Below are 230,686 nucleotides of genomic sequence, written 5' to 3'. Positions count from 1 at the left end.
GCCGAGAATCTTGAACGCCACGCCCGGGGTGTCTGGCACGCCACGGATGGTCAGCTTGGCTTCATCGCGGTTGAAAGCGATGCCGGAAATGATCGGCTGTTCCATGGTTTCCTCTTCATCAATAGTAATGAGGGTGCCCGGACCCTCCTTGAAGCTGTGCAGTACGCGCAGCGGAACGTTGTACTTGCCGGCGAACTCCACCGCGCGGATCTGCAGCACCTTGGAACCGAGGCTGGCCATTTCCAGCATCTCTTCGAAGGTGATCTTGTCCAGACGCTGAGCCACCGATACCACGCGCGGGTCAGTGGTGTAGACACCATCGACGTCGGTGTAGATCTGGCATTCGTCAGCCTTCAGCGCAGCGGCCAGCGCCACGCCGGTGGTGTCGGAACCGCCACGACCCAGGGTCGTGATGTTGCCGTGCTCGTCGACACCCTGGAAACCGGCGACCACCACCACGCGGCCAGCCTTAAGGTCACCGCGAATCTTCTGGTCATCAATCTGCAAGATACGCGCTTTATTGTGCGCGCTGTCCGTCAGGATCCGCACCTGGTTGCCGGTGTACGACACCGCCGGTACACCGCGCTTGATCAGCGCCATGGCCAACAGGGCGATCGTCACCTGCTCACCGGTGGAAACGATCACGTCCAGCTCGCGCGGAACCGGTTGATCTTCGCCACTGATTTGCTTGGCCAGATCGATCAGACGGTTGGTTTCGCCGCTCATTGCAGACAGCACAACCACCAGGTCATCGCCGGCATCGCGGAATCTCTTAACCTTGTCGGCGACCTGCTCGATTCTCTCGACAGTGCCGACCGAGGTGCCTCCAAATTTCTGTACGATCAAAGCCATTTCAAAGCCGCCTCTGCCCATGAAGGGCGCCCAATAATCACTCGAACAGCCGCCGGGTCCGCCACTAGACTGCGGGCCCGACGGGCCGTCTTATAAACCCTGCTCGACGAATGGAACGGTCAGCGCCAGTGCGCCATCCAGTGCGCCGGCGTCGACACCGCCGCCCTGCGCCATGTCCGGACGACCACCGCCCTTCCCGCCCACTGCCGCAGCAGCCTGCTTCATCAAATCACCGGCTTTGAGTTGGCCAGTCAGGTCCTTGGTTACGCCTGCAACCAGTACGACCTTTTCCTCATGGACACTGCCGAGCAGGATCACTGCGCGGCCGAGTTTGTTTTTCAGCTGATCGACCAGCGCCAGCAGCGCCTTGCCGTCCTGACCATCCAGACGCACGGCCAGCACTTTCACGCCCTTGACGTCCACGGCCGAGGCCGACAGATCGTCGCCCGCGGCAGCAGCGGCCTTGGCCTGCAACTGCTCGAGCTGCTTTTCAAGCGCACGGTTGCGCTCCAGCACCGCCGACAGTTTGTCGATCAGGTTGTCGCGGCTGCCCTTGACCAGGCTCGCCGCTTCCTTGAGTTGTTCTTCAGCAGCGTTCAAGTAAGCCAGAGCCGCAGCGCCGGTAACTGCTTCGATACGACGCACGCCCGATGCCACACCGCCTTCGCTGATGATTTTCAGCAGACCGATGTCACCGGTACGGTTGGCATGGATACCGCCGCACAGCTCGACGGAGAAATCACCGCCCATGCTCAGCACGCGCACGTTGTCGCCGTACTTCTCGCCGAACAGCGCCATCGCGCCTTTCTGCTTGGCGGTTTCGATGTCGGTTTCTTCGGTTTCAACGGCGGAGTTCTTGCGGATCTCGGCGTTGACGATGTCTTCCAGCGCTTTGATCTGCTCCGGTTTGATCGCTTCGAAGTGGCTGAAGTCAAAGCGCAGGCGCTGACTGTCGACCAACGAACCTTTCTGTTGAACGTGGTCGCCCAGCACTTTGCGCAATGCAGCGTGCAGCAAGTGAGTGGCCGAGTGGTTCAGCGAAGTGGCGTGACGCACGTCGGCTTCGACGTGGGCTTCCACGGGTGCGCCAACGATCAGGCTGCCCGACGCCAGTACGCCGTGGTGCAGGAATGCGCCGCCGGTCTTGGTGGTGTCGCGCACGTCGAAACGGCTGTTGCCGGCCTGCAGATAACCACAATCGCCAACCTGGCCGCCGGATTCGGCGTAGAACGGCGTCTGGTTCAGCACCACAACGCCTTCCTGCCCCTCACTCAAGACGTCCACGGACTGGCCATCTTTATAGAGCGCAACGACTTTCGCCGAACCGCTGGTGGCGTAATAACCGGTGAACTCGGTGTCGACGTCAACCTTGACCAGGCTGTTGTAGTCCAGACCGAACGAGCTGGCGGAACGTGCACGGACGCGCTGGGCTTCCATTTCACGCTCGAAACCGGCTTCGTCGATGGTCAGGCTGCGTTCGCGGGCGATGTCCGCGGTCAGGTCCATCGGGAAACCGTAGGTGTCGTAGAGTTTGAACACCACGTCGCCTGGAACCACGTCGCCTTTGAGCTCGGCCAGATCCTGCTCAAGGATTTTCAGGCCCTGTTCCAGGGTCTTGGCGAATTGCTCTTCTTCGGCTTTCAGTACGCGCTCGATGTGCGCCTGCTGGGATTTCAGTTCCGGGAACGCTTCGCCCATCTCGGCCACGAGTGCGGCAACGATCTGGTAGAAGAAGCTGCCCTTGGCGCCCAGCTTGTTGCCGTGACGGCAGGCGCGACGGATGATCCGGCGCAGCACATAACCGCGACCCTCGTTGGACGGCAACACGCCGTCGGCAATCAGGAAGCCGCAGGAACGAATGTGGTCAGCCACGACTTTCAGGGACGCCTGATTGTCGTTGCTGCAACCGATCGCCTTGGCCGATGCGGCCAGCAGGCTCTGGAACAGGTCGATTTCATAGTTCGAGTGAACGTGCTGCAGCACGGCACTGATCCGCTCAAGACCCATGCCGGTGTCCACCGACGGGGCTGGCAGCGGATGCAACACGCCATCGGCGGTGCGGTTGAACTGCATGAACACGTTGTTCCAGATCTCGATGTAACGGTCACCGTCTTCTTCTGGCGAACCCGGTGGGCCGCCCCAGATGTCGGCGCCGTGATCGTAGAAAATCTCGGTGCAAGGACCGCACGGGCCGGTATCGCCCATGGTCCAGAAGTTGTCGGAGGCGTATGGCGCGCCCTTGTTGTCGCCGATGCGCACCATGCGCTCGGCCGGCACACCGACCTCCTTGGTCCAGATGTCGTAGGCCTCGTCATCGCTGGCGTAGACGGTAACCCACAGCTTTTCCTTCGGCAGGTTCAGCCACTTCTCGGAGGTCAGGAAGTTCCAGGCGTAGGTGATGGCGTCACGCTTGAAGTAATCGCCGAAGCTGAAGTTGCCCAGCATTTCGAAGAAGGTGTGGTGACGGGCGGTGTAACCGACGTTCTCAAGGTCGTTGTGCTTGCCGCCGGCGCGCACGCATTTCTGGCTGGAGACGGCGCGGGTGTACGCGCGCTTTTCCTGGCCCAGGAAGCAGTCCTTGAACTGGTTCATCCCCGCGTTGGTGAACAGCAGGGTTGGGTCGTTGCCCGGAATCAAAGAGCTGGAGGCTACACGGGTGTGGCCTTGCTCTTCGAAGAAGCGAAGGAAGGCTTCACGGATTTCTGCGCTTTTCATTAGGTTCTTCCACGGAGGCTGCGGCCAAAGGCCTGTACGAAACGTCAACAGACGAAACGACGGCAAAGGGCCGCATTATATCGGCCCTGCGCGCGGGGTACAGCGTGTTTATACGATAGAAACGGTCAATTGGGCCGCTAACGCTGTCACTTGCGCGAAAACTCGACGAATGTCGCGATCACTTGCTCGATTTGCGAGCGATTGACGTCCATGTGCGTGACCATCCGCAGACGGGCGGCAGCGCTCAACTTGATCCCGCGTTCGGCGGCAAATGCCTTGATCGCCTCGGCACGGTCGCCCATCTGCACGTAAACCATGTTGGTCTGCACCGGCTCGACGCTGAAACCAGCCTCGCGAAGGCATTCGGCCAGCAACTGCGCGTTGGCATGGTCATCCGCCAGGCGCTCGACGTTGTGGTCCAACGCATACAGCCCCGCCGCCGCCAGCAATCCGGCCTGACGCATGCCGCCACCGACCATTTTGCGCAGGCGCCGGGCCTTTGCAATCAACGCCGACGAACCGCACAGCACCGAACCGACCGGCGCGCCGAGGCCTTTGGACAGGCACACCGAGACCGAATCGAAATACTGGGTGATTTCCCGGGCATCGACCCCGAGCTTGACCGCCGCGTTGTACAGCCGCGCGCCGTCCAGATGCAGTTGCAGGCCGTTGTCCCGAGTGAACTGGCGGGCCCGGGCCAGATAGTCCAGCGGCAACACTTTGCCCTGCATGGTGTTTTCCAGCGCCAGCAGGCGGGTGCGGGCGAAGTGGAAATCGTCGGGCTTGATCGCCGCGGCCACCTGATCCAGGTCCAGCGAGCCGTCGGCCTGCACTTCCAGCGGCTGTGGCTGAATCGAGCCGAGCACCGCTGCGCCGCCGCCTTCGTATTTATAGGTGTGTGCCTGTTGACCGACGATGTACTCGTCACCGCGCTCGCAGTGCGCCATCAAGCCCAGCAGGTTGCTCATGGTGCCGGTCGGGACGAACAGCGCGGCGGCAAAACCGAGCCGTTTTGCCAGTTCGGCTTCCAGACGATTGACCGTCGGATCTTCGCCATACACGTCGTCACCGGTGTCGGCGCGGGTCATCGCGTCGAGCATGGCGGGAGTCGGTTGAGTGACGGTGTCGCTGCGAAGATCGATAACGCTCATGAACCTGGCCTCAAGTCAGCAGGGGAAATCCCTTTACGAAGGTGAATTACTGCGGGCACGGCGCGGATTAATCAACCCTCGCGCAAGGAAAAGTCGTTTCCTGTGCTTCGAAAAATCCGATGGCAATCATCACAAAGGCGCAATGCACAGCCCGGCAATCTGTGTTAAAAACGCTGCGCCGCCCGATAAAGGGCGGCGAAACGTTCTCAGGGCGGGGTGCAATTCCCCACCGGCGGTAATTGCGCGCAATGCGCATAGCCCGCGAGCGCTTGGTGTCAGGCACGGCAAAAACCGTGAGCGGCGGCAAGGTCAGCAGACCCGGTGTGATTCCGGGGCCGACGGTCATAGTCCGGATGAAGAGAGAACGGGATTGACGCCAAAGGGCCGTCCGCCGTGTTCGCGCGAGCGTGCGTACCCTTGAATCCCTTTCGATTCATAACGCCCTGTTTTTCACACAAACAGGAGTCAGAACATGCAACCCACCGCTATCGACAGCAAAAGCAAACACACTCACGGCGAGCGCGTCGCGTTCATCCAGGCCTGCTGGCACAAGGAAATCGTCGACCAGAGCCGTAAAGGCTTCCTCGCCGAAATGATCGCTCAGGGTTATCAGGAATCAGACATCGATTTCTTCGAAGTCGGCGGCGCCTTTGAAATGCCCCTGCACGCCAAGCTGTTGGCCAAGACCGGTCGTTATGCCGGTATCGTCGCGGCCGCTCTGGTGGTGGACGGCGGAATCTACCGTCACGAGTTCGTCGCGCAGTCGGTGGTCAGCGGCCTGATGCAGGTTCAGCTGGAAACCGAAGTGCCGGTGTTCTCGGTGTCGCTGACCCCGCACCACTTCCATGCCGGCGAAGAGCACCAGAAGTTCTTCTTCGAGCATTTCGTGCACAAGGGTCAGGAAGCGGCGAAGACCTGCGCCGATACGTTGCAGAAAGTGCGTGCATTGCGCCGCACCGAGCCGCGTGCTGTAGCGGTCTGACCCCACAATGATCGTTCCCACGTCGAGGCGTCGAACCGTCTGCATGGGAACGCCTCAATGGACGCTCTGCGTCCGCTTTGGGACGCGGAGCGTCCCGGGCTGCATTCCCACGCGGAGCGTGGGAACGATCATCAGGCAAGATTTTCGTCAGTGGTCGGCACGATCAGAATACCCGCCCGCAGGCCGTTCTTGACCTTGGGGTTGGGGAAGATGATCCGCGCGCCCTGCTCTTCGATGATCCAGCGGGTATTGGCCAGGTCTTCGGCCAGCACATAACCCACATCCAGTTCGGAAAAGTTTTCGATGTCCGCCGGCAGGTTCAGGCGGAACGCATCGCTGTGCTTGATTATTTCCCGAGCCACACTGAACAGTTGTAGACCGTCCAGGCCCTGCTCGGCCATCTCCGGCTCGGTGCCTTCGATGATCTGCTTCAGGCGGGTTTCCAGCAGCGACACATTGACCCCGGCGTTCTGCCCGAATGGCCGCGCCTTGCCCAGTTCCAGGGTGAAGGACTCGGCCCCCAGCTTGTCGTAGGTGTAAGAGCTGAACACGATCGACGGCTTGTTCTGCAACAGCACCGCCTCCATGCCGGCGGCGCGCAGGCGAGCCAGCTCAAGACGGGAATGCTGGCGACCTTCCTTCCACGGATACAGCGCAAACTGCTCGATCTTCGAACCGCGAATCGCCGTGTGCAGGTCGTAGTGCAGGCGCTGACGATCAGGAAGGCTGAAGAAACTCGCCGCCAGGCGTTCCAGCTCGCAGGCGCGCAGGGCTTCAGAACCGCTGCTTTGTTCGTGACGGCCGTTGAACAACCGATTGACGTCTTGCTCGACGAAACGCTCGCCCTTGCGAATCGCTTCCGGGTTGCCGAACAGGAACAGAATGCGTGCGCGCGGCTTCAGATCGCCGCGAGCAATGTCATGCAGCAGCCGGTCGAGCAGTTCGATCGGTGCCGTTTCGTTGCCGTGGATGCCTGCCGACAGCAGCAGGTCCAGGCCATTGTCGCGCGCTTCGGGTGGCCGGACTTCCAGCGCACCCTCGCTCAACCAGCGCATGCGCACGCCTTCGACAGTCAGTTGAGTCTTCTCCGCCGGTTCACGGCCGGCGAGGGTCAGTTCAAGCAGTTTGCCGAGGGCGAGCATAGAGCGGTTTCCTTAGTGGTCGTGATTGCAATCCGGGCCGTGCACGTGGCCGTCATCGTCGCCGAGGTCAGCCGGTTCCATCTCCAGTTGCAGACTTACCAGATTAGTCGCCAATGGGCGCAACAGCAGGTTGGCGTACTCTTCGTCGCCCTCTTCGACGTCCACGCCGATCAACAGTTGGCCGCGGCCGTCCTGCTGGATCCACAGCTCTTTGCCTTGCCACATGACCGCGACGCGGGTGCAGGAAGTTTCCAGTTGCTTGCCGTCGGTGTCTTCAAGGATCAGCCGCAGGGAATCGCTCATGTCTTTTTTACGCTCTGTTGGGGAGACAAGCCGCGCGCCGCGTTCAGGCGACGCGCCGGCCATCAATTGATCTGGAATGGATAAACCGCGCCCAGTTTAAGGATTTGCGTCAGTTCATCCAGTGCCGTCCGGCATTCAAGCAGCAACTGCGGATCCGCCAGATCGCTTTCGGTCAGGCGGTCGCGGTAGTGCTTTTCAACCCATGCGGTCAACGAACCGTACAACGGGGCGGTCATGATAACCCCTGGGTTGACGGCCGCCAGCTCGGTTTCGTTGAGCGCGACGCGCAGTCGCAGGCACGCCGGGCCACCGCCGTTCTGCATGCTTTGCTTGAGATCGAAGACTTTTACTTCGCGGATCAGGCCACCGGAGCTGGTCAGGCCTTGCAGGTAATTCCACACGCGCTCGTTGCCACGGCACTCTTCCGGCACGATCAGCAGCATCGAACCGTCAGGACGCGACAGCAGCTGGCTGTTGAACAGGTAGGAACGCACCGCGTCATCCACGGTGACCGCCGAACGCGGCACGCAGACCGACTGGAACTTGCCGCCGACCTTGGCCAGTTTGGCTTGCAGTTCGGCCAGCATCTGATCGGTGTCGAGGAACGCGTCCTCGTGATAGAACAGCACCTCGCCGTTGCCCACCGCGATCACGTCGTTGTGGAACACGCCCTGATCGATCACCGCCGGGTTCTGCTGCGCATAGACCACGCCATCGTCACGCAGGCCGTGCAGACGAGCGACGGCTTGCGATGCCTCGAGGGTCTGGCGTGCCGGGTATTTCTGTGGTGCCGGGTAGCGGGTGTCGAACGCACTGCGACCGAACACGAAGAACTCGACGCCGGCCTCGCCGTACTCACGGCAGAAACGCGTGTGGTTGGCCGCGCCTTCGTCACCGAACTGCGCCACTGCCGGCAACGCGGCGTGGTGAGCAAAGTGTTGCTGGTTGGCGAACATCGCGCCCAGCACGCGACTGGTGGTCGGGTGCTCGATGCTGCGGTGGTATTTGCAGTTCAGGTTGGCGGCGGTGAAGTGCACGCGACCGTCAGCGGTGTCGGCACTCGGGCTGACCGTGGCGGCGTTGGCCACCCACATGCTCGATGCCGAGCAACTGGCGACCAGCAACGGCATCGCTTCCTTTGCGGCGCGCTCGATCACCTGAGCATCGGTGCCGCTGAAACCCAGACGGCGCAGAGCAGCCACGTCCGGACGCTCCTGCGGTGCGAGAACACCCTGCTGAAAGCCCATTTCCATTAGCGCTTTCATTTTCGCCAGACCTTGCAGCGCCGCTTCCTTCGGGTTCGAGGATTGCTGGCTGTTGCTCTGGGACGCAACGTTGCCGTAGGACAGACCACCGTAGTTATGGGTCGGCCCCACTAGACCGTCAAAATTGACTTCATAGGATTTCATCAGCGAGGCTCCACGAGAATCTGTTGTTATAGGCTTCAGTAACTATTCTTTGAGACCGCGGCGCGGTCATCGCTGGCAAGCCAGCTCCCACAGGGATCTCATCGCCCTTGTGGGAGCTGGCTTGCCAGCGATGGGCATCACGCCATCTTCACGCCAGGCGTCAGGGCCGCCGGCAACACCAGGCTCGGGGTTTCCAGAGAGGCCACCGGGTACGCGCAGTAATCCGCCGCGTAGTAGGCACTGGCGCGGTGGTTGCCCGAGGCGCCGACACCGCCGAACGGTGCGCTGCTCGCAGCACCGGTCAGCTGCTTGTTCCAGTTGACGATCCCGGCACGGCTTTCCAGCCAGAACTGCTGGTAGCGCTCTTCGGAATCCGACAGCAGACCTGCGGCCAGGCCAAACGCAGTGTCATTGGCTTCGGCAATCGCCGCCGCGAAATCGGCGTAGCGGATCACTTGCAGCAACGGGCCGAACAGTTCTTCGTCGGAGCGATCGACAACCGCCGTCACATCAACGATGCCCGGGGTCAGCAGCGCCGACTGCGCCTGCGGCTGAGTCATCGCCAGCAACGACACTGCGCCGTTGGCCAGCAGATGCGCCTGGGCATCCATCAACGCTTTCGCCGCGCCAAGGGAAACCACCGAACCCATGAACGGTGCCGGCTGCTGATCGAACGCACCGACCTCGATGGTCGAGCTGACTTCCACCAGACGCTTGAGCAGGCTGTCGCCCCACGCGCCTTCCGGCACCAGCAGACGACGGGCACAGGTGCAGCGCTGACCGGCGGAAATGAACGCCGATTGAATAATCGTGTACACCGCAGCATCAAGATCGGCGACCTGATCGACCACCAGCGGGTTGTTGCCGCCCATTTCCAGCGCGAGGATCTTGTCCGGACGACCGGCGAACTGCTGGTGCAGGTGATTGCCGGTACGGCTCGAGCCGGTGAAGAACAGACCGTCGATGCCCGGATTCGCCGCCAGAGCGATACCGGTTTCGCGGGCGCCTTGCAGCAGGTTCAGGACACCGGCCGGCAGACCGGCTTCAATCCAGCACTTGACCGTCAGCTCGGCGACTTTCGGGGTCAGCTCGCTCGGTTTGAACAGCACGCTGTTACCGGCCAGCAGCGCCGGCACGATGTGGCCGTTCGGCAAATGGCCAGGGAAGTTGTAAGGACCGAACACCGCGACCACGCCGTGGGGCTTGTGGCGCAACACGGCGGTGGCGTCGCCCAACGGGCCGCTCTTCTCACCGGTACGCTCGCGGTAGCTCTGTACCGAAATCGCGATCTTGTTGACCATGCTGGTGACTTCGGTCGCGGCTTCCCACAGCGGTTTGCCGGTTTCCTCACCGATGGTGCGGGCCAGTTCGTCAGCATGGTTTTTCAGCGCGGCGGCGAACGCTTCGAGCACGCTGATGCGATCTTCCAGGGTACGCCGGGCCCAGCCCGGGAACGCCTGACGCGCAGCCTGCACGGCCGACTCGACCTGAGCGGCAGTGGCGCCCTCACCCGACCACAGCACTTGCTGGGTCACCGGGTTCAGCGATTGAAAGGCCTCGCCCTGACCGGCCAGCCACTCACCTGCGATGTATAGCGAATTCATTATTTCGACTCCCGGGCAGCAGACAACGCCACGGCGCGCACCTGATCGCCAGCGTTGAGTTGAAGACGTTTGGCGGTCAGCGGATCGACCACCAGGGTGCCGGCGGCCAGACGGGCCGGCGCAGCCGTGATGCGGCAGTCTTCGCGTTTGCGGTTATGGATGATGAACGGCGTGGCATCGTCGCCCGGCGTGCCGATGGCCAGCACCAGCGCTTCGCTGTCACGCACCGCGCGGATCTTGCTGGTCTCGCACTCGATGGCGGGACCTGCGTCGAAGATGTCGACGTAACCCTGATAGCTGAAACCTTCGCTCTTGAGCATCGCCAGCGCCGGCTCGGTGTCCGGATGCACCTGGCCGATGACGTTGCGCGCGTCCGGCGACAGGAAGCAGGTGTACAGCGGGAATTTCGGCATCAGTTCGGCAATGAATGCCTTGTTGCCGACACCGGTCAGATAATCGGCCTGGCTGAATTCCATCTTGAAGAAGTGACGGCCCAGGCTTTCCCAGAACGGCGAACGGCCGGCGTCATCCGACACGCCGCGCATCTCGGCGATGATCTTGTTGCCGAACAGTTCCGGGAATTCGGCGATGAACAGCATGCGCGCCTTGGACAACATGCGGCCGTTGAGGCCGGTGCGGTAGTCAGCGTGCAGGAACAGCGAGCACAGCTCGGAGTTGCCGGTCAGGTCGTTGGCCAGGAACAGGGTCGGGATCTCGCGATAGATATTCAATTCCTGCGAGGCGCTGACAGTCAGGCCGACACGGAAGTTGTACCAAGGCTCGCGCAGACCGACGGCGCCGGCGATGGCGGAAATCCCCACCACGCGACCGTTGTCGTCTTCGAGCACGAACAGATAGTCCGCGTCGCCACGACCGGCTTCACCGCGAAAGGTCTTCTCGGCCCAGCCAACCCGGTGGGTCAGGCGCTCTTCGTTGGCCGGCAAGGTGGTCAGGCCGGTGCCGGTGCTGCGGGCCAGGTCGATCAGAGCGGACAAATCGCTGCTGCGTACGGGACGAACAATCATGCTATCTCCTCAAACGGGCCGCCGTGGCCACCCGTGAAACTCGCTAAAGCGTTAAACCGCCACCAGGCGCACGCTGGCACCTTCACCGACGCCCAGGGCTTCGGCCGCTTCCAGATCCAGGGTCACCGGTTTGCCCGGCGCGTAATCCAGCTCAAGCAATACCGCGCGGTAATCCTGCAACTGGGCATTGGCCACCAGATACTGGCGCCCGGCACCTTTGACCGGCTCGCCGAGTTTCACCGGCACCACACGGCTCTGGGCGATCGAACGGATCCCCGAAACACGCGCATGCAAGGTCGGGCCACCGTCGAAAATGTCGATGTAGTGATCGGTCTCGAAGCCTTCGCGCATCAGGATGTCGAAGGTGATCTGCGCACGCGGGTGTACCTGGCCCATCGCTTCCTGAGCGGAGTCCGGCAGCAGCGGCACGTAGATCGGGTAATGTGGCATCAGTTCGGCGAGGAACGTGCGGCTCTTCAAGCCACACAGACGTTCGGCCTCTGCGTAGTTCAAATCGAAGAAGTTGCGACCGATGGCGTCCCAGAATGGCGAGTCGCCGTTCTCGTCGCTGTAACCGACGATCTCGGTCACCACCGAATCGGCGAACCGCTCCGGATGGCTGGCGACGAACAACAGGCGGCCACGGGAGTTGAGCTCGGCCCACGGCGACCCCACCAGCTCGCGCTGCACGTAGAAACTGGTCAGCAAGCTGTTGCCGGTCAGGTCGTGGCATTGCGAGAGCACGTGGATCTTGTTATGGATCTTCAGCTCGCGGGAGGCGTGCACGAAGGTCTCATTGCGAAAGCTGTAGAACGGCTCGGAATAACCGGCCGAAGCGACGATTGCCGAGCAGCCCACCAGCTTGCCGGTAGCGGTGTCTTCGAGGACGAAGAAGTAACTTTCTTCGCCGTTGAAGCTCACTTCGGCGGCAAACGAGGCTTCGCTCGCAGCGATCTTGTCGCTCAGGCGTTCAACGTCATCCGGCAAGGAAGTGACACCAATCGGGCTGTCCGCAGCCAGACGCTGTACCTCGCCCAGATCAGCCATTTGCGCGGGGCGCATCACCAGCATGGTGTCACTCCTTTCTCTCATCAATTCACAGAAAAATAACCGGGCAGCTACTGCATACACAGAGATCAGTGTGGGAGCGGGCTTGCTCGCGAAAGCGGATTGTCAGTCAACATTTTCGCTGTCTGACCCACCGCTTTCGCGAGCAAGCCCGCTCCCACATTTGATTTTGCCCGGCATCAAAATTGGGTTCGGCGCCTGATCAAGTCAGGCGCCGAAGGGTCTATCAGGCTTGGGTCAGTTTCGCCGCAGCACGTTCGAAGCGATCCAGACCGGCGTCGATGTCTGCGTCTTCCACCACCAGGCTCGGGGCGAAACGGATCACGTCCGGGCCGGCCTGCAAAATCATCAGGCCTTCTTGTTCAGCGGCGTTGAAGATGTCCTTGGCCTTGCCTTTCCAGGCGTCGCTCAGCACGCAACCGATCAGCAGACCGAGACCACGCACCTGGGTGAACAGGCCGTACTTCTCGCCGATCTGTTGCAGGCGGGTCTTGAACTTGTCGTGCTTGGCATGGACGCCGTTCAGCACCTCAGGGGTGTTGATCACGTCGATCACCGCTTCGGCCACGGCACACGCCAGCGGGTTGCCGCCATAAGTGGTGCCGTGAGTGCCGACGACCAGATGCTTGGCCAGCGCTTCGGTGGTCAGCATAGCCGCGATCGGGAAACCTCCGCCCAGGCTCTTGGCGCTGGTCAGGATGTCCGGGGTCACGCCGTAATGCTGGTAGGCGAACAGGTTGCCGGTACGGCCCATGCCAGTCTGCACTTCGTCGAACACCAGCAGCGCGTTGTTGGCGTCGCACAGTTCACGGGCGCCTTGCAGGTAAGCCAGCTCGGCCGGCAGCACGCCGCCCTCACCCTGGATCGGTTCCAGAACGACCGCGCAGGTCTTGTCCGAAACAGCGGCTTTCAGTGCCGCCAGATCGTTGTACGGCACGTGGGTGATGCCGGTGATTTTCGGGCCGAAACCGTCGGAATACTTCGACTGGCCACCAACGTTCACGGTGAACAGGGTACGGCCGTGGAAGCTGTTGAGCGCGGCGATGATTTCGTACTTCTCGGTGCCGAAACGGTCGAACGCGACGCGACGGGCCAGCTTGAAGGCGGCCTCGTTGGCTTCGGCGCCGGAGTTGCAGAAGAACACGCGCTCGGCAAAGGTGGCGTCGATCAGCTTGTGCGCCAGGCGCAGGGCCGGCTCGTTGGTGAACACGTTGGACACGTGCCACAGCTTGTTCGCTTGCTCGGTCAAGGCACCGACCAGCGCCGGATGCGCATGGCCCAATACGTTGACGGCGATACCGCCGGCGAAGTCGATCAGCTCGCGGCCGGCCTGATCCCAGACGCGGGAACCGGCGCCACGCACCGGAATGAAAGCGGCAGGCGCGTAGTTGGGAACCATAACCTGGTCGAAATCGGCGCGTTGTACCGCAGCGTGCTCAACGGACATCGGAGTCTCCTGATGAGGGCCACCCGCCTGAAACTGGCGAGCGATGGGGGGATTGTAAGGACAGTTTTGTGCCCGGCCTTGCCGCCAAGCGACAACTTCTTATAGCGCAAACCCCGGATTTTCCCGGGTTTACGGCAATGCGACATATAGCGTCGCAAAGGCGCAGTTTAAACCGTCGCCAGCAATTGCAGCAGGCCTGAGAGGATATCAATTGCGGCAGCCGCCAATGTCATATCTATGTACCGCACTTTGTCGAAAGCAATTTGATTTGCTGGGCTCCTTTTCCGGATGCCGAAGGCAGGATCACCATGCAATCTCCGATCAATCGGGCCAGCGCCACGGCCGACACCGACGACCGACACAACCCGCCCTCTCATTATCAACCGCTCGTCAACGCCATGCCCTCATGGCTGGGCAATGCCTCGGACAAAAGGCGCGAGGCACTGAAGAACAATCGCAAGACACTTCCCGACACCATCAAGACTGCACCGCAGGCGGATCACGACGAATTGAGAGCCGCGATCGCCAACCACATGTCCGCTCAGAACACCGTGGATCAGAGGCTCGATCGCGTGCAGGACGCCAGCGCGTTTGCAACACCGCTGCTTGCGCAAGCGTTGAAGTCCCGGTTCGGCGTGGAAGTGGACGTCAAGGAAACCTTCCTGCGCCTCTACATACCGGTGACCGTGTCCGGCTTTGCGATCAAAACCGGCGCCCGGGTCTGGACCGTATCGCTGGTAGAGGCGGCGCTGCACAATTTCGAAGAGAAGGAAACACGGCAAGGGGCTTACGAAAGTGGCTCATCCTTCATTTCCAGACCGTCTGCGACAGGGCAGTTCGAGCCGCTGCCGCAGGTCAACGGCAAAATCACTATCCCGGCCTTCACCAGCCTTTGCCGGGAGCTGGACATCGGCGCCCGCTACAAAACCTACCTTGAAGACAACCTCGGTTTCACCAGCCCGGTCGCCGCTGCGGTGTTATCCCGCGATGTCAAGGACAGTCAGAAAGCCGCACTGAGGGCCGCCCTCCAACTGGCACGGATGAACCAGGACATCGGAGAGTTATATTTTCGACTGATCGGTGGCTTGCTCGATGGTCTGGAAGGCATGCGGATCGACCGTCAACCGCTGCGCTGTCACGACTTGACGATGATGTCGGCCACACTGACCGGCATCGTGATATTCACCCCGGATCTGGAACAGGCCAGGGCCTCGACCCGGGTGGTTGCTTACATACCCGATGATCCCGAGCACCCCGTCAAGGAATACGCCTCGCCCGTCGAAATGGAGAAAGAACTGACCCGCCAATTGCGCGCCCCCGACTATCAGCGTTTCTTCAGCCGTTTCGTACTCCATGAACAACGTGGTCATTTCTTCAGCGAACTGAACCGGCGACTGAGCAAGGTGACATGGCACAAGCCTGAGGCGGGAAGCCCGCTGCCTGCCTGGCGAGACACCCCTATAAACAAGCCGAAACTGCAACTTACCGTCACGCCCATCACCACAGAACTCTGGGAACACCTCTACCAGGGCAAGCTGAACAAGATCCTCAATGACGCAGCGACTATCGCCGTATCAACGGCCACGACGGACGCTAACGCCCGCTGGGCGCTCTGGGACTCATTCGTCAACGTGGCGTCATCGATTCTCGAGATCGCCTCCTTCGTCCTGATGCCGTTCGTACCGTTTCTCGGAGAAATCATGATGGCCTACATGGCCTACCAATTTCTCGACGAAGCCTTCGAGTGGATTGTCGACTGGGCCGAAGGGCAGATTACAGAGGCCGCCGAGCATTTTTTCACCGCATTGGAATCATTGATCCAGCTGGGGGCTTTCGCCCTCGGTGGCGGGATTGCCCTGACAGAACTTCCAAAAATATTGCCGGCAGAAGTCATGTCATTCATTGACCGGTTCCAGCCCGTCAAACTGCGCAATGGCAAAACCCTCTACTGGAAACCGGATCTGAAACCTTACGAGCGCCAGGTCAAGCCACCCGAAGGGACCGGGCCCGACCGCCAGGGCCTGCATCACTATCAGGGCGAAAGCCTGCTGCCACTCGAGCAGGCGCATTACCTCGTCAGTCCGCATGAACATCCCGGCAAACTCTACATCGAACACCCCGCACGGGCAGATGCCTACCGCCCCATCGTGCGCCATAACGGCGAAGGCGCCTTTCATACCGAGCTTGAACGACCGCTTGAATGGGACGCCCCTACCGTATTGCAACGGATCGGTCACAGCGTCGAGTCGTTCCCTGCGGTGCGACGTGAGCAGATCCTCAAGGTCAGCGGTTATACGCAAGACGCACTGCGCAAAATGCACGTCAACCAGGAGCGCTTGCCCCCCTTGCTGGCCGACAGCATTCAGCGCTGCCGGATTGATCAGGACCTGCAGGACTTCATCGACCGGATGGCCAGCGACCGCCCCGAGGATTATTCAGGTGCGGATCCGCTGCTCCAGCTCCGGCTTATCGCAGAGCAAACGCCCTGGCCCCAGCGCAAGACATTGCGTTTCATCAACGCTCAAGGTGAGATTGCATGGCAATCCTCTGCCGACGAACAGCTTCCTGTGACCGAGATTCGGCAGGACAGCCTGTCCGATGGCGACGTCCTCAAGACGCTGCTGCAAACGCTCAGCGAGCCGGAAATCAATACGCTGCTGGGAGAGGATTTCGGTGAGATGCACGCTATCGAAGCGCGCACGCGCAAGCTCAGAGCCAGACTGGCGCAGATCGCCCGAGAGCAGCGCACCTCGCTTTTCGAGCAACGCTACCAAGCGCTCCAACAGCGCGACGAGCCCTTGATCAGGCGTGCGGCCCTGCATGAGCCACAGCTGCCTGCCAGGGTGACTGAAGAGTTGCTGAACACGGCCACCGGTTCGGAACTGGTGATGATCAGCAAAGGACAATGGCCCGAACGGCAACAGGCGCTGGCAGAACATGCCAGGCAGGAACTGCGCGTCACTCGCGCCTTCGAAGGGTTGTTGCTGGATTCTGTGCGCAATCCTGATACCGATACGCTGGCGCTGCACAGCCTGCAACGATTGCCAGGCTGGTCCGCAGACGTACGCCTTGAAGTGCGCGGTCAAGATCCCCAGGGACAGTTGATCGACAGCACCGGCCCGGTCGATGCCGCCATTCAGAAGGTGCTGGTGCTCAAATCCGATGGGCTCTGGCAGCCGTACGACGAGCAGGGACTGCAACTGCACGGCTCCACCGATTTCTACACTGCCGTCCTGCAAGCCCTGCCGGACGCGCAAAGAAACGCCTTGAACCTGCAGATCGGCGAGGGGGGAAAACTCAGACAAGCCATCAGTGACAATCCGCTCCCACGTACCGACCTGCGGCTGACAATCACGCCCGATCCCGTGCCGCCTCCCGTCATGGATACCTTGCGGTTGCTGGGCACGGACGGCTATTCACGCAACCCGCCACCGGCGCTGCGAGCACCCCGCACGCTGGACAACCGGATCAGACAGATCTACCCGAGAATGCCTGAAGTCGAACGAATCGCCATGGCGCAGCGCCTGGCCAACCATCCGAACGGCGCGATCGCCGAACTGTCCCGGCTTCAGCTGGAATACGCACAACTCGACAGCGATCTCAATCAATGGCTGTTCGACCTGCCGGAGATCAACCCGGCTGATGGCCTCCGTCGAACGGATGACCAACAGATGGCCGCCATCCGTGATCGCCAGACGTTCGCCAACGACCTGCGTAGTTGCTGGCGCAGAGAGATGCATGGCCCGCATGGTTACCAGATGCGTTTTTCACAGCCGATCGTGGGCAACCTTCCTGCCCTGACGGCCGACTTTTCCCACGTCGACAATCTTGAACTGATCGGCAGCGGCGAGCCCGGTGCCCTTGACCACTTCCTCGAAAGTTTTTCGGGACTTGTACGCATGGAACTGCGCGACTTCGACCTGCACAATCTGCCGCCGCGCCTGACAACGCTCGCAGGTCTGAAACAGCTGACACTGCAAAACTGTGGCGTCGTCCTGACACCGGAAAACCGGTCGATCATGTCGAGCCTCAACGGGCTGACCGCACTGGATCTGGAAGGCAATCCACTGGGTGTGACATTCGACTTCACCTTCATGCCGAACCTGACGCATCTGAACCTTTCCAGTACCGGCCTCTCCGAAATCCCCAGCGGCGTCCTGGATCACCCGCGCCTGACCAGCGCATGGCTTACCGATAACCAGATCACCACACTGCCCGATGCCTTGTTCGAACAGCCGGCTGCTTCCACCGCAGGGTACGATTTTTTCGGCAACCCGCTTTCTGCTGCGACCCGTGAAAACGTGAAGATCTACTTCAACCGGACCGGCAGCGATCTGGGCGTTCGTCCCGAGCAAACGGATATAAACCGGATCAAGGCACTGTTTCCCGACCTGAATGACCGTCAATCCAGCGAACTGATTTACAGCCTGCCCGGCTCGCTGTTACAGGGTCGGCTTCAACTGGATCGCTGGGAGAGCGAAATAACCCGGCTGACCAGCGAGCTGGCCACATGGGCGCGGGACACACCCAATCGCGATCCGTCCACGGGTGAACTGCTGACGCCCAACGAACACTTCAATCAGTTTTATGAGCGAGAAGTTTTCGCCGGAAGAATTGAGCGGCTGTGGCGTCACCGCTCGACGGCACATCCGCTGACGAGAGCGGATGTGTTATCGGCGCAAGCCAATTTCATCGGTGACATGCCGGAGCTGTCGGCGGATTTCAGCCACATCACCGCACTGTCGCTCAACGGGAACAAACAAATACGTGCCACCTCACCCTTTTTGCGCAGCTTTCCCCGGTTGAAACGCCTGATCCTGCATGACTTTGCACTTGAACAACTGCCACAGTCCCTGGCGGCCCTGCCCGTGCTCGATACCCTGGTTCTCAACAACTGCGGCGTGACCTTGACTGGCGAGCTGCAGCTTGCACTGGCGGGGATGCGCGAGCTTGAATCACTCGAACTGCCCAACAACCCGCTGGGCAGTGCGCCCGACGCAGGCAGTCTGCCAGCGCTCATGTATCTGGACCTCTCTCGCACAGGCATCAGCGATGTTCCTCCCGGATTGGCCGGACATCCGAGATTGAAAACGGCCATTGTCAGTGATAACCGGATCAGCGAGTTGCCCGAGGCGCTCTTTGACCTGCCCGCCGAAGCCAGCGCAGGATTCGATTTCTCCGGCAATCCGTTGACCGCCGACACACTGGAACGGATCAAACGTTACTCGCGCGACACCGGTATGGATTTCGGCGTGGTCGCCAAACAGGCTGACATCGATGCCACCCAGGCGCTGTTTCCCGACCTGGACGGCGAAGAGGCCAGCGAGGTGTTTTACGGGTTACCCGGTGACCTGGAACACGGACGCCGCCAGCTCAGGCACTGGAAAGCCGAGCTCGAGCAACTCACCGCCGATCTGTCGCAATGGAAAATGGCAGTTCCCCACGAGCATCCTTTCAGCCATCAACCCCTCTCACCGCGGGAGTTCCTCGCCGAACATTCGGCACGAACAGCGTTTGCCGAACAGTTGCAAACACTGTGGCGCTCACGAATGCCGGAAAACCCCAGGCAGCGGGGCGATTCACTGGTAGCGCGTGTGACATTCATCGGCGAATTGCCCACCCTGACGACCGACTTCAGCCACATCCGCGAAGTCTCACTCACAGGGCATGACGCTCTCGGCAACGTCGACGGTTTCCTGCAACCCTTCAACACCTTGCGCCACCTGGAACTGCACGATTTCAACCTGGGCCAGAACCCGCTGACGTCCATGCGCATGCCTTCACTGCAGCGCCTGGTTCTGGAGCATTGTGGATTGACGCTGACCCCGCAAAGCCGCACATCCCTGTCGTCTCTTGAAAATCTTCGGTATTTGAATCTGAGCCGAAACCCGCTGGGCGCCCACCCGCCCCTCGAAGCGCTGCCGGCCCTGGTGCAACTGCGCATGATCGATACCGGGATTTCGAGCCTGCCCGACGGTTTGCTCGGTCATCCACGACTGCTCATCGCCATGCTCGAACGCAACCGGATCCGCGATCTGCCCGACATCCTTTTCGATATTTCCGCCCGCCCACCCAAGCAACTCAGCCTCGCCGACAACCCGCTGTCATCCACCACGCGGGAACGCATCAAGCTCTGTTACCAGCAGTTCAGACAGCACTTCGGCGTTTCAATGCCTCGAGAAGACCTCGAGCGGATCCGTGAGCTGTTTCCATCCCTGAGCGATGATGACGCCAATCGAGTGCTGTACCTGCTGCCGGGAACTCTCGACTTCGGTCGATTACAGATCGGGCGCTGGGAGACCGAACTGCGGCAGCTTGAAGGTGACCTCGAAAAATGGGTGACAGACGTCCCTGATCGTTATCCGGCAAGCAGCATCGAGCTGACCGCCAGTGATCGATCCGCAGAGCAGGCCAGTCGCAGGATGTTCCGACAGGAGATCGAATCGTTCTGGCGCGAAAGGTCTCGCGAACACCCCGAGCGGCGAAGCAAGGTGCTCAACCTGAATCCGGCCTTCATCGGTGACCTGCCGGACTTGAGTGCCGACTTTTCTCACGTGACAACATTATCGATCACCGGCAATGCTCAACTACGGGCAGGCACAGGCTTCCTGCGAGGGTTCACCGGCCTCGACTCGCTCGAATTGCGAGATCTGGCATTGACCGAGGTGCCACCCGCACTGACCGCAATGCCGGATCTTCAGCAATTGGTGCTGAGCAACTGCGGGGTAGTACTGGATGACAAGGGCAGCGCCACGCTGGCGTCACTCAAACAACTGGTCAGACTCGATCTTTACAGCAATCCGCTGGGCCGGCTGCCGGATATCCGCGACCTGCCGGAACTGGAATTTCTCGATCTGTCGAACACCGGGATTACCCGGCTGCCATCGAGTTTGCTGGATCCTCCCTGGCTGGAAACCGCCATCCTCAGCGGCAATCGCGTGACCGAACTGCCCGCCGAGCTCTTCGATTTGCCTGCCTCCGCCAGCAACGGCATTGACCTGGGCGACAATCCGCTGGACGCGGCCACCCGCGAGCGCATCAAGGACTACTTCCGCCGAACCGGGGAAGACCTTGGCGTGCTGGCCGAGCCGTCGGACATCGCACGCGTCCAGACGCTCTACCCGGCCCTGAGCGATAAACAGGCCAGTGATTTCATCTATCACCTCGAAGGCACACTGGCCGATGGCCGGATCGAGCTGGCACGCCGGGAAGCCGAACTCGAGCAACTGCTGGGTGATCTTGCCGCCTGGGAAAACGACATACCCGTTCACCCGGTCACCGGGCTGCCACTCCCAGCGGACCAGCGCCTGATGCAAGAGCAAATCAGAACGGCATTGCGAGAAGCATTGCTGACTTGCTGGCGCAAAACCCCGGTCGAAGGAGCAGACGCCAGTGACCACCAGTTTGCGTTCAGGCTGCCGATCATGGGGGAGTTGCCAACACTGACCGCCGACTTCGGCCACGTTTCGGATCTCTATCTGGTCAGCACCAGTGATCACTCGCCGCGGATCGGTCGATTCCTCGAGGCCTTTACCCACCTTGAAAGCGTCGATATTCAAGGTTACGACCTGCCCTCCATCCCCGAAGCCGTGTTCCGGATGAAGCGACTCACCACCTTGAGCCTGCCGACCTGCAATCTCACGTTATCGCCGCAGGACGTGGCCGGGCTGGCGAGTCTGGAACAACTTGATCTGCTGCATCTGCACAATAACCCGCTCGGACTGACACCTGACCTCAGCAATTTGCAGAACCTCACCGATCTGGACCTGAGCACCACCGGCATCAGGGAAATTCCCAAGGGTGTACTGGAGAATCTCAACTGGATGGAAGTGGATCTGTCGGGCAATGAAATTACTGAAATGCCCGATGCACTCATGGAGGTGCCTGCCCACGACGGCGATCGCTACGACCTGTACGGCAATCCCTTCTCCGCCCAGGCCATGCAGCGAATTCGGGCTTACTACCAGGAAACGGGGATGACCCTGAACGTTGACGACGTAATGGAACATCCACAGGTGCAAACTCGCCCCAGTGCCGAAATCGAAGATTGAAAGACATTTGAAACGCCAGCGCCATGGAGTCGATCTCCATGGCGCTGCGGCTCAGCGGTCAACCGCGCTCTGGCGGCACCGACGACAGTTCAAAAGGACTGCTGCTGCGCCGCTGGTTGCGGTCTTCGCGCGGCGTGGCGCCGAAGAAGTTGCGATAGGCGCTGGAGAAATGCGGCCCCGACGAGAATCCGCACGACAGGCCGATCTGGATGATCGACTTGCTGGTCTGCATCAACATCTGCCGGGCCTTGTTCAGGCGCAGTTCCAGGTAGTACTGGCTCGGCACGCGGTTGAGGTATTGCTTGAAGATCCGCTCCAACTGGCGACGGGACACGCACACATGCTGGGCGATCTCGTCGGTGGTCAGCGGCTCTTCGATGTTGGCTTCCATCAGCAGCACCGCCTGGGTGAGCTTCGGATGGCTGGAGCCGAGACGGTTCTGCAACGGAATGCGCTGACGCTCGCCGCCTTCGCGGATGCGCTCGACCACCAGTTCTTCGGAAACCGCACCGGCCAGTTCCGCACCGTGATCACGGGCCAGCACCGCCAGCAACAGATCGAGCACCGACATGCCGCCGCATGCGGTCAGGCGATCGCGATCCCAGTCGAACAAATGGCTGGTGGCGATGACTTTCGGGAAGCGTTCAGCGAAATCGTCCTGCCAGCGCCAGTGCACCGCCGCGCGGTAACCGTCGAGCAGACCGAGTTGCGCCAGCGGATACACACCGGCCGACAGTCCGCCGATCACACAACCGGCGCGCACCAGTTGCTTGAGCGCGCTGCTGAGAGCCGGCGCCAACGTGGTCGGTGGCTCATCGGCGAGCAGGAACAGTTTCTGGAAGTTTTCGAGCTTGCCGGCCCAAGGTTCGCCGGGCAGTTGCCATTCACCTTCGGCCGGTGCTTCGGCCTGCAGGAACGACAACTCGTAAACCACGTCCGGATGCACACGCTGGGCAACACGCAAGGCCTCCTCTGCCAGCGCCAAAGTCAGAGCTTTAGTGCTGGGCCAAATCAGGAAACCAATTCGATGGGCAGTCATGGGCGGGCGATCCGAAGCGAATAACGGTGATGAAGGCAAGGGCCAATGCTAGCCCGAAAATGAACACAAATCGCGAAACCAGCAAAGATCAATTGTGGGAGCTGGCTTGCCAGCGATAGCGGTGTGTCTGTCCCAGAAATGCAATCTGGCAGGACGCCATCGCTGGCAAGCCAGCTCCCACAGGAATCGAGACCGGCCTCAAGGCTGCGAAGCATGCACTATCTCGGTGCACAACGGCAGCCCTGATTACTTGAGGCTGCCCGAGAGGAATTGTTGCAAACGTTCCGATTGCGGATTGACCAGCACTTCACGCGGGTTGCCGCTTTCTTCCACGACGCCTTTGTGCAGGAACACCAACTGGTTCGACACTTCACGGGCGAAGCCCATTTCGTGGGTCACCACCACCATGGTCCGGCCTTCCTGAGCGAGGGCCTGCATGACTTTCAGCACGTCGCCGACCAGTTCCGGGTCGAGGGCGGAAGTCGGTTCGTCGAACAGCATCACTTCCGGTTCCATCGCCAGAGCACGGGCGATTGCCACGCGCTGCTGCTCGCCACCGGACATGTGCCCCGGGAACGCATCCTTACGATGAGCCACGCCGACCTTGTTCAGGTAGTGCTCGGCTTTCTCGCGGGCTTCGGCCTTGGACACGCCCAGCACGTGAACTGGCGCTTCCATGATGTTTTCCAGCGCGGTCATGTGCGACCACAGGTTGAAGTGCTGGAACACCATCGACAGGCGCGAACGCATGCGTTGCAGCTGTTTCGGATCAGCGGCTTTCAGCGCGCCGTCCTTGTTCGCCACCAGTTTCAGCTCTTCGTTGTTGAGCAGGATCTTGCCCGCGTGCGGCTGCTCGAGCAGGTTGATGCAGCGCAGGAAAGTACTTTTGCCGGAGCCACTGGAGCCGATGATGCTGATCACATCGCCGGCGGCCGCTTTCAGGGAAACGCCCTTGAGCACTTCGTGACTGCCATAGCGTTTATGCAGGTCTTGGACTTCAAGTTTGTACATGCGGTCGGTTCTCACAAAAACAGTCAGTCGTTGAGCAAAGGGCCGTCGCGCAGCGCATCGCGCCCCGCCACTTTGGCCAGCCAGAAACCGGGTTGGGCGTAACGCAGCCGCTCAATGGCAAACAGCACCCCGGACGTACCAGCACAGACCGTGCTGACCCGATCCGACAGCGGATCGATCACTTCGAAAATCTTGTCACCGGCTTCAACCCACTCGCCGGGCTTGCGCAGAAAACTCACCACACCGGGATGCGGCGGCAGGAGCATTTCGGTGCCTTCGAACGGCATGCCTTCGCATGGTTCGTGCGCCGCGCTCGGCCACTCGCCACGGATCAGGCCCTGCTCGGCGAGGAACGCCAGAATGCCTTCAGCCCAGGCTTCGGCCTGCGCCGGCGTGGTGTCAGCCTGACCGCCGAGTTCGACGGTGGTCGCCAGGCACGCCAGTGGAATTTGCGCGTCCGGGAACAGACGCGACAGACGCAGCCACGGCAGCGAACAGGCTTCGTCGAACGAGCTGCCGCCGGAATCTTCCGCCAGCAGGCCGACCTTCACGTCCAGGTGCGCAGCGAGCGAACGCCACTGCGGCCAGTGCTGCGGCAACGCGTACATGTGCAGCGCGGCTTCACAATCGCAATGCAGATCCAGCACCACATCGGCGGTGGCGGCGTGTTGCAGCAGGATGCGCTGCATGCCTTGCAACTGGCTACTCGCCTCAGGTAATTCGGCCAGATGGTCGGCCATCGCCTGACGGATCAGACGGATGTTGGCGTGCGGATCATCACCGAGTTGTCCTTCCAGCCTGGCGGCCACCGGGGCGCTGAGCTCGACGAAATCACGGTTGAAATTCTTGCCGCTGCCGGCCTCGAAACGGCCCTGATGGTTGCCTTGCAGCAACTGGCCAAGACCCAGCGGGTTGGCCACTGGCACCAGCTCGATGACGCCGTTGAGCAGGCCCTTGGCTTCGAGTTCGCCGAGGCGTTTTTTCAGTTCCCAGGCGGTGCGCATGCCGGGCAGTTCGTCAGCGTGGAGGCTGGCCTGGATGTAGGCCTTGCGCCCACCACTGCGCTCTCTATTTCCAAAGCTGAACACCGAAATCCGGCGCTCGCTGCCCAGGTGGCTCCACGGCAGAACGTGGTCGATGCGTTCCATATCAGTGCTTCCTCGGGGCCAGGTAGCTCAGCCAGCGACGCTCGGCCAGCTTGAACAGGCGCACCAGAATGAAGGTCAGGCACAGGTAGAACACGCCGGCGGTGATGTACGCCTCGAACGGCAGGTAGAACTGCGCGTTGACGGTGCGGGCCGCGCCGGTGATGTCGATCAGGGTCACGATGGACGCCAGACTGGTGGTCTGCAGCATCATGATCACTTCGTTGCTGTACTGCGGCAGCGCCCGGCGCAGGGCCGATGGCAGCAGGATGCGCTTGTACATCTTGACGCGCGACATGCCCATGGCCTTGGCCGCTTCGATCTCGCCGTTCGGCGTGGCCTTCAGGCTGCCGGCGATGATTTCGGCGGTGTAGGCGCTGGTGTTGATCGCGAACGCCAGGCACGCACAGAACGTTGCGCTGGACAGCCACGGCCAGAGGAAGCTCTCGCGCACCGCTTCGAACTGGGCCAGACCGTAGTAGATCAGGAACAGTTGAACCAGCATCGGCGTGCCGCGAATCACGTAGGTGTAGAGCCAGGCTGCGCCATTGACCACAGCGTTCTTGGATACGCGCATCAGCCCCAGCGGCAGGGCCGCGAGCAGACCGAAGAACAGCGACAGCGCGAGCAACTTGAGGGTCGTGACCAGACCGCCGAAGTACAGCGGCAGGGCCTCCCAAATGACGTTGTAGTCGAAGATCATAGATCAGCCGCCCTTACGCCTACCGAGTAGCGCTTCTCAAGGTGACGCAGCGCCAGCAACGAGACACTGGTGATCACCAGGTACATCGCCGCCACTGCGAGGAAGAAGGTGAAAGGCTCGCGGGTGGCGTCGGCCGCCTGCTTGGCCTTGAACATCATGTCTTGCAGACCGACCACGGAAATCAGCGCGGTGGCCTTGGTCAACACCAGCCAGTTGTTGGTGAAGCCCGGAATCGCCAGACGAATCATCTGCGGCACCAGCACCCGGAAGAACACCTGGAAGCTGCTCATGCCGTACGCCATGCCCGCTTCGGCCTGACCTTTGGGGATCGCCATGAACGCGCCGCGGAAGGTTTCCGACAGGTACGCACCGAAGATGAAACCGAGGGTGCCGATACCGGCGGCCAGCGGGTTCAGGTCGATGTAGTCGTCATAGCCGAGCATCGGTGCGACGCGGTTGAGCAGGTCCTGACCGCCGTAGAAGATCAGCAGGATCAGCACCAGGTCGGGAATCCCGCGAATCACCGTGGAATACAGATCGCCCAGCCACGCCAGCCAGCGCACCGGCGACAGGCGCAACGCGACGCCGATCAGCCCGAGAACGATGGCCAGGGCCATGGACGACAAGGCGAGCTGAAGCGTCAGCCAAGCGCCATCGAGGATGACAGCCCCGTAGCCTTTCAACATGATTCAGGTCCTCGAAAGTTGGGATGAAAAAATGGCGCAAACCGCAGAGATCCTGTTGCTTGCGCCATTTCGGACGGGTCGAGCGACGTCTTTACTTGCCGTAAATGTCGAAGTCGAAGTACTTGTCCTGGATTGCCTTGTACTTGCCGTTCTCGCGGATGGCCGCGATGGCGGTGTTGATCTTGTCTTTCAGGGCGTCGCCCTTGCGTACCGCAATGCCTACGCCGTCGCCGAAGTATTTGACGTCGGTGAACGCCGGGCCCACGAACGCGAAGCCTTTGCCGGCGTCGGTTTTCAGGAAGCCGTCATTCAACAGCGTAGCGTCCGCCACGGTGCCGTCGAGGCGGCCGGCGGCCACGTCGAGATAGATTTCGTTCTGCGAACCGTAAGGCTTGATCTCGGCACCCAGCGGGGCCAGGACTTCGCGGGCGAAACGCTCGTGGATCGAACCACGTTGCACGCCGATGTTCTTGCCCTTCAGCTCAGCCAGACCTTCGCTGACCTGAGTACCTTCCTTCATCACCAGGCGGGCCGGGGTGTTGTAGTACTTGTTGGTGAAGTCCACGGACTTCTTGCGATCTTCAGTGATCGACATGGACGACAGGATCGCGTCGATCTTGCGCACTTTCAGTGCCGGGATCAGACCGTCGAACTCTTGCTCGACCCACTGGCACTTGACCTTCATTTCTTCGCACAGCGCGTTGCCGATGTCGTAGTCGAAACCGACGATGCTGCCGTCCGGCGCTTTGGAGGCGAATGGAGGGTAAGCCGCTTCGATACCGATTTTCAGAGGCTTTTCATCGGCGAATGTCGGCAGGGACAGCACGGACAGTGCCAGGGCGCCAAGCAGCACAAGTTTCTTCATCTTGGGACTCCATCGGTAAAGGGCAAAAACGGCAGAGTGAGCGACAGCCCAATATGCGAATGGGTGTAACGACATCGGTTGCTGCGTGCGTCGGACAATTCCAGTCAAAACCGCGAAGGCTTCAACGCAAGCCACGACGAGCGAGTGATCGGCATTCTAACGACAGGCCCGAAGCCGATATTTCTTCAATGCGACAACTAATTACAGATGCACCGAGAAACCCGCTTGAGCACATTGACAGCCCTGCAATTTCATGCAAGAGCGAAAGACAGTGAACCGATCTATGCTGCAAATTGCGGGCCTATTATTCGCAAACCCTTCTAATCCGGCAAGCGCGGGGTTATGTCTTATTTTTCACCGCGGGTTTTGAGGCTCTAAAACGGGGCGATGCGTTTCTCATTGCCCCGTTGCGGAGCAGGCGGTTACACATTCGGTTACTTGAAGGCGGACGGGTAACAGTGGGAATGGGCTGACGGAGCAATTCGATAATTATTGGCTGCTGATTTTTTGTTCCATCAGAGGGTTGCAGCTTTGCATGACAAACCGCTTTCGCTGGCAAGCCAGCTCCCACAGGTTTTGTGGTGTGCTGGAGGTTGCGGGAGCAACGGAGATCCCTGTGGGAGCTGGCTTGCCAGCGAAGGGGCCAGCACTAACAACCCCTAAACTCCAGACAACAAAAAGCCCCGCCCGGCGCAATGCCGGACGGGGCTTTTCAGCCTTCAGACCCGCCGCTTACGCGACGTTCATGGTCTTGTGCGTATCGATCAGATGCTGCACCACACCCGGATCCGCCAGGGTGGAGATGTCGCCCAACCCTTCGTATTCAGCCGTAGCGATCTTGCGCAGGATACGGCGCATGATCTTGCCCGAACGGGTCTTCGGCAGCCCCGGCGCCCACTGGATCACGTCCGGCGAAGCGATCGGTCCGATCTCCTTGCGCACCCAGTTCTTCAGCTCCAGACGCAGTTGCTCGCTCGGCTCTTCGCCGTTCTTCAGGGTGACGTAGACATAAATGCCCTGCCCCTTGATGTCGTGCGGCACACCGACCACCGCCGCTTCGGCGACTTTCGGGTGAGCGACCATCGCGCTTTCGATCTCGGCGGTACCCATGCGGTGGCCGGACACGTTGAGCACGTCGTCCACGCGACCGGTGATCCAGTAGTAACCGTCGGCATCGCGACGAGCACCGTCACCAGTGAAATACATGCCACGGAAAGTCTTGAAGTAGGTGTCGACGAAACGGTCGTGATCGCCGTACAGGGTGCGCGCCTGACCTGGCCACGAATCGAGAATCACCAGATTGCCCTCGGCCTCGCCTTCGATGATGTTACCGAGATTGTCCACCAGCGCCGGCACCACACCGAAGAACGGACGTGCGGCCGAACCAGGCTTGAGCGCATGAGCACCCGGCAGCGGGCTCATCATGTTGCCGCCGGTTTCGGTCTGCCACCAGGTGTCGACGATCGGGCAACGGGACTTGCCGACGTTCTTGTAGTACCAGTCCCAGGCTTCCGGGTTGATCGGCTCGCCCACCGAACCGAGCAGACGCAGGCTGCTGCCGTCCGCGCCTTCAACAGCGGCGGTGCCGGAAGCCATCATCGCGCGGATCGCGGTCGGTGCGGTGTAGAGGATGTTGACCTTGTGCTTGTCGACGATCTTCGCCACCCGGGTGATGTCCGGATAGTTCGGCACACCTTCGAACAGCAGCGTGGTCGCGCCGTTGGCCAGCGGGCCGTAGACGATGTAGCTGTGACCGGTGACCCAGCCGACGTCGGCGGTGCACCAGTAGATTTCGCCCGGACGGTAGTCGAACACGCGCTCGTGAGTCATGGCCGCGTACAACAGGTAACCGCCAGTGGTGTGCTGCACGCCCTTCGGCTTGCCGGTAGAGCCGGAGGTATAAAGGATGAACAGTGCTTCTTCGGCGCCCATCTCTTTCGGCGCGCAGACAGTGCCCGCCACTTTCATCAGGTCTTCGTACCAGATGTCGCGATGCTGGTTCCACTTGATGTCGCCGCCGGTGCGCTTGCACACGATGACTTTCTGGATGCTGCTGGTTTCCGGGTTGGTCAGCGCGTCGTCGACGTTGGCCTTGAGGGAAATCTTCTTGCCGGCACGGATGCCTTCGTCAGCGGTGATCACCACTTTCGAGCGGCAGTCGATGATGCGACCGGCCAGGGCTTCCGGCGAGAAACCGCCGAACACCACCGAGTGAATCGCGCCGATCCGGGTACAGGCCAGCATGGCGACCACGGCTTCGGGGATCATCGGCATATAAATGGTCACCACGTCGCCGCGGTGCACGTCCTGGCCACGCAGGGCGTTGGCGAGTTTGCACACTTGTTCGTGCAGTTCGCGGTAGGTGATGTTGCGGCTTTCGGAAGGATCGTCGCCTTCCCAGATGATGGCGACCTGATCGCCGCGCTCGGCCAGATGACGGTCGAGGCAGTTGTAGGAAACGTTCAGGGTGCCGTCGGCAAACCACTTGATGTCGACATGGTGATCGTCGAACGAAGTCTGTTTCACCGTGGTGAAAGGCTTGATCCAGTCGAGGCGCTTGGCTTGTTCGCGCCAGAAGCCGTCAGGGTTGACGACCGACTGTTGGTACATGGCTTTGTAGGTCGCCTCGTCGGTCAGCGTATTGGCCAGAACCTCGGGACGAACGGGATACAGGGAAGCCGCACTCATCTTTCCTACCTCGGTGTAATAGTTGTTTTTGTATGACCCTGTTGTAGCCGGGGCGCCCGTATAGAACCATTCGACGATGGTAGTAACAAGCCCCTACAAAACATCCAGATACACCGGAGGCACGCTGCCAATACCTTGCCGAAATGCTTCGCAGCCCTTGTGGGAGCTGGCTTGCCAGCGATTCAGGCGACGCGGTCTTTCAGGAAAGCCAAAGCATTACCAACACGATATCCAGCGATTGTTACCAAATCTGCCAAAGGTGTTTATCAAAACCGGGTCTGTTTACCCCTGCCCCGCCTCCCTAAAATTCACCTCGCCAACAAGGCAAAGCGATTAACAAGGTTACAGCCCCCACGAAGGCCGTTAATCCAGTTCTGAAGTAACAAAGCAAAACGATGAAGTTCCACACGCAACCCCAAAAAGGTTGCGTGACCCCACTCGACCTCAAGAAGGTAAATGTCAAATGAAAGCTTTATTGGTTCTGGCCCTCAGCAGTCTGTGCGCAACCGCCATGGCAGACGAGGTTCCGACTGATGTCGCACAGCAACAACCAGCCATCGAGGAATACACTTACTCCACTCACCTGGACATCGCCAAAGTTGTGTCGATGAGCGAAGTTCCGAATGTCTGCGAAGTTGTTCCGGCGAAAATGGAGTACGACGACTCCAAGGGTCAGCGTCACATCCTGCGTTACAGCATCATGGGTAACGGCTGCACCAATTGATGCGTTGAGACTGCACCGAATCGGATCACTCAGCGCTACATCGAGGGTCGATTCCAGCCCGGCTTCGGTCGGGCTCAGTTGTGTTTGAAGCGGCGCAAAAGGGTTGCAAAACACAAGATATAGTGAAAAAAGCGGTTTTTTGCTCGTTTTTTGAGCAATCAATCACACGCCAAAAAATTAATGAAAAAAAATTCTCCGGGGCCAATCCCGGCGAAAGCCCTGTAAACCCTCGCTCCGATCGAAATCACCCGCGCGCTCGACCGCCCTGCGCTGTTTCGCCCTCCCCCACGCCCGTGTTTTTTTCCCTATAATGCCGCCCTAATCGGGTCAGCAATATTCCCTTACAGGGATCAAAGCCATTCTGAAGCCCCGCAGCAGCGACAACGCTGACCTGCGCCCGTCAGAGGCTCTCGGAAACCCGTAAAAATTTTCTGTTTATTGCCTGCGTAGCACCGCTGCAAAAAACGACATCCAACGCGGCCTGTACGGCCGTGTGAAAAACCAACAATCAGTTTTCACACGGGCACAGGCCCTCACGCAGGAGACGACACGTCATGCTGAGCTGGGACGAATTCGACAAAGAAGACAGTGAAGTAGCAGCAGTGAAAGGCGCCAACGCCGGCCACGCTAGCGAAGCCAACATGGACCGCCTCGACAGCGCCGGCGGTGCCGCCGCCCTCGAAGCCCGCGCCGTGACCGCCGAAGACTCGGCCGCCGTGGCCCGCGCCAAGGCTGCACTGGATTCCCTCGACGTCGCCGAAGGCCTCGCCGAACTCGAAGGCTCCGCCGCCCGTGTCGCCGTTGACGAAAAGCGCATGATCAACTGCCGCGCCGACCTCAACCAGCTCGTGCCATTCAAGTACGACTGGGCCTGGCAGAAATACCTGGACGGCTGCGCAAACCACTGGATGCCGCAAGAAGTCAACATGACCGCCGACATCGCCCTCTGGAAAAACCCGGAAGGCCTGACCGACGACGAGCGCCGCATCGTGATGCGCAACCTCGGCTTCTTCTCCACTGCCGACTCCCTGGTTGCCAACAACCTGGCCCTGGCCGTGTACCGCCTGATCACCAACCCGGAATGCCGCCAGTACATCCTGCGCCAGGCGTTCGAAGAGGCGATCCACACCCACGCCTACCAGTACTGCATCGAATCGCTGGGCATGGATGAAGGCGAGATCTTCAACATGTACCACGAGATCCCGTCGGTCGCGAAAAAAGCCGCCTGGGGCCTGAAATACACCCGCGCCATCTCCGACCCGGAATTCAACACCGGCACCGTCGAAACCGACAAAGAGCTGCTGCGCAACCTGATCGCCTACTACTGCGTTCTGGAAGGCATCTTCTTCTACTGCGGCTTCACCCAGATCCTCTCCATGGGCCGCCGCAACAAAATGACCGGCGTCGCCGAGCAGTTCCAGTACATCCTGCGCGACGAATCCATGCACCTGAACTTCGGCATCGACGTGATCAACCAGATCAAAATCGAAAACCCACACCTGTGGGATGCCGAAATGAAGGAAGAAGCCTCGCAAATGATTCTGCAAGGCACCCAGCTGGAAATCGAATACGCCCGCGACACCATGCCTCGTGGCGTACTGGGCATGAACGCAGCGATGATGGAGGACTACCTGAAGTTCATCGCTAACCGTCGTTTGAGCCAGATTGGTTTGAAGGAAGAGTACCCAGGGACGACTAACCCGTTCCCTTGGATGAGCGAGATCATGGACTTGAAGAAAGAGAAGAATTTCTTTGAGACTCGTGTGATCGAATACCAAACTGGTGGTGCTCTGAGCTGGGACTAATCATCTCGCTCGCCACGATTTGACGATTGCTGCTTGAGTCGTCGAATTGAGAAAGCAAAAAGCCCCGATTTGATCGGGGCTTTTTTATGGGCGGCTGGTAGTCCTTTTCCATCCCTACATTGCAGCGCTCAATCTCCTACAGCACTTACAGCCGCTTCGCATTGAAGCCAACTGCAAGCACCTCTAAGCTCAATTGCAGGTGCCTAAGAAACACCCAACGTAGAAAGCTTGATCAGTCACACAGACGCATATGCCGTCAGTGGAGCTGCCTCGCTCGTTGGGATTTCTTAAGTCCACTCTACGTTGGGGCCAGGCCCTCCAAAATTCTGAACGTAGAGGTAATGGATATGCCCGATCCTTTTTCTGTAACAGTCTTCTCGCGTCACAACCTCGCACTACACGCCCTTCTACTCGAAAACCAAACGTGGTTCTGCGCCCGCGATGTCGGCCGCTTGATGGGGTTCCATCTGTGCGAACGCATGGTCAACAAGCTAGATAAGGATCAACGTCGCGTTTTGTGGATTGAGTATTTTCGGCAACCCGAAAAGCAATTGATGCTCAGCGAATCAGGTGTGTATGCGCTGCTTGTGTACCACTACGTTCCGGGGAACCGGTTGTTGCGAGAGTGGTTGACTCTGCAAGTGGTGCCGGCCTTGCGCGATGCAGAGCACTCAGGACATTCGGAACGACCGATGTTGAGTTTGTTGGATTGGCCGGAGATGTCGTTGAGCTTGCTTCATTGGCAGGATGAAGGCTGGATTCGACTGCGGGATATGCCTTATCTGCTGAACGATCAGACGCAACGACGGACACAGGGGAAGCCTTGGTGGAGAAAGGTTGTGCAGGTGTTTCAGGCTTCAAAGCATTCGATGGGCTAGTGATGGTGGTCGTAGGACCTTGCAAGATCCGTCGATATTTTCTGTAGGAATTTTCGTAGACAGCTGTGGTGGCCACTCAGTATCGTCCGAGGGTTTTCAACCCTCGGCGACTGTATGGACACTTCGAAAGAAAAAACTGGCTGGAGTGATGAGGAGCTAGAAGCTTCTGTAGACGCTTATCTAAAAATGCTGGTTCTTGAACAACAAAATCAGCCATTCAATAAAGCGGACGAGAATCGACTCTTGCGAAAAGGCCCGCTGAGCAAACGCAGTGCCTCGTCAGTCGAGTACCGCATGCAGAACATCTCTGCTGTGATGGATTTATTGGGACTGCCGAGAATTACAGGCTATGTTTCGGCGAAGAATCTCGGCTCCGGTGTCATTACGCGTATCAAAGAGATCCTGGCTAAAAAAGACATGGAAGCGATACGAAACAGCTCACGAAGAGGCACTCAGCTGACTCGATTCCGGCTGATCGAACCTTCCGCACCTGAATTGAATGATGCGCCCCCGGGTGTACTCAACCCGAAGCAGACTAGCGCGACGGTAGTTAGGCTTTCGCGCAAATTAAATGTGAAAAAATGGGTTCTGAAACGTTCTCAAGGTATTTGCGAAGGGTGTGGCCAAAAAGCGCCATTCCAAGATGCTGATGGCAAACCTTTTCTTGAAGTTCATCATCTGAAACATCTCGTTAACGGGGGGACAGACCGTACGAGCAACGCAGTAGCCCTCTGCCCGAACTGCCATCGACGTTGCCATTACTCGAGCGACAAAGAAGAGTTCACTGCTAAGTTTTATAGGAGCGTCGAGGGGTTAGAGGCTGAATAGCTACAAGGTATTTGGCAGTCAGCCAGTTAGAACGCGTTCACCCAGTTGTCCGTTTTGGGGCAGCTTCACAACCCATCGGGGATAATACCCCTCCCCCCACTCAAGGACCCGAGCCCCACCATGAAATTCGACCTCGCCTACTGCCTCAGCCTCGACGACAAGTTGTCGATCTATGACGTTCGCGATCTCAATTTCGATGAGACGGTGGCGTTCGATTCTGCGAAGGAGCATTTCCAGTGCCCCAACGACGCCTGTCGTTCGGCGTTCGATGCTTCCAACGAATTGGGTACGTTCAACGCCAAGAATGTGAATTACGTGCGCACGCCGCACTTCAAGAATCTGCCCGGTACGCAGCATGTGGCGGGTTGTCCGTATGTGAGTGTGAAAACGTCGGCGTCAGGGGTTGAGGCGGCGGATGGGGAAACGGATGACGGGCGGGAGGACCATTTCCCGTCGGAGTTGTTGCTGACGCGCCGTGAGTATGTGCGCAACCCTGCTGCGCCAGCGGGGACGGCGGATGTGTTGCGGGATGATCCGGTGCGGGTGGCGGCTATCCCCTCAAAAGAATCGCCGAGTCGTGAGACGGCGCCGGATAAGACCAGTGTTTTCGCTCACCCCGTGGAGTGTTTTGTGTCGAACTTCGCGGACAAGGATTTGCTCAAGCGCATGCCGTTGAAGATTGGCGAACATACGGCGCCGTACAGTTCGTTCTTCAAGAAGATTGAGTATTTGATGGACAACAAGGGGCTGATTTACTGGGGCCGGATCAAGAAGATCGAGGACTTTCACAGCGCCAGTTTCCGGATCGATTTCGAGGACAAGGTCTGGTTCAAGAAGCCGGAGGACAGCAAGAAGAAGCCTTATCCGGTCAGTGTCTATCTCAACAAAAAGCTGATCGACAACTACCGCAAGCGCAAGGCGTTTCTGGAAGAGATCAAGCACGCGATCGACAGTGATAAGGAGTTGTTCTGCTTCTTTTATGGCGTGACGCCGGAGTTGAAGCAGGTGCCGGGCAAGAAGAACCCCGAAAAGCCTTTCGAGGTCTTCAATGCCAATATCGAGAACCTGGATCACTTCATCATTCGTGAAGCGCCGGGTCTGGCGTGATGGTTAGTTTTGGGGCAGTTGCAGTTGGACGGCGCCGGGGTGTTGTTTGATCAGGGAGTACGGCAGGACTGACCAGTCCGGCGCATCGCAGGCGCGGGCGACGCGGGCGAAGTAGGCGCCCAGGTACAGGCCTTTCGGAGTGAAGTGCCAGGACGGATAACCCCAGATGCTTTCATCGGTGTAGTCGCAACTGTCCTCATCGCCCTCCGCCGGTTTCTTCATTTCATCTGGGTAGAGCGCGGTGAGTTGTTTTATCAGCCACGGCACCAGCACTTCGCGCTGGTAAGTCGAGCGCGCTGCACTTTCTTTTTCGCTCAGCGGCTGATCGCCCAGACTATCGCGCTCGGCGTGCAGTAGTGGTTTGCCCTCGCCTACCCACAACACATCTTCCAGCGACAACGGATGGCCGGTGTTCACGTCGATGTTCAGCGGCGAATCGCCGAAGTCCGGATGCGCGCCGCCGCAGTAATAGCTGGTCGAGATGTTCAGGCTGACCACGGCTGGCGAGATCAGTTGCGGTTGGGTTTGCTGCATGAACTCGACGTTCTCCCCGCCCTGCAACTGGCAGCCGTGATAGCTGATGACTTCGCTCCACAAGCGCCCGAGCAACTGTTGGTTGACCCGCTGCAGGTCATCTTTCGGCAGGCCGGATTCCACGGTAAACAAGGCAATCTGTTACCTCGTCCTGCTGCTGGGTGTTGAGCTCAACCACAATCGGCGTCTTGCCCAGCGTGCCGGTGAACACACGCCTGCCGTCGTCAGCCTGAGCGGTGGAAAGCAGTGAAAACAACGCGGCGGCATATGGCGCCAGGCGCAACAGTCCCTTGAGCATGGATCGATCCCTGAGTGAGTCGGAGGTCGCGCCGGGACGTGGGTGCCGGCGCTGGAAAAATCGGGGCGGATTATGGCGGGGGTTGTTTAAGTAATCGAGTTTTGTCGGTTGTATTCCTTCAGCCAGGCTTCGTGCTCAGCTGCTGCGATCTCCCGATACACTTGCTTGCGGCGCGTCTTTGCCGCTTGAACTTCGTCCTCATCCAGAGCGCAATAACGACGAAGCCAATGAACGGTCATCTCCTCATCCGGGTAGTAATAACCCTTTGTGCCCTTACTGTTTCTCGGGGTGTCGTTCATCTGCGCGTCGAACACCATGGCTGCGACTTCATCAGGCGGTAAACAACCGGTTCCTGCGGCCTTGTCCTGGAAGACCCAGGCAATTTCATCGATGTGTTTTTGTGCGCTGCGATGGCTGCGGCGATAGAACTGCTGCGGTCGACACATCCACTGGAATCGCTCAATCAACGGTTCGATATCAATCCACTCGGAGAGCCCGTGATGGGTTGCATGAAGCATTACACCGTTGAACCAGCGATCAGCGAATTGCCCCACAAATGCATCCAGATCGGCCTTTTTCATGTCGGCGAAAACCATGCAATAGCGAGTCTTGATATGCATGGCGAACAGTACATGCTTTCGTTGCACAGTGATCGCATGCACCAGCCACTGTTCGACAGCACTGTCCATCTCATCATCTTCGATGGTTGATGATGGCGGGGCGAAATCCACCGGGGTGATTTTTTTGCCTTGGTGGACACGACTGAAGAACTTGCTGGCAGCTTCGGTGCAATTGAAGATCAGCATCCTTGATCTCTAATAAATACTGGAAGTGGTCGATTGATGGACTGTCGACTTGCGAACTACCTCGCCGACATTCCCAACATCACAATAACCAACAATCCAATATAAACCCAAGCATGCACCCGATCCGGTATCCGCCCGATCCACGGCGTGGCCAGTCGAATCCCCAGCATCGAGCCCAGTGTCAGCACCGCAAACGCCAGCAGATCCACATAGCCGATAAACCATGGCCCGAGTTCTGTCTCGCTGTACCCCGCCAACATCATGTACGTCAGCGTCCCCGCCAGCGCCACGGGCACGCTCAGCGGATTGGCCATGGACGTCGCCTGGGACATGCTCAACCCGCAACGCCGTAACAACGGCACGGTCATGACGCTTCCTCCTACACCGAGGAAGGTTGCGATGGCGCCGATGCCTACACCGCCGCCAGAAGTTTCCACCGTTCCCAGTCGCCGTGGGATGACGCCTTCGGATTGCGTAAGAAATCCGCGTCGCAGCAGGCAATCGACAATCGTCACGCCGAGGTAGGCGATGAAGGCATAACGAATGACTTCGCCGCTGACCCACACCGCGGCAATTGCGCCGACGACCGCGCCCAATCCGATGAATCCGCCCAAGGGCCACAGGTAATCACGGATGAGGTTGCCGGCGCGGCGGTGTTTGTCGGTTGCGACCAGTGCGTTGACGATCATCACGCAGGTCGAGGTGGCGACGGCGATGTGCATGGCGGATTGGCTAATCGGGTCGTCGGCGCCGTGGCTCGCGGTGAGCATGCGATACAGCAGCGGCACGACGACGAAGCCGCCGCCGAAGCCGAAGAGCACGGCAGTGACGCCGGTCAGGCAGCCGAAAAGTGTCAGCAGAAGGTAGAACATGGCGCGTCGTCCGTTGGTTGGGAGCGGTCGACGATAGAGCCGCAGCGCTTGGCCTGCTTCAGCAAGTCAGCCAATAATGTTTGCGCTTACGCCAACTGCTGGGTGCCGCTCGATGCGCAATGTTTCGATCAATCTGCTGGATGACACGCCGCGCCCGGTGGTGGCGATCGGTACGGATTATTCCCACGGCTATCTGTTGCCACGTCATACGCATCGGCGGGCGCAATTGTTGTACGGCGCGACCGGGGTGATGCAGGTCAGCACGCATGATGGCAACTGGGTGGTGCCGCCGCAGCGGGCGGTATGGATTCCGCCGGGGGTGGCGCATGAGGTGTTGATGCTGGGGGTCAGCACGCGCAGTTTGTATATCGAACCGGGGGCGGTGGATCTGGGTGAGCGTTGTCAGGTGATCAGAGTGTCGCCGTTGATGCGGCATTTGCTGATGGAAGCCGTGGAGTCGCCGCAGACCTATGACCTGACCGGGCGCGACGGCGTGCTGATCGATCTGTTGCTGCATGAATTGGTGCGCAGTGCACCGTTACCGTTGCATATCCCGCTGCCTTCTGACGGACGACTGCTCGAACTGTGTCAGACCTTTCTGCATCAGCCGAATGCCCATCAATCCCCCCAGCAATGGGCCGATCAGCTGCACGTAAGCTTGCGCACCTTCAACAGATTGTTTCGTCTACAGACCGGCCTGAGTTTCAGTCAATGGCGCCAGCGCGCCTGCGTGGTACTGGCGCTGGCACGGCTGGCGGCGGGTGAGGCGGTGACGCGGATTGCCCTGGATTTCGGCTATGACAGCCCGGCGGCGTTCTCGACGATGTTCCGCCGGATCCTCGGTCAGGCACCGTCCGTCTGGTTGGAGGCGGCGAACTAGGGCAAATCAAAAAATGCGTTTGATCCCGGCCGAAAACAACTGTACAAAAACACAGTACATTTTCCATCAGCACTCTCGAGCCCGGAGCACACCATGGCCTCTTCAGCGATGAACCTCATCCTCGAACGTATCGCCCTTTTCCAGTTCACCCCGACCCATTGCGTCCAGGCCAGAGGAATGTTGGGCTGGAGCGTTGAACAGTTGTCGCGAGAGGCCAAGGTTTCAGTAGACGACATTCAGCGATTCGAAGCGCAGCAGGACGTGGCGGATGCGGTGCGGCTGGCGTTGACCTATCGGTTTGAGGCGCAGGGGTTGGTGTTCTTCCCGGGGTTTGCGCCGGGTCGTGGGGGGAATGTCGGAGGTGCGATGCCGGAATCAGCGAGTCATGGAGATTATGCGATGGCTGACTGAACCAATTGATTGAGATTATCCCAATATAGGTATATTTTCGCATGAGTACAAGGAAGCCACTCTTGTGGGTTAGCAGTAGCAAGAAAGATCTCAAACAGATGCCCACTGATGTACAGGATGTTTTTGGTTACGCACTGGATTTGGCCCAAAGCGGTCTCAGACATCCAAATGCAAAACCTCTGAAGGGGTTTGGAGGCGCGGGTGTCCTCGAGTTGATTGAGGACTTTGATACGAATACCTACCGCGCCGTTTACACGGTCCGTTTTGGCAATGCGATTTACGTCCTGCATTGTTTTCAGAAAAAGTCGACCACCGGTATAAAGACCGCGCAGTGCGATGTCGATCTGATCCGAAAGAGACTTCAAGCCGCTCAGGACCACGCGAAAGGAACTTAGAAATGATTGAAATCGAAGAAGGCAGCGGCAACGTCTATCAAGACCTCGGCTTGCCCGACGCCAGTGAAATGCAGGTCAAGTCTCAACTCGCCGCAAAGATCGGTGAAATCATCAAAGCGCGTCATCTCACTCAATCTCAAGCTTCTGAAATCTTGGGGTTATCACAACCCAAGCTATCCGAAATGCTGAGAGGAAAATTCCGCGGCATCAGTGAGGCCAAGATGATGGAATGCCTTTCCCACCTCGGCCGCGATGTGCAGATTGTGGTCAAACCGGCCCCCCGCTCTCGCAAAGAGGGCCGAATTGAGGTGGTGTTCGCTTGATACGGCAGTGCTTTAAATAGTCGAAGACAACGCACGCCAACAGGGTGTTTACTCCTTGAACCCCGGATGACGCAATTCCATCGAAGCCTGTTCGTAGCTGTACGCCATGGCAAACAACTGTGGCTCGCTCCACTGCTGGCCGTAGAAGGTCACTGAGGTCGGCGTGGCGTCATCGTTCATGCCCGAGGGCAAGGTGATTGCCGGGTAGCCTGCGGTGGCGGCGGAGAACTGGGAAAAGCCGTCCGCTTCGGCGAACAGCGCATCCAGATTGTGCTCACGCACCTGCTCATCGATAGCGTCTTTGAAGTTCTGACTGATAGTAGCAAGCAGTGTGCTCGACTCTTGGCGGGAAAGCGCCGATGCATTGATGGCCTCAAGCGTCTGCTGGCCGAATGAATCGTCAACGGGGTTGGCTTGGTTGAAATCTATCAGTGCCTGCAAGGAGTCAATCGGCAAGCCTTGGCGGCTGGCGAGATATTCGGGCAGCTCATGCTTCATCGCGCCCATCAGACCGTTAATGTAGTCATCGATGTCTGGCAGACGCACAGTCAGCGGGACCAGCGTAGCGCCTTGCTCTTCCAGCGTGGCCATTGCAGCAAGCATCTCCAGACTCGGGTTCAGTACCGTAGCGTGGGATCCGGTGTATGCAATCGGATAACCGATCCGTTTGCCTTGCAGCGCTTCACTGGAGAGCAATGCGGTGTAGTCGACGCCAGTGGGCGCGTCAGCAGTGGCACTGTCAGAGGCATCAACGCCTTGTATGACGTTGAACAACAGTGCGGCATCCCGCACGGTTCGGGTCATTGTGCCCGGCGTGTCTTGCAAGCGGGTGATAGGCACGATGCCGGAGCGGCTGAACAATCCGAGCGTCGGTTTGACGCCAACCACACCATTGGCCGACGCCGGGCAACTGATCGAGCCGTTGGTTTCAGTTCCCAGAGCCAGTGGAGCGAGCCCTGCGGCAACCGCTGCCGCCGAACCTGAACTGGAACCACAAGTACTTTCGCTGAGGACATGAGGATTTTTCCCCTGACCACCGCGCCCGCTCCACCCCAAGGGCAGTGACAAGTCCCGCATCCCCGACCACTCGCTCATGTTGGCCTTGCCCAGCAGGATGGCGCCGGCATCGCGCAGTTGTTTAACCGTGAACGCATCTTGAGCCGCCGGTTGCCCGACCATGGCCAGTGAGCCTGCACTGGTTTGCATGTTGTCGGCGGTATTGAAGTTGTCTTTCAGCAGCACGGGAATACCGTGCAGCGGCCCACGGATCTTGCCTTGCGCACGCTCTTCGTCCATCGCGGCTGCGATGTCGAGAGCCTGGGAATTCATTTCGATAATGGCATTGAGGGTCGGACCTTGCTTGTCCAGATCCGCAATGCGTGTGATGAAGTGCTGAACCAGCGCGACTGAAGTCAGTTCGTTGCTGACCATCATTGCACTCAGCTCGCTGGCGCTTGCGTACTCAAGGGGTGCGCTGGAGGGCGCCGCGAAGGCGCCGCTGCTGGTGAGCGAAAGCAGGAAGGCCTGCGCGAGCGCATTCTGTCTGCCCTTAAAGCGGAATTTCATTTTCTAATCCTTGTTTAAGCCAATCACGAGTGAGTCATTTCACTCGCGACCAAGCCTACCGAAGCCGCAGGAATCGGCTGTCAGCAACAAGAACCAGTACCGGTAGGAAAACTCACCCAGCCTTGTAGCCGCTACAAGCAATGCTCCCTTTTTCTGACATCTCTTGTTCCATTTCCAACCACCACGCGTCCCCACGCTGCGGTTGCATCAGGTTAAAAGCCTCGCCCATTCTCGGCGTGGTGATCGACACGCTGCGTTCCCATGCCAGCGCAAGAATGCGGTCGAACGGCTCATGCCAGGCGTGCATCGCCAGATCGAACGTGCCGTTGTGGATCGGAAACAGCCAGCGGCCCTTGAGGTCGAGGTGAGCCTGCAACGTTTCTTCAGGTTGCATGTGCACGTGAGGCCACTCGACGTTGTAGGCGCCGGTTTCCATCAGCGTCAGGTCGAACGGTCCGTACTCTTCACCAATGCGTTTAAAACCGTCGAAGTAGCCGCTGTCGCCGCTGAAGAAGATGCGTTTGTCACCGTCGATGATGACCCAGGATGCCCACAGCGTCTGGTTGCTATCGAACAGGCCCCGCCCGGAAAAGTGCTGCGACGGGGTGGCGATGAAGCGGATGCCGGCGACTTCGGTGCCCTGCCACCAGTCGAACTGGCGGATCTTGCTGCCATCGATGCCCCATTTGATCAGGGTGTCACCGACGCCCAGCGGGGTCAGGAACACGTTGACCTTGTCCGCCAGTTTCAGCACCGCTTCATAGTCGAGGTGGTCGTAGTGGTTATGCGACAGGATCACCGCTTCGATCGGCGGTAATTCATCGATGCTGATCGGTGGCTGGTGAAAGCGTTTCGGCCCGGCCCATTGCACCGGCGAGGCGCGCTCGGCAAACACCGGATCGGTTATCCAGAATTTGTCTTGCAGCTTGAGCAGCAAGGTCGAATGGCCGAGGCGATAAACACTGTGGTTGGGAGCCGCGATCAGGTCGGCGCGGGTCATTGGCTGCACTGGGATGGCCGACGCAGGACGGGTGTTGCGCGGCTTGTGGAAGATCATGTTCCACATGATGCGCAGCATCTTGCGCAATCCTTCGCGCTGCACCGGCGCGTGGTTGCGGAAAGTCCCTTCGGCCTGGCGCGAAGCTTCAGGTGCTGGACTAACCGCGGGAGAATTTGATTTGGCCATGACTGAATGACTCCGGAAACACCGCGCAATTCACGGCTTTCCACGGTGGGACGATAAATGGCCAAGGCACGCACGCATCAGCCGGACATCGGGTTTTAGATTGCACCGATTAACGCAACATTACACTGACCGGTGTACTTTCTAGGTTGCATCAAACCCGATGACAAGTAAACTGCCGAGTGTAACTTCACCCTTTTTCTGCCGAATCGAATTTATGACAGCTCCTCAGCGCCTCACTGACCGTAAACGCGAAGCCATCATCCAGGCTGCGATCACCGAATTTCGTACCAACGGTTTCGAGGTCACCAGCATGGACAAGATCGCGGCCACGGCGGGGGTGTCAAAGCGTACGGTGTACAACCATTTTCCGAGCAAGGAAGAGCTGTTCGCCGAAATTCTCAACCAGTTGTGGGCACGGATCAGCACCGAGCAAACCGTCTCGTATCAGCCCGATCAGCCATTGCGCGATCAATTGCGAACCATGCTGCTGGCCAAACTGCAAATGATGGCGGACGACAATTTCATGAATCTGGCCCGTGTCGCCATCGCGGCGGCGATCCATTCGCCAGAGCGCGCGCAGAACATGGTGGCGCGCATGGGCGAACGTGAGGAAAGCGTGACTGTGTGGATTCGCGCCGCCCAGGCGGATGGTCGATTGAAACCGGTCGATCCGGCGTTCGCCGCCCATCAAGTGCAAGGGCTGCTGAAAACCTTTGCCTTCTGGCCACAGATCTCCCTGGGCCAACCCTCGCTCGACAGCACTACGCAAAATGCCGTGGTCGACTCTGCACTCGATATGTTCCTGACCTGCTATCAGCTCTAGCTCAGGCCTGCGCCATGGTAAATGGCTCACAAGGACACTGAATTTTCCCGCTGGAATAAATGACAATGTCTGTCATTGGCCGATGAACGGTCTGTCTGCAGAATTACACTGCAAAGTGTTTCAGAATGAATCTGGCGTAGAACATCATGGAAAACCAACGCGGCAAAGGTTTGTCATTCGCCAGGCGCATTTACTTGCCGCGGGCCATCGGATTAGGCATCGGCTTCTTCAGTGTGGGTGCCGCGCTGTATCCGTTGAACATGCCGTCCTGGCTCTGGGCCGTGTTGCTGTTTAACGGCTTTCTCTGGCCGCATGTGGCCTATCAATGGTCGACCCGCTCGGCCTTTCCGTATCGCGCCGAACGTCGCAACCTGCTCTATGATTCGGTATTCGGTGGTTTCTGGACCGCCTGTTTCCAGTTCAATCCGCTGACCACCGTGACCATTCTGTCGATGATGACCATGAACAACGTGGCCGCCGGTGGCGTGCGCCTGTTCTGGCTGGGCGCCCTCGCCCAGGTGATCGGCGTGCTGCTGGGCTGGTCAGTGTTCGGCGTCCATTTCACCCTGACGGCTACACAGACTCAGGTCTTGGCCTGCCTGCCAATGCTGACCCTTTATCCGCTGGCTTTGGGAATGGTTTGCTACCGGTTGGCGATCAAACTCGCCGAACACAAACGCACCCTGAGCGCCCTGAGCCGTACCGACAGCCTGACCGGACTGCTCAACCACGGCGCCTGGAAAGACCTGCTGCACCTCAAGTTCCAACAGTGCCGGCAGCACAATTCCCAAGCCATCCTGGCGCTGATCGACATCGATCATTTCAAGTCGATCAACGACAGTTACGGGCACATCGTCGGCGACGCGGTGCTGCGGCAGTTAAGCCATGAGCTGAAATTCGTACTCGACGAAAGCAAGCTGGCCGGGCGTTACGGTGGCGATGAATTCTGCGTGATCCTGCCCAACCTGCCCCTGAGCAAGGCTGAAGCGCTGATGGAGCAACTGCGTCAGGCACTGGATCGATACCGCCATCCCGACGTTTCCGAGCTGCGGGTCAGCCTGAGTATCGGGCTTGCTCGCTATCAAACCTCTTACGCCGACGCCCTTGAGTGGTTCGAAGATTCCGACAAGGCGTTGTACACGGCCAAGCACACGGGACGTAACACAATCAGCGTAGCGTTGAGCCGATCACCCGCCTGAAAAAACTTGTACAAAATTGAGAAAAATCGATTTCTTGTACAAGTTTATAAAGTTTTGTATAAGTTAATCCGCCAGCCAGGATGCTGGCACACTGCTTCCAGCCATCGAGCTATCTGGCTGGCTGACGCGGAAACAGGGACCCCACCTTCAGCCCTATTTCCAGAGTGCCACGAGCATGATTTTCAATCGTCACAAGACCGCCCTCGTCGATCTTCAAAACACCATCAACCAACAAGCCGGCCTGTTGGAAGCGATCAACCGCTCCATGGCAGTGATCGAATTCGATGTCGACGGTGTCGTTCTGCGCGCCAACGACAACTTCCTGAAAACCATGGGTTACACCCGCGAACAGGTGGTCGGGCAGCCTCATCGCCATTTCTGTTCTCCAGAGTTTGCCCGTGGCAATCAGTACACCGAATTATGGTCGCGATTGAAAAGCGGCCAATTCCAGTCCGGCACCTTTGAACGCATCGACAGTCAGGGCCGACCGATCTGGCTCGAAGCCAGCTATAACCCGATCAAGGATGACTCGGGCCGCGTAGTGAAAGTGGTCAAGTACGCCATGGATGTCACCGCGAAAGTGCAGCAGGAAAGCGAAGCCAATGCGAAATTGCAGGCGATCGACCGCGCCATGGCGGTGATCGAATTCGATCTCGACGGCAATATTCTCACCGCCAATCAGAATTTCCTGACGCGCATGGGTTACACCCTTGCCGAACTCAAAGGCAAACATCACCGCTTGTTCTGCCCCGCGCAACTGGTCAACAGCAGCGCCTACCAGGATTTCTGGCGCCGGTTGAATCAGGGCGAACTGTTTCAGGGCCAGTTCGAACGCGTCGACAAACGTGGTCAGACCGTATGGCTTGAAGCCAATTACAACCCGGTCTACGACGCCGCCGGCCGCTTGTGCAAAGTGGTGAAGTTCGCGTCGGACGTGACCGCCCGGGTCGAACAGCACGAGCAGGATGCGCGCAGTGCCAGCGCCGCCTATCACATCTCGGTGGCCACCCGAAAAGTCGCCGAGCAAGGTACGCAAGTGATTCAGCAAGCCGCCAGTGAAATGCGCGAGATTGCCGACGACATTGCCGAATCCTCAACCCTCATCGCGCAACTCGGCGAACGCTCCGAGCAGATCACTGCCATCGTCAACACCATCCGCGCGATTGCCGATCAGACCAATCTTTTGGCCCTGAACGCTGCAATCGAAGCCGCCCGAGCCGGCGAACAGGGTCGCGGTTTTGCCGTGGTGGCCGATGAAGTGCGGCAGTTGGCAGCGCGCACCAGCGGCTCCACTGCGGAAATTTCCAACATGATCAGCCTGATCCAGACCGAAACCCGTCAGGCGATCAAGAGCATGGACGGCACCCGTGGTCGAGCGGCGCAAGGCGTGGAGCTGGCGGATCAGGCCGGTACGGTGATTCTGCAGATTCGGGACGGCGCCAGCGAAGCCGTGGAAGCGGTGAGCATGTTTGCCAACGAGCGTGCGCCGGGATAAGGCCAACACGGGCGACGCAGGGCTATAGTGACTCAACGTCCCAAGCCCTGCCGAGTCCGTCATGACCACCGAAAAAACCGAATCCTCCACCGCCCCTGTCGATCACCTGCGCTTTCATCGCCCCCACGCCCACCTCAACACAACCTTCGGTAACGACAAGTTCGCCTTGCGGGCCGAGGCGTTTGCGCGTTTTTTCGGCACGCCGACCTTTCTCGGCGCGCAGACGCTGATCGTGGTGTTGTGGATCAGTCTCAACATCTTTGGCGTGACCCATTTCGACGTTTATCCGTTCATCCTCTTGAACCTGGCTTTCAGCCTCCAGTCCGCCTACGCCGCGCCGCTGATTCTGTTGGCACAGACTCGTCAGGCTGCACGCGACAAAGCGCAATCGGACGCTGACGCGCAACATCGCGAAGCCCTGGCCGTGGCCAACAGCGAGCGCCAGGCGCAAGCGGCGAAGAACACCGCGCAACTGCTTGAGCTGCTGGAGCAGAACACCCGACTCACGGAGATGACCAAGAACCTGACCGAGCGCATCGAAGGCCTGACCCGCGAACTGCACGATCACATGCGCCAGACCCAGCAGGGCTGATCACGAAAGCCTCAGCGCCCGCCCCAGTTCATCGAACAGCGTGACCACCGAGCGCAACACGCGGCAGTCCGGGCGGGTCAGCAGCCACAGCGCGGTGTCGTAACCATGCAAGGGTTCGCTCAAGGCCTGCAGCCCTTCGTTTATCAGAAAGTCCGGCAACGCCGCCACGCCAAGCCCGGCGCGCACCAGCTCCGTCACCGACAGCATGCTGTTGCAGCGATAGCCCGGCGTCACGCCAGGCAAGTGCAGGCGGCGCCAGACGATGGTCGGGTGATCGGGCAGAAAGTCGTCCGGGGCGATCCAGGTCAGCGCCGCCAGATCGGCCGATTCAACATTTTGTAGATAACGCTGACTGGCGCAGACACGGTAGGAAATCTTCGCCAGCTCCCGTCCGACCAGATGCTCCGGTGGTGTGCGCGTCAGGCGCAGGGCGATGTCGGCATCGCGGCGGCTGAGGTTGGCGAAATCATTGGAGGTGCTCAGTTCGATGGTCAGCGCCGGGTAGTTCGGCATGAACTGCGCCAGCGCCGGCAGCAGCAGACCTTGCAGCACCGAGTCGGTACAAGTCAGGCGCACCGTGCCGCTGACCACTTCACCGCCCTGCTCCACGCCGATTCGCGCCGCTTCCAAAGCTTGCTCGGCGCGTTCGGCCTGCTCTGCCAGGGTCTGCGCGAGAGTGGTGGGCAGGTAACCGGCGCGGCTTTTTTCGAACAGTTGCTGGCCGAGTGCAGCTTCCAGTCGGCGCACGGCGCGAAACACCGTCGACACATCGACCTTCAACAGCTGCGCGGCCCGGGCCAAAGAGCCGCCGCGCACCAGGGCGAGAATCAGCGCCAGATCCGGGAAGTCGAGCCGATAGTGCGTCGCTGCATTAATCACTTGGGGAAACGCCCATATTGAGTGCGTGAACGCCAATCTATAGTGAGCGTCATCCCTCAACAAGCACAGCGAACACTCATGGAATCCAGAGCCCTGCGCATCGCCCTGATCGGTGACTACGACCGGCAAGTTACTGCCCACCAGGCCATCCCGGTCGCCCTCGGACTGGTGGCGGAACACCTTCGCCGTCCGGTCGATTTCGAATGGTTGGCCACGGACGGGATTCACCCCGATACACCGCTCGACCGTTTCGACGGTTTCTGGTGCGTTCCGGCCAGCCCTTACAAGAGTGAAGCCGGCGCCCTGCGGGGCATCCGCTTTGCACGCGAACAGCAGCGCCCTTTCCTCGGCACCTGCGGCGGTTTTCAACATGCCGTGCTGGAGTTTTCCCGCCACGTGCTGGGCTGGACCGATGCCGAGCACGGCGAAACCTCGCCAGACGCCAGTCGTGCGGTGCTCACGCCGCTGACCTGCTCTCTGGTGGAAGCGGTGGACAGCATTCATCTGGTGCCCGGTTCGTTGATCGCCAGTGCGTACGAAACGTCGGAAATTCGTGAAGGCTATCGCTGCCGCTACGGTGTGAATCCGCAATTCGAACGGGAGTTGCTGACCCATGAACTACACGCCGTAGGTCACGATTCGTCAGGCGACTTGCGCGCCATTGAACTGAAAAACCATGTGTTCTTCGTCGCCACACTGTTCCAGCCGGAACGCGCAGCGCTCAAGGGGCAATTGCCGCCACTGGTGCGGGCGTTTGTTGAAGCCTGCTCGGAGCAATCTCGATGAATCCGAACACTGAGTGTTTCGCCGTGATCTTCACTTCAACCCGCACCGAAGGCGACAACGGCTACACCGAAGCGTCCGAGCGCATGATGCAACTGGTGAAAGAGCAACCGGGGTTTCTCGGTATCGATTCGATCCGGGGGGCAGACGGAGTGGGGATGACGGTTTCGTACTGGGAAAGTGAGGCGGCGATTCTCGCCTGGCGCGAGCATCCGGAGCACCGGGTGATTCAGGCGCGCGGGCGGGCTGAGTGGTATTCGGCGTTTCAGACGCGGGTGTGTCGGGTGGAGCGGGAATATCGGTTCGGCCAGTGAGTATTGAGGTGTATTCACTGGCCCCTTCGCGGGCAAGCCCGCTCCCACAGGTACAGTGTGATCTTCAGAACAGAGCACTACCTGTGGGAGCGGGCTTGCCCCGGGCGGCGTTCCGACGAAAGGGCGGTAACAATCGCAGCAGAATCTCAGCCCTTCACCAGACTACGCACCGCCTCAATCTCCGGCACTTCGCGTTTATTCATGTAAACGCGCAACGGTTCGGTGATGTTGATCCGGTCATCGATGTTCTGGTCCAGCAGCAACTGGATCAGTTCGCGCTTGAGGGTCATGGTCTGTTCAGTGGCCGGTGCCCAGACAAATTCGCTGGCAGGAATGATGCCGTCATCGGCCACGTCCATGCCGAACGAGTCTTCGCTGAAACGCACGATGTACTGGCCGGTCTTGCGATTGAGGCCGACAAAGCCCTTGAGGTCGTCGGCGGCCTGGCAGATGAGTTGCGATGTGATGCGCATGGTAAACCTCACAAGAGTGATCGAAGGTTTACACGCAGGGCATTGAGGCGCGCCCTCTGCCGGGGCGTTTGCCGTGGCCAAGCGTACTGCAAACGAACGCACAAAAGTGCGCAAATTTTCGCTTTCAGTACGTTTATGTCGGTCTCGCGATAGCACGTTTTCGTTTGAGTTGCTAAAAGGTACATCTTCGAAAATACCTGCGAAAGGACCTCGACATGCCCGCCACGTTCACCAAAAGCGCACTGCTGCTGAGCCTGATGCTCGGCCTTGGCCAGGCCCACGCCGCCAGCCAGCCAAGCCCTGTTGCGCTCGCTGCCTCCGAGGGCATTCCGCACCCGGCGGTGATCGCCCACCGTGGTGCCTCCTTCGATGCCCCGGAATCCACCGCAGCCTCCTACAAACTGGCACGCGACCTGGGCGCCGATTACCTGGAAATGGACTTGCAGCGCAGCAAGGACGGCGTGCTGTTCGCCCTGCACGACGACAACCTGCAGCGCACCACCGACGTCGCCACCAAGTTTCCGGAGCGCAAGGACAGCCCGGCCAATGCCTTCACCATGGCCGAACTGAAAACCCTCGACGCCGGCAGCTGGTACAACGCCAAGTACCCGGATCGCGCGCGCCCGTCCTACGTCGGCCTGAAGATTCTGACCCTCGATGAAATCATCGACATCGCCCAGGCCAATCCGAAGCACAAGCCGGGCCTGTACATCGAAACCAAGGAGCCGAAGCTGTTCCCGGGGATCGAGCATGACCTGAAGGAAAAACTCCAGGCTCGTGGCTGGTTGATTCCGGCGGACGCCAAACCGGCGAAAAACGTCGCCAGCGTCGGCGAGAGCAACGGCAAGGTGATCCTGCAAACCTTCGAGAAGAGCAGCCTGGAAATGCTGCAAAAGGAAATGCCGCAGGTGCCGAAGATCCTGTTGCTGTGGGTCGGCGAAGGCAGCATCGAGCCGAAATCCAAAGTGACCTTTGCCGACTCCGGCGAGAAGGACAAGAACGCGTTCTACGGCAAGCAAGAGCCGAAATCCGAAGCCGAGTTCAAGCAGTGGATCGACTACGCCAAGGCTCAGGGTGCGATCGGCACCGGCCCTTCGGCGAAGCTGACCCAGGGCGGCGATCAGAGCTATTCGGATCTGGTACAGCCATGGATGAACAAATACACCCACGATCAGGGCCTGCTGGTGCACGTTTACACCGTAGATGAGCCGGTGGACTTCGAAAAAGTCATGGCCGCCGGCGTCGACGGTATCTTCACCAACCGCGCCAGCGAGCTGCTGAAGTTCTACAAACGCCCGGCCGCCAGTGTGGATCAGGTGTTGAAGAACAACGGCTTCTGATCTGTAAATCCGCGCGTCAGTCAGTATCGCGAGCAGGCTCGCTCCCTCGGGAGTCCAGCCTGCTCGCTGCGTTTTAAGGGTGAGTTAAGTTGCGGCGATTAACCTGAACTCACTTAAACGAATCACCCAAAGGAATAACCGATGAAAACCCTGACTGCCCTGTTTACCGCTGCCGCCCTGACACTCACCGCTGGCCTGGCCCAGGCTGACGTTCGCGTTGACCAGATCCCTGAACTGGTCAAGTCCGGCAAGATCAAGTCGCTGGAATCGATGAACGCAGAAGCGCTGAAACTGCATCCGGGCGCGACCATTACCGACACCGACCTGGATAACCACTTCAACGGTTACGAATACGAAGTCGAGCTGAAAACCGCCGATGGCAAAGAGTTCGATGTGGACTTCGATGCGACGACTGGCAAGGTGCTGAGCAACAAGCAAGACACTTGATTCACCCCAACAATCCCCGTGGGAGCGAGCCTGCTCGCGATAGCGCTGGATCAGTCAATATTGAATTGGCTGACCGGACGCCATCGCGAGCAGGCTCGCTCCCACATTGTTTTGTGGTGACCTTAAGCTGAGGTGCTGACCAGCGAACCGGAAGTACCGCTGTCCGAATCCTGCAAAGCCGCCAACAACGCCGCCGTCGCCGTCTGTAACGAAGCCGACGTCGTCGCGATCTGCGACTGCGCAGCCGCAACATCCGCCGCCTTGGCATCCTGACTTTCCTGCTTGGCCTGAGCCGCCTGCAGCGCCTGCTGCTGTTCCTGCAATTGCTTTTGCAACTCGGCAATCTGCTTGCGCAGTGCTTTCACGGTATCCGATTCATCGCTGCTGGAACTGCTGTCCCCCGCCGGCGCCGCACCGCCGCCCACCGCGACTTTGCTGGTATCGGCCTTCACACCGGTGCTGGCCGCCGCGGTGGTCGAGGTGTCGTCGGCCGTATCGGCAATCGAGGTTTTGCTGGTGGGCGTGGTAACGGTCTGATTGATCGAAACAGACGTGATGCTGACCATGGGAAATCTCCAATGCCGGTTATGGATAACCGGGCATCGGCGTCGGTCTGTACGAATTGAGATCGACTGTGTACCGACTCGGTATCCGAACCGGTACACAGTCACTGGCCACTCGGATTTAACGTCACCCTGCCGTCACACAAGCGTCATGTGACATTGCGATGATGCGGCTCAGGTGAATCTGCAAATCCCGCGACAGACGCCTTCTCGCAGCGAGCCTTCATGAACCACAGCCTCGATATCAGCCATCGTGATCCTGACCTGTTCGGCCTGCTTTACGGCTTTCGCTTTCGCCCCGGCGAACGCGGGCGCGAGGTGGATTCGGCGACCGCCCTGCGCTGCCTGCAAGACGACAGCGAGGGCGATGAGTTTCTCTGGTTGCACCTGAACCTGGCTCATGCCGCGTGCGAGCGCTGGATGAAAAGCCATCTGCAATTGCCCGAAGAGTTTTTCGAAGCGCTGCACGAAGGTTCGCGCTCGACCCGCATCGAGCATGTCGATTCGGCGTTGCTGGCGGTGGTCAACGACGTGGTGTTTAACCTCGCCAGCATGGTGTCGTCGGACGTGTCGACGCTGTGGGTTTGCGTACGCAGCAAACTGATCGTCAGTGCGCGTCTGCAACCGCTGCATTCGGTGGACAAGCTGCGTTCTTCGGTGAAGGCCGGTGAGTGCTTTCGCTCGCCGTCGGAACTGCTGGTGCACCTGCTGCGCGATCAGGGCGAAGTGCTGACGCAGATCGTGCGCAAGACCAGCATGAGCGTCGATCAGGTCGAGGACGAGTTGCTGTCTTCACGACTGTCGACCAACCGCGCCGAACTCGGCGCCAACCGGCGGGTGCTGGTGCGCCTGCAACGGCTGCTGGCGCTGGAACCGGGTTCGCTGTTGCGCCTGCTCAACCGGCCGCCACCGTGGTTGCAGAAGGAGGATGTGAAGGAGTTGCGCAAGTCCACCGAGGAGTTCGCGCTGATCATCAACGACCTGACCGCCCTCGGCGAGCGGATCAAGCTGTTGCAGGAAGAGATCGCCGCCAACCTCAACGAACAGAGCAACCGCACGCTGTTCACCCTGACCGTGGTCACGGTGCTGGCGCTGCCGATCAACATCATTGCCGGTTTCTTCGGCATGAACGTCGGCGGTGTGCCGCTGGCCACCGATCCGGAGGGGTTCTGGATTCTGGTAGCGCTGGTGGCGACGTTCACCGTGATCGCCGGGCGCTGGGCGTTTCGCAAGCGCGGGGATTACTGAGCGCTGCCGAGCGCCGACACGCTCGTTCCCACGCTCCGCGTGGGAATGCATCAGGTGACGCTCTGCGTCACAGGGACGCGGAGCGTCCCGGGCGGCGTTCCCACGCAGAGCGTGGGAACGATCATCCGTAAGTGTGAGAGCGATCACCGCCTTCAGATCAGCGGTGAAGCTAAAAACCCAAACACTGATCTGCCGCAGCCTCTCTGTAATATTTAGCAACGATCATGGGCGACACTCCTTCCCCCGTTCAGGATTGTCCGCCCATGGCTACTCCCTCCCTGACCGCCAGCCTGGCCCCCACTGCCAGTGGCAGGCCGGCGCTTGACAAAAAAACCGGCCCCTTTACTTACGTGGTGTTCTTCGCCGTGCTGGCGATGGGGATGCTGTTCACCGCCTACAGTCTGATGCATGACATGCACGAACTCGGCACGGTGGTCACCACCTGGACCCCGTTCCTGCTGCTCGGCGTAGCGCTGTTGATTGCGCTGGGCTTCGAGTTCGTCAACGGCTTCCACGACACCGCCAACGCCGTGGCCACGGTGATCTACACCCACTCGCTACCACCGAATGTGGCCGTGGTGTGGTCGGGATTCTTCAACTTCCTCGGAGTGCTGCTTTCGAGCGGTGCGGTAGCGTTCGGCATTATCGCCCTGCTGCCGGTGGAACTGATTCTGCAAGTGGGTTCGTCCGCCGGTTTCGCGATGATCTTCGCCCTGCTGATCGCGGCGATCCTGTGGAACCTCGGCACCTGGTGGCTGGGCCTGCCGGCCTCGTCGTCGCACACCCTGATCGGTTCGATCATCGGCGTCGGCGTGGCCAACGCGTTGATGCATGGTCGCGACGGCACCAGCGGTGTGGACTGGGCCCAGGCGACCAAGATCGGTTATGCACTGCTGCTGTCGCCGCTGGTGGGTTTCGGTTGTGCAGCGCTGTTGCTGCTGGCGTTGCGCGCGTTCGTGAAGAACCGTTCGCTGTACAAAGCACCGGAAGGCAACACCCCGCCGCCGTGGTGGATTCGTGGTCTGCTGATCCTGACCTGCACCGGCGTGTCGTTCGCTCACGGTTCCAACGACGGCCAGAAAGGCATGGGCCTGATCATGCTGATTCTGGTCGGCACCCTGCCGATGGCTTATGCGCTGAATCGCACCATGCCGGAAGAACAGTCGCTGCAATTCGCCGCCGTCGCCCAAGTGACCCAGCAAGCACTGGTGAAAAGTGCGCCACTGCCGACACCGGCCGATCCACGCGCCGTGCTCTCGGATTACATGCGCAGCAAGGAAGCCACGCCGCAACTGATCCCCGCCCTCGCCTCGCTGACCGGACACATCGGTGAAGAAGTCAAAGGCTACGGCTCGCTGGCGAAAGTCCCGGCCGAGGCCATGGGTAACGTGCGTAACGACATGTACCTGGCCAGCGAAACCATTCGCCTGATGGACAAGAACAAGGTCGGCAGCTTCGACGCCGACACCAGCGGCAAGCTGCAACTGTTCAAACAGCAGATCGACAACGCCACGCGGTTCATTCCGTTGTGGGTGAAGATCGCCGTGGCGATTGCCTTGGGTCTGGGCACCATGGTCGGCTGGAAGCGGATCGTGGTCACGGTCGGCGAGAAGATCGGCAAGACCCACCTGACCTACGCCCAGGGTGCGTCGGCGGAAACCGTGGCGATGCTGACCATCGGCGCCGCCGACATGTTCGGCCTGCCGGTGTCGACCACCCATGTGTTGTCCTCGGGCGTGGCCGGGACCATGGTCGCCAACGGCGGCGGCTTGCAGATGAAGACCATCCGCAATCTGCTGATGGCGTGGGTGCTGACGTTGCCGGCGGCGATTGTGCTGTCGGGCAGCCTGTATTGGCTGTTTACCCAGATCTTCTGATCCATCCCAATCCCTGTGAGAGCCGTTGCTCCCACAGGGATTTGCCGCAGGAATCAGAGCGTCGAACGAATCAACTCCCCCAGCCAGTCCATGAACACCCGCACCCGCAAAGGCAAATGCCGTTGCCGGGCGTACAGCAGTGAAATGCCCATCGCCGGCGCGGTGTACTGCGGCAGCACGGTGACGATCTCGCCGCTGTCCAGATAGGTGTTCATGCCGGTACGCGGCACCTGAATCAGACCAAACCCGCCAAGGCACGCCGACTCGTAGGCATCGGTGCTGTTGACCGTCACACTGCCGGGCATCGGCACCCGGTGGATCTGTCCGTCCTGCTCGTAAACAAACCCTTCCGAACGCGAACCCAGCACACCGACGTAGTGCACCAGTCGATGCTGCGCCAGATCTTCAATGGTCTGCGGCACGCCGTAGCGCTCCAGGTACGCGGGGCTGGCGCAGTTGATCATGCTGAAGTCCCCCAGGTGCCGCGCCACCACCGATTGATCGGGCTGCGCGCCGATGCGCACCACGCAATCGAAACCTTCGGCGAGCAGGTCGACCCGGCGATCGGTGCTGCTGATTTCCAGTTCCAGGTTCGGATGGCGCGCCATGAATTCCGGCAGCTTGGGCATGATCAGCCGCCGCGCCAGAATGTTCGGCATGTCGACCCGGATCCGCCCGGTCAGCGACGCTTCGTCCTGACGAAACAGATTCTCGATTTCGTCCATGTGCGACAGCAGATCCTTGCTGCGCTCATACAGCGCGAGGCCGTCCTGAGTCGCCTGAACCTTGCGCGTGGTGCGTTGCAGCAGGCGCGTGCCGAGCAGGGTTTCCAGCGCCTGCACCTGTTCGGACACCGTCGAGCGCGGCAGCCCCAGACTCTCCCCCGCCATCGTAAAACTCGACAATTCGCTGACCCGGACGAAGGTGCGCAGCAGTTCCAGTTTGTTCATGGGCCACCCATTGATTGTTCGGACAATCCGACCAGTGATTCCGGTTTCAGTCTGTTTATCACCTCATGCCGGATAAATAAACTTTGCCCCATCAACCGTCACCGCCATCGAGGAAGACCCATGAACCGCAAAATCGCATTGATCACCGGTGCCAGCCGTGGCCTCGGCAAGAACGCCGCCCTGCACCTCGCCGCGCAAGGCGTGGACATCATCGGCACCTACAACAGCCGCGCCGATGAAGCCCAGGCGCTGGTGCAGGAACTGGAAGCACTCGGCGCCAACGCCGTGATGCTGCAACTGGATGTCGGGCGCAGCGAAGGTTTTGCCGAGTTCGCCGTGCGGGTCGAGCAGGCGCTGCAACAACTTGATCGTCCGCGCTTCGATTTCCTGATCAACAACGCCGGGATTGGCGTGCATGCCTCCTTCGCCGACACCACGCCGGAACAGTTCGACCTGCTGATGAACGTACAGCTGAAAGGGCCGTTCTTCCTGACTCAGCAACTGCTGCCGCTGATCAACGATGGCGGGCGGATCATCAACATCTCCAGCGGTCTGGCCCGTTTCACCCTGCCGGGTTATGTCGCTTACGCTGCGATGAAAGGCGCGATGGAAGTGCTGACCCGTTATCAGGCCAAGGAGCTGGGCGCGCGGCAGATCGCCGTGAATATCCTGGCACCGGGGGCCATCGAAACCGACTTCGGCGGCGGCGCGGTGCGCGACAATTCGGCACTGAACGCCATGGTCGCCAGCAACACCGCCCTGGGCCGTGCCGGGCAGCCGGATGACATTGGTGGCGCACTGGCGCTGCTGCTGTCGCCGGGGGCGCAGTGGATCAACGGTCAGCGGATTGAAGCGTCGGGCGGGATGTTTCTCTAAACCCGGCAAAAATCCCGGACAAAAAAAATCGCAGCCCTCACAGGCGGCGATTTTTTGTTTTCAGCTCTGGCAGACGCTGCGCATCACCAGTCGCTCGCGCACCACGTCATAACCCCAGTGGTAGACGTAGGTGTACGGCAGGAAGAACAGCAGCACGCCGATGTCGAGCAGGAACGCCTGCCACAGGCTGACCGACAGCCACCAGGCAATCAGCGGCACGCCCATCACGATCAACCCGCCCTCGAACAGCACCGCGTGCGCCACTCGCACCCAGGCATTGTGGGCGATGTTCCAGCGCTTGAGCATGCGGTCGAAGAAGCCGTTGAACACCACGTTCCAGCCCAGGGCCAGCATCGCGATGGCGATTGTGACGGCGCCCATTTCGACCAGCGGTTTGCCCATGATCCACGCCAGCAGCGGGGTACAGATCAGGATCGCCAGCAGTTCGAAACCGATGGCCTGGAAGATACGTTCAGTGATGGATTTGTTGGCAGTCATGGCCGAAGTCCTCTGTGAAGATGGTTGCCATGATCCAGCACCACACCGATACTTCATAACCAATAACCATCGATCAAGGCGATAGTTCATGGCTTCTCAGGAAGTGTTGCTGGCGTTTGTTCAGGCCGCCACTCAAGGCTCGTTTTCAGCGGCGGCGCGCAAACTCGGGCGCAGTCAGTCGACGGTGAGTGCGGCGGTGGCCAGTCTTGAGATTGATCTGGACCTGGTGCTGTTCGACCGTAGCAGCCGCAAGCCGACGCTGACCCCGGCCGGGCACGTGATGCTGCAACGGGCCGAGGCGATTCTGGCGGCCACCAGCCGCCTGGAAATGACCGCCCGGCAATTGGCCCAGGGCGTCGAGCCGAAACTCACGGTGGCGATTTCCGACACTTATCAGTCCGACCGTTTCGAAGCGGCGCTGGTGGGTTTCGAGCAGCGTTACCCGGATCTGGAGCTGGAATGCCTGATCGCCGAATGCGATGACCTGGTCGAACTGGTGCAGCGCGGTCGGGCGCATCTCGCGTTCGCCGAGATGCAGGAAAACTACCCACCGGATCTGGCGAGCGCGACCGTCGCCGAGCGTACGGAAATCGCCTTGTTCGTGGGGCGTGGCCATCCGTTGGCGACACAGGAATCCATCGATCAAACGATCCTTGAACAGCATCGCGAGCTGCGCCTGGCCACCATCGTCAATCCCTATGACAGTCGCGGCAAAGGCCGGGTGTGGTCGGCGCCGAGTTATCTGATGCTGCTGGAAATGGCCGAAAAAGGTTTCGGCTGGGCGCCGCTGCCGCGCTGGCTAGTGGAGCGTTTCGGCAATGACTTGCTGGTGGAACTGAAGGTGCGCGGCTGGCCGAAACCGGTGTTCGTCGATGCCCTGTGGTCGCGGCTCTACCCGCCGGGGCCGGCGGGGAGCTGGTTGCTGAGCAAGATGCTGGAATAGCTCAGGCCGCCTCGATGGCTGCCGGGCGATTGACCTGAAAATACTCGTGCAACCCGCGCATCGTCGGCAACTCCAGCGCTTGCGCCGCGTAACACAATCCCACCCGCCGGGTCGGCGCCGGCAGGTGCAGCGCCCGCACGACGATGCGCTCATGCCCGCTGACCAGCGACTGCGGCAACATCGCCACACCGACACCTGCCGTCACCATGTGCAACGCCTGTTGCAGTGAACCGGCATGCCCCGCCACCGCTTCCGGCGAACGCCCGTACAGCGCCATCAACCGCTGATGGGACGGATGCTGCGGGCAGGTGATCCAGTCCTCGATCGGCGCCCAGCCGGCCTGCGCGTTGGCCATCGGATGATCGAGGGGCAGCGCCATCACATAGGATTCTTCCCACAGCGGCAGGAACAGTTCGTCTTCGCAGCACATTTCCTCGACGGCCAATCGACCATCGCCATGGCAGCCCTCCTCCAGGGTCAGCAGCAGATTGGGCAACGCCTGATGGGCCATCCGGACGAAGGCTTCGATGTGGCTGGCGGCGATGTCGCCTTCGATGCCGAGAGTCAGCGGCGCACGGTTTTCGCGGCCGCGAAACATCCGGCTCAGTGCCTCGGATTCGGCCACCGTCCGCCGCGCCTGCGGGTAGAGAAGACGCGCTTCGTCGCTAACCTCCACACCACGGGGCTGACGTACGAACAGCGTCGCACCGAGTTCTTCTTCCAGCTGTTTGATGGTCACCGACAACGTGGGCTGGCTGATGAACAGCCGTTGCGCGGCGGCGGTGATGTTACGTTCCTCGAACACCGCGAGGAAGGCTTTGAGATGGCGGATATCCATAGGAGATTCCGATAGCAGACAGAGGAATAAGGCATTTTTCAGCCTCCAGCGGGCTAAATATACTGCGCGCCGAATCTGGTTATTTGTTTTTCTTATCTCAGGAGCTCAACCATGAGCAAGCCATTGATCATCATCACCGGCGCCAGCTCGGGCATCGGCGAAGCCACCGCCCGCCGCTTGAGCGCGGCCGGCCATCCGCTGCTTTTGCTGGCCCGGCGCATCAAACGCCTTGAAGCACTGGCACTGCCGAACACCCTCAGCCGCCGCGTCGACATCACCGACCGCGCCGCGTTGTTGGCCGCTGTGGCAGAGGCGGAAGTGCAGTTCGGCCCGGCCGATGCGCTGATCAACAACGCCGGGGTGATGCTGCTGGGCGAGATGAGCAAGCAGGATCCGGCACAGTGGGACCAGATGCTCGACGTCAACGTGAAGGGCCTGCTCAATGGCGTGCACGCGGTGGTCGCCGGGATGATCGAGCGCAAGCACGGCACGATCATCAACGTCAGCTCGGTGGCCGGTCGCAAGACCTTCCCGAACCATGTGGCGTATGTCGGCACCAAGTTTGCGGTGCATGGATTGTCGGAAAACCTGCGTGAAGAGTTGTCGCCGCATAACGTGCGGGTGACCACGATTGCGCCGGGTGCGGTCGAGACCGAGTTGCTGAGCCACACCACGGATGAGGCGATCAAGACCGGGTATCAGGCGTGGAAGCAGGACATGGGTGGCACGGTGCTGAGTGCCGAGGATGTGGCGACGGCGATTGCTTATGCGTATGGGCAGCCGCAGGGGGTTTGTATTCGGGAGATTGTGATGGCTGCCACTCGGCAGCAAGCCTGATCGATAGTCGCTAGCCTTACTGGCACCATCGCTGGCAAGCCAGCTCCCACATTTAATTGTGGGAGCGGGCTTGCCCGCGAAGAGGCCAATATTGCCAACGACCAGTTCGGGTCAGTCCAATGCTTTAAGCCGCCCCTCGATAAACCGTCGCTCCGGCTCTTGCCGCGTCAACTCCAGCGCCCGCAAATAAGCCGCCCTAGCCTCCTCAACCCGTCCCAACTGCCGGCAAAACTCCGCCCGCGCCGAATGCGCCAGGTGGTAATCCTGCAATTCTCCACGGTCCAGAATCCCTTCAACCAGGGTCAACCCCGCCAGCGCCCCGTCACGCTTGGCCACCGCCACCGCCCGGTTCAACTCGATCACCGGCGACGGCACCGCCCGCAGCAACACGTCATACAGCCCGACGATCTGCGCCCAGTCCGTCTCGCCCGCCGTCGGCGCTTCGGCATGCACCGCTGCAATCGCCGCTTGCAGGCAGTAAGGCCCGAAACGTCCCGTGGTCAGCGCTTTTTCCACCAGTTCGCAGCCTTCGGCAATCAGCTCGGCATTCCACAATCCGCGATCCTGATCATCCAGCAGAATCAATTCCCCATCCGGCGAAGAGCGCGCCGAGCGCCGCGATTCATGCAGCAGCATCAACGCCAGCAACCCCATGACCTCTGGATCCGGCAACAACTCCAGCAACAACCGCCCGAGACGAATCGCCTCACGAGTCAAATCCTCGCGGGTCACCTGAGCGCCGCCGGATGCCGAGTAGCCTTCGTTGAACACCAGATAAATCACCCGCAACACGCTGTCGAGGCGCTCGGGCAATTCGCTGAGGGCTGGAACTTGATAAGGGATTTTCGCATCGCGAATCTTGGCCTTGGCGCGCACGATGCGCTGGGCAATCGCCGCCGGGGCCGAGAGGAATGCCCGGGCGATTTCCTCGGTGGTGAGGTCGCAGACTTCACGCAGGGTCAGCGGCACTTGCGCATCCGCCGCCAGCGCCGGGTGGCAGCAGGTGAAGATCAGGCGCAGGCGATCGTCTTCCACGTCTTCGGCGTCCCATTCGGACTGTTCCAGTTCTTCCAGTTGCGCCAGCAACAACGGCTGCGAGGCCTTGAACCGTGCGCGACGGCGCAACACGTCGATCGCCTTGAAGCGCCCGGTGGACACCAGCCAGGTCCGCGGATTGTCCGGCACGCCATCGCGCTGCCAGCGCTCGACCGCGACGAAGAACGCCTCGTGCAAGGCTTCTTCGGCGAGGTCGAAATCGCCGAGCAGGCGGATCAGGGTCGCGAGGATCCGCCGCGAGTCTTCGCGATAGACCTGCTCGACCCGCGCCCTGACCTCAGACATTCAACTGGCGCACGGGACGCACTTCGACGCTGCCGACCCGGGCCGCCGGAATGTTGCCGGCGACCTGAATCGCTTCGTTGAGATCCCGCGCGTCGATCAGGTAGAAACCGGCCAACTGCTCCTTGGTCTCGGCGAACGGGCCGTCGGTGATCGACAGTTTGCCGTTGCGCATCCGTACCGTGGTGGCGGTCTGCACCGACTCCAGTGCTTCGGCGGCGACCATCCGGCCGCTGCCCTGGATCGATTCGGCGTAGGCCCAGCACTCGGCGTCTTCCGGGCTGTCGGGCGACGAATGCAGCAGGCGCTCATCGCTGTAGACCAAACATAAATACTTCATGGCGTTCTCCTGAATCGGACGGATCAACTATGGCTGAAGATCAGGGTTTCACATCGAACAGGGTCGCGCCGATCATCGGGTCGAACGGTGCCGACCAGTGTTCGTGGGCGATCTTCCACGCTCCGCCGACCTGCCGGTAGCAGGCGGTGACGCGCATCCAGCAACTCTGGGTTTCACCCTTTTCATTGGTCCCGCCGCAGTTGGCGACCCAGTGGGCGAAGGCGATGTTGTCGGCGGTCTCGATGGCGATTTCGTGGAACTCGAAAATGTGCGGGCCGGGGCACATTTCCATGCAATCCACCCAGTGCGCGCGGTAGGCCGGTTTGCCCTTGAATTGCAGGGCCTTGATCGCATCGAACGAGAGGATGTCGTCGGCGTACAGCGCCATGACTTTCTCGACGTCCTTGGTCATGACGGCTTCGCGGTAGGTGTTGATCAGGCTCTGGATATCGCTTTGTGCGCTCATGGTGTTCTCCGTAGTTTTTGTTGTGAAGACACTCTTAGTCGTTCGGCGATTTGCCGGATCGACAGTTGAAACAAAAAAATTCCGGAGAAGACAAAATCGCTAGAATCCGAGGCTCATCTTTGTAGGAAAAAGGAAATTCCCGTGTCAGCCAAACTCGTACCGTACGAGAGCCTTAACGCCTTGCAGCGTCAGCAAGTCGAAGCGATTGAAATCCACGCCGAGCAGATCAAGTTCTCCGGCGATATCCACGGCGCCTTGCATACGCTGCTGTCGAAACCCGGCCCCGGCGTGAAAGGTTTTGCGCTGCTGGCCGAAGACATGCCGGTGGCCTTTCTGCTGCTCAAGCGCCCGCCGGTGTTGCCGGAATGGGCCGATGAACACAGCGCCACCCTGCATGCATTGCAGGTCGATCACCGCGCACAAGGCAAGGGCTATGGCAAGGCCTGCCTGCTGGCGTTACCGGAAGTTGCGCGCCAGGCCTGGCCTGAAATCAAAGGACTGGAACTGTCGGTGGACGCCGACAACGACGCCGCGATTGCGCTGTACGCCAAGTACGGCTTCGTCGACAGCGGCGAAGCGTACAAGGGCCGTATCGGTTACGAGCGGCGGATGGGGCTGTTCTTCTAATTGTCGGGGGAGCAACGATGATCGATTCAATCGAAGCGCTGGAAGCCATCTACGGCTTGCCCCACGAACGGGCGGTGCGCAAACAGATCGGTTTTCTCAACGAGGACTATCAGGCGATGGTCCAGGTCTCGCCGCTGGTGATTGTCAGCTCGGTGGGTGCCGACGGCATCGACGGTTCTCCGCGCGGCGATGCGCCAGGGTTTGTGCGGATCATTGACGAGCGCACGCTTGCCCTGCCGGATCGTCCGGGCAACAACCGCATCGATACTTTGCGCAACGTGTTGCACGATCCGCGGGTATCGCTGCTGTTCATCATTCCGGGGATTGGCGAGACGTTGCGGGTCAACGGCACGGCAACCATCAGCGCTGATCCGCAATTGCTGGAAAGCTTCGCGGTGAACGGCAAACCGGCGCGCACGGTGTTGCTGGTGGCGGTGGAGGCGGCGTTCTTTCATTGCTCCAAGGCATTCGTGCGTTCGGATGCGTGGAATCCGCAAACTCATCTGCCGCGCTCGGCGCTGCCGACCGCAGGAGCTTTTCACAAGCGGCTGAATGATGGGCAGTTTGATGCCGAGGCCTATGATCGCGAGGCCCCGGCCAGAGTACGTGACACCCTCTACTGACCCCGTCCACCGATCGTTCCCACGTCGAGGCGTCGAACCGTCTGCGTGGGAATGCAGACTTTGACGCTCTGCGTCATGACGGTGCCAGGCGTTGCATCAGTGGTGCGGCAGGAACGCGGAGCGTCCCGGGCTGCATTCCCACGCAGAGCGTGGGAACGATCAGGTCAGGGATTCTTCTTCAGAGGGTCAGGATCATCTCGTGCCACGCCATCCCGCCGTGGTCGGACTCGGACGGTTTGATGTAGGCAAAACCGAATCCGGCGTACAGCGGGATGTGCCGCTCCTTGCACATCAGGTGAATCGTCGCCTTGCCCTGCTCGCGCATGCGTTCGATAAATTCGCCCAGCAGACGCTTGGCCAGGCCCAGCCCCTGATAATCCGGGTGCACCACCACCGACATGATCACCACGTTCGGCCCCGCCGGGTCGTGGCCGATCAGTTCCTTGAACGCTTCATCGGACATCTGCACGTCAAACGCTGCGCCGGAGTTGATGAAGCCGGCCACCTGCCCGTCCACCTCGGCGACGATGAAACCGTCCGGCCAAGTGGCGATGCGCGTGGCGATCTTCTCGCGGGTCGCGGCTTCGTCGCCCTCATAGGCGAGGGTTTCGATGGCGTAGCAGCGGTCCAGGTCGGCGGCGGTGACGTGGCGGATGAGGGTGTTCATGGCGGCTCGAAATCAGAGGAAACAAGGCCGCCAAGGATAAAGGAATAAGGTGTTCATATCGATCCGCACGGGGGGCGTAAAGCCTGCGTATAAGCGCTTTTCTTCGGATTCGGGACGGTCTATTTCTGAGACCTGACTCTTATTTCCCGAGGAGGGAACCGTTTATGAGCAGCGTGGAAATCGGTTTGTTGATGGTGTTGGGCATCAGCTTCTTCGGCTTCATTACCCTGGGCATCGACCTGTTGCGGGCACGACGGATCAAGGGCAAATAAAGCCTGATCGGCAGCGCGAAGCGGGTTCGCGCTGCCGGTCAGCAATCAGGTTTTCTTTTCCACCGGGACGCAGATTTCCAGCTTGCCGGTATTGGTTTTTGGATTGAAATCGGCGCTGTAGCGTTCCAGCTCCGGGGCGTTGAGCCCTTTGTATTCGGAATTCGGCAGCCAGGTGTTGTAGATGTAGTCAATGGTCTGCGGCAGTTGATCCAGCGAACCCTTGTGTTCGAACACCGCGTACTGGCGTGGCAGGATTTCGATCCAAGGATACTTTTCCTGTGGAAACTCATCGAGCTTGCTGATCTCGACCCCGGCCATGTAGTCAAAACCGCCGTTACCGTCGAAATTGCTGCAGACACCGTAAGTCACTTCACTCTTCTGCCCCGGAATATGCCCGATGTGCGGGATGAGTTTTTCCCACAGTGCAGAGATGTCCTGAACGGTCTCTTTGGTGAAGCGATCGCGAAATCCTGCAATCAGCAGGAAGTGTCCATGTTCGAAGCGAGGTTCAGCCACTTCGACGCGTTTTTGCTCATCCATGACTCGACTCCTTGAACGAAAAAAGTGGGTTCGGCTGGGAGTATAGAAGCCAAACCCGATTCGCACATTTACAGCGTATGCAGGGCCTCGGCGGCGCCCGAGCCGACGAACTCGTTATAACCGGATACGATCACGTAGACCGCGAAATAGCAGAAGATCGCTGCCGATGCCATGTAGGAATAGCGCAGCAGTTTGTCGCCCAGCAACTTGCCGCCATGGCTCGCGGCGAAGCACAAGCCTGCCGACCACAACAGCCCGGCGCACAGGAAACCGCCGAGAAACAGCGCCGAACTCAAAGGACCGCCGCCACCGGAGCGGGCGATCAACGTGCCGCCCACGGCCGCGAACCAGAGGATGGCGCTCGGCGACGACATGGCCAGAAAAATCCCACGAAAGAATTCCTTGCGATGGGAGTTCTGGCCCACTTCGGCGGTCGCCGCCAATTGCGCTTCGTGGTGGATCGCCGAATAGATCATCTTCGCCGCGAAGTAGATCAACAGCGCCGAACCGCCGATCCACAGCACCCAGCGCACGGTTTCGTATTGCAGCAGAACGGTCATTCCGGCCAGCGCCAGCACCGCGTAGATCAGGTCGCCGACGCAGGTGCCGAGCCCCAGTGCGAAGCCCTGAAAATAGCCGCGCTGCATCGCCAGGGTGATCATCGCGATGTTGGCCACGCCGATGTCCAGGCACAGCGAAAGGCTCAGCAAGAAGCCGCTGGTGAATTCCATTAACCGATTTCCTTGGGAAAAATTTGTTTACAAAGGCGCTGGACAGTCTGCCATCGCTGCCCTTATCGTCCGCCACAGGTCACCGCAGTGACCAGCGTCGCTCGGACGGTTCCGGGCGCTTACGTTATCCGAGGCAACAATGGCTGAACAAGGTTCGCCGCGCCGCTTTGCGCGCATTGATCGACTCCCCCCTTACGTTTTCAACATCACCGCCGAGCTGAAGATGGCCGCCCGACGTCGCGGCGAAGACATCATCGACTTGAGCATGGGCAACCCCGACGGCGCCACGCCGCCGCACATCGTTGAAAAACTGGTGCAGGTTGCACAGCGCGAAGACACCCACGGTTACTCCACGTCCAAGGGCATTCCGCGCCTGCGCCGGGCGATTTCCAACTGGTACAAGGAACGCTACGAGGTCGAGATCGACCCGGAAAGCGAAGCCATCGTCACCATCGGTTCCAAGGAAGGCCTGGCGCACCTGATGCTGGCGACCCTGGATCAGGGCGACACCGTGCTGGTGCCGAACCCGAGCTACCCGATTCACATCTACGGTGCCGTGATTGCCGGCGCCCAGGTGCGGTCGGTGCCGCTGGTGCCGGGCGTGGACTTCTTCGCCGAGCTGGAACGGGCGATTCGCGGCTCGATCCCGAAACCGAAGATGATGATCCTCGGCTTCCCGTCGAACCCGACCGCGCAGTGCGTGGAGCTGGACTTCTTCGAACGGGTGATCGCCCTCGCCAAACAGTACGACGTGCTGGTGGTGCACGACCTGGCCTACGCCGACATCGTCTACGACGGCTGGAAAGCCCCATCGATCATGCAGGTGCCGGGCGCCAAGGACATCGCGGTGGAGTTTTTCACCCTGTCCAAGAGCTACAACATGGCGGGCTGGCGGATCGGTTTCATGGTCGGCAACCCGGAACTGGTCAGCGCCCTGGCGCGGATCAAGAGCTACCACGACTACGGCACCTTTACCCCGCTGCAGGTGGCCGCGATTGCTGCGCTGGAAGGCGATCAGCAGTGCGTGCGCGACATCGCCGAACAGTATTGCCAGCGCCGCAACGTGCTGGTCAAAGGCCTGCATGAACTGGGCTGGATGGTCGAGAACCCGAAAGCTTCGATGTACGTCTGGGCGAAGATTCCCGAAGCCTACGCGCACCTCGGTTCGCTGGAGTTCGCCAAGAAGCTGTTGGCCGAGGCCAAGGTCTGCGTCTCGCCAGGCGTCGGCTTTGGCGAGTACGGCGACGATCACGTGCGCTTCGCGCTGATCGAAAACCAGGACCGGATTCGTCAGGCCGTACGCGGGATTCGCGGGATGTTCCGGGCGGATGGCCTGGGCACTAAGTAACTGCCTCCTCCCCACCTGATCGTTCCCACGCTCCGCGTGGGAATGCAGCCCGGGACGCTCCGCGTCCCTGCCGAAAGCGGACGCAGAGCGTCCATTGAGGCATTCCCACGCGGAGCGTGGGAACGATCCAGGCACAAAAAAACCGCATCGCTGCGGTTTTTTTGTGCCTGCGATTTGCCCTTAGACGAACAGCGACAGCAACAGAATAAAGCCCAGACCCACCACCGACAGGATGGTTTCCATCGCCGTCCAGGTCTTGAAGGTCTCGGCCACGGTCATGTTGAAGTACTGCTTCACCAGCCAGAAACCGGCGTCGTTGACGTGGGACAGGATCAGCGAGCCGGCACCGGTGGCCAGCACCAGCAGCTCACGGTTCACGCCCGGAATCATCCCCACCACCGGCACCACGATGCCCGCGCCAGTGATGGTCGCCACAGTAGCCGAACCCGTCGCGATGCGGATCACCGCCGCCACCAGCCACGCCAGCAGGATCGGCGAGATCTGCGCGCTGACCGCCATGTGGCCGATCACGTCGCCCACGCCGCTGGTCACCAGCATCTGCTTGAAGCCACCGCCGGCACCGATGATCAGGATGATCGCGGCAGTCGGCGCCAGGCTCGCGTCCAGCCATTTGAGCATCTGCTGAGAACCGATGCCCTGCTTGTGACCGAAGGTGTACAGCGACAGCAGCAATGCCAGCAGCAGTGCCGAGATCGGGTGACCGATCATGTCCATCCAGGTGCGGAAGAAATGACCGTCCGGCAGGGCCACGTCAGCGAAGGTTTTCAGCAGCATCAGGAACACCGGCAGCAGCACGGTGACCAGGGTGATGCTGAAGCTCGGCAGGTTGGCCGAATCGTTTTCACGGGCCAGTTGATCGACCAGTTCCTGGTTCGGGGTACCTGGGATGTGCTTGGCGATGAACGTACCGAAGATCGGACCGGCGATGATGGCGGTCGGCAGCGCGACGATCAGACCGTAGAGAATGGTCTTGCCGATGTCGGCACCGAACACGCCGATGGCCAGCAGCGGACCCGGGTGCGGCGGCACCAGGCCGTGCACGGCGGACAGGCCGGCGAGCAGCGGGATACCGATCTTGATGATCGACACACCGGTGCGGCGAGCGACGATGAACACCAGCGGAATCAGCAGCACGAAGCCGATTTCGAAGAACAGCGGAATGCCCACCAGGAACGCGGCGAACATCATCGCCCACTGCACCTTGTCCTTGCCGAACGCGCGGATCAGGGTCTGGGCGATCTGATCGGCACCACCGGATTCGGCCATCATCTTGCCGAGCATCGTGCCCAGGGCGAGGATGATGCCGACAAAACCGAGCACGCCACCGAAGCCGTCCTGGAACGCCTTGATGATGGTGCCGATCGGCATGCCGGACGTCAGGCCGAGGAACGCGGCGGCGATGGTCAGGGCAATGAAGGGGTGAATCTTGAACTTGGTGATCAGGACGATGAGTCCGATCACCGTAACCACTGCATCGAGCAGCAGGTAGGCGTCATGGGACATGCCAAACATGAGGGGGTGTCTCCTGGTTTGTTGTTGTTATTAAAGCGGGTTAATCAGAAGTCGAAAGGACAGCGCTGTCTTCACAATCACACTCATACCGCCTGTTTCAGGCCATGGGCCTGCCACCAGACGTGGGCTTGCGCCGCCAGTTCTTCAACGCTGTGGATCGAAGCATTCAGGGCCAGGGTCAACGGCTCGCCCTTGGGCGACTCGAGAGTGGCGAACTGGCTTTCGATCAGGGTGGCCGGCATGAAGTGGCCCGGACGGTGGGACACACGTTCGGCGGCCACTTCAGGCGTCAATTCGAGGAACACGAAGCCCAGGCCCGGCAAGGCGCTGCGCAGCACTTCGCGATAACTGTGCTTGAGGGCCGAGCAAGTCAGCACCGGGCGCTCGCCCAGGGCATCGACGCGACGCAGTTCATCGCACAGGCTGTCGAGCCAGCCGGCACGGTCTTCGTCGTTCAGGGGGATCCCCGCGCTCATCTTTTCGATGTTCGCGGCCGGATGGAAAGTATCGCCTTCAATGGCAGTGGCGCCGCTCAATTGGCACAGGGCCTCGCTGACGCACGTCTTGCCGCAACCGGCAACGCCCATGATGACCAGGGCGGTGATGGGATGATTCATGTAACACCTCAGCGCGCAGACAGCGCTACCTTTGCTAGCTATGACTCTAGTGCACAGGCAGAAGTTGCCGACGCCTTCTTGTCGTTTTTTTGGGTTGCAGCAGGTTTTGTCCGTACGCCAAAAAGCGAGGATCAGGCAGGACCTCGCTTACGCATTTGCAGCTGCATAAGGACAGCGCTACCTTAGTGCCTTGATTTTTGTTTGGCAAGCCGCCCGATGACCACCCCTAAAAACGATAAAAACACCCGCACCACCGGCCGTCCCACCCTTAATGAAGTCGCCCGTCTGGCCGGCGTCAGCCCGATTACCGCCTCCCGCGCCCTGCGTGGGGTCAGCACGGTTGCCACCGAGCTTGTGGAAAAAGTGCAGAAAGCCGCGCTGGAACTCAACTATGTGGTCAACCCCGCCGCCCGCGCCCTGGCCTCGGCGCAGAGCCATTCGGTGGTGGTTCTGGTGCCTTCGCTGTCCAACCTTTTATTCATTGACACCCTGGAAGCCATTCATCGGGTATTGACGCCCAAAGGCTTCGAAGTGCTGATCGGCAACTTCCACTATTCGCGCGATGAAGAAGAAAATCTGCTGCGCAACTACATGGCCTATCAGCCACGCGGCTTGTTGCTGACCGGCTTCGACCGCACCGAAAGCTCGCGACGGATGATCGAGGCCAGCAATATTCCTTGCGTGTACATGATGGAACTGGACAGCGCCGCCGGGGTGAACTGCGTCGGTTTCTCCCAGCTCAGCGCCGGGGAAACGGCTGCCGAACATTTGCTGTCCCGTGGCCGCAAGCGTCTGGCTTACATTGGCGCACAGCTCGATCAGCGCACCCTGCTGCGCGGTGAAGGCTTTCGCAAGGCGTTGCAGAAGGCCGGCCGTTACGACCCGGATCTGGAGGTGCTGACCCCGCGCTCATCGTCCGTGGGCCTGGGTGGCGAGTTGTTCCTGCAATTGCTGGCGGCGCATCCGGATGTCGATGCGATCTTCTTCGGCAACGATGACCTGGCTCAGGGGGCCTTGCTCGAAGCGCTGCGCAACGGGATCAGGATCCCCGAGCAAGTGGCGATCCTCGGCTTCAACGACCTGCCGATGTCGGAGCACATGGTGCCGCGCCTGAGCAGCATCAATACGCCCCGTGAAGCGATCGGCAAGCGTGCGGCGGAGCAGATGCTGACACTGATGGCCGGCAACAGTGTGGCGCGGCCGGTCGAGGACATGGGCTTCGAATTGAAAATCCGCGAAAGTACATAATCCCGAAATCCCTGTGGGAGCTGGCTTGCCAGCGATGGCGTCAGGTCAGTCAATAAATTCTGGACTGGACCACCGCTATCGCTGGCAAGCCAGCTCCCACAAATTTTGTGGTACTCCCCTGTTCAAGGTTCGGCCTTTACCCCGCCGAGGAGTTCAACCAATGCCAGCGCGCCCTTCTGCAAAGGCTGGCTCTTGAGCCATACCGCGTGCACCGGCAGCACCAGGCCGTTTTCGATGTTGCGAAAATTCAGCCGTTTCAGCCGTCCGCTATCGAGCCACGGCTGCACCACCGACAGCGGAAAATTGCCCCAGCCCAACCCTGCCTCGACCATCTCCAGCGCCGTTTCCAGGTTGTCGGTGCGCCAGTGGGATTCGGCCACCAGCGGCCGGGTTTCGCTGATCGGCAAATCGCGACTGCCAACCACGATCTGCCGGACATGCACCAGATCCTCGAGAAACAGATCCTGCCCCTGCAACAACGGACTGTCCGCCGCCAGCGTGGCGATCATCCGTTCGCTGCCGACAAACTGAAAGCGCTCCAGCACGTTCACGCTCAACCCGGCGAACGCCAGACACACGCTGACCCGGCCGCTGTGAAGCATCGCCAGTACATCGTCCTGCGGCGCGGTCAGCACTTCGATGTCGAGCAGCGGATGGCGCTCACTGATGTCCTTGATCGCCACCAGCAACCGTCGCCGGTCGATATCCGCCGCCACGCCGATCGACAACTTGCTCTCCAGGCCCAGCGATAACTGCACTGCGTGCACCTGCAATTGCTTGAGCTGATCGGCGATCAGCCGCGCGTGTGGCACCAGCGACAGCGCCATCGCCGTGGGTTGCGGTTCGCGGTGGCTGCGGTCGAACAACGCATAACCGAGTTCGGCCTCAAGATTGCCGATCGCCATGCTCACCGCCGACGGGACTTTGCCCAACGCCCTGGCAGCGGCGGAAAACGAGCCGCGCTCGATCACGGCGAGAAACAGCTCGATGCTTTCGCTGTTGAAATTCACTTCATTTACCTATCAATAAAACTGAAAGCTTCTGACTTTTTCTGTCACCGCCATTGAAGCTATCTTTCGTCGCCTTCGCCAGCCCCGCTGGCCACAAGTCGCAAGAAAGAGGCAATTCCCATGCAAGGCGTCAAACGCAAACTGGTCTATGTGTCGCTCTACGAAGTGATCGGCATGACCTTCTCGGCCCTTGGCCTCGCCCTTTTGTCCGGCACCTCGCCCGGCAGCACCGGCCCGCTGGCGGTGATCATCACCACCATCGCCGTGACCTGGAACTTCATCTACACCTCGCTGTTCGAGCGTTGGGAAAGCCGCCAGGTGTCACGCACCCGTACGGTGAAACGGCGCATCGCCCACGCCGTCGGCTTTCAACTGACGCTGATCGTGTTCCTGATTCCGCTGATCGCCTGGTGGATGAACATCAGTCTGGTGCAGGCCTTTTTGCTGGATCTGGCACTGATTGTGTTCATCCCTTGCTACACCTTCGCGTTCAACTGGCTGTTCGACCGAGTATTCGGCTTGCCGGCGTCGGCGCTGCCCGATCCGACGCCTGCGACATAAATCGTTAATTGGTAAGCGGATATTGCAAGAAATCGGCGGTTTACCGCGCCAACCGCCGATATAAACAATCCTTGATTTCCGATAGCAGGCTAAGCTTTTCCATCAATAAAAAATGGATCAGCCCATGACTGCACACGCCCCCGCCGCGCAACGCGACGGCATCGACCCGATACGCGCCGCCGAGATTTCCGCCCGCATCGACCGCCTCCCGGCAGTCGCCACGATCTGGCGGCTGGTGGCGCTGCTGTCGATCGGTGGTTTCTTCGAACTCTACGACCTGTTCCAGACCGCCTACATCAGCCCCGGCCTGATCCGCGATGGCATCTTCGCCACCGGCAATCAGGGCGTGTTCGGTTTCTCCGATCAGGCCGCGTTCGCCTCGGCGACGTTCCTCGGACTGTTTCTCGGCGCCAGTCTGCTGAGCCCGATGGCGGATCGCTTCGGGCGGCGGGCGATCTTCACTTTCGCGCTGGTCTGGTACACCGTCGCCACAGTTTTAATGGGCGTACAGAGTTCAGCGCTGGGGATCATCTGCATGCGTTTTCTGGTGGGTATCGGCCTCGGCATCGAACTGGTGACCATCGACGCCTACCTCTCGGAACTGGTGCCCAAGCGCATGCGCAGTTCGGCGTTTGCCTTCGCGTTTTTCGTGCAGTTCCTGTCGGTGCCGGCGGTGGCGCTGATGTCCTGGTGGCTGGTGCCGCAGGCGCCGTTCGGGGTGTCCGGCTGGCGTTGGGTGGTGCTGGCGAGCGCGGTGTTTGCGTTGTTCATCTGGTGGCTGCGCAAACGTCTGCCGGAGTCGCCGCGCTGGCTGGCGCAGCATGGCCGCTTCGATGAGGCGAACCGGATTCTTGACGGTATCGAGGCGCGTTGTGAGAAGGATCACCGCCAGCCACTGGACGCTCCGGAAGCAGTAGCCGTCGATGTCGAGGGCAAGGGCCGTTTCGCCGATATCTGGCAGCCACCGTACCGGCGCCGGGCACTGATGCTGATCGTCTTTCACATCTTCCAGGCCATCGGTTTCTTCGGCTTCGGCAACTGGCTGCCAGCGTTGCTTTCCGGTCAGGGTGTCAGCGTCACCCACAGTCTGATGTACGCGTTCATCATCACCCTCGCCTACCCGCTCGGGCCGTTGCTGTTCGTCAAATTCGCCAACCGCTTCGAGAACAAGTGGCAGATCGTCGGCTCGGCCCTCGGCGCCATGACTTTCGGCACCCTGTTCGCGTTGCAGACCAGCGCCTTCGGCCTGATCTTCTGCGGTGTGATGATCACCTTCTGCAACGCCTGGCTGAGCTTCAGTTATCACTCCTATCAGAGCGAACTGTTCCCCACCAACATCCGCGCCCGGGCGGTGGGCTTCTGTTACTCCTTCAGCCGTTTGTCGACGGTGTTCAGCAGCCTGCTGATCGGTCTGTTCCTCGATCACTTCGGCACGCCGGGCGTGTTGGCGTTCATCGTCGCCAGCATGCTGATCGTGATGCTGACCATCGGCTACTTCGGCCCTCGCACCCGTAACCTGGCGCTGGAAAACATCGCCCATCGCTGACGGACAACGGTCATCCTCTGCCACCCTCCGGCAAGGGATGACCGCTTTGCCGGTTCACCAAAAACCACAAGCCATTGAAGTAAAAGCACTTATTCAACAGGCACGGTAATTGCTAACCAGGGCTGACAGTCATTACCTACAGGCCCTTTCATCATGTTGGTCAGTGCAAAACAACAGCAAATCATTCACCTGCCCAAGCCGCTGAATGACGATGCAACCGCCACGGCCGCGGCCGGCCTGCAAGGCGGCCTGCACGGCGCGATGCTGCAGACCCTGCAAAACCAGGCCCAGGCGCAAACCGCCGAAGCCACCGCCAAAGTGCAGGAATCGGCTACCCAACTGGCGACCCGGCAAGTCAGCGAAGCCACGCGCATCAGCGACAACGTCGACGAAGCGTTCGCCAAGACCCGCGTCGCCCTGCAAACCTCCGATACTTCGCCGAGCAAATCCACAGGCTCATCGGCCCTGGATGAATTCAAGGACTACATGAGCAAAACGCCGGAACAGCGTCTGCGCGACAGTATCCTGAAGGAAATGGGCCTGACCGAAGACGACATCAAAGCGATGCCGCCGGAGAAACAACTGGCGATCGGCAAAGAGATCGCCGAGCGTCTACAGGACAAGATCAAGCTGGCCGAAGCCGAAAAACAGAACAAGCAAGACGCCAACTCGACGAAGATCAGCGACCAGTCGGCGGACAAGTTCCTCGCTTCGCTCTAAGACGATCCCTTCCCTCAGCAGAGTCTCACTCGAGACTCTGCCCTCACCGTACGGTTACCGCTAGTCGATTTCTTACTCCCGAGAGTCGATACCTGTAAGTTCTGACAGTTGTCCTCCCCTTCAAAGCTGAAACAACATCAACCGTGGAGGAGCAATGTCGCTCCGCCAGCAGCTCAGCCAAGAAAAGGAATTAAAAATGAACGTGGAAAACAACGCAGTTGGGCTATTTGGTTTAAAAGTGAGCGAAAACGGTGGCCCGGAAGAAACCATCACCACTAATGAGCTCTTTTTCACCGTCACCTCAAAAAATCTACGTGTCGGCGGTTTCCAAGTAGGTCCCAACGGGTTACGAGGTGCCCAAGTGGACATCTATGGTGAGATCAAAACTGGCACATATCCCTTCACAAAGGACCTTAGCGTCACTGGTTTTTATAATCAAAACGGATTGGTCAGCTCTTGGCCTGCAGATGCAGAGGGCGGGGAAATAACAATTCTGGAAGTAGACGATACGAAAAAGTTTGCAAGAGGAACCTTCAAGTTCAGGGCAGAAGAGCGTGACAACCCGTCCAATTATGCAAATGTCATTGGTAGCTTTTCCTTGACCGAAAAAGAGTGATCGAGAAAATTTTGCCCCTCTATACAGAGGGGCAATTCCCAAGTCGCTACTCTATTCTCAACGTCTCATTGAACTGACTGATCGCATCCACCACATGCCGCGAGCCCTGCTGAATCTCCCGAATCGCATCCCCCGCCTCGTTCGCCAGTTCCACCCCGAGCCCGGTGCGGCTCAGGCTCGACTGCATGCTCGACACTGCGCTCAGTGACAACTCATGGTTCTTGCGCACCACGTCGACGATCTCCACGGTCGCTTGGCTGGTTCGCGCCGCGAGGCTGCGCACCTCGTCCGCCACCACCGCAAAGCCACGCCCGTGCTCACCCGCCCTTGCCGCTTCGATCGCCGCGTTGAGCGCCAGCAGGTTGGTCTGGTCGGCAATCCCGCGAATGGTCTGGACGATGGTGCCGATGATGTCCGACTGCTTGCTGACCGCATCGATGCTCAGCGCCGCTTCGTTGAGGTCGCGGGAAATGTCCTGAATGATCTGCACCGTTTGCTGCACGACCTGTGAGCCTTTTTGCGCGCAGGCGTCGTTTTGTACAGAGGTGCTGTGGGCCGATTCCGCAGCGGTCTGCAAGGTGGTCATCTGGTGGGTGATGTCACTGGCGAACTTCACCACTTTGTACAACCGGCCTTTGGCATCGAACAACGGGTTATACGAGGCTTCGAGGTAAACGGTCTGCCCCGACTTGTTCTTGCGTTCGAAGCGGTGCGAGTGATATTCGCCGCGATTGAGCGAGGCCCAGAACGCCTTGTACTGCGCGGACTCGGCCTCGACCCGGTGACAGAACAGGCTGTGGTGATGGCCGACGATTTCGTTGAGCGAGTACTGCATGGTCTTGAGGAAGTTGTCGTTGGCCGTGATCACATTGCCTTCCGGGGTGAACTCAATCACCGCCATCGAGCGACCGATCGCCGCCAGCATGCTCTCTTCTTCCTTTTCCTTGTTCACGCGCGCGGTGATGTCCGCCGCCACTTTGATCACACTGCGGACCTGTTTGTCCGGGCCATACACCGGCATGTAACTGGCTTCGAGCCAGATTTCCCGACCGCTTTTGTTCAAGCGCAGGAAAGTCCCGCTGATGGGTTCGCCACGGGCCAGGTCACGCCACAACTTGGCGTATTCCTCGCTGCGATAAAATTCTTCTTCACAAAAAATCCGGTGATGTTTGCCACGCACTTCTTCGGCGCTGTAGCCCATGGTCTTGCAGAAGTTGTCATTGGCATCCAGCACGATGCCCTCGGGGGTGAATTCGATCATTGCCATCGAACGGCTGATCGCCGCCAGCTTGGCGTTGGCTTCGGTCAGGGCACAGCTGAAACGTTCGATTTCCTGCAGATCAGCCTTGTGATGTAGGTTGAACATGTCTCGATCACCTTCCGCGCGTTCTTTTGATTTGATGAAAGTTCAGGTCTTTCAGAATCCACCACTACGTTCCACAGAACAGGCACACGCCTTCCTCCACGGGAGGAAGTTGTCAGGTGATAAACGATGATTAATCGGAGAGTCCATGCGACGACGCTCTAATCAAGGCATCCTTTTCTTGATAGCCCGCAGGCGGGCCATTCCTAACGTGTAGAAGAACTTCCATTTAGAAACATGCTCCTTGTCGGTTCAGTGTCCGGTGCCTTCGGTTGCGCACTCTGGCAGCTTTGTTCACGGCTAACCGATTGCCGTCTGAGCGCTTTGAATGGCGGCCGACATAGTTAGTTATGAATGAGCATAGACAGCGCGAATGCTTGCGCAAGGCCACTAGTCGGCCAGCAATGAGGGAATTCGGACAGGAAACGGACGAGAAACGGTTCAGCGCAAAAAAGGCTTGGTCTGGTCGAACGCCATCGCGGGCAAGCCACGCTCCCACAGGTACCACGCAGGCTTGAACATTGCGCAGAACCTTGTGGGAGCGGGCTTGCCCGCGATGGCGTCGGTGCAGCACTACAGAAACATCAGAAAAAAACTACAGACTGCTGCTCACCTTGTTCGCCACATCACCCGGTACCCAGGGCTTCCACACTTGCGGTTGATCGCGCAGGAACGCCTCGGCCACCTGACGTGGCTGCTGGCGCTTCTCGCTCATCCCGGCCAGGGTCTGGTTCAGCAGATCGATCGGCAAGTCGACTTTCTCAAAGAACGTCACCAGCTCCGGATACTGGGCCTTGAACGGCGCCGACACGCCAATCGCCAGGCTCGCCGGCATCGAGCGGGTGCCTCTCGGATTGGGGTTGTTGGCATCGGCCAGGGTTTTCCAGGCTTCGGCGTCGAACGGCGGCTCTTCCAGCTTCACCAGTTTGAAGCGACCGAGCAGCGGCGTCGGCGACCAGTAGTAGAACAGCACCGGTTTGCCGCGCTTGATCGACGACGCCACCTCGGCATCCAGCGCCGCGCCGGAGCCGGTGCGGAAGTTGACGAAGCTGTCGTTCAGCGCATACGCCTTGAGCTTCTGGCTGTTGACGATTTCCGAGGTCCAGCCGGTCGGACTGTTGAGGAAACGCCCACGGCTCGGGTCTTCCGGGTCCTTGAACACATCCTTGTAGCGCGGCAGGTCGGCCACCGATTTCAGCTCCGGCGCCAGCGGTTTGATCCCGCGCTCGGGGTCACCCTTGATCACGTATTCCGGCACCCACCAACCTTCGGTGGCGCCCTTCACCGTGTCGCCGAGGCCGAACACCTTGCCCTCGGCGGCAGCCTTGACCCACGCCGGACTGCGCCCGGCCCACTCTTCGCCGATCACCTGAATGTCGTTTTTCGCCAGCGCAGCTTCCAGGCTGACGGTGCTACCCGGCAGCGTATCGGTCGGGTAGCCATAACCTTTTTCAACGATCAGGCGCAGCACTTCGGTGATGAAACTGCCGCTTTCCCAAGTGATATCGCCGAAGTGAATCGGCGTGGTTTTTTCCGTGGCCACGGCATGGCCGGCCGTCAGGGTCAGGGCCAGCAGCGAACTGCCGAGCAGGGTTTTGAGCGATCTCATGCGGACCTCTTGTTCTGGGAGGAAATCAGGGTTTGGTTGGCGCTGTGGCGATTGCACAGGGCCTGGGAACGGGTCATGTACAGGCTCACCGAACGCTGGGAGATGCCCAGTTCGGCAGCGATTTGCGGGTAGGTCAGGCCGTCGATGCGCGCCAGCAGAAAGGTCGAGCGCACCTTGCCCGGCAGGCGCTGGAGCGTCCGATCCAGGTGTTTGAGACTCTGCGACAGGTCGGCGAGCTCTTCAGGAGACGGGGGGTGATCGAGGTCGCCCTGTTGCAATTGATGCAGATGCCGACGCTCCAGATCGCCCCGCCGCCAGCGCTCGTACAGCAGGCGTTGGGCGATGGTGGTGAGCAAGGCGCGGGGTTCGCGGATGGCGGTCAGGCCGGGGGCTTCGAGCAGCTGCGCGAAGGTTTCGGCGGCGATGTCTTCGGCCGTGGCCGCATCATTCGATTGCCGACGCAGACGTGTGCACAACCACTGGTAATGGTCGCGAAACAACGTGTTCACATGATTGCGATGGGATGAGTCGGCGCCGGACATGGGGGCTCCTTGGTCAAGGGTCGCTGAATGTCCGGTCGTCCGGTGGCGCGATCCTAGCAAGGTGCCTTATGCGTTAAAAATACTTAAAAAGAATTTTTATATTCCATTAACGAATTACAAGAAGCCGCTAGCGCAGGCGGCCATAACCCAGCTCTTCGGCCTCGCGCTGGTAATCCAGCAGGACGAGGTAATCGCTTTCGCTGGCGGGCAGGACTTCGGGCAAACCGAGGATGCGGGCCACGTCGGGCAAGTCCTGAAGACTACGGTTCATGGCCCGGCGCAGGTGTTCGATCTGCTGGTCCGTCGTACTGGCCGCAGTGATAAAGGGCAAGGTCGGGCTGAACGCACTGCGCGCCACCACCCGTAATCCGCTGACCTCTGCGGCGGCGTATTGCGCCAGGTACGCAAAGGTCACGCTGTCGATGGCCGCCAGATCGGCACGGTCTTCGCGCAACCAGCGCAGGCTTTCGCGGTGGCCACCACTGATGCCGACCGTGGCGAAAAACTGCCCGTCCCGGTGCAACGGCGCCAGACGCTGACGCAACAGGTTCATGCCGCTGTTGGAGTCGTCGCTGTTGATCACCCCGCGACTGTCGAAAAATGCCGCCAGACTGCGGCGCGAATCATCGGCGCGGGCGAGGATCAGGCTGCAATGGTTGCCGGCGCTGGCGTCCGGCAATTCGTAGCGCGGACGACCGACAATCCTCACCTGCCCGCGCAGCGCGGTCATCAGCGGATAGCCGCAGGTCTGGGTCAGCAGCAACTCGGGTGAGCGCCAGAGTTCCAGCAGCGACAGGCCTTCGGCATCGAGCCGCGAATGGCCCAGGTGTTCGAGAATCCGCGCCAGCCATTGCTCGTTCGCCGCGCGTATCGGCTCGGGTGCGATGTACATCAACAACTCTGCGTAACCTGACGGCATGCTGGCCTCAAATAAACGGATGCTGCGGGCTGTCGATCGGCTTGATGCCGTGCCGGCGCCACAGTTGCCCATAACCTTGCACCAGAAATCCGCCACTGCGCGCCACCCATTGCTCCCGGCGCATGCGGTAGGCCTCGGGCAAGTCGTACCACGAAAGCTTCGGCAAGTCGTGATGCACCAGATGAAAATTCAGGTTCAGGAACAGCCAGCGCCACGGCCATCCGGCTTCGTTGAGCACCGTGCGCTGCTCCGGTTGCGTATGCGGCCGATGTTCATAGTAGGAGCGAACCATCGCGATCGACAGCGCCGGGACGCTGATCAAAAACAGGTAATGCCAGATCGGCAACACGCTGTAGCGGGCGATGAAAAACAGCATCAGCACGGTCAGGGCGCCGTGGGTCAGCCACATCAGCCTGGCCTGGCGCTCGCCGCTTTTCAGACGTTGCAATTCTTCACCGGCCAGCGCCAGCAATGCCAGCGGTGCGCCAAGAATGAAGCGGCCCAATACGGTCTTGTTCAGCCAGTGCAGGCTGCGTTCGAACAGCGAACTGCCCTGCCAGCGTTCGGCACTCATGTAACGGCTTTCGGGATCGACACCGGGGATCGTCAGGTCTTCATCGCGATGGTGCTGCAAATGGCTGTCGCGGTAGAGCGTGTAGGGATACCACACCGCGAATGGTGCATAACCGAGGAGTTTGTTGACGAAGCTCCAGCGCGTCGGATGACCGTGAAGCAATTCGTGCTGCACCGACAGCCACAGCACCAGCAGCGGAATCAGCAGCAGCGTGCTCCACCAGACGCCGATACGTTCGCTGCCCAGCACAATCGCGAACCAGCCGCCGTATACGCCGATCAGCAGCAGCCAGGTCGGCCACTCGGTGCGCGCGGTGAAGCGCTGACGCAGGGTTTCGATCTGTTGGCGATGGGCATCGTCAAAATAGTGGGGCATGGCGTGGCTCGGAACGAGGGTCTGATCGTTCTGTGCAACACCGACGGGAAATCTTGCAGATTATTTTTGCGGTTTTTTTAAGGACGCTGATTTCAAGGACAAGACAGGAGCCCGGATCCGGGCTCCTGAACGGCGCGATCAATGGCCAAAAATGTCGACTTTTTTCGCCCTTTTCTCGTGGCGTTTCTCGATGGCGGTCTTGGCCGGTTTCTTCTTCGCGGCTTTCTTCGAATCCATACCTTTGGACATGATGCGTACTCCACTCAGAGGGGATGTGAGATCAGGTATACACCTATCCCGGCGGGCACGTTGTTTTATAATCCGCAGCTTTTGCACCGGCAGTCCGATTCATGACCGACATCCGTTTCAGCCAGCTCGACGACCTGTCCTGGCCCTTGATGAACAAGTTCTACCGCCAGCATCAATCGTCGATGAAAGCGGTGCGCGAGGCGCAATTGTGGGTGGCGCGGCGTGAGGAAATCGTGGCGGCGCTGTGCCTGCGGCCGGTGTTCGGCGGGCATTGGCTGACCGGGTTGTTCGTTGATCCGGCCTGCCGCGAACAGGGCATCGCTGCGCAATTGATCGCGGCGGCGGTGAAAGATGTGGAGGCGCCGGTGTGGCTGTTCTGCCATCCGGACTTGCGTGGATTCTACGAGCGGCGCGGCTTCACCTTCGACCCCGCCCTGCCCCAGGCCATGGCCGAACGTTTGAGCCGCTATGCGCGGAGCAAGCCGATGATTGCCATGGAGCTCGCACCGCGCGTGTTTTAGTCAGTCGTCCGCGTTGGGATCGAGGTCCGGAAACATCACTTCGGTGAAACCGAATTTGCTGAAATCGGTAATGCGCGACGGGTACAGGCGCCCAATCAGGTGATCGCATTCATGCTGCACTACCCGCGCATGGAAACCAGAGGCCACGCGCATGATCGGCTCACCCTTGGGATCGACACCTTCGTAGCGGATCTGCTGGTAACGGTCCACCGCGCCCCGCAGGCCGGGCACCGACAGGCAACCTTCGAAGCCCTCTTCCATCAGCGGGCTGAGCGGCGTGATCAGCGGGTTGATCAGGATCGTCTGCGGCACGGCTTCGGCGTCCGGGTAGCGTTCGCTGTGCTCGAAGCCGAAGATCACCAGTTGCAGATCGACACCGATCTGCGGCGCGGCCAGGCCGACACCGCCGACGCTTTCCATGGTCTGGAACATGTCGTCGATCAATTGCCACAGCTCGGGACTGTCGAGCATTTCAGCGGGCACTGGCGGGGCGATGCGCAGCAGGCGTTCGTCGCCCATCTTCAGGATTTCACGGATCATGGTCAGGCTTCGTCAGTGTTCGGCTTGAGCGAATGATCGCGCCCTAGGCCGGAAACGTGTTGTTTGGGATGTTCATCGAGTTCGCCGGGGACTTTCTCGCCCGAATCCTTGCCCTCGCTGGACATATGTTCGATGACCGCATTCATCTCCGCGCCGAGCAACAACACGGCGGAGGAAATATAGAAATACAGCAACAGCACGATGATCGCACCGATGCTGCCATACATCGCGTTGTAGTTGGCGAACGTCTTGACGTAGAACGCGAAGCCCAGGGACGCGATGATCCAAACCACCACCGCCAACACCGAGCCGGGGGTGATGAAGCGGAATTCCTGTTTGACGTCGGGCATCACGTAGTAGATCAGCGCCACGGCCACCATCATCAGGATCACGATCACCGGCCAGCGGGCGATGGTCCACAGGGTGACGATGACTTCTTCCAGCCCGACCTGCGCGGCGATCCAGCCCATCACCTGCGGCCCGAGCACCATCAGCGCCGCGGCCACCAGCAGCATGCCGGCGATGCCGACGGTGTAGATGATCGACAGCGGGAAGCGCTTCCAAAGGGGCCGGCCCTCGACCACGTCGTAGGCGGCGTTCATCGCGCTCATCATCAAGCGCACGCCGGCAGACGCGGTGTACAGGGCGATGACGATACCCACCGAAAGCAGGCCGCCCTTGGATTGCTGCAGTTGATCGATCACCGGGTTGACCTGCTCCAACGCCTGGGGCGGCAACACCAGCTCCGATTGCAGGCGCAGCCAGGAGAAGAAGTCCGGCAGATGCAGAAAACCGATCAGGGCAATCAGGAACAGAATGAACGGGAACAGCGAGAACAGCATCTGGTAGGCCAGTGCCGAGGCATAGGTCGACATCTCGTCGTCGACGAATTCGGTGACCGTGCGCACCATCACCCGGTGCAGGGGCAGACCTTTCATGTCGGGAAAAATCATTCGCGTCTCCTTTCGCCGCAAAACAGGTTGAAGTCGTGGCGACTCAGGGGCCGTTTTTCTCTCATCAAAGTAGCTTAATTGGCGACTTTGAAACACTGTGATCCGTGACCGCATGTGAGCGGGATACGAAAACGGCCATCCTTGGATGGCCGCTTCGCTGTTTCGTTCAAGGCCTGATCAGGCCTTGTCGACGCCTTTCTTGATCGCGTCCTTGGCTTTGCCCACCGCTTGCTGGGCCTCGCCTTTCTTCTCTTGCAGTTTGCCTTCGGCTTGCAGTTTGGTGTTGTCGGTGGCTTTGCCGACACCCTGCTTGACGTTGCCGACCGCTTCGTTGGCCATGCCTTTCACTTTATCGCTCGTGCTACCCATGGTGATTCTCCTTGGAACATTAACGGGGAAAGTCAGTACGTAATGATTGACTGGCCCGGTTTGCGCCAAGTTTCATTTATTTTCAGGGTTTCATTTCGTCGCGACGTGCAGGTTGGGCTTTATGTTTGCGAGCGTTGCCCCGAGAATGCCCACCACAAGGGCGCCAGGCGCCACAGAACCGATCCCGCAGGAATGTTATGAAACTCGATAAAAAGCAGGCCATCGCCCGTCGCAACCAGGAACTGGGCGGTGCCGTGCTCGGCACCAACAACTGCCACTTCGCCGAACTGAACCGCAACCGCAACATCTGGTGGTTCGACTTGCCGGTGTCGCGTCTGGCGATCGGTCAGTACGAGTGGATTCACCTGTTGATGCACACCCCGGCCACCGACGAACTGCTGCACCTGAAAGTGCCGACCGTGTTCCTGCGCGAGAAACTCGAAGGCCTGGTGATCCGCAACGAAGGCAAGCGCAAGGCGGCCCTGAGCCTGGAACTGAGCGCCGACAAGGACTCGTACCTGCAGGACATGCGCCCGGCGGGCACCAATGTGAACTTCGCGCCGTTCCGCCAATAAAACACTCATGCTGATCGTTCCCACGCTCTGCGTGGGAATGCCGCCCCGGACGCTCCGCGTCCAGCACGGCAGGGACGCAGAGCGTCCCGGGATGCGTTACCACGCAGAGCGTGGGAACGATCAAGCGGTAAACCAACAAAAAGCCCCGCATCTGCGGGGCTTTCTGTTTTATGCGGCGCTTTTCGCCTTGATCTTCTTCAGCTCTTCGTCGCGCAGTTCGCGGCGCAGGATCTTGCCGACGTTGGTGGTCGGCAGCGCATCGCGGAATTCCACCGAACGCGGCACCTTGTAGCCGGTGACGTTGGCGCGCATGTGCTCCATCACCTGCTCCTTGGTCAGCGTGACGCCCGGTTTGGCGACGATGAAGATTTTGATCGCCTCGCCGGATTTTTCGTCCGGAACGCCGATGGCCGCGCACTGCAACACGCCCGGCAAGGTCGCCAGTACGTCTTCCAGCTCGTTCGGGTACACGTTGAAACCGGAGACCAGAATCATGTCTTTCTTGCGATCGACAATGCGCATGTAGCCGTCCGGCTGGATCAACGCGATGTCACCGGTTTTCAACCAGCCTTCGCTGTCGAGCATTTCATCGGTGGCTTCCTGACGCTGCCAGTAGCCCTTCATCACTTGCGGACCCTTGACGCACAGCTCGCCGATTTCGCCCAGCGGCTGCTCGACACCGGCATCGTCGATGACTTTGCACAGGGTCGAAGGCACCGGAATGCCAATGGTGCCGATCTGAATGTTCTGGATCGGGTTGACGGTGGCAACCGGGCTGGTTTCGGTCATGCCGTAACCTTCGCAGATCGGGCAACCGGTGACCGCTTTCCAGCGCTCGGCCGCGGCCAGTTGCAGGGCCATGCCGCCGGACAGAGTGACTTTCAGCGCCGAGAAATCCAGCTTGCGGAAACCTTCGTTGTTGCACAGGGCCACGAACAGGGTGTTAAGGCCGACGAAACCGCTGAACTTCCACTTCGACAGCTCCTTGACCATCGCCGGCAGATCGCGCGGGTTGCTGATCAGGATGTTGTGGTTGCCGATCAGCATCATCGCCATGCAATGAAAGGTGAACGCATAGATATGGTAGAGCGGCAGCGGGGTAATCAGGACCTCGCACCCTTCGTTGAGGTTGGAGCCCATCAGCGCCTTGCACTGCAGCATGTTGGCGACGAGGTTGCGATGAGTGAGCATCGCGCCCTTGGCCACGCCGGTGGTGCCGCCGGTGTATTGCAGTACCGCAACATCGCCGCTGTCCGGGTTGGCTTCAGCCACCGGCTGGCCCTGGCCCTTGCTCAGCACATCGTTGAACTTGATGGCTTTTGGCAAGTGATAAGCCGGAACCATTTTCTTCACGTACTTGATGACGCTGTTGATCAGCAGACGCTTGATCGGCGGCAGCAGGTCGGCGACTTCGGTGACGATGACGTGTTTGACGCCGGTTTTCGGCACCACGGCTTCGGCCAGGTGCGCCATGTTCGCCAGGCACACCAGCGCCTTGGCACCGGAGTCGTTGAATTGGTGTTCCATTTCCCGCGCGGTATACAGCGGGTTGGTGTTGACCACGATCAGCCCGGCACGAATGGCACCGAAGACGGCGACCGGGTACTGCAACACGTTGGGCAGTTGCACGGCGATTCGATCACCGGGCTGCAAGTCGGTATGCTGTTGCAGATAAGCGGCAAACGCACCGGACAATTCGTACAGTTCACCGTAGGTGAGGGTCTTGCCCAGGTTGCTGAACGCCGGTTTGTCGGCGAAGCGTTGGCAGGATTGCTTCAACACTGCCTGAATATTCGGGTACTCGTCTGGATTGATGTCGGCAGCAATTCCAGCGGGGTACTTATCCTTCCAAAAGTCTTCGATCATGGAAGCCCACTCCTCAGCAACGCGAATTCAGCACCGCATTTGATGCGATTATTATTGGTGTTTGTTTATTGGTGAGTCTGGCTTTTTACAAGGCCGAGAAGTCACAAAGCGCGCCGAGAGTAGCAGCTTTGCCAAGGGTCGACCAGAGCCAAAAGCGGCCCACATGGTCACTTTAATGACTCAAGAACTATTGGCAGTCATTTTAGAGCAAAAATCCTATAAGACCTTGAAAGTCCCGGTTTTCGGGGACAACGTCGCGGATAGAAAGCAAAAATCGCAGCCTCCCGCAGCTTGAAGTAGCCGCCAGAGACTGCGATTTTTCGTACTCAACGGGTACGCATCACCGATCAGGCGATATCGCGCAACTCCCTCCGCAGAATTTTCCCGACAGGCGTCATCGGCAACGACTCACGCAGCACGATGTGTTTCGGCACCTTGTAAGCGGTGAAATTCTCTTTGCAGTAAGCCTTCAGTTCTTCCAGGCTCACCCCGGTTTCCCGCGCCACAACGAACAGCTTCACCGCCTCCCCGGAGCGTTCGTCCGGTACGCCGATCACCGCGCAGTTGGCGACTTTCGGGTGGGCCATCACCACGTCTTCGATCTCGTTCGGGTACACGTTGAAACCGGAGACGATGATCATGTCTTTCTTGCGGTCGACGATGCGCACGAACCCGTCCGGGTCGATCACCGCGATATCGCCGGACTTGAACCAGCCTTCGCCATCCAGCACTTCGGCGGTGGCCTCGGGCTTGTTCCAGTAGCCCTTCATGATCTGCGGGCCCTTGATGCACAACTCGCCGCGCTCGCCCAGCGGCTGCTCGACGCCGTCGTCGTTGATGACTTTCAACAAGGTGCCCGGCACCGGCAGGCCGACCGTTCCGATCCGCGACAGCTCGCCGTACGGATTGGTGCAGGCCACCGGCGAGGTTTCGGTCAGGCCGTAACCTTCGGTGATCCGGCAACCGGTGAGCTGTTCCCAGCGTTCGGCCGTGGCCTTGACCAGCGCGGTGCCGCCGGAGTTGGTGAGCTTGAGGGTGGAGAAATCCAGGGTCTTGAAGTCCGGATGATCCATCAGCGCGACGAACAGGGTGTTGAGCCCGAGCAGCGCCGAGAATTTCCAGTTCTTCAGCTCCTTGATGAAGCCGCCGATGTCACGCGGGTTGGTGATCAGTACGTTGTGGTTGCCTGACACCATCATGCACATGCAATTCGCGGTGAAGGCATAGATGTGGTACAGCGGCAACGGCGCGATCATCACCTCCTGCCCTTCGCGCAACAGCGGCTGGCCGTCGCTGCCGAACTGACCGAGACAGGCGCGCACCTGCTGCATGTTCGCTACCAGATTGCCATGAGTGAGCATCGCGCCCTTGGCCAGGCCGGTAGTGCCGCCGGTGTATTGCAGGACGGCGATGTCATCGAGGCCGACCTTCAGCGGCTTGATGCCCAGACCCCGGCCCATGCGCAACGCGCTCTTGAAGGAAATCGCCTGGGGCAGCGAATACGCCGGCACCATCTTCTTCACTTTGCTGACCACAGTGTTGACCAGCCAACCTTTGGCGGTGGGCATCAGATCGCCCATCTTCGCTTCGATCAGATACTGAATGTCGGTGTCCGCCAGCACTTCCTGAACCTTCTGGCCGAACATGTTCAGGTACACCAGCGCCCGGGCACCGGAGTCCTTGAACTGGTGACGCATCTCCCGCGCGGTGTACAGCGGGTTGGTGTTGACCACGATCAGCCCGGCGCGCAACGCGCCGAACACGGCGATCGGATAATGCAGGACGTTGGGCATCTGCACCGCGATGCGATCCCCCGGTGCCAGATCGGTGTGGGCTTGCAGATAACCGGCGAACGCGGCGCTCTGGCGCTCCAGCTCGGCATAGGTCAGGGTCACGCCCATGTTGCTGAACGCCGGGCGATCAGCGAATTTCTTGCAGGAACGCTCGAACACCTCGATCACCGACTTGAACTCACCCGCATCGATGTCCAGGGGTACGCCCGCCGGGCGTTTGTCATTCCAGAAATCAGGTTGCATTGTTCTTGTCCTCTTTACCTGAGCCGATCCGGGGCCGCTTCGCTGTCATTTCTTTCTGTCCCTGAAAAAGCCGAGAGCAAAAAGCGGGGCTTCACGGACACTAGCAGCTATGGTCAATCAGGCAAATATGAGCAAGGTCCTCATTGATCGTGTGAATCTTCCTGCCGTGGCGTGAGCTGATCGGACGCGCTATACAATGCAACCTCTGCACGACGCTTGAGCAAAAACAGGCCGCAAAAGGAATCGCCATGATCCACGACACCTTCTGGCTGGACGCGAGTGACCGCAGCCGCCTCTTCGTCAACCAGTGGCTGCCGAACGCGCCGCTGAAAGCGGTGATTCTGCTGGCCCATGGCATGGCCGAACACAGCGGTCGCTATGCACGGCTGGCAGAGGCGTTCTGCGCTGAAGGCTACGGTGTGTACGCGCCCGATCAGCGCGGCCACGGCAAAACCGCCGATCATGGGACGCGGGGGCATTTCGCCGATGACGATGGCTGGTGCAAGGTGGTCGGCGATCTGGCCAGCCTCAACCAGCACATCGGCCAGCGCCATCCGGGCGTGCCGATCGTGCTGCTCGGGCACAGCATGGGCAGTTACATTGCTCAGGCTTATTTACTGCATCACAGCGCCAGCCTGCACGGCGCGATTCTCAGCGGCTCGAATTTCCAGCCGGTCGCGCTGTACCGCGCGGCCCGGCAGATCGCCCGTTTCGAAAAGCTGCGCCAGGGCGCCAAGGGCCGCAGCGCACTGATCGAGTGGCTGTCATTTGGCTCGTTCAACAATAAATTCAAACCGGCGCGCACCGCGTTTGACTGGCTCAGTCGCGACCCGGTCGAGGTCGACAAGTACGCCACCGACCCGTTGTGTGGCTTTCGTTGCACCAATCAGTTGTGGATCGACCTGCTCGGCGGGTTGCAGCAAATCAGCAAAGCGTCCAATCTCGCCCAGATTGATCCGGGCCTGCCGCTGCTGGTGATTGGCGGCGAATGTGATCCGGTGAGCGAAGGCAAGCGTCTGACTGATCTGGCCAACGCCCTGCGCGCAGCCGGCAGCCAGAACCTGCAACTCAAGATCTACCCGCAAGCGCGGCACGAATTGTTCAACGAGAGCAACCGCGACGAAGTGACCGCCGATGTGCTGGCCTGGATCGAACAGGCCCTGAGCCATCGCCGGCCACACCGCAGCGAATAATTTTTTTGTGGATTCATTTCATCCGTCACAGGAATTCAGACCCATGACCCAGGTTACCAACATCCCTTACGAAGCCCTCGAAGTGGGCCAGACCGCGAGCTACAGCAAGACTGTCGAAGAACGCGACATTCAGCTGTTCGCCGCGATGTCCGGTGACCATAACCCGGTGCACCTGGACACCGAGTTCGCCGCCGCCAGCATGTTCAAGGAGCGCATCGCCCACGGCATGTTCAGCGGCGCGCTGATCAGTGCGGCGGTAGCTTGCGAGCTGCCTGGGCCGGGCACCATTTACATCGGCCAGCAGATGAGTTTCCAGAAGCCGGTGAAGATCGGCGACACCCTGACCGTACGCCTGGAAATCCTCGAGAAACTGCCGAAATTCCGCGTGCGCATCGCCACGCGCGTATTCAACCAGCGCGATGAGCTGGTGGTGGACGGCGAGGCCGAGATCCTGGCGCCGCGCAAGCAACAGACCGTTACCCTGCCGACGTTGCCGCCGATCAGCATTGGCTGATGCATTGCACAACACAAAAGTGGGAGCGGGCTTGCTCGCGAATGCGGTATATCAGCAAGATTATCGTTGCCTGATACACCGCATTCGCGGGCAAGCCCGCTCCCACATTGTGTTTCAGTGAAGCTTACGAGCGTGCGCGAGCCTGGTTACGCAGCGCTTTCACCTGGTCGTGATTGCGTTGCACACCGTGGTACTGGCGTTCGACCAGATCACGAATGCCGACCAGGTTGTGTTTGTTGATCTTCTCGATCGCTTCACGATAAGCCTTCAGGGCGTGGTCTTCACCGCGCTCGGCTTCATTGAGCACCGCTTCTTCGTCCTTGCCGGTGAACATCGCTTTGACGTCGACCCAGCGACGGTGCAGATCACCGCTCACACTGGTCGAAGTTTCCGGATCGCCACCCATCGAACGCACCGCTGCCTGCAGCTCGGCCGCTGCCGTGGCGCAATCGGCAGAACGCTGGGTGAACAAGGTTTTCAGCTCAGGGTGCTTGATGTCTTCAGCGCAGGTCTTGAAGCCTTCCTGACCATCCTTGCTGGTTTCGATCAGGTCGTTGAGGACGGAGATGGCTTCTTTATTCATGTCAGTCATTTTTCAATTCCTTGCGTGGGTGAAAGATGCAAGGAGTGTTGCAGTGGTCGTGCCAGCTTTTCGAAAAGAAATTAATCGTTAATTTTCAATAACTTATAAATAAAACGAAAATCTGTATGCCTGTTATTTGCATGATCTGTCATTTGGCCTGCATGCAGAATGCCTGTATTTTCCGAAGTGTTTTCAAAACCAGACGATTCCAACGATGAACCCTGAAAAGCTCGAACTGCTGATCACCCGCGAAATGCCCTTCGGCAAGTACAAGGGCCGGATCATTGCCGACCTGCCAGGTCCCTACCTGAACTGGTTTGCCCGGGAGGGTTTCCCTAACGGAGAACTCGGCGGCCTGCTGGCGCTGATGCAGGAAATCGATCACAACGGCCTGTCGGAACTGCTCGAACCGCTGCGCGCCAAACACGGCAAACCTGCCCCGCGCCATTGAGGCGTCACCCTGATCCGAGTCGAGTCGACCATGCCCGATAACACCCGCCGCGCCCGAGACGAAGTCTTCTGGCAAACATTCGCCGACCGTTACGACCGCCACCCCGGCCCGGTGAATCTGGAAAATGGCTACTTCGGGCGCATGTCGCGCACGGTGGTCGAGGAGTACCAGCGCAACATCGAGTTGATCAACAACAGCAACTCGATCTACGTGCGCCAGCGTTTCGAACAGCACGACAGCCTCGACATCCGCGCGCAACTGGCCGAGCTGATCGGCGTCCGCGCACAAAGCGTGGCCTTCACCCACAACGCCACTGCCGGCCTGCAATCACTGATCCGCAACTACAACCGTCTGCAACCTGGCGACCAGGTGCTGATCTGCGATCTGGAGTACGACACGGTCAAGGGCGCCATGCGCTGGCTGGCAAAGCATCGCGGGGTCGAGGTGATCGAGATCGAGCACGCCCACCCGGCCAGCTTCGACAGCCTGCTGGCGACTTACCGCGAAGCCTTCATCCGCTATCCGAAGCTCAAGCTGATGGCGCTGACTCACGTCACCCACCGCACCGGGCTGGTGATGCCGGTGCAGGCCATTGCCTCGCTGGCCAAGGAGCACGGCGTCGACATCATCCTCGATGGCGCCCATGCCCTTGGTCAGATCGAGTTCGACCTGGAAGCGCTGGGCATCGCCTTCGCCGGGTACAACCTGCACAAGTGGATCGGCTCGCCGCTGACCCTCGGCTTTATCTACATCGCCCCGCAGCGCCTGGCCGACATCGACCCGGACATGGGCGAGATGCATTTTTCGGCTGGCGATATCCGTTCGCGCACGCCTTACAGCACGCCGAACATTCCGGCGTTGATGACCTTGCCATTGGTGTTCGAGGAACACCGAGCACTGGGTGGCGCAGCCGCCAAAGGCGCGCGGATGAATTACCTGCGCAACCTGTGGGTGAGCGCCGTACGCAACCTGCCGGGCATTGAAGTCATGACCCCGGACGATCCGCGTCTGTATTGCGGCATCACCTCGCTACGCTTTACCCGCCATGCCGACCAGCAGGCGATGGTCGAACGCCTGCTCAACGACTACAACCTGTTCACTGTCGTGCGCAACGGCGCGGCCTGCGGGCCGTGTATCCGTGTCACGCCGTCGCTGACCACGACGGCGGCGGAGATTCAGTCGCTGATTCTGGCGCTGAATGAACTGCGTTAAACCGTGTACTTGTCGAAGTCCTCGGGCTTGATCTGCGACGACACCGCAAAGGTGTCGATGCCGATCGTGAGTTGGCCGAAGTAACCGTCTTCGTGCGAGTCGCGGCCGATCGGCCACACGGTCAGGGTCGAGGCTTCACCGCCCATGCTGGTGTAGTAGGCATCGTCGGCGTTGCACACCGGCACCGAGCTGCGCCCGCGGTAAGCCTTGGCATTGAGCACGCTGCGGGAAACCACTTCCGGAAAATACAGCTGCCCGACCCAGGCCACGTTGCGCTCCTCCAGGTATTCGTTACCGGCGACGATGCGCACCGCCACGTGAATATGCAGGGCTCGGCCGGCATAAAAACCCGGATAGATCGTGGTAAAGCGCACCGCCCCCTTATGGTCGCTGAACTGACCACCGCGCAGGTAGGTGTCATCGTCGGTTCGCGGGATCGAGCCGACGTCCTCGACGTCGACTTCCAGATCCGGGTTCACCCGGCTCCAGCCGGAATAGGCGCCACGGGCATTGCAGTGCCAGATATCCACCAGTGCACCGCTGACCGGCTCGGCGGTCATGGCATCGACGATGGTCAGGCGCAGCAACAGCGGCAGGCCCTCGGCATCCTCGCTGATGTTGCGGCGCAGCAGTCTGGGATTGCGGAAATAAGGCCCGGCGACTTGCTCGGGGGCCAGTTGATAAATCGATGGTGATGAAGGCTGGTTATCCATGACGCGTTCTCTCTTCCATAAGATGAACGCAGGTTAGCGCCACAGGCAAAGCCAGGTGCGGTAACTATGTATCTCGAAATAACGTATCTCGAGATAACGAAGGTTGTCCCAGGCAAAAAAAAACGGTGCGCCGACCAAGCGCACCGTTAAAGCCGTAGAACACACAACGAAGTGTAGGGTTGCAACTAATTGAAGAGCATCAGTCCAGCAGCGCCAAAGCCTCGGCGGTGCATTCCTGAATACGGGCCCAGTCGCCGTTCTTGATCCACTCAGGATCGAGCATCCAGCTACCGCCCACGCACATGACGTTTTTCAGCGCCATGTAGCTCTTGATGTTGGCCGGGCCGACGCCGCCGGTCGGGCAGAATTTCACTTCGCCGAACGGGCCGCCGAGGGCCTTGATGGCCGCCACGCCGCCGCTCACTTCCGCCGGGAACAGTTTGAAGCGGCGATAACCCAGGCCATAGCCTTCCATGATGCCGGAGGCATTGCTGATGCCCGGCAGCAGCGGGATCGGGCTCTCGACGCTGGCTTCCAGCAGGTCACGGGTGATGCCCGGGGTGACGATGAACTGCGAACCGGCAGCTTCAGCCGCGGCCAGCATATTGCGGTCGAGCACGGTGCCGGCACCGGTCACCAGCTCCGGGCGCTGTTCGCGCAGGATCTGGATCGCCTTGAGGCCGAACTGCGAACGCAGGGTCACTTCCAGCGCGGTCAGACCGCCGGCGGCCAGGGCGTCGGCCAGCGGCAGCACGTCCTGTTCGCGGGCGATGGTGATCACCGGCAGGATCCGCGCCTTGGCGCAGAGGCTGTCGATCAGGGCAACTTTGTCCGCCATGGAAACGGTCGGGGATGGGGTTTTCATAGCGGCTGTTCCTTGGCTCATGGGCACCAGTAAATCTCTAACGTAGGTTGCAGAAACGCGCGAACCGGCATGGCGGCGACGTCGTTGGATGCCAGTGCGGCATTCAGGGTGGTCAGTTTCGACTGACCGGAAATCGACAGAATCTTGTGCCTCGCCGACGCCAGCAGTGCACGGCTCATGGTCAGGCGTTGACGCGGCACACTCGGCGCGAGCATCGGCCAGCAGCGACGGGTGCCGTCGGCTTGCAGGGCTTCGGCCAGGTTCGGGCTGTCCGGGAACAGCGAGGCGGTGTGACCGTCATCGCCCATGCCCAACACCAGCACGTCGATGGGCGGCAACTCGGCGAGCAAACGATCGGCCTGCTCCGCAGCCTGCTCGACATTGGCCGCCGCGCTGTAGAGGCTGAGGAACTGCGCCTTGGCCGCCGGGCCCTTGAGCAGATACTGCTTGAGCAGACCGGCGTTGCTGTCGGCGTGTTCGACCGGCACCCAGCGTTCGTCGGCGAGGGTCACGACGACCTTCGACCAGTCCAGTTCCTGCTTGGCCAGGTGCTGGAAAAACGCCACCGGACTACGGCCGCCGGACACCACCAGCACGGCGTTGCCGCGTGCCGCCAACGCTTCGCTCAATTGCTTGGCGACATTCAGCGCCAGGCCTTCGGCGAGCAGCACCGGGCTCTTGAATTCATGGGCATTCACGCCCTCGGGCAGTTTCACATCAGATATCGCCATACCACGACCTCCCGTCCCGCGTGATCAATGCAATGGAGCTCATCGGCCCCCACGACCCGGCCGCATACGGCTTGGGCGCGTCACCGGATTTTTTCCACCCGGCGATCAGCTGGTCACACCATTTCCACGCGGCTTCGATTTCATCTTTACGGACAAACAGGTTCTGATTGCCGTTCATCACTTCCAGCAACAACCGCTCGTAGGCATCGGGGATTCGAGCGCTGCGCCAGGTGTCGGAAAAATTCAGTTGCAGTGGGCCGCTGCGCAGTTGCATGCCCTTGTCCAGGCCTTGCTCTTTGGTCATCACGCGCAAGGAAATGCCTTCGTCCGGTTGCAGGCGGATGATCAGTTTGTTGCTGATCTGCAGGCGCTGCTCGGGGGCGAAGATGTAGTGCGACGGTTCCTTGAAGTGGATGACGATCTGCGACAGTTTCTGCGGCATACGCTTGCCGGTACGCAGATAGAACGGCACCCCGGCCCAGCGCCAGTTGCGGATGTCGGCACGCAGGGCGACAAAGGTTTCGGTGTCGCTCTGGGCGTTGGAATTCGGCTCTTCGAGGTAGCCCGGCACGGACTTGCCTTCGCTGTGCCCGGCGATGTACTGGCCGCGCACCACTTGCGTGGTCAGGCCTTCCGGACTGATCGGCGCCAAGGCCTTGAGCACCTTGACCTTCTCGTCGCGGATGCTGTCGGCGGACAGGTCGGCCGGCGGGTCCATGGCGATCAGGCAGAGCAGTTGCAGCAGGTGGTTCTGGATCATGTCCCGCAGCTGGCCGGCCTTGTCGAAGTACCCCCAGCGGCCTTCGATACCGACCTTCTCGGCCACGGTAATTTCCACGTGGGAGATGTAGTTCTGGTTCCACTGGGTTTCGAACAGACTGTTGGCGAAACGCAGGGCGATCAGGTTCTGAACGGTTTCTTTGCCCAGGTAGTGGTCGATGCGGTAGGTGCGGTTCTCCGGGAAGAACTGCGCCACGGCGTCGTTGACCTTGCGCGAGGATTCGAGGTCGGAGCCGATCGGTTTTTCCAGCACCACGCGGGTGTTTTCCGCCAGACCGACGTTCGCCAGATTCTCGCAGATCGCGCCATACACCGCCGCCGGCGTGGCGAAGTAGGCAATCATGCGTTGCGTGCTGCCGGCCAGTTCGGCCAGCGCCACATAATCTTCAGCCTTGAGGAAGTCGACGTGCAGGTAGGTCAGGCGCGCCAGAAAGCGCTCGGCCACGGCCTCGTCCAGTTCCTTGCCCACGTAACGGCGCAGCTCGGCGGCGATGAACGCCAGGTGCTGCTGCTCGGTGCCCGCCTCACGGGCCAGTGCGATAATGCGCGTGTCCTCGTGCAGCAGGCCGGCGCCATCAAGATGATAAAGGGCAGGAAACAGCTTGCGCAGGGCCAGATCGCCCAAGGCGCCGAACAAGGCGAAGGTGCACGGTTCAACCGTAATCGAAGGCATGATGTTTGTTCTTTTATCAAGTTAAGCTACAAATACCTTTTTTCAAGGCATCACTCAAGGGAAAATGTAGTAATAACCACAACATTTTCGCAAAATACAGATTCCGAGTGGTGGTCGGTCGGAGCCATCAGTAGGATAGGCCACCGTCACGGGCCACATCAAAGGCCCAATTTGCATAGCCGCGCGCTTATCGGCGCCGGTGAATCTAGGAATTCTTATGGACCGCGTGCGAAATTTACTGGAACAGATCCAGAGTCGCCTTGAAGAGCTGAACAAGGCCGAACGCAAAGTCGCCGAAGTGATCCTGCTCAACCCGCAGCAGGCCACCCGCTTCAGCATCGCCGCCCTCGCCCAGGCGGCGTCGGTCAGTGAGCCGACGGTCAACCGTTTCTGCCGTTCGTTCGGTGTCAGCGGCTACCCCGAACTCAAGCTGCAACTGGCCCAGAGCCTGGCCAGCGGCGCGGCCTATGTCAGCCGCGCAGTGGAAGCCGACGACAATCCCGAGGCCTACACGCAAAAGATTTTCGGCAGTGCGATCGCATCCCTGGACAGCGCCTGCCAGGCGCTGGACCCGAACCTGATCAGCCGCGCCGTCGACCTGTTGATCCAGGCCCGGCAGATCCACTTCTTCGGCCTCGGCGCTTCGGCTCCGGTAGCTTTGGATGCGCAGCACAAGTTCTTCCGTTTCAACCTGGCGGTGACGGCCCACGCCGATGTGCTGATGCAACGCATGATTGCCTCGGTGGCGCACACCGGCGAGCTGTTCGTGATCATTTCCTACACCGGGCGCACTCGCGAACTGGTGGAAGTGGCGCGCATCGCCCGGGAGAACGGCGCTTCGGTGCTCGGCCTGACCGCCGAGAACTCACCGCTGGCCAAGGCCAGTACCCTGAGCCTGAATATTCCGCTGCCGGAAGACACCGACATCTATATGCCGATGACCTCGCGGATCATTCAGTTGACCGTGCTGGATGTACTGGCGACCGGGATGACGCTGCGTCGCGGGGTGGATTTCCAGCCGCATCTGCGCAAGATCAAAGAGAGCTTGAATGCGAGCCGGTATCCGGTGGGTGACGAGTTCAACTAGTTCGCGCTGATCGTTCCCACGTTCTGCGTGGGAATGCCTCAAGGGACGCTCTGCGTCCAGTGACGCGGAGCGTCACGGGCTGCATTCCCAACGCACAACTAAGCCCCAGCCCACGCCTGCAAACTCAAATGCGCCTTCTCCCCCGGCGCCAGATGCAGGCTATCGGTGCCGCCCGCCGCCGCTTCAACACAGACAAATTCAGAGATCTCGTCCCAGCTCACGCCCAACAACGGCCGCGCACCCGGATGCCACACCACCGTGTCCGCGCTGTCACCGGTATCGATGCACAACTCGCGCTGCCAGGCGTGATCCTTGAGCTGCAACTCGCCGTCGTGCTGGAACACTCGCTGACAGCCGCCATCAACCCGCAACTCGCCTTCCTGCTGGCAAACCTCGCGGTTCAACTGGTCATAACCCTGCGCTCCTTCGAGCCCAGACAGCGCTATCTCACTCACATCACCAATACGCCAGTAAGCGTGCAAAGCCTGGCTCAACTGGCACGGCATGTCGTCCTGATGCTCGGTGCTCAGGCGCAATTCCATGCGTTCGCCCAAGTGCGCGTGCAGGTCCACCTGCCAGTCGCACAGCTGCAATTGCCAATGCAGGCGCACGCCGTCCTCGGCGCTGCTGCTGTCGAGCAGTTTCCAGTCCAGCAGGCGTGCCCAGCCATGGGACGGCCACGCGTTTTCGCTCGGGTGACGGCCATACCACGGCCAGCACACCGGCACGCCGCCACGGATTGCGCCGACATGCGGCCATTTCGCCGCGCACCACAACCACGGCTTCTGCCCGCGCGGCTGAAAGTGCAGCAACTGCGCGCCCTGGCGACTGAACACCGCCTGACACAGCGGATGATCGATCACCAGCACATCGCGCATCTGATAGCGCTCCCAGGCGAACACCGGTCGTTCGCGCAGGGATTTGAAGAAGCGTTGCAGCGGATGCTCATGCATGGGCCACGGTTCCAGATTCAACTTTCATGGGCTGCGACACCCCTGTCCAAAAAAAAGCGGACAGCCTTGGCTGTCCGCAAATATGCGCACATAGAGAGGAGCTTATCGCAGACGCGTCAGAACGTAGACTGAATTTTCAGGCCAGCGACCAAAGCGTTATCCACTTCATCCACACCGCCCGGATGAGTGATGTATTGCAGGTTCGGGCGCACGGTCAGCCAGTTGGTCACGTGGAAGCCGTAGTTGATCTCGTAGTTGTATTCGGTTTCACGAATCGGCGAGAACACCGGATTGTCGTAGTCCGAAACACCGTTGGCGACGTTGAGCAGTTCGGCGTTTTTCTTCACGTCATTGTTCACGTGAATGCGTGCCGCACCGATACCGACGTCATCTTTCGGACGCGCGTCGAACGGGCCTTTGTACACAAACATCACGGACTGATAGTTGTCGATGAAGTTGGTGTCCTTGTCATGGAACGTGGCGTTGGCGGCAATGTTCAGACCACGGCTCTTGTCACCGTTGTGGCTGGTCAGTTGCTGCTGTGCAACGAACCAGTAACCGTGCTTGCTGCTGTGGGTACGGTAAGCATCACCGGTGGTCGCCGCGTCGAAACCGTTGACGTCTTCGCGAACGTCGTTGGCATCGGCCGTGCTCTTGTAGTAACCGACACGGTATTCGCCCGGCAGGCCGTTCGGGTTTGGCAACCAGACCAGCTCTACTGGCAACACGGTGCCTTTGGTGCCGCTGCCGCTCAACTTGAAGCCGTTGCCGTGTTCCAGCTGCGACGGGTTCTGGTTGTACGCACCGATCTGCGCGTAGAGCTCGTCGTTGATGTTGTACTTGACGCGAATCGCCGCCTGGCTGACCGGCCAGTTGTACCAGATGTTGGTCGCCCAGTTGCCCACTTGCGAACCGCAGAACGCCAGGTTCTGGAACTCGCACGGGAAGGTGTTGAAGTCTTCGCCTTCGCCGAAGTAACCGGCCTTGACGTCGAGTTTGTTGTCGAAGAACTGGTGTTTGATCCACAACTGGGTCAGACGCACCATGTGGCCACGACCGTAGACTTCCTGCGAGGAGCTGAGTGTGCCGGCACGCGGATCGCCAACACGATCGTTGGAAATGTTTTCGCCATTACGGTTGGTCAGCTGGATCTTGGCCTGGGTGTTGTCCCAGCCCCACAGTTTCTGCAGGTCCAGCGCCACGCCCAGACCGAACTGGTCGGAGTAACGCGCCGTCTTGTCGTTGTTGTAGCCGCCGTGAAGGTTGCCGCCCACCTCACCGACGTAGTCCATCTTGATGTCGATACCCTGCTCGATCAGCTTGGTACGTTCGCCACCCCAGTCCCCGGTCATCCACTCCGAATCGGAGCTGAACGCGTCAGCCGCGTGGACGCTGCCGGCCAGCATCATTGCCGCAACCGCTGACAACTGGCCGATTCGCTGAGCGTTGTTGTTCTTCTTCATCCCTACATCCTCGTTTTATTGTTATTAACTGTTCTTCTTATTTAACGCGGTTTACATCTGATGCGGCGCGCGACAGGCCACGCACCGCGTGCTCCCTGCAGGAACGGGCGAACCCGCTCCCGCATTGGTTGATCAGCGACCCTTGAACTGGGCCACGTTGGCGCTGTGCGATTCGGTTTTCGGCAGGCCTGCAACCCCCAGGCGCTCGCCGGACTTGGCATCGAACAGCAGCACTTTCGACGGATCGAATTGCAGGGTCAGGGTCTCACCCACCTGCGGCGCCACATCCGGCGCCAGACGGCAGCAGACCTTGGTGTCGTTGAGGTTGACGAACACCAGGGTGTCCGGACCGGTCGGCTCGGTGACCTGCACTTCAGCCTTGATGCTCGGCAAGCCATTGCCCTCGCCATTGGCCAGGACAATCTGCTCCGGGCGCAGGCCGAGGATCACCTCGCGGTCTTCGAGTCCGGCGTCCTGCATCGCCATCGGCAATTCGCAACGGGCCTGGCCGCTGTCGAGCAGCGCCACCAGACGGCCGTCCTTGCGTTGCAGGCGCAGGGGGATGAAGTTCATCGGCGGCGAACCGATGAAGCTCGCCACGAACAGGTTGGCCGGGTCGTTGTAGATCTCTTTCGGCGTACCGAACTGCTGGATGATCCCGTCCTTCATCACAGCCACTTTATCGCCCAGGGTCATCGCTTCGATCTGGTCGTGGGTCACGTAGACCGTGGTGGTTTTCAGGCGCTGGTGCATCAGTTTCATTTCGGTACGCATCTCGACGCGCAGCTTGGCGTCGAGGTTGGACAGCGGTTCGTCGAACAGATAAATCTTCGGCCGACGCGCCAAGGCACGGCCCATCGCCACGCGCTGTTGCTGACCGCCGGAGAGCTGGCCCGGCTTGCGATTGAGCAGGTGCTCGATCTGCAACAGCTTGGCCACGCGGGCGACTTCTTCGTCGATCGCCGACTGGCTCATCTTGCGGATCTTCAGACCGAACTCGATGTTCTCGCGCACGCTCATGGTCGGGTACAGCGCGTAGGACTGGAACACCATGGCGATGTCGCGATCCTTGGGGCTCATGCCGCTGACGTCCTGGTCGCCGATCATGATCGCGCCGCCGGTGATGGTTTCCAGGCCGGCGATGCAGTTCATCAGGGTCGACTTGCCGCAGCCCGAAGGCCCGACGAGGATCAGGAACTCACCGTCCTTGATCGACAGTTCGATGTTCTTCAGGGTGTCCGGCAGGCCGGCACCGTAGGTCTTGTTTACATTGCGAAGTTCGAGCGTAGCCATGATTACCCCTTGACTGCGCCGGCCGTCAGCCCGCGCACGAAATACTTGCCTGCGACCACATAGACCAGCAGGGTCGGCAGCCCGGCGATCATCGCCGCCGCCATGTCCACGTTGTATTCCTTGGCCCCGGTGCTGGTGTTGACCAGGTTGTTCAGCGCCACCGTGATCGGTTGCGAATCACCGCTGGAGAACACCACGCCGAACAGGAAGTCGTTCCAGATCTGGGTGAACTGCCAGATCAGGCAGACCATGATGATCGGGGTGGACATCGGCAGGATGATCTGGCGGAAGATCGTGAAGAAGCCCGCGCCATCGAGGCGCGCCGCCTTGATCAGCGCATCCGGAATGCTCACGTAGTAGTTACGGAAGAACAGCGTGGTGAACGCCAGACCGTAGACCACATGGATGAACACAAGGCCCGTGGTGGTGCTCGCCAGGCCCATCTTGCCGAGGGTGAACGAGGCCGGCAGCAGCACGGTCTGGAACGGCAGGAAGCAGCCGAACAGCAACAGGCCGAAAAACAGCTGCGAACCGCGGAAGCGCCAGAACGACAGTACATAACCGTTCAACGCACCGATGGCGGTGGAGATGATCACGGCCGGAACGGTGATCTTGATCGAGTTCCAGAAGTAGCCGTCAACGGTCGCCCAGGCTTTCACCCAGCCGATGCCGCTGACCACGGTCGGCCAGCTCAGCAGGTTGCCGGTGGAGATGTCTTCCGGGGTCTTGAAGCTGGTCAGCAGCATGACCACCAGCGGTACCAGATACAGCAGGACCGCGAGGATCAGCACCGCGTAGATCGCAACGCGACTCAGGCTGATGGCGGGTTTCGAAGCGAGACTAGTCATGACGCTTGGTCCTCAGCTCGGAGTACAGGTAAGGCACGATGATCGCGAGGATCGCACCGAGCATCAGGATTGCACTGGCCGAACCCATGCCCATTTGTCCACGGCTGAAGGTGAACGAGTACATGAACATCGCCGGCAAATCGGAGGAATAACCCGGGCCGCCGGCCGTCATGGCCGCTACCAGGTCGAAGCTCTTGATCGCGATGTGCGCCAGGATCATCACTGCACTGAAGAACACCGGACGCAGGCTTGGCAGCACCACTTTCCAGTAGATGCGCGGCATGCTCGCGCCATCGATCTGAGCGGCACGGATGATCGACTGATCAACGCCACGCAGACCGGCGAGGAACATCGCCATGATGAAGCCCGAGGCCTGCCAGACCGCCGCGATCACCAGGCAATACACCACGCGATCCGGGTCGATCAGCCAGTCGAGACGGAAGCCTTCCCAGCCCCAGTCCCGCAGCAATTTGTCCAGGCCCATGCCCGGGTTGAGCAGCCATTTCCACGCGGTACCGGTGACGATCATCGAGAGCGCCATCGGGTACAGGTAGATGGTGCGGATAAAGCCCTCGCGACGGATGCGCTGGTCGAGGAACACTGCCAGCAGCACGCCGATGACCAGAGTGATGCCGATGAACATGCCGCCGAACACGGCCAGGTTCTTGCTCGCCACCCACCAGCGGTCGTTGTCGAACAGGCGCTCGTATTGCGCCAGCCCTGCCCACTTGTAGTTCGGCAGGAAGGTCGACGTGGTGAACGACAGGACAAACGTCCAGAGGATATAGCCATAGAAGCCCACCAGAACGATGAACATGCTCGGCGCCAGCACCAGTTTCGGTAGCCAGCGCTGCAATGCGTCGAACGGCGAGGCCTTGCTGAACACAGCAACAGAACTCATGGGAAGATCCAGTAAAGAAGATGAAGGACCGCTGCAAACTGCAGGCTTCAGGCCGATGCGCGACCTGAAGCTTACAGCTGCTCTACGCTGACGTTACTTGGCAGCCTTGATGGCAGTGCCGAGTTTCTTCGCAGCGTCGGCCGGGTCGGCTTTCGGGTCGTTGATGTAGTTGGTCACGACATCAAAGAACGCACCCTGCACGGCCAGCGTGGTCGCCATGTTGTGCGCCATGCTTGGCTGCAGGCCACCGTTCTTGGCGTCTGCCAGGAAGTCCTTGGCAGCGGTCTGGGCGCAGGAGTCGAAACCGTACTTGCCCATGTCGGCGAGCATGTCGTTGCGCACCGGGATCGAGCCCTTGTTGATGCTGAAGACTTTCTGGAAGTTTTCACCCAGCACGACTTTGGCGATGTCCTGCTGACCGGCCGCGGTGCCCGCGTCCTTCTGCTTGAACACGGCCAGCGAGTCGATGTTATAGGTGAACGCCTTGTCGGTGCCCGGGAAGGCTACGCACTCGTAATCCTTGCCAGCGACTTTCTTGGCGGCGGTCCATTCGGACTTGGCCCAGTCACCCATGATCTGCATGCCGGCCTTGCCGTTGATGACCTTGGCCGCTTCCAGGTTCCAGTCCTGGCCTTTGCCGTCCTGGTCCATGTAGGTCGCGACTTTCTTCAGCTCGGTCAGGGCCTTGACCATTTCCGGGCCGGTCAGGGCAGCGTTGTCCAGGTCGACCAGGGCTTTCTTGTAACCATCAACGCCCATCACCGACAGCACGACCGCTTCGAACACGGTGCTGTCCTGCCAAGGCTGACCGCCGTGAGCCAGCGGGATGAAGCCCGCCGCTTTCAGCTTGTCGCCGGCGGCGTAGAATTCTTCGAGGGTGGTCGGGGCTTTTTCGATACCGGCTTTCTTGAAGACTTCCGGGTTGATCCACAGCCAGTTCACGCGGTGAATGTTCACCGGCACGGCCACGTAATCACCTTCGAACTTCACGGTGTCGGAGACTTTCTTGTCGAGCAGGCTGTCCCACTTCTCGGACTTGGAAACGTCTTTCAGGACGTCAGTGTCGAGCAGACCGGTCGACGCCCATTCCTGGATGTCCGGGCCCTTGATCTGGGCAACGCCTGGCGGGTTGCCGGCTACCGCGCGGCTTTTCAGCACGGTCATGGCCGTTGCACCGCCACCGCCGGCGACAGCGCCGTCTTTCCAGGTGAAACCGTCTTTCTCGACTTGTGCCTTGAGCACATCGACGGCAGCTTTTTCGCCACCGGACGTCCACCAATGCACGACTTCCACCGAACCTTTGGATTCGGCAGCGGAAACACTCAGGGGCAGCACAGCGAGCGGGAACAGGGAGGCGACAGAAATGACAGTAGCGAGGCGAGAAATCGCATTCATCTGAGATGTACCTTTCTTGTTGTTATGCATGCAAGTCTGGTGCTTGCGCTGCACACGAGTTTAAACAGAGCGTTTCCCCCCGCAGGTAACGAAGGGACGCGCGAATGTCACCACATGGTTACACAGGAACGCTTCGAGACACGTGTGCCAGAGCACTGGCCATGCTCGGTGCCAGCGGCAGACGCGGAATCAGAACAGCCTGCCAGGCGTGGTACAGATCCGGTTTGCCCGCCCAGATATCGGCACTTGGGCGGTTTTGCGGGTCGAGTTCGTGATGCCAGCTGCCGTCGTAGCGGTCGATGAAATGCGTTTCGCAAAATTCCCAGAACAGGCGATACCAGGTTTCGTACTGCGCATCGCCGGTGCGTTTGAGCAAGGCACTGGCGGCAGCGCTGGCCTCGGCGTGGGTCCAGTGCAGGCGATGGCGCACCACCGCTTTGTTGTTCCAGTCGAGGGTGTAGACGATGCCCGGCGCACCATCGACGTCCCAGCCATGGCGGCAGTTTTGTTCGAACAGCTTTTGCGCGTCGGTGGCCAGCCAGCCGGGCGTCAGCATGCCGGCCTGGACTCGCGCCGCTTCGAGGTGCAGCAACAGCCGCGCCCACTCGAAACCATGGCCCGGCGTGGTCCCGTAGGGACGGAAACCGTCGGCCGGATTGTCGTGGTTGTATTCGCGCAGCGGTTGCCAGTCTCGGTCGAAGTGCTCGATCACCAGGTAATCGTTGGCAGCGGCATGACCGTGGATCACCCGCTCGACGATGCGCTGCGCACGCACCAGCCAGCGCGGGTCTTCGGTGACATCGGCCAGCGCAAGGAAGGCTTCGGTGGCGTGCATGTTGCTGTTGGCGCCGCGATAGGCTTCTTCTTCGCGCCAGTCGCGGTTGAAGAACTCGCGCATGGCGCCCTCTTCTTCGCTCCAGAAATACGTGTCGATGATGTCGATGGCGTCATCCAGCAACGCCTGCGCGCCGGGACGCTGGGCGACCACAGCGGAACTGGCCGCGAGGGCGACGAAAGCATGCAGATAGGCGTTCTTGCCGGTGTTGCCGTCACGGTGTTCGGCGACAGCGAACCAGCCACCGTGCAGCGCATCGCGCAACGGACCGCGCAGGGCCGCAATGCCGTGATCGACCAGCTCGGCGAATCCCGGCAGGCCCTGAATGTGGGCCATGGCGAAGCTGTGGGTCATGCGCGCGGTGTTCATGGTTTCGGCTTGCGCGCCGGCCTGGAGCTGGCCGCGCTCATCGAGATTGCCGAAGCCTTCGGGCAATCGGGAAGCCTTGGCAAATGCCAGCAGACGCAGGCCTTCGTCGGCGAGCCATTGCTGGTGGGCAGGGGCGTTCAGCCAACTGCTGAAGCCCGGATTGAAATGATCCATGGGTGGCCTTTTTTGTTGTTATGACTGCGGGCAGTCTAAACAACGGGCCGGGAGGGGCTTGTAACGAAGGGGACGGTTTTTGTCACCGAGCGGTGACAATCAGATCAATCCACCGAACGCGGCAATTGCAGGGTCACGCGCAATCCGCCTTCACGAAGATTCTGCAACGTCACCTCCCCCCCATGGCTATGAGCAATGTTGCGGGCGATCCCCAAACCGAGACCATAACCCTGCTGCTGCCCCGCCAACCGGAAGTGCGGTTCGAACACCTGCTCCAGCCGTTGCTCCGGCACGCCCGGCCCTTCGTCGTCGACATGCAGCACGAATGCGCTTTCGTCATCATCGATGTGCAAGTGCGCGTTCTGCCCGTACTTCAACGCATTGTCGATCAGGTTGCCGATGCAGCGCTTGAGCGCCAGTGGCTTGCCCGGATACGCCGCCAGCGCCCGCCCCTGCTGCGTCACGCGGCCATTGCCGTTGGGCGCCAGATACGGTTCCACCAGGCAGTCGAGTACATGATTGAGATCCACCGGCTCGATGTTTTCGTGGATGTCGGTGTCTTTCACGCATTGCAGCGCGCCTTTGACCAACAGCTCCAATTCATCCAGGTCACGGCCGAACTTGGTTTGCAGCTGTTCGTCTTCCAGCAGTTCGACCCGCAGACGCAAACGGGTGATCGGCGTGCGCAGGTCATGGGAAATCGCGCTGAACAACTGACTACGCTCGGTCAGGTAACGGCTGATCCGCTCGCGCATGGTGTTGAAGGCGCGGCCCACTTCGACCACTTCACTGCCGCCGCCCTCAGCCACCGGCTCGACGTCGGCGCCCAGCGACAAATCCCGCGCGGCTCGCGCCAGACGCTTGAGCGGCCGGCTCTGCCAGTGCACCAGCAGACCGATGAACAACAACAGAAAACCACTGGTGAAGACGATGAACCACACTTGCTGGGTCGGCAGACCCTGTTCTTCAAGACTGGTGTAGGGTTCGGGCAGCAGCGAGGCAATGTACAGCCACTCACCCGGTGCCAACTGAATCTGCGTGACCAGCACCGGCGGATTCACCGGTTCCAGGGTCAAGGCGTAATGCGCCCACGAACGCGGCAACTCATCGAGTTTCAACCCGGCGTTGAAGATCCGTAAGTCATCGGGGCTGACGAAGGTCACCAGAATATCGGTGTCCTGGCCCAGCGACTGACGCAGCACTTCATCCACCGCTTTCAGCACCGCCGCCTTGCGCGGCGTCACCGGCAGCACTTCCATGCCCAACGGTTTGTCATTCAGTGTCACCACAAAACGCGTGCCGCCCATGCTGCGCAATTGGTCGAGCACCAGCGGCCGATAAGCCACCGGCAACGAGCGGAAGTAACTGACGCTGGCGGTCATCGAATGGGCGAGGCTGCGGGCGCTGGTGACCAGCCCTTCGAGCTGGGTCGCACGCAATTGGGACACCCAGATCACGCTGGACAGGGTCTGGGCGAACAACACCGCGAGCAACGTCAGCAGCAGCATCCGCCCGAGCAGCGAACGCGGCATCGGCACTTTGCGCGCGGTGGTGCGCAGGAACTCAGTGACCATTGCCGGCAACCACATTGGCTGCCAGCTGGTAGCCGCTGCCACGCACGGTGCGGATCAGCCGTGGCGGTTTTTCGGTGTCCCGCAGTCGCTGGCGCAAACGGCTGACGGCCATGTCGACGATGCGGTCGAGCGGCATCAGGTCGCGGCCACGGGTGGCGTTGCCGATGGTGTCGCGGTCGAGGATTTCCTGAGGGTGATCGAGGAACAGCTTGAGCAGGGCGAAGTCGGCGCCGGACAGAATCACTTCCTCGCCGTCGGTGTGAAACAGCCGATGGCTGACCATGTCCAGCCGCCACTCATCGAACGCCAGCACGTCACTGCCGCCGCGTTCCTGGCCGAACTGGGCGCGGCGCAGCAGGGCCTTGATCCGGGCCTGCAGTTCGCGGGGGCTGAAAGGTTTGCCGAGGTAATCGTCGGCGCCGAGCTCCAGGCCGATGACCCGGTCGGCTTCGTCGGAACTGGCGGTGAGCATGATGATCGGCACCTGGGCCTGACGCGGATGCTGGCGCACCCAGCGGCACAGGCTGAAGCCGTCTTCATCGGGCAGCATCACATCGAGGATCACCAGATCGCTCGGCGCCTCGTTAAGCGCCTGACGAAAACCGGCGCCATCCGCCGTGGCCCGTACCTGAAAACCCGCGCGGGTCAGGTAGGTTTCCAGCAACTCGCGTATCTCCTGGTCGTCATCGACCAACAAAATCGACTTGTTGACTGAGCTCACTTCGAAGGCATCCTTGTTGTTGGAATTGGGCGGATTATGCCTGATGTGTAGACCGATCGTTCCCACGCTCTGCGTGGGAATGTATCAAGGGACGCTCCGCGTCCAGTGACGCGGAGCGTCACGGGCTGCATTCCCACGCGGAGCGTGGGAACGATCTTCAGCCTTCCTGTTCGAGCGCCACTCCTGCACCGACGAGCCCCGAGTACGGCGCCGTCACCAGCCACACCGGAATCCCCTTGAAGTAATCGCTCATGCAGCCCTTGTCGGCAAAGCTGCGGGCGAAACCACTTTCGAGGAAGAAATCGGCAAAACGTGGAATCACGCCGCCCACGATGTACACCCCGCCACGGCCGCCCGTGGTCAGCACGTTGTTGCCGGCCACGCGACCGAGCCAGCAGCAGAACTGCTCCAGCACTTCCAGGGCAATCGGGTCGCCTGCAAGTCCCGCCGCAGTGATGGCTTCCGGTGTATCGAGTTTCGGTTCATGACCATCCACCGCGCAGATCGCCCGGTAGACCCGCGGCAAGCCGCCGCCGCTCAACGCGGTTTCCGCGCTGACGTGGCCGATTTCGTTGTGGATGTGCTGCCAGAGCTGGGTTTCACGCGGACTGCTCAGCGGCAGATCGACGTGACCGCCCTCGCCCGGCAACGCGGCAAACCGCCCTTCGCCGAGATCAAGCAAGGTGCCGACGCCCAGGCCAGTGCCCGGGCCGATCACTACCGCCGGGCGCAATGGCTCCGGCGTGCCTTCGCAGACCACGCGGAATTCGCCGGGCTGCAAACGGGTCATGCCCAGCGCCATCGCCGAGAAGTCGTTGATCAGCAACAGCTGCTCGACCTGCAAGGTCTGGCAGAACGCCTTGCGGCTCAGGCGCCAGTGGTTGTTGGTGAACTTGAATTCATCGCCGCTCACCGGCCCCGCCACCGACAGGCACACCGAACCGATGGCGCCCGGCGCCAGACCGAGCCTGCTGAGGTAGAGGCTGATCGCCTCTTCCGGGCTGGCGTGGTCGGCCGTGGCCAGCACCTGAACCGATTCGAGCTGCTGATCTTTCCACAACGCGAACCGCGCGTTGGTGCCTCCGATGTCACCGACCAAAGCCAGTTTCAATTAAGCGTCTCCAGGGCAGAAGTGAAGGCGCTGGCGCCCTGCTCCGCCGAGCTGAAGGCCAAACGCATGAAGCCAAACAGTTCGCGACCGCTGCCGATGTTGTTGCCCAACAGGCCTTTGGCGGGTTCGCGCGCTGCGAATTCGGCAGCGTCCACCTTGAGTTCCAAAGTGCCTTTGACGCCATCGACGCGGATGATATCGCCCTCTTGCACGCGCGCCAAAGCGCCGCCTACATAAGCCTCGGGACTGACGTGGATGGCCGCCGGGATTTTCCCCGACGCGCCGGACATGCGCCCGTCCGTCACCAGCGCCACCTTGAAGCCGCGATCCTGCAGCACGCCGAGGAACGGCGTCATCTTGTGCAGTTCCGGCATGCCGTTGGAGCGCGGGCCCTGGAAACGCATCACCGCGACAAAATCCTTCTCCAGCAGACCGGCCTTGAAAGCGTCGGCCAGATCCTGCTGATCCTGAAACACCATGGCCGGCGCTTCGACGATCTGGTTTTCCAGCGCGACGGCGGACACCTTCATCACACCGCGACCGAGGTTGCCCTCCATCACGCGCAAGCCGCCCTCCGCCGAGAACGCACGGGCCACCGGACGCAGAATGTTTTCGTCGAGACTTTCAGTCGGGCCTTCGCGCCACACCAGCTTGCCGTTATCGAGGAACGGCTCCTTGGTGTACTGGCTCAAGCCGTGGCCGAGCACGGTGTTGACGTCTTCGTGCAGCAGACCGGCTTCGAGCAGTTCGCGGATCAGGAACGACATGCCGCCCGCTGCCTGGAAGTGGTTGATGTCAGCCTTGCCGTTCGGGTAGACGTGGCTCAGGGTCGGCACGACTTCGGAGAGGTCGGCCATGTCCTGCCAGGTCAGTTGAATGCCCGCCGCCATGGCGATGGCCGGCATGTGCAGGGTGTGGTTGGTCGAACCGCCGGTGGCGTGCAGCGCGACGATCGAGTTGACCAGCGCCTTCTCGTCGACGATTTCGCCGATCGGCATGAAGTTGCCATTTTGCTTGGTCAGGCGCGTGACCTGATGCGCCGCTTCGCGAGTCAGGGCCTCACGCAGCGGGGTGTTCGGGTTGACGAACGATGCGCCCGGCAGGTGCAGGCCCATCACTTCCATCAGCAACTGGTTGGTGTTGGCAGTGCCGTAGAAAGTGCAGGTGCCGGGGCTGTGGTAGGACTTCATTTCCGATTCCAGCAGCTCTTCACGGGTCGCCTTGCCTTCGGCGTACTTCTGCCGCACGTCGGCTTTTTCCTTGTTGGAAATTCCCGAGACCATCGGCCCGCCCGGGACGAAAATCGTCGGCAGGTGACCGAAACGCAGGGAGCCCATCATCAGGCCCGGCACGATCTTGTCGCAGATGCCGAGCATCAGCGCGCCGTCGAACATGTTGTGCGACAGCGCCACCGCCGTCGACATCGCGATCACTTCGCGGCTCGGCAGGCTCAGTTCCATGCCCGGCTCGCCCTGGGTCACCCCATCGCACATGGCAGGCGTACCGCCGGCGAACTGACCGACCGAGCCGATTTCGCGCAGGGCGTTCTTGATCTGTTCCGGGAAGACTTCGTACGGCTGGTGCGCCGAGAGCATGTCGTTATATGACGAAACAATTGCGATGTTCGCCGAGTTCATCATCCGCAGGCTGTGCTTGTCTTCGCTGCCACACCCGGCCACGCCGTGGGCGAAGTTGGCGCATTGCAGTTTGCCGCGCATCGGCCCGTCAGTTGCAGCGCCGCGAATCAGCGCAAGGTAAGCCTGACGCGTGGCGCGGCTGCGGGCGATAAGCCGTTCGGTGACCTCAAGAACGCGGGGATGCATGTGTAGAACTCCAGGCTAACGGATGTGGCGACCTGATTGTCTATGCTGATCAAAGAGCCCGCACGCATGGGATGACGGGCGGTTTTCTTGATCATTCGGACCAGTTGATTCAGGTCACTCGTTGTAGATAAAACAAAATATTGCCACTAAAAAGGCTTGTTTTCTATTTTTATGCGAATAATCTTGTAATTCCAACAACAAAACGACGGCGGCGCTGTTCAATGACTCTTCGAATCGCAATCAATGGTTTTGGCCGCATCGGCCGTAATGTCCTGCGCGCACTGTATACCCAAGGCTATCGTCAGGATTTGCAGATCGTCGCCATCAACGATCTGGGCGACAGCGCAATCAATGCGCATCTGCTCAAGTACGACACCGTTCATGGCACATTCGACGCCGAAGTGGCTCATGACAACGAGAGCCTGACCGTCAACGGCGACCGCATTTCGGTCAGCGCCATCCGCAACCCGGCCGACCTGCCATGGGCCGCGGAAAAGATTGATGTGGTATTCGAATGCACCGGTCTGTTCACCGACCGGGCCAAAGCCGCCGCGCATATTACCGCCGGCGCACGCAAAGTGATTATCTCGGCCCCGGCCAAAGGCGCCGATGCCACCGTCGTTTACGGTGTGAACCACGACATTCTGCGCCAGTCGCACCAGATCATTTCCAACGCGTCGTGCACCACCAACTGCCTGGCCCCGGTGGCCCAGGTGCTGCACCGCGAGCTGGGCATCGAAAGCGGTCTGATGACCACGATTCACGCCTACACCAACGACCAGAACCTGACCGACGTTTATCACACCGACCCGTACCGCGCGCGCTCCGCCACCCAGAACATGATCCCGAGCAAGACCGGCGCTGCCGAAGCCGTGGGCCTGGTGCTGCCGGAACTGGCGGGCAAGCTGACCGGCATGGCCGTGCGTGTACCGGTGATCAATGTGTCGCTGGTTGACCTGACCGTGCAGTTGAAGCGCGAAGCCTCGGCCGATGAAGTGAACGCCCTGATGAAAGCCGCGAGCCAGCATTCGAAGATCCTCGGCTTCAACACCCTGCCGCTGGTATCGAGCGACTTCAACCACAACCCGCTGTCATCGATCTTCGACGCCAACCACACCAAATCCAGCGGCAAACTGCTGAAAGTGCTGGCCTGGTACGACAACGAGTGGGGCTTCTCCAACCGCATGCTCGATAACTGCCTGGCGCTGTGCAACGCGGAATAATCCCCCGCCCCTGATTCCTGTGGGAGCTGGCTTGCCAGCGACGAAGTCGGCACATCCAATATGGATATCCGCTGACCCACCGCCATCGCTGGCAAGCCAGCTCCCAAATGGTCAATTATTCCAATTTGAAATCAAGGCTTGACCACTCGAGCGGATGATAAGCATTATCATTCACCCGAAATGGATCAGGTCTTCCCGTGAGTCAATCACACTTCAATCACGTCTTCCTCGCCCAGCGCACTACGCTGCTGCGGACTCTGGAACGGATGGTCAACAACCACAGCACCGCCGAAGACCTGTTGCAGGAAACCTACCTGCGCGTCACCCGGGCGCTGAGCGAACGGGCCATCGATCACCTTGAACCTTTTGTCTTCCAGACCGCGCGCAACCTGGCGCTGGACCATTTGCGTGCGCGCAAGATCCATTCGCGCACCATGGTCGACGACGTGCCGCAGGACGTGGTGCACAGCGTCGCCGCCCCCGCCAGCAGTGCCGAAGACGCCGCCCACGCCGAACAATTGCTGGAGCGCCTGAACGTGAGCCTCGCTGAACTCAGTCCCCGCCAACAGCAGATTTTTATCCTCAGCCGCCTGCACGGGCGCAGCTATCAGGAAATCGCCGAAGAACTGAGCGTCTCTCTCAGCACGGTGCAGAAAGAACTCAAACTGATCATGACCATCTGCATCGGTGTCGCCGAGCGTTTGAATGGCGACTGATGCCGTAGGGCTTTTCTGTAAACCTCAGGATCGACTGCACTGATCATCGGGCTTTGTTACCCTTGCCCGACTTTTACGCTTCACTAAAAAAACAGCCGTGCACAGACACTGCCGAGGAACCACCGTGACGGACATCCACCGCTCCCCTTCGCCTTCATCGGCGCAGGACGCCGCCAGCGCAATGGACCAGGCTCTGGACTGGCTCATCGTGCTCGGCAGTCCGGACGAGGAGCAGACCCGGCAATTCCATGCCTGGCTGGCGGCCGATCCGTTGAACGCCGAGGCGTTCGCCAAGGCCCAGGCAATCTGGGACGGCCCGCAGATCGCCCAGTGCGCACAGAACCTCGCGGCCAAACCGAAGAAAGTCACCGTCCTCACTCGCTTGCGCCCGCACTGGAAACCGCTGGCCACCGCCGCCGTGCTGCTGCTCGGGCTGTTCAGCTTCAGCAACCTGCCGGTGCGTTTGCAGGCCGATCACCTGACCGTGGTCGGCGAACGTCAGCGCTTGCAGCTCGAGGACGGTTCGAAGGTACTGCTCAACACCAACTCCGCGTTCTCCAGCACGATCAACGATCAGCAGCGAGTCGCGCGGCTGTATCAAGGCGAAGCGTTTTTCGAGATTCCGGCCAGCCGCAGCCAGCCGCTGGAAATCGACGCCGGCCCGGTGAAAGCCAGCGTGCGCGACACCGCGTTTGCCGTGCGTTATCTGGACGGCGTGGCGCAGGTGCGGGTGCAGCGTGGCGATGTCGATCTGCGTGCGACCCGCGATGATGCCCGCGTGCGACTGTCCGCCGGGGAAAGCATCCGCATCGGCCCCAACGGTTTCGACCACCCGGCCAAGGTCGACGCCGCCACTGATCTGGCCTGGGTGCAGGGTCGGCTGATCTTCGAGAACTGCCCGCTGAAACAGGTACTGGCCGAACTGCGCCGCTACTATCCGGGCTTCATCATCAACACCAACGAACAGTTGGCCGACGTCGCCGTCACCGGCAATTACCGTCTCGACCAGCCGCTGGACGTGGTGCGTTCGCTCGCGCACATCACCTCGGCCAAGCTTCGAGAATTCCCGGCGCTGGTGATTCTGAACTAAATGAGAATTATTTTTACTCGATAGCCAAAGCTCGTTCGTCTCGTTATAGCCAATGCAATTGATTCGCATCTCGCCGGATCAATCAGCACCTATAAAGATTCGTGCGACACGGAGCGCTATCGATGTCCTCACGCCTTACCCGCCAGACTTCTTCCCCTTCCCGCGTGCTGTCGCTGCTGACCGCCGCCATCCTGATGGCCGGCACCGCGCCGCTGATGGCCGCGAACGAACAGCCGGCGCGCAACATGGGCGACTACTCGTTCGCCATCGCCCAGCAACCGCTGGTGTCAGCGCTCAATGCGTTCACCGCCGTCACGGGTTGGCAGGTCGGTTTGCCGGCGCAACTGGGTCAGGACGTGTCGTCGCCGGGCGTACGCGGTTCGCTGCCACCGGAAAAAGCCCTGGAGCGCCTGTTGGTGGGGACCAACCTGAGCTTCCGCAAACTGAGCAACAACAACGTCGTGCTGGAAAAACGCGCCAGCAGTGGCGCGCTCAATCTTGATCAGGTGACCATCAGCGCCACCCGTCAGGAACAGTCGGTGAACAGCGTGCCGGCCACCGTCACCGTACAGACCCGTCAGGATCTGGACCGCAACAACGTCAACACCATCAAGGATCTGGTGCGCTACGAGCCGGGCGTGTCCGTCGGCGGCGCCGGCCAGCGCGGCGGGATCAGCGGCTACAACATTCGCGGCATCGACGGCGACCGCATCCTGACTCAGGTCGACGGCGTCGAAGTGCCGGACGGTTTCTTCAATGGTCCGTACGCCAAGACCCAGCGCAATTACGTCGACCCGGAAATCGTCAAACGCGTCGAAATCCTCCGCGGCCCGGCCTCGGTGCTGTACGGCAGCAACGCCATCGGCGGCGCCGTGAGCTACTACACCCTCGACCCGGACGACATCATCAAGCCCGGCAAAGACGTCGGCGCTCGCCTGAAAACCGGCTACAGCTCCGCCGACGAGAGCTGGCTGAAATCCGCCACCGTCGCCGGTCGCGCCGACCAGTTCGACGGCTTGCTGCACTACAGCCAGCGCGACGGTCACGAAACCGATTCCTACGGCAGCAACAACGGCACGGGCCTGGAGCGCACCGCCGCCAACCCGGAAGACGTGAAAGCCACCAACGTGCTGGCCAAGATCGGCTGGAACTACAACGAAGGTTCGCGCCTGGGCCTGACCTACGAAAAGTACAAGGATGATCGCGACACCGATCAGAAAAGCGCCTACGGCGGCCCGTACTTCAACGGTGCTCCGACGATCCCGAACAGCGTGCTGCCCGGCGGCATGTACCAGTGGCGCACCGGCAACGACACCATCACCCGCGAGCGTTTTGGCCTGGAGCACAGCTTCGAGCTCGACAGCCTGCTGGCGGACAACGTGAAGTGGAGCCTCAACCACCAGACCGCCAAGACCGACCAGAGCACCGACGAGTTCTATTACCCGATCACCCGTAAAGTCCTGCGCACCCGCGACACGATCTACGAAGAAAAACAGTGGGTCTTCGACGCGCAACTGGACAAGGCATTCGCCATCGGTGACACCGATCACGTGCTGACCTACGGCACCACGATCAAGCAGCAGAAAGTCACCGGCTCGCGCAGCGGCGACGGCAAGTGCCTGGCGGTCGGTCGCGGCTGCACCGCCATCGGCGCTACCAGCGCGGCCGACGTCCTGAAGAAGTCCAGCGACTTCCCGGACCCGACCATCAACACCTACAGCCTGTTCGCCCAGGATCAGATCAGCTGGAACAACTGGACCTTCCTGCCGGGCCTGCGCTACGACTACACCCAGCTCAAGCCGCACATCACCCAGGAATTCCTCAACACAGTGGCCGCCGACGGCAATGGCACGGTCACTGATTCGAACAAGACCTGGCATAAAGTCTCGCCGAAATTCGGCCTGACCTACGCCCTGACCGAAAACTACACCTGGTACGGTCAGTACGCCGAAGGCTTCCGCACCCCGACCGCGAAAGCCCTGTACGGCCGCTTCGAGAACAGCACCACCGGCTACAACGTGGCACCGAACCCGGACCTGGAACCGGAAAAGAGCAAAAGCTATGAAACCGGCCTGCGCGGCAACTTCGAGCAAGGCTCGTTCGACGTGGCGGTGTTCTATAACAAGTACCGCGACTTCATCAACGAAGACGCCGTCACCCCTGGCTACGACGAGCTGACCTTCCAGTCGAGCAACATCAAGCACGCCACCATCAAGGGTGCCGAAGTCAAAGGTCGCCTGAACCTCGATTCCTTCGGCGCGCCGCAAGGCCTGTACACCCAGGGTTCGATCTCCTACGCCTACGGACGCAACAACGACAACGGCGAGCCGCTCAACAGCGTCAACCCGCTGACCGGCGTGTTCGGCCTCGGTTACGACCAGGACAACTACGGCGGCCTGCTGAGCTGGACCGTGGTCAAGAAGAAGGATCGCGTCGACGACAGCAACTTCAAGTCGCCGGACGGGGTCAGCAGTCAGTTCAAGACTCCGGGCTTCGGCATTCTCGATCTGGCCGGTTATTACAAGGTCACCGACGACGTCACCGTCAGCGGCGGCATCTACAACCTGACCGACAAGAAATACTGGCTGTGGGATGACGTGCGCGGTTACGACAGCGTCGGCGAAGCCTCGGTGACGCAACCGGCCAACCTCGATCGCCTGACCCAGCCGGGTCGCAACTTCGCGATCAACCTGGTCTGGGATATTTGATCCGGATGACCTCACGGCGCGCATGCATGGCCGCGCCGTGAGGTTTTTTTACTGTCCGGCGCTTGCCCGTACGTCTCGTTATCAAGCGCCTCTTCTTTTCAAGGACATCTCATGAGCACCCCGGAAAAAGCCCTGCGTTCGCAACGCCTGAACCAGATCACCCACGAGCCGCACAGCAAGCTCGATGCGCTGGTCAAGGCCAACGCGCCGTTCGAGACCCGCGCCAATTTCGCTCGTTTCGTGGTCGCGCAGTACCTGTTCCAGTCGGAGCTGGTGGCGCTGTACAACGATGCCGAACTGACCGCCATCGTCCCTGACCTGCCGGCCCGCTGCCGCGCCGAAGCGGCCAGGGCCGACCTCGCCGACCTTGACACCGAAGTGCCTGCGCCCGTCGCCGGCGCGCTGAAGAATCCGAGCAAGGCCCGCGCCCTGGGCTGGATCTTCGTCTCCGAGGGCTCCAAGCTCGGCGCCGCGTTCCTGATCAAACGCGCGGTCGCGCTGGACCTGAGCGAAACCTTTGGCGCCCGTCATCTGGGCGAGCCTGAAGGCGGTCGCGCCGAAGGCTGGAAGCGCTTTGTACGCACCCTCGATTCGCTGCAATTCAGTGCTGAAGAAGAAGCGGAAGTGGAGCAAGGCGCGATCGATGCGTTCAACCGCTTCACCGTGCTGCTGGAACAGGCTTACGCCACAGAAGCCGAACCGGCCTGATCCCAGCCACACCGTAAACCCTGTGGGAGCTGGCTTGCCAGCGATGACGGCGTGTCAGACAACATCCCTGTCGACTGACCGGACGCTATCGCTGGCAAGCCAGCTCCCACAAGGAATTGCGTAAGTCTGTAAGATTCCCACCCTGTCACATAAGCCTCTCGCTGAGCCAATGCCCCAACCCGCCGCCTCCCGACTCGCCCGCCTGCTGTTCGGCCTGCTCGCCTATGTCAGCCTCGGCATCGGCCTGATCGCCATCGTCGTGCCCGGCCTGCCGACCACCGAGTTCATCCTGCTCGCCGCCTGGGCCGCGACCCGCAGTTCGCCGCGCCTGAGTGCCTGGCTGGAAAACCATCGGCTGTTCGGCCCGATCCTGAGCAACTGGCGTAACGGCAAGATCATCGCCCGCAAGGCCAAGGTCAGCGCCACCGTCAGCATGTTGCTGTGCGCCACGCTGATGCTGGTAATGCTCGATCACGGCTGGCCGATCTATCTGGCGATTGTGGGGATGACGATGGGCAATCTGTGGATCTGGTCACGACCGGAAGCGCTGCCGAAGATTTCCTGATTTTTCCCTTGTTTTCAGGGTATTTACCCGCGCAAACGTTTAGCCATGACCGTTCGTCGGCATGCGGCTCATGCCCCCTCGCCCCGCGCCGATGAGCATTGAATGGCGCTGAATGGATTTGGCGAACCGGGCACCTTCCTGCCTCTTAGCCAACAGCTCATCCATTCGCGAGAACGTCCCATGTTCGACTCTCTGTCCATTCGCCTGAAAATCGTCCTGCTGTCCGGCCTGTGCCTGCTCGGTGTAGTCGCGCTGATCGTTGGCATCAATATTTACCAGACCAACCAGAACGACGAACTGGTCAGCACTTCCAGCAGCAAGATGCTCACCGCCAGTGTGCAGGACCTGCTGCAGGCCAAGGCTGCCGAACAGGCGGTGCAAGTGCAGAAAACCTTCGGCGAGAGCCTGCTGGTGATCACCGCCCTGGCCGACCAGGTCAAGGACATGCGCGTCATGGCTGCCAAGCGTTCGCTGGACGCCGGCGCCCTGCGTGAAGAGTTGAACCAGAGCCTGAAAACCGCCTTCGAACGCAACAGCAAGGTGCTTGGCATCTGGCTGGCGTTCGAACCCAACGGACTGGACGGCAAGGACAGCGAATTCGCCAACGATGCCGCGCGTCAGTCCAACGAGGCGGGGCGTTTCGCCAGTTACTGGAGCCGTGCTGCGGGTCCGTCGCTGAACACGATCATGGTCGAAGACGACATGAACAAGACCACCCTCAGCGTCAGCGGCACGCCTTACAACAGCTGGTACACCTGCCCTCGCGACAACAAACGTACCTGCCTGCTTGATCCTTACGCCGACACCGTGGGCGGCAAGGAAATGCTCATGACCACCATTTCCGTACCGTTGCTGGTGGACGGCAAGGCCATCGGCGTGGTCGGTGTCGACATCGCCCTCGACGCACTGCAAGCGGCGGCCGTCAATTCCCAGCGTGAGCTGTTCAACAGTGCCGGACACATGCTGATCGTCTCCGGCAGCGGCGTGCTGGGCGCCTACAGCACCGACGCGACCAAGGTCGGCAAAGGCATCACCGAAACCCTCGGTGCCGAAGGCAAGGACATCTTGCAACTGCTGAGCGCCGGCACGCCGAAGATTCTCGAACAGGGCGACCTGATCCGCGCCGTGTACCCGGTCGATCCGATTGGCAACTCCCGGGCCTGGGGCGTGGTCATCGACCTGCCGAAACAAGTGCTGCTGGCCGACTCGGTCAAGCTCCAGGCAGTGCTCGACGACGCGCAGGAAACCGGCATGATTACCGCGTTGGCGGTGGCCGTGATCGCCGGCCTGATCGGTCTGGTGCTGATCTGGCTGACCGCCTCCGGCGTGACCCGCCCGATCAACAGCGTCGCCGAAATGCTGAAGAACATCGCCAGCGGCGAAGGCGACCTGACCCAGCGCCTGAACTACACCAGGAAAGACGAACTGGGCGAACTGGTGAACTGGTTCAACCGCTTCCTCGACAAGCTGCAACCGACCATCGCCCAGATCAAACAGAGCATCACCGAGGCCCGTGGCACCGCCGATCAATCGTCGGAAATCGCCCGCCAGACCAGCGAAGGCATGCAGGTGCAGTTCCGCGAGATCGATCAGGTAGCGACCGCCTCCAACGAAATGAGCGCCACCGCCCACGACGTGGCCAACAGCGCCTCGAACGCTGCCAACGCGGCGAAAGGCGCCGACCAGTCGGCCAAGGACGGGATGTCGATCATCGAGCGCAGCACCCGTGACATCAATCAACTGGCCGATGAAGTCAGCAAAGCGGTCACCGAGGTCGAAGAGCTGGCAGTCAACAGCGAGCAGATCGGTTCGGTGCTGGAGGTGATCCGCAGCATTGCCGAGCAGACCAACCTGCTGGCGCTGAACGCCGCGATCGAAGCGGCCCGTGCCGGTGAAAGCGGTCGTGGTTTTGCGGTGGTGGCAGATGAAGTCCGTAACCTCGCCAAGCGCACCCAGGATTCGGTGGAAGAAATCCGCGTGGTGATCGAACGCATCCAGACCGGCACCCGTGGCGTGGTCGCGACCATGCACTCGAGCCAGACCCAGGCCCACAACAACGCCGGGCAGATCCGCCAGGCCGTGGACGCCCTCGGCAAGATCAGCGACGCGGTCACCGTGATCAGCGACATGAACCTGCAGATCGCCAGCGCCGCAGAACAGCAAAGCGCGGTGGCCGAAGAGGTCAACCGCAACGTCTCGGCGATCCGCACCGTCACCGAAACCCTGACCGAACAGGCCACCGAATCGGCGGCGATCAGCAGCCAGCTCAATGCCCTGGCCAGTCAGCAGATGAAATTGATGGATCAGTTCCGCGTGTAATCGCAGTCGCCCTGAACCCCTGTGGGAGCTGGCTTGCCAGCGATGGCGGTAGATCAGTCGATACATTGTCGACTGGCACTGCGTAATCGCTGGCAAGCCAGCTCCCACAGGGACCGGTGATGTCCGGTCAATCGGGGATTTCATCTAAGCCAACAGCGTTTTGCACTATTCTGCCCTCTCGTTCCGGAGGGCCTTCGATGACTGATCTGCTCAAGTCCATTCAAGCCGCGCTCGGCTTGTCCCGCACACCGATTCCGTTCACCGGCGAGGGCGCCCTGCCCTCGGCGTTTGCCGTCACCGACCTTGCCTGCGCGAGCATTGCCGCTGCCGGGCAAGCGGTCGGCGAACTCCTTCAGCAGCAAACCGGCAACTTGCCCAGCGTAGAAGTCGACTGTCGCCTCGCCTCGTTCTGGTTCGCCACCTCGCTGCGGCCGATCGGCTGGGAAGTGCCGCCGCTGTGGGATCCGGTGGCCGGCGACTATGCGACCAAAGACGGCTGGATCCGCCTGCACACCAACGCCCCGCATCACCGCGCCGCCGCTGAAAGCGTGCTCGGCGCCTGTGCCGACCGCGCGGCCATGGCGGCGAAAGTCGCGCAATGGGCCAGTGCCGATCTGGAGCGAGCGGTGGTCGAGGCCAAGGGTTGTGCGGCTGAAATGCGCAGTTGGGAACAGTGGCAGAAACATCCCCAAGGCTTGGCGGTGAATGCCGAACCCTTGGTGCATTTCAGTGACGGGAAAGAAGAAAGTCATCAACCCTGGCAAGGCTCGGTGGCGCGGCCATTGGCCGGGCTCAAGGTGCTCGATCTGACCCGCGTACTGGCCGGCCCGACCGCCAGCCGCTTCCTCGCGGGGCTCGGCGCCAACGTCCTGCGCATCGACCCGCCGACCTGGAACGAACCCGGCGTGGTGCCGGAAGTGACCCTCGGCAAACGTTGTGCGCGACTGGATCTGCATGAGCCAGCAGATCGTGCAGTGTTCGAAAGTTTGCTCAAGGATGCCGACATTCTGTTGCACGGCTATCGCGCCGACGCCCTTGAACAACTTGGCTTCGGCGTCGAACGCCGCCGACAACTGGCGCCGGGGTTGATCGATGTCTGCCTCAACGCCTACGGCTGGAGCGGCCCGTGGCAGAACCGTCGGGGTTTCGACAGTCTGGTGCAGATGAGCAGCGGAATCGCCGAGGCCGGGCAGCGCTGGAAGCAGGCGGACAAACCGACACCGCTGCCGGTGCAGGCACTGGATCATGCGACGGGGTATCTGATGGCAGCGAGTGTGATTCGGTTGCTGGCTGAACGGTTACGCAGTGGTCGAGGTGGATCGGCGCGGTTGTCGCTGGCGCGGACGGCGAAGTTGTTGATCGAGCATGGACCGGGGACTGACCAGGCGTTGCTTCCGGAAAATCCACAGGATCAAAGCTTGAGCTTGGAGCAGACACCATGGGGGCCGGCACATCGGCTTCAGGCGCCGCTGCGTATTGCTGGAACGCCGTTGCAGTGGACTTTGCCGGCAACTGAATTGGGTTCACATCGGGCGCAGTGGTGACCTCTCCACCGTTTTCGCGAGGAAACCGGGCATCGCCGGCCAGTCGTAAGCCCCCTGATAGTCGAGCCGCAATCTCACAGAGATAACACGCCGCTGTACAACCCGTAGGCCGCGAGCCCGGCCCCCGCAATGACGCAGGTGAAAATCCCCTTCTCGAGCGTGGTGAACAACGGCTCGCCCTGCTCATGCTTGGCCTTGGCGAACAGGATCACCCCCGGCGCATACAGCAGCGCCGACAGCAGCAAATATTTCACCCCGCCGGCGTACAGCAACCACACTGCGTAGCACAGGGCGATACCGCCGATCAGCAGATCCTTGGTGCGTTCGGCGGAGGCATGTTCATAGGTTTCCCCCCGCCCGCTGAGCAATACGGCATAGGCTGCCGACCACAGATACGGCACCAGAATCATCGACGACGCGAGGTAAATCAGACTGGTGTAAGTGCCGGCGGAAAACAGCGTGATCAGCAGGAAAATCTGGATCATCACATTGGTCAGCCACAACGCATTGACCGGCACATGGTTGGCGTTTTCCTTTTTCAGGAACGCCGGCATCGTGTTGTCCCTGGCGGTGGCGAACAGGATCTCGGCGCACAACAGCGCCCACGACAACAACGCACCGAGCAATGAAATGGCCAGGCCCACGCTGATCAGCAGCGCACCCCATGGCCCGACAATGTGTTCCAGTACGGCGGCCAGCGACGGGTTCTGCAAGGTCGCCAGTTCCGGCTGGCTCATGATCCCCAGCGACAACACATTGACCAGCACCAGCAGCGCCAGCACACCGATGAAACCGATCACCGTGGCCCGTCCGACATCCGAGCGCTTCTCCGCCCGCGCCGAGTAAACGCTGGCGCCTTCGATACCGATGAACACGAACACGGTGACCAGCATCATGTTGCGCACCTGATCCATCACGCCGCCGAAATTCGGATTGCTGCGGCCCCAGATGTCGCGGGTAAACACGTCAGCCTTGAAGGCCACGGCGGCGATGACCACGAACATGATCAGCGGAATGATCTTGGCCACGGTGGTCAACTGATTGATCAGCGCGGCTTCCTTGATCCCGCGCATCACCAGAAAGTGCACCGCCCACAGCAACACCGAAGCGCAGCCAATCGCAATCGGCGTATTGCCCTGGCCGAATACCGGAAAGAAGTAGCCGAGGGTGCTGAACAGCAACACGAAATACCCGACGTTGCCCAGCCAGGCACTGATCCAGTAACCCCACGCGGACGAAAAGCCCATGTAATCGCCGAACCCGGCCTTGGCGTAGGCATACACGCCGGAGTCCAGTTCCGGCTTGCGATTGGCCAAAGTCTGGAACACGAACGCCAGGGTGAGCATGCCGATTGCGGTGATGCCCCAGCCGATCAGGATGGCGCCGGCATCGGCTCGGGCTGCCATGTTCTGCGGCAGGGAAAAAATCCCCCCGCCAATCATCGAACCCACCACCAGGGCGATCAGTGCGCCAAGGCGCAGTTTTTGCGTCGGTTGCGACATTCCAGCGTCTCCAGGTTCCCAGGGCGGCATGGGCCGCGAAACCGTTATACAACCGGCTATTAACTAAATGGATAAAGCGTATGACGTTTATTGAATAACGCCAACTTACAACCGTTATATATAGCCATCGGCACTAACGCATAGCACGTTCAGACAATTTTGTGCGCGAATCCTGATAAATCAATTCTGTACTGAAAACAGCGCTGAAAAATTTGCCAAAACCTGAAAAGGAACTAGCGTGATAATTCGAAAGTAATAGGATCCATTCTTAATTATTTCCCCAAAAAGCCTCTAGGACGGGCCTTACAGACAATAGCCTTATGCCTTCATCCGGTTCATAAGTCATTCATTAACAATGGAATGTGACCATGCACTGATCTAAGTCAGCTGTTTGAAAAGCCAACAGAACTACGCTGTGAACTCTTCTCTCCTGCAATGGAGTCATGCAATGTCTGAAGCTCCCGGAAAACTACGACTAGGTGCACTGGTCGCGTTGGTAGTCGGCTCAATGATCGGTGGCGGGATATTCTCTTTGCCACAAAACATGGCCGCCAGTGCCGATGTCGGCGCGGTACTGATTGGCTGGGCCATCACCGCTGTCGGCATGCTCACCCTCGCTTTCGTCTTTCAAACCCTCGCCAATCGCAAGCCTGACCTGGACGGCGGTGTCTACGCCTACGCCAAGGCCGGTTTCGGCGATTACATGGGTTTCTCCTCGGCCTGGGGTTACTGGATCAGTGCCTGGCTGGGCAACGTCGGTTACTTCGTTCTGCTGTTCAGCACCCTCGGCTACTTCTTTCCGATTTTCGGGGAAGGCAACACCGTTGCAGCCGTGATCGGCGCCTCTGTCCTGTTATGGGCCGTGCACTTCCTGGTACTGCGCGGGATCAAGGAAGCGGCGTTCATCAACCTCGTGACCACCGTCGCCAAGGTCGTGCCGCTGCTGCTGTTCGTATTGATCGCGATCTTCGCCTTCAAACTGGACATTTTCACCGCCGATATCTGGGGCGTGAAAAACCCGGATCTGGGCAGCGTGATGAACCAGGTGCGCAACATGATGCTGGTCACCGTGTGGGTGTTCATCGGCATCGAAGGCGCGAGCATCTTCTCGGCCCGGGCGGAAAAACGTTCGGACGTCGGCAAGGCGACCGTGATCGGTTTCATCACCGTGCTGCTGTTCCTGGTGCTGGTGAACGTGCTGTCGCTGGGCATCATGACCCAGCCGGAACTGGCCAAACTGCAGAACCCGTCGATGGCCGCCGTGCTGGAACACGTGGTCGGTCACTGGGGCGCGGTGCTGATCAGCGTCGGTCTGATCATCTCGCTGCTCGGGGCGTTGCTATCGTGGGTGCTGCTGTGTGCGGAGATCATGTTCGCCGCCGCCAAGGACCACACCATGCCGGAGTTCCTGCGCAAGGAAAACGCCAACCACGTGCCGGTCAACGCCCTGTGGCTGACCAACGCGATGGTGCAGCTGTTCCTGATCATCACTCTGTTTTCGGCCAGCACTTACCTGTCGCTGATCTACCTCGCCACCTCGATGATTCTGGTGCCGTACCTGTGGTCGGCGGCCTACGCCCTGCTGCTGGCGGTGCGCGGCGAAAGCTACGAAGGCTTCGCGGCCGAACGGCGCAAGGACCTGATCATCGGCGCCATCGCCCTGATCTACGCGGTCTGGCTGCTTTACGCCGGTGGCGTGAAGTACCTGCTGCTCTCGGCCCTGCTCTATGCCCCCGGCGCGATCCTGTTCGCCAAGGCCAAGCTCGAACTCAAACAACCGGTTTTCACCAACGTCGAGAAGCTGATTTTCGCCGCAGTGGTCGTGGGCGCCCTGGTGGCTGCCTACGGACTGTATGACGGCTTCCTGACTCTGTAATTGCCCAACGTTTTCACTCTGGAGGATCACTGAAATGACCACGGAAAAAGCTAAGTACGGCGTCCATTCCGAAGCCGGCAAACTGCGCAAAGTCATGGTTTGCTCCCCAGGTCTGGCCCATCAGCGGCTGACCCCGAACAACTGCGATGAACTGCTGTTCGACGACGTGCTGTGGGTCGCTCAGGCCAAGCGCGACCATTTCGACTTCGTGACCAAGATGCGTGAGCGCGGGATCGACGTGCTGGAAATGCACAACCTACTGACCGACATCGTCGCCATCCCGGAAGCGCTGGACTGGATCCTCGAGCGCAAGGTCACCGCCGATTCGGTGGGCCTGGGCCTGATCAACGAAGTCAAATCCTGGCTGAAAAGCCTGGAGCCGCGACACATCGCCGAATTCCTGATCGGCGGCGTGTCCGCCGATGACCTGCCGGACAGCTTCGGTGGCAAGACCATCCAGATGTTCCGCGACTTCCTCGGCCACTCCAGCTTCATTCTGCCGCCGCTGCCGAACACCCAGTTCACCCGCGACACCACCTGCTGGATCTACGGTGGCGTGACGCTGAACCCGATGTACTGGCCGGCCCGTCGTCAGGAGACCCTGCTGACCACCGCCATCTACAAATTCCATCCGCAATTCACCAACGCCGATTTCGAGATCTGGTACGGCGACCCGGACAAGGATCACGGCAGCTCGACCCTCGAAGGCGGCGACGTCATGCCAATCGGCAACGGCGTGGTGCTGATCGGTATGGGCGAGCGCTCGTCGCGTCAGGCCATCGGCCAACTGGCGCTGAACCTGTTCAAGAACAAGGCCGTGGAAAAAGTCATCGTCGCCGGCCTGCCGAAGTCTCGCGCGGCGATGCACCTCGATACCGTGTTCAGCTTCTGCGACCGCGACCTCGTCACGATCTTCCCGGAAGTGGTGAACCAGATCGTCGCCTTCACCCTGCGCCCTGACGAAAGCAAACAGGGCGGCATCGACATCCGTCGCGAAGAAGGCACGTTCCTCGACGTCGTGGCCAAAGCCCTCAACCTGCCGAAACTGCGCGTCGTAGAAACCGGCGGCAACAGCTTCGCCGCCGAACGCGAGCAATGGGACGACGGCAACAACGTGGTGGCCGTGGAGCCGGGCGTGGTCATCGGCTACGACCGCAACACTTACACCAACACCCTGCTGCGCAAGGCCGGGGTCGAGGTCATCACCATCAGCGCCGGCGAACTCGGTCGCGGCCGTGGCGGTGGCCACTGCATGACTTGCCCGATCATCCGCGACCCTATCGATTACTAAACGACCATCTCCCCGGCCGCACCTATCCCGTCGCGGCCGGGCCGATTACCGAATCCAAGGAGAATCATCATGGCGTTCAACATTCATAACCGTAACCTGCTCAGCCTGGAACACCACACCCCACGTGAGCTGCGCTACCTGCTCGACCTGTCCCGCGACCTCAAGCGCGCCAAATACACCGGTACCGAGCAACAACACCTGAAGGGCAACAACATTGCCCTGATCTTCGAAAAAACCTCGACCCGCACCCGTTGCGCATTCGAGGTCGCCGCTTATGACCAGGGCGCCAACGTCACCTACATCGACCCGAATTCTTCGCAGATTGGCCACAAGGAAAGCATGAAGGACACCGCCCGCGTTCTGGGGCGCATGTATGACGCCATCGAGTACCGTGGCTTCAAGCAGGAAATCGTCGAAGAACTGGCCAAGTTCGCCGGCGTGCCGGTGTTCAACGGTCTGACCGATGAATATCACCCGACCCAGATGATTGCCGACGTGCTGACCATGCGTGAGCACGCCGACAAGCCGATCCACGAGATCAGCTACGCCTATCTGGGCGATGCGCGCAACAACATGGGCAACTCGCTGCTGCTGATCGGCGCCAAACTCGGCATGGATGTGCGCATCTGCGCGCCGAAAGCCCTGTGGCCGCACGACGATCTGGTCGATCGCTGCAAAAAATACGCAGAGGAAAGCGGCGCCCGCATCACCCTGACCGAAGACCCGAAAGCGGCGGTCAAAGGCGTGGACTTCATCCACACCGACGTCTGGGTATCGATGGGCGAGCCGGTGGAAGCCTGGGCCGAGCGTATCCAGCAACTGCTGCCGTATCAGGTCAACGCCGAGCTGATGAAAGCCACCGGCAACCCGCGCACCAAGTTCATGCACTGCCTGCCGGCGTTTCACAACAGCGATACCAAGGTCGGCAAACAGATCGCCGAACAGTATCCACACCTGAAAAACGGCATCGAAGTGACCGACGACGTGTTCGAGTCGCCGGCCTGCATCGCCTTCGAGCAAGCGGAAAACCGCATGCACACCATCAAGGCGATTCTGGTGTCGACTTTGGCAGACCTGTAACCCGACTTTGGCACTGATCGTTCCCACGTCGAGGCGTCGAACCGTCTGCGTCGGAATGCCGCCACGGACGCTCCGCGTCCGCTGTGACGCAGAGCGTCACGGGATGCATTCCCACGCAGGAGCGTGGGAACGATCAGCGATCAACACGAAAAGGACATGCACCATGCGTATCGTCGTAGCTCTGGGCGGTAACGCCCTGCTCCGCCGTGGTGAGCCGATGACCGCTGACAACCAGCGCGCCAACATCCGCATCGCCACCGAGCAAATCGCCAAGATCCATCCCGGCAATCAACTGGTCATCGCCCACGGCAATGGTCCGCAAGTCGGCCTGCTGTCGTTGCAGGCGGCGGCCTACACTTCCGTCACCCCTTACCCGCTGGACGTGCTCGGTGCCGAAACCGAAGGCATGATCGGCTATATCATCGAACAGGAACTGGGCAACCTGCTGGACTTCGAAGTCCCGTTCGCCACCCTGCTCACCCAGGTCGAAGTCGACGCCAACGACCCGGCTTTCAAGAACCCGACCAAACCGATCGGCCCGGTCTATGAGAAGGCCGAAGCAGAAAAACTCGCCGCTGAAAAAGGCTGGGCCATCGCCCCGGACGGCGAAAAATTCCGTCGTGTGGTGGCCAGCCCCCGGCCGAAACGCATCTTTGAAATCCGTCCGATCAAGTGGCTGCTGGACAAGGGCAGCATCGTGATCTGCGCCGGCGGTGGCGGCATTCCGACCATGTATGGCGCTCACGGCAAGCTGCAAGGTATCGAAGCGGTGATCGACAAAGACCTGTGCTCGGCGCTGCTGGCCGAACAGCTGGAGGCGGATTTGCTGGTGATCGCCACCGACGTCAACGCGGCGTACATCGACTTCAAGAAACCCACCGAGAAAGCCATCGCCCAGGCCCACCCGGACGAACTCGAGCGCCTGGGCTTCGCCGCCGGCTCCATGGGGCCGAAGGTGCAGGCAGCCTGTGAATTTGCGCGCCATACTGGCAAGGTCGCGGTGATCGGTTCGCTCTCGGACATCGAAGCCATCGTCCAGGGCACCGCCGGGACGCGAGTCAGCACGGCGACACCGGGCATCACCTACCGATAAAAAGAAACTCCGGGGGCAGACCTCAGGTCTGCCCTTCTCCCATGCCTTGAAAGGAGAAAACCATGGCCCAGTTCGAACCCGGTCATTTGCATATCGAGCGGCATGCGTTGACTGACGACGACGTCAATTACAACGTGCACCTCGACTATGAAGTGTTCACCGATCCCCAGAAAGGCAAAGGGATACAGTTCACCCTGCATGGCAGCATGCAGGGCAAAGAGGTCAACGAACCGTTCTTTCTGCCCAAGGAGGAAGCCTACAACTTCGCCCGCAACGTGACGCAGATTGCCGAAAAGTACGGCATTCCCAAGAGCCACAGCCAGATCGGCTCGGTGCACAAGCATTACGACCTGATGTTTGAAGACATCCGCATGAAGTTGAATATGAAATCCGGGGATCCGGTCAATCCCGAGCATTTCGAGTAACACTTTTCTACTGATCGTTCCCTCGCTCTGCGTGGGAACGCCGCCATGGACGCTCCGCGTCCACTGTGACGCAGAGCGTCACGGGATGCGTTCCCACGCAGGAGCGTGGGAACGATCAGCGCAGGACGCAGATTTCACCAATTCCCCGCCCCAAGGCATACTTGCCCCCCTCCGCACTCCAGAACCCAGAACCGCCCCATGCGTATCCACGTCAGCTTCATCGACCGCGTCGGCATCACCCAGGAAGTCCTGGCTATCCTCGGCGGGCGCAATCTCAATCTGGATGCGGTGGAAATGATCCCGCCGAACGTCTACATCGACGCCCCGACCTTGAGCCCGCAAGTGCTCGAAGAACTGAAAGATGCGCTGTTTCGCGTGCGTGGTGTAGAAGCAGTGACCGTGGTCGACATTCTCCCCGGCCAGCGCAGGCACTTGCAGCTCGACGCGTTGCTCGCAGCGATGACCGATCCGGTGCTGGCGCTGGACAGTGCCGGCAAGGTGCTGCTGGCCAACCCGGCGCTGATCGCCCTGTACGGTCGTGAACCGGCGGGCGAAAGTGTCTCGGAACTGTTCAACGATCCGGGCCTGCTCGAAACCTTGCTCGAACAGGGCTTCCGCCTGCCGCTGCGGGAAATCACCGTCAACGGCCAGACCCTGTTGCTGGACGCCACGCCGATCACCGACGCCGGCGCCTTGCTCACCCTGTATCAACCCAACCGCATCGGCGAACAACTCTCGGCGTTGCACCACGACCATGCCGAAGGCTTTGATGCGCTGCTCGGTGAATCGCCGCCAATCCGCACACTCAAGGCTCGCGCCCAACGCGTCGCGGCCCTCGATGCGCCGCTGCTGATCCAGGGCGAAACCGGCACCGGCAAGGAACTCGTCGCCCGCGCCTGCCACGCCATCAGCGCCCGGCACAGCGCACCATTCCTCGCACTGAACTGTGCGGCCCTGCCGGAGAACCTCGCCGAGAGCGAACTGTTCGGCTACGCCCCCGGCGCCTTCACCGGCGCACAACGCGGCGGCAAACCGGGACTGATGGAGTTGGCCAACCAAGGCACGGTGTTCCTCGACGAGATCGGCGAGATGTCGCCGTACTTGCAGGCCAAGCTGCTGCGCTTTCTCAACGACGGCAGCTTCCGTCGGGTTGGCGGTGACCGAGAGGTAAAGGTCAACGTGCGGATCCTCAGCGCCACCCACCGCGACCTGGAAAAAATGGTCAGCGAAGGCCTGTTCCGCGAAGACCTGTTCTACCGCCTCAACGTGCTCAACGTTGAAGTGCCGCCGTTGCGCGAACGCGGTCAGGACATTCTGTTGCTGGCGCGCTATTTCATGCAGCAGGCCTGCGCGCAGATCCAGCGCCCGGTCTGCCGCCTCGCTCCGGGCACTTACCCGGCGCTGCTCGGCAACCGCTGGCCGGGCAACGTGCGGCAATTGCAGAACGTGATCTTTCGCGCCGCCGCCATTTGCGAAAGCAGCCTGGTGGACATCGGCGACCTCGACATCGCCGGCACCTCCGTGGCACGCCAGACCGACACCGATGTCGACAGCCTGGAAGAAGCGGTCGAAGCCTTCGAAAAATCGCTGCTGGAAAAGCTCTACGTCAGCTACCCCTCGACCCGCCAACTGGCCAGCCGCCTGCAGACCTCGCACACCGCAATCGCGCATCGGCTGCGCAAGTACGGCATCCCCAACAAGCCCTGAACACACTGCATCCCTGTGGGAGCTGGCTTGCCAGCGATAGCGGTGGGTCAGTCACTTTCATTGTTGGCAGTGCCACCGTCATCGCTGGCAAGCCAGCTCCCACAGGGTTAATCGGAACGCAAGATATCCGCCCAAAAGCGACCTCCATCTGTACTGAAAGCGCTACAGCGGAACGATATCGCTACAACTTCCTCCGATCACCGCTGTGCAAGGCTTTGATCCGGTTCAGCTTTTTTCTTCGCCCTGCACTGTAGCGATTTCGCTACAGCCAACGTGATCGCGCTCACCCACAAATCAATCAAGCCATTGATTTATAACGATATTTTTACATTGGCCGCGTTCTTGCTAAGTAACCGTTCATAAAATCAGGGCATTGCCGCCCGAGTATTCCACCGCGTCCACCAGACGAGTCTGGCCCCTAGGAGATTCCATGAGCGAGTTGCGTTTTACTGAAGATCACGAATGGCTGCGCGCCGAAGCCGATGGTTCTGTCACCGTTGGCATCACCGCTTTCGCGCAGAACGCCCTGGGCGACGTGGTGTTCGTGCAACTGCCTGAATTGCAGGCGTACGAGAAAGGCGCCGAAGCCGCCACCGTGGAATCGGTAAAAGCCGCCAGCGGCGTTTACATGCCGCTGGACGGTGAAGTTCTGGCCACCAACCCGGCCCTGGAAGACAGCCCTGAGCTGGTCAACGAAGATCCGCTGGGCGAAGGCTGGTTCTTCCGCTTCAAGCCAGCCGATGCTTCCGCCGTCGCCAAGCTGCTGGATCAGGACGCCTACGACCGCCTGATCAAAGCCCAAGCCGAAGCCTGAGGAACCTGACATGACCCAAGTAAATCTCGGCACCGCCAACGAATTCATCGCCCGTCACATCGGCCCGCGCGCCGGTGACGAGCAAGCCATGCTCAACAGCCTCGGCTTCGACTCGCTCGAAGCCCTGAGCGCCAGCGTCATCCCGGAAAGCATCAAGGGCACCAGTGTGCTCGGTCTGGATGACGGCCTGAGCGAAGCCGATGCCCTGGCGATGATCAAAGGCATCGCCGGCAAGAACCAATTGTTCAAGACCTACATCGGCCAGGGTTACTACAACTGCCACACGCCGTCGCCGATCCTGCGCAACCTGCTGGAAAACCCGGCCTGGTACACCGCTTACACTCCGTACCAGCCGGAGATTTCCCAGGGCCGTCTCGAAGCGCTGCTGAACTTCCAGACCCTGATCAGCGACCTCACCGGCCTGCCGATCGCCAACGCCTCCCTGCTCGACGAAGCCACCGCCGCTGCCGAAGCCATGACCTTCTGCAAACGCCTGAGCAAGAACAAGGGCAGCCACCAGTTCTTCGCCTCGATCCACAGCCACCCGCAAACCCTCGACGTGCTGCGCACCCGTGCCGAGCCGCTGGGCATCGACGTGGTCGTGGGCGATGAGCGCGAGCTGACCGACGTCACACCGTTCTTCGGCGCGCTGCTGCAATACCCGGCCAGCAACGGCGATGTATTCGACTATCGCGAACTGACCGAACGCTTCCACGCTGCCAACGCACTGGTGGCCGTGGCCGCTGACCTGCTGGCTCTGACCCTGCTGACCCCTCCGGGCGAGTTCGGCGCCGACGTGGCCATCGGCAGCGCGCAGCGCTTCGGCGTGCCGCTGGGCTTCGGTGGCCCGCACGCGGCTTACTTCTCCACCAAAGATGCGTTCAAGCGCGACATGCCGGGCCGTCTGGTCGGTGTCTCGGTTGACCGTTTCGGCAAACCGGCCCTGCGTCTGGCGATGCAAACCCGCGAGCAACACATCCGCCGCGAGAAAGCCACGTCGAACATCTGCACCGCACAAGTGCTGCTGGCCAACATCGCCAGCATGTACGCCGTGTACCACGGCCCTAAAGGCCTGACCCAGATTGCCAACCGCGTGCATCACCTGACCGCGATTCTGGCCAAGGGCCTGAGCGCACTGGGCGTGACCGTCGAGCAAGCCAGCTTCTTCGACACCCTGACCCTGGCCACCGGCGCACAAACCGCCGCGCTGCACGACAAGGCTCGCGCCCAACAGATCAACCTGCGCGTGATCGACGCTCAACGTCTGGGCCTGTCGGTCGACGAAACCACCACCCAGGCCGACATCGAAACCCTGTGGGGCCTGTTCGCCGACGGCAAGACCCTGCCGGATTTCGCTGCGCTGGCCGCTGCCGCGCAAAGCACGATTCCGGCTTCGCTGGTGCGTCAGTCGCCGATCCTCAGCCACCCGGTGTTCAACCGCTATCACTCGGAAACCGAGCTGATGCGCTACCTGCGCAAACTGGCGGACAAGGATCTGGCGCTGGATCGCACCATGATCCCGCTGGGCTCGTGCACCATGAAACTCAACGCCGCCAGCGAAATGATCCCGGTGACCTGGGCCGAATTCGGCGCCCTGCACCCGTTCGCCCCCGCCGAGCAAAGCGCCGGTTACCAGCAACTGACCGACGAACTGGAAGCAATGCTCTGCGCTGCCACCGGTTACGACTCGATCTCCCTGCAACCGAACGCCGGCTCTCAGGGTGAGTACGCAGGTCTGCTGGCGATTCGCGCCTACCACCAGAGCCGTGGCGAAGACCGTCGCGACATCTGCCTGATCCCGTCGTCCGCCCACGGCACCAACCCGGCGACCGCCAACATGGCCGGCATGCGCGTGGTCGTGACCGCGTGCGACGCCCGTGGCAACGTGGACATCGAAGACCTGCGCGCCAAGGCCATCGAGCACCGCGAACACCTCGCGGCGCTGATGATCACCTACCCGTCGACCCACGGCGTGTTCGAAGAAGGCATCCGCGAAATCTGCGGCATCATTCATGACAACGGCGGCCAGGTGTACATCGACGGCGCCAACATGAACGCGATGGTCGGCCTCTGCGCACCGGGCAAGTTCGGCGGCGACGTCTCGCACCTGAACCTGCACAAGACCTTCTGCATCCCCCACGGCGGTGGCGGCCCGGGCGTCGGCCCGATCGGCGTGAAATCGCACCTGACTCCGTTCCTGCCGGGCCACGGCCAGATGGAGCGCAAGGAAGGCGCGGTCTGCGCAGCACCGTTCGGCAGCGCGAGCATTCTGCCGATCACCTGGATGTACATTCGCATGATGGGTGGTGCAGGTCTAAAGCGCGCTTCGCAACTGGCGATCCTCAATGCCAACTACATTTCCCGTCGCCTGGAAGAGCACTACCCAGTGCTGTACACCGGCAGCAACGGTCTGGTGGCGCACGAGTGCATCCTCGATCTGCGCCCGCTGAAAGACAGCAGCGGCATCAGCGTCGATGACGTCGCCAAGCGTCTGATCGACTTCGGCTTCCACGCCCCGACCATGTCGTTCCCGGTGGCCGGCACGCTGATGATCGAGCCGACCGAAAGTGAATCCAAGGAAGAGCTGGACCGTTTCTGCGACGCCATGATCCGCATCCGCGAAGAAATCCGCGCGGTGGAAAACGGCACGCTGGACAAGGACGACAACCCGCTGAAGAACGCTCCGCACACTGCGGCAGAGCTGGTCGGCGAGTGGACTCACCCGTACAGCCGCGAACAAGCGGTGTACCCGGTGGCGTCGTTGATCGAAGGCAAGTACTGGCCGCCGGTCGGTCGCGTCGACAACGTGTTCGGCGACCGCAACCTGGTCTGCGCCTGCCCGTCGATCGAAAGCTACGCTTAAACGAATGGGGGCAATCATCTGCCCCCACTTCCAACAACACCGCAAAACCTGTGGGAGCTGGCTTGCCAGCGATGAGGGTGGATCAGTCTCCACTTCCATTGCCTGACACACCGCCATCGCTGGCAAGCCAGCTCCCACAAGGAAATGCATCAAGCCTGATATCCCGCCAATTCCTATAACAAGAAACCGGAGAACAACCATGTCGTTAAGCGTGTTCGACCTGTTCAAGATTGGCATCGGACCCTCCAGCTCCCACACCGTCGGCCCGATGCGCGCAGCTGCGCGCTTCGTCGAAGGCCTGCGCCGGGAAAACCTGTTGTCGGCCACCACCAGCGTCAGGGTCGAGTTGTATGGATCCCTCGGCGCCACCGGCAAGGGCCACGGCAGCGACAAGGCCGTGCTGCTGGGTCTGGAAGGTGAACACCCGGACACCGTGGATACCGAAACCGTCGCCACCCGTCTCTCGGAGATCCGTGGCAACGGGCGTTTAAACCTGCTCGGTGAACACAGCATTGCGTTCAACGAGAAAGAACACCTGGCAATGATCCGCAAACCGTTGGCCTATCACCCCAACGGCATGATCTTCCGCGCCTTCGATGCGGCGGGATTACAGATCCGCAGCCGCGAGTACTACTCGGTCGGCGGTGGTTTTGTGGTCGACGAAGATGCGGCCGGCGCCGACCGCATTGTCGAAGATGCCACCGCGCTGACCTTCCCGTTCAAGAGCGCCAAGGACTTGCTTGGCCACTGCACTACCTACGGTCTGTCGATCAGTCAGGTGATGCTGACCAACGAAAGCGCCTGGCGCCCGGAGGCGGAAACCCGCGCCGGCCTGCTGAAAATCTGGCAAGTGATGCAGGACTGCGTGGCCGCCGGCTGTCGCAACGAAGGCATTTTGCCGGGTGGCCTGAAGGTCAAGCGGCGGGCGGCGGCGTTGCACCGGCAACTGTGCAAGAACCCGGAATCGTCGCTGCGCGATCCGCTGTCGGTGCTGGACTGGGTGAACCTCTACGCTCTGGCCGTCAACGAAGAAAACGCCAACGGCGGGCGCGTGGTCACGGCACCGACCAACGGCGCGGCGGGGATCATTCCTGCGGTGCTGCATTACTACATGCGCTTCATTCCCGGCGCGAACGATGACGGCGTGGTGCGTTTCCTGCTCACCGCCGCGGCCATCGGCATTCTGTACAAGGAAAACGCCTCGATTTCCGGCGCCGAAGTCGGCTGTCAGGGCGAGGTCGGCGTGGCCTGTTCGATGGCGGCCGGGGCGTTGTGCGAAGTCCTCGGTGGCAGCGTGCAGCAAGTGGAAAACGCCGCCGAAATCGGCATGGAACACAACCTCGGCCTGACCTGCGATCCGATCGGCGGGCTGGTTCAGGTGCCGTGCATCGAGCGCAACGCCATGGGCTCGGTCAAGGCGATCAACGCCGTGCGCATGGCCATGCGCGGAGACGGGCAGCATTTCGTCTCCCTCGACAAGGTCATCCGCACCATGCGCCAGACCGGCGCCGACATGAAAAGCAAATACAAGGAGACCGCCCGTGGCGGTCTGGCGGTCAACATTATCGAGTGTTAATTAGCCCCCTCTCCCTGCGGGAGAGGGTTGGTGTGAATCAAGGAGTTCCGCATGTCCACCGAACAATTGTCGAAAACCCCGCTGCACGCTCTGCACATCGAACTCGGCGCCCGCATGGTGCCGTTCGCCGGCTACGACATGCCGGTGCAATACCCGCTGGGCGTGATGAAAGAACACCAGCACACCCGTGAGCAGGCCGGGCTGTTCGATGTCTCGCACATGGGCCAGATCCGCCTGACCGGCGCCAATGCCGCCAAAGCCCTGGAAACCCTGGTGCCGGTGGACATCATTGACCTGCCGGTGGGCATGCAGCGCTACGCGATGTTCACCAACAAAACCGGCGGTATTCTCGATGACCTGATGGTCGCCAACCTCGGCAACGACGAACTGTTCCTGGTGGTCAACGCCGCGTGCAAGGACCAGGATCTGGCCCATCTGCAAAAACACATCGGCGACCAGTGCAAGATCGAGCAACTGTTCGAAGAACGCGCCCTGCTCGCCCTGCAAGGCCCCGCCGCCGTGACCGTGCTGGCACGCCTGGCACCGGAAGTGGCGAAAATGACTTTCATGCAATTCACTCGCGTGAAGCTACTGGGCGTTGACTGCTTTGTCAGCCGTTCGGGCTACACCGGTGAAGACGGTTTCGAAATCTCGGTTCCGGCAGTCGACGCGGAAAAACTCGCCCGCGCCCTGCTGGCCGAACCGGAAGTCGCCGCCATCGGCCTCGGCGCCCGTGACTCGCTGCGCCTGGAAGCCGGCCTGTGCCTGTACGGCCACGACATGAACACCGAGACCACCCCGTTCGAAGCCAGCCTGCTGTGGGCAATCTCCAAACCTCGGCGTGCCGATGGTTCGCGCGCCGGTGGTTTCCCGGGTGCGGAGCAAGTCTTCGCTCAACAGCAAAACGGCGTGTCGCGCAAACGCGTCGGCCTGCTGCCGCAAGAGCGTACGCCGGTCCGAGAAGGTGCAGAGATCGTCAACGAATCGGGCGAGATCATCGGCAGCGTGTGCAGTGGCGGTTTCGGCCCGACCCTGGGCGGTCCGTTGGCCATGGGTTACCTGGACAGCGCCTACGTCGCACTCGATACGCCAGTCTGGGCGATTGTTCGTGGGAAAAGGGTGCCATTGCTTGTAAGCAAAATGCCATTTGTTCCACAACGCTACTATCGCGGTTGATTGACTGTTTCTATAAGTAACGGGATTGCGTTATGCGTGCACTAATGTGTAACGCAATCGCCATAAAACAGTGCACTCTGTTTACATTCGATTCGAATATGAACTTGGCTTATAACGTTCGAAAACAATTGAACAAGCCAATCGAATAAGCCGGACTAGTGAATCGACTAAGTGCCAGCAAGCGCAGGAAAACCGGGGCCTTCGCGGGGCTTGTTTTTTCTCCCGTAGTTGGCGTAGAGTTTGTCCACTGTGTTTGCATGGGTCAGCTTGGAATCGTGACCTGGGCAGTAGCCTACAAGTTAGCTACATCCCGTTCGACGTCTTCTTACTCTCCTGCAACCAGCCCCAGTACTCTTTCATGAGAAGGAGACTGTCATCAATTTATGCGTCAAAGGAAATAAGAAATGTCCACACGTCAGAGCGGTACCGTCAAGTGGTTTAACGACGAGAAAGGTTTTGGTTTTATCACTCCAGAAAGCGGTCCGGATCTGTTCGTGCATTTCCGCGCCATTCAGGGCAACGGCTTCAAGAGCCTGAAAGAAGGCCAGAAAGTGACCTTCGTTGCTGTGCAGGGCCAGAAAGGCATGCAAGCTGACGAAGTCATCGCAGAAGCCTGATTTCTGTAACGAAAAAGCCCCTGATATTGATATCAGGGGCTTTTTTGTGGGCGCAAATCCGTAAAATGGCGCTTCACTTTCCGTCCAGAGGCTGCCATGTCGAAACACCTGCTCACCCCCCAGGGCGATTTCCCCGCCGTCGGCCTGGGCCGTCGTCTGGCAGCGATGTTTTATGACTTTCTGCTGTGCACCGCCCTGCTGATCGTGACCGGTGGCGTCTACAAGATGATCCAGGCCGCGATCATCGGTGAGGAGCGTCTGCGGGTTCTGACCGACGCCGGGCAGCTGGATGGCGATCCTCTCTACTCCACGGTGCTGCTGCTGGTGCTGTTTGGTTTCTTCGCCAAGTTCTGGACTCACGCCGGGCAGACCCTGGGCATGCAGGTCTGGGGCATTCGCGTGCAGAACGCTGATGGCACTGCAATCAGCCTGTGGCAGGCGTTGCTGCGGTTCATGGTGTCGATTGCATCGTGGCTCTGCCTGGGCCTGGGGTTCTTCTGGTCACTGTTCGACAAACAGAAACGCGCCTGGCATGACATCTACTCCGACACGCAGCTCGTGCGAATTCCGAAGAAAGCAAAATAAATCCGCAGATGCAAAAACGCCCCGATCCAATCGGGGCGTTTTTGTTTGCGTCGCAAGGTCAGGCGTTGCCGGCCAGTTTCATCCGCGCGGCCTGAGTGAAATCGAGCATGCGCTTGAGCGGACGAATCGCCTGCGGGATCAGGGCCGGGTCGACGAAGATCTCGTTCGAGCCGTCCTTCAGGCACTTGAGCGTGCGCTCAAGGGTGTTCATGGCCATCCACGGGCAATGTGCGCAACTGCGGCATGCCGCGCCGTTACCGGCGGTTGGCGCTTCGATGAAGACCTTGTCCGGGCACAACTGCTGCATCTTGTAGAAGATTCCGCGATCGGTGGCGACGATCAGCGTCTTGTTCGGCAGCGATTGCGCGGCGGCAATCAGCTGACTGGTGGAACCGACGGCGTCCGCCAACTCGATCACCGAGGTCGGCGACTCCGGGTGCACCAGAATGGCGGCGTCCGGATACAGCGCTTTCATGTCTTCCAGCTGCTTGGACTTGAACTCTTCGTGGACGATGCATGCACCATCCCAGAGCAGCATGTCGGCGCCGGTCTGACGCTGGATGTAGGTGCCCAGGTGCTTGTCCGGCCCCCAGATGATGGTTTCGCCGTTGTCCATCAGGCTCTCGACGATTTCCAGTGCGCAGCTGGAGGTCACCACCCAGTCGGCCCGGGCTTTGACGGCGGCCGAGGTGTTGGCATACACCACCACGGTGCGTTCAGGATGCTGATCGCAGAACGCCGAGAACTCATCCACCGGGCAACCCAGATCCAGCGAGCAGGTGGCTTCCAGGGTCGGCATCAGCACACGTTTTTCAGGGTTGAGAATCTTCGCGGTCTCGCCCATGAATTTCACGCCGGCGACCACCACGGTCTTGGCCGGATGGGCGTTGCCGAAGCGGGCCATTTCCAGGGAATCGGAAACGCAACCGCCGGTTTCTTCGGCGAGGGCCTGAATGATCGGATCGCAATAAAAGTGGGCAACCAGCACCGCGTCCTGAGCCTTGAGCTCGGCGGCGATGGCGGAACGGTAGTAAGCCTCTTCCTCGGCCGTCAGCGGCTTGGGCTGCTTGGCGTCGAGGTGGGCTTGTACCAGAAGGCGTTCGGAAATCTGCGTCATGTTCGCAAGACCTGCAGGCGCGTTCGCGCGAAAGTCGAGTATACACCCGGCTCCGGACCGCTTGAGGGTACCGCCGGGAGAGTGAGTATTATCAGGCACGGACAGCATTGAAGCTGCGCAAGGCTACAGAATATCCCGTTGATACAAAAGATGATTCTGACCTGCGTCACGGCAGGAAGAAACGAAGGGAGGGATGCCCGGATCGCAGGCAAAAAAAAACCCGGAAATCCTCACTTTCGTGGGCCTTCCGGATTTTCTAAACCGCCAAATATGGTGGGTCGTGTGGGATTCGAACCTACGACCAATTGGTTAAAAGCCAACTGCTCTACCAACTGAGCTAACGACCCGCTGTGTGGTGGCGCGTATAATACTGATTTTTAAGGACTATTCAACACCTAATTTGAAAAAAATCAAAAATAAGGTGTCGGGTCGCTGATTCCGGCCGCCGCGAAGCCTTCCGCACGCAGTCGGCAGCTGTCGCATTTACCGCAAGCACGGCCGTCATCGTCAGCCTGATAGCAGGAAACGGTCAGCCCGTAATCAACACCCAGCTTCACGCCCGCCTGGACGATCTGCGCCTTGCTCAGATTCTGCAGCGGTGCCTGGATGCGAAAACCATTGCCTTCGACGCCAGCCTTGGTCGCCAGATTGGCCATGCGCTCAAACGACTCGATGAACTCGGGACGGCAATCCGGGTAACCGGAGTAATCCACTGCATTGACGCCGATAAAGATGTCACGGGCGCCGAGCACTTCAGCCCAGCCCAGAGCCAGCGACAGGAAAACCGTGTTGCGTGCCGGCACGTAAGTCACCGGGATGCCTTCGCCCAACTCTTCCGGGATGTCGATGCTGGTGTCGGTCAGGGCCGAACCGCCCATGCCGTTCAGGTTCAGGCCGATCACCTTGTGCTCGACCACGCCCAGATCGCGGGCAACGCGAGCAGCGGCATGCAGTTCGGCGTGGGAACGCTGACCGTAATCGAAACTCATCGTGTAGCAGGCGTAGCCTTCAGCGCGGGCCATGGCCACGACCGTAGCCGAGTCCAGACCACCGGACAGCAGGATTACCGCACGTTTTTGGCTAGTGTTCAGTTGTTCAGTCATCTCAGCGCCCCGGCTCATCATTCCATAGATATTTATGCAGCTGCAGTTGCAGGCGCACTGGCAGGTTATCCGCCACCACCCAGTCCGCCAGATCCCGAGCGTTCAGGTCGTGGTGACTTGGGGAAAACAGCACTTCACCTGCACGTCGCTCAAGACCGTACTGGATCAGCTTCGATACTGCCCAGTCGTAGTCGCCCCGCGAGCAGATGACAAACTTCACCTGATCGTTGGGCGTCAGCAGTTCGATGTTCTCGTAACGGTTGCGATGGGCTTCTTTGGAGTCAGGCGTCTTCAGGTCGACCACCCGACTGACCCGCGGATCGACCGCCGAGATATCGAGAGCGCCGCTGGTTTCCAGCGAGACTTCGTAGCCGGCATCGCACAACTGTTTGAGCAAAGGGATGGCATTGGGTTGTGCCAGCGGCTCACCGCCCGTGACACAGACGTAGCGCGGGCGAAAGCCGGCCACTTGCTCGAGGATGTCGTCGAGGGTACGGATCGTGCCACCGCTGAACGCGTAGGCGCTGTCGCAGTATTGGCAACGCAATGGGCAACCGGTCAGGCGCACAAAAACAGTGGGCAGCCCGGCAGTCCGCGTTTCCCCCTGCAACGAGTAGAAAACTTCGGTAATTCTCAATGTGTCTTGCATAGTCGCCACGGGCGTAACAGCTAAACAGGCTGTCCGCCTCCGTCAGGCACCTCTGGCAACCCCGCCAACGCGTAGATCACCAGAAGCGTGTTTCATAAAAGGGCGTGAATTCTAACGAAAAAACCCGCGACAGGCGCGGGTTTCTTCCAAACGGGTCAAACGGTGTTACATGCGTTGCAGATCGCGCTGGGCCAACTGCGCGGCGGACGTGCCCGGATATTGGGCCACCACCTGCTGCAGAATGCCTTTGACCTTGTCGGTATGACCGAGCCGGCGCTCTACGTCAGCCAGCTTGTACAAAGAATCCGGCACTTTGGCGTGCTTGGGATACAGCTGCGAAACCTTGGCGAAAGCCTGACCTGCACCTTGCAGATCACCTTTGGCCAGGTTCACTTCACCCAGCCAGTACTGGGCGTTGCCCGCGTATTGGCTGTTCGGGTATTTACGCAGGAAAGCGGCAAACGCCTGGCTGGCCTTGTCGAAATCCTTGGCCTTGATCAAGTCGAAAGCTGCATCGTAATACAGCTTTTCCTTGGCCGGATCAGCCGGTTCGCCACCCGCGGCAGGTGCCTGGGCGGCCGCAGCGGCCCCGGCTCCAGCGGCGGCACCGGCAGCAGCACTTGCATCGCCACCGGCAGAAGAATTCTCGGGAGTCGCGGCAGGTGCAACGCCGGATCCTATGCGCCGATCAAGATCCTGGTATCGCTCCAGGGATTCCTGCTTCATGCGCGAAACCTGATTCTGCAGTTCTTCGATCACGCCTTGCTGGCGCGACAGTTGATCCTGCATTTGTTGCAGTTGGTTGAACAGCATGCCTTGTGCCGAGGCAGGGGCCGAAGCCGCTCCCCCGGCATAGGCGCCGTTCGTACCGTAACCTGCAGGCGGATAACTGCTCCCGCTATTGTTATAACCGGAGTTGTCATCGACCACAGGAACCGCAGCCCACGCCGCAAGCGGCGCGAGGCTGAGAGCCAGAACAGTTACAGCACGACGGCACGTTCGCATATCGAATTACTTACGCAGTTCGACGCGACGGTTTTGAGCCCAGGACTGCTCGTCGTTGCCGGTAGCAACTGGACGCTCTTCGCCGTAGGAAACCAGTTCCAGCTGAGCTGGGGAAACACCTTGCAGTACCAGGTAGCGCTGAACGGCTTTCGCACGACGCTCGCCCAGTGCCATGTTGTACTCACGAGTACCACGTTCGTCGGTGTTGCCTTCCAGAACAACGCGAGCGCCGTTTGCTTTCAGGTCTTTGGCGTGAACGTCCAGAGCGCGCATGGCTTCTGGCTTCAGGTCCGAGCTGTCGTATTCGAAGTAGAAGGTGGTGATTGCGCGCAGAGCAGCTTCTTCGCTCAGGGAACCGTCAACTGCACCAGTGTTTGCGCCGTAACCAGCGTTTGGATCAACAGCGCCTTCACCGGCGTTGTCGCCGCCTTTGGACGAGCAACCTACAGCTACAGCCATGGCCAGAGCCAGCGCAGCAAATTTACCAAACTTCAGCATTTCCATCGTGAAACTCCTAATGAACCCCAGTGTGTTAAGTAAAACGTAAAGCGCCGCGTCAGTTCAGGTAAGGGGACCAGGACGGTTCTCTGACTTCGCCTTGAGCGGTAGGAAGCGGGAGCCTCACGCGTCCATTAATGGACACGAGCATCAAGACTCCCCGGCCCTGCTGGCGGGTGGCGTAGATTACCATGGTGCCGTTGGGCGCAACAGTAGGCGACTCGTCCAGAGTGCTATCAGTGAGGATTTTTACACTTCCGCGCTGCAAATCCTGAGCCGCCACTTTGAAATTGGTGAAACCGTCCTGACGATGGATCATCACCAGGGTCTTTTCATCCGCCGAAAGCTTAGGGTTGGCGTTGTAGTTGCCCACGAACGTCACACGCTCGGCACCGCCGCCACCAGCGCTGGTCTTGTAGATCTGCGGTTTGCCGCCACGGTCGGAGGTGAAGTAGATGGTCGAACCATCCTTGCCCCAGTACGGTTCGGTGTTGATGCCAGGACCTGCAGTCACACGGGTGATCTGACGCGAACCGAGGTTCATCACGTAGATGTCCGGGTTACCGTCTTTCGACAGCACGAACGCCAGGCGATTGCCGTCCGGCGACCAGGCTGGCGCGCCGTTCAGGCCTTCGAAGTTGGTGATCTGCTCGCGGCGACCGGTGTCGATGTTCTGCATGAAGATGCGCGGACGCTTCTGTTCGAACGACACGTAGGCGATACGCTTGCCGTCCGGTGCAAAACGCGGCGACAGGATCGGCTCGCGCGATTGCAGCAGGGTCACGGCGCGGGCGCCGTCATAGTCCGAACGCTGCAGGGTGTAGCGGGTGTTCTTCTCGGAGAAACGCTCGGCTGTGACGTACAGCAGGCGAGTCGAGAATGCACCCTTAATACCGGTCAGTTTTTCGAACGACTGGTCGGAGATGTAGTGCGCCATGTCACGCAGCTGTTCGGTGGTACCGGACACACTGCCGTCAGCCACTTTCTGTTCGGTGGCGACGTTGAATAGAGCCCACTGCACCTGCAGACGGCCGCCGGCCGGCACGATGCTGCCGACCATCATGTATTGCGCGCCCACCGCCTTCCAGTCACGGAAGATGATTTCGCTCGGCTGGCTTGGCTGGCTGATCATGTTTTGCTTTGGAATCGGCGAGTAATAGCCCGAGTTGCGCAAATCGTTACCAATGATTTCAGCCATGTCATCCGGCAGGACGGCACCGCCCTGGAAACCGAACGGTACGACGGCGATCGGCGTTGCCCGATCGCTGCCGCTGGTGACCAGAATGTTCTTTTCATCCGCCATCGCGATCCCTGCCATGCAGCAGATCACGACCAGCATTCCTCGAAGAAGGTTTCTCACAAGGCTAGATCCTCAGGTGTGAATGTCATCTTGAATGAACGATACGGAGCGAAATCGCTCGGCTTCATTCCCTGCATTTCCGTCAAACGTCCAATATTCTTGACCGCTGCCACTGCCGACGCATCGAACGGACCGTCGCCACTGGACTTGGCCACGCTGACCGAAGTCACCGTACCGTCCGGCAACATGCCGATCTGCAGCACAACCGTCATGCCTTTGCGTGCCGAAGGTGGACGTGCCCAGCCTTCCGCTGCCCGCGCACGAATCAGGTCATCGAAACTGCCCGCGACTTCATCGCCCTGCTCATCGGCCAAGGCCTGCTGGCGCTGCGGCGTGTCGGAAAGCAAATCTGCCAGGGCCTGAGCCTTTTTGTCTTCGGCGGATTTACGTGCCGCTTCCTGCGCTTTCTTCTTCGCAGCATCGGCAGCAGCTTTCTTCTTCGCGTCTTCGGCGACTTTCTTCTTCGCCTCTTCAGCTTCAGCTTTCTTCTTGGCGTCTTCGGCGGCTTTCTTCTTCGCGTCTTCGACGATCTTCTTCTTGGCTTCTTCAGCGGCCGCTTTCTTGGCCTCTTCTTCAGCAGCCTTCTTGGCTTCTTCTTCGGCTTTCTTCTTGGCTATATCAGCCAATTGTTTCTCTTCTGCCTTCTTGGCTTCGGCGGCTTTCTTGGCGTCGTCGGCTTTCTTGGCTTCATCAGCCTTCTTCGCCTCGTCCGCTTTCTTCGCCTCATCGGCCTTCTTGGCTTCCTCGGCCTTTTGAGCCGCTTCTTCTTTCTTTTGTTCCGCAGCCTTCACCGCTTCCTGCTCGACCTTTTTCTGCTCCATCTGCTCGACTTCGGTCTGGCGCGCGGCGGATTTCTTCGCCTCACCCGCAATCTTCTGATTGGTCTGGGTGGTTGCCTGACTTTTCGATTTCAGCTGGTACAGGGTCGCCTGGACAATCGGCTTGGCCGGCGGCAACTCCGGAGTCAGGGCGAAACTGACGAACAGCATGCCGAACACCAGCACGTGCAAGCCAATCGCCCAGACACTGGGCCAGAAGTAGCTTTCCGAGGCGGACGGCTCTCGCTGTTGCTGCATCAGGGCGCCTCGGTGATCAAGCCAACGTTACCGACCCCGGCTTTCTGCAACCCGCCCATGGCGCCCATGACGGAGCCATAATCGACGGACTTGTCGCCACGGATGAACACCTGGGTACGCTTGCCCCCTTCAGTACCGGCGCGAATGATCTTGGTCACCGCGTCGGTCATCTGTGGCAGGGTCATGGCCCGGTCCTGCTGCTTCTCGGTGTCGACTTCGCTGCCAAGGTTCCAGTAGTAGGTCTTGTCCGACTTGATCGAAATGGTCAGCACCTGGGTGTTGTTGTCCTGCGGCAAGGCTTCACTGGAAACCTTGGGCAGATCCACTTTCACGCCCTGATTGAGCATCGGCGCAGTCACCATGAAGATGACCAGCAGCACCAGCATCACGTCGATGTAAGGCACTACGTTCATCTCGGCGACCGGCTTGCGCTTGTGTCGGGCTCGAGTGATTAAAGCCATCGGGAAATACCTGCTTATTCTTCGCTGGTGTGCACTTTGCGGTGCAGGATCGCCTGGAACTCATCGGCGAAGGTGTAGTAGCGGCTCAGCAAGGTTTCGCTGCGGGCAGAGAAACGGTTGTAAGCAATAACGGCCGGGATCGCGGCGAACAGACCGATCGCGGTGGCGATCAGGGCTTCGGCGATGCCGGGTGCGACGGTGGCCAGAGTGGCCTGCTGGGCACTGGCCAGACCACGGAAGGAGTTCATGATCCCCCAGACGGTACCGAACAGACCGATATACGGGCTGACGGAACCTACGGTGGCGAGGAACGGCAGGCTCTGCTCGAGTTTCTCTTCCTCACGGGAGATGGCGACACGCATGGCGCGAGCCACACCTTCCATCACCGCTTCAGGGTCGACACCTGGCTGCTGACGCAGACGGGAGAATTCCTTGAAGCCGGCACGGAAAATCTGCTCGACGCCGGAATCCGGATCCGGGTTGCTGCCGGCCTGACGGTAGAGTTTGGACAGGTCGATACCCGACCAGAATCGCTCCTCGAAGCTCTCGAGGGCACGTCGACCGGCGCGTATCAGATTGCTGCGCTGAAAGATCATGATCCATGAGGTCACCGATGCGGCCACCAGAGTCAACATTACCAACTGCACCACGATGCTGGCATTGCTGACCAGGCTCCACATGGAGGAATGGTCGACGACGTTAGCTTCCACGCTTTATCTCCTGCTTTGAGTGTGTACCCGTGCCGACCGCGTCGGCAAAGGCCGCACGCAGGTCTTCGGGAAGGGCCCGGGGTTTCAAACTGTTAGTGCGCACACAGGCCACCAGAAACTGCCCTTCGCAGAGCAGCACATTATCCGTTGCCCGCCTGACCTGCTGTCGAAAGCGCAGGCTGGCACGGTTCAATTCGATTACATCAGCGCTTACCAGAAGCTCGTCATCCAGTCGCGCCGGCGCGTGATAACGCGCTTCGCTGGAATGCACGACGAACAACAGGTCCTCCCCTGCCAGCGCCGACTGGGCAAAGCCCAGCTCCCGGAGCCGCTCGGTTCGAGCCCGTTCCATAAACTTGAGGTAATTAACGTAATACACGATGCCGCCCGCATCGGTGTCCTCGTAATAAACGCGACAACGATGTGCGAACGGCTCAAGCCCGTTTTGCGCGCGCATACTCTAGTGCTTACTCCTCGGGTTGCCAATCCGGCCAGGCAACTGTTTTTCATTGTTGGAAGGCTTTACCGCAAAAGTACCGTCCTGTGACAGTACAAACGCTGAATAAATCGACAATAAATGTGTATCAATCGTCCACGGCATCGAGAAACTCGTCTACCACGGGCATCTCGCCCATTCGTGTCGGAATGTTTAAACCAAAATGCAGGTACGCGTGACGGGTAACCACCCTGCCCCGCGGCGTACGCATGATGTAGCCCTGCTGAATCAGGTACGGCTCGAGCACGTCTTCAATGGTGTGGCGCTCTTCGCTGATCGCCGCTGCCAGGCTGTCGATGCCCACCGGGCCGCCATCGAATTTCTCGATCATGGTCAACAGCAGACGCCGGTCCTGATGATCGAAACCGTGCTCGTCGACATCCAGCAGATTCAGCGCCAGATCCGCGACAGCCTTGGTGATGTGGCCCTTGGCCCGGACTTCAGCGAAATCCCGCACCCGACGCAACAGTCGGTTGGCGATCCGCGGCGTGCCACGGGCGCGGCGGGCAATCTCGAAAGACCCTTCCGGATCCAGCGGCAAGCCGAGGATATTCGCCGAACGGCTGACAATCGTCGCCAGGTCAGCGGTGCTGTAGAACTCGAGACGCTGGACGATGCCGAAACGGTCGCGCAACGGGTTGGTCAGCATGCCCGCCCGCGTCGTCGCGCCAACCAGGGTGAACGGTGGCAGATCAAGTTTGATCGAACGCGCCGCCGGACCTTCACCGATCATGATGTCGAGCTGGAAATCTTCCATGGCCGGGTACAGCACTTCTTCGACGATCGGCGACAGACGATGGATTTCATCGATGAACAGCACGTCGTGCGGCTCAAGGTTGGTCAACAGTGCCGCCAGATCCCCGGGCCGTTCCAGCACCGGGCCGGAAGTGCTCTTGATCGACACACCCATTTCCTGAGCGATGATGTTGGCCAGCGTGGTTTTACCCAGCCCCGGCGGGCCGAAAATCAGGGTGTGGTCGAGGGATTCGCTACGGCCACGGGCGGCCTGGATAAACAGTTCCATCTGCTCGCGAACGGTCGGCTGGCCGATGTATTCGGCCAGGCTGACGGGACGTATCGCCCGATCCTGGACTTCTTCGCGCTCACGCGGACTGTGCGTGGCGGCGATCAGACGATCTGCTTCAATCACTTAAATCATTCCCTTCAGGGCGCGTCGAATCATGTCTTCGCTGCTCAGGCCTTTCTCTTTGATCGCGGAAATCGCCTTGCTCGCTTCCTGAGGCTTGTAGCCCAGGGAAATCAGCGCGCTGACCGCGTCGTTCTCGGCGGTGTTGACAGGCGCCGGGCCGTCCGGCTGGTTCGGCACCAGCGCGAACATGGCCGGCGAGGTTTCCCAGGCCTTGAAGCGATCCTTGAGCTCGACCAGCAGGCGTTCGGCGGTTTTCTTGCCCACGCCCGGCACCTTGGTCAGCGCCGAGGTGTCCTGGGATTGCACGCAGCGGATCAGTTCGTCGACTTCAAGACTCGACATCAAGGCCAGGGCCAGTTTCGGCCCTACACCGTTGAGACGGATCAACTCGCGAAAAAAGTCTCGCTCACGCTTGCCGGCAAAGCCATAGAGTAACTGTGCGTCTTCGCGTACGACCAAATGGGTGTGCAAGGTCAGCGGTTCACCGACCGACGGCAGACGATAAAGGGTGGTCATGGGCACTTCCAGCTCATACCCGAGGCCGTTTACATCCAGAATCAGGTGCGGCGGCTGTTTCTCAGCCAGAGTGCCGCGCAAGCGTCCAATCACGTTTCAGATCCTTGAGCGTTGGCCAGCCGTGGGCTGGCGACCGACAGAGCATGGATTTGCTGCCGACGACCCAGGCGCGAAATCCACATTCCGTGAAATTGACTGCTGATGCTATCAGAGACGCAGACGCCCGCCACGACTGCGTGCAGTTCCCAAGCCATGCGGCAACAGACTGGAGCGGGTGTGGGCGTGACAAATGGCGATGGCCAGGGCATCCGATGCGTCGATTTGCGGTTTGCTGGTCAGCTTGAGCATGTGCATGACCATCATCTGCACCTGCTCTTTATTGGCAGCACCGGTTCCCACCACAGCCTGCTTGACCTGAGTGGCCGTGTACTCGGCGATCTCCAGGCTTTCTTCGGCGCCGGCAACGATAGCGGCCCCACGGGCCTGCCCGAGCTTGAGCGCCGAATCAGCGTTTTTCGCCATGAACACCTTTTCGATACCCATGGTGACCGGGCCGTAGGTCTGGATGATTTCCCGCACGCCGCGGTAGACAATCTGCAACCGCTCATGCAGCTCGCCGGCACCGGTGCGGATACAACCCGAGGCGACGTAGATGCAACCGCCGCGTCCGGTATCGCGAACAACGCCGTAACCGGTAATGCGCGAACCGGGGTCGATACCAAGAATTAAAGTCATAAGCCTGCTGGTTCGAAAAAACACAAAAAACAAATGTGGGAGCTGGTTTGCCAGCGATGACGGTGTGTCAGGCACCATCATTAGCTGATGTGCCGACGCCATCGCTGGCAAGCCAGCTCCCACATTGAGCCTAGTCGCTCTTAACCGAGCTGAGCGGCCACGTCTTCCGGAATGTCCGCGTTGGAGTAGACGTTCTGCACGTCATCCAGATCTTCCAGCATGTCGATCAGCTTGAGCACCTTCTCGGCGCCCTCCAGATCCAGTTCGGCGCTGGTGGTCGGCTGCATGACGATTTCCGCGTCATCACCCTTGAAACCGGCGGCTTCCAGGGCATTGCGTACCGCGTAGAAGCTGGTGAAGGAGGTGAACACGTCGATCGAGCCATCTTCGTGACTGACCACGTCGTCGGCATCGGCTTCCAGCGCGGCCTCTGTCAGCGCGTCTTCGTCAACGCCCGGGACAAAGCTGATCTGGCCCTTGCGTTCGAACAGATAGGCTACCGAACCGTCGGTACCGAGGTTGCCGCCACACTTGCTGAACGCGTGGCGCACGGCCGCTGCGGTACGGTTGCGGTTGTCGGTCATGCACTCGACCATCACCGCCACGCCGCCCGGACCGTAACCTTCGTAGGTCAGCTCTTCAACGTTGTCGGCTTCGGTCGCACCGGCGCCACGGGCCACGGCACGGTCGATGATGTCGCGACTCATGTTGGCGCCCAGCGCCTTGTCCAGCGCCAGACGCAGACGCGGGTTGGAGCCCGGATCACCGCCGCCCTGACGGGCCGCCACGGTCAGTTCGCGGATCCACTTGGTGAAGATCTTGCCTCTCTTGGCATCCTGGCGTTCTTTGCGGTGCTTGATGTTCGCCCACTTGGAATGACCTGCCATAACTCGCTCCGAATTCTCTTGAACAATGCCCGCCATGCAGGTGCATCGGCCAGCAAAAAAATCTTGTTTTCAATCACTGCAGAAAGAAAAAAGGCGCATCCGAAGATGCGCCTTCAGGCCCGTCTTACTCAGCCTTCGGCGTTTCGCGCAAACGAATGTGCAGTTCGCGCAATGCCTTCGCGTCCACGACACCCGGCGCCTGCGTCATCACGTCGGCAGCACTCTGGGTTTTCGGGAAGGCGATCACTTCACGGATCGACTGGGCGCCGGTCATCAGCATGACCAGACGGTCCAGACCGAAGGCCAGACCACCGTGCGGCGGCGCGCCGTATTTCAGGGCGTCGAGCAGGAAGCCGAACTTCTCTTCCTGTTCCGCTTCGTTGATGCCCAGCAGACGGAACACCGCCTGTTGCATCTCTTTGCGGTGAATACGGATCGAACCGCCACCCAGCTCGGTGCCGTTCAGCACCATGTCGTAGGCACGGGACAGAGCGCCAGCCGGGTTGGCTTCGAGCTCTTCCGGAGTGCACTTCGGCGCGGTGAACGGATGGTGCAAGGCCGAGAAGCTGCCGTCGTCGTTCTCTTCGAACATCGGGAAGTCGACGACCCACATCGGCGCCCACTCGCAGGTCAGCAGCTTCAGGTCGTGACCGAGCTTGATACGCAGCGCGCCCAGGGCTTCGCTGACGATCTTGGCCTTGTCGGCGCCGAAGAACACGATGTCGCCGTCGACTGCGCCAACGCGATCGAGGATCACGTTCAGGTTGGCTTCCGGGATGTTTTTCACGATCGGCGATTGCAGACCGTCAACACCGGCCGCACGCTCGTTGACCTTGATGTACGCCAGGCCCTTGGCACCGTAGATGCCGACGAACTTGGTGTAGTCGTCGATCTGCTTGCGCGGCATGCTCGCCCCGCCTGGAACGCGCAGCGCGGCGATACGGCATTTCGGGTCGTTGGCCGGGCCGCTGAAGACCTTGAAATCCACTTCTTTCAGTTGGTCGGCCACGTCTACCAGTTCCAGCGGGTTACGCAGGTCTGGTTTGTCGGAACCGTAACGGCGCATGGCTTCTTCGAAGGTCATGTGCGGGAACTCGCCGAATTCCAGATCCAGCACTTCCTTGAACAGGTTGCGGATCATGCCTTCGGTCAGGCCCATGATGTCTTTTTCGTCGAGGAAGCTGGTCTCGATGTCGATCTGAGTGAACTCAGGCTGACGGTCGGCACGCAGGTCTTCGTCGCGGAAGCATTTGGCGATCTGGTAGTAACGGTCGAAGCCGGCGACCATCAGCAGTTGCTTGAACAGCTGTGGCGATTGCGGCAGCGCAAAGAACGAACCGGCGTGGGTACGGCTCGGCACGAGGTAGTCGCGCGCGCCTTCCGGAGTGGCACGGGTCAGGATCGGGGTTTCGACGTCGAGGAAGCCGTTCTCGTCCAGGTAGCGACGGATGCTGGTGGTCATGCGCGAACGCAGACGCAGCTTCTCGGCCATTTCCGGACGACGCAGGTCCAGGAAGCGATAACGCAGACGGGTTTCTTCGCCGACGTCGGAGAACTCGTTCAGCGGGAACGGCGGGGTTTCCGACTCGTTCAACACTTCCAGTTCGTAGCCCAGCACTTCGATCATGCCCGACGCCATGTTGGCGTTGGTGGCACCGGCCGGACGCAGACGCACCTTGCCGGTGATCTTCACGACGTATTCGCTGCGCACGCGATCGGCGGCGGCGAAGCTCTCGGCGCGATCCGGATCAAACACTACCTGGGCCAGACCGTCACGATCACGGATATCGAGGAAAATCACCCCGCCGTGGTCGCGACGACGGTGAACCCATCCGCAAAGGGTAATTTCCTGGCCTTCCAGGCTTTCGTTCAGTTGGCCGCAATAATGGCTGCGCATCATGGTAGTGGTTCGCTTCTCGTAATTCGAAATTCGGTGGAGATCCCGCTGCACTCAAGCACTGTGCAACCTGTGGAAACTCGCGCGTGTCGTTCGACCTGGGTTTGAACCCTAGTCAGATTTGTCGCCACCGGCCAGATTCTTCTTCGCGCCGGTCTTGAAATCGGTTTCGTACCAGCCACTGCCACTGAGGCGAAAGCCCGGCATCGACAGTTGCTTCTTGAGTTCAGGCGCCTGGCAGGCAGGGCAATCGACCAGTGGTGCGTCGCTGATCTTTTGAATGGCTTCCAACTGATGACCACAGGAAGCACATTGGTAATCGTACATCGGCATGAGGTTGTCTCGGCAATCAGGTTGCCAGCACACGCGGGGCTGTGCGGCGAAAGAGCGGGATTATATCCATTAAATGCGGCCTGTGCAGCCGTAAGACTGCACAGGCCGTATCGTCAGTGACAACCCGCGTCGTGCATCCCCGGAGAATCCCGCAGGCCATGCACCACGCACACCACCCGTACCAGACCACTGAAGTTTTTCACCCCGCCATGGCGCAGGTGTACTTCACGGTCGAGACGGGACAACAGCGTGCCGACCGAACAGCAATTGTCCTCGGCCATCCGGCCCAGGATATTCCAGTAAACCTGTTCGAGCCGCATGCAGGTCGCAAACCCGTTCAAGCGTACCGACCGGGACAACGGACGGATCAACGCCATGTCGAATCCGCCGAGAAACGGTTCCACAAACCTGTCCTGTTGCGAGCCGACAGCAATGCCGCCTCGCCTGTCTGCACATTCCATATCGTTGACACTCCTTTGTCATTCCTGCACTTGTTATCAAGGCAACATCCTGTGACCTCATTAAAAGCGCAGGCGCAAAGGCAGATCCAGATGACTTTTGGACCCTTCACGTAGGATAAGCCAACGCGACACGGAGGATCATGGAGCGGTGGGTCGCGTTCCTCGTTTCCTACTGTCGTGAATGACTTTTCCAGGGGAGAAGACAACAGCGCACGAACCCGGGGTGTCCGTGCGCTTCCCGCCATCAGGCCTCAAGCAGTGCGCGCAACATCCACGCGGTTTTCTCGTGAACCTGCATGCGTTGAGTCAGCAGGTCGGCGGTCGGCTCATCGCTGACTTTATCCAGCAGAGGGAATATCCCCCGCGCCGTGCGAGTGACGGCCTCCTGACCCTCGACCAATTGTTTGATCATGTCCTCGGCACTCGGCACCCCTTCCTCCTCTTTTATAGAAGACAGACGGGCGTAGGTTGCGTATGCGCCTGGCGCCGGAAACCCCAGCGCCCGGATGCGTTCGGCGATCAAGTCCACCGCCAGGGCCAGTTCGTTGTATTGCTCCTCGAACATCAGATGCAGGGTCCGGAACATCGGCCCGGTGACGTTCCAGTGGAAGTTGTGGGTCTTCAGATACAGCACGTAGGTGTCCGACAGCAGGCGCGAGAGCCCTTCGACGATGGATTTGCGGTCTGCTTCACTGATACCGATATCGATTGCCATGCTTACCCCCTAACGGCGATTGAGTTCATCCAGCAGGTGTCGTTCCACTGTAGCAAGGCCACCCCCGCCCCGCAGCCCCGTATGACACCGATAGACGCGACAAATCGTCCGACGCCTGCCGCCGGCCGGCGTAATTTGAGTACCCGCAGGCTTTGCTGTTAAATAGGCAGTGTGTCGCTACGCCCCGTTTTCCGGGCCTGCGCATAGGCTGATGCCGGGTACGTGTCCAACGCCTCTTTATTGTTCCGAAGCGAACCGTGCGCCTTCAGCTCTTCCTTGTGAGCCGTCATAACGTGAGTCAATAAAAATGTTGAAAATCGTCCACCTGCTAATGGGCGCAGCAGCCTTGCTGCTGTCCTTCATACCTAGCCTGAAGTCCGAAGCGGTACCTTACCTGCAACAACCCGATGCACTTTACCTGGCCTTCTTCGGCCTGCTGAACCTGATCCTTGCGCCAGTCATCCCTAACTGGAACAAAGGTCCGCGCCAGCATCTGCAAAACCTGGTCAGCGCCCTGCTGGTGCTGACCGTTGTCCTGCAAACCCTGACCCTGATCGCGCCGATGCCTGTCATCGCCGGCCAGCCAGCCGTGCTGTTCAGCCTGGTGATCGCTCTGGTCGCCGTGGTTCTGCACCTGGCCGTCAGCTTCTACAAGTCCTCACCGGCCGTCGCGACGCAAAGCTACGACATGAGCAACCGCGATACCGGCACCGTCAAGTGGTTCAACACCTCCAAGGGCTTCGGTTTTATCTCCCGGGATTCCGGCGATGATATTTTCGTGCACTTTCGCGCCATCCGTGGCGAAGGCCACCGCGTCCTGGTCGAAGGCCAGCGCGTGGAGTTCTCGGTGATGAACCGTGACAAGGGCCTGCAGGCCGAAGACGTGATCGCCGCCCTGCCGCGTCGCTGATTCACGCTTCCCGGCAATAAAAAAACCGCGAACAGCCTGGCTGTTCGCGGTTTTTTTATTCACGGGAGCATGCCCACAGACCTCTCAATAGTGCGGCGGTGGCGCGTCTTCTTCAAAAGACCCGATCTGGCCGACCATCTCTTCCTGACGCTTGAGCACGGCAGCCATCTGCAACTGCAAACGCTCAACCACCCGCTGCTGCTCCACCAGCACATCATTCAATGCCTGAATGGTGTCGTCCTGAAACGCCAGGCGGCTTTCCAGCTCGGTAACACGTTGTTCGAGGCTCATGACTCAGCCCTCCAGAAAGGTGAAATCTTCGTCCAGCACCAGACGCAGGCGCTCGCGGATCGCGGCCACTTGCTCGGCACTGTAAGGTTTGGCGGGGTGCTTGCCCCAGACCGGCGCCGGCCAGGCGGCATCGTCCCGCTTACGCACGATCACATGCATATGCAGTTGGCTGACCACATTACCCAGGGTCGCGACATTCATCTTGTCGGCGTCGAAGGAATCCTTGAGCACCTCGGCCAGTGCCGTGGTTTCCTGCCACAGGCGCTGCTGGTCGGCGACATCCAACTGAAACAACTCGCTGATATCGTCGCGGCGTGGCACCAGGATGAACCACGGGTAGTTGGCATCGTTGGACAACAGCAGTCGGCACAGCGGGAAGTCGCCGATGGTCAGGGTGTCCTGTTGAAGTCGTGAATCTAAAGCAAACACTGCGCGCACTCCCGGCGAAATGACCTGTTTTCAGCTTAGCGCCCCACCCTGAAAGCAGCGCGCCAAACGACTGGAGGGCAGCATACCTGCGATTGACATGTCCTTCACGGCGAATGCGCCACGGCAAGGAATCTTGCGCGCCCTGCAAAGTGACATTTGTGGCACGAGCGCACCAGAACAGAACCAGCACTGTATTCGAACGCGGGAAATGACCGGTTCAGGAAGCAACGTTTACGCACCATCGACGGCTCAACTGTATGAATTCAGTACAGCCAATAAAATTTTTTGCACCAAAACCGCACAGTGCGTCTACGCTCAGTGCGTCGGGCATCCGCCGAATACTCACCGACGGGGTGAACCGGTAACGTTTTTGGTTGTCGCGCCGCGACTTTCAGGGAGCAACACCATGCGAAGGATGGCGTCAAGCCTGTTCGAAAGCCCCTCGAAGCCCCCGGTTTTATGCGGTTTTTACAGCTCCGGACGAGCATCTTGAAAAAAACCGGAACAATTCAGCGGTTTGTGCACGCTTGTTGCATTCATACCCATATGGACTATAAGCGCACCACAAGAAGTGGATGCCTTGAGCCCCATAAAAACAGTGGCAGGGTTGCCCGATGGAGATTCAAGCGTTTTGCCAAGGGACTCTTTTTTACCGATGCTCAAGCTCTGTAAAACAGCGCTGAAGTTGTCAGTCCCATTGCATTTGGACTGTAAATTTGCGACATCTACCAAGCCGTTTGCGACACGCTCGTAAAGAAGCTGAAAGGTTGGATTCGCAAGTATCGCCAACATGGTCGGCGTGATATAAGTTTGCGCCGACACAAAAAGAAAGAGCCGCCCAGATAATAAAACAGGTGGGACGGCAGTACTCTTCTAAAACCAAAGGAGCAAATCACGATGCGCGTGATGAAGTGGAGCATGATCGCACTGGCAGTTGCTGCAGCAGCCAGTACTCAAGTGGCTACGGCCGCCCCGTTTGTAAGTGACCAGGCTGAAGCCAAAGGTTTTGTTGAAGACGCACAACTCACCGAGACGTTGAAGAACTACTACTTCAACCGCGACCGCAAAGGCGGTTCCAACGATCAAATCGACTGGACACAGGGTTTCCTGGGCAACTTCAGCTCCGGCTACACCCAAGGTACTGTCGGGATTGGTGTTGATGCATTCGGTTACCTGGGCATCAAACTGGATGGCGGTGACGGTACTGCCAGTTCGGGCAACACGAGCGTCGACTCCCAGGGCCACGTCAAGGACAGCATGGGCAAAGCAGGCGCAGCGATCAAAGCTCGCATCTCCAAAACCGAGCTGAAGTTCGGTGAGTTCCAGCCAAGTACCTCTCCAGTATTTGCTGTCGGCGGCTCCCGTCTGATTCCTCAGACCGCTACCGGTTTCCAACTGCAAAGCAGCGAAATCCAGAACCTGGATCTGGAAGCAGGTCACTTCTACTCGGCCTCCAGCCAGGACGAGATGAACAGCGACGGTGAGCTGCATTCGCAGTACTCCAGCACCACCGATAACCCTGTCACTGGCAAAACCATGGACTTCGCCGGTGGTAAATACGGCATCACCGACAACCTGAGCGTGTCGCTCTACGGTTCGAAGTTCAAGGACATCTGGAACCAGTACTACGCTAACGTGAACCTCACCACCCCGATCAGTGGTGACACTTCGCTGAACACCGACTTCAACATCTACCGCACCAACGACACCGGTAGCGCCAAAGCCGGTGACATCAGCAACACCACGTTTTCCCTGGCAACCGCACTGTCGTTCCTGAAAGCACACACCGTGACTCTGGCCTTCCAGAAAGTCGACGGCGACACCCCGTTCGACTACGTCGGCGTAGGTGACAACAACCGCGGTGGCGACTCGATCTTCCTCGCCAACTCCATCCAGTACTCCGACTTCAACGGTCCTAACGAGAAATCTGCACAGATTCGTTATGACCTGAAAATGGCCGAGTACGGCGTACCTGGCCTGAGCTTCATGGCCCGTTATGTAAAAGGCTGGGATATCGACGGTACTAAAATGGATGCTGACAGCCCTTACCGCTCGTACGGTTACGGTGAAGATGGCAAACATCACGAAACCAACCTTGAAGCCAAGTACGTAGTTCAGTCCGGCCCGGCCAAAGATCTGTCCTTCCGTATTCGTCAGGCATGGCACCGTGGTAACACCGACCAGGCTGAAGGTGATATCAACGAGTTCCGTCTGATCACCGAGTACCCACTGAACATCTTGTAATCGTCAGCGGTTAGTTTGGTAGCATAAAAAAAGGCCCATCTTCGGATGGGCCTTTTTGTTATCTGTCACTTGTAATAAACGCCTGACCAACAAGTCAGGCAATCAATTAGCAACCTATCATTACACTGCCGATTCCTGAACCACACGAATCACTCGCTGCGGAAACGGGATATCAATTCCGGCAGTTTTTAAACGATCACGGGACTGTTCGTTAAACATGAACATCACATCCCAGTAATCCGCCGTTTTAACCCAGACGCGCAGAGAAACAGTGATCGAACTGTCACCCAGCGTCGAAATAACGGCCTGGGGTGCCGGATCCTGCAGAACACGATCATCCTTGGCCAGATCCAGCAGCACCTGACGGGCCTTTTGCAGATCGGCTTCGTAATCCACACCTACGTCAAACACAACCTTGCGGGTCGGCTGACGGTTGGTATTGGTGATGATGCCATTCGACAGGTTGCCGTTCGGGACAATGATGGTCTTGTTGTCGCCGGTACGCAGTACGGTATGGAAGATCTGGATGCTGTCGACGGTACCCGCCACACCCTGGGCTTCGATCCAGTCACCGATGCGGAACGGACGGAACAGCAGAATCAGCACGCCGCCGGCGAAGTTCGCCAGGCTGCCCTGCAATGCCAGACCGATGGCCAGGCCCGCCGCACCGATCGCCGCGACGAACGAGGTGGTTTCAACACCGATCATCGACGCCACGCTGACAATCAGCAGCACCTTGAGAATGATGTTGGCCAGGCTGCTGATGAAACCTTGCAGCGCCAGGTCGGCATTGCGCAGGGCCAGCAGGCCGCCGAGCTTTTGCGTGACCTTGTTGATCAGCCACCAGCCGATGGCCAGGGTGATCACCGCCAGCAGCACACGACTGCCGTATTCCATGATCATCGGAATCCACGCCTGGGACGCCTTGACCAGGTTGTCCACCTCAGCATTCAAATCCATCTTTTATCTCCTGATTGCCGGCTTCCCCGGGCTGTAAAAAACCAGCGGCAGAAAGACCGAACCGAACAGGGCTCAATCGTTTCTGCCGTTGCTTGGGCCTCGGACGCCTTAAACGCCGAGAGGTTCCCGACCGAAAAGCTTAGTCGCGGAAGTTGTTGAACTGCAGTGGCATGCCGAATTCCTTGGCGCGCAGGGCTGCGATGGCTTCCTGCAAGTCGTCACGCTTCTTGCCGGTCACACGCACCTGCTCGCCCTGAATGGCGGCCTGCACCTTGAGCTTGGCTTCCTTGATGTGGCCAACGATTTTCTTCGCCAGTTCCTTGTCGATGCCTTCCTTGAGGACGGCGTCCTGCTTCATCAGCTTGCCCGAGGCGAAGGAGTCTTTGACTTCCAGGCACTGCACGTCGATCTTGCGCTTGACCAGGGCCAGCTTGAGGATCTCGATCATCGCTTCCAGCTGGAAATCGGCTTCAGCGGTCAGGTGGACGGTCAGGTCCTTTTCCTTGTATTCGAAGCTGCCCTTGCCTTTCAGGTCATAACGACGATCGAGTTCCTTCACGGCGTTCTCGACCGCGTTGGTGAGTTCGTGTTTGTCCAGTTCGGATACCACGTCGAACGACGGCATGTAAGTTCTCCAATAAAAAGGCGCGCTCGTGCGGGACGCGGCGCGCTTGGCTTGCGGTTAAAATCGGGCTCATTATAACGGGTCTTTTCCCACCGACACGGCGAGCCTTGCATGCCTGTACCTTACCGAGTGAAAAACTGATGTCCACCCCCTGGCATGTCCTCGGCGCCGGAAGTCTCGGCACGCTCTGGGCCACGCGCCTGGCCCGGGCCGGCCTGCCGGTTCGGTTGATCCTGCGCGACATTGACCGCTTGCACGACTATGCAATGGCGGGCGGCCTGACCCTCGTCGAACAAGGCGTGGCCAGCAGTTACGCCATCCCCGGCGAAACCCCGGACAGCCCCGAACCGATCCGCCGCCTGCTCGTGGCCTGTAAGGCCTACGACGCCGAAGCGGCTGTGGCCGGACTTGCCCATCGCCTGGCACCGGACGCCGAACTGATTCTTTTACAGAACGGCCTCGGCAGCCAGGAAGCGGTCGCCGCGCGAGTCCCGCAGGCCCGCTGCATCAGCGCCTCCAGCACCGAAGGCGCATTTCGCGATGGAGACTGGCGCGTGGTGTTCGCCGGCCATGGCTACACCTGGCTGGGGGACGCCGGTCATCCGATAGCACCGATCTGGCTGGACGATCTCGAGGCGGCGAAAATCCCCCATGAATGGAGCGCCGATATCCTCACCCGTCTGTGGCGCAAACTGGCACTCAACTGTGCAATCAATCCGCTGACGGTGCTGCACGACTGCCGCAACGGCGGCTTGCAGCAACATCACTGCGAAGTCGCCACCCTGTGCGGCGAATTGACCGAACTGCTCGAACGCTGCGGTCAACCGGCCGCAGCGGACAACCTGCAACAGGAAGTCGAGCGGGTGATCCAGGCCACGGCGGCGAATTTCTCGTCGATGTATCAGGATGTGGCCAGTAAACGCCGCACCGAGATCAGCTATCTGCTCGGCCATGCCTGCAAGGTTGCCCAGCGTCACCAATTGAACCTGCCGCATCTCAAGCAATTGCAGGAGCGTCTGACCGCTCATCTGCACAGTCTCGGATTGCCCGTCGACTGAGCAGCGGCTACGCTGGCCACTTGTTCCTTTGCTGCGATAAACCTGATGCCATTGCGCCAGCGTCTTGAAAACCTGCCGGTCGGCCAGAAACTGCTGGCCGCCCTGCTGGTGCTGTTGACCACCGTGTTGCTGGTCGCCAACCTGACCTTTATCAGCGCCGCCTATTACATCTCCCAGGAAAGCATGGCGCCCCAGGCCTTGCAGACCATCGGCCGGCTGGTGTCGAACCCGAGTCTGGTGGCCGAGGCCTTGCAGTCGCCCCAAAGCGCCGAACGCCTGCTCAAAGAGCTCGACAGCTATTCGCCGTTGCGCGCCGCCGCTCTATATGACGGCAAGGGCGAACGTCTGGCGCAATTGCAACGCGGTGACAAACTCAACCTGCCGGAACGCTACCGGCACATCGAAGCCTGGCAACTGACCGAATTTCGCAGCAACCAACTGATCACCCTGCCCCGTCCAGGCACCGCACCGGGCCACCTGTTACTGGTCGCCAGCAGCGAACTGCCGGTGGCGTTCTACACCGGCACGCTCACCGCCAGTCTGGGGATTCTGATTTTCAGTGTGCTGCTGTGGCTGGTCATTGCCCGGCAGATCAAACGCCTGATTACCCGGCCGATCCATCAGCTTGAAGAGCTGTCCCGCCAGGTGACCCGCGAGGAAAATTACGCCCTGCGCGCCTCCCGGGGTAATCGTGACGAAATCGGCAGTCTGGCCGAGGCGTTCAACACCATGCTTTCGCGCATCGAGGCGAGGGAGCAGCAACTCAAGCGTGCCCGCGACGACTCCCAGGCGGCCTACGACCAGGCCCAGGGGCTGGCCGAAGAAACCCGCCACACCAACCGCAAGCTGGAACTGGAAGTCCAGGTGCGCAGCAAGATCGAGAAGAAACTCACCGGGTTCCAGAACTACCTCAACAGCATCATCGACTCCATGCCCTCGGCGCTGATCGCCCTCGACGAACAGCTCTACGTCACGCAGTGGAACCAGGAGGCCAGTGCCCTTTCCGGTACACGGCTGGACGAAGCGCTGAACCAGCCGATCTTCCTCGCCTTCGAACCGCTCAAGCCATTCCTGCCGCAACTCAAGCAGACTGTCGAACAACACACGGTAGCGAAAATCGAGCGCGTGACCTGGTTCAAGGACGACGAGCCCAAACACTACGCCCTCACCTTCTACCCGCTGATGGGCGGCGCCGGGCGCGGCGTGGTGATCCGCATCGACGACATCACCCAGCGCCTGTCGCTGGAAGAAATGATGGTGCAGTCGGAGAAAATGCTGTCGGTCGGTGGCCTCGCCGCCGGCATGGCCCACGAGATCAATAACCCGCTGGGGGCGATCCTGCACAACGTGCAGAACATCCGCCGACGCCTGTCGCCAGACCTGCCGAAGAACCTCGAGCAGGCCGAGCAACTGGGCATCGAACTCGATACCGTGAACCGTTACCTGCAAGGTCGGGAAGTCCCGCAACTGCTCGACGGCATCCAGCAGGCCGGTGCGCGGGCGGCGAAAATTGTCACGCACATGCTCAGTTTCAGTCGCCGCAGCAACCGCCAGATGGCGCCGTGCGACCTGCCGGCGCTGATCGATCAAGCCGTGGAAATCGCCGGCAACGACTTCGACCTGGCCATCGGGTTCGACTTCAAGGGTCAGGCGATCATTCGCCAGTTCGACCCGGCGCTGGGCCCGGTGCCCGGCACTGCCAACGAACTGGAACAGGTGCTGCTGAACCTGCTGAAAAACGCCGCGCAGGCGATCCACCAGCGCGAAGATGACAGCGAGCCAGGGCGAATCACCTTGCGCACCCGGCTCAATCCGCCGTGGGCCGAGATTCAGGTCGAGGACAACGGCATCGGCATGAGCGAGAACGTGCGCAAGCGCACCTTCGAGCCGTTCTTCACCACCAAGGAAATCGGCCAGGGCACGGGCCTCGGGCTGTCGGTGTCGTACTTCATCATCACCAACAACCACAAAGGCCAGATGGAAGTGCAGTCGGCGCCGGGGCAAGGCACCTGCTTCACCCTGCGCCTGCCACTGGCGCAACCGGCGCCCATCGCCGCCGAAACCAATCAACTACCGAGGTAAACCATGGGCTTTCGCCTGTCGAAGATCTACACCCGCACCGGCGACAAGGGCGAAACCGGACTCGGCGACGGCCGCCGGGTGCCCAAGGATCACCCGCGCATCGAAGCCATTGGCGAGGTCGATACGCTGAACAGTCAGGTCGGTGTACTGCTGGCTGGATTGATCGCCGAGCGCGAAACCTGCCCCGGGCTGAATGAGCTGATCGATGTGTTGGCGCCCTGCCAGCACCGATTGTTCGATCTCGGTGGCGAGCTGGCGATGCCGGAATATCAGGCATTGAACGCAGCAGAAATCGAACGGCTGGAAGCCGCTATCGATGTCTGGAACGAGGAACTGGGGCCGCTGGAGAATTTCATTCTGCCGGGCGGTTCGATGCTGATTGCCCAGGCCCACGTCTGCCGCAGCCTGGCGCGCAGTGCCGAGCGGCGTTGTCAGCATTTGAATGCGATCGAACCGTTGGCCGGGGTTGGCCTGGCGTATATCAATCGCTTGTCGGATCTGTTGTTTGTGGCGGCCAGGCTGATCGCCCGGCGTCAGGGTATTGCCGAGATTCTGTGGCAGCCGGCGGCGAAACCTTCAGAGGTGTAGCGCCTGTCAGTCAGTCATCGCTGGCAAGCCAGCTCCCACAAGGTTCTTGATCGTTCACAAGTATTCTATGAAGCCTTAAACCTGTGGGAGCTGGCTTGCCAGCGATGAGGCCACTGGCCTCACCGCAAACTCAGGCCTGTGGCCAGAACGCCCGAATCCCCGCCACACCCTGAGCCCCGGCATCCCACGCTTTTTCGCGCTCCGCCGGGCCGACGCCACCCAACAGAAACACCGGCTTGCTGAAGCCTTCGATCAGGGTCGAAGCCTGCTCCCAACCCAACGGCTGTGCATCCGGGTGAGTCAGGGTCGGCTGCACCGGCGACAGGGTGACGAAATCCACACCCATCTGCTCGGCCAGTGCCAGTTCTTCAGCGTTGTGGCAGGACGCTGCCAACCAGCGCTCCCCCGGCAGCGGGCGCCCCGCCGCCGCGTACTTGCGCAGTTGTGCCGAGGTGATGTGCCAGCCAGCGGACGGGAAATCGCCCAGCCACTCGAACGGGCCCTTGATCATCAACTGCGCCTTGCCGGCGCACAGGCCGACCGCGTCCACCGCCAGATCGCGGTACTTCGGGTCGTAACCATTGGGTGCACGCAGCTGGATCAGCTTGGTGCCACCGGCGATTGCCTTCTGGATACCGCGCAGCAAGGCCGGGGTTTCCAGATCTTCCGGGGTGATCAGGTATTCAGCAGGCAGACGCGCTGCCGCGACAATCGGCTGGTTGGCCGCCGGGAATTCGTAATCCGTCAGCTCCCTGGCCGAGACCCAGGCTAATGGCTGGCCTTCGGCGCCATGGGGTTCCCCGGTGAAGCTCGAAACTTCCCAGACATCCAGCAACACCTGCTTGTCCGGGTAATCATGGCGAACCTTGATCAGCGGCCGCGCGGCGCCGACGACAATGCCCAACTCTTCGTGCAGCTCCCGAGCCAGCGCGGTTTGCACCGACTCATCGGCCTCGACCTTGCCACCGGGAAATTCCCAGAGGCCGCCTTGATGCTGGGTATCGGCACGCCGGGCGATCAGGATTTTGCCGCTGTCGTCACGAATGACGGCAGCAGCGACGTGTACGCGTTTCACGACTGCAACTCCTCCAGTCCTGCCTTTTGCCAGGCCTTGAAGGCAGGCCATTGGTAGACGGTTTCAACATAGGCTTCATCATCGGCCGGCAACTTCACCTGATAGGTGCGCAGGCGCACGGCAATCGGTGCGAAGAACGCATCGGCCAGCGACACCCGACCAAACAGGTAAGGCCCAGGCTCGGTCGCGACAGCACGGCATTCGGCCCACAGCGCGAGCATGCGCTCGATATCGACCTTCACCTCCGGCGGCACAGGGTTAAGTGGCGCATCGTGGCTCAGGTTGAACGGCATGTGATTGCGCATGGCGAAGAAGCCGCTGTGCATCTGCGCGCAGGCGGACCGGGCCTGGGCACGGGCGGCGATATCGGTCGGCCAGAGTTGCTCGGAAGGAAACTGTTCGGCCAGGTATTCGGCAATTGCCAGAGAATCGGCGACGGTGCCACGGGCGGTTTTCAGCAGCGGCACCTTGCCGGTGGGCGAATGTTTGAGCAGTCGCTCGCGGGTGTCAGGCTTGCCGAGCTTGACCAGTTCTTCGGTGTAGGGCGCACCGGTCAGTTCAAGCGCTAGTGCCGCGCGCAGGGACCAGGAGGAAAGCAGTTTGTCGCCGATGATCAGGTGAAGGCTCATGTTCGGGTCCTTTCATGGGACAGAAGAAAAGGAGGTCCGCAGACCTCCTTCTTCGGCAGGGATCAGGTGCGGTATTCGGCGTTGATCTTCACGTACTCGTGGGACAGGTCGGTGGTCCAGATGGTTTCGCTGCAATCGCCGCGACCCAGTTCGATACGGATGGTGATTTCTTCCTGCTGCATCACTGCCGAGCCCTGGGCTTCGGTGTAGGTCGCGGCGCGGGCGCCACGGCTGGCGATGCACACGTCGCCGAGGAACACGTCGATCTTGCTCACATCCAGGTCCGGCACGCCGGCACGGCCGACAGCGGCGAGGATGCGACCCCAGTTCGGGTCGGAGGCGAACAGCGCGGTCTTGATCAGCGGCGAGTGGGCCACGGTGTAGCCGACGTCCAGGCATTCCTGGTGATTGCCGCCGCCGTTGACTTCAACGGTCACGAACTTGGTCGCGCCTTCGCCGTCACGCACGATGGCCTGGGCCACGTCCATGCAAACTTCAAACACGGCCTGTTTCAGCTTGGCGAACAGCTCACCTTCGGCGCGGGTGATTTCCGGCAGTGCAGCCTTGCCAGTGGCGATCAGCATGCAGCAGTCGTTGGTCGAGGTGTCGCCGTCGATGGTGATGCGGTTGAACGACTTGTTGGCGCCGTCCAGCATCAGGTTTTGCAGCACGTCACGAGAGACTTTGGCGTCGGTGGCGATGTAGCCGAGCATGGTCGCCATGTTCGGACGAATCATGCCTGCACCCTTGCTGATGCCGGTGACGGTGATGGTCACGCCGTCATGCTGGAACTGGCGGCTTGCGCCTTTTGGCAGCGTGTCGGTGGTCATGATGCCGGTGGCGGCGGCTTCCCAGTTGTTTTCCGACAGATCGTCGAGCGCGGCCTGCAGAGCGCCTTCGATCTTCTCGACCGGCAGCGGCTCGCCGATCACACCGGTGGAGTACGGCAGGATCTGGCTGGCATCCACGCCGGTCAGCTCGGCCAGTTTGGCGGTGGTGCGCTCGGCAGCGGCAAGCCCCGGTTCGCCGGTACCGGCGTTGGCATTGCCGGTGTTTGTCAGCAGGTAACGCACCGGGTTCTGTACGCGCTTCTTGGCCAGGATCACCGGCGCTGCACAGAAAGCGTTCAACGTAAACACGCCCGCCACGGTGGAGCCTTCGGCGCAACGCATCACGACGACATCCTTGCGCCCCGGGCGCTTGATACCGGCCGAAGCGATACCGAGTTCAAAACCGGCAACCGGGTGCAACGTTGGCAAAGGACCAAGACCAACAGCCATGAATGCGCTCCTTACTCAATGATGTCAGCACCGCCAAGCGTAGTGACGGTGGTGTAAATGGCAAAACGCCGCGACGGCTGGTGCCGGTCGCGGCGCGGGTATTTCAGCGATTGAAACGGGGTTTACTGGATCTGCCCGTGGCAATGCTTGAATTTCTTGCCCGAACCGCAGTAGCACAGTTCGTTGCGGCCCAGCTTCTGCTCGTTGCGAACCGGGGCGGCGGCGAGGGCCACATCGACCTCTTCACCGACCAGTGCTTCCGGCTGATCCAGACCTGGCGCTTCAGCGTGTTCAAACTGCATGCGCGCGGCCAGCGCTTCGGCTTCCTGACGCAGGCGTTGCTCTTCTTCGGCCGGATCTTCGCGGCGAACCTGAACATGCGACAGCACACGGATCGAGTCGCGCTTGATCGAATCCAGCAGTTCGGAGAACAGCGTGAAGGACTCGCGCTTGTATTCCTGCTTCGGGTTCTTCTGCGCATAACCACGCAAATGGATGCCGTGACGCAGATGATCCATGGTCGACAGGTGGTCTTTCCACAGGTCGTCCAGAACGCGCAGCACGATCTGCTTCTCGAACGAGCGCAGGGCTTCGGCGCCCGCCTGGTCTTCTTTTTCGTTGTACGCGGCGATCAGCTCGTTCATCAGCTTCTCGCGCAGGGTTTCTTCGTACAGGTGATCGTCTTCGTCGAGCCATTGCTGGATCGGCAGCTTCACGCCGAAGTCGCTGGCGATCGACGCTTCCAGACCGGCCACGTCCCACTGCTCTGGCAGCGATTGCGGCGGAATGTGCGCGCTGACGGTGGCGTTCAGGACGTCCTGACGGAAATCAGCGATGGTTTCGCCGATGTTGTCCGCGGCCAGCAACGTGTTGCGCATGTGATAGATCACTTTACGCTGTTCGTTGTTGACGTCGTCGAATTCGAGCAGTTGCTTGCGAATGTCGAAGTTGCGGCCTTCAACCTTGCGCTGTGCCTTCTCGATGGCGTTGGTCACCATGCGGTGCTCGATCGCTTCGCCAGGCTGCATGCCCAGGGCCTTCATGAAGTTCTTCACCCGGTCGGAGGCGAAGATGCGCATCAGGCTGTCTTCCAGCGACAGGTAGAAGCGGCTGGAACCGGCGTCACCCTGACGGCCGGCACGACCACGCAGCTGGTTGTCGATACGACGGGATTCGTGACGCTCGGACGCGATCACCTGCAAGCCGCCGGACTCCAGCACTTGCTGGTGACGCTTCTGCCAGTCGGCCTTGATCTGGGCGATCTGCTCAGGGGTCGGGTTTTCCAGCGACGCGACTTCAACTTCCCAGTTGCCACCCAACAGGATGTCGGTACCACGACCGGCCATGTTGGTGGCGATGGTCAGGGCGCCCGGACGACCGGCCTGCGCAATGATTTCAGCTTCTTTTTCGTGGAACTTGGCGTTCAGAACCTTGTGTTCGATGCCTTCCTTCTCGAGCAATGCGGACATGTGCTCGGAGGTTTCGATGGTCGCAGTACCCACCAGCACCGGCCGGCCGGCGGCCATGCTTTCCTTGATGTCATTGACGATCGCCGCGTATTTCTCTTCGGCGGTCAGGAACACCAGGTCGTTGTAGTCCTTACGGGCCAACGGCTTGTTGGTCGGGATCACGACGACTTGCAGGCCATAGATCTGATGGAATTCGAACGCTTCGGTGTCCGCGGTACCGGTCATGCCGGACAACTTGTCGTACAGACGGAAGTAGTTCTGGAACGTGGTCGATGCCAGCGTCTGGCTCTCGGCCTGGATGTTCAGGTTTTCCTTGGCCTCGATGGCCTGGTGCAAGCCTTCGGACAGACGACGGCCGGGCATGGTACGACCGGTGTGTTCGTCGACCAGTACGACCTGACCGTCCTGCACGATGTATTCGACGTTGCGGTGGAACAGCTTGTGCGCACGCAGACCGGCGTAGACGTGTGTCAGCAGGCTCAGGTTGTGCGCCGAGTACAGGCTCTCGCCTTCGGCCAGCAGGCCGATGCTGGTCAGCTGGTCTTCGATGAATTGGTGACCGGCTTCGTTGAGTTCGACCTGACGGGTCTTCTCGTCAACGGTGTAGTGGCCTTCCTGGGTGACTTCGCCTTCGACTTCTTCGACGTGCAGCTTGAGTTTCGGGATCAGCTTGTTGATCTCGATGTACAGCCTGGAACTGTCCTCGGCCTGACCGGAAATGATCAGCGGGGTACGCGCTTCGTCGATGAGGATGGAGTCGACTTCGTCGATCACGGCAAAATTGAGTTCGCGCTGGAATTTCTCTTCCATGCTGAACGCCATGTTGTCGCGCAGGTAGTCGAAACCGAATTCGTTGTTGGTGCCGTAGGTGATGTCGGCGGCGTAGGCGGCGCGTTTCTCTTCCGGCGGCTGGAAAGGCGTCACGATGCCGACGCTCAGGCCGAGGAATTCATACAGCGGACGCATCCAGTTGGCGTCGCGGCGGGCCAGGTAATCGTTCACGGTCACAACGTGCACGCCCTTGCCGGACAGCGCGTTGAGGTAAACGCCCAGGGTACCCACCAGGGTCTTGCCTTCACCGGTGCGCATTTCGGCAATCTTGCCTTCGTGCAAGGTCATGCCGCCAATCAGCTGGACGTCGAAGTGGCGCATGCCCATGACCCGCTTGCCGGCTTCGCGGGCAACCGCAAAGGCTTCCGGCAACAGCTGATCAAGGGTCTCCCCCTTGGCAATGCGGTCTTTGAACTCTGCGGTCTTGGCGCGCAGTTGATCGTCCGAGAGGGCGACCATCTTCTCTTCGAAGGCATTGACGAGCTGCACCGTCTTGAGCATGCGTTTGACTTCACGCTCGTTCTTGCTTCCAAAAAGTTTCTTTAACAAAGGCGCAAACATATCGGCAGGATCTTCCACACTAAAGGGATGGAGGGCGGCCCCGTGAGTCGCCCGTGCAGCCCTCATGGCCGCATGCGAACGAGCATTCTACCCGGAAACGGTGGTGAGGAAAGTGGGGATATTCCACGATGCTGGCACTGCGCTTTGACGGGGCTCACTTAAAATAGGGGCGTTTTGCTCAACTTCAAGCCGTACAGCGAAGAAGTTAGTCGTTGATTTAATGGGCAAAGCAGGGACAAAAGCAATGGGCGAGTGAAATGGGTGCTATCTGCTACCATGGCGCCTCTGCAACTTCAGGTCCTAGATCATGGCATTTCGCCCTCTCACAGCCAGAGCGCCCGCCGTTCTGCTACGCGAAGCCAGGCCGTTGAAAGCCATCCTCGGTCACGCCCAGCGCCTGGCTCATCTGCAACGTCTGCTCGAAAGCCAACTGCAACCCGCCGCCCGTGAACACTGCCACGTCGCCAAGTGGCGCGAAGGCGAACTGTTGCTGATCGTCACCGACGGTCATTGGGCCACGCGTCTGCGCTATCAGCAGAAACGTCTGCAACGGCAACTGCAGATGTTCGACGAGTTCGCCAATCTGACGCGGATCAAGTTCGCCGTGCGGCCACCGACCCTCCAGCGCGAGGCGAACGGGCCGACGATCGATCTGTCGACGGATGCGGCGGCGACCATCCAGGCCACCGCCGACGGGATCAGCGATCCGAATCTGCGGGCGGCACTGGAACGACTGGCCGCCCACGCCAAACCCAAGTCCTGAGCCTTGTTGATCAGCGGCGTTTGCTGCCGCCGAGCAATGACCCCATCAGGCCGCGCACCAATTGTTTACCCAGCGAGTTCGCTGCCTGGCGCATCGCCGACTTGAGCGCCTGCCCCGCCGCCGTGCCGAGAAATTCTCCGGCCTTGTCCGCCAGACTCGGCTCTTCAGCCGCCGGTTTGCCCGGCGCCGCTTCAGCCTCCGGCGCCAGCCCCTTGCGGCCCATCAGGATTTCATAGGCCGACTCGCGATCAATCGGTTTGTCATAACGGCCCTTGAACGGCGAACCGGCGATCAGCATTGTGCGCTCAGTCTCGGTCAACGGCCCGATCCGCGATTGCGGCGGCGCCACCAGCACCCGCTGCGCCATTTCCGGCGTGCCCTTTTCTTGCAAGGTGCCGACCAGGGCCTCGCCAATCCCGAGTTCGGTGAGCACCGACAATGTGTCGAACGCCGGATTCGGCCGGAAGCCGTCCGCCACCGCCCGCAGGGATTTCTGCTCCTTGGCGGTAAATGCGCGCAGGCCGTGCTGGATCCGCAGCCCCAGTTGCGCCAGCACATCGTCCGGCAGATCGCCCGGCGACTGGGTAACGAAATACACGCCCACACCTTTCGAGCGAATCAGCCGCACCACTTGCTCAAGCCGCTCCTGCAACGCCTTGGGCGTGTCACCGAACAACAAATGCGCCTCATCGAAAAACAGCGCCAGCAACGGTTTGTCGGCATCGCCACGCTCAGGCAATTGCTCGAACAGCTCGGCCAGCAGCCACAGCAGGAAAGTCGCGTAGACCTTCGGCGCCTCATGCACCAGACGACTGGCATCCAGCAAATGGATGCGCCCGCGACCGTCAGCGGTCGGTTGCAGAATATCTTCCAGTTGCAACGCCGGCTCGCCGAACAACGCCTCGGCGCCCTGCTGCTCCAGCGTCGCCAGACGCCGCAACAGCGCCTGGCTGGAGCCGGTGGTGAACAGCGCCGCGTCTTCGCCCAGCAGTTGCGGATTGTCCTTGAGATGATTGAGCAGTGCCTTCAGATCTTTGAGATCCAGCAACAACAGGCCTTCGCGATCCGCCACCTTGAACGCTGCGTACAGCGCCGACTGCTGGCTGTCGGTCAGTTCCAGCAAGGCGCCGATCAGCAGCGGGCCCATTTCACTCAACGTAGTGCGCAGCGGATGACCGGACTGACCGTGGATGTCCCACAAGGTCACGGGATACGCCTGAGGCTTGTGATTGAGCCACGGCATGCCGGCGATGCGCTCGGCGATCTTGCCCTGAGGGTTGCCGGCAGCACCGAGGCCGCACAGGTCGCCCTTGACGTCGGCGGCGAACACCGCGACCCCGGCGTCGCTGAATGCCTCGGCCAGGCGCTGCAAGGTGACGGTCTTGCCGGTACCGGTAGCCCCGGCCACCAGTCCGTGACGGTTGGCCAGGCGCATGGCCTGAGCGATCGGTTGCCCGGCGAGGTCGGCGCCGATTACGAGTTTCAAGGAGTCAGGCATTTGGTCACCCAATGGTTAATCTTTGTCGATCATGGCCGATAGCTAAAGGTGACAGATGCGACTGACATCCGCATCGGAGATTTCCCTAAGGAGAAGCGGAAATACCTGCTTGTACTCATCAAGCCCACCTAGCGAGCATCTATAGAAGCACGCCCTGAATAATAAGACCTTAGCGGAACCCCAAGCCATGAACAAAAATCTGCGTTTCAGCCACAAAATTTTGCTTGCCGCCGCCCTCATCGTCATTGCCGCCTTTGCCTCGTTCACGCTGTACAACGACTGGTTGCAGCGCAATGCGATCCGCGAGGACCTGGACAATTACCTCAACGAGATGGGCGAGGTCACAGCCGACAATATCCAGACCTGGCTCAGCGGGCGCATCCTGCTGATCGAGAACGCTGCCCAGAATATCGCCATCAATCCCGAGCCCGCCGCCGTCGCCAGCCTGCTGGAACAGAAAGCCCTGACCTCAACCTTCATGGCGTCCTACCTCGGCGATGCCACCGGGCACTTCACCATCCGCCCGGACGCGAAGATGCCGGACGGTTTCGATCCGCGTGTTCGCCCTTGGTATAAAGGTGCCGAAAGCAGCAGCACCTCGACCCTGACTGAACCGTACATCGACGCGGCCACCGGCCAGACCATCATTTCCATCGCCACCGCCGCGAAAAAGGCCGGCCAGAGCGTCGGCGTGGTGGGCGGCGACCTGAGCCTGCAAACCCTGATCAACACCCTCAGCGCCCGGGATTTCTCCGGCATGGGCTACGCGTTCCTGGTCAGCGCCGACGGCAAGATCCTGGTGCATCCGGACAAAGCGCTGGTGATGAAGTCCCTGAAGGAAGCCTATCCGCAGGACACCCCGCGCATCAGCAGCGATTTCAGTGAAGTCACCGTCGACGGCAAGACCCGCATCGTCAACTTCACCCCGATCAAGGGTCTGCCGTCGGTGAACTGGTATATCGGCTTGTCGGTGGACAAGGACAAAGCCTTCTCGATGCTCAGCGAATTCCGCACTTCGGCCGTGATCGCGACCGCGATTGCCGTGGCGATCATCATCGCCCTGCTCGGCATGCTGATCCGCATCCTGATCCAGCCGCTGCACGTGATGACCCGCGCCATGGAAGACATTGCGGATGGCGAAGGCGACCTGACCAAACGCCTGACCATCCAGAACCAGGACGAGTTCGGCGTGCTCGGCACGGCGTTCAACCGTTTCGTCGAACGTATCCACGGCTCGATCCGCGAAGTGTCGTCGGCCACCGGCCAGGTCAACGAAGTCGCCCTGCGCGTGGTCGCGGCGTCCAACTCGTCGATGTACAACTCCGACCAGCAAGCCTCGCGCACCAACAGCGTGGCCGCCGCCATCAACCAACTCGGCGCCGCCGCCCAGGAAATCGCCCGCAACGCCGCACAAGCCTCGACCCAGGCCAGCGACGCCCGTGGCCTGGCCGAAGACGGTCAGCAAGTGGTGGAGCGCAGCATCAAGGCGATGAACCAACTGTCGAGCATGCTCAGCGCATCCAGCAGCAATATCGAATCGCTGAACAGCAAGACCGTGAACATCGGCCAGATCCTGGAAGTGATCACCAGCATTTCCCAGCAAACCAACCTGCTGGCGCTCAACGCGGCCATTGAAGCAGCGCGGGCCGGTGAAGCCGGGCGCGGATTTGCGGTGGTGGCGGACGAGGTACGCAACCTCGCCCACCGCACCCAGGAATCGGCGCAACAGGTGCAGACCATGATCGAGGAGCTGCAAGTCGGCGCCCGCGAGTCCGTCAGCACCATGAGCGACAGCCAGCGCCACAGCCAGGACAGCGTAGAGATCGCCAACCTCGCCGGCGAACGTCTGAACAGCGTGACCCAGCGCATCGGTGAAATCGACGGGATGAACCAGTCGGTGGCCACCGCGACCGAGGAACAGACTGCCGTGGTCGAGTCGATCAACGTGGATATCACCGAGATCAACACGCTGAACCAGGAGGGCGTCGAGAACTTGCAGGCGACGTTGCGAGCCTGTTCGGATCTGGAGCAGCAGGCTTCGCGCTTGAAGCAACTGGTGGGCAGCTTCCGCATTTAAAGCCGTTCTCCCGGTCGTCTTCGTCGTTCACAACTGTCCGACGAAGACGACCAACATCCCTCCGAAACCGGCCTTGCACCCCACCGCGAAACCCCGACCGAACATCTATTCTTGATAAAGGTCAACCAAGGGAGATCAACGCGGAGGGACGTTCACCGTGCATATCGCTGACATCACCATGTTCTACGCCCCGGCCAGCGGCGGCGTGCGCACCTATCTGGATGCCAAGCACCGTCGCCTGGGTGTGAAGCCCGGGATCCGCCACAGCCTGCTGATACCCGGCGCGCATTTCGGTGAAGATGATGGCGTCTACACGGTTCCCGCCCCTGCCCTGCCTTTCGGCAAAGGCTATCGGTTCCCCTTGCGCCTGGCCCCTTGGCGAAACGTACTGCAGGATCTGCAACCCGATCTGATCGAAGTCGGCGACCCTTACCTCACCGCCTGGGCCGCGCTCGATGCACGGCGACAACTGGATGTGCCGGTGATCGGTTTCTATCACTCGGACCTGCCATTGTTGGTGGGCAACCGCATGGGCCACTGGGTCACGCCGAATGTCGACGCGTATGTGCGCAAGTTGTACGGCAATTTCGACCGGGTGCTGGCGCCCAGCCAGGTCATGGCCGACAAGCTCAGCGGGCTGGGCGTGCGCAATGTCTTCGTGCAACCGTTGGGCGTTGACCTTCAGACCTTCCACCCCGCTGCCCACGACGCCGCGCTGCGCAGCGAACTGGGGATCGCCGAGGATTCGCGCCTGTTGATCTTCGCCGGTCGGGGCTCCAAGGAGAAAAACCTGCCGGTGCTGCTCGACTGCATGAAGCGCCTGGGCCCGCGTTATCACTTGCTGTTGGTCGGTTCGTCGATGCCGGCGTCCGTCCCGGACAACGTCAGCGTGATCGACCGGTTCTGCCCGGCCGCACAGGTCGCGCGGCTGATGGCCAGTGCCGACGCACTGATCCACGCCGGCGATCAGGAAACCTTCGGCCTGGTGATCCTGGAGGCCATGGCCTGCGGCATTCCGGTGGTGGCGGTGGCGGCCGGGGCGTTCGAGGAAATCGTCAGCGAATCCTGTGGCCTGCTCTGCGCGCCGAACAATGCGCAAGCCATGGCCAATGCCGTGCGTGAGCTGTTCAGTCGCGGGGCTGGAGTACTTGGTCAACAGGCACGCCAGCACGTGGAGCGGCATTACGCCTGGGACACGGTGGTCGACAGCCTGCTGGGCCACTACCACGCCGTACTCGGCGATTCGGTTCCTCGGGTGGCCAATGGCTGAATCTCACGAGCGCCCGACGTTAATGCTGGTGCTGCATGACGTGGCACCCTCCACGTGGGCCGATTATCGAGAATTTGTCGAAGCCGTTGACCGGTTGGGCAACGTCCCGATGACGTGGCTGGTGGTCCCGGATTTCCATCGACACGATGCCCTCGAGGCCCACCCGGAGTTCTGTCGAATGCTCGACGAGCGCGTCGCCCGCGGCGATGAACTGGCGCTGCACGGCCATTTCCATGAAGACACCGAGCCTGGTCCGCGCACGGCACGCGACTGGTTCATGCGCCGGGTCTACACCCATGAAGGCGAGTTTTATCAACTGTCCCGTGAAGCCGCCCTCGCCCGCCTGCGCCTCGGCATCGATCTGTTCCGACGCCATTGCTGGCCGCTACACGGTTTCGTGGCACCGGCCTGGTTGATGAGCGCCGGCACCCGCCAGGCACTGCGCGAATTGCCGCTGCGCTACACCAGTGATCCGCAACATCTTTATCACCTGCCGGATTTCGCCGCAGTCGAGGCCCCGGGACTGGTCTGGAGTGCTCGCAGCGCCTGGCGTCGCGGGATATCGAGGATCGTCAGCGAACAGCGCGAGCAGCGCTGGCGTCAGGCGCCGGTGATTCGTCTAGGCTTGCACCCGGTGGACATGCGCCACCGTTTTTCCCGGGATTACTGGTGGCGCACCCTTGAACGACTGCTGGCGGACGGGCGCATCCCAATGACCAAAATCGACTGGCTGACACGCCAGCGCACGCAAGCCGAGCGTGCCGCTTGAGTCGCGGCATTCTGCTGCTGATCGGCCTGCTGGTGGCCGTGGCGGTTCCTGTCCTGCTTGGCGGCAGCGAGACCTGGGAGCGCCTGCAGGCTTTCCCGCTGAATTGGCTGTTGATCATGTTCGCCATGGTTCTGCTGTGCTGGGGCATCAACACCCTGCGCCTGCGGCTGTTGCTCGGCGATCAGCGTGACCGGGTCACACCGGTCAAAAGCCTTGGGGTGGTGATGGCGGCCGAATTCGCCTGGTGCGCCACGCCCGGCGGCAGCGGAGGGCCGTTGACGATCATGGCGCTGCTGGCCCGCAGCGGCGTGCGCCCGGCCCGGGGCAGTGCAGTGTTTGCGATGGATCAGTTGAGTGATCTGCTGTTCTTCCTCTGCGCCCTCAGCGGGATCCTGATCTACGCGCTGTTCCAGCATCTCAGCGACCGTATGGAATGGCTGCTGAGTGTCAGCGCCGTGTCATTGTCCGGGGGCTTGCTCAGTTGCGTGCTGGTCGCGCGCTATCACCGCCGATTGATTCGCCTCAGCGGGCGCCTGCTGGCCGGGATGAACGTCGAACCCCGCACCCGACGGCGCTGGGCGCGGCAGTTGCTGCACTTTCTGGCCGCGTTCACCGATGCGCTGAAGTTGCCGTGGCAGACATTGATCAAAGTTTTCGTCCTGACCTGCGTGCATTGGTCATTGCGATATAGCGTGCTGTATCTGGCGTTGCGTGGGCTGGGGGCGGATGTGCAGTGGGCCTGGACGTTTCTGATCCAGATGCTTTCGCTGGGGGCGGGGCAATTCAGCCTGCTGCCGGGCGGGGCCGGTGCTGCGGAATTGACCTCGGCGGCGCTGCTGGCGCCGATGGTCGGCAAATCGACCGCGGCGGCGGCGATCCTGATCTGGCGGGTGGTGACGTATTACTTCTATCTGCTGGTCGGTGGCCCGGTGTTTCTACTGATGCTGGGCCGGCCATTGCTGAAAAAGCTGCTGAGCGTCAGACAGGCTTCTTGAGGTCATCCTCTTCGTCCTTGAGTTGTTCCCACAGTTCGGCAGCGCCGGGAAACTCCGTGCCGTCCTCCGGACTGAGGTCATCCGGGTCATAGCGGCTCAGGCAGCCTTCGCCGAGGGTGGCGGGGGCTTTGGACGTGGCTTTGTCCAGTGGATCGCTCATCGGTATGTCCTCAAGGTCCGTGGATCGTTCCCACGCTCTGCGTGGGAACGCAGCCCGGGACGCCCTGCGTCCCAGAGCAGACGCGGAGCGTCTGAAGAGGCATTCCCACGCAGAGCGTGGGAACGATCCTGAATCAGAACACCACGGTCTTGTTGCCGTGCACCAGCACGCGGTCTTCCAGGTGGTAGCGCAGGCCACGAGCCAGCACCATCTTCTCGACGTCACGGCCGAAACGCACCATGTCTTCAATGCTGTCACTGTGGCTGACACGCACCACGTCCTGCTCGATGATCGGGCCGGCATCCAGCTCTTCGGTCACGTAGTGGCAGGTCGCACCGATCAGCTTCACGCCACGCATCGAGGCCTGGTGGTACGGTTTGGCACCGACGAACGACGGCAGGAAGCTGTGGTGAATGTTGATGACCTTGTGCGCGTATTCACGGCACATGTCCGGCGGCAGGATCTGCATGTAACGCGCCAGCACCACGACTTCGGCGTCGTGCTGTTTGACCAGACGCGATACCTCATCAAAGGCCGGTTGCTTGTCCTGCGGATTGACTGGCACGTGGTAATAAGGAATGCCGTGCCACTCGACCATGCTGCGCAGGTCGTCGTGGTTGGAAATCACGCAGGAGATCTCGCAATCGAGTTCATCGCTGTGCCAGCGGTGCAGCAGGTCGGCCAGGCAGTGGGATTCGCGGCTGGCCATCAGCACCACGCGTTTTTTCTGCTCGGTGTCGGTGATGCGCCAGTCCATCGAGAACTCTTCGGCGATCGGTGCAAACTTCTCGCGCAATACCTCGATACCGAAAGGCAGGGAATCGGCACGGATTTCGTGACGCATGAAGAACCAGCCAACCTGATTATCCGAGTGGTGGCTCGCTTCGGTGATCCAGCCATTGTGGGCCGCCAGAAAGTTACTGACTTTGGCAACGATGCCAACGCGGTCCGGGCAAGAAATCACCAACCGAAAAGTGCGCATGAGGGGGAAACTCCAGAACTTCGCAAAGGCCGCCATTCTAGCGACTGCGCGGGAAAACTGCAGTAATGATGACCCTCGGAGGCTTACGGCACCCCGTCGCAGCTTTTTTGACGCTCGCGAACGCCAGAATGATGGCGCTGCAATAGCCATGCTTGAACAGCCCTGTGTGAATATCTGTGAAGACTCCATCACAATATTTAACTGAACATTCAATTCAGGGCTTTTCAACGTAACTAATTCAAATAAAAACCCCGGTTAAATGTTTACTTGATGAAACAGCCTGACTATTATTGCAGCACTGTCCCCTGCCATCGCGCACTCCCACATAAGGTAGTAATCATGTCCTTGATCAACGAATATCGTGCCACCGAAGAAGCTATCAAAGAGCTGCAAGCCCGTTTGAAGAACCTGTCGCAAGACGACAAACTGCAAGCCGAGCTGGAATTCGAAGGCAAACTGCGCACACTGATGGGCGAATATTCCAAATCCCTGCGCGACATCATCGCGCTGCTGGATCCAGAGTCCAAAACCAAGGCACCACGTGGCGGCGCAGCCAAAACTACCGGCACCAAGCGTGCTCGCAAAGTTAAACAATACAAAAACCCGCACAACGGCGAAGTCATCGAAACCAAAGGTGGCAACCACAAAACTCTGAAAGAGTGGAAAGCCAAGTGGGGCGGTGACGTGGTTGAAGGCTGGGCTACCCTGCTGGGCTAAGCCGCAACCCTTGTCGCAAAGCGCTTCTGTGACAAAAAAAAACGCCAGCGAATGCTGGCGTTTTTTTATGCCCGGCATTCAAGCGCCGGACATGTTCGATTTCAAAGATCCAAACGTTTGCGCAATGCCTGGACATAGTTCTGCCATTCAACCAACACCTCGGCCTGCATCGGCGTAGCACTAAGCAGCCATTGCTCCATGGCCTCGGCAAAAGATTTCAAGGTATTAGGCGCGCCCCACTCCGGCGCGGACAAGCGCTGCCGGCAAAAGATTCTCCAGCGCTCTTGCTCTTCGAAATTCAACGTATCGGGAAAGTTACGTGCTCGATATCGAAACAACAATTCAGGCAAACGTTCGTCATCGAACGGCCATTGCTCTCGCGCCAATTGGCCAGGATCGGTCGCCCTCACTTGCTCACATAAACGACGATCACGATCACCGATAAATCCGTCGTACAACTGTTGTTCGGGATCTTCACTCGAGGTGAAATCTTCGCTGGCATAAATCGCCGAGACTTTATCTTTCCAAACTTGTTGTGCGTCACTTAGTCGCAAGGCGCGCGCCTGATACAAGGCCATGTCCAGACCCAAGCGCTGCTGATCGTCAGCACGCAACACCGACAATGGCGCCACCACCGGGCACTTGTTGATGTGAATAAGCTTGAGCGGCACCGGCAACTCGTCTTCGGTCAATTCGTCACGCCGGGTATACAGGCGCTGACGCAATGTTTCGGCATCCAGGTCGAGCAGCCCCTGCGGGTCCAGGTGCAGATCACACACGATCAGCGCGTTCTTGTTGCGCGGATGCCAGGCCAGCGGCAGCACCACGCCGACATAACTGCGCGCAGCCGAGAAGCGACCGGAAATGTGCACCATCGGCTGCAACAGACGAATCTGGTCCATCACCTTCTGTTTGCTGCGCAGCTGGAACAGCCAGTCATACAGCTTCGGCTGTTTCTCGCGGATCAATCGGGCCAGGGCAATGGTGGCCCGCACGTCCGACAAGGCTTCGTGCGCGTTGCCGTGATCAATGCCATTGGCAGCGGTCAGGCGTTCGAGCTTGAGCGTCACCCGGCCTTCATCATCGGTCGGCCAGACCAGACCATCGGGGCGCAATGCGTAGGCGGCGCGCACTACATCAATCAGATCCCAGCGACTGTTGCCGCCCTGCCACTCACGGGCATAGGGATCGAAAAAATTGCGGTACAGGCTGTAGCGGGTCATCTCGTCGTCGAAGCGCAAGGTGTTGTATCCCGCGCCGCAGGTGCCGGGGGCGGCGAGCTGAGAATGAACCCGGGTCATGAAGTCGGCTTCGCTCAAGCCTTGTTCGGCGAGACGACTCGGCGTGATGCCGGTGATTGCGCACGCCGCCGGGTGCGGCAGGATGTCTTCGCTGGGCTGGCAGTAGAGATTGACCGGCGCGTCGATTTCGTTGAGTTCGTGGTCGGTGCGGATCCCGGCCACCTGCAACGGACGGTCGCATCGGGGGTTGATGCCGGTGGTTTCGTAGTCGTACCAGAAGATGGAAGTCACGGGCGGTTCCTGAACTGAAGATCGGCAAAGTCTAGGCGTTCAAGCGCCGTCGCGGCCAGCGCCGCATCATTCGGTCACCTTTGGTTGAAGGATGTGTATGACATAGTTATGTCGTTTCCCCCCGAGAGACTGCTAGCATCGGACGCACTTGCATCCCGATCCGGCAACATCAGGTAGCCCATGCTCGAGACCACAGCACCGCCAAGGAAAGCACCGCTGGCCCCGCCACTGGACACGCGGCACCAGGTCGAAACGCCGGAAGGCATCGACCTGCCGCTGCGTCCCGCCGGCCTGATGGTGCGCGCCGTGGCGTTCACCATCGATCTGGGGTTGCGCGGGCTGCTTCTGGGCCTGCTGCTCATGGTGCTGGCGCTGTTCGGCAAGCTCGGCATCGGCCTGGGCTCACTGTTGCTGTTCGTGGTGAGCTGGTGGTACATGGTGCTGTTCGAAGTACTGCGTCAGGGTCGCTCGCCGGGGAAACAATGGATGGGCCTGCGGGTGGTGCACGACGATGGCACGCCGGTCGGCTGGTCGGCCTCCCTGTTGCGCAACCTGCTGCGCTTTGTCGACCTGATGCCGTTCGGCTATTTCCTCGGTGCGATCAGTTGCCTGCAACACCCGACCTTCAAACGCCTCGGCGACATCGCGGCCGGCACGCTGGTGATCTACAGCGAACGCCCGCTCAAGCGCCCGCAATTACTCGATGCCGAACCCCGTCGTTCGCCGATCCCGCTGACCCAGACTGAACAACGTGCCCTGCTCGCTTTCGCCGAGCGCCAGGGCGAGCTTTCGACGGCACGGGTCAATGAACTCGCTGCACTGCTCGCTCAACCACTGCACATCAGCGCGCCGAAAGCCGTCGGTGAGCTCAACGGCATCGCTCGCGGCCTGTTGGGGCCGACATGAAGCAAAGCCTTTTCGAATCCCGCCACAAGGCCGAATGGGAGCGTTTCACGCTGGCTCTCGAACGCCTGGAACGCGGCAAGGGCACCTCGCAGGTGGCGGAATTTCCCAAGGCTTACCGGCGCCTCTGCCAGCATCTGGCCCTGGCGCAGGAGCGCGGCTACAGCAGTTTTCTGGTCGACTCCCTGCAACAGCAAGTGCTGCGCGGTCATCAACAGCTTTACCGGCATCGCAGCCGGATCGGCGCGAACGTGCCGGGTTTCATCCTGGCCGGTTTTCCACAACTGGTGCGCGCCGAATGGCGCTTCGTGCTGGCCGCCGCTCTGCTGTTCTTCGGCAGCCTGATCGGTTTCGGGGTGCTGGTGTATCTGAGTCCCGAATTGATCTACAGCCTGATCCCGGCCGAGCAGGTCCGCGAGATGCAAAGCATGTACGACCCGGTCGCCGGCCACCTCGGGCGTTCGGCCGAACGCGCGGCGAGCGAAGACTGGGTGATGTTCGGCTACTACATCATGCACAACATCGGCATTGCCTTTCAGACCTTCGCCAGTGGTTTGCTGCTGGGAGTGGGCAGCGCGTTTTTCCTGTTCTACAACGGCCTGATCATCGGCGCGGTGGCCGGGCACCTGAGTGAAATCGGCTTCGGCCAGACCTTCTGGTCATTCGTGATCGGGCACGGGGCATTTGAGCTCAGTGCGATTGTTCTGGCCGGTGCGGGGGGGCTGAAACTGGGCTGGGCGTTGATTGCGCCGGGACGCCTTACACGAATCGAGGCGCTGCAGATTGCGGCGCGCCGGAGCATCCTGCTGATCTGTGGCGTGATGCTGTTCCTGTTGATCGCCGCGTTAATCGAAGCCTACTGGTCGTCGCGCACCGGGGTTTCGCCGCAGACCAAATACCTGGTCGGCGCCGGGCTCTGGCTCTGCGTGGCGCTCTATCTGCTGTTCGCCGGAAGGACCCGCCATGCGCCTGAGTGACGCAACCGTGGCAATCCGTCCGCGCACCACCTGGGAAGCCATGGACCTGGGCGTGCTCATGAGCCAGCAGCACCGGCGCCTGCTGATGACCAGTTGGGCCCTCGTCACCCTGCCGCTGTTCGCAATACTCAGCCTGTTGTTGTGGGATTCACCGTCACTCGCCGTGTTCATCTTCTGGTGGCTGAAACCGGCCTACGAACGCTTGCCGCTGTACATCCTGTCCAAGGCGCTGTTCGGCGAAACACCCACCTTGAAACAGGCCTTGCGCCAATGGCCGCGCCTGCTCAAGCCGCAACTCATCGCCAGCCTGACCTGGCGCCGGTTCAGCCTGAGCCGCAGCTTCCTGCTGCCGGTGCTGCAACTCGAAGGCCTCGACGGCACGGCGCGCCAGCAGCGTTTGCAAGTACTGTTGCAACGCAATGCCGGCGCCGCGCAGTGGCTGACGATCATCGGCGTGCATCTGGAAACGGCGCTGTGGATCGGCCTGATGGTGTTGTTCTACCTGCTTCTGCCGCAACAGGTCGAAACCGATTGGGACTGGCAAAGCCTGATCTTCGCAGCCGACCACGAATGGCGCTGGCTGGAGCATCTGACCAATGCGTTCTATGCGCTGATCCTGGTGATCTGGGAACCGGTGTATGTCGCCTGCGGGTTCAGCCTGTATCTGAACCGCCGCACCGTCCTCGAAGCCTGGGACATCGAACTGGTGTTCCGCCGCTTGCGCCAGCGTTTGAACAGCAGCGCAATCGGCTTGCTGCTGGTGATGTGTCTGCTGTTGCCGGGGTTGCCCTCAGCCTGGGCTGCCGAACCTGCCACTGCGCCTGATGCACCGCGTCTGTTGAATCAGCCGCTGACCAGCGAGGCATCACGCGACAGCATCAAGGCCTTGCTCGAACAACCGCCGTTCAAGAACAAGGAAACCGTCACCCGTTATCGCTTCGGCGAAGATCCCGCTGCCGCCGAAAAAGCCAGGGAAAGTGAAGCACCGCAATGGTTGAAAACACTGCTCGACTGGCTGGACGGCCGACACCTCGACGGCCTGGCCAAGGCGATTGAAGTCGTGCTGTGGGGCGCAGTGATCGCAGGACTCGGCTGGCTGCTCTGGCGCTATCGGGACTTTCTGCAAACCTTCGTCGGCCGCCGTCCGCGCTTGCCCAAACAGACCAAAAGGCCCTTGCCACAACAAGCCTTCGGTCTGGATCTGCAAAAGGAAAGCCTGCCGGATGACATCGCCAGCCACGCGGAACAGCTCTGGCAAACCGAGCCGCGTGCGGCATTGGGGCTTTTGTACCGGGCACTGCTCTGTCATCTGCTGCACGATTTCAACCTGAACCTGAAACCCGCCGATACCGAAAACGAAGTGCTGGCCCGGATCGAGCAGTTGCAACGTCCGGATCTGCTCACTTATAGCCGTCACCTCACCGGCCATTGGCAGAACATGGCCTACGGGCACCGCGTACCGGCGGCACATCTGCAACAGGAATTGTGTGATGGCTGGCGCTCCCTGTTCGGCCACGGAGCCGCCCGTTGAACCGGCGCGCGCTCTGGCTTCTGGGCGGTGCGCTGATCGTCGCCCTGCTCGCTGCGCTGGGCATTTATCTGTACCTCAAGGCCACGCCTTACCAGGCCGAGGTCGATCACGGCCCGTCTCCCGCCGCGCAAGCCAACCCTTATCTGGCGGCTGAGATGTTTCTGCGCAAGCGCGGGATCGACGTCAGCCATGCCGAAAGCCTTGCCGTGCTACCTGAAATCGATCCGCGCCAGCACACTTTGCTGATGTTCAACGACCGCTCGAAAATGACTCCGCGTCAGGTTGACCAGGTATTGAACTGGGCCCGGGCCGGCGGAAGGCTGGTGTTCGTCGCCGAATCGATCTGGGATGAAAAGACCGGCCAGAGCAACGACCTGCTGCTCGACCGCGTGCAACTGCGTCAATCCTTCAGCAAGGATCTCAAGGATCCGCCGCCGGATGCCGCCGAAGACCCGTTCCCGAATCTGACCAAACTCTATCTGGAAGACGAAGACGCACCCGCCTACGCCGGATTCGACACCGCGTTCCACCTCGACGACCCGAAAAACCTCGCCCAGGCCTGGGCCAACAGCGCGAAAGCCACGCACATGATGCAACTGGCTTTCGGCCTCGGCACGATCACCGTGGTCACCGATGCCGATCTGTGGAAAACCCCGGCGATTGCGCAGCACGACAATGCCTGGCTGCTCTGGTACCTCAGCGCCGACACCGCCGTGACCTTGTTGTACAACACCGAACACGACGGTCTGCCGACCTTGCTCTGGCGCTATTTCCCGCAGGCCATCGTCGCCTTGCTGGCGTTGATCGGCCTGTGGCTGTGGCATGTCGGCGTGCGTCACGGCCCGGTGCAGGCGACCGCCCCCAGCGGTCGTCGGCAGTTGATGGAACACCTGCGCGCCAGTGCCGGTTTCGTCCTGCGTCACAACGGCCAGCAGACCTTGCTGCAAGCGTTGCAGCAGGACGTCCTGCGCCGTGCCCGTCACCGTCATCCCGGTTTCGACCAACTGAATGTCGCCGAACAATGGCTGGTGCTGTCGCGCCTGACCCGCCAACCAACCCGTGCCATCAGCCAGGCCCTGAGCCCGGCACCGAAGCGGCGCATGTCCAGCGCCGAATTCTGCCGTCAGGTCGCCCACCTGCAAGCCTTGAGGAACACGCTATGACCGAACACATCGAACCCGGCTCACCCAGCCACGTGGCTCAGCAACGCCAGCGCGCCAGCCAGTTGGCCCAGGCGGTGCGCGGCGAATTGCAGAAGGCGCTGATCGGCCAGAACCCGGTGATCGACGATGTGCTGACCGCGCTGATCGCCGGCGGCCATGTGCTGCTCGAAGGCGTTCCCGGCCTCGGCAAAACCTTGTTGGTACGCGCCCTGGCGAAGTGCTTCGGCGGCGAGTTCGCGCGCATTCAGTTCACCCCGGACCTGATGCCCAGCGACGTCACCGGCCACGCTGTCTACGACCTGCAGACCGAACAATTCAAACTGCGCAAAGGTCCGCTGTTCACCCACCTGTTGCTGGCCGATGAGATCAACCGCGCCCCGGCCAAGACGCAAGCCGCCCTGCTCGAAGCGATGCAGGAACGTCAGGTCACTCTCGAAGGCCGGGCCCTGCCGATTGCTCAACCGTTCATGGTGCTCGCCACGCAGAACCCGATCGAACAGGAAGGCACCTATCCCCTGCCGGAAGCCGAGCTTGACCGTTTCATGATCAAGGTGCGCATGGATTACCCCGACGCCGACCAGGAGCTGGACATGGTGCGTCAGGTCAGCCGCTCGACCCGCGCCGACATGCTCGATGTGCAACCGCTGCGCACCGTGTTGCAGGCCAAGGACGTGCAAGCCCTGCAACGCATCGCCAGCGATCTGCCGCTGGACGATCAGGTGCTCGATTACGCCGTGCGTCTGGCGCGCAGCACCCGCACCTGGCCGGGACTGAGCCTCGGCGCCGGACCGCGCGCCTCTATTGCACTGGTGCGTTGCGCCCGCGCCAGGGCCCTGTTGCGCGGCGGTGAATTCGTGATTCCCGACGACATCAAGGGTTGCGCACTGGCGGTGTTGCGCCATCGTGTACGCCTTGCACCGGAGCTGGACATCGAAGGGCTGCAAGTCGATCAAGTCCTTCAGCAATTGCTCGACCAGATCCCGGCGCCGCGCCTGTGAAACCCTCGCGCCTGCTGTTGATCTGGCTGGCGATCCTGCTGGCCATCGGCATTGTGCTGGGCGCGTTGCAGGCGCTGGACGTCGAGGTGCCTGCGAGCCTGCTGTCGATCAACTGGGGATTGTTGCTGGCGCTGTTTGCACTGAGCCTGCTGGACGCACTGCGCCTCAGGCGCCTGCCATCGCCTCGGGTACACCGACAAATGCCCGGCAGCCTGGCCCTCGGTCGTTGGAGCGAAGTGCGGCTGGAGGTCGAACACGACTTCCCGCAACCACTGGAGATTCAAATCTTCGATCACATCCCCGATGGCCTGGACTTTGAAAACCTGCCACTCGCCACCGAGCTGCAACCCGGCCAGCGCAGCCTGATCGGCTATCGCCTGCGCCCGCTCAAGCGCGGCCACTTCAGCTTCGAAACCTGCGAGCTCAACCTGCCGAGCCCCTTCGGCCTGTGGTTCGGCAAACGCCTGCTGAACATCACCGACCAGACCCGCGTCTACCCCGACTTCGCCCGCCTCTACGGCGGCCAACTGCTGGCGGTCGACAACTGGCTGAGCCGGCTCGGCGTGCGCCAGCGCCAACGCCGTGGCCAGGGAATGGAATTTCACCAACTACGAGAATTTCGCGAAGGCGACAGCCTGCGCCAGATCGACTGGAAAGCCACCGCCCGCCATCGCACACCGATTGCCCGGGAGTACGAAGACGAGCGGGATCAACAGATTGTTTTCATGCTCGATTGCGGGCGGCAGATGCGCAGTCAGGATGGGGAGCTGTCGCATTTCGATCATGCGTTGAATGCATGTTTGCTGCTGAGTCATGTGGCGTTGCGGCAGGGGGATGCGGTGGGATTCATGACCTTTGCCAGTAATCAGCCGCGGTTTATTGCACCGGTCAAAGGTGCGGGGCAGCTCAAGGTGTTGCTCAACGGTGTTTACGATCTGGATAGCACGCGGCGTTCGGCGGATTATCCGGCGGCGGTGAATCAGTTGCTGGCGAGGCAGAAGCGGCGGGCGCTGGTGGTGTTGGTAACCAATGTGCGGGATAAGGATGATGAAGAACTGCTGAGTGCCGTCAGACAGCTTAGCCAACAGCATCGAGTACTCGTTGCCAGCCTGCGAGAGAGCACACTTGAAGACGCACGGCATGCGCAGGTGCAAACGATCGGGCAAGCGCTTGAATACTGCGCGACTGTGGATTACCTGAATGACCGGGCAGAACTTCATGAGCAGTTGAGCGCCCATGGACTACAAGTTCTGGATGTCGAGCCCGACAAGCTGGGTACAGAGATGCTGACCCGGTACTTGAGCTGGAAAAGAGCCGGGGAATTTTAATGCCCCGGCTCGATGGCGGCGTTTTGTGCAAGCGCTCGGCCTATGCAATCACTTCAATGAGCATTCGCTGCACAAAGATGGCGTCCCTGGAAGCAACGACTAATGCCAGATGCGTGCCCACTGGGGCTGAAAGTCTGATTGCCCAATTGAACCAGCCGTTTCCATTCATAGGCTGGTAGTGACCCTGCACTGGGTCAGACGAAATATCGTTGTCCAGAAAGATGGCAAATTCCTTGTCTGCTGTCCCTTCATTCGCATCTCCAATGAATCGAATGAACTGCTCCTTGCCGGGCCTCAACTCGACGACAAAATCTGGAAGCAACAAAGGGCGATCATTGACCCATAAAGTAATACCGCGCGCTGCGGGGTCCCTGACCCACACCCTCTTCGCCAGCGTCTTCTCCCCTTCCTGCCCCGCATTGATCGTTGCGCTCACTGTTGCAAAGTGATCATCCACAGGTCGCTTAGCTTTGAAGACAAGAGGAAGTGACCAGCCTTCAGGGTCAGTACGAGAGTGCAGGTTCATTTCTCCCGTAGAACGCATCAGCACGCTGACGCCTGATATCGCCGGGGATACGCGAGCTTGAAGCGTAAAATTACTGCCGGCTTCGGCTTCAGAAACCGAGACCTTCAACTCAGCCAACTCAAGAAATACCACGGTATAAGCCAGCGATTTCTCATTACCAAACCCTACCGTCGCCGTCAGAACCTTCTCCCCGGGTTCAGTCGGTGTGAAAAGAATGAATGACGTCCCATCAGCATTTGAATGAGTGAACGGCAACGACTCTCCACCGAACACCCAACTGATTCTGACTCCGCCCATCGGTTGTCCGCTTTGGCTTCCAATGACCTTGATATCAGCCCTCACCTGCTCACCCACTGCAATTGTCGTGGCTGGCGTCGTCAACGACTGAATCAACGGTACGTCCCCGGTATACGCCAATACCGCCTCATCCCACCCCACCCGCCCGCCTTCAACCATGGCTGTCAGGAGACCATCGCCCTTGTTTGAATAAGTGAAGGTCAAACTGGCGATACCCAGCTCATCGGTCAGTGACGGTTCCAATGTTTGTCCGGCGAACGCCCACACCACTGAAACCCCGGCCAATGGCAAACCGGTCAAGGCAGATGTCACTTTTGCTTTGGCGTGAGCCCGAGACACATCCGGAGGCTCTCTGGAGCCGGTCGGTTCATACAGTTCAACAATTTTCCGGGGTTCTGCGAGAGTAAACCCCATCGCAACCGAATCCGAATTCACAGCGTCGCCAACCTTCGCAATCACCTGACTGGCACCGGGCGTAGCAGGAACAAAGCTCACAGTCGCTCGACCGTAAAAGTCAGTCACCGTGTTCACGTCCCTCAGATCAGGATGACTGAACGTCACGACCACCCCCCTCATCGGTTTCCCGCTGGTCGACGATATGACCTCTACCACAGCGACAAACGCTTCTCTCCAGAGAAGCTGCGAACCGGCCCGACTGACCGTACTGAGCTTCATGACCTGCGAGCCCGGCCCCTGCGACATCGCATTGGCCGGTGACAGACGCGCCAGCCGCTCGGCAGAAAGCAGCAAGTTAAAGCCGGCGTTGATCAAATCACCCGCACTCAACTCGAACCTCGCCAGCCCGCGACTAACAACCTGCGGCGCACCCAACGGCGGATCGTAGCGATTGCCCAATGCCGACGGCGCGGTGCCGGTCTGTCCCAGACACACAACTTGCCCTTCCAATGACTCTGGAAAAAACGCCACGATACTGTGCCTGCCCTTTCGACGGGGAAAACCGGTTTTATGGCCCCATGGTTCCTGCTTCTCGCCGTCGATACTCATCGTGACCCGTGTCCACGGATCGAATGCCGACGGCTGAACTATCGCGTTTTTTTCTTCCGGATAATTGTCGTACAGGCTGAGCAACGACAACTGCACATGATGAATGTCGTCATTCGTGGGGACAAAACCATAACCGGAGTTGCCTTCGGCATCAGTCTCTACAACAACGGGATCACCCTCGGCGCGCCATGTGACCGACACTCCCGGGACGCGCTGCCCGGTGAAACGCGACACCACCCGTGCCCACGTCCAGGCCCGATCCTGATTCACCACCGGATCCACCGGCGACTCAAGCACACCGTCAAAACGCACGGCGTTATGCGCCAGACTCATCGGCACAGGGTGGGCGATAAATTTTAGTTGAGGCACACTCAGCGTCAGCGCGAACTCGCCTTTCACCTCACTGTCGATAAAGCCCAGTTCCCACAAAGCACCGTCGGCACCCAGCGTCTGAGGCTCATCCAGGAGAGGAAGCACCGTGGCGCCCAACTGCTCGGCTGGTGTCCCCGACCAGGTCAGTGTTGCCATCAGTCCCGCCAACGGACTCAGGGCTTGGGCCCAGATGGAAAAACGATGCTCCGCCCCCAGGCAGGGATAAAGCCGCCCTCCATCGAGTGCAGCCGAAACCTGATCGAACCGGACGCTGAGTTCTTTTGTCAGGTCTTGATGGATGAGCCGCCCGGACAGCTCTCGAGCATCGGCAACCCCCTGCGCCTCAAGCTTCAGCTCAAACAGGCGGCTGATGCTGGTGTCCTCACTGGAGCTGAGCGACCAGGTCACGCCCTCAGCCACCAAGAGGAAAGGCTGGTCAAGGCCGGAAGGCTCCAGACCGATCTTTGGGTCAACCTCTCGCCAGTTCAAACGGATGGTTTTCGTGCCGATCCAGGCACTGCCGCGCACTGGCACGATTTTCAGGCTATGGGTCTTGCCACGCCGACAGATCAAGCCAAGCGCTTGGCGGTCGACGGTCTCTCCATCCAGAAGAATTTCCACATGCTGCTTCCAGGAGCTGGTCGCGATCGCCTGCACGGCGAAGCTTTTCTCGGTGGGCTCGGCCTCCTCATGAGCCATGATCCTGGCAATGACCGTGTGACTTCCGGCAGCGCGAGGCTGATAGGTGTGACTCGACCAACCGCCCGCCCCCGTGAAAGACCGCGTGACGGTTCCGTCCGGGTCGTCCCAGAGAACCAGCGCCCGTTCCACCGGATCACCAACACCGGATGCGGTTTCATGCAACACCTGCACCCACATCCGTGCGCTTTCGTTTTCATCCACCACGCAAACCCTGTCAGGCTCACGCACATCGCCTGGCTTGACGACGTTGCGGGCGAGTGACATGGGCTTCAAGGATGAAGCCTTCTGCAAGTGCGAACACTTCAATGCCAGAGAGAACTGGCCGTCGATCCGGTCCTGACATTGCAGTATCCACTCCAGATCGTCATTGCCGATCAGAACCGGGCTTGACGGTTCCGGCTTGGTGGTGATCCCCAGATAATCGGCATGCTCTCCGCTCCAGTCCAGGCTTACCAAGGTGCCCTTCAGTACGGCGGGAAACCTGACCTTCAACGAATAACTCGTTCCGCGATTGGGATACCCTTTCTGCTCCCATGGCCGCAGCTCCGCTGCGACGAGGGTCAAGACGTCTTTCAACGGGTCGGTCGCCAATGCCTTGACTTCGAAGGTCTCGGTCACGACTCCACTGGTGTAATAGCGACTTTCGACCGACACATGAATGCGCAAGTCGCCGGCTTGGAGTGGTCTGTGATCAAACCAGGCCCAGCCCTGATCGTCGGTCAGCGACGTGGTTTTTATGCTTGTCCCTTCCACGGTCCAGGTGACCGCTCTTCCCTCCAGGGCCTTGTCGGTGTAGTACGACCCCACACGAACCCCAACCCGCGCCGACTGATCTTTGTACTCCAGAACCACGTAATGTGCCGCCGCCTTCAGCTCGAGAAACTTCAAGCGATGATGATCCAGTGAAACCGGAATCAGCTTCGGCGGTGCGTTGAACTCGTTCAATAAGCGCAGGGTAAACCGATGCGGTGGTTCGCCTTCGATGTCCGGGCAACTGAGCGCCCAGGGATCTTCCAGCGGCTTGTCCCCGCCCCAGGGCGGATTGGCGACTATCGCCCCCTGCGGATTGTTTTCAATCTCCAGGGATGCACGCGTGCCGAGCCATTGGTCATCATCTGCGTAAACGCCGATCAACCGGTGCGCATAAGATGAGTCCGCTCCCAGACACAAAGGCAAGGATTGATCCAGTGGCAAAGTCTGCTCATCCAGCTTTACCGCTTGCAGCTTCGTCGCTGGCAGGTGCAATTGAAGATTGATATTGGTAATGCGCAAACTGGAAAGGTAATCACCCGGTTCATTGGGTGGACTGGCAATCGCAACACGCAATTGCTGCGCTTGCTGAAGTGGCAATGTGACTTTCACTTCGTATGAAACAGGGTTGAACTCGCTGGACAGGCCGTTCGCCTCACGTACCTGGTCGGCTTTTCGGTCGCGGGCCGGCCCCACACGCAACGGGATTTCCTGCTCACCGGGAACCCCTTCCACACTCAGTTTCAGCACGCCTTCCTGTTTGTGGTACATCTCGCAAAGGCAGGTTAAAACATAGTAAGCATCGGCACTTGCGGTCTTGGGAACCTCGATAAGCTGAAACGCCGACGAGCGATCCTGGGCAGATAAACAAAATATGCGGAAGCCGCCGTATTGCAGCTCCTTTTTTACGGTGTAAGCCGGGTTGATCGCCCCTCTTGTCCAACCTGTCGTGAGCGGTTTAGCGAAGTCTCCGTTGACGATCAGGTTTCGCTCAGCATGAATGCCAGGGTTAGCCATGATCGCCGCTCCTTTTGAGATTACGCTTGGCAGCCTTCGCTTCGGCGGATGTCACCAGGTTTTCCACCGCCAGCCTGAAAGTCGGCTCACCGACCTTGGCGGTGTAGCGAATGTGGAAAATGATGTCTGGCAGCGATGCGAGCACCGACTCTTGAGGTTGTTTTTTCGGCCACGGGAATTCGATCACCCAGGAAGAGTCAGCCCCGGTATTCTCAAAAGAGCGAAGCAGGCCTGTATCCTGATCTTCCGTCACCCGCCCGTCATCATTCACCCCTCTGGAAATGCCGATCTGTTGACCAACGCGGGTGTTGAACACCACACCTTCCGGCACGAACGAGCTCTCGGGCTCGTGCAGGTATTCCACAGCCCTCGGTGCAGGCCGGATGACAGTCCGACTACCAGTCTGGGTCACGGTGGCCTTTGCATTCTCGAAGGGGCCGAACACTCCGGGCAAGTCGACCTCGACCGATCGGATCAAACGGCAGTATTCACCGGGATGGTCGCGGTTGTAGTTCAGCTCGCTGACCTTGAACGCCAACCGGCCTGTGTCCTTGAGTTTTTCAAGTGCCTTGACCCAACTGTCCGCGCCAGGTTGAGGCTCGGTGGGATCATCGAACAGCGCGCGCAAGGAGACCGTTTTGACCCGCTCCAGACGCCGCTCGAAGCTTTGCAAGTGGTCGCGCTCCATACGCATCAGAAATCCGCGCAGTTGTTCCCCGGCCGTCAGGCCATGATGCTTATCGGACCAGACCTTCGGCAAGAGTTCCGGTGAGTCATAGTCACCGGTCTGGGCGCTGAGCGATGCCTGGGCGCTGATGCACAGACTGACGGTCGCGTCATAAGCCTGATAGTAAAGAGCCTTGAGCTGGCCCAGCAGCCATTCGTACAGGGCACCGGGGGCGCTGCGTTTCTGCAGAAAATCGTACACCGCCAACGCCTGGCGATTGGACAACAGTGCCAGCTCCAGGCTGGATCGGGCAGCCTCTACCGCAATCTCCTGCGCTTTGATCTGCTCGTCTGTAGCCAACAGTTCGGCCTGTGCCAGCTTGCGTTGCAGTTCCCATTCTCGAAGACGCAGTCGGTAGCCTTCGGTCACGGATCTTTTTTCGGCATCGGCCTGCTTGCCCATCGAAGCAATCTGCAAGCCAAAGGCCAGCGCTTGGGGCACAGCTTCCGGATTCCCCCCGCCGTTGGCTGTCCCGACGATCTTCGGAAGGGCCGAGACCAGACCCGCATAGGCCTGTACAGCCACCGATGCCTGATTGATCTGCTTGGCGGCGTGCAGATCATCCATGATCTTGTATTCTTCCTGGCTGACATTTACTTCGCACCACCCGGAATATTCGTCAGCCCGTTGCTGTACCGTTTCGCGACTCTGACGCAACGCCGCCAGGGTTGCCTGCATCTGGGCGATGGACTTTTCCTGAAGGATTTTCGTCCATTCGCCCTGCTCCACCAGATGCCTTTGCTGCAGTTCGCCCTGTTGCGCCGAATCGCGTTGCTCCATGAAGCGCAGTACCTGATTGCCGTAATCCTGCAGCGCCTGCACCGAGCGTAGCGCCAGTTCGAACGTCACCCGCCAGTTATAGGCATTGACCACTGGCCGACCGCCCATCGGCCTGGGCCCGGCACTGCCGCCGGCGGCCAGGTCTCGCAACAGTTGCGCAGGATCGCCAGCAGGCTCGTACAACCGCACATCCATGGGCTTGCCATCAATGGTCAACCATTCACGCATATTGTGCAGACGCTGCCGGGGCTTCTGGAAAATGCTCAGCAACCGCTCATTGTTCGGCTTTTTGAACGACTCGCTCGCAATCAGGCCCATTGGCGGTGCAGTGGGAGCCGAGGACGCGATGTCAGCAAGGGAATACTCGTGCGTTTTTTCAAATGCCTCCATTGTCGGACCAATCGCACTCTTTTCAATCAGAGTGCCGAGCGTCTGCTCCTGCCAGTCAGTCATCGAGCGTACCAATGGAGGGTCACCCATCAGGCGCTGGGCCTGCTCGTAACACTGTTTGGCTACCACCAGGCTGTCCATCGTCTGTTGCCGGTAATACCAATCGCCCTCCGCTATCAGGTTCAAGACGTAATCGAGGAATATCTGAATCCGAAAATGCCTTGGCTTCGACATACTGATCGCATACGGATCATCCACGGCTTGACTTTCATACCCCGGATGACCGTTACACACCAAAGGGCGGCATCGCCAGTAGAGCGATTTATCGGAAGGTTTCACGGGGTTTGAAGGTTCGTCCGCGACGCCTTGCGGATCGAATATCCGACGCAACCAGTCTTCCGCTTCGCGGTAGCGGTTCTCATCGCGAAGGCGAATGGCCAACAGGTGAATCAGGTAAAAAAACAGCTCCCAGAAATACAAACCATTGGCACTATTGAACGCTCCGTTGGGTTCACTGACCGCCCCGGCTTCCGAGTCCGGTTCTTCCAGAAACTGTGTAGTCCAGTCGAGTACGGCCTCCAACGATATGTTGGCGAGGGCAACCAGACGCGGACCAAATAGCGAATTCAGGCGTACCCGTTCCAAAGTGCCCGCTTTATTGAAGGCAAGAAACTGCGCCGCATTGGCCCGATTCCTTTCCAGCACGGCAGGATCGAAGCCCACGATGTTCCTCATATTCAGGACGAATTGTTTTCGGCCATATCCCTGGGCTGCTGATGTGGCACCAAAGGTGAAAGTGAAGTCGCTGGTAAAACCGCCTGAATTGCGTTTATAGATCAGCCAGACGGTGCCCCATCCCCCCTCACCTGAAAAGGATCCTTTGGTTGCCACTGGATCGTCACCCGACGGTGTTCCGGACAAGGTCAGATCGAATTCGACTTTCGCCACATTTCCTTTGCGATTCGCCTTGCAAACGGCTCTGACAGCCAGGATGTCTCCAGTGGAATGAGTCAGAACAAAGGCTTCAAGCTCAAAGAAGTTCGTCAATGTCCCCGGCGTCAATACCGTGGTGGCAATTTTCGGCTGTGTCTGCGCAGTCAACGAGTGCTGGACCGTCAATACACTGGCAAACCGTTCTGCCAGTATTATTAGCCAGCTGCCATCATCGGTAATCACCGGACTAAACAGCACATCGCGCACTATGGGCTGCGAAGGCTCGTCCCCATTGAAAAACAACACCCCAAGACAACCGTCGGGATGACCTTCAGTGCTGCGCACCGTGGCAATCAAACGACTGCCGGCGGCCGGCGCAACGTCACTGGTGGTGCTTTGCAGGTTGGAGGTGGGGGACCAGTCTCCGTTCTGCGATCGGAACGCCACATTGATATCCAGTTTGAACGGCACATACCCTGGTTCCCCCTTTACACCGATCGCGTTGGTCAATTCAGCCCAGATCAGACAAGGCCGCCCGCTCCAGAACACAGGACGCATGTCGAGCACCGTCCCGGTGACCCCCACATCGATGATGCTCCACTCGTGCCAGGCCGCTGGATTGACCGCGGTGCAGGTCGGTGTCAGCTCGATATCCGCTTCGCGCCAATAGTGTCTGAACGGGGACACTCGCTCACGTCCGACGAAAAAGTAACGCCCATTCACTGCCGCCGTGCCATGCAAGAAGGCACTGATGACTTCCAGATTGCAGATTCCCTCAAAGGCCGTCAGGTAATTGCGCAGAGCCACCAACACCGAGTCCGTGCTCAAGCGCGTCTGGTTCAGATCTGTCACCAATGCCTGGAACAGGCTGGTCGCGTTTGGCCGTACGAGAGGCGTCATGAAATCTTCCGGATAGATGGAAAGCAGCCGCAGCGCCGCCCAGTCCGAGTAATTGCGATAGAACGCCCAACGCTTCAGATCCTCCTCGGGGAACGCCGTTTTCAAATATCCCGGTTCAAGCTTCTGGTAAGCAGCGTGGATGAACTTCTGCGCACAACTGATTGCTTCAGCACCCTGGGTACTCGGCACCTTGTGGCTGTTCTGCGAATCCATACGCAACAGCTCATTCAAGTGGTCGACGTTTTTAATGATGTTGAATGGACCATCAGTTGCGCCCATAGAGCCCAGGCAATACTCGACCAGTGCAGTGCGACGCTGTTCCAGCAACTCGTTGATGATGCTCTGACTCATGATCCATTCTCCTGTCGCAAGGGCTGCGCGGACGTAGGGGTTTCACTCAGGAGCGGCTGGGGATCAAACACAATCGGATCGAATATATGTGTGATTTCGCTGGATTCGGAGTGCACGGCGCACTCAAACATCCCACCGGTCGGGCTGTACACAACCGCGCGGGCGATGCCCTCCTGAGTTGTGAACCCCTGTGCGGGCCGGATTACCGCCTCGACATGCCGCGAAGGGTCGTCGCCGGTAGCTGTCGCGGTCCAGCGCACCAATTTGTGCTTGCCCAGGTTTCCGTAGCTATCCATGAGCTTGGCGGACAGCTCGACCGCCTGCCCCGATGGAACGACGCTTACCGGCACGGCTGAAATGAACTGCGGCGGGAAATCCAGATTCTGCGAATCTTCCACCAGTGCTATGAGCGGCGATTCCTTTGGTGCAATCAGGGCGACCCAGAACAGCACTCGCTCGGTGCCCATGATCTTGCCCGGCGTAAACGTCACTTCTGCTACACCGAGAGGGTCGGTTTTCCCGACCTCAAGGGTTCCGAGGCTGGCCTGCCCATGGATTGACACGCCACTGAGCGCCTCGCCGGCCGCGCTTTTCAAAGTGATGGTAAAAACGATCTTGCCAAGGCTGCCGGCAATGACTTCGGTGTTGTCCGGTTTGATTGTCATGGTGACAAGCGGCCGGCCAAGTTCGTCGGATGGCCGGATCGGCGACGCCGTGTCCGAAAGGCTCAACAAGGCGCGCTCGGCAGCATCCTTGTACTTCTCCTTGACGATGGTTTCGGGCAGCGCCCCCAGCAGAAAGATCATCTGCGCATCCATGTTCGTGTGCCTGGCCAACTCTCGCACCCGAATCAACAGATCCAGTTGTTTCAGCGTCTTCAGGAGCTTGTATTGCGGGTCGATCCGGGTGATGCACTCGTGTACTTCCTGCTCGCTCCAGTCGAAAAACCGTGCCAGCCACACTTCGGATGCCTGTTGCGCCAGCCGCAGGGCGTCCACGGACAATTTTTCGGGATCGCCCAGCTCATGGACTTGCCGCAGATACTCGAGCAACTCGGTGTGAGGCCGCTTGCTGATTTCGAAGGCATGATTCAAAACTGTCAGGTAATACAGCGTGGTCACGTTGAAAGCATGGGGATCGTCCTGCTTCCACCAGACATTGAGGCCGTAGTCGAGCAATTCACTGAGCTCTTCGATACTCATGTCCAGTTCAGTGACGACTGCACTGCGCCGGAGTACATCGGCCAGCAGCGTGAACAACGGATCAAGCGGGACGTTGCGCGCCATGCCCGGCAACAGCATGTCCTCGCCCATGTGATCGACAATCCGTGTCAACAACTCGTAGGGCGTCGACTTCGCCCAGCGAAGAATCCGCAACGCCCGCTCCGCGTCCAGTCCGGCATACACCGCCAGACTTTCCCTGACCACCGAAACCTGAGTATCGCGAGCCTGCAACAGAACCGTGAGCATGATCTCGACAATCGGTTTGCGCAAAGCGGCGTCGTCCTCTTCCAGTCCATCCCTGACTGCCTTGTCGAGCTCCTCACGTGCAAACGCCAGGTACTCGGCCTCCGTGCCAACCACGGATTTCACCAGCCCGCGCGGATCGGTAAGCGTCGTCATCAGATCTCGCCAGTCTCTGCCTGTCAGCGGCGGCACTCCGGCCCTCAGAAAAGCGGTGTGGGTCAACAGCGCAGCGTCCAGCAAATTGCGGACCTGCTCGAACAAGCGCAGCTCAGCCTCGGACGCCACGTTGGAGACCTGCAGATCGGCCACCCGCTGCAATACCTACAGCACAGACAAGTTGCGGGTCTGGCACCAATAGCGGCAAGACACCAGGGCGAGGATGAGGTCCAGCACGTCGGGAATATCGTCGTCCGGCTCTCGGGCGGGCTTGATGGCCGGCACACCTGCCAGACCAGCCACCCACGCCTCCCCACCCAACACGCTGAGCATCAACAGACCTTCCACAGGTGTCATGTTCAGCAAGCGCGGCAATTTCACCAGGCGATAAAACGCCGACAGGATCTCGTTGCTGCGCAGCAACGTGTCATTGAGTCCATGAGCTCTCGCGATGGCCAGCGCCAGGTATTGATAGGTTTGCAGGTCGATGTCCAGCGCGCTGCAAATATGGGAGATGGTGAGGTCAATTTCGTCGGGAGCGAGCAGTAAGGGAAACGGTTGATCGTCCAGCGGAAGTGGCACGCGGTAGTCACCCTGGCGGTTGTTGAACACTTGATCAAATGCTGACAACGCCTCCTTGCGCCCATAAATCGACAGTTTGTCGATGAATGCTGCGAAGTCCAGTGGCGTGCATCCATACGCTTCACGCAGGGTCTGGAAAAGACCGATCGCATGAACAGTGTCAGGGGTAATCCACAAGTCACCACTGCCTTCGGCGTTGAAAGCGGCGACAAGCATTGCGTCAACTTGTTCGGGCGGTAACCCGAGCCACAGATCCAGACGTCGTTTGCGGTTAATCCGATCGTAACGAGCAGGTTTGGTGGGGGACTCGGTCAATTTATGCAGAACAGAGGGCCTACCGTAATCGACACTAATGGCAGGTGCCGTACCGTTATTAATGTAAACCGAACCGGAGCGCTCGCTCTCTTGCTCGGCCTTTGGCCCATAGATTTTCACGTTGGGAGACCGTACCGGAGCGTAATGAAGAATCGACAAAAACGCTTCAACCCCATCAGCATCGAGTTTGGTCTTCTGACCAAAAATCTGCACCCGATCGAGGTCTTTCCAATCCACCTGACCAGTACCGAAGTTCTTTACATAGAAGTCCACTTTCTCGTCGTCAGAAGTGACCGGGGGTTCAGTCAGCAAAGCGCGTTGAAACGGTCCAAGCCGTGAAGCATGGGCCAAAGCGCGACCGGAATCGTCATCCCTGGCATAAGGCTGGAGAAAGTTCGGGTAGCCGGCACCCACCCAGCGTACAAAATGCCCAACCGACAAACCATGGTGAGCGGCGACCGCATTGAGGGTTGCCCAATGCTGGTAGTACGGCAAGCCATACGGGTGACGTCGCTGGATCATCGCCTCTTCCAGATCCGGCTCGCCGTCGTTGCAGGCAATGAACCTCTCCAATACCTTGACGATGATCTCGACGGCAGAAATCGTCTTGTGAATCGCATTGTGGTCAATGGGCAGCTCTTTGATATCGGCCCGGCGCTCGTGAATGGGCAACGTATCAATCTCCGGATCAATAATCACCAAGCCTTCGATGTGGTCACGGATCCATTGCCACAGTTCCACCAGATAGGCCACGACTCCCGAGCAATCCTCCAGAGCTCCAACCGGAGCGAATTGATCAAACTCAGTGGGAAACAGCAACTCGTAGCTGGGACCGGTGTTGAAACCGCCTGAACGTTGCGCCGCAGATGTCGGCTGTCCGATCAACGATTGCTCGATAAACTCGCGTCGAAGGTAAATCGCCAGAGCATTGGCCCGGTGCAAAAAACGTTGCGCGTCCTCCAGGCTGATTCCGAAGTCCTTGACCAGCCCTCTGGGGCCCTTTTCCACCAATGGAAAAATCGACTTTCCATCTGCCAGCCAGGTTCTCAGGCCAGAGAGTCTCTTGAAACGCTGCTCTTTGCCGAATACCTGCTCAAACAACTCCAAGGGGGGGCGTTTCGAGTTTTTTTTCCTGGCCATGCTGGCAGTCCTTGATAGAGTGAAATCCTGCGACGGGGCACTTGCAGGCATTTCGTTCATTCAGGTTATTCAGCGCTCCGGCGCGTCAAGCGTCTACTGTCATAAATGACAGGCTTGATGACCATTCGTCGGAGATTTCCGATCACGGTTTGCCTGGTGACTCGACCCGCACGTAGAGAAGTCCGCTTTTCTGACCCGCCGGATTTTGGCGTTTCAGCCTCAAGCGCTTGCTGGAACCGGCACTCGTGAGCCTCTCGCGCGAGTGGCCTTCCAGTTGCAGGAACCGGGATTTCAGCCACTACGGCGTCCGGATTAAACCAACTGACCAAGGCTCCCAGGCCCGGCTGCCCTTCCCTGCCAACGTCAAGATCGGCAGGTCAGTCAGAGGTCGACCTCAAAGTTGTGCGGCATTGAATCGATCCAGCCGCCAGCGCTATCGGAGATCATTTGAACAGCTTTCATCTGGTATGAACCAAGGGGCCAGTTCTTCGCCGTCGTCTCCCACCTGCCATTGTTTACTTGCACATCAGGCGGAGCCACTCCGCCGGGACCGCTGACGATACTCAACCGGACGGTAGACCCATCGTCTCCATCCCCAGAGAAACGCACCGATTTATCGTCAGCCAAATCAACGGCTACCTTTGTCAGCGCAGATGGCGCGACATAAAACAAAACCGGCGCCGTTCGCCCTGTGGATGCCCCTCCCTTGAATGATTGCGCCACAATGCTATGAGCACCCGGAGCCAGATCGACGGACGTTTTCCAGGATCGGGTGGAGGGTGTGTCTTCGCCGATCGGTTGCTGCCCCTGATCCAGAAACACTTTCACCGTTACCCCGATGAATGTTGAATTCTCAGGTAATCGGCCCGATACAAGCACGGAGCGGTTATGAACAATTTGCTTCGGTCCTGGATTCGCAATAACAGGAAGGCCAAGCGGCTGACTGACTGTAAACGTCTGAAGAGACGTGTTGTAGCCAATACCACCCACCACATATTGCGCAAATATTTGGTGTGATCCCTCACGCCAGAAAAGATTTGGAGTGGTCCAGGCCACAATCTTCCCCCCCTCGGGATCCAAGGGGTCAGGAAATGGGATCAGTGTGGTCGTTGCCGTCCCCAATAATGTGTTCTCACCATTGTCCTCACGCCTGAAAACAAACACGATCGCCAAAGACAGGAGGGCACTGATAACCCCTCCGACATTGTTCAAGTCAGAGTCGCTTACTTCACCAGACTTAGGTTTAGTAATCCGAAAAGACAATTCTGCATCAAGCACCGATTGAAGCTGTTCATCATTTGTCATAGCGGCTCCTCTCTTTACAAGCGACCTCTTTGTGATGTGTTTTACGCTCAATGAACAAAGTGCGCCTACCTGTAAAATCTGACAGTTTCGACAAACGGCAACTGTTATTTGCCCGTCAATGACCATGCTGCGCTCTGACTGCAAGCGCTCACACAGCAAATGCTCGATCAGTTACTACCTGGCTGCTCGCCCCGCACATCGAAACGTTGGCTTTCGGACCAATCGGATATTGGCGTACCTGCTTCAAGCACTTGCTGGAACCGGCACCACTGTGCCCCTGGCGCGAGCGGCACCTTCGAGATGGCCGTCCACCCCTCTGCTGAAACCGGGATGTTGCCAGCCACTACAGCATTCGGATCGAACCAACTCACCAGCGTCCCCAAGCCCGGTCTGCCCTCCCCTGCAAATGTCGGGATCGCAGTGACCCAATCGCCCGCTGATGGTTTGAGGATTGTCGGCAGATAAAGGCCCAATTGACCGACCCACTCGCTCGGTGCTGAATGAAAATCACCTTTCGAGGCCACGAGACTGAGCGTGACGGGTCCTTCGGGTGGACCCAGTGTTGCGCTGATTGACCACGTCCGGTCGGGAAGTACCGGGGTTTGCCCCAATACGGTATCCCCCCGGCTCACCGTAATCAGATCGCCAGGAACAGCGAACCCGGACACGGTTACCCTTGCACCAAGGTGTTCTTCAGCAGTGGGGGACTCCGGAAATACCGCGTGGGGCACGAAACTGCAGAGAACCTCAGGGCTTGGTTTTGAGGTTTGTTCCTGGAAAGTCTGGGTAGCCCAAAAGGCCCGATTCCCCACATCCAGCGTCACTTCGCCTTCCCAATCGCCATTCGGACTGATCAGGACATTGCGCAATACAGGTTCCTCGAAACTCTTGCACCAGACAGTGACCCGCCCACCCGGCCGGCCCTTGCCAGAAAGAGTTGAAGTACGCGGCAAATTGTCATTCGACTGCGGAACCAGGAACGTCGGTGGCAACACGACGACTGCGAATTCGCGGATATCACTGTGCTCCGACGGCCGACCTCTGAGCGTCTGCTGGGCGGTGATGAACCATTGATCAATCGCCAACTCTTTGAGCTTGATCGCCCAATTTCCGTCTGCCTCCAGCTCGACGGGATCACCCAATGGCTTTTTGTCCCGGGCATCCCAGAGTTGCATCGAAGCACCCGCCATACCGTTGCCGCCGACCACTGTCAGGGCACTGTCGACTTCATCACGATGTACAGGTTGGTTGATCGTGGGTTTCAGCCGTTCCTGATACACCGTAAACGGTTTGATCGCAGGTGCGGAGGGTTGCCCGCCAACCGTCTGGACAGCTTCAAGGGTGTAAGGCACGCCTTCCACGAACGGCAGCGGCCGTTGAAAGTCCCAGGTCAGTCCGCTGACCGTAGCGGCGTACGGTGTCGGATCACCGCTGAAGGTAAGGATGACGGGGGCACCGCTCACGCAAGTACCGGTAAAGCGCGGAGAAAGGCTGCGTTCGTCGATTGGATCAATGGTAGGTGCCGGGAGCCGGACTATCACCTGTTTCTGCGCTGTCCATGCCGAGAACCCACCGCTAAACCCCAGCCGGGCACACACCTGATAAATGCCCGGCGGCCAGGGTTGTAGCGCAGTGATCGACCAGTCCCCACTCGAGTTCACCGCAGCAGGCGGCACTATCGGCTCAGTACCCCCACTCACCCATACCTCGACCTGCGAAGCAGGCTGTCCAGACCAATATTCGCCGGTTCCAAAAAACCGCGGAATGTCGTTCGGACCGACTTCAGCCTCTAACGTAGGCGGCGGAACCGGCACGTCGAACGTTTTGCTCGTCCAGGCCGAATAGATCCTGCCTCCGAAATTGTCGCTGATACTCTGTCGTACAGAGATGGTGAGGTCACTGCCGGGCAACCAGTTGCCGAAATCTTTCGACCACTGCACAGCCGTCAACGGAAAAGACGCAAACGGCTCAGGCTCGCCACTCATGTGGCAATCGAGTCGGGCGGCGATGGTCCCCTTTCCGGAAATTGTGACGGTAGCCCTCTCGACACTTACCGTCAGGTCGGAGACGGCGGCTGGGGTGATGTTGTAAACACGCGCAATGCTGCGTCCCGAGGAGTGGCCGTTGATTGTCTGTTGAGCCACCAGCGAGCGGCGACCGGCTGGCACTGTGACCCTTACCTCCCAGAGGCTTCCCGTAACCGTCGATTCACCGACCTTGTCCTGAGTTTGGTCAATGAACACTTGCATGGTTGAACCCACAACACCCTCAGAGCCTGACAGCACAAAAGATTCCGGCTGTGTCGAATTCGGATCAGGACGGAGAATGATGGGAGTGGCAGGTATCACAGTAACGGGCACCGTGTTGGACCACTTCACCAGTTCGTGATAAGTCTGACTGGCATGAAATATAAAACCGCCAATCGGTAGTGACTTGACCAGTGGTATGGCCCAAGTACCGTTTCGAACAACTCCCGAACCATAGACAAGGGCACTGTTACCGGACTCATAGATTTTGATTTCCGCCCCGTCATGGCCTTTTCCGGATACTGTCGGTGTAGGTGTGGTGATGATGTCATTGGGTTGAGGAATGTCGATGACAACGGGGTTTACCTTCAGTACCACAGTGACTGAATTTGAAATATCGGAAATTTTGCCATTTACGCTCTGCTTTGCGGTCAGCGTTATGCGATCCGACCCGCGCGGTATTTGAACCCGTGCCCTCCAGGTACCATCACCGTTGTTCGTTCCATTAGAGATGACATCATTGGGGCCTTTGTAAATGAACAGCAAAGCCCCACGTGCCGCCCTCGTTCCGTGAATATCAAACTCGCTCTCATATGTCTCATTTTTTGAAGTGATAACGAGCGGAACAGGCTTATATTTCACCTGAGCCTCGGACTTGATATATACCCAGCCATCGATTGCCACGCGGCAGTCAAACTTGAATCCGACTATCGCAAAGTCAGCGTTGCCTGGTACTGAACGGCTGCGATTTACCGACCGCCACTCACGATCCTGGGGAATTGCTGCCACAAACTCGTAGTCGGAATAGTTCTTCGAAGTACAAGAAAGATTGGCGCGACCGCTCCAATTACTGTCAGCGGACGCCCTGCATTCCTCGGCCGTCCAAGTGAACGTAGAGCCGTCCTCGCTCCATTCTGTACGCACCTTGATTTCGGCCCAACGCAACTTATCTGAATGTTCTGCCCTGATTGTCATCGTTTCAGTCAAATTAGTTTGGCCTTGCTCCTGAATGACAAGCACGTCAGCATCTGCCGTGGTATTCAGAGCCGTCGAAGGCCTTTCAGTATTGGGTGCATCCTCAACGGAATTGCTGATGCCCTTATCATCGATTGCCATAACGTTCTCCGAGCACGCCAGGGCATTCACCGGCGGGTATGGAAAATTGAGCCATTCAAAATGCAATCCAACACCTGACAGTTCTGACAGTCCCGACAAACGGTAACTCTTCCCACAACCCGGTCCGGCAGCGTCCTGCAAGTCGTAACAGCGGGCTACGACGCCTTGTGCCATTGCCTACAAATCCCTCAGAATCCGCCGGCTTGTGCGCTTTGGCGTTGCCCCGTAACTTGATTCCCGTCGCTGCCAATCAGCGGCCGGGTTTAGTCGCCCGGGAGCAAAGTGCATTGCGTATAAGCGTCATCCAGTCGGGTATTCCCTATCCCCGCACTCGATGGTGGCTGTTCGCAGGGCGCCCCAGGGCGCGCCGGTTTATGCACTCCCGGTCGACTAACCTGCTTACAGCCGCCACCCTTCTCGTTTAGTCGCGAGCCAGGTGGTGGCCCCAACGAGAAGAGTGCTAATACATGAAAAAACCAGTTCCAAATCCCCCTGCGGACATCGATCCAACGGACCCGACCGACCAACCCGATCCGGTCTCTCCCTACGCCTCCGTCGATTCAAAAAAACTCCACGACGCGGCCCACCGGGCCCTCGATTTCTACCTCAATCCCAAGGCCGAAAAACCGCGCAACTCGGTGGATCGCGGCATGCAGATGTTCAAGGTCGACCCGGACATCAACCCCGAGGCGATCGCCATCCAGACCTACGAGACCTTTTCCTCGGTCAGCATCCTGCTGCTCGACCTGGCCGATAGCCTGGACGACAAGCCGCGGCATCTGGCGATGGCGATCTATCAATTGAGCGAGATGGGGTTGCTGCTGGCAGAGAGGACGCTGGATAACGAGCGGGCGATTGCTGTTGCCTAACCTTTGGTTATGGGTTGTCTGAAATGACGCCATCGCGGGCAAGCCCGCTCCCACAGGGATCAGCGCTGTCCTTGCGGGAGCGGGCTTGCCCGTGATGCTTTTGAAGGTTTTGAGTCAGGCCGAGGCCGGCAACGGCTGAAAACTGAAGTACTGCTTCAGCGCCTCGACCAGTTGCCCGTATTCGGGCGGCGTGCGGTACAGGCTGAAGCCGGCGTCGTAATGATGGGGGGTCGCGTCTTCGTGGCACCACAGGCAGCACGCCGTCAGGTCGATGACCTGCTGACAGCCATCGCCCATGGGGATTTTAAGGCGCAGGTTGAATTCGGCACCGAGCATCATCGGCAACTGGCTGATGAGCATCAAACCGTCTTCGGACACATTGCCCAGAAAGCCGATGGGTTTGTCGGTGACGCGGTTGAACACTCGCAGAAAATACGGCAGCTGGTGCCGTTCGATTCGACGGTCGGTAAACATGAGCGTATCGCCATGCAGGGCCCGGTGCCTGGGGCCGCACTGTGATTCGGAACGAACCTGCCCGACAGGTCCGCTCTCCCCGCTTCCGGTGTGGCGGCGCTCGCCACGTCAATCTCAAGCCAGTCGCAGGTGTTGCGCCGGTTCAGAAAGCAGGCTTCAAACCGGTGTCTCTGGACTATAGCTCAGCTTGTACAGCCAGCCAGATTTTGTATGACAACCGCCATCAGAAGCGGGTCGGACGCACCACTGCCGCCGCGCTGCGGGTCGGGTAATGGCCCAGGCTCTGCAGGGTTTCCAGACGCGCGCGGGCGCGGTAGGCGTATTCGCTGTTGGGGTACGAGGCGATGATGAACTGATAGGTCTGCGCCGCATCGACGAACATCTTCTGCCGCTCCAGGCACTGACCGCGCATCATCGACACTTCCGGCCACACATACGGGCGGGCACGACTGGCGCGTTCGACCTTGGACAGTTCGAGCATCACCTGCTCGCAATTGCCCCGGTCGTAGGCGCTGTAGGCGTTGTTCAAATGATGGTTCATCGACCAACGGGTGCAGCCCGTGACGGCGAGGACGCTGAGGGCAAGGGCGGCAATGGGCACGAATCGCATGGGGGGTTCTCCTGTCTTGTGCATTGTATCGACCTAACGCCGAAAATCTTCAATGCACGCTGTTGTGTCGAGGCCCCTTTTCATCCCAATCGAGCGGCCGTCTCATTCCAAATTGATGTTCACAACCTCCGAGCGTGGGGAAACAACAGTGCCATCCTTGGTCTTTTCGACCATATAGAAACCAAATTTATGAAGGTCAATGTGGTTTTGCCACTGGCCAGTGTCGCTAATTGACTGCCCAAAAATCGGATTCATTGGGTCTTTCGTGCTGTAGCAAACCGCCGTATTCCCTGGTGTACCAGTTCCTCGCACGATAAAAAACACTCCGGGAGCAGACCCGTCCAATGGCTCCAGAACACGGGGAGGCTCATTTTGAATCTGAGTATCGTTTTCACTGGTCATATCATTTGCCTCGGAGGCTCGCCAACCATTGGCGAGGTTCAGCTTTTTATATCGCGCCGTAAAAACCACGCCACCTGATAGAAATAACAGTCTCGACGAGCGGTAGGCCTACGCCGGCCGAATGTTCAAAAATGTTCGTTTCAATAAAGAAACCAATAAGTAGTGCAAACGAACAATGACTACACCCTTCGAGCATAGTAGCCTTCGCTGGCGCTTGAACCTGAGGAGTCTTTGCATGTCCGTCCGTCGTACCAAAATCGTCGCTACCCTTGGCCCGGCCAGTAACTCGCCGGAAGTTCTCGAACAGCTGATTCTGGCTGGCCTGGACGTCGCCCGTCTGAACTTCTCCCACGGCACCCCCGACGAGCACAAGGCTCGCGCGAAGCTGGTGCGTGACCTCGCTGCCAAGCACGGCCGCTTCGTCGCCCTGCTGGGTGACCTGCAAGGCCCGAAAATCCGAATCGCCAAATTCGCCAACAAGCGCATCGAGCTGAAGATCGGTGACAAGTTCACCTTCTCCACCAGCCATCCGCTGACCGAAGGCAACCAGCAGGTGGTCGGCATCGACTACCCGGACCTGGTCAAGGACTGCGGCGTGGGCGACGAGCTGCTGCTCGACGACGGCCGTGTGGTGATGCGCGTTGAAACCGCCACCGCCACCGAACTGCACTGTGTCGTGACCATCGGCGGCCCGCTGTCCGACCATAAAGGCATCAACCGTCGCGGTGGCGGCCTGACCGCGCCGGCCCTGACTGAAAAAGACAAGGCCGACATCAAGCTCGCCGCCGAAATGGAAGTCGACTATCTCGCCGTGTCCTTCCCGCGAGACGCTGCCGACATGAACTACGCCCGTCAACTGCGCGACGAAGCCGGCGGCACCGCCTGGCTGGTGGCGAAGATCGAACGCGCCGAGGCCGTGGCCGACGACGAAACCCTCGACGGTCTGATCAAGGCTTCCGACGCGGTGATGGTTGCCCGTGGTGACCTGGGTGTGGAAATCGGCGATGCCGAACTGGTGGGTATCCAGAAGAAAATCATTCTGCACGCACGCCGCCACAACAAGGCGGTGATCGTGGCGACCCAGATGATGGAGTCGATGATCCAGAACCCGATGCCGACCCGCGCCGAAGTGTCCGACGTGGCCAACGCCGTGCTCGACTACACCGACGCCGTGATGCTGTCGGCCGAGTCCGCTGCCGGCGCTTATCCGCTGGAAGCCGTGCAGGCGATGGCGCGCATCTGCGTCGGCGCTGAAAAGCACCCGACCAGCAAGACCTCCAGCCACCGCATCGGCAAGGAATTCGAGCGCTGCGACGAAAGCATCGCACTGGCGACCATGTACACCGCCAACCACTTCCCGGGCGTGAAAGCGATCATCGCGCTGACCGAAAGCGGCTACACCCCACTGATCATGTCGCGTATCCGTTCGTCGGTGCCGATCTACTGCTTTACCCCGCACCGCGAAGCCCAGGCCCGCGCAGCGATGTTCCGTGGCGTGTACACCGTGCCGTTCGACCCGGCTTCGCTGGCCCCGAACGAAGTCAGCCAGAAAGCCATCGACGAGCTGGTCAAGCGCGGCGTGGTTGAGAAAGGCGACTGGGTCATCCTGACCAAGGGCGACAGCTACCACACCACCGGCGGCACCAACGGCATGAAAATCCTGCACGTGGGCGACCCGCAGGTCTGAGTGACCGGTTGCTGAAAACGAAAAGCCCTGCCGCTTATAACGGCAGGGCTTTTTTATTCCAAAAACTTCTTTATACCTGTCATTTCTGACAGTAGGCGCTCCCCATCAAGTGACATCCAATGGGTCTCGGAAAGCCCACGTACAAACGTCGAACTGATCAAACAGGAGAAGCGCCATGAACGCAATCGCCAGTACCGTATCTTTCGATCCGACTTTTGCCAATAAAGGCGTTCTACGCTTCAACATTCCCAACGCTACTCATGCAACTGCTACTGCGGTGGCCATCGCACCGAGTGGTGCCATCTATGTGGCAGGGGGTGTCTACGATCAAGACTTCGATAAATTCTGGATCACACGTCTCAACGCTGAGGGTACTATCGACCAACGTTTTGGCAAAAATGGCTTCGTTATTGATATTTTCGGCCCGAATGAGGTGTCATATCCCAACAGCCTTAGCATCTTGAGCAATGGCGATATAGTGCTCATTGGCACCACCGGCTTAAAGCACACCGCTTTGGCACGGTACCTGGAATCCGGTAGTCCCAACCTGTCTTTCGGTAACAACGGCAAGGTCATCCTTGACACCAGGCCCGACCAGCCTGACACCCCGCGCCGTTTTGCCACAGTGCAGTCAAGGGCGGATCGCAACGCTCCTCATTGCGTGGAGATGGCGGATGGAAAGATTGTCATAACAAGCCTTTACATTTTCAGTTTCCCTTCACATTCAGCCAGCATGATCTACCGCCTCAATCCTAATGGCAGCCCGGATCCAACATTCGCTGGCACAGGCCATGTCGCCGTACAGCATCCCGACTATGAGCAGCAAACAACGAACATTGGTCTCGTGGTGCCCCAGAAGGATGGCAAGCTGCTTGCCGCGGGCATTGTCACCGGCGGCCCGAATCCTCGTTGCACCGTGTTCGTCCGTTATCTCAGCGATGGCTCCCGTGATATCTCGTTTGGTAACGATGGTTACAAACTGGTTCCTGCGCCGAATTACCTCTTCTATCGGCGACTTCAACGCTCGGATGACGGAGTTGTAGCTATCGGAACCACCTTACAGGCGCCATTTACTGGATATCTGGAAGCTTGGCGTTCCGACGGTTCTCATGATCCCGAGTTCAATGGCGGCAAACCCTTGCTCACTTCTCTGAACGATCAGATGACGCTGTTTACTGACGGTTTTATTGATGATGATGAAAAGTTGATGATTGCCGGTGTCGTGCTCGATTCGAATGAACAGCCAGACACAGTTTTAGCGCGGTTCAATCCAGATGGCACACTGGATAAAACGCTGGACAATAAGGGCTGGGCGCTATTGCCAATCGGAAGTGATTTCAATATGCCCAATGCCCTTATCCCACAAGCGGACGGTAAATTGCTGGTTGCCGGCGAAGAAGGATGGGGAGCATTTATTTCACGGTTAATGGTTGGTTAAGCGTCGACCTTACAAGTCAAATTTCCGGGGTTGAAGAATGCATAGAAGCCCCGCCCCTTTCCCTCCGGGCATCCGACGTTTCGGGAGAGTTGGGCGGGCGGCGTTCCGATGAGGGTAAGCGTTTCAATGCCGTTTGATGAACCCCGTCAACGCCGCCAACGCCTCCGGCGAGCGCAACCGCTGGGTGAACAGCGCGCCCTCCTCCTTGATCACCTTGCGAATCAACTCGCGATCCGGTGCGCGCATCAACTGCTTGCTGATCCGCACCGCCTCGGCCGGCAGCTCGTCAAACCGCAACGCCATCTCCCGCGCCTTGGCCAACGCGGCTTCGCCACTGCCCAGCGCCTCGGTTGCGATGCTCCATTGCGCCGCCTGCTCACCGGTGAAGCCTTCACCCAGCAACAACAGCTCCGATGCCTTGGCCTGCCCGAGCAAGCGCGGCAGGATCAGGCTGGAACCGAACTCCGGGCACAAACCGAGATTGACGAACGGCATGCGCAGCCGCGCATCCCGCGCCACGTACACCAGATCGCAATGCAGCAACAGCGTCGTGCCGATCCCCACCGCCGCCCCGGCCACCGCGGCGATCACCGGTTTGCGGCACTCCAGCAAATTGAGCATGAAGTGAAACACCGGGCTGTCGAGGTCGCTCGGCGGTTGCTGGATGAAGTCGGCGATGTCGTTGCCGGCGGTGAAGCACTCGGCGCTGCCGGTGATCAGTACCGCGTTGATTTCGGGGTCGCGGTCGGCCTGTTTCAGCGCGTCGGCCAATTGGCTGTACATGGCGCGGGTCAGGGCGTTTTTCTTGTCCGGGCGGTTGAGGCGCAGGGTCAGCAAACCGCGTTCGCGGTGCAGCAGGATGGCGTCGGGCATGGCGTGTCTCGCGTCTGAGAATTCAGCGCTCAACCACGGCTCAGGAAGACATCGGCCAGCAGTTGATTGCGCGGCAGTCCGGCCAGGAACAGACGCTTGGCAAACGCGTCGACGCTGGCCGTCGATCCGCAGACTAAGGCCAGGGTTTGTCGGGAGACAAGGCGCAGTTGCGCCAAAGCGCCCGGCAACTCGGCCGCGGTCCACCGTTCGACGCTGAGGTTTTGCCGCTGCGCGGCCAGCGCTTCAAGGGGTTTGGCCAGGTAATGCCCGTCGGCGTCATGAGCCAGGTGAATGACGCGAATGGCGCCCCGATGATCATGACGCAAGGCCTCGCGCAACACGCCGAACAACGGGCCGAGTCCGGTACCGGCGGCCAGCAGCCACAACGGCCGGTCGTGCCAGTCCGGGTCGTAATGCAGCGCGCCGCCGCGCAGTTCACCGAGACGGATCGGATCACCGATCTGCAAGCGGCGCGCGGCATCGCTGAATTCGCCGGGCTGGCGGCAATCGAGGTGAAATTCAAGAAAGCGGTCTTCTTCCGGCAGGCTGGCCAGCGAATACGGCCGCGCAACGTGGCCGGCCCACAGCACCAGATGCTGGCCGGCACTGTAGCGCAGCGGCCGCTGGGGTATCAGGCGCAGGCGCAACACGCTGTCGCCGAGCCAGTCCAGCGCTTCGACCGTGGCCGGGCGACCATCGGTGACGGGATCGAAGGTGTGCACCTGCAAATCCTCAATCACCTGGCACTGACAGGCCAGCCGCCAGCCCTGATCACGTTGCTCGGCGCTCAAGGCATCCGGGCGACTGTCGGCAGGCAAGCCCTGCACGCATTGCACCAGACACGCGTGGCAACTGCCGGCGCGACAGCTGTAAGGCACTGCCACACCGTTCTGATTGAGGGCATCGAGCAGGTTGCTGCCCGCCGCCACCAACCACTGTCGTTCACCGACCCGCAGTTCAGGCATCGACGTTCTCCCATGCCGCTGCGCAACGATTGCGGCCGTCGCGCTTGGCCCGGTACAGCGCCTGATCGGCACGCTGCAAGGCGTCGTCCAGATCATCGCCCAGTTCCAGCAGGGTCATGCCGGCGGACAGGCTGAGGTTTTTCACATTCAGGCCTACCAGTTCAACGTCGGTGAAGGCGATGCGCAGGCGTTCGCAACAGGCGGTCAGGCGCTCGGCGTTGCAATCGGGCAGCAGCACCACGAATTCCTCACCACCATATCGCGCCAGGACATCGCCGTCGCGCAGACAGGCCCCGGCCACCCCGGCGAAAGCCTGCAACACCTGATCGCCAGCGGCGTGGCCGTGAATGTCGTTGATGCGTTTGAAGTGGTCGAGGTCGATCAGCGCCAGACCATGCACCACGTCGGCCTCCATCGCATTCAGCTCGCGGGTGGCAAGGCGCAGGAAGTGCCGACGGTTGAACAGCCCGGTCAGTTCGTCGGTGGCCACCAGGTCTTCGAGCTGGCGCATCATCCCGCGCAGGGTGTCCTGATGCGCCTGCAAGGCGAACCGGCGCTGACGCATGCGTTGGCGCGAGGTCTGGACGAAGCGCGCATAAATCACCAGCCACGCCAGCACGATCAACAGGATGCAAGCCTGCAACGCGGAAAGCGCCGGATCGTGCAGATGCAAGTGGTAACCGTCCCACAGCGTGATGGCGCAAAAGCTGAAGAACACCAGCATCGCGCAGCGTACGAACGCCCGCTGTGACAGATGGAACAGGCCGAACAGCAGGATCAGCACATAGAAGACCAGGAACTCGCCCCGGGCTTCTTCCAGATGCGCGATCAGCCACGTCTGCCAGCCGAGGCCAAGCAGCACTTGTGCTTCGGTCAGGCTCGGGTCGGAAAAGCGCAGATTGCAGCCGGAGAAAAACACCGCGAACAGGATTGCCTGGCTGATGACCACCAGGGCGCTGCCGACGGCGACGCCAGCCAGCGAATCTTCGTAATGTCCGGTGAAATACGCCAGCCACAGCAGCAGCAAAGCCAATCCATAGGTGGCTGCAGCGAGGGCGAAGCGTTTGAGCAAAAGACGTTGAATGGCGTTATGGGTCAATCGTTGACTCACCGTGCGATAAGAGGCTGACCGAGTGTCCTACTCTACAGACCGGCTGCCACTTTAGTGGCGCAGGCGATAAATGACCATTGATTTTCGGGCCGGGTATTTGGCGTCAAAAACCTGCAGCCATGCGACCAACGAATGACTCCCGGCAGATGTGCCCGCCACCGAGGCGCGGTATACTGCCGCGCCTTTTTAGCGTCGCGCCAGCAGCCCCGGCGTGCCTTGAAAGGTGTCTGCGACCGACCGATGCACCCAAGCCGCAGGCACCTTATTGAATGTTCCCGTCTTTTAGAGGAGCGCGACTCATGACCGTGATCAAGCAAGACGACCTGATTCAGAGCGTTGCCGACGCCCTGCAGTTCATTTCCTACTACCACCCCGTGGACTTCATCCAGGCGATGCACGAAGCCTACCTGCGCGAAGAATCGCCAGCGGCCCGTGACTCGATGGCGCAGATCCTGATCAACTCGCGCATGTGCGCCACCGGCCATCGGCCGATCTGCCAGGACACCGGCATCGTGACCGTGTTCGTGCGTGTGGGCATGGACGTGCGTTGGGATGGCGCGACCATGAGCCTGGACGACATGATCAACGAAGGCGTGCGTCGCGCCTACAACCTGCCGGAAAACGTCCTGCGTGCTTCGATCCTGGCCGACCCGGCCGGTGCGCGCAAGAACACCAAGGACAACACTCCGGCGGTCATCCACTACTCCATCGTTCCGGGTAACACCGTGGAAGTGGACGTGGCGGCCAAGGGCGGCGGTTCCGAGAACAAGTCGAAAATGGCCATGCTCAACCCGTCCGACTCGATCGTCGACTGGGTACTCAAGACCGTTCCGACCATGGGCGCCGGCTGGTGCCCGCCGGGCATGCTGGGCATCGGCATCGGCGGCACCGCCGAGAAAGCCGCTGTGATGGCGAAAGAAGTGTTGATGGAATCCATCGACATTCACGAGCTCAAAGCCCGTGGCCCGCAGAACCGCATCGAAGAAATGCGTCTGGAGCTGTTCGAGAAGGTCAACCAGCTGGGCATCGGCGCCCAGGGCCTCGGTGGCCTGACCACCGTGCTCGACGTGAAGATCATGGATTACCCGACCCACGCCGCTTCCTTGCCGGTGTGCATGATCCCGAACTGCGCCGCCACCCGCCACGCGCACTTCGTGCTCGACGGTTCCGGCCCGGCCTCGCTGGAAGCGCCACCGCTGGACGCCTACCCGGAAATCGTCTGGGAAGCCGGCCCGTCGGCCCGTCGCGTCAACCTTGACACCCTGACCCCGGAAGACGTGCAGAGCTGGAAGCCGGGCGAAACCGTCCTGCTCAATGGCAAGATGCTCACCGGTCGCGACGCGGCGCACAAACGCATGGTCGAGATGCTGAACAAGGGCGAAACCCTGCCGGTTGATCTGAAAGGCCGCTTCATCTACTACGTCGGCCCGGTTGATCCGGTCGGTGATGAAGTGGTTGGCCCGGCGGGCCCCACCACCGCCACGCGGATGGACAAGTTCACCCGTCAGATCCTCGAGCAGACCGGCCTGTTGGGCATGATCGGCAAGTCCGAGCGCGGCCCGACCGCCATCGACGCGATCAAGGACAACAAAGCCGTGTACCTGATGGCTGTTGGCGGCGCCGCTTACCTGGTGGCGCAAGCGATCAAGAAGTCCAAGGTTCTGGCGTTTGCAGAGCTGGGCATGGAAGCGATCTACGAGTTCGAGGTCAAGGACATGCCGGTCACCGTAGCGGTGGACAGCAAAGGTGAATCGGTACACATCACCGGTCCTGCGATCTGGCAGCAGAAGATCAGCGAAAGCCTGGCGGTGGAAGTGCAGTAAGCGCTTCTGCTGTTTGAAAAAAACCGGGGGGTCAGCGATGACCGCCCGGTTTTTTTTTCGCCTGCCGTCAGTCGGCACCTGTCAGATCTGACAGGTGCCGACCCCCGACGCCCTCTGTTAGCGTGGAATCTCGGCGTTCACAGGTTGCGTTGCCATGGCCCTTGATGCAGATGCGCTCGTCACTCCTCCCTCTATTGCCAAGACAGCGTCCATTGCTACGAACGGGCGCAGTTGGGGAGAGATCGGTGCGACCGGGCAGCGGTCTTACACCTTGCCACTGCCGATCCTGAACGCCCGTACGCTCAATCCTGAGTTGCAGCTGTTTTATGACGGCAATGCGGGCAACGGCAAATGCGGACTTGGCTGGGATCTGTCGGTGGCTTCCATTTCGCGCAAGACCAGCAAGGGCGTGCCGAAATATGCAGCCGACGATGTCATGCAGGCTGACGGAACCGACCTGCGGCCCGAACGGACAACGCGCGGCAGGATCAAGGCAAAAAAGCGTACGCGCGGTAAAGGCAGGAGCGCCAGAACCTATTCAGTGGTGCTCTACATTCCACGTCTGGAAACGACATTCACCCGCTACGAACTCTGGACTCCCACCGATGGCGGTCATCCGTTCTGGGTGGTCTCTGGAGCCGATGGCACTCGATATTGCTATGGCAACACCCTGGATTCCTGCATCCATGACCCGGCAGCCCCGGCGCATATCGCTGTGTGGTTGCTGACGGAAGTCAGGAACCCCGTGGGCGAAAACATCTTTTACCAGTACAAGACCGACGACAAAACCACTGACGCCCGTTTTGACTACAGTGCTCAACGCTACCTGCGCCAGGTCTGCTACTGCAACAAGACCGCCAGTGCCGATCTGTACTGTCTTGATCACCCTCAACCCGAATTACTCGACTGGCTGTTCCGAATGATCATTGACTACGGCGAACGCGTCTCCGGGCATGACGATGTTCCACCGTACCCCGCCAACGAGGATGCCTGGGCGGTGCGTTCCGATCCGTTTCGTATGCATCGCCATGGCTTTGAAGTCGGCACTCGGCGCCTGTGCCGACAGTTCCTGCTGTTCAATGCCATCGGCCCCGCTCCGGTGCTGGTCAATCGCCTGTTGCTGGAGCACGAATCCACATCGCATCGATACAATCATCTGAAAGCAGCGCACTACATGAGTTACGACGCTACAGGTCACGTCAAACACATGCCACCCCTCGAATATTTTTATGAGGCGCTGATACTCGACACCACCCCCAAACCCTTTCTGCAACTTGATCACATGCCCGGTCTCAACGACGGCCAGCCCTACCATTGCGTCGATCTTTACGGTGAAGCCCTGCCCGGTTTTCTCTGCCAGCGCGACGGGGCCTGGTATTTCCGCGAACCGTTGCGCGGCACGCCCGGCACAGACGAAATCGTCTACGGCCCTTGGACCCTGCTGCCGCTGATTCCGAACGCCGACAGCAGCAAACCGGTGGTGCAGATTCTTACCGACCTCACCGGTGACGGCTGTCTGGACTGGGTCGTCGCGCAGCCCGGTGGCAGCGGGTATTACACGCTCAAGCCGGATGGCACCTGGTCGCCTTTCAAATCGTTCGATCAGTTTCCCGTGGAGTTTTTCCATCAACTGGTACAACTGGGCGATCTGCGCGGCGATGGCCTGGACTCCATGGCGTTGATCGGCCCGAAAAGCGTGCGGGTGTATGCCAACCTGCGGGAAAAAGGATTTGCTCCCGGCCAGGATGTGCCCCATACCCCGGACAGATTGCCGCTGTTCGGCAATGCCCGCAGCGAACTGGTGTCATTCAGTGGCATGGGCGCCAGCGGCATGGAGCTGTGCCGGATCCGCCATGATGAAATCCGTTGCTGGATCAGCCTGGGTCATGGCCGGTTTGGAGAGGGTTTCAAATTGAGCGACTTGCTGTTCGACTATGGCAAATTCGATGCCGACCGGGTACGCATCGCCGATCTCGACGGCTCCGGCGCCCCGGCCTTCATTTACCTGTCTTCGGATTACTTCGAGATCTGGTTCAACCAGGGTGGCAACGGCCTGGCCCCGACACCCGTGCGTGTCACGTGGCCTGCCGGCATTCGCTACGACAACCTCTGCCAGGTGACCTTCGCCGATCTGCAAGGCATTGGCTGCGCCAGCCTGCTGCTGACCAAACCCCACATGAAACCGCAGCACTGGGTGTATCACTTCGTCAGTAAACGGCCCTACCTGCTCACCGGCTGCAACAACAACATGGGCTACAGCGCCACGCTGCAACATCGCAGCAGTGCACAATTCTGGCTGGACGAAAAACGCCGGGAACTGATGGCTCGCAGGCATCCGGTCAGCCGGTTGCCGTTTCCTCAGATGGTGCTCCACTGGCTGGAACAACTCGATGAAATCACCGGCAACTGCCTGAAGCAGTCATTCGACTATCTGGACGGCTACTACGACGGGAAAGATCGCGAGTTCCGTGGCTTCGGCCGGGTCTGTCAGATCGACAGTGAACTGGAACCGGGAAAAGCCGAAGACGGCCATACGGCGCCGATGAAGGTGACGCACTGGTTTTATACCGGTCAATGCACTGACCCCGTTTTGAAAGGTATCTGCGAACTCGACCCTGAAATCACATCGCTGGGCCCCACGGTCTTTTCAGCGTTCGATGCCAAACGCCGTAAAGAGCGCATTCGCAAGCGGCGCAAAGCCGAGGATGATCGCGAAACCGCCTACGCCCTTGCCGGTCACCTGCTTCGCACCGAAGTCTGCCAGGCAGACGACCCCGCCCCCGCGCGCCTGTTCTCTCTGAGCGAAACGCGCTATCTGGTGCGAGAGGTGAACATAAATCCCTCCAGTCTGCTGGTGCTGGAACTGGAAAACCGCAGCCATCAATACGAACGCTTCATGGACGATCCACGCGTTGAGCATAGGGTCAATCTGGCGTGGGACGAATACGGTCATCTGACACAAGGTTTTACCGTCGCTTGTGCTCGTCGCCGCACCGAGAATGACGAACCGCCCTTCGATCGGGAAGATCAACGACGCGCCTGGCTGGACAGCCACGATGAGCAACAGCAATGCTTTTATCTGACGGAAGCTCTCGCCGAATTCATTCACTTGACCAGTGACAGTCACTGGCTGCTCGGTTTGCCCTGCCGCCAGCGCGGTAATGCGATGAGGCTGCCCAAAGGCTCTCTGCCGGACGGTTTGCGCGCAGCGGACATCAGTTTCGAAAATTTCGATCGGCATAAAGACAGCGCCGCATGGAAAGCCGCGCGCGAACTGACCTCGCTTTCGCAGCAGACCTATCTGGAGGCCGCCGGCAAAATGCTTTACCCACCGTTGGCAGGCCCGACGAAACAGGCCGTGTTCGACAAGACTGCACTGGCTGCCTACGACGACGTCCCGATTGTCATTCGGGACGAGCTGATCAAGATCGGCTATGAGCCGATGAATCTGTTTCTCCCCGAAGATTCGGAAGAGGACAAACTGGAAAACCTGTGGTCAGCCCTGAGCGGTTTTTACACCTACGCCGATGCCAGCCAATTTTTCCACGTCACCGATGTGCAGCAGACCGCCAGCCATGGCGTGACGCACATCGCCTGGGACCCGAACCATCTGGTGACCGAGACCCTCACCCTGCCGGACGGCTGCGTCACAACCATGACATACGACTGGCACACCCTTCTGCCGTGCAGTGTCAAGGATGCCAACGAGAACATTCAGGAAGTGCTGTACGACGCAGACAGGCAACCCACCGCCCTCAGTTCTTATGGCACCGAAAACGGCGCTCAGGCCGGTTTCGCTCCCCTGTCCGCTTACCCGCCACAGCCTGACCTGAGTGTCGAATACGCCCTCGCCAATCCGAAAACCGCCCTGGCATCCGCTGCCAGCGTGGTGCGCACCGACCTGCAAAGCTGGATGCCGGTACTCCCGCTCAAAACGCTGCCCATCAAAAGAAAGGAATGGATCGCCAAGGGGCTGATTCTGCCCGACGGCCACATCCGCGCCTCGGCCCTGCGCTGGCTGAACCAGCTGAAAAAACGCAGCACCAGCGAACAGGCCCTGCTCAAGTTCATCCGAACCACCCTCAAGCAGCCGGTACACAGCCTCAACCTGGTTGCCGACCGCTACCCCACCGACCCGCTGCAACAGATTCAAATGACGATCCGCTACTTCGACGGCTTCGGCCGCGCACTGCAAAGCAAACAGCTCGTCCCGCAGGGTGAAGCCTTTATGGCCACCCCCCGACAGAACCTTGCGCTGGACCGTGGCCAGTTGCGCACGGCACCGGCAGATCCGCGCTGGCGAGTCAGCGGGCGTGTGGAATACAACCACAAGGGCGAAACCATCCGGGTGTACCGCGCCTACTTCCTCAATACCCACCGCTGTATCAACGACAGCGCAATGCGCGAGCACGGCTATCACGACCGGATGTTCTACGACGCCTTGGGGCGGCCGATACAGACGATCAATGCGCTGGGCCATCTGGCGTTCGACATCCTGCATGCGTGGTTCACGCTCCGCTATGACTTCAATGACACCGACAACACACCCGCGCCCTCATCTGCGAAACAACCCGCCAGGCCGGCGAAAAAGGTCAAGGCATGAACACCAGCCTGCATTGGCGCACGCCGACAGCCGTTGTCACGGATCCGCGTGGCAACGTCATCAGACAGGTCGACTACCTGCGCAGGGTGGCAGGGGAGGATGTGCAGGCGCTCATTACCCGACAGCAATATGACGTTGCCGGCCGACGGGTCGCGCTGCGCGATCCGCGTCTGCCCACGCCCAATACCACAACGGTGCACAGGCTGGACGGCGTGGCGATCAGGACGATCAACGTTGACGGTGGCGAAAACACAGTACTGCAGGGTGTCGGTGGCGAGGTTCTTCAGAATTGGGATGCTAACCGCAATCACCGGGAAATGACCTACGACCCGCAACTGCGTCTGCGGGCCGTCACGGAAAACGGTGCAGCGAACTTCGAAACCTTCCGCTACCTCGACGCTTCGGCCGACCCGACGCACAATCTGCGCGGACAGATGACGGCGCTGAGCGATCCATCAGGCACGCTTGCCCTCGACAGCTTCGGCATGCACGGACAGACGCTGGAAGAAACCCGCACCTTCAAGGACGGCAAAACCTGCACCAGCCGTCGGGTCTACAGCGCCGTCGGCGCAGTGTTGCAAACCACTGACGCCGGCGGGCACCTGCAACAGTCGACCTACGACATCGCCGGGCAGCTCGTCCAGGTACAACTGCAACTCAACGGACAAGCCTTCCAGCCGGTTTTGAAAGGTGCGGATTACAACGCCGCCGGCCAGATCACCGAACAACGGCTCGGCAACGATGTGACCAACCGCTGGTGCTACCGGGACACCGACGGACGCCTGCTGCGACAGTACGCGCAAAAGGCTTCAGAGCCGGCGATTCTGGATTTCGGGTATGAATACGATTTGGAAGGTAACGTTACGCGCATTGTTGACCACACCTACACACCGACGTTTTTCCGCAACCAGCGGGTCGACGGTGAACGCACATTTGGCTATGACTCGGTGTACCGCCTGACCCGCGCTACCGGTTACAGCGACGCCCCGCCCGCGGATAACTCCGGTCGGCCGCAACCCACCGATCCCGATGACCGACGCAACTATGTCGAGTCTTTCGAATACGACGACGGCAACAACCTGAAAAAACTGACCCACGTACGCGACGGCAACACCTACACCCGCGAGGTGTTCATCGACACTGCCAGCAATCGCGGGGTGCGCTGGAAACAGGGGGATCCGGTGCCTGACTTCGGCGCCCGGTTCGACCCGACCGGCAATCTCAGGCACCTGCAGGCTGGCCAGCCGCTGCACTGGAACAGCCGCAACCAACTGCAATCGCTGACCCTCGTCGAACATGTCGGCGGGCCACCGGATCAGGAGTTGTACCAATACAGCCGGGGCACACGGGTCTACAAACGTCACGAAACCCACACCCGCAAAGTCAGCCATGTCGATGAAGTGCATTACGCGGGGTCCCTGGAAATCCGCAGCAAAAGCTCGGGCGAAGAACTGCATCGGATCACCGTCGCAATCGGCGTCGGCGAAGTGTCCTGCCTGCACTGGGTGGCCGGCAAACCGTCAGGCATCGACGCTGATCAATTGCAGTACTCGCTGAGTGACCACCTGGGCTCAATCACAAAAACACTCGATGCAAGGGCGCTATTGATCAGTGCCGAGGGCTATTTTGCCTTTGGCGGCACCGCCTGGATGGCCGCGCGTTCGCAGATCGAAGCGGACTACAAGTTCATCCGCTATTCGGGCAAGGAAATGGATCGCACCGGGCTTTATTACTATGGCGCCCGGTATTACGTCCCTTGGTTGAGTCGCTGGATCAATGCCGACCCGGCCGGAGATGCGGACGGGCCGAATCGATATGCGTTTGTCGGCAACAACCCGCTGCGTTACGTCGACTCTGTCGGAGCATACAAAACGGAAAGCACTATCAGACATTATTCGGACTTCATTTCCGTCGTCTTCGGACACTCCGAACATTTGCTCCAGCAGCTTCACAACATCTTTCATAAGAAAAACATCAAAAGAAATTTGATGGCGAACGTCGCAGTCGAGGTGGGCAAAGGTGTTGCTGGCTACGAAGCAGGCGTTTTCGGCGCAGGGCTTGTTGAGTTGGTGCTTCCAAGCCCCCAGTCCTTTATCCCCTACCTGACAACTGGCGGGCTGATTGGTGGAAACATCGGCGGTGACATCGTCGGTGCGATGATTGACCCGTTCACAAACGAAGTCGCCTCCAGAACCGGGATCATGCTCGGCCCGCTGATCCCGCAAACGTCGAAAATGTCAGTCAGTGAAATCAATAAAGGATTAGGGATCACGGATCCCGTGAGGCAAAACAGAACGTGGCGAGAGGCCTCGGATGATCTGGTCCGTCAGACGCCTGCATTTCTCATGAACCGAGTGATGGCGTCGTGGCTATCGATTATCCCCGCCGCTATCGCCATCATTGCTCGAGCAATCGAAGCCGAAGACATAAAAAACGGGCTCGACCCGGTGAAGATTATAAAGATCGAGACAATGCTCTCTGACTGGCAGGCGGCCGTCGAAAGTTATTCCGCCGCTGCAGAAGGAGCGTTCGATGCATTAGGCATCGATGTTCTGGACCCAGACGGAATTGCTCCGATCAGCCGCTCAGACCTGCAGCAGCAAACCCACGAGGCGCTAGCCAACATCGGTCGAGCGAAAGCTTCTGTTGCCGCTTACAGGGAGTCGCGGTCCACCGATAACCAGTTTTTACAGCAGCAACTACGTCATACCCCGGTAAAACACTCCAGGCTTTACAACTGGTGGACCAAATCCAACGGCACACATGGTCCCTGACCGCTGATGTCAGTTGAGGCCTGCCAAACCGTCGCCGATGATTCCGTACAAGGACTCGTCGCGCCCTGGATGCCAGACTCAAAAGCGGTCGTGTGACCAATCGGCTTTTATGCAGCCATAGCACTGTAGCCGCACGATGGCGTGCTATCGTGCCCGCCCGACCTGCCATCCGTTTGACCCAGCATGCTGCCGACTTCCCGTACCCTGCGTCTGTCGTTGTACACCCTGCTGATCCTCGCTGGCGCCGCCCTCGCCGCGACGCTTGCGATCCGCCACGCCGAGCGCCAGGCGCTGGAAGAAGACGCCGCGCGGGCCAATCAACAGTTGGCGCTGTACGCCAACTCGCTGCATACCCTGATCGACCGCTATCGCGCCTTGCCCGCCGTGCTCGCACTGGACCCGCAATTACGGGCGGCACTCGCCGGTCCCGTGAGCGCCGAACAGCAAACGGCGCTCAATCTGAAGCTGGAAAAAATCAACGGCGCCGCCCAATCCTCGACCCTTGAACTGCTCGACCGCACCGGCCTTGCGGTGGCGGCCAGCAACTGGCGTCTGCCCAGCAGTTACGTCGGCCACAACTATGGCTTTCGCCCCTATTTCAGTCAGACCCGCACCCAGGGCACCGGACGCTTTTACGCGGTCGGCGTGACCAGCGGCATTCCCGGTTACTTCCTGTCCAGCGCGGTGCTCGGCGACAACGGCGAGTTCCTCGGGGCGATGGTGGTCAAGCTCGAATTCCCCGAACTCGAACGCGAATGGAGCCAGGGCAGTGACACCCTGCTGGTCAGCGATGCGCGCGGGATCATCTTCATCGCCAACCAGCCCGGCTGGCGCTATCGCCTGCTGCACCCGCTGAGCCCGGCCGATTACCGCGAGATCAAGGCCACCCGCCAATACGACAAGCAATCACTGGTGCCGCTGACGCATCTGGCGCTGCGCAGCTTCGATGACAACAGTGATCTGCGCCGCGTCGAAGGCCCGCAAGGCACGGCGGATTACCTGTGGGAATCGCTGCCGCTGACCGCCGAAGGCTGGACCTTGCATCTGCTGCGCCGCCCGCAATTGTCCTTTGAAGACCAGCGTAATGCCGGGCTCGCCGCTGCCGGGGTATGGCTGGCGCTGGTGTTCCTGTTGCTGTTCCTCAACCAGCGCTGGCGTCTGGCGAAGATGCGCCAGCGCAGCCGCGAAGAGCTTGAGCAACTGGTCGAGGAACGCACCCGCGACTTGCGCACCGCCCAGGACGGTCTGGTGCAATCAGCGAAACTGGCGGCACTGGGGCAGATGTCCGCCGCGCTGGCCCACGAAATCAATCAGCCGTTGACCGCCCAGCGCATGCAACTGGCGACCCTGCGCCTGCTGCTCGATCATGGCCGGGTCGATGACGCCTGCAAGGCACTCAAACCGGTGGATGACATGCTCACGCGCATGGCCGCCCTCACCGGCCACCTGAAAACCTTTGCCCGCAAGAGCCCCAGCGGCCTGCGCGAACGGCTGGATCTGGCGACGGTGGTCGATCAGGCCCTGCAATTGCTCGATGCGCGTCTGCGCGATGAACAGGTCAGTCTGGTGCTGCACCTGACCCGCCCGGCGTGGGTGCGCGGCGATGCGATCCGCCTGGAGCAGGTGTTGATCAATCTGCTGCGCAACGCCCTCGATGCCATGCAGGGCAAGCCCTGCAAGCGTCTGGAAATCCGCCTGGAAGCCGACGAGCAACTGTGGCGCCTGAGCGTCATCGACAACGGCGGCGGCATCGCCGAAGAACATCTGGGTCAGGTGTTCGATCCGTTCTTCACCACCAAACCGGTGGGTGACGGACTGGGCCTGGGACTGGCGGTATCCTTCGCCATCGTCCATGAATCCGGCGGGCGCCTGTGCGTCGAAAATGGTGACAATGGCGCGGTGTTCAGCCTGACCTTGCCGATCGATCTGGAGGCGCACATCTGATGCTCAACTCGGTGATGGTGGTCGATGACGAAAGCAGTATTCGCAATGCCGTCGAACAATGGCTGAGCCTGTCCGGGTTCGAGGTGCAGCTGTTCAGCCGCGCCGAGGAATGCCTGGCGGTGCTGCCGAAACACTTTGCCGGGGTGATTGTCAGCGATGTGCGCATGCCCGGGCTCAGCGGTCTTGAGCTGCTGGCCGAAGTGCAGCGCCGGGATGCCGACCTGCCGGTGATTCTGCTGACCGGCCACGGCGATGTGCCGATGGCGGTCGAAGCGATGCGCGACGGCGCCTACGATTTTCTGGAAAAACCGTTCAGTCCCGAGACCCTGCTCGGCAGCCTGCGCCGGGCGCTGGACAAGCGTCGGCTGGTGCTGGAAAACCGTGCCCTGCACGAGCAGGCCGACAACCGCGCCAGACTCGATGCGACGTTGCTCGGTGTGTCCCGTGGCTTGCAGACCTTGCGCCGGCAGGTGCTTGACCTGGCGACGCTGCCGGTCAACGTGCTGATCCGTGGAGAAACCGGCAGCGGCAAGGAGCTGGTCGCCCGCTGCCTGCACGACTTCGGCCCGCGCGCCGACAAGCCGTTCGTGGCGCTGAACTGCGCGGCGATCCCCGAGCAGTTGTTCGAAGCCGAGTTATTCGGACATGAGAGCGGCGCGTTCACCGGCGCCTCGGGCAAGCGCATCGGCAAGCTGGAATACGCCGATGGCGGCACGCTGTTTCTCGACGAAATCGAAAGCATGCCGCTGGCCCAGCAGGTGAAACTGCTGCGGGTGTTGCAGGAGCAGAAGCTGGAGCGGCTGGGGTCGAACCAGAGCATTCGCGTGGACTTGCGGATTGTCGCGGCGACCAAACCCGACTTGCTGGATGAAGCGCGGGCCGGGCGTTTTCGCGAAGACCTGGCGTATCGCCTGAACGTCGCAGAGCTGCGATTGCCACCGCTGCGTGATCGTCGCGAAGACATTCCGCTGTTGTTCGAATCCTTCGCCCAGAGCGCCGCCCAGCGTTTGGGCCGGATCTTCCCACCGCTCAGTGGCGCGCAGTTGAGCCACCTGCTCAGTCACGACTGGCCGGGCAATGTTCGCGAGTTGGCGAACGTGGCCGAACGTCAGGTATTGGGGCTGGATGAACCGGTGCAGGGTATCGATCCGGGGCAGTCGCTGGCGGCGCAGCAAGAGGCGTTTGAGGCGCAGTGTTTGCGGGCTGCTTTGACCCGGCACAAGGGCGATGTGAAAGCCGTGCTTGAGGAGCTGCAACTGCCGCGTCGTACGTTTAATGAAAAGATGCAGCGGCATGGTTTGACCCGAGAGATGTTCGTACCCGACTGATCGTTTGATGATTGATCGTTCCCACGCTCCGCGTGGGAATGCCTAAATGGACGCTCTGCGTCCGCTTTGGGACGCAGAGCGTCCCCGGCTGCATTCCCACGCAGAGCGTGGGAACGATCACGCTGAATGAGCGGAAATCCGCTCATTCATTCCGGATCATCGGCAAAATCCCGCTCAACCCATCTCACCAACCCCTCTAAACCGGCCCTCCCCCCGTTGGCACAGCTCCTGCTATAGCCCTCGCAGGCTGCGTTCCAACGCGCTCCACAAAAACAATTAAATGAAGGATCCTTCAATGGATAACTCCAACGCCCTGCCTCTTGGGTCGGCTGCCGTGCCGGCCAAAGCACGAACCACCGCCAGTCGCATCAAATCGATCTTCAGCGGTTCCGTCGGCAACATGGTCGAGTGGTACGACTGGTACGTCTACGCCGCCTTCTCGCTGTACTTCGCCAAGACCTTCTTCCCCGCCGGTTCCACTACCGCCCAGTTGATGAACACCGCCGCGATTTTCGCCGTGGGCTTTCTGATGCGTCCGATCGGTGGCTGGCTAATGGGCCTGTACGCCGACAAAGTCGGCCGTAAAAAGGCGCTGATGGCCTCGGTGTACCTGATGTGCTTCGGCTCGCTGCTGATTGCCCTGAGTCCGAACTACGAGACCATCGGCATCGGCGCGCCGATCCTGCTGGTCTTCGCCCGCTTGCTGCAAGGCCTGTCGGTCGGTGGCGAGTACGGTACCTCCGCCACTTACCTGTCGGAGATGGCGACCAAGGAACGTCGCGGCTTCTTCTCCAGCTTCCAGTACGTGACCCTGATCTCCGGCCAGCTCATCGCGTTGGGCGTGTTGATCGTGCTGCAGAACATGCTGACCACCGAACAGCTGTACGCGTGGGGCTGGCGTATTCCGTTCGCCATCGGCGCGCTGTGCGCAATCGTGGCGCTGTACCTGCGTCGTGGCATGGAAGAAACCGAGTCGTTCACCAAGAAGGAAAAGTCCAAGGAAAGCGCCATGCGCACCTTGCTTCGTCATCCGAAGGAACTGCTCACCGTGGTCGGCCTGACCATGGGCGGTACGCTGGCGTTCTACACCTACACCACCTACATGCAGAAATACCTGGTGAACACCGTCGGCATGAGCATCTCCGACTCCACCACCATTTCCGCCGCCACGCTGTTCCTGTTCATGTGCCTGCAACCGATCATCGGCGGCCTGTCCGATAAAATCGGTCGTCGCCCGATCCTGATCGCCTTCGGCGTGCTCGGGACGATCTTCACCGTGCCGATCCTGATGACCCTGCACACCATCCAGACCTGGTGGGGTGCGTTCTTCCTGATCATGGCGGCGCTGATCATCGTCAGCGGCTACACCTCGATCAACGCCGTGGTAAAGGCCGAGCTGTTCCCGACCGAAATCCGTGCGCTGGGTGTCGGCCTGCCATACGCACTGACCGTGTCGATCTTCGGCGGCACCGCCGAATACATCGCGCTGTGGTTCAAGAGCATCGGCATGGAAACCGGTTACTACTGGTACGTGACCGCGTGCATCGCGGTGTCCCTGCTGGTGTACATCACCATGAAAGACACGCAGAAACATTCGCGCATCGTCACTGACTGACCGCAAAAAAACGCGCGAAGGTGCAAGACCTTCGCGCGTTTTCTTTCCTGTCCGATTTCCCGATCAGGACAACTCGGCAACGCCCTGTTTGCTGCCATAACGCTTCTGCGCATACGACGCCCCGACGATCATCACCAGCAGAATCCCCGCCAGCACCGCCGACGAACCGATGGTGCCGAAGTCCAGACCGCCCTTCTCATGGGACTTGGTCATCAAGTCACCCAGGGTTGCGCCAAACGGCCGGGTCAGCACGAACGCCACCCAGAACAGCGCCACCGGCGAAATCTTCGTGAAGTACTTGAGCAGCACGACCACGCCAATCGCCGAACCGATCAACAACGCGCCACCGGCAAAGCCCAGGCCCGAGTCGTCCGCCAGGTAATCGCCGAGCGCGGTGCCCAGGGTGTTGGAGAACAAAATCGCCATCCAGTAGAACATCTCGCCGCGAAAACTCTGCACCTTGGTGACGTTGAGCGAGTCGCCGCTCAGGCGCCATGCCGCGAAGATCGCCAGCAGGATCGCGATCAGGATCATGGAACCGGTGGCGTAACCCAGTTCCAGCGTGCGGTCCATGAAGTCCGACATGGTGGTGCCGGCGGTGCTGGTCGACAGGATCACGATCCAGTACAGCAGCGGCTTGTAGGTCTTGGACATCAGCTGCGCGATCAGCGTCAGGACAAACACGCTGATCAGAATCAGCGAGCTGATGGCATAGCCGACGTTAAGGGTCATCGACAACAAATCCCCCGCGGTTTCCCCCAGGGTCGTCGCGCAGATTTTCATGACCCAGAAGGCCAGGGTGATTTGAGGCAGTTTGTTCATCGCGGGCAACGCTCCAGTGTGTGACGGCCGGTTTTTGGCTTTATGGCCGTGGGCAGACTGGCGTTGAGCGGGTGAAAAACCGGTCGGGAATGTATGAAAAATCTGTCACACAAGCCAAAAACGGCGATTAATCACCGGTTAATGCCCCTGCCGCATCCTGCACCTACCTGATCGATGACCTGCGCGACGCTCGCTCCGACGACGGAAGCGAATTGAATGCGCCGCCCTTAATATCAATTTAATCGATTGTTTTTAGCATTATTTTGCACTTTTTAATCAACTTATTTGGCGTAGCATGAATCCCATGCGAAACACATCGCCAACGAATTTCGAATCTGGAGAACGACCATGAAAACCAAACTGATCCTCGCCCTGACCCTGTCCGTCCTGGCCGCCAACACCTTCGCCGCCGATGGCTCGGACAAAACCAAATCCGCCGACTTCATTTCCGGCGCCAGCGCTGCCATCGAAACCAGCCACACCGGCACCTACGCTGCCGACGGCTTCGACAAGACCAACGTCGGCAAAGCCGTTGCTGCTGATGGTTTCGACAAGACCGGCACTGCCAACGCTATCGCCGCCGACGGTTTCGATAAAACCGGCACCGCCAATGCCATCGCTGCCGACGGTTTCGATAAAACCGGCACCGCCAATGCCATCGCTGCCGACGGTTTCGATAAAACCGGCACTGCCGCAGCCATCAGTTGAATATCCGCACCGCCTTCACAGCCCGGCCTCGGCCGGGCTTAGTCATTTCTGGGAGATGACAATTACTTGAGTTCACACCAAACCCTGTGGGAGCTGGCTTGCCAGCGATGACATTTTTTCATTCAAAGTCATTGTCGACTGACAGGCCGCCATCGCTGGCAAGCCAGCTCCCACAAGGTTCTCACTGGGTGGAATATCGGTGTCTGGCTGGAAATATGCGTCGTGTGCTTGCACTATTGGCCACTTGATCCCGCCCTCTTCAGGACCACCCGCCATGCCCGATGACATTCATTTCTACGAACCGGCCAACGGCCACGGCCTGCCGCACGATCCGTTCAACGCCATCGTCGGCCCGCGTCCCATCGGCTGGATTTCGTCGCAGGATGCCGAGGGACGGCTGAACCTGGCGCCCTACAGTTTTTTCAACGCGTTCAACTACATTCCGCCGATCATCGGGTTCTCCAGCGTCGGTCGCAAAGACAGCCTGAACAACATCGAGCAGACCGGTGAATTCGTCTGGAACCTCGCCACCCGCCCGCTGGCCGAGCAGATGAACCAGAGCTGCGCGATGGTCGGACCGGAAGTCAACGAGTTCGAACTGGCGGGGCTGACGCCAGTGGCTTCGAACGTGATCGCCGTACCGCGCGTGGCCGAAAGCCCGGTGTCCTTCGAGTGCAAGGTCACCCAGATCATTCAGTTGCAGCGCGCCGACGGCGAGACCGTGCCGAGCTGGCTGGTGCTCGGCGAAGTGGTTGCCGTGCACATTGCCAAATGGCTGTTGAAGGACGGGATCTACGACACCGCCGCCGCCGAACCGATACTGCGGGGCGGCGGGCCGGCGGACTATTTCCAGCTGGGGCCGGAGGCGTTGTTCAAGATGTGGCGCCCGGGGGCGACGAAGTAAGCGCTTACCAGATCAGCTCGGCGTCGTCGGTGACGCCCTTGAGCTTGTCCAGTTCGTTGATCGCGGCTTCATCGGCGGCGATGGCGCCGGGAAAAACCTGATCGTTCAGCAGTTTGTGAAAGCGCGGTGCGCCGCCGTCGACCAGGGCCTTGACGGCAATCGCCGCGTGATAACCCTTGTTGCCGCCCAACTCGACGGGGACTACAGCGGAAACCGCTTCGAAGTGTTCGAACTCTTTACGTGCCATATCGCAGGTCCTGGCTCAGTCAGATAAGCCGGACATTAAACATTCAACCGGCGAGTTTGTGTATCGGCGCAGTGCATTGCCCTACGGCCTGTGCAGCCGAGACTTCCTTGAACGTGTGGAAATCCAGGCTGTTGACCACCAGGTCCTGCACCAGCTCGGCAAAGATTTCCATCGACGGGCTGCTGAAGTAAGCGGTCATCGATTGCTGGTTGCTCCAGAAACCGGAAACCAGCCACAAATCCGGATCACACTGCGAATGCTGCAAGGCGAAGCTCAGGCAACCGGGGGCGGCGCGGGACGGCTCGATCAGGGCGCTCAAGCGCATGCCGAGTTCCGCCGAGCGTCCGGCACGCGCTCGAACGAAGGCCATATGACTGACGGGAATCTGCTTGGACATGTTCAACCCTCCCAGGAAGTTGCGTGGCAGCCGGGGACGTGCTGCGACAGGATCCAAGGTTAAGGGCCGGGCACGGCTCGCCGTTAGTCGATTCCTGCCGTCGCGTTGCACAATCCTGCGAGACTGTCGTGCAGACCTGTAACAAGTCGTGAATTCCTGTCACCGTCCTGTCACACCGGTTTCGGGCAATTCTGCCGACCCGCGTCCTGCTATGGCTGGACGAGTCCACAAACCCATGCAGGATCAGGCAAGCATTTGACAGGATGTGTCTACCGCTCGCGCTTGCACAAACTTATGCTCTGCTCCCATTCCATCCCTTGCCGAGGAGGCTGTGCATGACGTCATTCGATCGTTTTCAGGCGCCGCCCGATGCCGACATGGAAAAGCAGCGCGCGGAACTGGCGGCCATCATTCGCCGCAACACGTCCGAAGATGGCAGTTATGCCACTGCCGTCGGTTCGCTGTTCATGTCACGCCACACCCAGTCCCATGACTTCGCCCCGGTGCTCGCGCAACCGGCGCTGTGCATCATGGCCCAGGGTCGCAAAGAGGTACGGCTGGCGGACGAATTCTTCAATTACGATCCGCTGAATTACCTGGTGGTGTCGGTTTCGATGCCGTTGAGCGGTCGGGTGGTGAATGTCTCGCCCGAAGAGCCGATCCTCGCCGTGCGCCTGGATATCGATCCTGCGGAAATCACCGCGCTGATCGCCGACGCCGGCCCGATGGGCGTACCGACCCGGCCGACCGGACGTGGTCTGTATGTGGAGAAGATCGACAGCGCCATGCTCGATGCGGTGCTGCGTCTGGCACGCCTGCTCGACGCGCCGAAAGACATCGCCATGCTCGCGCCGCTGATCCGTCGGGAGATTCTCTATCGTCTGCTGCGCAGTCCTCAGGGCCATCGGTTGTACGAAATCGCCATCGCCAACAGCCAGAGCCACCGCATCAGCCAGGCGATCAAATGGCTCAACGGCAACTTCGAACAGCCGCTGCGCATTGATGATCTGGCGAAGGAAGTGAACCTCAGCGTCTCGACCCTGCATCACCGTTTCAAGGCGATGACGGCGATGAGCCCGTTGCAGTATCAGAAGCAGCTGCGCCTGCAAGAGGCGCGGCGTTTGATGTTGGCTGAGGGGTTGGAGGCGTCGGCGGCCGGGTATCGGGTGGGGTATGAAAGTCCGTCGCAGTTCAGCCGCGAGTACAGCCGGTTGTTTGGCGCGCCGCCGTTGAGGGATCTGGCGCGGTTGCGCCTGACCGTCTGATCTGGATTATTGCGTCGCGGCTACTGGCCTCTTCGTCGGATCGCCGCCCGGACCAAGCCCGCTCCCACAGTGACTGGTGTCTACTACAAAGCTTGTGTACGACGAATAACCTGTGGGAGCGGGCTTGCCCGCGAAGAGGTCGGCAGAGCCAGCATCAAATCTGGATCAGGCGCCCAACACCCGACACGCCTCACTCGGCAACGTCACCGACACCGGATGCCCGATCCCCAACCCAATCCCCTGACACGGCGTACTCAGCGCCGTAAACGTCACCCCGGAACATTCCACCGTAGTCTCGATCGTCGCGCCAATATCCCGCACGAACGTCACCTTGCCCAGCAGCCGATTCCCCGCCGTGGCCTGCGGCGCCGACAGTTGCAGGTCTTCGGGGCGGATCAGCATTTTCACTTTCTGCCCGACCACGATGCTGTTGCAGATCGGCACTTGCAGGGCATCGCCGCCCGGCAGCACGACCTTGCCATCGCCAAGCGCGGTGGCCGGGAAGATATTGCCGGAGCCGATAAAGTCCGCGACGAATTCGTTGGCCGGGTGCCGGTAGATTTCAATCGGCGTACCCACCTGCTGCACCCGATGCTCGCCCAACACCACCACGATATCGGCCATGGTCATGGCCTCGCGCTGATCGTGGGTCACCATGATGGTGGTGATGTTCAGGCGTTGTTGCAGCTGACGGATTTCCACCTGCATCGACTCGCGCAACTTGGCGTCCAGCGCCGACAGCGGTTCGTCGAGCAAAAGGATTTTCGGATGCGAGGCAATCGCCCGGGCAATCGCCACCCGCTGACGCTGGCCGCCGGACAGCTTGGCCACCGGGCGATCGATCATCGGTTGCAGCTGGATCAACTCCAGCAACTCAACGACTCGCGCCTGTTGATCGGGCTTGCTCACACCGCGCAGTTTCAGCGGATAGGCGATGTTCTCGCCCACGGTCATGTGCGGAAACAGCGCCAGCGACTGGAACACCATGCCGAAGTTGCGCAGGTGCGCCGGGGTGTGGCCGATGTCCTCGCCGTCCAGGCGGATCTCGCCGCCGGTGAGGGTTTCCAGCCCGGCGATCATGCGCAGTAACGTGGTCTTGCCGCAGCCCGACGGGCCGAGGAAGCACACCAGTTTGCCCTCGGGCAAATGCAGGTTGACGTCTTTTACCGCACAGGCCGAGCCGTAGTGTTTCTCGACGTTTTCCAGAATCAGTCCAGTCATATTGCACCTCACAATCAAAAGGAAACGCCGCCCTCACCGACCAGCTTCTCCAGCGCCCAGATCAGGACGAAGTCGATCAGCACGATCAGCACGGCAAACGAGAACACGGTAGGGTCGAGCGATGACACGGTGCGGCTGTACATCCAGATCGGCACGGTCATGACATCGATGGTGTAGAGGAAATAGGTCACGGTGAATTCGTTGAACGAGACGATGAACGCCAGCAGCATCCCCGCCAGAATCCCCGACTTCATCAACGGCACCACCACGTCGACAATGGCCCGCAACGGCGAGGCGCCGAGCATCTGCGCGGCCTCTTCGACTTCGCTGCCGATGGAAAGCATGGCCGCCGTGCAGTTCTTCACCACGAACGGCAGCGCCAGAATCACGTGGGCAATCACCAGCCGCGAGGTGGTCATGTGGAACGGCAGGCTGTCGAACACCAGCAGCAAGGCCAGCCCCAGCACCACCATCGGGAACACCAGCGGCAGCGACATCAATTGCAGCGCCACGCCCTTGCCACGGAACTCGCAGCGGGTCAGCGCGTAGGCCGCCGGCACCGCGATCAGCGTGGCGAAAATCATCGTCAGGCACGACACCAGCAAACTGGTGCCCATGGCCTGGCCGAGGCTCAGCACATCGCTGGCATCCGGCGAGACGAAGGTGTGCCACGCCGCCTTGTACCACTGCAGGCTGTAGCTGCTCGGCGGGAAGTCGAGGTTCGACGCGCCGCTGAACGACATCACGATCATGGTCAGGATCGGCAACACGGCCAGGAACAAAATGATCCCGGAGAGGATGCCGGCGAACTTGCCGGTGTCGCCCGGCAACAGCGACTGACGCTTCTTGATCAGGGCACTCATTGCGAAGCCTCCAGCAGACGGCGACGGCGGCCGGTGATGTATTCGGACAAGGTCATGATGGCGAGCGTGGTGACGATCAGCACCACCCCGGCGGCGGACGCGGCGGGCCAGTTCATCAGCGGGGCGATCTGGTCATGCACCATCACCGCGAGCATCGGCACGCGCCGACCGCCGAGCAGCAACGGCACCACGAAGCTGCTGGCGTTGTAGGCGAACACCAGGGTCGCGCCGGTGATGATTCCCGGCAGACTCATCGGCAACACCACTTGGCGGAACACCTGAAAACGACTGGCGC

The 230,686-nt window shown here is 60.0% G+C and carries 199 protein-coding genes, 1 tRNA gene, 6 pseudogenes and 1 riboswitch (2 of these 207 only partly in view); of the genes and pseudogenes, 91 read left to right on the top strand and 115 right to left on the bottom strand.

What is annotated here, in order from left to right; all coding sequences use genetic code 11:
• From CAF77_RS15065 to ltaE, 3 genes are all read right to left on the bottom strand, one after another.
• Positions 1–852: the 5' portion of an aspartate kinase gene (locus CAF77_RS15065; RefSeq protein ID WP_085654881.1), read on the bottom strand. It extends 390 nt beyond the left edge of the window; 852 of the gene's 1,242 nt are visible here — the first part of the coding sequence; it begins with the start codon at positions 850–852; the stop codon falls past the left edge of the window.
• Positions 853–942: 90 nt separating this feature from the next.
• Positions 943–3,567, bottom strand: coding sequence for an alanine--tRNA ligase (alaS, locus tag CAF77_RS15060; RefSeq protein ID WP_085654879.1), 2,625 nt, complete (start codon positions 3,565–3,567; stop codon positions 943–945).
• Between the two features lie 146 nt (positions 3,568–3,713).
• The gene (gene ltaE / locus CAF77_RS15055; protein ID WP_085654877.1) at positions 3,714–4,718 is read right to left on the bottom strand and encodes a low-specificity L-threonine aldolase; all 1,005 of its coding nucleotides are present in this window, start codon (positions 4,716–4,718) and stop codon (positions 3,714–3,716) included.
• Between the two features lie 198 nt (positions 4,719–4,916).
• A riboswitch (FMN riboswitch) is annotated at positions 4,917–5,088 on the top strand.
• A 102-nt stretch (positions 5,089–5,190) separates the two neighbouring features.
• Here ltaE and CAF77_RS15050 point away from each other — a divergent pair.
• Complete coding sequence (locus CAF77_RS15050) at positions 5,191–5,700, top strand: 6,7-dimethyl-8-ribityllumazine synthase (RefSeq protein ID WP_011335530.1); 510 nt, start codon at positions 5,191–5,193, stop codon at positions 5,698–5,700.
• 131 nt (positions 5,701–5,831) lie between these two features.
• Here the strand turns inward: CAF77_RS15050 and astE are convergent, their stop codons facing one another.
• From astE to CAF77_RS15015, 7 genes are all read right to left on the bottom strand, one after another.
• Complete coding sequence (gene astE, locus CAF77_RS15045) at positions 5,832–6,842, bottom strand: succinylglutamate desuccinylase (RefSeq protein WP_007951052.1); 1,011 nt, start codon at positions 6,840–6,842, stop codon at positions 5,832–5,834.
• Positions 6,843–6,854: 12 nt separating this feature from the next.
• A complete protein-coding gene (locus tag CAF77_RS15040; protein WP_064598799.1) occupies positions 6,855–7,145 on the bottom strand; it encodes a hypothetical protein in 291 nt (96 codons plus the stop codon).
• A 62-nt stretch (positions 7,146–7,207) separates the two neighbouring features.
• A complete protein-coding gene (astB, locus tag CAF77_RS15035) occupies positions 7,208–8,554 on the bottom strand; it encodes an N-succinylarginine dihydrolase (RefSeq protein WP_064598800.1) in 1,347 nt (448 codons plus the stop codon).
• Positions 8,555–8,691: 137 nt separating this feature from the next.
• The gene (gene astD / locus CAF77_RS15030; RefSeq protein ID WP_170928961.1) at positions 8,692–10,161 is read right to left on the bottom strand and encodes a succinylglutamate-semialdehyde dehydrogenase; all 1,470 of its coding nucleotides are present in this window, start codon (positions 10,159–10,161) and stop codon (positions 8,692–8,694) included.
• Complete coding sequence (gene astA, locus CAF77_RS15025; protein WP_011335534.1) at positions 10,158–11,183, bottom strand: arginine N-succinyltransferase; 1,026 nt, start codon at positions 11,181–11,183, stop codon at positions 10,158–10,160. Before astA ends, astD begins: the two co-directional genes overlap by 4 nt.
• 51 nt (positions 11,184–11,234) lie before the next feature.
• Entirely contained in the window at positions 11,235–12,254 is a 1,020-nt protein-coding gene (gene aruF / locus CAF77_RS15020) for an arginine/ornithine succinyltransferase subunit alpha (protein ID WP_064598807.1), read from the bottom strand.
• A 223-nt stretch (positions 12,255–12,477) separates the two neighbouring features.
• Positions 12,478–13,698, bottom strand: coding sequence for an aspartate aminotransferase family protein (locus tag CAF77_RS15015; protein ID WP_011335536.1), 1,221 nt, complete (start codon positions 13,696–13,698; stop codon positions 12,478–12,480).
• Positions 13,699–14,006: 308 nt separating this feature from the next.
• On the opposite strand from CAF77_RS15015, the gene CAF77_RS15010 reads away from it, so the two are divergent.
• Entirely contained in the window at positions 14,007–21,749 is a 7,743-nt protein-coding gene (locus CAF77_RS15010) for a dermonecrotic toxin domain-containing protein (protein WP_085654875.1), read from the top strand.
• A 58-nt stretch (positions 21,750–21,807) separates the two neighbouring features.
• On the opposite strand, the gene argR is transcribed toward CAF77_RS15010, so the two are convergent.
• The 7 genes from argR to acs all read right to left on the bottom strand — a co-directional run bounded on the left by argR (position 21,808) and on the right by acs (position 29,886).
• Complete coding sequence (argR, locus tag CAF77_RS15005; protein WP_011335538.1) at positions 21,808–22,788, bottom strand: transcriptional regulator ArgR; 981 nt, start codon at positions 22,786–22,788, stop codon at positions 21,808–21,810.
• 246 nt (positions 22,789–23,034) lie between these two features.
• Positions 23,035–23,799: an ABC transporter ATP-binding protein gene (locus CAF77_RS15000; RefSeq protein WP_003227281.1), complete on the bottom strand. Its 765-nt coding sequence runs from the start codon at positions 23,797–23,799 to the stop codon at positions 23,035–23,037.
• Between the two features lie 23 nt (positions 23,800–23,822).
• Positions 23,823–24,947 (bottom strand): succinylglutamate desuccinylase/aspartoacylase family protein, encoded by a 1,125-nt coding sequence (locus CAF77_RS14995; protein WP_011335539.1) that lies wholly within the window; start codon positions 24,945–24,947, stop codon positions 23,823–23,825.
• A 1-nt stretch (position 24,948) separates the two neighbouring features.
• A complete protein-coding gene (locus CAF77_RS14990) occupies positions 24,949–25,647 on the bottom strand; it encodes an ABC transporter permease (RefSeq protein ID WP_011335540.1) in 699 nt (232 codons plus the stop codon).
• Positions 25,644–26,333, bottom strand: a complete 690-nt coding sequence (locus CAF77_RS14985; RefSeq protein WP_007951063.1) for an ABC transporter permease — start codon at positions 26,331–26,333, stop codon at positions 25,644–25,646. Before CAF77_RS14985 ends, CAF77_RS14990 begins: the two co-directional genes overlap by 4 nt.
• A 91-nt stretch (positions 26,334–26,424) precedes the next feature.
• Complete coding sequence (locus tag CAF77_RS14980) at positions 26,425–27,198, bottom strand: ABC transporter substrate-binding protein (RefSeq protein WP_064383630.1); 774 nt, start codon at positions 27,196–27,198, stop codon at positions 26,425–26,427.
• Positions 27,199–27,930: 732 nt separating this feature from the next.
• Positions 27,931–29,886, bottom strand: a complete 1,956-nt coding sequence (gene acs, locus CAF77_RS14975) for an acetate--CoA ligase (RefSeq protein ID WP_007951065.1) — start codon at positions 29,884–29,886, stop codon at positions 27,931–27,933.
• 463 nt (positions 29,887–30,349) lie between these two features.
• On the opposite strand from acs, the gene CAF77_RS14970 reads away from it, so the two are divergent.
• The 5 genes from CAF77_RS14970 to CAF77_RS14950 all read left to right on the top strand — a co-directional run bounded on the left by CAF77_RS14970 (position 30,350) and on the right by CAF77_RS14950 (position 35,228).
• Positions 30,350–30,610, top strand: coding sequence for a DUF2790 domain-containing protein (locus CAF77_RS14970; RefSeq protein WP_011335542.1), 261 nt, complete (start codon positions 30,350–30,352; stop codon positions 30,608–30,610).
• Between the two features lie 554 nt (positions 30,611–31,164).
• Complete coding sequence (locus CAF77_RS14965) at positions 31,165–32,415, top strand: ribonucleotide-diphosphate reductase subunit beta (RefSeq protein WP_007951068.1); 1,251 nt, start codon at positions 31,165–31,167, stop codon at positions 32,413–32,415.
• 347 nt (positions 32,416–32,762) lie between these two features.
• Positions 32,763–33,293 (top strand): Bro-N domain-containing protein, encoded by a 531-nt coding sequence (locus CAF77_RS14960; RefSeq protein ID WP_085654904.1) that lies wholly within the window; start codon positions 32,763–32,765, stop codon positions 33,291–33,293.
• A gap of 114 nt (positions 33,294–33,407) precedes the next feature.
• The gene (locus CAF77_RS14955) at positions 33,408–34,121 is read left to right on the top strand and encodes an HNH endonuclease (protein WP_085654873.1); all 714 of its coding nucleotides are present in this window, start codon (positions 33,408–33,410) and stop codon (positions 34,119–34,121) included.
• A gap of 120 nt (positions 34,122–34,241) precedes the next feature.
• On the top strand, positions 34,242–35,228 hold the full coding sequence (locus CAF77_RS14950; protein WP_085654871.1) for a hypothetical protein: 987 nt from the start codon (positions 34,242–34,244) through the stop codon (positions 35,226–35,228).
• 3 nt (positions 35,229–35,231) lie between these two features.
• On the opposite strand, the pseudogene CAF77_RS14945 reads toward CAF77_RS14950, so the two are convergent.
• The 3 genes and pseudogenes from CAF77_RS14945 to CAF77_RS14935 all read right to left on the bottom strand — a co-directional run bounded on the left by CAF77_RS14945 (position 35,232) and on the right by CAF77_RS14935 (position 37,738).
• Positions 35,232–36,060 (bottom strand): annotated as a pseudogene (locus CAF77_RS14945) (hypothetical protein).
• Positions 36,061–36,146: 86 nt separating this feature from the next.
• Positions 36,147–36,866, bottom strand: coding sequence for a hypothetical protein (locus CAF77_RS14940; RefSeq protein ID WP_085654869.1), 720 nt, complete (start codon positions 36,864–36,866; stop codon positions 36,147–36,149).
• 56 nt (positions 36,867–36,922) lie between these two features.
• Positions 36,923–37,738 carry a sulfite exporter TauE/SafE family protein gene (locus tag CAF77_RS14935; RefSeq protein ID WP_085654866.1) on the bottom strand — a complete coding sequence of 272 codons (816 nt, stop codon included), beginning with the start codon at positions 37,736–37,738 and terminating at the stop codon, positions 36,923–36,925.
• Positions 37,739–37,850: 112 nt separating this feature from the next.
• Between CAF77_RS14935 and CAF77_RS14930 the strand changes: the two genes are divergently transcribed.
• The 4 genes from CAF77_RS14930 (at position 37,851) to CAF77_RS14915 (ending at position 39,747) form a co-directional block, all read left to right on the top strand.
• Complete coding sequence (locus tag CAF77_RS14930; RefSeq protein WP_085654864.1) at positions 37,851–38,618, top strand: helix-turn-helix domain-containing protein; 768 nt, start codon at positions 37,851–37,853, stop codon at positions 38,616–38,618.
• Between the two features lie 93 nt (positions 38,619–38,711).
• Complete coding sequence (locus tag CAF77_RS14925) at positions 38,712–39,029, top strand: hypothetical protein (protein WP_085654862.1); 318 nt, start codon at positions 38,712–38,714, stop codon at positions 39,027–39,029.
• 41 nt (positions 39,030–39,070) lie between these two features.
• Entirely contained in the window at positions 39,071–39,424 is a 354-nt protein-coding gene (locus CAF77_RS14920; RefSeq protein WP_085654860.1) for a type II toxin-antitoxin system RelE/ParE family toxin, read from the top strand.
• 2 nt (positions 39,425–39,426) lie between these two features.
• Positions 39,427–39,747, top strand: a complete 321-nt coding sequence (locus tag CAF77_RS14915) for a helix-turn-helix domain-containing protein (RefSeq protein ID WP_039773303.1) — start codon at positions 39,427–39,429, stop codon at positions 39,745–39,747.
• Between the two features lie 48 nt (positions 39,748–39,795).
• Here CAF77_RS14915 and CAF77_RS14910 read toward each other — a convergent pair whose 3' ends face one another.
• Together CAF77_RS14910 and CAF77_RS14905 are read right to left on the bottom strand one after the other, a co-directional pair.
• Positions 39,796–41,313 carry an amidase family protein gene (locus CAF77_RS14910; RefSeq protein ID WP_085654858.1) on the bottom strand — a complete coding sequence of 506 codons (1,518 nt, stop codon included), beginning with the start codon at positions 41,311–41,313 and terminating at the stop codon, positions 39,796–39,798.
• Positions 41,314–41,425: 112 nt separating this feature from the next.
• The gene (locus CAF77_RS14905) at positions 41,426–42,499 is read right to left on the bottom strand and encodes an MBL fold metallo-hydrolase (protein ID WP_064383648.1); all 1,074 of its coding nucleotides are present in this window, start codon (positions 42,497–42,499) and stop codon (positions 41,426–41,428) included.
• A gap of 214 nt (positions 42,500–42,713) precedes the next feature.
• Between CAF77_RS14905 and CAF77_RS14900 the strand changes: the two genes are divergently transcribed.
• The 5 genes and pseudogenes from CAF77_RS14900 (at position 42,714) to CAF77_RS14885 (ending at position 46,608) form a co-directional block, all read left to right on the top strand.
• Positions 42,714–43,322, top strand: coding sequence for a TetR/AcrR family transcriptional regulator (locus CAF77_RS14900; protein ID WP_064383649.1), 609 nt, complete (start codon positions 42,714–42,716; stop codon positions 43,320–43,322).
• Positions 43,323–43,468: 146 nt separating this feature from the next.
• Entirely contained in the window at positions 43,469–44,521 is a 1,053-nt protein-coding gene (locus tag CAF77_RS14895) for a diguanylate cyclase (protein ID WP_064383652.1), read from the top strand.
• A gap of 175 nt (positions 44,522–44,696) precedes the next feature.
• Positions 44,697–45,470 (top strand): annotated as a pseudogene (locus CAF77_RS29750) (PAS domain-containing protein); the annotation flags it as partial.
• On the top strand, positions 45,456–46,016 hold the full coding sequence (locus CAF77_RS29745) for a methyl-accepting chemotaxis protein (protein ID WP_371915540.1): 561 nt from the start codon (positions 45,456–45,458) through the stop codon (positions 46,014–46,016). The pseudogene CAF77_RS29750 and the gene CAF77_RS29745, both read left to right, overlap by 15 nt.
• Positions 46,017–46,077: 61 nt before the next feature.
• A complete protein-coding gene (locus CAF77_RS14885; protein WP_011335556.1) occupies positions 46,078–46,608 on the top strand; it encodes a DUF1003 domain-containing protein in 531 nt (176 codons plus the stop codon).
• Here CAF77_RS14885 and CAF77_RS14880 read toward each other — a convergent pair whose 3' ends face one another.
• Positions 46,609–47,550 carry a LysR family transcriptional regulator gene (locus CAF77_RS14880; protein ID WP_064383656.1) on the bottom strand — a complete coding sequence of 314 codons (942 nt, stop codon included), beginning with the start codon at positions 47,548–47,550 and terminating at the stop codon, positions 46,609–46,611.
• Between the two features lie 15 nt (positions 47,551–47,565).
• Between CAF77_RS14880 and CAF77_RS14875 the strand changes: the two genes are divergently transcribed.
• Together CAF77_RS14875 and CAF77_RS14870 are read left to right on the top strand one after the other, a co-directional pair.
• Complete coding sequence (locus tag CAF77_RS14875; protein WP_064383658.1) at positions 47,566–48,273, top strand: CTP synthase; 708 nt, start codon at positions 47,566–47,568, stop codon at positions 48,271–48,273.
• On the top strand, positions 48,270–48,584 hold the full coding sequence (locus CAF77_RS14870; RefSeq protein ID WP_064383661.1) for an antibiotic biosynthesis monooxygenase: 315 nt from the start codon (positions 48,270–48,272) through the stop codon (positions 48,582–48,584). Before CAF77_RS14875 ends, CAF77_RS14870 begins: the two co-directional genes overlap by 4 nt.
• Before the next feature lie 146 nt (positions 48,585–48,730).
• Here the strand turns inward: CAF77_RS14870 and CAF77_RS14865 are convergent, their stop codons facing one another.
• A complete protein-coding gene (locus CAF77_RS14865) occupies positions 48,731–49,057 on the bottom strand; it encodes a DUF2025 family protein (protein ID WP_064383662.1) in 327 nt (108 codons plus the stop codon).
• A 215-nt stretch (positions 49,058–49,272) separates the two neighbouring features.
• On the opposite strand from CAF77_RS14865, the gene CAF77_RS14860 reads away from it, so the two are divergent.
• Together CAF77_RS14860 and CAF77_RS14855 are read left to right on the top strand one after the other, a co-directional pair.
• Positions 49,273–50,397 (top strand): glycerophosphodiester phosphodiesterase, encoded by a 1,125-nt coding sequence (locus tag CAF77_RS14860; protein ID WP_064383664.1) that lies wholly within the window; start codon positions 49,273–49,275, stop codon positions 50,395–50,397.
• Between the two features lie 141 nt (positions 50,398–50,538).
• Positions 50,539–50,844 carry a PepSY domain-containing protein gene (locus CAF77_RS14855; protein ID WP_007917758.1) on the top strand — a complete coding sequence of 102 codons (306 nt, stop codon included), beginning with the start codon at positions 50,539–50,541 and terminating at the stop codon, positions 50,842–50,844.
• Between the two features lie 122 nt (positions 50,845–50,966).
• Here CAF77_RS14855 and CAF77_RS14850 read toward each other — a convergent pair whose 3' ends face one another.
• Entirely contained in the window at positions 50,967–51,410 is a 444-nt protein-coding gene (locus tag CAF77_RS14850) for a hypothetical protein (RefSeq protein ID WP_064383666.1), read from the bottom strand.
• Positions 51,411–51,632: 222 nt separating this feature from the next.
• Between CAF77_RS14850 and CAF77_RS14845 the strand changes: the two genes are divergently transcribed.
• Both CAF77_RS14845 and CAF77_RS14840 read left to right on the top strand, forming a co-directional pair.
• Positions 51,633–52,655 carry a transporter gene (locus CAF77_RS14845; RefSeq protein ID WP_064383669.1) on the top strand — a complete coding sequence of 341 codons (1,023 nt, stop codon included), beginning with the start codon at positions 51,633–51,635 and terminating at the stop codon, positions 52,653–52,655.
• Between the two features lie 263 nt (positions 52,656–52,918).
• Positions 52,919–54,532 carry an inorganic phosphate transporter gene (locus CAF77_RS14840; RefSeq protein WP_064383671.1) on the top strand — a complete coding sequence of 538 codons (1,614 nt, stop codon included), beginning with the start codon at positions 52,919–52,921 and terminating at the stop codon, positions 54,530–54,532.
• Between the two features lie 53 nt (positions 54,533–54,585).
• On the opposite strand, the gene CAF77_RS14835 is transcribed toward CAF77_RS14840, so the two are convergent.
• Positions 54,586–55,482, bottom strand: a complete 897-nt coding sequence (locus CAF77_RS14835) for a LysR family transcriptional regulator (RefSeq protein WP_064383674.1) — start codon at positions 55,480–55,482, stop codon at positions 54,586–54,588.
• Positions 55,483–55,602: 120 nt separating this feature from the next.
• On the opposite strand from CAF77_RS14835, the gene CAF77_RS14830 reads away from it, so the two are divergent.
• Positions 55,603–56,358, top strand: a complete 756-nt coding sequence (locus CAF77_RS14830) for an SDR family NAD(P)-dependent oxidoreductase (protein ID WP_064383676.1) — start codon at positions 55,603–55,605, stop codon at positions 56,356–56,358.
• 60 nt (positions 56,359–56,418) lie between these two features.
• On the opposite strand, the gene CAF77_RS14825 is transcribed toward CAF77_RS14830, so the two are convergent.
• The gene (locus CAF77_RS14825; protein ID WP_064383679.1) at positions 56,419–56,856 is read right to left on the bottom strand and encodes a multidrug/biocide efflux PACE transporter; all 438 of its coding nucleotides are present in this window, start codon (positions 56,854–56,856) and stop codon (positions 56,419–56,421) included.
• 88 nt (positions 56,857–56,944) lie between these two features.
• On the opposite strand from CAF77_RS14825, the gene CAF77_RS14820 reads away from it, so the two are divergent.
• The gene (locus tag CAF77_RS14820; RefSeq protein ID WP_064383681.1) at positions 56,945–57,799 is read left to right on the top strand and encodes a LysR family transcriptional regulator; all 855 of its coding nucleotides are present in this window, start codon (positions 56,945–56,947) and stop codon (positions 57,797–57,799) included.
• 1 nt (position 57,800) lies between these two features.
• Here CAF77_RS14820 and CAF77_RS14815 read toward each other — a convergent pair whose 3' ends face one another.
• Positions 57,801–58,637 (bottom strand): LysR family transcriptional regulator, encoded by an 837-nt coding sequence (locus tag CAF77_RS14815; protein WP_085654857.1) that lies wholly within the window; start codon positions 58,635–58,637, stop codon positions 57,801–57,803.
• A 111-nt stretch (positions 58,638–58,748) separates the two neighbouring features.
• On the opposite strand from CAF77_RS14815, the gene CAF77_RS14810 reads away from it, so the two are divergent.
• Positions 58,749–59,474, top strand: coding sequence for an SDR family oxidoreductase (locus tag CAF77_RS14810; RefSeq protein WP_085654855.1), 726 nt, complete (start codon positions 58,749–58,751; stop codon positions 59,472–59,474).
• 111 nt (positions 59,475–59,585) lie between these two features.
• On the opposite strand, the gene CAF77_RS14805 is transcribed toward CAF77_RS14810, so the two are convergent.
• From CAF77_RS14805 to CAF77_RS14795, 3 genes are read right to left on the bottom strand one after another with little or no spacing between them, the layout of a single operon-like run.
• Complete coding sequence (locus tag CAF77_RS14805; RefSeq protein ID WP_085654853.1) at positions 59,586–60,815, bottom strand: RNA polymerase sigma factor; 1,230 nt, start codon at positions 60,813–60,815, stop codon at positions 59,586–59,588.
• On the bottom strand, positions 60,808–61,152 hold the full coding sequence (locus tag CAF77_RS14800; protein WP_007951101.1) for a YciI family protein: 345 nt from the start codon (positions 61,150–61,152) through the stop codon (positions 60,808–60,810). The genes CAF77_RS14805 and CAF77_RS14800 overlap by 8 nt, the downstream gene beginning before the upstream one ends.
• Before the next feature lie 40 nt (positions 61,153–61,192).
• The gene (locus tag CAF77_RS14795; protein ID WP_085654851.1) at positions 61,193–61,618 is read right to left on the bottom strand and encodes a nuclear transport factor 2 family protein; all 426 of its coding nucleotides are present in this window, start codon (positions 61,616–61,618) and stop codon (positions 61,193–61,195) included.
• Positions 61,619–61,759: 141 nt separating this feature from the next.
• Between CAF77_RS14795 and CAF77_RS14790 the strand changes: the two genes are divergently transcribed.
• Positions 61,760–62,245, top strand: coding sequence for an N-acetyltransferase (locus tag CAF77_RS14790; protein WP_064383689.1), 486 nt, complete (start codon positions 61,760–61,762; stop codon positions 62,243–62,245).
• Positions 62,246–62,262: 17 nt separating this feature from the next.
• Entirely contained in the window at positions 62,263–62,868 is a 606-nt protein-coding gene (locus tag CAF77_RS14785; protein ID WP_085654849.1) for a pyridoxamine 5'-phosphate oxidase family protein, read from the top strand.
• Between the two features lie 178 nt (positions 62,869–63,046).
• Here the strand turns inward: CAF77_RS14785 and CAF77_RS14780 are convergent, their stop codons facing one another.
• From CAF77_RS14780 to CAF77_RS14770, 3 genes are all read right to left on the bottom strand, one after another.
• Complete coding sequence (locus CAF77_RS14780; RefSeq protein WP_064383694.1) at positions 63,047–63,535, bottom strand: GNAT family N-acetyltransferase; 489 nt, start codon at positions 63,533–63,535, stop codon at positions 63,047–63,049.
• Positions 63,536–63,852: 317 nt separating this feature from the next.
• Positions 63,853–64,347, bottom strand: a complete 495-nt coding sequence (locus CAF77_RS14775) for a GyrI-like domain-containing protein (RefSeq protein WP_085654847.1) — start codon at positions 64,345–64,347, stop codon at positions 63,853–63,855.
• Between the two features lie 68 nt (positions 64,348–64,415).
• The gene (locus tag CAF77_RS14770; protein WP_039766147.1) at positions 64,416–65,078 is read right to left on the bottom strand and encodes a LysE family translocator; all 663 of its coding nucleotides are present in this window, start codon (positions 65,076–65,078) and stop codon (positions 64,416–64,418) included.
• Positions 65,079–65,217: 139 nt separating this feature from the next.
• On the opposite strand from CAF77_RS14770, the gene alaC reads away from it, so the two are divergent.
• Positions 65,218–66,426 carry an alanine transaminase gene (gene alaC, locus CAF77_RS14765; RefSeq protein ID WP_064383696.1) on the top strand — a complete coding sequence of 403 codons (1,209 nt, stop codon included), beginning with the start codon at positions 65,218–65,220 and terminating at the stop codon, positions 66,424–66,426.
• Positions 66,427–66,606: 180 nt separating this feature from the next.
• Here the strand turns inward: alaC and CAF77_RS14760 are convergent, their stop codons facing one another.
• Positions 66,607–67,959 carry a GntP family permease gene (locus CAF77_RS14760; RefSeq protein ID WP_011335581.1) on the bottom strand — a complete coding sequence of 451 codons (1,353 nt, stop codon included), beginning with the start codon at positions 67,957–67,959 and terminating at the stop codon, positions 66,607–66,609.
• 83 nt (positions 67,960–68,042) lie between these two features.
• The gene (locus CAF77_RS14755) at positions 68,043–68,576 is read right to left on the bottom strand and encodes a gluconokinase (protein WP_011335582.1); all 534 of its coding nucleotides are present in this window, start codon (positions 68,574–68,576) and stop codon (positions 68,043–68,045) included.
• A gap of 216 nt (positions 68,577–68,792) precedes the next feature.
• On the opposite strand from CAF77_RS14755, the gene CAF77_RS14750 reads away from it, so the two are divergent.
• Entirely contained in the window at positions 68,793–69,824 is a 1,032-nt protein-coding gene (locus CAF77_RS14750) for a LacI family DNA-binding transcriptional regulator (protein WP_039766142.1), read from the top strand.
• Between the two features lie 122 nt (positions 69,825–69,946).
• Here CAF77_RS14750 and CAF77_RS14745 read toward each other — a convergent pair whose 3' ends face one another.
• Positions 69,947–70,834: a LysR family transcriptional regulator gene (locus tag CAF77_RS14745; RefSeq protein WP_085654845.1), complete on the bottom strand. Its 888-nt coding sequence runs from the start codon at positions 70,832–70,834 to the stop codon at positions 69,947–69,949.
• Positions 70,835–70,954: 120 nt separating this feature from the next.
• On the opposite strand from CAF77_RS14745, the gene CAF77_RS14740 reads away from it, so the two are divergent.
• The 4 genes from CAF77_RS14740 (at position 70,955) to CAF77_RS14725 (ending at position 74,277) form a co-directional block, all read left to right on the top strand.
• Positions 70,955–71,395: a PACE efflux transporter gene (locus CAF77_RS14740; protein WP_011335585.1), complete on the top strand. Its 441-nt coding sequence runs from the start codon at positions 70,955–70,957 to the stop codon at positions 71,393–71,395.
• A gap of 124 nt (positions 71,396–71,519) precedes the next feature.
• Positions 71,520–72,941 carry an MFS transporter gene (locus CAF77_RS14735; RefSeq protein WP_007951130.1) on the top strand — a complete coding sequence of 474 codons (1,422 nt, stop codon included), beginning with the start codon at positions 71,520–71,522 and terminating at the stop codon, positions 72,939–72,941.
• Between the two features lie 153 nt (positions 72,942–73,094).
• Positions 73,095–73,661 carry a hypothetical protein gene (locus CAF77_RS14730; RefSeq protein ID WP_064383700.1) on the top strand — a complete coding sequence of 189 codons (567 nt, stop codon included), beginning with the start codon at positions 73,095–73,097 and terminating at the stop codon, positions 73,659–73,661.
• Between the two features lie 154 nt (positions 73,662–73,815).
• Entirely contained in the window at positions 73,816–74,277 is a 462-nt protein-coding gene (locus tag CAF77_RS14725) for a hypothetical protein (RefSeq protein ID WP_064383701.1), read from the top strand.
• A 46-nt stretch (positions 74,278–74,323) separates the two neighbouring features.
• On the opposite strand, the pseudogene CAF77_RS29740 reads toward CAF77_RS14725, so the two are convergent.
• The 6 genes and pseudogenes from CAF77_RS29740 to CAF77_RS14700 all read right to left on the bottom strand — a co-directional run.
• A pseudogene (locus tag CAF77_RS29740) lies at positions 74,324–74,752 on the bottom strand (methyl-accepting chemotaxis protein); the annotation flags it as partial.
• A gap of 120 nt (positions 74,753–74,872) precedes the next feature.
• Positions 74,873–75,643, bottom strand: a pseudogene (locus tag CAF77_RS29735) (PAS domain-containing protein); the annotation flags it as partial.
• A 592-nt stretch (positions 75,644–76,235) separates the two neighbouring features.
• The gene (locus CAF77_RS14715) at positions 76,236–77,249 is read right to left on the bottom strand and encodes an ABC transporter substrate-binding protein (RefSeq protein WP_064383706.1); all 1,014 of its coding nucleotides are present in this window, start codon (positions 77,247–77,249) and stop codon (positions 76,236–76,238) included.
• The gene (locus tag CAF77_RS14710; RefSeq protein WP_064383708.1) at positions 77,246–77,791 is read right to left on the bottom strand and encodes a sigma-70 family RNA polymerase sigma factor; all 546 of its coding nucleotides are present in this window, start codon (positions 77,789–77,791) and stop codon (positions 77,246–77,248) included. Before CAF77_RS14710 ends, CAF77_RS14715 begins: the two co-directional genes overlap by 4 nt.
• Before the next feature lie 127 nt (positions 77,792–77,918).
• Positions 77,919–78,710, bottom strand: a complete 792-nt coding sequence (locus CAF77_RS14705) for a phosphate/phosphite/phosphonate ABC transporter substrate-binding protein (RefSeq protein ID WP_064383710.1) — start codon at positions 78,708–78,710, stop codon at positions 77,919–77,921.
• A 7-nt stretch (positions 78,711–78,717) separates the two neighbouring features.
• A complete protein-coding gene (locus CAF77_RS14700) occupies positions 78,718–79,659 on the bottom strand; it encodes a fatty acid desaturase (RefSeq protein ID WP_064383713.1) in 942 nt (313 codons plus the stop codon).
• Positions 79,660–80,009: 350 nt separating this feature from the next.
• On the opposite strand from CAF77_RS14700, the gene CAF77_RS14695 reads away from it, so the two are divergent.
• The gene (locus CAF77_RS14695) at positions 80,010–80,429 is read left to right on the top strand and encodes a GNAT family N-acetyltransferase (RefSeq protein ID WP_064383715.1); all 420 of its coding nucleotides are present in this window, start codon (positions 80,010–80,012) and stop codon (positions 80,427–80,429) included.
• Here the strand turns inward: CAF77_RS14695 and def are convergent, their stop codons facing one another.
• The 3 genes from def to CAF77_RS14680 form a co-directional block, all read right to left on the bottom strand.
• Positions 80,430–80,969, bottom strand: coding sequence for a peptide deformylase (gene def, locus CAF77_RS14690; RefSeq protein WP_064383716.1), 540 nt, complete (start codon positions 80,967–80,969; stop codon positions 80,430–80,432).
• A 2-nt stretch (positions 80,970–80,971) separates the two neighbouring features.
• Positions 80,972–81,922 (bottom strand): YihY/virulence factor BrkB family protein, encoded by a 951-nt coding sequence (locus CAF77_RS14685; protein ID WP_064383717.1) that lies wholly within the window; start codon positions 81,920–81,922, stop codon positions 80,972–80,974.
• 177 nt (positions 81,923–82,099) lie between these two features.
• Positions 82,100–82,291: a CsbD family protein gene (locus CAF77_RS14680; protein WP_011335596.1), complete on the bottom strand. Its 192-nt coding sequence runs from the start codon at positions 82,289–82,291 to the stop codon at positions 82,100–82,102.
• 197 nt (positions 82,292–82,488) lie between these two features.
• On the opposite strand from CAF77_RS14680, the gene CAF77_RS14675 reads away from it, so the two are divergent.
• Positions 82,489–82,866, top strand: a complete 378-nt coding sequence (locus CAF77_RS14675) for a hypothetical protein (protein ID WP_007951149.1) — start codon at positions 82,489–82,491, stop codon at positions 82,864–82,866.
• A 168-nt stretch (positions 82,867–83,034) separates the two neighbouring features.
• Here the strand turns inward: CAF77_RS14675 and fadD1 are convergent, their stop codons facing one another.
• Positions 83,035–84,732, bottom strand: coding sequence for a long-chain-fatty-acid--CoA ligase FadD1 (gene fadD1 / locus CAF77_RS14670; protein WP_064383718.1), 1,698 nt, complete (start codon positions 84,730–84,732; stop codon positions 83,035–83,037).
• Positions 84,733–85,079: 347 nt separating this feature from the next.
• Positions 85,080–86,768, bottom strand: a complete 1,689-nt coding sequence (gene fadD2 / locus CAF77_RS14665; protein ID WP_064383719.1) for a long-chain-fatty-acid--CoA ligase FadD2 — start codon at positions 86,766–86,768, stop codon at positions 85,080–85,082.
• Between the two features lie 248 nt (positions 86,769–87,016).
• Here fadD2 and CAF77_RS14660 point away from each other — a divergent pair, with 248 nt between their 5' ends.
• Both CAF77_RS14660 and CAF77_RS14655 read left to right on the top strand, forming a co-directional pair.
• Positions 87,017–87,961, top strand: coding sequence for an alpha/beta hydrolase (locus tag CAF77_RS14660; protein WP_085654843.1), 945 nt, complete (start codon positions 87,017–87,019; stop codon positions 87,959–87,961).
• A gap of 43 nt (positions 87,962–88,004) precedes the next feature.
• The gene (locus CAF77_RS14655) at positions 88,005–88,475 is read left to right on the top strand and encodes a MaoC family dehydratase (RefSeq protein WP_085654841.1); all 471 of its coding nucleotides are present in this window, start codon (positions 88,005–88,007) and stop codon (positions 88,473–88,475) included.
• Between the two features lie 124 nt (positions 88,476–88,599).
• On the opposite strand, the gene CAF77_RS14650 is transcribed toward CAF77_RS14655, so the two are convergent.
• Positions 88,600–89,067 carry a PA2169 family four-helix-bundle protein gene (locus tag CAF77_RS14650; RefSeq protein WP_039766107.1) on the bottom strand — a complete coding sequence of 156 codons (468 nt, stop codon included), beginning with the start codon at positions 89,065–89,067 and terminating at the stop codon, positions 88,600–88,602.
• 205 nt (positions 89,068–89,272) lie between these two features.
• Here CAF77_RS14650 and CAF77_RS14645 point away from each other — a divergent pair, with 205 nt between their 5' ends.
• Both CAF77_RS14645 and CAF77_RS14640 read left to right on the top strand, forming a co-directional pair.
• Entirely contained in the window at positions 89,273–89,509 is a 237-nt protein-coding gene (locus tag CAF77_RS14645; RefSeq protein WP_064383721.1) for a DUF3820 family protein, read from the top strand.
• A gap of 30 nt (positions 89,510–89,539) precedes the next feature.
• On the top strand, positions 89,540–90,721 hold the full coding sequence (locus CAF77_RS14640) for an aminotransferase class V-fold PLP-dependent enzyme (protein WP_085654839.1): 1,182 nt from the start codon (positions 89,540–89,542) through the stop codon (positions 90,719–90,721).
• On the opposite strand, the gene CAF77_RS14635 is transcribed toward CAF77_RS14640, so the two are convergent.
• The 4 genes from CAF77_RS14635 to zwf all read right to left on the bottom strand — a co-directional run bounded on the left by CAF77_RS14635 (position 90,718) and on the right by zwf (position 94,483).
• Positions 90,718–91,434 carry an intradiol ring-cleavage dioxygenase gene (locus tag CAF77_RS14635; protein WP_085654838.1) on the bottom strand — a complete coding sequence of 239 codons (717 nt, stop codon included), beginning with the start codon at positions 91,432–91,434 and terminating at the stop codon, positions 90,718–90,720. The genes CAF77_RS14640 and CAF77_RS14635 overlap by 4 nt on opposite strands.
• A 199-nt stretch (positions 91,435–91,633) precedes the next feature.
• Positions 91,634–92,299 carry a bifunctional 4-hydroxy-2-oxoglutarate aldolase/2-dehydro-3-deoxy-phosphogluconate aldolase gene (locus CAF77_RS14630; protein WP_064383724.1) on the bottom strand — a complete coding sequence of 222 codons (666 nt, stop codon included), beginning with the start codon at positions 92,297–92,299 and terminating at the stop codon, positions 91,634–91,636.
• Between the two features lie 17 nt (positions 92,300–92,316).
• A complete protein-coding gene (gene pgl, locus CAF77_RS14625; RefSeq protein ID WP_064383725.1) occupies positions 92,317–93,030 on the bottom strand; it encodes a 6-phosphogluconolactonase in 714 nt (237 codons plus the stop codon).
• Positions 93,017–94,483 (bottom strand): glucose-6-phosphate dehydrogenase, encoded by a 1,467-nt coding sequence (zwf, locus tag CAF77_RS14620; protein WP_011335604.1) that lies wholly within the window; start codon positions 94,481–94,483, stop codon positions 93,017–93,019. The genes pgl and zwf overlap by 14 nt, the downstream gene beginning before the upstream one ends.
• Before the next feature lie 226 nt (positions 94,484–94,709).
• Here zwf and CAF77_RS14615 point away from each other — a divergent pair, with 226 nt between their 5' ends.
• Positions 94,710–95,570 (top strand): MurR/RpiR family transcriptional regulator, encoded by an 861-nt coding sequence (locus CAF77_RS14615; RefSeq protein ID WP_169842436.1) that lies wholly within the window; start codon positions 94,710–94,712, stop codon positions 95,568–95,570.
• Between the two features lie 98 nt (positions 95,571–95,668).
• Here the strand turns inward: CAF77_RS14615 and CAF77_RS14610 are convergent, their stop codons facing one another.
• The 11 genes from CAF77_RS14610 to edd all read right to left on the bottom strand — a co-directional run bounded on the left by CAF77_RS14610 (position 95,669) and on the right by edd (position 109,030).
• Positions 95,669–96,523, bottom strand: coding sequence for a D-hexose-6-phosphate mutarotase (locus CAF77_RS14610; RefSeq protein ID WP_085654836.1), 855 nt, complete (start codon positions 96,521–96,523; stop codon positions 95,669–95,671).
• A 116-nt stretch (positions 96,524–96,639) separates the two neighbouring features.
• Positions 96,640–97,986, bottom strand: a complete 1,347-nt coding sequence (locus CAF77_RS14605; RefSeq protein WP_064383727.1) for a carbohydrate porin — start codon at positions 97,984–97,986, stop codon at positions 96,640–96,642.
• 132 nt (positions 97,987–98,118) lie between these two features.
• Positions 98,119–99,279, bottom strand: coding sequence for an ABC transporter ATP-binding protein (locus CAF77_RS14600; RefSeq protein ID WP_064383728.1), 1,161 nt, complete (start codon positions 99,277–99,279; stop codon positions 98,119–98,121).
• 2 nt (positions 99,280–99,281) lie between these two features.
• Positions 99,282–100,127, bottom strand: a complete 846-nt coding sequence (locus CAF77_RS14595) for a carbohydrate ABC transporter permease (protein ID WP_011335608.1) — start codon at positions 100,125–100,127, stop codon at positions 99,282–99,284.
• Positions 100,120–101,028, bottom strand: coding sequence for a carbohydrate ABC transporter permease (locus CAF77_RS14590; RefSeq protein ID WP_011335609.1), 909 nt, complete (start codon positions 101,026–101,028; stop codon positions 100,120–100,122). Before CAF77_RS14590 ends, CAF77_RS14595 begins: the two co-directional genes overlap by 8 nt.
• Positions 101,029–101,121: 93 nt before the next feature.
• Positions 101,122–102,423, bottom strand: coding sequence for an ABC transporter substrate-binding protein (locus tag CAF77_RS14585; RefSeq protein ID WP_007951167.1), 1,302 nt, complete (start codon positions 102,421–102,423; stop codon positions 101,122–101,124).
• Between the two features lie 118 nt (positions 102,424–102,541).
• Positions 102,542–103,801, bottom strand: coding sequence for an AGE family epimerase/isomerase (locus CAF77_RS14580; protein WP_064383729.1), 1,260 nt, complete (start codon positions 103,799–103,801; stop codon positions 102,542–102,544).
• Between the two features lie 104 nt (positions 103,802–103,905).
• Entirely contained in the window at positions 103,906–105,333 is a 1,428-nt protein-coding gene (locus CAF77_RS14575; protein ID WP_199913035.1) for an ATP-binding protein, read from the bottom strand.
• Positions 105,334–105,364: 31 nt separating this feature from the next.
• Positions 105,365–106,096, bottom strand: a complete 732-nt coding sequence (locus CAF77_RS14570) for a response regulator (protein ID WP_064383731.1) — start codon at positions 106,094–106,096, stop codon at positions 105,365–105,367.
• 157 nt (positions 106,097–106,253) lie between these two features.
• Positions 106,254–107,207, bottom strand: coding sequence for a glucokinase (locus CAF77_RS14565; RefSeq protein ID WP_064383732.1), 954 nt, complete (start codon positions 107,205–107,207; stop codon positions 106,254–106,256).
• A complete protein-coding gene (edd, locus tag CAF77_RS14560; RefSeq protein WP_064383733.1) occupies positions 107,204–109,030 on the bottom strand; it encodes a phosphogluconate dehydratase in 1,827 nt (608 codons plus the stop codon). Before edd ends, CAF77_RS14565 begins: the two co-directional genes overlap by 4 nt.
• A 221-nt stretch (positions 109,031–109,251) precedes the next feature.
• Between edd and gap the strand changes: the two genes are divergently transcribed.
• The 9 genes and pseudogenes from gap (at position 109,252) to CAF77_RS14520 (ending at position 119,903) form a co-directional block, all read left to right on the top strand.
• Complete coding sequence (gap, locus tag CAF77_RS14555) at positions 109,252–110,253, top strand: type I glyceraldehyde-3-phosphate dehydrogenase (protein WP_064383734.1); 1,002 nt, start codon at positions 109,252–109,254, stop codon at positions 110,251–110,253.
• Positions 110,254–110,450: 197 nt separating this feature from the next.
• Positions 110,451–110,969: an RNA polymerase sigma factor gene (locus CAF77_RS14550; RefSeq protein ID WP_064383735.1), complete on the top strand. Its 519-nt coding sequence runs from the start codon at positions 110,451–110,453 to the stop codon at positions 110,967–110,969.
• Positions 110,970–111,093: 124 nt separating this feature from the next.
• Complete coding sequence (locus CAF77_RS14545; protein WP_064383736.1) at positions 111,094–112,059, top strand: FecR domain-containing protein; 966 nt, start codon at positions 111,094–111,096, stop codon at positions 112,057–112,059.
• 122 nt (positions 112,060–112,181) lie between these two features.
• Positions 112,182–114,767, top strand: a complete 2,586-nt coding sequence (locus CAF77_RS14540; protein ID WP_064383737.1) for a TonB-dependent receptor — start codon at positions 112,182–112,184, stop codon at positions 114,765–114,767.
• Between the two features lie 111 nt (positions 114,768–114,878).
• Positions 114,879–115,475 (top strand): biliverdin-producing heme oxygenase, encoded by a 597-nt coding sequence (locus CAF77_RS14535; RefSeq protein WP_064383738.1) that lies wholly within the window; start codon positions 114,879–114,881, stop codon positions 115,473–115,475.
• 169 nt (positions 115,476–115,644) lie between these two features.
• Entirely contained in the window at positions 115,645–116,040 is a 396-nt protein-coding gene (locus CAF77_RS14530; RefSeq protein ID WP_011335620.1) for a YbaN family protein, read from the top strand.
• Between the two features lie 102 nt (positions 116,041–116,142).
• Positions 116,143–117,501 (top strand): annotated as a pseudogene (locus CAF77_RS29730) (HAMP domain-containing protein); the annotation flags it as partial.
• Positions 117,502–117,603: 102 nt separating this feature from the next.
• Positions 117,604–118,359: a methyl-accepting chemotaxis protein gene (locus tag CAF77_RS29725; RefSeq protein ID WP_371320921.1), complete on the top strand. Its 756-nt coding sequence runs from the start codon at positions 117,604–117,606 to the stop codon at positions 118,357–118,359.
• A gap of 197 nt (positions 118,360–118,556) precedes the next feature.
• Positions 118,557–119,903: a CoA transferase gene (locus CAF77_RS14520; protein ID WP_085654834.1), complete on the top strand. Its 1,347-nt coding sequence runs from the start codon at positions 118,557–118,559 to the stop codon at positions 119,901–119,903.
• A gap of 74 nt (positions 119,904–119,977) precedes the next feature.
• Here CAF77_RS14520 and arcD (CAF77_RS14515) read toward each other — a convergent pair whose 3' ends face one another.
• Positions 119,978–121,405, bottom strand: a complete 1,428-nt coding sequence (gene arcD, locus CAF77_RS14515) for an arginine-ornithine antiporter (RefSeq protein ID WP_064383740.1) — start codon at positions 121,403–121,405, stop codon at positions 119,978–119,980.
• Positions 121,406–121,853: 448 nt separating this feature from the next.
• Here arcD (CAF77_RS14515) and arcD (CAF77_RS14510) point away from each other — a divergent pair, with 448 nt between their 5' ends.
• From arcD (CAF77_RS14510) to CAF77_RS14455, 12 genes are all read left to right on the top strand, one after another.
• Positions 121,854–123,281, top strand: a complete 1,428-nt coding sequence (arcD, locus tag CAF77_RS14510; protein WP_064383741.1) for an arginine-ornithine antiporter — start codon at positions 121,854–121,856, stop codon at positions 123,279–123,281.
• A gap of 34 nt (positions 123,282–123,315) precedes the next feature.
• Complete coding sequence (gene arcA / locus CAF77_RS14505; protein WP_039766042.1) at positions 123,316–124,572, top strand: arginine deiminase; 1,257 nt, start codon at positions 123,316–123,318, stop codon at positions 124,570–124,572.
• A gap of 69 nt (positions 124,573–124,641) precedes the next feature.
• A complete protein-coding gene (locus CAF77_RS14500; protein WP_011335626.1) occupies positions 124,642–125,652 on the top strand; it encodes an ornithine carbamoyltransferase in 1,011 nt (336 codons plus the stop codon).
• 163 nt (positions 125,653–125,815) lie between these two features.
• Positions 125,816–126,745, top strand: coding sequence for a carbamate kinase (arcC, locus tag CAF77_RS14495; protein ID WP_085654832.1), 930 nt, complete (start codon positions 125,816–125,818; stop codon positions 126,743–126,745).
• A gap of 62 nt (positions 126,746–126,807) precedes the next feature.
• Positions 126,808–127,170, top strand: a complete 363-nt coding sequence (locus CAF77_RS14490) for a DUF5064 family protein (protein WP_011335628.1) — start codon at positions 126,808–126,810, stop codon at positions 127,168–127,170.
• A gap of 198 nt (positions 127,171–127,368) precedes the next feature.
• A complete protein-coding gene (locus tag CAF77_RS14485) occupies positions 127,369–128,877 on the top strand; it encodes a sigma-54-dependent transcriptional regulator (RefSeq protein WP_039766033.1) in 1,509 nt (502 codons plus the stop codon).
• A 430-nt stretch (positions 128,878–129,307) separates the two neighbouring features.
• Positions 129,308–129,691 (top strand): glycine cleavage system protein GcvH, encoded by a 384-nt coding sequence (gcvH, locus tag CAF77_RS14480; RefSeq protein WP_007951190.1) that lies wholly within the window; start codon positions 129,308–129,310, stop codon positions 129,689–129,691.
• Between the two features lie 10 nt (positions 129,692–129,701).
• The gene (gene gcvP / locus CAF77_RS14475) at positions 129,702–132,554 is read left to right on the top strand and encodes an aminomethyl-transferring glycine dehydrogenase (protein WP_064383743.1); all 2,853 of its coding nucleotides are present in this window, start codon (positions 129,702–129,704) and stop codon (positions 132,552–132,554) included.
• Between the two features lie 199 nt (positions 132,555–132,753).
• On the top strand, positions 132,754–134,130 hold the full coding sequence (locus tag CAF77_RS14470; RefSeq protein ID WP_064383744.1) for an L-serine ammonia-lyase: 1,377 nt from the start codon (positions 132,754–132,756) through the stop codon (positions 134,128–134,130).
• Between the two features lie 51 nt (positions 134,131–134,181).
• Positions 134,182–135,306, top strand: coding sequence for a glycine cleavage system aminomethyltransferase GcvT (gene gcvT, locus CAF77_RS14465; protein WP_085654831.1), 1,125 nt, complete (start codon positions 134,182–134,184; stop codon positions 135,304–135,306).
• A gap of 404 nt (positions 135,307–135,710) precedes the next feature.
• Positions 135,711–135,923: a cold-shock protein gene (locus CAF77_RS14460; RefSeq protein ID WP_007951194.1), complete on the top strand. Its 213-nt coding sequence runs from the start codon at positions 135,711–135,713 to the stop codon at positions 135,921–135,923.
• Positions 135,924–136,019: 96 nt separating this feature from the next.
• On the top strand, positions 136,020–136,508 hold the full coding sequence (locus CAF77_RS14455) for an RDD family protein (protein WP_007951195.1): 489 nt from the start codon (positions 136,020–136,022) through the stop codon (positions 136,506–136,508).
• A gap of 58 nt (positions 136,509–136,566) precedes the next feature.
• Here CAF77_RS14455 and nadA read toward each other — a convergent pair whose 3' ends face one another.
• The 19 genes from nadA to CAF77_RS14360 all read right to left on the bottom strand — a co-directional run bounded on the left by nadA (position 136,567) and on the right by CAF77_RS14360 (position 151,677).
• Complete coding sequence (gene nadA, locus CAF77_RS14450) at positions 136,567–137,625, bottom strand: quinolinate synthase NadA (protein WP_064383746.1); 1,059 nt, start codon at positions 137,623–137,625, stop codon at positions 136,567–136,569.
• 271 nt (positions 137,626–137,896) lie between these two features.
• Positions 137,897–137,972 (bottom strand) — tRNA-Lys (locus CAF77_RS14445).
• A 63-nt stretch (positions 137,973–138,035) separates the two neighbouring features.
• Positions 138,036–138,728, bottom strand: coding sequence for a 7-cyano-7-deazaguanine synthase QueC (gene queC, locus CAF77_RS14440; protein WP_007951197.1), 693 nt, complete (start codon positions 138,726–138,728; stop codon positions 138,036–138,038).
• A gap of 1 nt (position 138,729) precedes the next feature.
• Positions 138,730–139,377 carry a 7-carboxy-7-deazaguanine synthase QueE gene (gene queE / locus CAF77_RS14435; protein ID WP_085654829.1) on the bottom strand — a complete coding sequence of 216 codons (648 nt, stop codon included), beginning with the start codon at positions 139,375–139,377 and terminating at the stop codon, positions 138,730–138,732.
• 165 nt (positions 139,378–139,542) lie between these two features.
• On the bottom strand, positions 139,543–140,382 hold the full coding sequence (gene ybgF, locus CAF77_RS14430) for a tol-pal system protein YbgF (protein ID WP_011335639.1): 840 nt from the start codon (positions 140,380–140,382) through the stop codon (positions 139,543–139,545).
• Between the two features lie 6 nt (positions 140,383–140,388).
• Entirely contained in the window at positions 140,389–140,886 is a 498-nt protein-coding gene (gene pal / locus CAF77_RS14425) for a peptidoglycan-associated lipoprotein Pal (protein ID WP_003178634.1), read from the bottom strand.
• 52 nt (positions 140,887–140,938) lie between these two features.
• Entirely contained in the window at positions 140,939–142,219 is a 1,281-nt protein-coding gene (gene tolB, locus CAF77_RS14420) for a Tol-Pal system beta propeller repeat protein TolB (RefSeq protein ID WP_166742344.1), read from the bottom strand.
• Positions 142,220–142,236: 17 nt separating this feature from the next.
• Complete coding sequence (gene tolA / locus CAF77_RS14415) at positions 142,237–143,316, bottom strand: cell envelope integrity protein TolA (RefSeq protein ID WP_064383749.1); 1,080 nt, start codon at positions 143,314–143,316, stop codon at positions 142,237–142,239.
• Complete coding sequence (gene tolR, locus CAF77_RS14410) at positions 143,316–143,768, bottom strand: protein TolR (protein WP_162130475.1); 453 nt, start codon at positions 143,766–143,768, stop codon at positions 143,316–143,318. The genes tolA and tolR overlap by 1 nt, the downstream gene beginning before the upstream one ends.
• A 23-nt stretch (positions 143,769–143,791) precedes the next feature.
• Positions 143,792–144,487, bottom strand: a complete 696-nt coding sequence (gene tolQ, locus CAF77_RS14405; RefSeq protein WP_039766018.1) for a protein TolQ — start codon at positions 144,485–144,487, stop codon at positions 143,792–143,794.
• Positions 144,477–144,944, bottom strand: a complete 468-nt coding sequence (ybgC, locus tag CAF77_RS14400; RefSeq protein ID WP_007951203.1) for a tol-pal system-associated acyl-CoA thioesterase — start codon at positions 144,942–144,944, stop codon at positions 144,477–144,479. The genes tolQ and ybgC overlap by 11 nt, the downstream gene beginning before the upstream one ends.
• 127 nt (positions 144,945–145,071) lie before the next feature.
• A complete protein-coding gene (gene ruvB, locus CAF77_RS14395; RefSeq protein ID WP_064383750.1) occupies positions 145,072–146,133 on the bottom strand; it encodes a Holliday junction branch migration DNA helicase RuvB in 1,062 nt (353 codons plus the stop codon).
• Complete coding sequence (gene ruvA, locus CAF77_RS14390) at positions 146,134–146,742, bottom strand: Holliday junction branch migration protein RuvA (RefSeq protein ID WP_007951205.1); 609 nt, start codon at positions 146,740–146,742, stop codon at positions 146,134–146,136.
• Positions 146,743–146,856: 114 nt separating this feature from the next.
• Entirely contained in the window at positions 146,857–147,384 is a 528-nt protein-coding gene (gene ruvC, locus CAF77_RS14385; protein ID WP_003227525.1) for a crossover junction endodeoxyribonuclease RuvC, read from the bottom strand.
• Between the two features lie 140 nt (positions 147,385–147,524).
• Positions 147,525–148,271 carry a YebC/PmpR family DNA-binding transcriptional regulator gene (locus CAF77_RS14380; protein WP_064383751.1) on the bottom strand — a complete coding sequence of 249 codons (747 nt, stop codon included), beginning with the start codon at positions 148,269–148,271 and terminating at the stop codon, positions 147,525–147,527.
• Between the two features lie 124 nt (positions 148,272–148,395).
• Positions 148,396–150,171: an aspartate--tRNA ligase gene (aspS, locus tag CAF77_RS14375; protein ID WP_064383752.1), complete on the bottom strand. Its 1,776-nt coding sequence runs from the start codon at positions 150,169–150,171 to the stop codon at positions 148,396–148,398.
• A gap of 108 nt (positions 150,172–150,279) precedes the next feature.
• The gene (locus CAF77_RS14370; protein ID WP_007951210.1) at positions 150,280–150,501 is read right to left on the bottom strand and encodes an FmdB family zinc ribbon protein; all 222 of its coding nucleotides are present in this window, start codon (positions 150,499–150,501) and stop codon (positions 150,280–150,282) included.
• A gap of 113 nt (positions 150,502–150,614) precedes the next feature.
• Entirely contained in the window at positions 150,615–150,962 is a 348-nt protein-coding gene (locus tag CAF77_RS14365; RefSeq protein ID WP_064383753.1) for a ribbon-helix-helix domain-containing protein, read from the bottom strand.
• Positions 150,963–151,206: 244 nt separating this feature from the next.
• Positions 151,207–151,677 carry a Dps family protein gene (locus CAF77_RS14360; protein ID WP_064383754.1) on the bottom strand — a complete coding sequence of 157 codons (471 nt, stop codon included), beginning with the start codon at positions 151,675–151,677 and terminating at the stop codon, positions 151,207–151,209.
• A 307-nt stretch (positions 151,678–151,984) separates the two neighbouring features.
• On the opposite strand from CAF77_RS14360, the gene CAF77_RS29625 reads away from it, so the two are divergent.
• Positions 151,985–152,587 carry a cold-shock protein gene (locus CAF77_RS29625; RefSeq protein WP_064383755.1) on the top strand — a complete coding sequence of 201 codons (603 nt, stop codon included), beginning with the start codon at positions 151,985–151,987 and terminating at the stop codon, positions 152,585–152,587.
• A gap of 84 nt (positions 152,588–152,671) precedes the next feature.
• Here CAF77_RS29625 and CAF77_RS14350 read toward each other — a convergent pair whose 3' ends face one another.
• The 3 genes from CAF77_RS14350 to CAF77_RS29010 all read right to left on the bottom strand — a co-directional run bounded on the left by CAF77_RS14350 (position 152,672) and on the right by CAF77_RS29010 (position 154,129).
• Positions 152,672–152,878, bottom strand: a complete 207-nt coding sequence (locus CAF77_RS14350; protein ID WP_039766003.1) for a SlyX family protein — start codon at positions 152,876–152,878, stop codon at positions 152,672–152,674.
• A 3-nt stretch (positions 152,879–152,881) separates the two neighbouring features.
• Positions 152,882–153,307: an HIT domain-containing protein gene (locus CAF77_RS14345; RefSeq protein WP_041475414.1), complete on the bottom strand. Its 426-nt coding sequence runs from the start codon at positions 153,305–153,307 to the stop codon at positions 152,882–152,884.
• 468 nt (positions 153,308–153,775) lie between these two features.
• A complete protein-coding gene (locus CAF77_RS29010; RefSeq protein ID WP_139831602.1) occupies positions 153,776–154,129 on the bottom strand; it encodes a hypothetical protein in 354 nt (117 codons plus the stop codon).
• 75 nt (positions 154,130–154,204) lie between these two features.
• Here CAF77_RS29010 and CAF77_RS14340 point away from each other — a divergent pair, with 75 nt between their 5' ends.
• Positions 154,205–155,551 carry an OprD family porin gene (locus tag CAF77_RS14340; RefSeq protein ID WP_064383756.1) on the top strand — a complete coding sequence of 449 codons (1,347 nt, stop codon included), beginning with the start codon at positions 154,205–154,207 and terminating at the stop codon, positions 155,549–155,551.
• A 120-nt stretch (positions 155,552–155,671) separates the two neighbouring features.
• Here the strand turns inward: CAF77_RS14340 and CAF77_RS14335 are convergent, their stop codons facing one another.
• Both CAF77_RS14335 and CAF77_RS14330 read right to left on the bottom strand, forming a co-directional pair.
• On the bottom strand, positions 155,672–156,511 hold the full coding sequence (locus CAF77_RS14335) for a mechanosensitive ion channel family protein (RefSeq protein ID WP_007951217.1): 840 nt from the start codon (positions 156,509–156,511) through the stop codon (positions 155,672–155,674).
• A gap of 139 nt (positions 156,512–156,650) precedes the next feature.
• On the bottom strand, positions 156,651–157,136 hold the full coding sequence (locus CAF77_RS14330; RefSeq protein WP_011335651.1) for a YajQ family cyclic di-GMP-binding protein: 486 nt from the start codon (positions 157,134–157,136) through the stop codon (positions 156,651–156,653).
• Between the two features lie 140 nt (positions 157,137–157,276).
• On the opposite strand from CAF77_RS14330, the gene CAF77_RS14325 reads away from it, so the two are divergent.
• The 3 genes from CAF77_RS14325 to CAF77_RS14315 are packed head-to-tail and all read left to right on the top strand — an operon-like array spanning position 157,277 to position 160,864.
• Positions 157,277–158,194 carry a putative 2-dehydropantoate 2-reductase gene (locus tag CAF77_RS14325; RefSeq protein ID WP_064383757.1) on the top strand — a complete coding sequence of 306 codons (918 nt, stop codon included), beginning with the start codon at positions 157,277–157,279 and terminating at the stop codon, positions 158,192–158,194.
• Positions 158,195–158,239: 45 nt separating this feature from the next.
• Entirely contained in the window at positions 158,240–160,276 is a 2,037-nt protein-coding gene (locus CAF77_RS14320) for a HAMP domain-containing sensor histidine kinase (RefSeq protein ID WP_064383758.1), read from the top strand.
• Positions 160,277–160,279: 3 nt separating this feature from the next.
• Positions 160,280–160,864 (top strand): cob(I)yrinic acid a,c-diamide adenosyltransferase, encoded by a 585-nt coding sequence (locus CAF77_RS14315; protein ID WP_064383759.1) that lies wholly within the window; start codon positions 160,280–160,282, stop codon positions 160,862–160,864.
• A 130-nt stretch (positions 160,865–160,994) separates the two neighbouring features.
• Here CAF77_RS14315 and CAF77_RS14310 read toward each other — a convergent pair whose 3' ends face one another.
• From CAF77_RS14310 to secA, 4 genes are all read right to left on the bottom strand, one after another.
• Entirely contained in the window at positions 160,995–161,939 is a 945-nt protein-coding gene (locus tag CAF77_RS14310; protein WP_064383760.1) for a Nudix family hydrolase, read from the bottom strand.
• Entirely contained in the window at positions 161,936–162,568 is a 633-nt protein-coding gene (locus CAF77_RS14305) for a glutathione S-transferase family protein (protein WP_064383761.1), read from the bottom strand. Before CAF77_RS14305 ends, CAF77_RS14310 begins: the two co-directional genes overlap by 4 nt.
• A 62-nt stretch (positions 162,569–162,630) precedes the next feature.
• Positions 162,631–163,848 carry a bifunctional glutamate N-acetyltransferase/amino-acid acetyltransferase ArgJ gene (gene argJ / locus CAF77_RS14300; protein ID WP_064383762.1) on the bottom strand — a complete coding sequence of 406 codons (1,218 nt, stop codon included), beginning with the start codon at positions 163,846–163,848 and terminating at the stop codon, positions 162,631–162,633.
• 122 nt (positions 163,849–163,970) lie between these two features.
• The gene (gene secA / locus CAF77_RS14295; protein ID WP_064383763.1) at positions 163,971–166,709 is read right to left on the bottom strand and encodes a preprotein translocase subunit SecA; all 2,739 of its coding nucleotides are present in this window, start codon (positions 166,707–166,709) and stop codon (positions 163,971–163,973) included.
• A gap of 307 nt (positions 166,710–167,016) precedes the next feature.
• On the opposite strand from secA, the gene CAF77_RS14290 reads away from it, so the two are divergent.
• Positions 167,017–167,472: a DUF721 domain-containing protein gene (locus CAF77_RS14290; protein WP_064383764.1), complete on the top strand. Its 456-nt coding sequence runs from the start codon at positions 167,017–167,019 to the stop codon at positions 167,470–167,472.
• Between the two features lie 10 nt (positions 167,473–167,482).
• Here CAF77_RS14290 and CAF77_RS14285 read toward each other — a convergent pair whose 3' ends face one another.
• On the bottom strand, positions 167,483–168,970 hold the full coding sequence (locus CAF77_RS14285; protein WP_064384160.1) for a helicase HerA-like domain-containing protein: 1,488 nt from the start codon (positions 168,968–168,970) through the stop codon (positions 167,483–167,485).
• A 187-nt stretch (positions 168,971–169,157) separates the two neighbouring features.
• Here CAF77_RS14285 and CAF77_RS29720 point away from each other — a divergent pair.
• From CAF77_RS29720 to CAF77_RS14265, 5 genes and pseudogenes are all read left to right on the top strand, one after another.
• Positions 169,158–170,189 (top strand): annotated as a pseudogene (locus tag CAF77_RS29720) (cache domain-containing protein); the annotation flags it as partial.
• 93 nt (positions 170,190–170,282) lie between these two features.
• Positions 170,283–171,047, top strand: a complete 765-nt coding sequence (locus CAF77_RS29715) for a methyl-accepting chemotaxis protein (RefSeq protein ID WP_371915539.1) — start codon at positions 170,283–170,285, stop codon at positions 171,045–171,047.
• Between the two features lie 157 nt (positions 171,048–171,204).
• Complete coding sequence (locus CAF77_RS14275; protein WP_064383766.1) at positions 171,205–172,317, top strand: glycosyltransferase family 1 protein; 1,113 nt, start codon at positions 171,205–171,207, stop codon at positions 172,315–172,317.
• Entirely contained in the window at positions 172,310–173,086 is a 777-nt protein-coding gene (locus tag CAF77_RS14270; protein WP_064383767.1) for a DUF2334 domain-containing protein, read from the top strand. The genes CAF77_RS14275 and CAF77_RS14270 overlap by 8 nt, the downstream gene beginning before the upstream one ends.
• Entirely contained in the window at positions 173,083–174,081 is a 999-nt protein-coding gene (locus CAF77_RS14265; protein ID WP_064383768.1) for a lysylphosphatidylglycerol synthase transmembrane domain-containing protein, read from the top strand. Before CAF77_RS14270 ends, CAF77_RS14265 begins: the two co-directional genes overlap by 4 nt.
• On the opposite strand, the gene CAF77_RS29360 is transcribed toward CAF77_RS14265, so the two are convergent.
• Together CAF77_RS29360 and purU are read right to left on the bottom strand one after the other, a co-directional pair.
• Positions 174,065–174,241: a hypothetical protein gene (locus CAF77_RS29360; RefSeq protein WP_007951232.1), complete on the bottom strand. Its 177-nt coding sequence runs from the start codon at positions 174,239–174,241 to the stop codon at positions 174,065–174,067. The genes CAF77_RS14265 and CAF77_RS29360 overlap by 17 nt on opposite strands.
• A gap of 133 nt (positions 174,242–174,374) precedes the next feature.
• Positions 174,375–175,223, bottom strand: coding sequence for a formyltetrahydrofolate deformylase (gene purU, locus CAF77_RS14260; RefSeq protein ID WP_011335666.1), 849 nt, complete (start codon positions 175,221–175,223; stop codon positions 174,375–174,377).
• Positions 175,224–175,562: 339 nt separating this feature from the next.
• On the opposite strand from purU, the gene mvaT reads away from it, so the two are divergent.
• Complete coding sequence (mvaT, locus tag CAF77_RS14255) at positions 175,563–175,940, top strand: histone-like nucleoid-structuring protein MvaT (RefSeq protein ID WP_007951234.1); 378 nt, start codon at positions 175,563–175,565, stop codon at positions 175,938–175,940.
• Between the two features lie 101 nt (positions 175,941–176,041).
• Here mvaT and sbcB read toward each other — a convergent pair whose 3' ends face one another.
• Positions 176,042–177,472: an exodeoxyribonuclease I gene (gene sbcB, locus CAF77_RS14250; protein ID WP_064383769.1), complete on the bottom strand. Its 1,431-nt coding sequence runs from the start codon at positions 177,470–177,472 to the stop codon at positions 176,042–176,044.
• Between the two features lie 180 nt (positions 177,473–177,652).
• Between sbcB and CAF77_RS14245 the strand changes: the two genes are divergently transcribed.
• The 6 genes from CAF77_RS14245 to CAF77_RS14220 are packed head-to-tail and all read left to right on the top strand — an operon-like array spanning position 177,653 to position 184,372.
• Positions 177,653–178,378, top strand: a complete 726-nt coding sequence (locus CAF77_RS14245) for an RDD family protein (RefSeq protein ID WP_064383770.1) — start codon at positions 177,653–177,655, stop codon at positions 178,376–178,378.
• Positions 178,375–179,352 carry a stage II sporulation protein M gene (locus CAF77_RS14240; RefSeq protein WP_064383771.1) on the top strand — a complete coding sequence of 326 codons (978 nt, stop codon included), beginning with the start codon at positions 178,375–178,377 and terminating at the stop codon, positions 179,350–179,352. The genes CAF77_RS14245 and CAF77_RS14240 overlap by 4 nt, the downstream gene beginning before the upstream one ends.
• Positions 179,339–180,883, top strand: a complete 1,545-nt coding sequence (locus CAF77_RS14235; protein WP_064383772.1) for a DUF4129 domain-containing protein — start codon at positions 179,339–179,341, stop codon at positions 180,881–180,883. The genes CAF77_RS14240 and CAF77_RS14235 overlap by 14 nt, the downstream gene beginning before the upstream one ends.
• Complete coding sequence (locus tag CAF77_RS14230; protein ID WP_064383773.1) at positions 180,880–182,046, top strand: DUF4350 domain-containing protein; 1,167 nt, start codon at positions 180,880–180,882, stop codon at positions 182,044–182,046. Before CAF77_RS14235 ends, CAF77_RS14230 begins: the two co-directional genes overlap by 4 nt.
• A complete protein-coding gene (locus CAF77_RS14225) occupies positions 182,043–183,044 on the top strand; it encodes a MoxR family ATPase (RefSeq protein ID WP_064383774.1) in 1,002 nt (333 codons plus the stop codon). Before CAF77_RS14230 ends, CAF77_RS14225 begins: the two co-directional genes overlap by 4 nt.
• Positions 183,041–184,372 carry a DUF58 domain-containing protein gene (locus tag CAF77_RS14220; RefSeq protein WP_064383775.1) on the top strand — a complete coding sequence of 444 codons (1,332 nt, stop codon included), beginning with the start codon at positions 183,041–183,043 and terminating at the stop codon, positions 184,370–184,372. Before CAF77_RS14225 ends, CAF77_RS14220 begins: the two co-directional genes overlap by 4 nt.
• Before the next feature lie 40 nt (positions 184,373–184,412).
• Here CAF77_RS14220 and CAF77_RS14215 read toward each other — a convergent pair whose 3' ends face one another.
• From CAF77_RS14215 to CAF77_RS14195, 6 genes are all read right to left on the bottom strand, one after another.
• Positions 184,413–189,041, bottom strand: a complete 4,629-nt coding sequence (locus CAF77_RS14215; RefSeq protein WP_085654827.1) for a hypothetical protein — start codon at positions 189,039–189,041, stop codon at positions 184,413–184,415.
• Positions 189,034–193,122 carry a neuraminidase-like domain-containing protein gene (locus tag CAF77_RS14210; protein ID WP_085654825.1) on the bottom strand — a complete coding sequence of 1,363 codons (4,089 nt, stop codon included), beginning with the start codon at positions 193,120–193,122 and terminating at the stop codon, positions 189,034–189,036. The genes CAF77_RS14215 and CAF77_RS14210 overlap by 8 nt, the downstream gene beginning before the upstream one ends.
• Positions 193,119–194,897, bottom strand: a complete 1,779-nt coding sequence (locus CAF77_RS29000) for a hypothetical protein (RefSeq protein WP_139831601.1) — start codon at positions 194,895–194,897, stop codon at positions 193,119–193,121. Before CAF77_RS29000 ends, CAF77_RS14210 begins: the two co-directional genes overlap by 4 nt.
• 12 nt (positions 194,898–194,909) lie before the next feature.
• Positions 194,910–196,781 (bottom strand): Tc toxin subunit A, encoded by a 1,872-nt coding sequence (locus tag CAF77_RS28995; protein ID WP_170928958.1) that lies wholly within the window; start codon positions 196,779–196,781, stop codon positions 194,910–194,912.
• A gap of 381 nt (positions 196,782–197,162) precedes the next feature.
• A complete protein-coding gene (locus CAF77_RS14200) occupies positions 197,163–198,086 on the bottom strand; it encodes a hypothetical protein (protein ID WP_085654821.1) in 924 nt (307 codons plus the stop codon).
• 167 nt (positions 198,087–198,253) lie between these two features.
• Positions 198,254–201,448 carry a hypothetical protein gene (locus CAF77_RS14195; protein WP_085654818.1) on the bottom strand — a complete coding sequence of 1,065 codons (3,195 nt, stop codon included), beginning with the start codon at positions 201,446–201,448 and terminating at the stop codon, positions 198,254–198,256.
• A 467-nt stretch (positions 201,449–201,915) separates the two neighbouring features.
• Here CAF77_RS14195 and CAF77_RS14190 point away from each other — a divergent pair, with 467 nt between their 5' ends.
• On the top strand, positions 201,916–202,317 hold the full coding sequence (locus CAF77_RS14190; protein ID WP_064383780.1) for a DUF6124 family protein: 402 nt from the start codon (positions 201,916–201,918) through the stop codon (positions 202,315–202,317).
• A gap of 114 nt (positions 202,318–202,431) precedes the next feature.
• Here CAF77_RS14190 and CAF77_RS14185 read toward each other — a convergent pair whose 3' ends face one another.
• The 3 genes from CAF77_RS14185 to CAF77_RS28990 all read right to left on the bottom strand — a co-directional run bounded on the left by CAF77_RS14185 (position 202,432) and on the right by CAF77_RS28990 (position 203,803).
• Positions 202,432–202,791, bottom strand: a complete 360-nt coding sequence (locus tag CAF77_RS14185) for a PilZ domain-containing protein (protein WP_064383781.1) — start codon at positions 202,789–202,791, stop codon at positions 202,432–202,434.
• A 223-nt stretch (positions 202,792–203,014) separates the two neighbouring features.
• Positions 203,015–203,401 carry a tol-pal system YbgF family protein gene (locus tag CAF77_RS14180; protein ID WP_007951249.1) on the bottom strand — a complete coding sequence of 129 codons (387 nt, stop codon included), beginning with the start codon at positions 203,399–203,401 and terminating at the stop codon, positions 203,015–203,017.
• 102 nt (positions 203,402–203,503) lie between these two features.
• A complete protein-coding gene (locus CAF77_RS28990; protein WP_139831599.1) occupies positions 203,504–203,803 on the bottom strand; it encodes a hypothetical protein in 300 nt (99 codons plus the stop codon).
• A 235-nt stretch (positions 203,804–204,038) separates the two neighbouring features.
• Here CAF77_RS28990 and pyk point away from each other — a divergent pair, with 235 nt between their 5' ends.
• On the top strand, positions 204,039–205,490 hold the full coding sequence (pyk, locus tag CAF77_RS14175) for a pyruvate kinase (RefSeq protein WP_007965891.1): 1,452 nt from the start codon (positions 204,039–204,041) through the stop codon (positions 205,488–205,490).
• 175 nt (positions 205,491–205,665) lie between these two features.
• Entirely contained in the window at positions 205,666–206,928 is a 1,263-nt protein-coding gene (locus CAF77_RS14170; RefSeq protein ID WP_064383782.1) for a hypothetical protein, read from the top strand.
• Between the two features lie 123 nt (positions 206,929–207,051).
• Here CAF77_RS14170 and CAF77_RS14165 read toward each other — a convergent pair whose 3' ends face one another.
• From CAF77_RS14165 to CAF77_RS14155, 3 genes are read right to left on the bottom strand one after another with little or no spacing between them, the layout of a single operon-like run.
• The gene (locus CAF77_RS14165) at positions 207,052–207,801 is read right to left on the bottom strand and encodes an enoyl-CoA hydratase-related protein (RefSeq protein WP_064383783.1); all 750 of its coding nucleotides are present in this window, start codon (positions 207,799–207,801) and stop codon (positions 207,052–207,054) included.
• Positions 207,802–207,830: 29 nt separating this feature from the next.
• Positions 207,831–208,766 carry an iron-sulfur-binding ferredoxin reductase gene (locus CAF77_RS14160; RefSeq protein WP_064383784.1) on the bottom strand — a complete coding sequence of 312 codons (936 nt, stop codon included), beginning with the start codon at positions 208,764–208,766 and terminating at the stop codon, positions 207,831–207,833.
• Positions 208,759–209,865 (bottom strand): diguanylate cyclase, encoded by a 1,107-nt coding sequence (locus CAF77_RS14155; protein WP_064383785.1) that lies wholly within the window; start codon positions 209,863–209,865, stop codon positions 208,759–208,761. The genes CAF77_RS14160 and CAF77_RS14155 overlap by 8 nt, the downstream gene beginning before the upstream one ends.
• A gap of 311 nt (positions 209,866–210,176) precedes the next feature.
• Here CAF77_RS14155 and CAF77_RS14150 point away from each other — a divergent pair, with 311 nt between their 5' ends.
• From CAF77_RS14150 to CAF77_RS14125, 6 genes are all read left to right on the top strand, one after another.
• Complete coding sequence (locus tag CAF77_RS14150) at positions 210,177–211,700, top strand: fumarate hydratase (protein ID WP_007960181.1); 1,524 nt, start codon at positions 210,177–210,179, stop codon at positions 211,698–211,700.
• A 154-nt stretch (positions 211,701–211,854) separates the two neighbouring features.
• The gene (locus tag CAF77_RS14145; RefSeq protein WP_085654815.1) at positions 211,855–216,303 is read left to right on the top strand and encodes a SpvB/TcaC N-terminal domain-containing protein; all 4,449 of its coding nucleotides are present in this window, start codon (positions 211,855–211,857) and stop codon (positions 216,301–216,303) included.
• Positions 216,300–219,077, top strand: a complete 2,778-nt coding sequence (locus tag CAF77_RS14140; RefSeq protein WP_085654812.1) for an RHS repeat-associated core domain-containing protein — start codon at positions 216,300–216,302, stop codon at positions 219,075–219,077. The genes CAF77_RS14145 and CAF77_RS14140 overlap by 4 nt, the downstream gene beginning before the upstream one ends.
• Before the next feature lie 183 nt (positions 219,078–219,260).
• Positions 219,261–221,021 (top strand): ATP-binding protein, encoded by a 1,761-nt coding sequence (locus CAF77_RS14135; protein WP_064383787.1) that lies wholly within the window; start codon positions 219,261–219,263, stop codon positions 221,019–221,021.
• Positions 221,021–222,349: a sigma-54 dependent transcriptional regulator gene (locus CAF77_RS14130; protein WP_085654809.1), complete on the top strand. Its 1,329-nt coding sequence runs from the start codon at positions 221,021–221,023 to the stop codon at positions 222,347–222,349. The genes CAF77_RS14135 and CAF77_RS14130 overlap by 1 nt, the downstream gene beginning before the upstream one ends.
• Before the next feature lie 295 nt (positions 222,350–222,644).
• Positions 222,645–223,964: an MFS transporter gene (locus CAF77_RS14125; protein WP_064383789.1), complete on the top strand. Its 1,320-nt coding sequence runs from the start codon at positions 222,645–222,647 to the stop codon at positions 223,962–223,964.
• A gap of 63 nt (positions 223,965–224,027) precedes the next feature.
• On the opposite strand, the gene CAF77_RS14120 is transcribed toward CAF77_RS14125, so the two are convergent.
• Positions 224,028–224,786 (bottom strand): hypothetical protein, encoded by a 759-nt coding sequence (locus tag CAF77_RS14120; protein ID WP_064383790.1) that lies wholly within the window; start codon positions 224,784–224,786, stop codon positions 224,028–224,030.
• A gap of 348 nt (positions 224,787–225,134) precedes the next feature.
• On the opposite strand from CAF77_RS14120, the gene CAF77_RS14115 reads away from it, so the two are divergent.
• Both CAF77_RS14115 and CAF77_RS14105 read left to right on the top strand, forming a co-directional pair.
• Positions 225,135–225,494 carry a hypothetical protein gene (locus tag CAF77_RS14115; protein ID WP_064383791.1) on the top strand — a complete coding sequence of 120 codons (360 nt, stop codon included), beginning with the start codon at positions 225,135–225,137 and terminating at the stop codon, positions 225,492–225,494.
• Between the two features lie 274 nt (positions 225,495–225,768).
• Positions 225,769–226,398: a flavin reductase family protein gene (locus tag CAF77_RS14105; RefSeq protein ID WP_064383793.1), complete on the top strand. Its 630-nt coding sequence runs from the start codon at positions 225,769–225,771 to the stop codon at positions 226,396–226,398.
• A gap of 4 nt (positions 226,399–226,402) precedes the next feature.
• On the opposite strand, the gene CAF77_RS14100 is transcribed toward CAF77_RS14105, so the two are convergent.
• Positions 226,403–226,645: a hypothetical protein gene (locus CAF77_RS14100; protein ID WP_007960172.1), complete on the bottom strand. Its 243-nt coding sequence runs from the start codon at positions 226,643–226,645 to the stop codon at positions 226,403–226,405.
• Positions 226,646–226,688: 43 nt separating this feature from the next.
• The gene (locus tag CAF77_RS14095) at positions 226,689–227,042 is read right to left on the bottom strand and encodes a putative quinol monooxygenase (RefSeq protein WP_011335690.1); all 354 of its coding nucleotides are present in this window, start codon (positions 227,040–227,042) and stop codon (positions 226,689–226,691) included.
• A gap of 335 nt (positions 227,043–227,377) precedes the next feature.
• On the opposite strand from CAF77_RS14095, the gene CAF77_RS14090 reads away from it, so the two are divergent.
• Positions 227,378–228,307, top strand: coding sequence for an AraC family transcriptional regulator (locus CAF77_RS14090; protein ID WP_064383794.1), 930 nt, complete (start codon positions 227,378–227,380; stop codon positions 228,305–228,307).
• 165 nt (positions 228,308–228,472) lie between these two features.
• Here the strand turns inward: CAF77_RS14090 and CAF77_RS14085 are convergent, their stop codons facing one another.
• The 3 genes in view from CAF77_RS14085 to CAF77_RS14075 are tightly spaced (at most 14 nt apart) and all read right to left on the bottom strand, a layout consistent with a single transcriptional unit that may run on beyond the window.
• Positions 228,473–229,528, bottom strand: a complete 1,056-nt coding sequence (locus tag CAF77_RS14085; RefSeq protein ID WP_064383795.1) for an ABC transporter ATP-binding protein — start codon at positions 229,526–229,528, stop codon at positions 228,473–228,475.
• A gap of 14 nt (positions 229,529–229,542) precedes the next feature.
• On the bottom strand, positions 229,543–230,391 hold the full coding sequence (locus CAF77_RS14080; RefSeq protein WP_007960165.1) for an ABC transporter permease: 849 nt from the start codon (positions 230,389–230,391) through the stop codon (positions 229,543–229,545).
• A protein-coding gene (locus tag CAF77_RS14075; RefSeq protein ID WP_064383796.1) for an ABC transporter permease crosses the window boundary here: on the bottom strand, positions 230,388–230,686 show its 3' portion. The gene runs 610 nt beyond the window's last position; 299 of the gene's 909 nt are visible here — the last part of the coding sequence; the start codon falls outside the window, past its right edge; it ends in the stop codon at positions 230,388–230,390. The genes CAF77_RS14080 and CAF77_RS14075 overlap by 4 nt, the downstream gene beginning before the upstream one ends.

The sequence above is a fragment of the Pseudomonas sp. R15(2017) genome (genome assembly GCF_002112685.1).
Taxonomy (GTDB): Bacteria; Pseudomonadota; Gammaproteobacteria; order Pseudomonadales; family Pseudomonadaceae; genus Aquipseudomonas; species Aquipseudomonas glycinae.
The sequence above is the reverse complement of the archived record's forward strand: the minus strand, read 5'-3'. Positions and strand labels throughout refer to the sequence as shown.

What these genes read in the sequence shown, in the direction of transcription:
- alaS (WP_085654879.1), bottom strand. Translation starts at nt 3,567, where the DNA reads ATGAAAAGCGCAGAAATCCGTGAAGCCTTCCTTCGCTTCTTCGAAGAG.
- ltaE (WP_085654877.1), bottom strand. Translation starts at nt 4,718, where the DNA reads ATGAGCGTTATCGATCTTCGCAGCGACACCGTCACTCAACCGACTCCC.
- CAF77_RS15050 (WP_011335530.1), top strand. Translation starts at nt 5,191, where the DNA reads ATGCAACCCACCGCTATCGACAGCAAAAGCAAACACACTCACGGCGAG.
- astE (WP_007951052.1), bottom strand. Translation starts at nt 6,842, where the DNA reads ATGCTCGCCCTCGGCAAACTGCTTGAACTGACCCTCGCCGGCCGTGAA.
- CAF77_RS15040 (WP_064598799.1), bottom strand. Translation starts at nt 7,145, where the DNA reads ATGAGCGATTCCCTGCGGCTGATCCTTGAAGACACCGACGGCAAGCAA.
- astB (WP_064598800.1), bottom strand. Translation starts at nt 8,554, where the DNA reads ATGAAATCCTATGAAGTCAATTTTGACGGTCTAGTGGGGCCGACCCAT.
- astA (WP_011335534.1), bottom strand. Translation starts at nt 11,183, where the DNA reads ATGATTGTTCGTCCCGTACGCAGCAGCGATTTGTCCGCTCTGATCGAC.
- aruF (WP_064598807.1), bottom strand. Translation starts at nt 12,254, where the DNA reads ATGCTGGTGATGCGCCCCGCGCAAATGGCTGATCTGGGCGAGGTACAG.
- CAF77_RS15015 (WP_011335536.1), bottom strand. Translation starts at nt 13,698, where the DNA reads ATGTCCGTTGAGCACGCTGCGGTACAACGCGCCGATTTCGACCAGGTT.
- CAF77_RS15010 (WP_085654875.1), top strand. Translation starts at nt 14,007, where the DNA reads ATGCAATCTCCGATCAATCGGGCCAGCGCCACGGCCGACACCGACGAC.
- argR (WP_011335538.1), bottom strand. Translation starts at nt 22,788, where the DNA reads ATGACTGCCCATCGAATTGGTTTCCTGATTTGGCCCAGCACTAAAGCT.
- CAF77_RS15000 (WP_003227281.1), bottom strand. Translation starts at nt 23,799, where the DNA reads ATGTACAAACTTGAAGTCCAAGACCTGCATAAACGCTATGGCAGTCAC.
- CAF77_RS14995 (WP_011335539.1), bottom strand. Translation starts at nt 24,947, where the DNA reads ATGGAACGCATCGACCACGTTCTGCCGTGGAGCCACCTGGGCAGCGAG.
- CAF77_RS14990 (WP_011335540.1), bottom strand. Translation starts at nt 25,647, where the DNA reads ATGATCTTCGACTACAACGTCATTTGGGAGGCCCTGCCGCTGTACTTC.
- CAF77_RS14985 (WP_007951063.1), bottom strand. Translation starts at nt 26,333, where the DNA reads ATGTTGAAAGGCTACGGGGCTGTCATCCTCGATGGCGCTTGGCTGACG.
- CAF77_RS14980 (WP_064383630.1), bottom strand. Translation starts at nt 27,198, where the DNA reads ATGAAGAAACTTGTGCTGCTTGGCGCCCTGGCACTGTCCGTGCTGTCC.
- acs (WP_007951065.1), bottom strand. Translation starts at nt 29,886, where the DNA reads ATGAGTGCGGCTTCCCTGTATCCCGTTCGTCCCGAGGTTCTGGCCAAT.
- CAF77_RS14970 (WP_011335542.1), top strand. Translation starts at nt 30,350, where the DNA reads ATGAAAGCTTTATTGGTTCTGGCCCTCAGCAGTCTGTGCGCAACCGCC.
- CAF77_RS14965 (WP_007951068.1), top strand. Translation starts at nt 31,165, where the DNA reads ATGCTGAGCTGGGACGAATTCGACAAAGAAGACAGTGAAGTAGCAGCA.
- CAF77_RS14960 (WP_085654904.1), top strand. Translation starts at nt 32,763, where the DNA reads ATGCCCGATCCTTTTTCTGTAACAGTCTTCTCGCGTCACAACCTCGCA.
- CAF77_RS14955 (WP_085654873.1), top strand. Translation starts at nt 33,408, where the DNA reads ATGGACACTTCGAAAGAAAAAACTGGCTGGAGTGATGAGGAGCTAGAA.
- CAF77_RS14950 (WP_085654871.1), top strand. Translation starts at nt 34,242, where the DNA reads ATGAAATTCGACCTCGCCTACTGCCTCAGCCTCGACGACAAGTTGTCG.
- CAF77_RS14940 (WP_085654869.1), bottom strand. Translation starts at nt 36,866, where the DNA reads ATGCTGATCTTCAATTGCACCGAAGCTGCCAGCAAGTTCTTCAGTCGT.
- CAF77_RS14935 (WP_085654866.1), bottom strand. Translation starts at nt 37,738, where the DNA reads ATGTTCTACCTTCTGCTGACACTTTTCGGCTGCCTGACCGGCGTCACT.
- CAF77_RS14930 (WP_085654864.1), top strand. Translation starts at nt 37,851, where the DNA reads ATGCGCAATGTTTCGATCAATCTGCTGGATGACACGCCGCGCCCGGTG.
- CAF77_RS14925 (WP_085654862.1), top strand. Translation starts at nt 38,712, where the DNA reads ATGGCCTCTTCAGCGATGAACCTCATCCTCGAACGTATCGCCCTTTTC.
- CAF77_RS14920 (WP_085654860.1), top strand. Translation starts at nt 39,071, where the DNA reads ATGAGTACAAGGAAGCCACTCTTGTGGGTTAGCAGTAGCAAGAAAGAT.
- CAF77_RS14915 (WP_039773303.1), top strand. Translation starts at nt 39,427, where the DNA reads ATGATTGAAATCGAAGAAGGCAGCGGCAACGTCTATCAAGACCTCGGC.
- CAF77_RS14910 (WP_085654858.1), bottom strand. Translation starts at nt 41,313, where the DNA reads ATGAAATTCCGCTTTAAGGGCAGACAGAATGCGCTCGCGCAGGCCTTC.
- CAF77_RS14905 (WP_064383648.1), bottom strand. Translation starts at nt 42,499, where the DNA reads ATGGCCAAATCAAATTCTCCCGCGGTTAGTCCAGCACCTGAAGCTTCG.
- CAF77_RS14900 (WP_064383649.1), top strand. Translation starts at nt 42,714, where the DNA reads ATGACAGCTCCTCAGCGCCTCACTGACCGTAAACGCGAAGCCATCATC.
- CAF77_RS14895 (WP_064383652.1), top strand. Translation starts at nt 43,469, where the DNA reads ATGGAAAACCAACGCGGCAAAGGTTTGTCATTCGCCAGGCGCATTTAC.
- CAF77_RS14885 (WP_011335556.1), top strand. Translation starts at nt 46,078, where the DNA reads ATGACCACCGAAAAAACCGAATCCTCCACCGCCCCTGTCGATCACCTG.
- CAF77_RS14875 (WP_064383658.1), top strand. Translation starts at nt 47,566, where the DNA reads ATGGAATCCAGAGCCCTGCGCATCGCCCTGATCGGTGACTACGACCGG.
- CAF77_RS14870 (WP_064383661.1), top strand. Translation starts at nt 48,270, where the DNA reads ATGAATCCGAACACTGAGTGTTTCGCCGTGATCTTCACTTCAACCCGC.
- CAF77_RS14865 (WP_064383662.1), bottom strand. Translation starts at nt 49,057, where the DNA reads ATGCGCATCACATCGCAACTCATCTGCCAGGCCGCCGACGACCTCAAG.
- CAF77_RS14860 (WP_064383664.1), top strand. Translation starts at nt 49,273, where the DNA reads ATGCCCGCCACGTTCACCAAAAGCGCACTGCTGCTGAGCCTGATGCTC.
- CAF77_RS14855 (WP_007917758.1), top strand. Translation starts at nt 50,539, where the DNA reads ATGAAAACCCTGACTGCCCTGTTTACCGCTGCCGCCCTGACACTCACC.
- CAF77_RS14850 (WP_064383666.1), bottom strand. Translation starts at nt 51,410, where the DNA reads ATGGTCAGCATCACGTCTGTTTCGATCAATCAGACCGTTACCACGCCC.
- CAF77_RS14845 (WP_064383669.1), top strand. Translation starts at nt 51,633, where the DNA reads ATGAACCACAGCCTCGATATCAGCCATCGTGATCCTGACCTGTTCGGC.
- CAF77_RS14840 (WP_064383671.1), top strand. Translation starts at nt 52,919, where the DNA reads ATGGCTACTCCCTCCCTGACCGCCAGCCTGGCCCCCACTGCCAGTGGC.
- CAF77_RS14835 (WP_064383674.1), bottom strand. Translation starts at nt 55,482, where the DNA reads ATGAACAAACTGGAACTGCTGCGCACCTTCGTCCGGGTCAGCGAATTG.
- CAF77_RS14830 (WP_064383676.1), top strand. Translation starts at nt 55,603, where the DNA reads ATGAACCGCAAAATCGCATTGATCACCGGTGCCAGCCGTGGCCTCGGC.
- CAF77_RS14825 (WP_064383679.1), bottom strand. Translation starts at nt 56,856, where the DNA reads ATGACTGCCAACAAATCCATCACTGAACGTATCTTCCAGGCCATCGGT.
- CAF77_RS14820 (WP_064383681.1), top strand. Translation starts at nt 56,945, where the DNA reads ATGGCTTCTCAGGAAGTGTTGCTGGCGTTTGTTCAGGCCGCCACTCAA.
- CAF77_RS14815 (WP_085654857.1), bottom strand. Translation starts at nt 58,637, where the DNA reads ATGGATATCCGCCATCTCAAAGCCTTCCTCGCGGTGTTCGAGGAACGT.
- CAF77_RS14810 (WP_085654855.1), top strand. Translation starts at nt 58,749, where the DNA reads ATGAGCAAGCCATTGATCATCATCACCGGCGCCAGCTCGGGCATCGGC.
- CAF77_RS14805 (WP_085654853.1), bottom strand. Translation starts at nt 60,815, where the DNA reads ATGTCTGAGGTCAGGGCGCGGGTCGAGCAGGTCTATCGCGAAGACTCG.
- CAF77_RS14800 (WP_007951101.1), bottom strand. Translation starts at nt 61,152, where the DNA reads ATGAAGTATTTATGTTTGGTCTACAGCGATGAGCGCCTGCTGCATTCG.
- CAF77_RS14795 (WP_085654851.1), bottom strand. Translation starts at nt 61,618, where the DNA reads ATGAGCGCACAAAGCGATATCCAGAGCCTGATCAACACCTACCGCGAA.
- CAF77_RS14785 (WP_085654849.1), top strand. Translation starts at nt 62,263, where the DNA reads ATGATCGATTCAATCGAAGCGCTGGAAGCCATCTACGGCTTGCCCCAC.
- CAF77_RS14780 (WP_064383694.1), bottom strand. Translation starts at nt 63,535, where the DNA reads ATGAACACCCTCATCCGCCACGTCACCGCCGCCGACCTGGACCGCTGC.
- CAF77_RS14775 (WP_085654847.1), bottom strand. Translation starts at nt 64,347, where the DNA reads ATGGATGAGCAAAAACGCGTCGAAGTGGCTGAACCTCGCTTCGAACAT.
- CAF77_RS14770 (WP_039766147.1), bottom strand. Translation starts at nt 65,078, where the DNA reads ATGGAATTCACCAGCGGCTTCTTGCTGAGCCTTTCGCTGTGCCTGGAC.
- alaC (WP_064383696.1), top strand. Translation starts at nt 65,218, where the DNA reads ATGGCTGAACAAGGTTCGCCGCGCCGCTTTGCGCGCATTGATCGACTC.
- CAF77_RS14760 (WP_011335581.1), bottom strand. Translation starts at nt 67,959, where the DNA reads ATGTTTGGCATGTCCCATGACGCCTACCTGCTGCTCGATGCAGTGGTT.
- CAF77_RS14755 (WP_011335582.1), bottom strand. Translation starts at nt 68,576, where the DNA reads ATGAATCATCCCATCACCGCCCTGGTCATCATGGGCGTTGCCGGTTGC.
- CAF77_RS14750 (WP_039766142.1), top strand. Translation starts at nt 68,793, where the DNA reads ATGACCACCCCTAAAAACGATAAAAACACCCGCACCACCGGCCGTCCC.
- CAF77_RS14740 (WP_011335585.1), top strand. Translation starts at nt 70,955, where the DNA reads ATGCAAGGCGTCAAACGCAAACTGGTCTATGTGTCGCTCTACGAAGTG.
- CAF77_RS14735 (WP_007951130.1), top strand. Translation starts at nt 71,520, where the DNA reads ATGACTGCACACGCCCCCGCCGCGCAACGCGACGGCATCGACCCGATA.
- CAF77_RS14730 (WP_064383700.1), top strand. Translation starts at nt 73,095, where the DNA reads ATGTTGGTCAGTGCAAAACAACAGCAAATCATTCACCTGCCCAAGCCG.
- CAF77_RS14725 (WP_064383701.1), top strand. Translation starts at nt 73,816, where the DNA reads ATGTCGCTCCGCCAGCAGCTCAGCCAAGAAAAGGAATTAAAAATGAAC.
- CAF77_RS14715 (WP_064383706.1), bottom strand. Translation starts at nt 77,249, where the DNA reads ATGAGATCGCTCAAAACCCTGCTCGGCAGTTCGCTGCTGGCCCTGACC.
- CAF77_RS14710 (WP_064383708.1), bottom strand. Translation starts at nt 77,791, where the DNA reads ATGTCCGGCGCCGACTCATCCCATCGCAATCATGTGAACACGTTGTTT.
- CAF77_RS14705 (WP_064383710.1), bottom strand. Translation starts at nt 78,710, where the DNA reads ATGCCGTCAGGTTACGCAGAGTTGTTGATGTACATCGCACCCGAGCCG.
- CAF77_RS14700 (WP_064383713.1), bottom strand. Translation starts at nt 79,659, where the DNA reads ATGCCCCACTATTTTGACGATGCCCATCGCCAACAGATCGAAACCCTG.
- CAF77_RS14695 (WP_064383715.1), top strand. Translation starts at nt 80,010, where the DNA reads ATGACCGACATCCGTTTCAGCCAGCTCGACGACCTGTCCTGGCCCTTG.
- def (WP_064383716.1), bottom strand. Translation starts at nt 80,969, where the DNA reads ATGATCCGTGAAATCCTGAAGATGGGCGACGAACGCCTGCTGCGCATC.
- CAF77_RS14685 (WP_064383717.1), bottom strand. Translation starts at nt 81,922, where the DNA reads ATGATTTTTCCCGACATGAAAGGTCTGCCCCTGCACCGGGTGATGGTG.
- CAF77_RS14680 (WP_011335596.1), bottom strand. Translation starts at nt 82,291, where the DNA reads ATGGGTAGCACGAGCGATAAAGTGAAAGGCATGGCCAACGAAGCGGTC.
- CAF77_RS14675 (WP_007951149.1), top strand. Translation starts at nt 82,489, where the DNA reads ATGAAACTCGATAAAAAGCAGGCCATCGCCCGTCGCAACCAGGAACTG.
- fadD1 (WP_064383718.1), bottom strand. Translation starts at nt 84,732, where the DNA reads ATGATCGAAGACTTTTGGAAGGATAAGTACCCCGCTGGAATTGCTGCC.
- fadD2 (WP_064383719.1), bottom strand. Translation starts at nt 86,768, where the DNA reads ATGCAACCTGATTTCTGGAATGACAAACGCCCGGCGGGCGTACCCCTG.
- CAF77_RS14660 (WP_085654843.1), top strand. Translation starts at nt 87,017, where the DNA reads ATGATCCACGACACCTTCTGGCTGGACGCGAGTGACCGCAGCCGCCTC.
- CAF77_RS14655 (WP_085654841.1), top strand. Translation starts at nt 88,005, where the DNA reads ATGACCCAGGTTACCAACATCCCTTACGAAGCCCTCGAAGTGGGCCAG.
- CAF77_RS14650 (WP_039766107.1), bottom strand. Translation starts at nt 89,067, where the DNA reads ATGACTGACATGAATAAAGAAGCCATCTCCGTCCTCAACGACCTGATC.
- CAF77_RS14645 (WP_064383721.1), top strand. Translation starts at nt 89,273, where the DNA reads ATGAACCCTGAAAAGCTCGAACTGCTGATCACCCGCGAAATGCCCTTC.
- CAF77_RS14640 (WP_085654839.1), top strand. Translation starts at nt 89,540, where the DNA reads ATGCCCGATAACACCCGCCGCGCCCGAGACGAAGTCTTCTGGCAAACA.
- CAF77_RS14635 (WP_085654838.1), bottom strand. Translation starts at nt 91,434, where the DNA reads ATGGATAACCAGCCTTCATCACCATCGATTTATCAACTGGCCCCCGAG.
- CAF77_RS14630 (WP_064383724.1), bottom strand. Translation starts at nt 92,299, where the DNA reads ATGAAAACCCCATCCCCGACCGTTTCCATGGCGGACAAAGTTGCCCTG.
- pgl (WP_064383725.1), bottom strand. Translation starts at nt 93,030, where the DNA reads ATGGCGATATCTGATGTGAAACTGCCCGAGGGCGTGAATGCCCATGAA.
- zwf (WP_011335604.1), bottom strand. Translation starts at nt 94,483, where the DNA reads ATGCCTTCGATTACGGTTGAACCGTGCACCTTCGCCTTGTTCGGCGCC.
- CAF77_RS14610 (WP_085654836.1), bottom strand. Translation starts at nt 96,523, where the DNA reads ATGCATGAGCATCCGCTGCAACGCTTCTTCAAATCCCTGCGCGAACGA.
- CAF77_RS14605 (WP_064383727.1), bottom strand. Translation starts at nt 97,986, where the DNA reads ATGAAGAAGAACAACAACGCTCAGCGAATCGGCCAGTTGTCAGCGGTT.
- CAF77_RS14600 (WP_064383728.1), bottom strand. Translation starts at nt 99,279, where the DNA reads ATGGCTACGCTCGAACTTCGCAATGTAAACAAGACCTACGGTGCCGGC.
- CAF77_RS14595 (WP_011335608.1), bottom strand. Translation starts at nt 100,127, where the DNA reads ATGACTAGTCTCGCTTCGAAACCCGCCATCAGCCTGAGTCGCGTTGCG.
- CAF77_RS14590 (WP_011335609.1), bottom strand. Translation starts at nt 101,028, where the DNA reads ATGAGTTCTGTTGCTGTGTTCAGCAAGGCCTCGCCGTTCGACGCATTG.
- CAF77_RS14585 (WP_007951167.1), bottom strand. Translation starts at nt 102,423, where the DNA reads ATGAATGCGATTTCTCGCCTCGCTACTGTCATTTCTGTCGCCTCCCTG.
- CAF77_RS14580 (WP_064383729.1), bottom strand. Translation starts at nt 103,801, where the DNA reads ATGGATCATTTCAATCCGGGCTTCAGCAGTTGGCTGAACGCCCCTGCC.
- CAF77_RS14575 (WP_199913035.1), bottom strand. Translation starts at nt 105,333, where the DNA reads ATGCCGCGTTCGCTGCTCGGGCGGATGCTGCTGCTGACGTTGCTCGCG.
- edd (WP_064383733.1), bottom strand. Translation starts at nt 109,030, where the DNA reads ATGCATCCCCGCGTTCTTGAGGTCACCGAACGGCTTATCGCCCGCAGC.
- gap (WP_064383734.1), top strand. Translation starts at nt 109,252, where the DNA reads ATGACTCTTCGAATCGCAATCAATGGTTTTGGCCGCATCGGCCGTAAT.
- CAF77_RS14540 (WP_064383737.1), top strand. Translation starts at nt 112,182, where the DNA reads ATGTCCTCACGCCTTACCCGCCAGACTTCTTCCCCTTCCCGCGTGCTG.
- CAF77_RS14535 (WP_064383738.1), top strand. Translation starts at nt 114,879, where the DNA reads ATGAGCACCCCGGAAAAAGCCCTGCGTTCGCAACGCCTGAACCAGATC.
- CAF77_RS14530 (WP_011335620.1), top strand. Translation starts at nt 115,645, where the DNA reads ATGCCCCAACCCGCCGCCTCCCGACTCGCCCGCCTGCTGTTCGGCCTG.
- CAF77_RS29725 (WP_371320921.1), top strand. Translation starts at nt 117,604, where the DNA reads ATGCAGGTGCAGTTCCGCGAGATCGATCAGGTAGCGACCGCCTCCAAC.
- CAF77_RS14520 (WP_085654834.1), top strand. Translation starts at nt 118,557, where the DNA reads ATGACTGATCTGCTCAAGTCCATTCAAGCCGCGCTCGGCTTGTCCCGC.
- arcD (WP_064383740.1), bottom strand. Translation starts at nt 121,405, where the DNA reads ATGTCGCAACCGACGCAAAAACTGCGCCTTGGCGCACTGATCGCCCTG.
- arcD (WP_064383741.1), top strand. Translation starts at nt 121,854, where the DNA reads ATGTCTGAAGCTCCCGGAAAACTACGACTAGGTGCACTGGTCGCGTTG.
- arcA (WP_039766042.1), top strand. Translation starts at nt 123,316, where the DNA reads ATGACCACGGAAAAAGCTAAGTACGGCGTCCATTCCGAAGCCGGCAAA.
- CAF77_RS14500 (WP_011335626.1), top strand. Translation starts at nt 124,642, where the DNA reads ATGGCGTTCAACATTCATAACCGTAACCTGCTCAGCCTGGAACACCAC.
- arcC (WP_085654832.1), top strand. Translation starts at nt 125,816, where the DNA reads ATGCGTATCGTCGTAGCTCTGGGCGGTAACGCCCTGCTCCGCCGTGGT.
- CAF77_RS14490 (WP_011335628.1), top strand. Translation starts at nt 126,808, where the DNA reads ATGGCCCAGTTCGAACCCGGTCATTTGCATATCGAGCGGCATGCGTTG.
- CAF77_RS14485 (WP_039766033.1), top strand. Translation starts at nt 127,369, where the DNA reads ATGCGTATCCACGTCAGCTTCATCGACCGCGTCGGCATCACCCAGGAA.
- gcvH (WP_007951190.1), top strand. Translation starts at nt 129,308, where the DNA reads ATGAGCGAGTTGCGTTTTACTGAAGATCACGAATGGCTGCGCGCCGAA.
- gcvP (WP_064383743.1), top strand. Translation starts at nt 129,702, where the DNA reads ATGACCCAAGTAAATCTCGGCACCGCCAACGAATTCATCGCCCGTCAC.
- CAF77_RS14470 (WP_064383744.1), top strand. Translation starts at nt 132,754, where the DNA reads ATGTCGTTAAGCGTGTTCGACCTGTTCAAGATTGGCATCGGACCCTCC.
- gcvT (WP_085654831.1), top strand. Translation starts at nt 134,182, where the DNA reads ATGTCCACCGAACAATTGTCGAAAACCCCGCTGCACGCTCTGCACATC.
- CAF77_RS14460 (WP_007951194.1), top strand. Translation starts at nt 135,711, where the DNA reads ATGTCCACACGTCAGAGCGGTACCGTCAAGTGGTTTAACGACGAGAAA.
- CAF77_RS14455 (WP_007951195.1), top strand. Translation starts at nt 136,020, where the DNA reads ATGTCGAAACACCTGCTCACCCCCCAGGGCGATTTCCCCGCCGTCGGC.
- nadA (WP_064383746.1), bottom strand. Translation starts at nt 137,625, where the DNA reads ATGACGCAGATTTCCGAACGCCTTCTGGTACAAGCCCACCTCGACGCC.
- queC (WP_007951197.1), bottom strand. Translation starts at nt 138,728, where the DNA reads ATGACTGAACAACTGAACACTAGCCAAAAACGTGCGGTAATCCTGCTG.
- queE (WP_085654829.1), bottom strand. Translation starts at nt 139,377, where the DNA reads ATGCAAGACACATTGAGAATTACCGAAGTTTTCTACTCGTTGCAGGGG.
- ybgF (WP_011335639.1), bottom strand. Translation starts at nt 140,382, where the DNA reads ATGCGAACGTGCCGTCGTGCTGTAACTGTTCTGGCTCTCAGCCTCGCG.
- pal (WP_003178634.1), bottom strand. Translation starts at nt 140,886, where the DNA reads ATGGAAATGCTGAAGTTTGGTAAATTTGCTGCGCTGGCTCTGGCCATG.
- tolB (WP_166742344.1), bottom strand. Translation starts at nt 142,219, where the DNA reads ATGCTGGTCGTGATCTGCTGCATGGCAGGGATCGCGATGGCGGATGAA.
- tolA (WP_064383749.1), bottom strand. Translation starts at nt 143,316, where the DNA reads ATGCAGCAACAGCGAGAGCCGTCCGCCTCGGAAAGCTACTTCTGGCCC.
- ybgC (WP_007951203.1), bottom strand. Translation starts at nt 144,944, where the DNA reads ATGCGCGCGCAAAACGGGCTTGAGCCGTTCGCACATCGTTGTCGCGTT.
- ruvC (WP_003227525.1), bottom strand. Translation starts at nt 147,384, where the DNA reads ATGACTTTAATTCTTGGTATCGACCCCGGTTCGCGCATTACCGGTTAC.
- CAF77_RS14380 (WP_064383751.1), bottom strand. Translation starts at nt 148,271, where the DNA reads ATGGCAGGTCATTCCAAGTGGGCGAACATCAAGCACCGCAAAGAACGC.
- aspS (WP_064383752.1), bottom strand. Translation starts at nt 150,171, where the DNA reads ATGATGCGCAGCCATTATTGCGGCCAACTGAACGAAAGCCTGGAAGGC.
- CAF77_RS14370 (WP_007951210.1), bottom strand. Translation starts at nt 150,501, where the DNA reads ATGCCGATGTACGATTACCAATGTGCTTCCTGTGGTCATCAGTTGGAA.
- CAF77_RS14365 (WP_064383753.1), bottom strand. Translation starts at nt 150,962, where the DNA reads ATGGAATGTGCAGACAGGCGAGGCGGCATTGCTGTCGGCTCGCAACAG.
- CAF77_RS14360 (WP_064383754.1), bottom strand. Translation starts at nt 151,677, where the DNA reads ATGGCAATCGATATCGGTATCAGTGAAGCAGACCGCAAATCCATCGTC.
- CAF77_RS29625 (WP_064383755.1), top strand. Translation starts at nt 151,985, where the DNA reads ATGTTGAAAATCGTCCACCTGCTAATGGGCGCAGCAGCCTTGCTGCTG.
- CAF77_RS14350 (WP_039766003.1), bottom strand. Translation starts at nt 152,878, where the DNA reads ATGAGCCTCGAACAACGTGTTACCGAGCTGGAAAGCCGCCTGGCGTTT.
- CAF77_RS14340 (WP_064383756.1), top strand. Translation starts at nt 154,205, where the DNA reads ATGCGCGTGATGAAGTGGAGCATGATCGCACTGGCAGTTGCTGCAGCA.
- CAF77_RS14335 (WP_007951217.1), bottom strand. Translation starts at nt 156,511, where the DNA reads ATGGATTTGAATGCTGAGGTGGACAACCTGGTCAAGGCGTCCCAGGCG.
- CAF77_RS14330 (WP_011335651.1), bottom strand. Translation starts at nt 157,136, where the DNA reads ATGCCGTCGTTCGACGTGGTATCCGAACTGGACAAACACGAACTCACC.
- CAF77_RS14325 (WP_064383757.1), top strand. Translation starts at nt 157,277, where the DNA reads ATGTCCACCCCCTGGCATGTCCTCGGCGCCGGAAGTCTCGGCACGCTC.
- CAF77_RS14320 (WP_064383758.1), top strand. Translation starts at nt 158,240, where the DNA reads ATGCCATTGCGCCAGCGTCTTGAAAACCTGCCGGTCGGCCAGAAACTG.
- CAF77_RS14315 (WP_064383759.1), top strand. Translation starts at nt 160,280, where the DNA reads ATGGGCTTTCGCCTGTCGAAGATCTACACCCGCACCGGCGACAAGGGC.
- CAF77_RS14305 (WP_064383761.1), bottom strand. Translation starts at nt 162,568, where the DNA reads ATGAGCCTTCACCTGATCATCGGCGACAAACTGCTTTCCTCCTGGTCC.
- argJ (WP_064383762.1), bottom strand. Translation starts at nt 163,848, where the DNA reads ATGGCTGTTGGTCTTGGTCCTTTGCCAACGTTGCACCCGGTTGCCGGT.
- secA (WP_064383763.1), bottom strand. Translation starts at nt 166,709, where the DNA reads ATGTTTGCGCCTTTGTTAAAGAAACTTTTTGGAAGCAAGAACGAGCGT.
- CAF77_RS14290 (WP_064383764.1), top strand. Translation starts at nt 167,017, where the DNA reads ATGGCATTTCGCCCTCTCACAGCCAGAGCGCCCGCCGTTCTGCTACGC.
- CAF77_RS14285 (WP_064384160.1), bottom strand. Translation starts at nt 168,970, where the DNA reads ATGCCTGACTCCTTGAAACTCGTAATCGGCGCCGACCTCGCCGGGCAA.
- CAF77_RS29715 (WP_371915539.1), top strand. Translation starts at nt 170,283, where the DNA reads ATGTACAACTCCGACCAGCAAGCCTCGCGCACCAACAGCGTGGCCGCC.
- CAF77_RS14270 (WP_064383767.1), top strand. Translation starts at nt 172,310, where the DNA reads ATGGCTGAATCTCACGAGCGCCCGACGTTAATGCTGGTGCTGCATGAC.
- CAF77_RS29360 (WP_007951232.1), bottom strand. Translation starts at nt 174,241, where the DNA reads ATGAGCGATCCACTGGACAAAGCCACGTCCAAAGCCCCCGCCACCCTC.
- purU (WP_011335666.1), bottom strand. Translation starts at nt 175,223, where the DNA reads ATGCGCACTTTTCGGTTGGTGATTTCTTGCCCGGACCGCGTTGGCATC.
- mvaT (WP_007951234.1), top strand. Translation starts at nt 175,563, where the DNA reads ATGTCCTTGATCAACGAATATCGTGCCACCGAAGAAGCTATCAAAGAG.
- CAF77_RS14245 (WP_064383770.1), top strand. Translation starts at nt 177,653, where the DNA reads ATGCTCGAGACCACAGCACCGCCAAGGAAAGCACCGCTGGCCCCGCCA.
- CAF77_RS14240 (WP_064383771.1), top strand. Translation starts at nt 178,375, where the DNA reads ATGAAGCAAAGCCTTTTCGAATCCCGCCACAAGGCCGAATGGGAGCGT.
- CAF77_RS14235 (WP_064383772.1), top strand. Translation starts at nt 179,339, where the DNA reads ATGCGCCTGAGTGACGCAACCGTGGCAATCCGTCCGCGCACCACCTGG.
- CAF77_RS14225 (WP_064383774.1), top strand. Translation starts at nt 182,043, where the DNA reads ATGACCGAACACATCGAACCCGGCTCACCCAGCCACGTGGCTCAGCAA.
- CAF77_RS14215 (WP_085654827.1), bottom strand. Translation starts at nt 189,041, where the DNA reads ATGGCTAACCCTGGCATTCATGCTGAGCGAAACCTGATCGTCAACGGA.
- CAF77_RS14210 (WP_085654825.1), bottom strand. Translation starts at nt 193,122, where the DNA reads ATGAGTCAGAGCATCATCAACGAGTTGCTGGAACAGCGTCGCACTGCA.
- CAF77_RS28995 (WP_170928958.1), bottom strand. Translation starts at nt 196,781, where the DNA reads ATGGCCAGGAAAAAAAACTCGAAACGCCCCCCCTTGGAGTTGTTTGAG.
- CAF77_RS14200 (WP_085654821.1), bottom strand. Translation starts at nt 198,086, where the DNA reads ATGACAAATGATGAACAGCTTCAATCGGTGCTTGATGCAGAATTGTCT.
- CAF77_RS14195 (WP_085654818.1), bottom strand. Translation starts at nt 201,448, where the DNA reads ATGGCAATCGATGATAAGGGCATCAGCAATTCCGTTGAGGATGCACCC.
- CAF77_RS14190 (WP_064383780.1), top strand. Translation starts at nt 201,916, where the DNA reads ATGAAAAAACCAGTTCCAAATCCCCCTGCGGACATCGATCCAACGGAC.
- CAF77_RS14185 (WP_064383781.1), bottom strand. Translation starts at nt 202,791, where the DNA reads ATGTTTACCGACCGTCGAATCGAACGGCACCAGCTGCCGTATTTTCTG.
- CAF77_RS14180 (WP_007951249.1), bottom strand. Translation starts at nt 203,401, where the DNA reads ATGCGATTCGTGCCCATTGCCGCCCTTGCCCTCAGCGTCCTCGCCGTC.
- CAF77_RS28990 (WP_139831599.1), bottom strand. Translation starts at nt 203,803, where the DNA reads ATGACCAGTGAAAACGATACTCAGATTCAAAATGAGCCTCCCCGTGTT.
- pyk (WP_007965891.1), top strand. Translation starts at nt 204,039, where the DNA reads ATGTCCGTCCGTCGTACCAAAATCGTCGCTACCCTTGGCCCGGCCAGT.
- CAF77_RS14170 (WP_064383782.1), top strand. Translation starts at nt 205,666, where the DNA reads ATGAACGCAATCGCCAGTACCGTATCTTTCGATCCGACTTTTGCCAAT.
- CAF77_RS14165 (WP_064383783.1), bottom strand. Translation starts at nt 207,801, where the DNA reads ATGCCCGACGCCATCCTGCTGCACCGCGAACGCGGTTTGCTGACCCTG.
- CAF77_RS14160 (WP_064383784.1), bottom strand. Translation starts at nt 208,766, where the DNA reads ATGCCTGAACTGCGGGTCGGTGAACGACAGTGGTTGGTGGCGGCGGGC.
- CAF77_RS14150 (WP_007960181.1), top strand. Translation starts at nt 210,177, where the DNA reads ATGACCGTGATCAAGCAAGACGACCTGATTCAGAGCGTTGCCGACGCC.
- CAF77_RS14145 (WP_085654815.1), top strand. Translation starts at nt 211,855, where the DNA reads ATGGCCCTTGATGCAGATGCGCTCGTCACTCCTCCCTCTATTGCCAAG.
- CAF77_RS14140 (WP_085654812.1), top strand. Translation starts at nt 216,300, where the DNA reads ATGAACACCAGCCTGCATTGGCGCACGCCGACAGCCGTTGTCACGGAT.
- CAF77_RS14135 (WP_064383787.1), top strand. Translation starts at nt 219,261, where the DNA reads ATGCTGCCGACTTCCCGTACCCTGCGTCTGTCGTTGTACACCCTGCTG.
- CAF77_RS14130 (WP_085654809.1), top strand. Translation starts at nt 221,021, where the DNA reads ATGCTCAACTCGGTGATGGTGGTCGATGACGAAAGCAGTATTCGCAAT.
- CAF77_RS14125 (WP_064383789.1), top strand. Translation starts at nt 222,645, where the DNA reads ATGGATAACTCCAACGCCCTGCCTCTTGGGTCGGCTGCCGTGCCGGCC.
- CAF77_RS14120 (WP_064383790.1), bottom strand. Translation starts at nt 224,786, where the DNA reads ATGAACAAACTGCCTCAAATCACCCTGGCCTTCTGGGTCATGAAAATC.
- CAF77_RS14115 (WP_064383791.1), top strand. Translation starts at nt 225,135, where the DNA reads ATGAAAACCAAACTGATCCTCGCCCTGACCCTGTCCGTCCTGGCCGCC.
- CAF77_RS14105 (WP_064383793.1), top strand. Translation starts at nt 225,769, where the DNA reads ATGCCCGATGACATTCATTTCTACGAACCGGCCAACGGCCACGGCCTG.
- CAF77_RS14100 (WP_007960172.1), bottom strand. Translation starts at nt 226,645, where the DNA reads ATGGCACGTAAAGAGTTCGAACACTTCGAAGCGGTTTCCGCTGTAGTC.
- CAF77_RS14095 (WP_011335690.1), bottom strand. Translation starts at nt 227,042, where the DNA reads ATGTCCAAGCAGATTCCCGTCAGTCATATGGCCTTCGTTCGAGCGCGT.
- CAF77_RS14090 (WP_064383794.1), top strand. Translation starts at nt 227,378, where the DNA reads ATGACGTCATTCGATCGTTTTCAGGCGCCGCCCGATGCCGACATGGAA.
- CAF77_RS14085 (WP_064383795.1), bottom strand. Translation starts at nt 229,528, where the DNA reads ATGACTGGACTGATTCTGGAAAACGTCGAGAAACACTACGGCTCGGCC.
- CAF77_RS14080 (WP_007960165.1), bottom strand. Translation starts at nt 230,391, where the DNA reads ATGAGTGCCCTGATCAAGAAGCGTCAGTCGCTGTTGCCGGGCGACACC.